The 166825-nt window shown below is 33.1% G+C and carries 135 protein-coding genes, 1 tRNA gene and 1 pseudogene; 47 read left to right on the forward strand and 90 right to left on the reverse strand.

All coding sequences use genetic code 11. The features are described 5' to 3' along the window. Positions 1-270 precede the first annotated feature (270 nt). On the forward strand, positions 271-2655 hold the full coding sequence (locus ACJTHF_RS11710; RefSeq protein ID WP_232156945.1) for a trypsin-like serine protease: 2385 nt from the start codon (positions 271-273) through the stop codon (positions 2653-2655). Between the two features lie 51 nt (positions 2656-2706). Here ACJTHF_RS11710 and ACJTHF_RS11715 read toward each other — a convergent pair whose 3' ends face one another. Then, entirely contained in the window at positions 2707-4095 is a 1389-nt protein-coding gene (locus ACJTHF_RS11715) for a DHA2 family efflux MFS transporter permease subunit (RefSeq protein ID WP_058591933.1), read from the reverse strand. A gap of 909 nt (positions 4096-5004) precedes the next feature. Further along, positions 5005-5463: a MarR family transcriptional regulator gene (locus ACJTHF_RS11720; RefSeq protein WP_078355326.1), complete on the reverse strand. Its 459-nt coding sequence runs from the start codon at positions 5461-5463 to the stop codon at positions 5005-5007. 274 nt (positions 5464-5737) lie between these two features. On the opposite strand from ACJTHF_RS11720, the gene ACJTHF_RS11725 reads away from it, so the two are divergent. The 7 genes from ACJTHF_RS11725 (at position 5738) to ACJTHF_RS11755 (ending at position 14264) form a co-directional block, all read left to right on the forward strand. Further along, positions 5738-7300: an IucA/IucC family protein gene (locus tag ACJTHF_RS11725; protein ID WP_048540443.1), complete on the forward strand. Its 1563-nt coding sequence runs from the start codon at positions 5738-5740 to the stop codon at positions 7298-7300. A gap of 1 nt (position 7301) precedes the next feature. Further along, positions 7302-8987, forward strand: a complete 1686-nt coding sequence (locus ACJTHF_RS11730) for an IucA/IucC family protein (RefSeq protein WP_058591936.1) — start codon at positions 7302-7304, stop codon at positions 8985-8987. After that, positions 8971-10137 carry an MFS transporter gene (locus ACJTHF_RS11735; RefSeq protein ID WP_232156947.1) on the forward strand — a complete coding sequence of 389 codons (1167 nt, stop codon included), beginning with the start codon at positions 8971-8973 and terminating at the stop codon, positions 10135-10137. The genes ACJTHF_RS11730 and ACJTHF_RS11735 overlap by 17 nt, the downstream gene beginning before the upstream one ends. Continuing rightward, positions 10124-11248, forward strand: a complete 1125-nt coding sequence (locus tag ACJTHF_RS11740) for an alanine racemase (protein WP_078355327.1) — start codon at positions 10124-10126, stop codon at positions 11246-11248. The genes ACJTHF_RS11735 and ACJTHF_RS11740 overlap by 14 nt, the downstream gene beginning before the upstream one ends. Positions 11249-11366: 118 nt before the next feature. Continuing rightward, positions 11367-12296 carry an ABC transporter substrate-binding protein gene (locus tag ACJTHF_RS11745; protein WP_058591938.1) on the forward strand — a complete coding sequence of 310 codons (930 nt, stop codon included), beginning with the start codon at positions 11367-11369 and terminating at the stop codon, positions 12294-12296. Further along, the gene (locus ACJTHF_RS11750; RefSeq protein WP_078355328.1) at positions 12286-13284 is read left to right on the forward strand and encodes a FecCD family ABC transporter permease; all 999 of its coding nucleotides are present in this window, start codon (positions 12286-12288) and stop codon (positions 13282-13284) included. The genes ACJTHF_RS11745 and ACJTHF_RS11750 overlap by 11 nt, the downstream gene beginning before the upstream one ends. Then, the gene (locus tag ACJTHF_RS11755) at positions 13281-14264 is read left to right on the forward strand and encodes a FecCD family ABC transporter permease (RefSeq protein WP_078355329.1); all 984 of its coding nucleotides are present in this window, start codon (positions 13281-13283) and stop codon (positions 14262-14264) included. The genes ACJTHF_RS11750 and ACJTHF_RS11755 overlap by 4 nt, the downstream gene beginning before the upstream one ends. Before the next feature lie 622 nt (positions 14265-14886). Here the strand turns inward: ACJTHF_RS11755 and ACJTHF_RS11760 are convergent. Then, a complete protein-coding gene (locus ACJTHF_RS11760) occupies positions 14887-15423 on the reverse strand; it encodes a putative immunity protein (protein WP_048540437.1) in 537 nt (178 codons plus the stop codon). A 121-nt stretch (positions 15424-15544) separates the two neighbouring features. Between ACJTHF_RS11760 and ACJTHF_RS11765 the strand changes: the two genes are divergently transcribed. Both ACJTHF_RS11765 and ACJTHF_RS11770 read left to right on the forward strand, forming a co-directional pair. Further along, positions 15545-17056 (forward strand): AbgT family transporter, encoded by a 1512-nt coding sequence (locus ACJTHF_RS11765; RefSeq protein WP_058591940.1) that lies wholly within the window; start codon positions 15545-15547, stop codon positions 17054-17056. Positions 17057-17068: 12 nt separating this feature from the next. Next, entirely contained in the window at positions 17069-18349 is a 1281-nt protein-coding gene (locus ACJTHF_RS11770; RefSeq protein ID WP_232156956.1) for an amidohydrolase, read from the forward strand. 579 nt (positions 18350-18928) lie between these two features. Here ACJTHF_RS11770 and ACJTHF_RS11775 read toward each other — a convergent pair. From ACJTHF_RS11775 to dcuS, 6 genes are all read right to left on the reverse strand, one after another. Then, entirely contained in the window at positions 18929-20350 is a 1422-nt protein-coding gene (locus tag ACJTHF_RS11775) for an amidohydrolase (protein ID WP_106417696.1), read from the reverse strand. A 113-nt stretch (positions 20351-20463) separates the two neighbouring features. Beyond that, on the reverse strand, positions 20464-21063 hold the full coding sequence (locus ACJTHF_RS11780) for a hypothetical protein (RefSeq protein ID WP_058612751.1): 600 nt from the start codon (positions 21061-21063) through the stop codon (positions 20464-20466). Between the two features lie 139 nt (positions 21064-21202). Continuing rightward, complete coding sequence (locus ACJTHF_RS11785; RefSeq protein ID WP_075578281.1) at positions 21203-22384, reverse strand: NADP-dependent malic enzyme; 1182 nt, start codon at positions 22382-22384, stop codon at positions 21203-21205. Positions 22385-22411: 27 nt separating this feature from the next. After that, positions 22412-23755, reverse strand: coding sequence for a 2-hydroxycarboxylate transporter family protein (locus ACJTHF_RS11790; RefSeq protein ID WP_058591945.1), 1344 nt, complete (start codon positions 23753-23755; stop codon positions 22412-22414). A gap of 135 nt (positions 23756-23890) precedes the next feature. Further along, positions 23891-24604, reverse strand: coding sequence for a response regulator (locus ACJTHF_RS11795; RefSeq protein ID WP_048540430.1), 714 nt, complete (start codon positions 24602-24604; stop codon positions 23891-23893). Then, positions 24598-26205: a DcuS/MalK family sensor histidine kinase gene (dcuS, locus tag ACJTHF_RS11800; RefSeq protein WP_142391177.1), complete on the reverse strand. Its 1608-nt coding sequence runs from the start codon at positions 26203-26205 to the stop codon at positions 24598-24600. The genes ACJTHF_RS11795 and dcuS overlap by 7 nt, the downstream gene beginning before the upstream one ends. 196 nt (positions 26206-26401) lie before the next feature. On the opposite strand from dcuS, the gene ACJTHF_RS11805 reads away from it, so the two are divergent. Together ACJTHF_RS11805 and ACJTHF_RS11810 are read left to right on the forward strand one after the other, a co-directional pair. Then, positions 26402-26794, forward strand: a complete 393-nt coding sequence (locus ACJTHF_RS11805; protein ID WP_232156958.1) for a (deoxy)nucleoside triphosphate pyrophosphohydrolase — start codon at positions 26402-26404, stop codon at positions 26792-26794. Between the two features lie 2 nt (positions 26795-26796). After that, complete coding sequence (locus tag ACJTHF_RS11810; RefSeq protein WP_232156960.1) at positions 26797-29679, forward strand: DUF3427 domain-containing protein; 2883 nt, start codon at positions 26797-26799, stop codon at positions 29677-29679. Positions 29680-29720: 41 nt separating this feature from the next. Here the strand turns inward: ACJTHF_RS11810 and ACJTHF_RS11815 are convergent, their stop codons facing one another. Beyond that, positions 29721-30194 (reverse strand): GNAT family N-acetyltransferase, encoded by a 474-nt coding sequence (locus tag ACJTHF_RS11815; RefSeq protein WP_153654131.1) that lies wholly within the window; start codon positions 30192-30194, stop codon positions 29721-29723. Between the two features lie 605 nt (positions 30195-30799). Here ACJTHF_RS11815 and ACJTHF_RS11820 point away from each other — a divergent pair. Beyond that, a complete protein-coding gene (locus ACJTHF_RS11820) occupies positions 30800-30907 on the forward strand; it encodes a putative holin-like toxin (RefSeq protein ID WP_370622765.1) in 108 nt (35 codons plus the stop codon). A gap of 162 nt (positions 30908-31069) precedes the next feature. Here the strand turns inward: ACJTHF_RS11820 and ACJTHF_RS11825 are convergent, their stop codons facing one another. The 3 genes from ACJTHF_RS11825 to ACJTHF_RS11835 all read right to left on the reverse strand — a co-directional run bounded on the left by ACJTHF_RS11825 (position 31070) and on the right by ACJTHF_RS11835 (position 34816). Further along, positions 31070-32383 carry a GntP family permease gene (locus ACJTHF_RS11825; protein ID WP_078355338.1) on the reverse strand — a complete coding sequence of 438 codons (1314 nt, stop codon included), beginning with the start codon at positions 32381-32383 and terminating at the stop codon, positions 31070-31072. A 34-nt stretch (positions 32384-32417) separates the two neighbouring features. Further along, positions 32418-33695 carry a histidinol dehydrogenase gene (gene hisD / locus ACJTHF_RS11830; RefSeq protein WP_232156962.1) on the reverse strand — a complete coding sequence of 426 codons (1278 nt, stop codon included), beginning with the start codon at positions 33693-33695 and terminating at the stop codon, positions 32418-32420. A 131-nt stretch (positions 33696-33826) separates the two neighbouring features. Next, positions 33827-34816, reverse strand: a complete 990-nt coding sequence (locus ACJTHF_RS11835) for a LacI family DNA-binding transcriptional regulator (RefSeq protein WP_078355340.1) — start codon at positions 34814-34816, stop codon at positions 33827-33829. Between the two features lie 564 nt (positions 34817-35380). On the opposite strand from ACJTHF_RS11835, the gene ACJTHF_RS11840 reads away from it, so the two are divergent. Continuing rightward, complete coding sequence (locus ACJTHF_RS11840; RefSeq protein ID WP_078355341.1) at positions 35381-35791, forward strand: hypothetical protein; 411 nt, start codon at positions 35381-35383, stop codon at positions 35789-35791. Between the two features lie 200 nt (positions 35792-35991). On the opposite strand, the gene ACJTHF_RS11845 is transcribed toward ACJTHF_RS11840, so the two are convergent. The 5 genes from ACJTHF_RS11845 to ACJTHF_RS11865 all read right to left on the reverse strand — a co-directional run bounded on the left by ACJTHF_RS11845 (position 35992) and on the right by ACJTHF_RS11865 (position 47559). After that, complete coding sequence (locus ACJTHF_RS11845) at positions 35992-37809, reverse strand: solute:sodium symporter family transporter (protein ID WP_106417662.1); 1818 nt, start codon at positions 37807-37809, stop codon at positions 35992-35994. 52 nt (positions 37810-37861) lie between these two features. Continuing rightward, on the reverse strand, positions 37862-39169 hold the full coding sequence (locus tag ACJTHF_RS11850; protein ID WP_078355343.1) for an LLM class flavin-dependent oxidoreductase: 1308 nt from the start codon (positions 39167-39169) through the stop codon (positions 37862-37864). A 361-nt stretch (positions 39170-39530) separates the two neighbouring features. After that, positions 39531-40850: an accessory Sec system glycosylation chaperone GtfB gene (gene gtfB / locus ACJTHF_RS11855; protein ID WP_119649942.1), complete on the reverse strand. Its 1320-nt coding sequence runs from the start codon at positions 40848-40850 to the stop codon at positions 39531-39533. Next, complete coding sequence (gene gtfA, locus ACJTHF_RS11860; RefSeq protein ID WP_058591958.1) at positions 40843-42348, reverse strand: accessory Sec system glycosyltransferase GtfA; 1506 nt, start codon at positions 42346-42348, stop codon at positions 40843-40845. Before gtfA (ACJTHF_RS11860) ends, gtfB (ACJTHF_RS11855) begins: the two co-directional genes overlap by 8 nt. Before the next feature lie 144 nt (positions 42349-42492). Further along, a complete protein-coding gene (locus tag ACJTHF_RS11865; RefSeq protein WP_407812622.1) occupies positions 42493-47559 on the reverse strand; it encodes a lectin-like domain-containing protein in 5067 nt (1688 codons plus the stop codon). A gap of 324 nt (positions 47560-47883) precedes the next feature. Here ACJTHF_RS11865 and ACJTHF_RS11870 point away from each other — a divergent pair. The 3 genes and pseudogenes from ACJTHF_RS11870 (at position 47884) to ACJTHF_RS11880 (ending at position 50889) form a co-directional block, all read left to right on the forward strand. Further along, positions 47884-48615: pseudogene (locus tag ACJTHF_RS11870) on the forward strand (amidohydrolase family protein). Between the two features lie 369 nt (positions 48616-48984). Beyond that, complete coding sequence (locus ACJTHF_RS11875; RefSeq protein ID WP_078355348.1) at positions 48985-50136, forward strand: ArgE/DapE family deacylase; 1152 nt, start codon at positions 48985-48987, stop codon at positions 50134-50136. 24 nt (positions 50137-50160) lie between these two features. Continuing rightward, entirely contained in the window at positions 50161-50889 is a 729-nt protein-coding gene (locus tag ACJTHF_RS11880) for an NAD-dependent protein deacylase (RefSeq protein WP_232156967.1), read from the forward strand. Positions 50890-51182: 293 nt separating this feature from the next. Here the strand turns inward: ACJTHF_RS11880 and ACJTHF_RS11885 are convergent, their stop codons facing one another. Then, positions 51183-52673: an MFS transporter gene (locus ACJTHF_RS11885; protein ID WP_232156969.1), complete on the reverse strand. Its 1491-nt coding sequence runs from the start codon at positions 52671-52673 to the stop codon at positions 51183-51185. A gap of 272 nt (positions 52674-52945) precedes the next feature. Between ACJTHF_RS11885 and ACJTHF_RS11890 the strand changes: the two genes are divergently transcribed. Then, positions 52946-54172: a pyridoxal-phosphate-dependent aminotransferase family protein gene (locus tag ACJTHF_RS11890; protein WP_232156971.1), complete on the forward strand. Its 1227-nt coding sequence runs from the start codon at positions 52946-52948 to the stop codon at positions 54170-54172. Between the two features lie 77 nt (positions 54173-54249). On the opposite strand, the gene ACJTHF_RS11895 is transcribed toward ACJTHF_RS11890, so the two are convergent. The 9 genes from ACJTHF_RS11895 to allC form a co-directional block, all read right to left on the reverse strand. Next, positions 54250-55464: a CynX/NimT family MFS transporter gene (locus tag ACJTHF_RS11895; protein ID WP_048540412.1), complete on the reverse strand. Its 1215-nt coding sequence runs from the start codon at positions 55462-55464 to the stop codon at positions 54250-54252. 310 nt (positions 55465-55774) lie between these two features. After that, positions 55775-56737 (reverse strand): carbamate kinase, encoded by a 963-nt coding sequence (gene arcC / locus ACJTHF_RS11900; protein WP_049320216.1) that lies wholly within the window; start codon positions 56735-56737, stop codon positions 55775-55777. Then, positions 56730-57521 carry a DUF2877 domain-containing protein gene (locus tag ACJTHF_RS11905; RefSeq protein WP_106417274.1) on the reverse strand — a complete coding sequence of 264 codons (792 nt, stop codon included), beginning with the start codon at positions 57519-57521 and terminating at the stop codon, positions 56730-56732. The genes arcC and ACJTHF_RS11905 overlap by 8 nt, the downstream gene beginning before the upstream one ends. Next, a complete protein-coding gene (locus ACJTHF_RS11910) occupies positions 57518-58783 on the reverse strand; it encodes a DUF1116 domain-containing protein (RefSeq protein WP_106417275.1) in 1266 nt (421 codons plus the stop codon). Before ACJTHF_RS11910 ends, ACJTHF_RS11905 begins: the two co-directional genes overlap by 4 nt. A 1-nt stretch (position 58784) precedes the next feature. Further along, a complete protein-coding gene (gene fdrA / locus ACJTHF_RS11915; RefSeq protein ID WP_088592685.1) occupies positions 58785-60545 on the reverse strand; it encodes an acyl-CoA synthetase FdrA in 1761 nt (586 codons plus the stop codon). 15 nt (positions 60546-60560) lie between these two features. Continuing rightward, complete coding sequence (allD, locus tag ACJTHF_RS11920) at positions 60561-61610, reverse strand: ureidoglycolate dehydrogenase (protein WP_407812623.1); 1050 nt, start codon at positions 61608-61610, stop codon at positions 60561-60563. Positions 61611-61764: 154 nt separating this feature from the next. Beyond that, positions 61765-62796 (reverse strand): ureidoglycolate dehydrogenase, encoded by a 1032-nt coding sequence (allD, locus tag ACJTHF_RS11925; RefSeq protein ID WP_153654151.1) that lies wholly within the window; start codon positions 62794-62796, stop codon positions 61765-61767. 15 nt (positions 62797-62811) lie between these two features. Then, entirely contained in the window at positions 62812-63600 is a 789-nt protein-coding gene (allE, locus tag ACJTHF_RS11930) for a (S)-ureidoglycine aminohydrolase (protein WP_232156972.1), read from the reverse strand. A 42-nt stretch (positions 63601-63642) separates the two neighbouring features. Beyond that, on the reverse strand, positions 63643-64875 hold the full coding sequence (allC, locus tag ACJTHF_RS11935) for an allantoate deiminase (RefSeq protein WP_088592684.1): 1233 nt from the start codon (positions 64873-64875) through the stop codon (positions 63643-63645). Between the two features lie 173 nt (positions 64876-65048). Here allC and ACJTHF_RS11940 point away from each other — a divergent pair, with 173 nt between their 5' ends. Both ACJTHF_RS11940 and ACJTHF_RS11945 read left to right on the forward strand, forming a co-directional pair. Then, positions 65049-65888: an alpha/beta hydrolase gene (locus ACJTHF_RS11940; protein ID WP_106417278.1), complete on the forward strand. Its 840-nt coding sequence runs from the start codon at positions 65049-65051 to the stop codon at positions 65886-65888. A gap of 3 nt (positions 65889-65891) precedes the next feature. Continuing rightward, positions 65892-67139 (forward strand): Zn-dependent hydrolase, encoded by a 1248-nt coding sequence (locus tag ACJTHF_RS11945; protein ID WP_106417279.1) that lies wholly within the window; start codon positions 65892-65894, stop codon positions 67137-67139. 537 nt (positions 67140-67676) lie between these two features. Here ACJTHF_RS11945 and allB read toward each other — a convergent pair. Both allB and allW read right to left on the reverse strand, forming a co-directional pair. Then, the gene (gene allB, locus ACJTHF_RS11950; RefSeq protein WP_078355358.1) at positions 67677-69038 is read right to left on the reverse strand and encodes an allantoinase AllB; all 1362 of its coding nucleotides are present in this window, start codon (positions 69036-69038) and stop codon (positions 67677-67679) included. After that, the gene (gene allW, locus ACJTHF_RS11955) at positions 69028-70518 is read right to left on the reverse strand and encodes an allantoin permease (protein ID WP_048540402.1); all 1491 of its coding nucleotides are present in this window, start codon (positions 70516-70518) and stop codon (positions 69028-69030) included. Before allW ends, allB begins: the two co-directional genes overlap by 11 nt. A 290-nt stretch (positions 70519-70808) precedes the next feature. Between allW and ACJTHF_RS11960 the strand changes: the two genes are divergently transcribed. From ACJTHF_RS11960 to ACJTHF_RS11970, 3 genes are all read left to right on the forward strand, one after another. Further along, complete coding sequence (locus ACJTHF_RS11960) at positions 70809-72428, forward strand: PucR family transcriptional regulator (protein ID WP_048540401.1); 1620 nt, start codon at positions 70809-70811, stop codon at positions 72426-72428. A gap of 107 nt (positions 72429-72535) precedes the next feature. Then, a complete protein-coding gene (locus tag ACJTHF_RS11965) occupies positions 72536-74605 on the forward strand; it encodes a cation:proton antiporter (RefSeq protein WP_106417280.1) in 2070 nt (689 codons plus the stop codon). Positions 74606-74788: 183 nt separating this feature from the next. Further along, complete coding sequence (locus tag ACJTHF_RS11970) at positions 74789-75214, forward strand: pyridoxamine 5'-phosphate oxidase family protein (RefSeq protein ID WP_106417281.1); 426 nt, start codon at positions 74789-74791, stop codon at positions 75212-75214. Between the two features lie 69 nt (positions 75215-75283). Here the strand turns inward: ACJTHF_RS11970 and ACJTHF_RS11975 are convergent, their stop codons facing one another. The 10 genes from ACJTHF_RS11975 to ACJTHF_RS12020 all read right to left on the reverse strand — a co-directional run bounded on the left by ACJTHF_RS11975 (position 75284) and on the right by ACJTHF_RS12020 (position 87478). Beyond that, on the reverse strand, positions 75284-76789 hold the full coding sequence (locus ACJTHF_RS11975; RefSeq protein ID WP_048540398.1) for a phytoene desaturase family protein: 1506 nt from the start codon (positions 76787-76789) through the stop codon (positions 75284-75286). Continuing rightward, positions 76786-77661: a phytoene/squalene synthase family protein gene (locus ACJTHF_RS11980; protein ID WP_048540397.1), complete on the reverse strand. Its 876-nt coding sequence runs from the start codon at positions 77659-77661 to the stop codon at positions 76786-76788. Before ACJTHF_RS11980 ends, ACJTHF_RS11975 begins: the two co-directional genes overlap by 4 nt. 51 nt (positions 77662-77712) lie before the next feature. Further along, entirely contained in the window at positions 77713-78822 is a 1110-nt protein-coding gene (locus ACJTHF_RS11985; RefSeq protein WP_232156981.1) for a glycosyltransferase family 2 protein, read from the reverse strand. 9 nt (positions 78823-78831) lie between these two features. Then, on the reverse strand, positions 78832-80322 hold the full coding sequence (locus ACJTHF_RS11990) for a phytoene desaturase family protein (RefSeq protein ID WP_407812624.1): 1491 nt from the start codon (positions 80320-80322) through the stop codon (positions 78832-78834). Beyond that, positions 80323-80634, reverse strand: coding sequence for a hypothetical protein (locus tag ACJTHF_RS11995; protein ID WP_232182764.1), 312 nt, complete (start codon positions 80632-80634; stop codon positions 80323-80325). A gap of 166 nt (positions 80635-80800) precedes the next feature. Then, positions 80801-81295, reverse strand: a complete 495-nt coding sequence (locus tag ACJTHF_RS12000) for a TspO/MBR family protein (protein WP_048540394.1) — start codon at positions 81293-81295, stop codon at positions 80801-80803. A 370-nt stretch (positions 81296-81665) separates the two neighbouring features. Further along, positions 81666-83090, reverse strand: coding sequence for a 6-phospho-beta-glucosidase (gene ascB / locus ACJTHF_RS12005; protein ID WP_106417282.1), 1425 nt, complete (start codon positions 83088-83090; stop codon positions 81666-81668). Next, positions 83087-84961 carry a PTS cellobiose/arbutin/salicin transporter subunit IIBC gene (gene ascF, locus ACJTHF_RS12010; protein ID WP_232156982.1) on the reverse strand — a complete coding sequence of 625 codons (1875 nt, stop codon included), beginning with the start codon at positions 84959-84961 and terminating at the stop codon, positions 83087-83089. Before ascF ends, ascB begins: the two co-directional genes overlap by 4 nt. A 175-nt stretch (positions 84962-85136) precedes the next feature. Then, a complete protein-coding gene (licT, locus tag ACJTHF_RS12015) occupies positions 85137-85982 on the reverse strand; it encodes a BglG family transcription antiterminator LicT (protein ID WP_106417283.1) in 846 nt (281 codons plus the stop codon). Positions 85983-86104: 122 nt separating this feature from the next. After that, a complete protein-coding gene (locus ACJTHF_RS12020) occupies positions 86105-87478 on the reverse strand; it encodes a YfcC family protein (protein WP_058590999.1) in 1374 nt (457 codons plus the stop codon). Between the two features lie 297 nt (positions 87479-87775). Between ACJTHF_RS12020 and ACJTHF_RS12025 the strand changes: the two genes are divergently transcribed. Genes ACJTHF_RS12025 through cobA form a run of 5 tightly spaced genes read left to right on the forward strand, consistent with a single transcriptional unit; the run spans position 87776 to position 92617 of the window. Further along, positions 87776-88516 (forward strand): sirohydrochlorin chelatase, encoded by a 741-nt coding sequence (locus ACJTHF_RS12025; RefSeq protein WP_119469424.1) that lies wholly within the window; start codon positions 87776-87778, stop codon positions 88514-88516. Next, positions 88497-88958: a bifunctional precorrin-2 dehydrogenase/sirohydrochlorin ferrochelatase gene (locus ACJTHF_RS12030; RefSeq protein ID WP_119469425.1), complete on the forward strand. Its 462-nt coding sequence runs from the start codon at positions 88497-88499 to the stop codon at positions 88956-88958. The genes ACJTHF_RS12025 and ACJTHF_RS12030 overlap by 20 nt, the downstream gene beginning before the upstream one ends. Further along, positions 88951-91356, forward strand: a complete 2406-nt coding sequence (gene nirB, locus ACJTHF_RS12035; protein WP_119469426.1) for a nitrite reductase large subunit NirB — start codon at positions 88951-88953, stop codon at positions 91354-91356. Before ACJTHF_RS12030 ends, nirB begins: the two co-directional genes overlap by 8 nt. Before the next feature lie 2 nt (positions 91357-91358). Then, positions 91359-91676, forward strand: a complete 318-nt coding sequence (nirD, locus tag ACJTHF_RS12040) for a nitrite reductase small subunit NirD (RefSeq protein ID WP_058590929.1) — start codon at positions 91359-91361, stop codon at positions 91674-91676. Further along, on the forward strand, positions 91667-92617 hold the full coding sequence (cobA, locus tag ACJTHF_RS12045; RefSeq protein ID WP_232156984.1) for a uroporphyrinogen-III C-methyltransferase: 951 nt from the start codon (positions 91667-91669) through the stop codon (positions 92615-92617). Before nirD ends, cobA begins: the two co-directional genes overlap by 10 nt. 413 nt (positions 92618-93030) lie before the next feature. Here the strand turns inward: cobA and ACJTHF_RS12050 are convergent, their stop codons facing one another. The 11 genes from ACJTHF_RS12050 to ACJTHF_RS12100 all read right to left on the reverse strand — a co-directional run bounded on the left by ACJTHF_RS12050 (position 93031) and on the right by ACJTHF_RS12100 (position 104343). Further along, positions 93031-93918 carry a CobW family GTP-binding protein gene (locus ACJTHF_RS12050; protein ID WP_182679445.1) on the reverse strand — a complete coding sequence of 296 codons (888 nt, stop codon included), beginning with the start codon at positions 93916-93918 and terminating at the stop codon, positions 93031-93033. Positions 93919-93931: 13 nt separating this feature from the next. After that, positions 93932-94468: a dCTP deaminase gene (dcd, locus tag ACJTHF_RS12055; RefSeq protein WP_078355372.1), complete on the reverse strand. Its 537-nt coding sequence runs from the start codon at positions 94466-94468 to the stop codon at positions 93932-93934. Then, complete coding sequence (locus ACJTHF_RS12060) at positions 94469-95809, reverse strand: nucleoside recognition domain-containing protein (RefSeq protein ID WP_232156986.1); 1341 nt, start codon at positions 95807-95809, stop codon at positions 94469-94471. Then, positions 95803-96924, reverse strand: a complete 1122-nt coding sequence (locus tag ACJTHF_RS12065; RefSeq protein WP_232156988.1) for an NAD(P)/FAD-dependent oxidoreductase — start codon at positions 96922-96924, stop codon at positions 95803-95805. The genes ACJTHF_RS12060 and ACJTHF_RS12065 overlap by 7 nt, the downstream gene beginning before the upstream one ends. A gap of 236 nt (positions 96925-97160) precedes the next feature. Next, the gene (locus ACJTHF_RS12070; RefSeq protein ID WP_232156991.1) at positions 97161-98894 is read right to left on the reverse strand and encodes an ABC transporter ATP-binding protein; all 1734 of its coding nucleotides are present in this window, start codon (positions 98892-98894) and stop codon (positions 97161-97163) included. A gap of 34 nt (positions 98895-98928) precedes the next feature. After that, positions 98929-100683 (reverse strand): ABC transporter ATP-binding protein, encoded by a 1755-nt coding sequence (locus ACJTHF_RS12075; protein WP_232156993.1) that lies wholly within the window; start codon positions 100681-100683, stop codon positions 98929-98931. Between the two features lie 29 nt (positions 100684-100712). Further along, positions 100713-102167, reverse strand: coding sequence for an ABC transporter ATP-binding protein (locus tag ACJTHF_RS12080; RefSeq protein WP_232156995.1), 1455 nt, complete (start codon positions 102165-102167; stop codon positions 100713-100715). Then, positions 102160-102891, reverse strand: coding sequence for an energy-coupling factor transporter transmembrane component T (locus tag ACJTHF_RS12085; protein WP_037589623.1), 732 nt, complete (start codon positions 102889-102891; stop codon positions 102160-102162). Before ACJTHF_RS12085 ends, ACJTHF_RS12080 begins: the two co-directional genes overlap by 8 nt. Next, positions 102888-103466, reverse strand: a complete 579-nt coding sequence (locus tag ACJTHF_RS12090) for an MptD family putative ECF transporter S component (RefSeq protein ID WP_058590937.1) — start codon at positions 103464-103466, stop codon at positions 102888-102890. The genes ACJTHF_RS12085 and ACJTHF_RS12090 overlap by 4 nt, the downstream gene beginning before the upstream one ends. A gap of 377 nt (positions 103467-103843) precedes the next feature. Further along, complete coding sequence (locus ACJTHF_RS12095; RefSeq protein ID WP_058590938.1) at positions 103844-104059, reverse strand: SDR family NAD(P)-dependent oxidoreductase; 216 nt, start codon at positions 104057-104059, stop codon at positions 103844-103846. Positions 104060-104094: 35 nt separating this feature from the next. Next, a complete protein-coding gene (locus tag ACJTHF_RS12100) occupies positions 104095-104343 on the reverse strand; it encodes an SDR family oxidoreductase (RefSeq protein WP_058590939.1) in 249 nt (82 codons plus the stop codon). Between the two features lie 344 nt (positions 104344-104687). On the opposite strand from ACJTHF_RS12100, the gene ACJTHF_RS12105 reads away from it, so the two are divergent. The 5 genes from ACJTHF_RS12105 to ACJTHF_RS12125 all read left to right on the forward strand — a co-directional run bounded on the left by ACJTHF_RS12105 (position 104688) and on the right by ACJTHF_RS12125 (position 108202). After that, complete coding sequence (locus ACJTHF_RS12105; protein ID WP_182679443.1) at positions 104688-105254, forward strand: phosphoglycerate mutase family protein; 567 nt, start codon at positions 104688-104690, stop codon at positions 105252-105254. A 49-nt stretch (positions 105255-105303) separates the two neighbouring features. Beyond that, positions 105304-105663, forward strand: coding sequence for a hypothetical protein (locus tag ACJTHF_RS12110; protein WP_078355382.1), 360 nt, complete (start codon positions 105304-105306; stop codon positions 105661-105663). A gap of 149 nt (positions 105664-105812) precedes the next feature. Then, positions 105813-106292, forward strand: coding sequence for a GNAT family N-acetyltransferase (locus tag ACJTHF_RS12115; RefSeq protein WP_119469392.1), 480 nt, complete (start codon positions 105813-105815; stop codon positions 106290-106292). 186 nt (positions 106293-106478) lie between these two features. After that, positions 106479-107309, forward strand: coding sequence for an ABC transporter permease subunit (locus ACJTHF_RS12120; RefSeq protein ID WP_407812625.1), 831 nt, complete (start codon positions 106479-106481; stop codon positions 107307-107309). Then, entirely contained in the window at positions 107306-108202 is an 897-nt protein-coding gene (locus tag ACJTHF_RS12125; protein WP_058590944.1) for an ABC transporter permease subunit, read from the forward strand. The genes ACJTHF_RS12120 and ACJTHF_RS12125 overlap by 4 nt, the downstream gene beginning before the upstream one ends. A 394-nt stretch (positions 108203-108596) precedes the next feature. Here the strand turns inward: ACJTHF_RS12125 and ACJTHF_RS12130 are convergent, their stop codons facing one another. The 5 genes from ACJTHF_RS12130 to ACJTHF_RS12150 are packed head-to-tail and all read right to left on the reverse strand — an operon-like array spanning position 108597 to position 112162. Then, positions 108597-109379 carry an amino acid ABC transporter ATP-binding protein gene (locus tag ACJTHF_RS12130; protein WP_058590945.1) on the reverse strand — a complete coding sequence of 261 codons (783 nt, stop codon included), beginning with the start codon at positions 109377-109379 and terminating at the stop codon, positions 108597-108599. After that, positions 109380-110084 (reverse strand): amino acid ABC transporter permease, encoded by a 705-nt coding sequence (locus tag ACJTHF_RS12135; RefSeq protein ID WP_058590946.1) that lies wholly within the window; start codon positions 110082-110084, stop codon positions 109380-109382. An 11-nt stretch (positions 110085-110095) separates the two neighbouring features. Beyond that, on the reverse strand, positions 110096-110809 hold the full coding sequence (locus ACJTHF_RS12140) for an amino acid ABC transporter permease (protein ID WP_058590947.1): 714 nt from the start codon (positions 110807-110809) through the stop codon (positions 110096-110098). 18 nt (positions 110810-110827) lie between these two features. After that, positions 110828-111619 (reverse strand): amino acid ABC transporter substrate-binding protein, encoded by a 792-nt coding sequence (locus tag ACJTHF_RS12145; protein WP_058590948.1) that lies wholly within the window; start codon positions 111617-111619, stop codon positions 110828-110830. A gap of 15 nt (positions 111620-111634) precedes the next feature. Continuing rightward, positions 111635-112162 carry a GNAT family N-acetyltransferase gene (locus ACJTHF_RS12150; RefSeq protein ID WP_058590949.1) on the reverse strand — a complete coding sequence of 176 codons (528 nt, stop codon included), beginning with the start codon at positions 112160-112162 and terminating at the stop codon, positions 111635-111637. Positions 112163-112502: 340 nt separating this feature from the next. On the opposite strand from ACJTHF_RS12150, the gene ACJTHF_RS12155 reads away from it, so the two are divergent. Continuing rightward, a complete protein-coding gene (locus ACJTHF_RS12155) occupies positions 112503-113519 on the forward strand; it encodes an MsnO8 family LLM class oxidoreductase (RefSeq protein ID WP_058590950.1) in 1017 nt (338 codons plus the stop codon). Further along, the gene (locus tag ACJTHF_RS12160) at positions 113516-114841 is read left to right on the forward strand and encodes an LLM class flavin-dependent oxidoreductase (protein WP_058590951.1); all 1326 of its coding nucleotides are present in this window, start codon (positions 113516-113518) and stop codon (positions 114839-114841) included. Before ACJTHF_RS12155 ends, ACJTHF_RS12160 begins: the two co-directional genes overlap by 4 nt. Before the next feature lie 478 nt (positions 114842-115319). Here ACJTHF_RS12160 and ACJTHF_RS12165 read toward each other — a convergent pair whose 3' ends face one another. From ACJTHF_RS12165 to ACJTHF_RS12175, 3 genes are all read right to left on the reverse strand, one after another. Beyond that, on the reverse strand, positions 115320-116015 hold the full coding sequence (locus ACJTHF_RS12165; RefSeq protein ID WP_232157001.1) for a type 1 glutamine amidotransferase domain-containing protein: 696 nt from the start codon (positions 116013-116015) through the stop codon (positions 115320-115322). A 1-nt stretch (position 116016) separates the two neighbouring features. Then, positions 116017-116940 carry an NAD-dependent epimerase/dehydratase family protein gene (locus ACJTHF_RS12170; protein ID WP_119469394.1) on the reverse strand — a complete coding sequence of 308 codons (924 nt, stop codon included), beginning with the start codon at positions 116938-116940 and terminating at the stop codon, positions 116017-116019. A gap of 63 nt (positions 116941-117003) precedes the next feature. After that, positions 117004-117321 (reverse strand): ArsR/SmtB family transcription factor, encoded by a 318-nt coding sequence (locus ACJTHF_RS12175; protein WP_058590954.1) that lies wholly within the window; start codon positions 117319-117321, stop codon positions 117004-117006. Between the two features lie 137 nt (positions 117322-117458). Here ACJTHF_RS12175 and bla point away from each other — a divergent pair, with 137 nt between their 5' ends. Next, on the forward strand, positions 117459-118313 hold the full coding sequence (gene bla, locus ACJTHF_RS12180; protein WP_058590955.1) for a BlaZ-like penicillin-hydrolyzing class A beta-lactamase: 855 nt from the start codon (positions 117459-117461) through the stop codon (positions 118311-118313). Between the two features lie 88 nt (positions 118314-118401). Here bla and ACJTHF_RS12185 read toward each other — a convergent pair whose 3' ends face one another. The 8 genes from ACJTHF_RS12185 to ACJTHF_RS12220 form a co-directional block, all read right to left on the reverse strand. Continuing rightward, positions 118402-119808, reverse strand: coding sequence for a sugar porter family MFS transporter (locus ACJTHF_RS12185; RefSeq protein ID WP_107609257.1), 1407 nt, complete (start codon positions 119806-119808; stop codon positions 118402-118404). A 55-nt stretch (positions 119809-119863) separates the two neighbouring features. Beyond that, complete coding sequence (araA, locus tag ACJTHF_RS12190; protein WP_107609258.1) at positions 119864-121285, reverse strand: L-arabinose isomerase; 1422 nt, start codon at positions 121283-121285, stop codon at positions 119864-119866. Positions 121286-121298: 13 nt separating this feature from the next. Further along, positions 121299-121994: an L-ribulose-5-phosphate 4-epimerase gene (locus ACJTHF_RS12195; RefSeq protein ID WP_078355394.1), complete on the reverse strand. Its 696-nt coding sequence runs from the start codon at positions 121992-121994 to the stop codon at positions 121299-121301. Then, positions 121963-123594, reverse strand: a complete 1632-nt coding sequence (locus ACJTHF_RS12200) for a xylulokinase (protein WP_107609259.1) — start codon at positions 123592-123594, stop codon at positions 121963-121965. The genes ACJTHF_RS12195 and ACJTHF_RS12200 overlap by 32 nt, the downstream gene beginning before the upstream one ends. A 203-nt stretch (positions 123595-123797) precedes the next feature. Beyond that, a complete protein-coding gene (locus ACJTHF_RS12205) occupies positions 123798-124871 on the reverse strand; it encodes a GntR family transcriptional regulator (RefSeq protein ID WP_048540358.1) in 1074 nt (357 codons plus the stop codon). A gap of 138 nt (positions 124872-125009) precedes the next feature. Then, positions 125010-125486, reverse strand: a complete 477-nt coding sequence (locus ACJTHF_RS12210; protein WP_232157002.1) for a hypothetical protein — start codon at positions 125484-125486, stop codon at positions 125010-125012. A 243-nt stretch (positions 125487-125729) separates the two neighbouring features. Beyond that, a complete protein-coding gene (locus ACJTHF_RS12215; protein ID WP_058590960.1) occupies positions 125730-126068 on the reverse strand; it encodes a nucleotide pyrophosphohydrolase in 339 nt (112 codons plus the stop codon). Next, positions 126061-127791, reverse strand: a complete 1731-nt coding sequence (locus tag ACJTHF_RS12220; RefSeq protein ID WP_058590961.1) for a DUF2075 domain-containing protein — start codon at positions 127789-127791, stop codon at positions 126061-126063. Before ACJTHF_RS12220 ends, ACJTHF_RS12215 begins: the two co-directional genes overlap by 8 nt. 342 nt (positions 127792-128133) lie before the next feature. On the opposite strand from ACJTHF_RS12220, the gene ACJTHF_RS12225 reads away from it, so the two are divergent. Continuing rightward, entirely contained in the window at positions 128134-128628 is a 495-nt protein-coding gene (locus ACJTHF_RS12225; RefSeq protein WP_232157003.1) for a hypothetical protein, read from the forward strand. Between the two features lie 225 nt (positions 128629-128853). On the opposite strand, the gene ACJTHF_RS12230 is transcribed toward ACJTHF_RS12225, so the two are convergent. Together ACJTHF_RS12230 and ACJTHF_RS12235 are read right to left on the reverse strand one after the other, a co-directional pair. After that, positions 128854-129717 carry an alpha/beta hydrolase gene (locus ACJTHF_RS12230; protein WP_182679470.1) on the reverse strand — a complete coding sequence of 288 codons (864 nt, stop codon included), beginning with the start codon at positions 129715-129717 and terminating at the stop codon, positions 128854-128856. 188 nt (positions 129718-129905) lie between these two features. Next, entirely contained in the window at positions 129906-131303 is a 1398-nt protein-coding gene (locus tag ACJTHF_RS12235) for an MDR family MFS transporter (RefSeq protein WP_078355398.1), read from the reverse strand. A gap of 220 nt (positions 131304-131523) precedes the next feature. On the opposite strand from ACJTHF_RS12235, the gene ACJTHF_RS12240 reads away from it, so the two are divergent. Then, complete coding sequence (locus tag ACJTHF_RS12240) at positions 131524-132504, forward strand: tRNA dihydrouridine synthase (RefSeq protein WP_025904672.1); 981 nt, start codon at positions 131524-131526, stop codon at positions 132502-132504. A gap of 205 nt (positions 132505-132709) precedes the next feature. Here the strand turns inward: ACJTHF_RS12240 and ACJTHF_RS12245 are convergent, their stop codons facing one another. The 9 genes from ACJTHF_RS12245 to ACJTHF_RS12285 all read right to left on the reverse strand — a co-directional run bounded on the left by ACJTHF_RS12245 (position 132710) and on the right by ACJTHF_RS12285 (position 141276). Continuing rightward, positions 132710-133750 carry an NAD(P)-dependent alcohol dehydrogenase gene (locus ACJTHF_RS12245; RefSeq protein ID WP_058590963.1) on the reverse strand — a complete coding sequence of 347 codons (1041 nt, stop codon included), beginning with the start codon at positions 133748-133750 and terminating at the stop codon, positions 132710-132712. A 159-nt stretch (positions 133751-133909) separates the two neighbouring features. Then, complete coding sequence (locus ACJTHF_RS12250) at positions 133910-134353, reverse strand: antibiotic biosynthesis monooxygenase family protein (RefSeq protein ID WP_232157004.1); 444 nt, start codon at positions 134351-134353, stop codon at positions 133910-133912. 21 nt (positions 134354-134374) lie between these two features. Further along, on the reverse strand, positions 134375-135748 hold the full coding sequence (locus tag ACJTHF_RS12255) for a cryptochrome/photolyase family protein (protein WP_058590965.1): 1374 nt from the start codon (positions 135746-135748) through the stop codon (positions 134375-134377). 385 nt (positions 135749-136133) lie between these two features. After that, positions 136134-136204 (reverse strand) — tRNA-Gly (locus tag ACJTHF_RS12260). Between the two features lie 207 nt (positions 136205-136411). Continuing rightward, positions 136412-137887: a Mur ligase family protein gene (locus ACJTHF_RS12265; RefSeq protein WP_084756315.1), complete on the reverse strand. Its 1476-nt coding sequence runs from the start codon at positions 137885-137887 to the stop codon at positions 136412-136414. Between the two features lie 95 nt (positions 137888-137982). After that, the gene (locus tag ACJTHF_RS12270) at positions 137983-139239 is read right to left on the reverse strand and encodes a hypothetical protein (RefSeq protein WP_058590967.1); all 1257 of its coding nucleotides are present in this window, start codon (positions 139237-139239) and stop codon (positions 137983-137985) included. 88 nt (positions 139240-139327) lie between these two features. Next, on the reverse strand, positions 139328-140074 hold the full coding sequence (locus ACJTHF_RS12275; protein WP_107609463.1) for an anti-sigma factor: 747 nt from the start codon (positions 140072-140074) through the stop codon (positions 139328-139330). 1 nt (position 140075) lies between these two features. Next, positions 140076-140633: an RNA polymerase sigma factor gene (locus tag ACJTHF_RS12280; protein ID WP_025905379.1), complete on the reverse strand. Its 558-nt coding sequence runs from the start codon at positions 140631-140633 to the stop codon at positions 140076-140078. A gap of 55 nt (positions 140634-140688) precedes the next feature. Next, positions 140689-141276 carry a class F sortase gene (locus ACJTHF_RS12285; RefSeq protein ID WP_058590969.1) on the reverse strand — a complete coding sequence of 196 codons (588 nt, stop codon included), beginning with the start codon at positions 141274-141276 and terminating at the stop codon, positions 140689-140691. Between the two features lie 165 nt (positions 141277-141441). Here ACJTHF_RS12285 and ACJTHF_RS12290 point away from each other — a divergent pair, with 165 nt between their 5' ends. Continuing rightward, a complete protein-coding gene (locus ACJTHF_RS12290) occupies positions 141442-141753 on the forward strand; it encodes a hypothetical protein (RefSeq protein ID WP_058590970.1) in 312 nt (103 codons plus the stop codon). Between the two features lie 178 nt (positions 141754-141931). Here the strand turns inward: ACJTHF_RS12290 and ACJTHF_RS12295 are convergent, their stop codons facing one another. Then, positions 141932-142618 (reverse strand): hypothetical protein, encoded by a 687-nt coding sequence (locus ACJTHF_RS12295; protein ID WP_058590971.1) that lies wholly within the window; start codon positions 142616-142618, stop codon positions 141932-141934. 328 nt (positions 142619-142946) lie between these two features. Here ACJTHF_RS12295 and ACJTHF_RS12300 point away from each other — a divergent pair, with 328 nt between their 5' ends. From ACJTHF_RS12300 to ACJTHF_RS12320, 5 genes are all read left to right on the forward strand, one after another. Beyond that, entirely contained in the window at positions 142947-143984 is a 1038-nt protein-coding gene (locus ACJTHF_RS12300; protein ID WP_048540342.1) for a 2,3-butanediol dehydrogenase, read from the forward strand. Between the two features lie 292 nt (positions 143985-144276). Continuing rightward, entirely contained in the window at positions 144277-144591 is a 315-nt protein-coding gene (locus ACJTHF_RS12305) for an ArsR/SmtB family transcription factor (RefSeq protein ID WP_058590973.1), read from the forward strand. Between the two features lie 18 nt (positions 144592-144609). Then, a complete protein-coding gene (locus ACJTHF_RS12310; RefSeq protein WP_232157006.1) occupies positions 144610-147129 on the forward strand; it encodes a heavy metal translocating P-type ATPase in 2520 nt (839 codons plus the stop codon). A gap of 307 nt (positions 147130-147436) precedes the next feature. Then, positions 147437-150463, forward strand: a complete 3027-nt coding sequence (locus ACJTHF_RS12315) for a YhgE/Pip domain-containing protein (RefSeq protein WP_232157008.1) — start codon at positions 147437-147439, stop codon at positions 150461-150463. Between the two features lie 262 nt (positions 150464-150725). Continuing rightward, positions 150726-152030 carry a TrkH family potassium uptake protein gene (locus ACJTHF_RS12320; RefSeq protein ID WP_119469726.1) on the forward strand — a complete coding sequence of 435 codons (1305 nt, stop codon included), beginning with the start codon at positions 150726-150728 and terminating at the stop codon, positions 152028-152030. Positions 152031-152398: 368 nt separating this feature from the next. Here ACJTHF_RS12320 and merA read toward each other — a convergent pair whose 3' ends face one another. From merA to ACJTHF_RS12335, 3 genes are all read right to left on the reverse strand, one after another. Further along, entirely contained in the window at positions 152399-153721 is a 1323-nt protein-coding gene (gene merA / locus ACJTHF_RS12325; RefSeq protein ID WP_075578240.1) for a hypothiocyanous acid reductase MerA, read from the reverse strand. Next, a complete protein-coding gene (gene hypR, locus ACJTHF_RS12330) occupies positions 153708-154142 on the reverse strand; it encodes a redox-sensitive transcriptional regulator HypR (RefSeq protein ID WP_075578239.1) in 435 nt (144 codons plus the stop codon). The genes merA and hypR overlap by 14 nt, the downstream gene beginning before the upstream one ends. Positions 154143-154255: 113 nt before the next feature. Next, on the reverse strand, positions 154256-155218 hold the full coding sequence (locus ACJTHF_RS12335) for a M23 family metallopeptidase (protein WP_107609540.1): 963 nt from the start codon (positions 155216-155218) through the stop codon (positions 154256-154258). 701 nt (positions 155219-155919) lie between these two features. On the opposite strand from ACJTHF_RS12335, the gene ACJTHF_RS12340 reads away from it, so the two are divergent. Then, positions 155920-156276 carry a DoxX family protein gene (locus ACJTHF_RS12340; protein ID WP_048540334.1) on the forward strand — a complete coding sequence of 119 codons (357 nt, stop codon included), beginning with the start codon at positions 155920-155922 and terminating at the stop codon, positions 156274-156276. Between the two features lie 421 nt (positions 156277-156697). Here the strand turns inward: ACJTHF_RS12340 and ACJTHF_RS12345 are convergent, their stop codons facing one another. Continuing rightward, positions 156698-157042 carry a MerR family transcriptional regulator gene (locus ACJTHF_RS12345; protein ID WP_158258779.1) on the reverse strand — a complete coding sequence of 115 codons (345 nt, stop codon included), beginning with the start codon at positions 157040-157042 and terminating at the stop codon, positions 156698-156700. Between the two features lie 74 nt (positions 157043-157116). Between ACJTHF_RS12345 and ACJTHF_RS12350 the strand changes: the two genes are divergently transcribed. Continuing rightward, positions 157117-157893: an SDR family NAD(P)-dependent oxidoreductase gene (locus tag ACJTHF_RS12350; RefSeq protein ID WP_078355410.1), complete on the forward strand. Its 777-nt coding sequence runs from the start codon at positions 157117-157119 to the stop codon at positions 157891-157893. A gap of 1066 nt (positions 157894-158959) precedes the next feature. On the opposite strand, the gene ACJTHF_RS12355 is transcribed toward ACJTHF_RS12350, so the two are convergent. The 3 genes from ACJTHF_RS12355 to aldA form a co-directional block, all read right to left on the reverse strand. After that, a complete protein-coding gene (locus ACJTHF_RS12355; protein ID WP_107617246.1) occupies positions 158960-159889 on the reverse strand; it encodes an ABC transporter substrate-binding protein in 930 nt (309 codons plus the stop codon). Between the two features lie 169 nt (positions 159890-160058). After that, complete coding sequence (locus tag ACJTHF_RS12360) at positions 160059-160973, reverse strand: AEC family transporter (RefSeq protein ID WP_107617245.1); 915 nt, start codon at positions 160971-160973, stop codon at positions 160059-160061. An 18-nt stretch (positions 160974-160991) separates the two neighbouring features. Then, entirely contained in the window at positions 160992-162416 is a 1425-nt protein-coding gene (gene aldA / locus ACJTHF_RS12365; RefSeq protein WP_107617244.1) for an aldehyde dehydrogenase, read from the reverse strand. Positions 162417-162529: 113 nt separating this feature from the next. On the opposite strand from aldA, the gene ACJTHF_RS12370 reads away from it, so the two are divergent. After that, positions 162530-162865, forward strand: coding sequence for a winged helix-turn-helix transcriptional regulator (locus tag ACJTHF_RS12370; protein WP_048540329.1), 336 nt, complete (start codon positions 162530-162532; stop codon positions 162863-162865). A 103-nt stretch (positions 162866-162968) separates the two neighbouring features. Here the strand turns inward: ACJTHF_RS12370 and gtfB (ACJTHF_RS12375) are convergent, their stop codons facing one another. The 4 genes from gtfB (ACJTHF_RS12375) to ACJTHF_RS12390 form a co-directional block, all read right to left on the reverse strand. Next, positions 162969-164291: an accessory Sec system glycosylation chaperone GtfB gene (gtfB, locus tag ACJTHF_RS12375; protein WP_048540328.1), complete on the reverse strand. Its 1323-nt coding sequence runs from the start codon at positions 164289-164291 to the stop codon at positions 162969-162971. Continuing rightward, positions 164284-165789 carry an accessory Sec system glycosyltransferase GtfA gene (gene gtfA / locus ACJTHF_RS12380; RefSeq protein WP_407812626.1) on the reverse strand — a complete coding sequence of 502 codons (1506 nt, stop codon included), beginning with the start codon at positions 165787-165789 and terminating at the stop codon, positions 164284-164286. Before gtfA (ACJTHF_RS12380) ends, gtfB (ACJTHF_RS12375) begins: the two co-directional genes overlap by 8 nt. Positions 165790-165818: 29 nt before the next feature. Continuing rightward, positions 165819-165995 (reverse strand): hypothetical protein, encoded by a 177-nt coding sequence (locus ACJTHF_RS12385; RefSeq protein WP_167401692.1) that lies wholly within the window; start codon positions 165993-165995, stop codon positions 165819-165821. A gap of 100 nt (positions 165996-166095) precedes the next feature. Further along, the coding region (locus ACJTHF_RS12390; protein ID WP_407812627.1) for an LPXTG cell wall anchor domain-containing protein at positions 166096-166825 on the reverse strand (730 nt) is incomplete at its 5' end.

The following is a 166825-nucleotide window of genomic DNA, read 5'->3' on the forward strand; positions in this document are numbered from 1 at the left end:
TCATGCTCGTCTTGCAATATTCAGAGCTTCTATGTTGCTAGTCATGCTCGTCTTGCAATATTCGGGCTTTCTATGTTGCTAGTCATGCTCGTCTTGCAATATTCAGAGCTTCTATGTTGCTAGTCACACCTTTCTTGCACACCTCTACTATCCATTTTTACACAACTGTAAAATTTTTCTAAAATAATTGATAATAATAATCATTTTCATATTGAATTTACATGGGAATTTTTGTATATTATTGGTATCATCAAAGAAAGGAAGTTTTACATGAATAAAAACTTTATCAACTTCAGAACGGGATTAGTAAAGTTACCTGTTATTATCGCAGGTGTATTTTTCTTATCTCATCCAACTGTCACTCATGCCAGCGAGAATAACAATTCAGTAGCGGAAAGTCCGAAAGCTAGTCAAACAAATAAACAAGAGACTGAAAATAAAGATACATCAAGTACACTTTCCAATACGTTAAATGAAGATCAAAGCACTACAAAGACTTCTACTGATACAAATAATGTTGTAACAAATAATGTAAATACATCACCTGAAGAAAATAAAGAAACGATTTCTAATAAATTAGAAACTTCAGATAATAATACTCAAAATACATCACAAAATGATAACTCTAAAAATACAAATAAACCGAATGCACCAACTGGATCTTTCAGATATTTCTACCCTTCTGTAGAGGACAACGTAAATTATGATAAGACTCAAGATCCCAATTATGACGAAGAAGGTTATTTAAAAGATACGAGAAGGATGCAAGAAAACTATGAAGTCGACAATAGAACTGCATATATAAGAGTAGAAAACGGGAATTATAAAGGTGAAATTGAAAGTCTTAAAGGCGGAGAAGGATCAGGAGCATATATAGGTAAGAATTATTTCTTAACTGCAGCCCATGTTATTTATGATAACAATTACCCTAGACAATACTTAACAGGTGGTTATTTAATTCCTGGTAAACATGGAAATTGGGAACCATTTGGAAAGTATAAAATTAAAGCATTTTATGTACCAGATCAATATAAAGCTTCACCTTTAAGAAAATATGATATCGGTATAATTGAAGTCGATCCTGAACCAATAGTTGATGCAGACGGCCATCCTCCACGTGAAGAACTGGATGAATTAAAACCTTATAACATTAAAGTATATACAGACGATTTAATTGGTAAAAAAGTACAGACACAAGGTTATCCAATTGAAAAAAATGTAAATTCTATTAATCAGTGGACTAATCTTGGTACTATTGTACAAAAACAAAAACAAGGTAATATAGAATATTCTATGGATAATTCAGCTGGTCAATCAGGAAGTCCAGTCTATTTAGAAGATAATAACGATGAAATTATTGCAGTTCATTCTTATGGAACAAGAGGTAATAAATACGGTACTTTAGGAACCCCAATTACGCAAGAAATCTACGACTGGATTCAATCTATACTAAATAGAGTTCCAGATTCAGGTTCAAATGTTTCAAACGATAACTCAGATAACGATAATAATAATAACGATAATGATGTCACTACTTCTGATAAACTTGATGATAACAATTATACTAGTGACTTAGATAAATCTGATAACGATAATGACGTTAATCATTCTGATGCATCTAGTACAAATAATGATTTTGCTATTAATAAATCACTGATTAATAAAAACAAACTTAAAAATTCAACAATTATAAACATAAACAAAGTTTCTAATAATAAAACAGATGAGCTACCTAAATCAGACAATAATTCTGTTAAACCAACGGAACAACCTAAATCAGACGACAACTCTGTTAAACCAACAGAACAACCTAAATCAGACGATAACTCTGTTAAACCGGCTGAGCAACCTAAATTAGACGACAACTCTGTTAAACCGGCTGAACAACCTAAATCAGACGACAACTCTGTTAAACCGGCTGAACAACCTAAATCAGACGACAACTCTGTTAAACCAACAGAACAACCTAAGTCAGACGATAACTCTGTTAAACCAACAGAACAACCTAAATCAGACGATAACTCTGTTAAACCGGCTGAGCAACCTAAAGCGGACGACAACTCTGTTAAACCAACAGAGCAACCTAAATCGGACGACAACTCTGTTAAACCAACAGAGCAACCTAAAGCGGACGACAACTCTGTTAAACCGGCTGAACAACCTAAAGCGGACGACAACTCTGTTAAACCAACAGAACAACCTAAATCGGACGACAACTCTGTTAAACCAACAGAACAACCTAAATCGGACGACAACTCTGTTAAACCAACAGAGCAACCTAAAGCGGACGACAACTCTGTTAAACCGGCTGAACAACCTAAAGCGGACGACAACTCTGTTAAACCAACAGAACAACCTAAAGCGGACGACAACTCTGTTAAACCAACAGAACAACCTAAATCACATAACGCATCTAAATTAGCATCTAAGGCTACTCAAATTAACAATACTGATAAAGCAGTAAATGTTACACAAGTAACAACATCACAACCTAGCCATGAAGCTAAAGCAGAAACTAAATCAGATGCTAAACAAGAAAACAAACAATTACCAAAAACAGGTGAAAATGAAGCAATACGTACAACATTATTCGGTACACTATTCGCAATGTTAGGAAGTTTATTGTTCTTCAGAAAGCGTAAAACTGATAAATAATAAGATAACCCCTAAGAGATGTTTCATATGAAACATCTCTTAGGGGTCTTTTTATACTTTCATACTTTTAGAAGGAATCATTGCCCAACACACAAGCAATAATATAAATACAATTGCTGGGACTAGAAATCCAATGTGAAATGCCATTATATGATTGTGGATAGATATTGTTGCGACGACTGTTGCAATCAATGCAGAGCCAAAGCTAGATCCAATATTTTCTACAATATTAATCGTAATACCTGCTTGCGGTAATTGGTCGTCCTTTAAATCTGCATAAGTATTTGTCGTAAACGGTAGCAATATCCCGCCAACACTGATACCTCGTAATAAAAGTAGCATACTTAATATGATGATAGATGTATTGCCGTTTACAAATATAAATGGTATAGAAGCAACAATCGATAATATTAAGCTTACAAATATCACTTTCTTAGCACCATATTGATCTGTTAATTTACCAATCATAGGTCTTGCTAATAACATACCGATACCTTGAGGCATTAATGCAATAGCCGCTTCAATCGTATTAAACCCTTTAAAATTTTGAAAGAACAGCGGGAAAATAATCATCGGTCCCATAATCGCTAAATTGCCTAAAAATAAACCGGTACTTGAAGCTGCATAGTTACGATTTTTGAATAAATTAGTTGGTAATACGGTTTGATAATCCTGAACTCGATTGTATATCAAATAAATCACGATAAGTAATGCACTCGAAGTTAGGACGAGTACAGTTTCAATATTTGTAAATGAAGCTGTTTCAGTAGCGTGTGTAATACCGTAAATTAACGTAATACTGATTAAAGATAAATTGATTATCCCAAACCAATCTAGTCTCTTACCTTTATTAAAAGGTTCATATGACGGTAATCGTTTAATCATAACTGGTGTAATAATGATCATGACAATGATGTTCAAATAAAATATCCATTGCCAAGATATATAATGAATAATAAACCCACCTACTACCGGACCTAATATAGGACCAAGTATCATGGGAATACTTACAATGGCCATAACTCTACCAATTTTATCTTGGCCGGTTATCTTAACAAGCAGTGTAGCCATAAGCGTTGAAATGATACCTGCACTAAATCCTTGAACGAGTCTAAATAGAATAAACCAAAAGATATTTGAGCTTAATCCTGTTAATACTGAAACAATACCAAATGTAATGACAGCACTAATATATACACGTTTACCATCTAAATGGTCCATTAACCAACCAGAAAACGGTACAGCAACTGTCATAGCAAGAATATATCCCGTAACACCCCATTGAATAAAATTAAGTGATGTATCAAAGTATTTCGTTAAATCATCAATAGCAATATTAATCATTGTTGAATCGAGCATGGGCATAATAGCACCTAAAGCAATGGCCCATGCCGCTATCATTGTGCTTTTAGGAATGTGTTCTAATTGTTGAGAAGACATCAATAAACTCCTTTATATTTTGTTTCCACAGAAACATTATAAGAGAGTTTTGTTTCCTAGTCAACATAAATAACATTAAGGAAAATTTTGTTAGGGACAGAATTCTGAATAATGTCCCTTAGAACTATTGTTAGAGACAGAATTTAGAATTGTGTCCCTTAGAACCATCGTTAAGGACAGAATTTAGAATTGTGTCCCTTAGAACCATTGTTAGAGACAGAATTTAGAATTATGTCCCTTAGAACCACCGTTAGGGACAGAATTCTGAATAATGTCCCTTAGAACCATTGTTAGAGACAGAATTTAGAATTGTTTCCCTTAGAACCACCGTTAAGGACAGAATTTAGAATTGTGTCCCTTAGAACCACCGTTAAGGACAGAATTTAGAATTGTGTCCCTTAAGAACCATCGTTAGGGACAGAATTCTGAATAATGTCCCTTAGAACCATCGTTAGAGACAGAATTTAGAATAATGTCCCTTAGAACCACCGTTACGGACAGAATTCTGAATAATGTCCCTTAGAACCATTGTTAGAGACAGAATTTAGAATTGTGTCCCTTAGAACCATTGTTAGAGACAGAATTTAGAATTATGTCCCTTAGAACCATTGTTAGAGACAGAATTTAGAATTATGTCCCTTAGAACCATTGTTAGAGACAGAATTTAGAATTGTGTCCCTTAAGAACCATTGTTAGAGACAGAATTTAGAATTATGTCCCTTAGAACCATTGTTAGAGACAGAATTTAGAATTGTGTCCCTTAGAACCATTGTTAGAGACAGAATTTAGAATTGTGTCCCTTAGAACCACCGTTAGTGACAGAATTCTGAATAATGTCCGTATGAGATGTCAATATCCTTAAATCCAAAAAAGTTGAGACACGGACATCTCAGCTTTTCTTCCTTCTAATCAAGCTTTTTCCTTCTCAATGACTTGATCTAAGTAGTCACTATATTTATCAAAAAATCGATTCAATATTTCAAATTCTTCTTCTGTTATATCATCAAAAAATGGTTTGTCTCTTAATAAAAATTGATCATGTAATGCTAAATGACTACTATATACTCGGTTTCCTTCTGTTGTTAAATCAAAGTATATTTCTTTTTTATTATCATCTTTTTGATATACCGTAATCGCATTTTTCTTAATGAGTTTTTTCGTTAATTTACTAATGGCACCACGTGTCATAAATAAGTCATCTGATATTTTTTTAACATTTGGATTTTCTATATTATGAATAGCTTCTATACAATGAACTTCTGAGGAAGTATATCCAGATAAAGCTTCTTCCATCTTAGGTTTATTTAGCCAGACAATTCTATTTTGTACATGGCCCATTTTTTGCATTAAAGATTTTACTTTATTCATCGCTAAATCCCCTTATATTCAATCTCATATATGATATTTCCCTTTACACATACTTTTCTTCATAGTAACAGAAATGATAAAAAATCAATAGTTCATTCAATTGTACTTATCATAATCCAACCTTTTCAGACTAACTAAAGTATTAAAATAATAGTTTTATATAATTTATCATAATTATTTATTGTTATTTTCTATCATTGACAAACCTTTCAAACCTCCTATAATTGAGAATGATTATCACTATATAAATTATTTGAAAAGGAAGTTGATCTTTTTGGAAATCGTATATAACGAACAGATACAAGAAATACGTCAATATTTTCAAGATTTTTCTGAAGAAGACATAACAACTTTATACCAGAAAGCATACCGTGAAATCACGCGACGTATTGATCAATTATCAAGTTTTGAAGATATTGGTCAAGATGTCATTTATGATGATGAACGCTTAGTACACGAAATTCAAGATTCTATTCGCAATCTCACTTTGAGCTATATTCAATTTGAACGCGATCATCAACAACATGGTCATAGTTATCAAAATATTTTTGAGTTTGTTGAACAAGAAAATATAACGGATGTCTTTTTTGAACAAAGTGTAACTGAAGGACATCCTTTCCACCCTATGACTAAGACGAAATTAGGTTTCTCTATAGATGATGTTATTAAGTTTTCCCCAGAATTTAGACAAACGGTGAACGTCATTCCTCTATTGTGCAATAAAGATTTTATAGATGAAATCAATATCTATCAATCGCCTGCATTAGAGACTTTTAGAAAGAAAGTTGATACATATTGCAAAGAATATGGCATTAAATTTGAAAACTATGCTTTACTGTTTATTCATGAATGGCAATTGAAGCATTTTCTTTTACCACAGTTTGAAACATGTTTCGAACAACAGTTCATGATTCCATTACACGATTTAGCTGTTGAAAGCAGTCCATTATTATCATTTAGAACTTTAGAAGCGCGAGAATTAAATTGCATCGTTAAGACTGCTGTCAATGCACAAGCGACAAGTGCAGTAAGAAATGTGTCTCCCGCTTCTATCCGTAATGGCATAATTCTAAGCGATGTTGTGGAACGCATTTATCGTTCAAATGGTTATGATAATAGCTATATTCAAAAAGATTTAGCAGGCAGTTATTTAAACATCAATCAATCACACGCTAATAAATGTAGCTTTATGTTAAGAAGCCTTATACCTGAACAGAAAGCCAGTCACCAATTAGTATGTGCCAGTCTGATTACTGATAGCTTTGTTACGAGAAAACCTATACTCATTGAATGTATTGAAACAATTATGCAAACACAAGACATGTCATTCGATTCTGCAACTCAATTATTCTTAACAGAATATACACATAATTTATTAGAAGCTACTTATAGATTATTGCTTGAAGAAGGTATTAGTTTAGAAGCACATATGCAAAATAGCACTGTCATCATTAAAGATGGCATGCCTATTTCTATTTATATAAGAGACTTTGGTGGCGTGAGATTATATGAAAGAAATATAGATATTGATGATTCAACAGGCTTGATTACTGACTCATTTGAAGATTTGTTATCAGTATTTTCCCATGCAGTCTTATACAATCACCTGTTCCAACTTATACAAGTGTTGGCTACTTATGGTTATGACAGTACAAAAGGTTATCAAATCATTCGAAATATGATAGCTGATCATCACGTAAATAGTGCGCCTGACATCAATATTTTAGAACAACCAACCTTTAAAATTAAATCACTATTAAAAATGAGAATATACGCTGAAGGTTACGATTACCAATATACAAATATCAATAACCCGTTATATATGGAGGCCAAATAAAATGAGTTGGACTAATGAGGTATATCAACATACAGATAAATACGAACAACACTACATCGAGCAATGTATTCAAGACAGCATTCATACAACATTCAAGAAATTATTAACATGCTTACATGAAGAAGTAACACCTCCTATACATCATGTAGAATCCTTTAAAACAATCACAACTTTATATATTAGCGATTCTATATTTGTAACTTATGATAAAGCGAACCATCGCGTACAAATTACAGATGATACAATAACTCGCTTTGTTCAAGATCCACTTGAATTAATAGACTGGCTTAATCATTTTAGTGACGAACATCACGATTACCACAAATTGCATGTTGAAATTGAAAATCACCTCATCAACCAAGCAATTAGTTTTATTCATTGTTCTTATACATCTAAAAGCGACCATCCATTATTACATAGTGAGCAATATGTAATTACTGGGCATAACATTCACCCATGTGCTAAGACAAAGTTAGGATTGTCTTTCAAAGAAGTTATGCAATATTCACCTGAATATAATCATGCATTCAAATTAAACTGGTTATTCGTTAAAAAAGGGTTTCTATATAATAATTTAGAAGCTTCTGAGGTAAAAACTTTAGCAGACTTTAGTGGTTATTTAGGAGAAATACCTGAAGATTATGATTTGATACCTGTACATCCGTTTCAATTCGAACATGTCATACCAAAAGTTTATACGGAAGAGATCAAATCTCAAAATATTATACCGCTTCAACATACTGGTGGACTCGTAAAGAGTACTTCATCATTTAGAACCGTTTGTCCTTTAGATACGATAACACCTATTATCAAACTACCCGTAAATTCACAAATGACGTCAACAATACGTTCTATTAGTAACAACAGTATTATCAATTCTAAAAATATCGGTGAATATTTCAAATTTATTTATAAGAATGACGACCGTCTTAATGAAATCAGCTTACCCGTATTAGAATATGGCGGAATGACTTACATTCATGACGAAGTAGATAAACAGCGTAATTTATCATTCATATTGAGAGAAAATAATACGCAATATATACCTGCTCATGCATCACTTTATACAGCGACATGTTTGTTTGAGCTGAATGAACATCACCAAAAAATCTACGTCGATATGATTGAAACTGCTCGTGCAACAGCAACACCGATTGTTTGGTTTGACCAATATGTCTCATTACTCGTTGAAACTGTGTTAACACTCATGACGAAATACGGTGTTGGTTTAGAAGCTCACCTACAAAATATGTCATTTGAATTTATAAACGGTATGCCTACACGTTTACATGTACGAGACTTTGGCGGATTAAGAATAGATGCTTCTCGCGTGCCTGAATGGTTAGAACTAAGCAATGCTTTAACAAATGCAACGACTGAAAGTATGTATGAGAAAGTACAAAACACATTATTGAGTAATCATCTCAACACACTTGTGCATCATTTCAGTGAAGATTATGCATATGATTCAAACATGTTATGGCTACATATTAACCGTATATTTAAAGCCGTATTTGAAGATTTATTATCACAAGACATTCAACATACAGAGGCAGATATCAAAGCCTTTTACAAAAAGACTATAAACGAGAAAGCATTATTAACGATGCGCGTATCTAATAAAGATCAAGATATTTATATCCAAAAAGCCAACCCACTTCTCATAAGTGATGAAGTTAAAGTTTAATCCTTATCATCGTTTTGTCAGTTCTCAGTTTATAGCTCGAACAATCGATTGGGTAGATATCATCGCATTAAATTGGATAACGTTACAAATGACTGGAAGCGCTGTTTACATTGCATATATAAATTTTGCACGGTTAATGCCACAGTTAGCATTTGCTTTTATAATCGGCAAAATTATCGATACTGTTAGTGCTACGAAACTCATGTACATCATCCATTGTGCAAATATGTTATTCACAGTATGTGTCGTCTATGCTTTTTGGCAAAAATGGAATATCTACATCATACTTTCTATTATTATGGTACGTTCATTTTTCCAAGCAATTGATACGATACAAAGAAATGCACTTATACAAAGTTTTGTAGAACCAGACAAGCTTCATAAAGCGATCAGTTTAAATGCTTTAATTTTAAATATTGCTAGACTAACTGGACCATTTATAGGTGGGATATTATTAGCTCAACTGAATTCTAATATTGTATTATCCCTACCTATTATTGGGAGTTTAATGGTTATATTATTCAACCAAACTTTGCCAGAGGTCCATCATGAGAAGAAGACACGTTATAAAATATGGTCGTACTTAAGACAACAACCTGTTATTGTCATGCTCATGTTATCCAGTGTCTTATCGATGCTTTTTGGATTTTCGTATACGATTATTCTACCTAGCATTGTAGATGAACAATTTGGCAGCCGTACGATGATTTATTCACTCTTTACTGCCATGATTGCTGCTGGATCTATTATAATTTTAGTCATGTTTATGCGCACTAAAAATATGAATACGATGAAAAGTTTGAAACGATGGGCAATGATATTTACGTTAACCATCATATTATTATTGTTTATTCATGATACATATTTATATGCAGCTGTCTTATTAATAATGGGATTGGCATCACAGGCATTTAGAACGACCAATCGTATACTCGTCCAACAGCTTGTTGAAGCGAAATATAGAGGATCAGTATTATCCATTTCAATGATGGATAAAGGTTTCATTCCACTTGGTGGTATATTACTAAGCTTTATCTTTGAACAGTTCAATTTACAAATTGTATATATAACAATGGTTGTTGGACTGCTCATCATGGTCATCTGTGTCATGTTTATGATAAATAAGGAGAATCAATATGGAAAGAATTAAAGAAGTGTTAACAGACAGTAATCACGATTATTATATATATGATTTAACCGAATTAAAGAAGCGCATCAATTGGATCAGCTCTGTCACGAAACATGATATTTTCTATGCAGTGAAAGCCAACTCTAATATAAAAATCTTAGAAACACTCGCACCTTTTGTTTCGGGATTTGAAGTCGCTTCTACTGGAGAAATTGAAAAGGTTCGATCTATTTCAAAAGAAATTCCAATCATTTACGGCGGACCTGTAAAGACGAAACAACATCTAGAATACGCTTTAGATGCACATGTGAAATCTATTCAAGTAGAGAGTCTCTTTGAGTTAGATACGTTGCAATCATTACTTCAAGACAAACAACAATCAATCGAAGTTATGATTCGTATTAATTTAAGTAACATTCAATCAACAGCTAAATTAAAAATGGCGGGTGTCCCAACACAATTTGGTATGCCTTACAATGATTTAGATGAAGCCATTCAAATCTGTCACGATACAGATCAAATATTTTTAACAGGTTTCCACTTTCATGCAATGAGCAATAATTTGGACGAAGATGCTCACGTCACATTCATTGAAAGTGCACTTGAATTTACGCATCAATATCAATCACATTTACCGGAAGAATATGCGATTAATGTAGGTGGTGGTATAGGTATCGACTACGATTGTCAAACATGTTTTGATTTTGATTATTTTGCAACACGTATCCATCATCTACCACGCTTAACTTTTGAACTTGGACGTTTTATTACAAGTCCTATAGGTTATTATGCCGCTAATGTTTACGATATTAAATCCATGCATGATCAAACGTTCGTCTTATTAAACGGTGGCACAAATCATTTTAGATTTCCAAAAGCGTGGCAACATCATCAACCATTTGAAATTATTCATTCACATACTAGTTCTAACAGAATGAAGTCCATTACCAATGATACCGTCGTATTAGCTGGGAAACTATGTACACCAAATGATGTATTTGGTCTTCCCTATTATATTGAAAGTATACAAACCGGTGACTGGGTTGTATTTAAATTAGCTGGAAGTTACGGATATGACATTAGCCATTTACAATTTTTATCTCATGAATTGCCGCTTATTAAGTATATTTAAAAATACTTTGTTTAATTTGAAAGCATATTCTAAAAATATATTGACAAAAAAAGGTAATATTTTATAATTGAAAATGAAAATCATTATCATAATTCAACTTAAGAAAGAGGTTAAAGAAATGAGAAAGCTTTTATCAGTTATAGTAGTACTTGTTGTAATGCTAGCAGCTTGTGGTAATAAACAAGAGGCATCTTCAAACAAAGATACACATGAAGTGAAACATGCCATGGGAACGACTAAAGTACCTAACAATCCTAAACGTGTTGTTGTATTAACAAACGAAGGTACAGAAGCACTTGTTTCAATGGGCGTTAAACCTGTTGGTGCTGCTAATTCATATGCTGGCGATCCATGGTATAAACATTTAGAGAAGAAATATAAAGACATTGAACCTGTGGGTGGAGAAAGTGAAATCAACTTAGAAAAAATTGCGAAACTTAAACCAGATTTAATTATCGGTAATAAATTCAGACAAGAAGCACAATACAAGAAACTTTCTGAAATTGCACCTACTGTATTCTCTAAAGAACTACGTGGCGACTGGAAAAACAACTTTAAATTATACGCGAAAGCTGTAAATAAAGAAGATAAAGGGAATGAAGTCTTAAAGAATTACGATAATCACGTTAAAAAAGCAAAAGAAGAGATTGGAGATAAAGCAAACTCAGAAGTATCAATGGTTCGCTTTATGCCAGGTGATGTAAGAATTTATCATAAAGATACATTCTCAGGTGTCATCTTAGACGAACTTGGTATTAAACGCCCTAAAGGTCAAGATAAGAACGACTTTGCAGAAAAAGGTGTTACAAAAGAACGTATTAAAGCAATGGATGGAGATTACATCTTCTACTTTACTTTCCAAGAAGATGATAAGAAAGTTTCAGCATTAGAAAAAGAATGGGTAAACGATCCAGCCTTTAAAGAATTAAATGCATCTAAAAAAGGTCATGTTTATAAAGTAGATGATGCTGTTTGGAACACTTCAGGTGGTGTATTATCTGCCAATATGATGATTGATGATTTAAAGGATAAATTGAATGAAAAATAAATATCTTTGGTTATTTCTCCTATTTTCAGGTATTTTTGTCGTGCTATTCATTTTAAGCATGATGCTTGGCTATAAACATTTTACCTTTTCAGATATATGGCAACATTATATCCATGGAGAAACAATTAAAGATCAACGTGTACTGACACAATTAAGACTACCTCGCGCAATTTTGGGCGGGGTTGTCGGTGTTTTAATGGGTATTAGTGGTGTGATGATCCAAACCATTACACGAAACCCCTTCGCAAGTCCTGGCATTATGGGTGTTAATAGTGGTGCTAGTTTAATGGTTGTGATTACGACTGTTGCGTTTGGTATGAACGGTGTATTTCAACAAACCATTATGGCTTTTATTGGTACCGTCATCATTGCAACTTTAATTATATTAGCCACTACATTACCATTTAAGCCATTCAATGCGATGGAATTAACTTTATTCGGAGCAAGTATTAGTGCTTTTTGTATGGCCATCACACAAGGTCTACTCATCTATAACGAATCAGCTATAGAAGAATTAATATATTGGCTAAATGGTTCAGTAGCGAATAAACATATCACTATTTTAATGTACATATGGCCATTTATTATCGTTGGTTTAATCATATCTATTTATATGGCCAAGCCGCTTAATCTTTATATGCTAAGTGATGATGCATTAAAAGGACTCGGTGCTAAAATATTATCCATTAAAGTATTCACGATGATTGCTGTTGTCCTGTTAAGTGGATCTGCCGTTGCATTAGCTGGTCCAATTGCCTTTATAGGACTGATTACACCTCATGTTGCGAAATTGTTATGTAAATCTCATAACCATTTTATTGTCATACCTTTATCAGGTGTTCTAGGTGGTTGTCTTCTATTATTAAGCGACATTTTAAGCAGATATTTATTAATGCCGAGAGAATTGCCAGTCGGTATTACAACAGCTCTTATTGGTGCACCAATATTCATTTATTTAATTCTTAATCGTAAGGAGTTAACAGAATGAAGAAATTTATCATACTTATCATCATGCTCATGTTAACGACTTTCCTCACACTCATGTTAGGTGATAGCTTTATCGCACCTCAAAATGTATTAAGTGGCCTATTTAAACTTGGAGATCCTTATACAAACTTAGTCATTAATACTTTAAGACTGCCGAGAGTCTTATTAGCAATTGTAACGGGTGCAGCACTTGGCATTGCAGGATGTGTCTTACAATTTATTACGAAGAATCCATTAGCTTCTCCTGATGTTATAGGTATATCTCAAGGTGCTAATGTTGGCTCGTTAGTATTTCTCATTGTCTTAACAACAAGTACCGAAGCTTTATTATTACCAATTGCTTATCAGCCAATCTTTTCAATGCTTGGTGCGATAATTGTTACGGCATTATTATATTTTTTAGCAATGCGAAAAAGTTACAAACGAGATCGTCTCATACTAATTGGTATAAGCTTTAATATACTTTGCCAAGCAATTGTAATGTTCCTAATATTAACTTCAAATAAACGCAGTGCTCAAGCTCAAATTTGGATTACAGGTTCCGTTCATCAAGCAGAATATCAACAAGTCATGATTGTAGGAAGCATCTTATTTATCATCATGGTCATCCTAACATATTATGCACGTTCATTTGATATTCATTACTTAGGTAGAAATTTATCATTAGCATTAGGCAATCCTTATCAACATATATCTATCATTGCATTAATATCTATGAGTATCCTAATTGGTATATCCATGAGTTATGTAGGCGGTATACAGTTTGTCGGATTAATCGCACCACACATCGCACTGAAACTCGGTGCACATCAATTTAGAAATCGAATATTTTATAGTGCCATAATCGGCGCCATCATACTATTATTAAGTGATTTAATCGGTAGAACACTCTTCTTACCAAAAGAAATCCCAGCAGGAATCTTTACCGCACTCATCGGTTCACCATTCTTTATGTATTTATTAATCAAGAGTAGGAAATGATATGTTTAGTAGTATTAGCGTATTGTACGAAATCGTTAAACACTATCAAAGTAGATAACGATAGAATATTGAAAAAGCAGGGTCATCAAGAAATGACCCTGCTTTTTGTCGTATTTAGGATGGAGAAATCAATTGAATATTGGGGTTGTATGAGGATAAGCCACGACTTCGACTATCTCTTGGCTTTATTCAGACGTTAAGCCATGACTTCAGCAATCTCTTGGCTTTATTCAGACGTTAAGCCATGACTTCAGCGATCTCTTGGCTTTACTCATCACTTAAGCCATGACTTTAACTATCTCTTGGCTTTATTCAGTACTTAAGCCACGACTTCGACTATCTCTTGGCTTTATTCATCACTTAAGCCACGACTTCGACTATCTCTTGGCTTTATTCATCACTTAAGCCATGACTTCAGCGATCTCTTGGCTTTATTCAGGTCTTAAGCCACGACTTCAGCGATCTCTTGGCTTTATTCAGACGTTAAGCCATGACTTCAGCGATCTCTTGGCTTTACTCAGGACTTAAGCCATGACTTCGACTATCTCTTGGCTTTATTCAGTACTTAAGCCACGACTACCGCTTTCTCTTGGCTTTACTAAACCCTCAACTCAAACAATACTCATCTTTCCATGATATCTTTCGCTATATGGATTTGTTTATTTCTTTCTTCAGTCACTAACTTTAAATCATTGTTAGATATGATATTCATCACTTTAATAGCATAATCTGATGATACAATTGCATGTCCTCTCATATGTCCTGTTGCGATTGCTTGTGCGTATACACGTGCTGCAAATTTACTTTGTTCTGTTAGTGACCTTTGTGATAATTTATTCGCTAAAAATCCAGCTTGTCTAAGTTCATAAGCACTCATTTGCCCTTCTTTTCTAAGTTGTAATTTGTGTTCTGTTTCTGAAATAATTGTCTGTTTGTCTTCATCATTGCCTATATCTATATCATCAATAAATCTCTTCGCATTTGTAATCGCCCACTCGACAAGTTCTTTCTGTGTCAGTTCTTCTAATAATGTCTCTAAAGTTATTCGTTTCTCAATATCATCTTGAATTTTCACTTTATATTTAGAAGGTATTTCAACTTTATGAGCTTTCTTAAGCTCCCTTTCATGTTCATTCCACGCATATTCCTCTAAATCCATAACATGTCCTCATTAGTATGACGATTGCCTAAGCTAGCAAAACATTTTTTCGTTAAATTATCTAAATATTTGGAATTTTCGTTCTTCTTAATGATATAATCACCTGAAGGGGTGATGTAATATGACAACAAAAGAGCAAAAGTCTAATAGATTTTTAGACGGAATTGAAACAATCGGTAACAAATTGCCACATCCATTTTTTATATTTTTATACTTAGCTATTTTCGTTATGGTATTATCATTTATTTTTAGTTTGTTTGATGCAACGGTTAAACCTCCTGGTGCGGATAAAGCACTCGATGTAAAAAATTTATTTTCAAATGAAGGTATTGAATACATTTTCACTAACCTTATCACGAACTTCACTGGATTTGCACCTTTAGGTCTCGTTATATCCATGATGATTGGTGTTGGCTTGGCAGAAAAAGTTGGCTTTTTAGAATACATTATTCAAAAAACCATTGTCAATGCGCCACCAGCTTTAATTACATATGCAGTCGTGTTTATTGGGATTATGGGTAATATTGCTTCTGATGCTGCAACGATATTAATTCCTCCATTAGCAGCTATGGTATTCTATAAATTAGGGAGACATCCGGTAGCTGGTTTAGCTGCAGGGTTCGCTGCGGCTGGTGCAGGATTTACAGCTAACTTATTAGTTGTAGGTACAGATGCATTACTTGCTGGTATCAGTACGGAATCTGCAAAGATAATTGATCCTGATATGGTCGTATCTCCAGTAGCAAACTGGTATTTTAATATTATTTCTACAGTATTATTAACCATTGTAGGTGCACAAGTGACGACTAAAATTATAGAACCTCGTTTAGGTGATTATAAAGGTCATATTGAAGATTTAGATGAACATGAAGACTCACCTACTGCCAAAAAAGCTTTCATTTACGCTTTAATTGCAGCTGCAATTTATATACTTATATTTGTTGTTGGTTTATTAATACCAAATAGTCCTTTATTAGGTGAAAAAGGCGACATACTTGAATCTCCATTTTTAGCTGGCATTGTTCCCGTTATACTTGGTTTCTTCCTTGTTGTCGGCACAACGTTTGGTATTGTTGATCAAAAGATTAAAAGCACACACGATGTAGGTAAATTTATGACACAAGCTGTTAATGACATGTCAGGCTATATTGTGCTCATATTTGCTGCATCACAATTTATCAGTTTCTTCCAATGGTCTAATATGGCTACTTGGATTGCTGTAAATGGCGCTGATTTCTTGAAAAGTATTCATTTAACAGGACTACCATTAATCTTGTTATATATCTTATTTACAGCATGTCTCAACTTATTAATCACTTCAGGTTCAGCTAAATGGGCGCTAGAAGCACCCGTGTTTGTACCGATGTTTATGCAACTTGGTATTCATCCAGGTTTTACTCAAGCAGCTTATCGTGTAGCTGATTCATCATTTAATATAGTTACACCTTTGAATCCATATTTTGTCGTCATTATAGCTTTCTTAAATAAGTACGATAAAAAGGCTGGTATAGGTACGCTTATTTCATTAATGATACCTTATACGGTTGCATTTATTATTACTTGGATTATTTTATTAACGATTTTCTATTTAACAGGATTACCTTTAGGTCCTGGCGTAACAAGACATTTGTAAGGAGTGATATTCATGAATTTTGACGAAGATTTTAAACAAAAGTTAATCAATCTTAGACGTAATTTACATGCTTTTCCTGAAGTAGGATTTTTAGAAATTCGAACTGCAAATATCGTTAAGAACTATCTAGATTCTTTTGGATATGACATTCAAAGTGGTCAAGAAGTGATGAATAAAGATTATTTAATGGGGTATCCTACTGAAGTTGAATTTAATTCACATATTGAAAAATTAGATCAACTCGACGAAGAACTGCCACATTTCAGAGATGGATATACAGGAATCGTTGCAACATTAGATACTCAAGTTCCTGGTCCAACATTTGCACTTAGATTTGATATGGACGCTTTACCAATTACAGAAAATAAGGATAGCGATCATTATCCTCAAGCCAATGGATTCCTTTCTACAAACAAAGGCTTTATGCATGCATGTGGACATGATGTTCATACAACTATCGGTATTGGCCTTGCAGAACTTTTAAAAGAACATGAATCTGAACTAAAAGGGAAACTTAAGCTCATTTTCCAACCTGCAGAAGAAGGTGTTCGAGGTGCTAGATCTATGGTAGAACAAGGTGTCGTAGATGATGTCGACTACTTTGTTGGCGCACATATCGGATTAAATGCTCAATCTAATGAAATTATCACATCCGTAAAAGGATTCTTAGCTTCTACTAAATTAGATGTTCAAATAAACGGTGTTTCAAGTCATGCAGGAGCACAACCTCAAGATGGTCGCAATGCCCTACTCGCTGCAGCAACATTCGTTCAACAAGTATATGCAATAGAACGTCATGAAAAAGGTGCATCTCGTGTAAATGTCGGTACACTTCAAGCAGGTAGTGGCAGAAATGTTATTGCAGATGAAGCATTTCTACAATTGGAAGTAAGAGGAGAAAATAACGACGTGAATCAATTTATGATGAAACGTGTAGAAGAAATTAAGGCTGGCGTTGAAGCAATGTTTGGTGTCACAATTACAATGACAAAAGTCGGTGAAGCCATTAGTATTAAGCCATCCGAAGATATGGAACAAACAGTTTATCAATTATTAAAAGAGAAGTTGCCATCATTAAATATTATTCAAGAAGAATCCACACCTAGTGGAAGTGAAGATGCTACTTATTTTATAGACAGAGTGATGAGCCGTAAAAAAGATGCAATCTATATGAATATCGGAAGCAATCATGATTATAACCATCACCATCCAAAATTTGATGTCGTAGAAAATGATATATTTAATGGTATTAACGCATTATACGAAATCGTAAAACACTATCAAAGTAAATAACAATAGAATATTGAAAAAGCATGACCATTAAAAATTGGCCATGCTTTTTTGTCGTATGTAGGATGGAGAGATTAATTGAATGTTGGGTTTGTATGAGGGGAAGGTATAACTTCGACTATCTCTTGGCTTTATTCAGGACTTAAGCCATGACTTCGACTATCTCTTGGCTTTACTCAGGACTTAAGCCATGACTTCGACTATCTCTTGGCTTTATTCAGGACTTAAGCCATGACTTCGACTATCTCTTGGCTTTACTCAGGACTTAAGCCATGACTTCGACTATCTCTTGGCTTTACTCAGGACTTAAGCCATGACTTCGACTATCTCTTGGCTTTATTCAGGACTTAAGCCATGACTTCAACTATCTCTTGGCTTTACTCAGGACTTAAGCCATGACTTCAACTATCTCTTGGCTTTACTCAGGACTTAAGCCATGACTTTGACTATCTCTTGGCTTTATTCAGGACTTAAGCCATGACTTGGGTGATGTCTTGGCTTTACTAGGAAGTTAAGCTATGACTTCGACTATCTCTTCCCCCTATTCACCTTTCCACTGACACTAAACTCATCCTCCAATTATTACCTAGGTAATACGCCTTTTGGTATTGGATTTGTATATTCATTTTTACTACGGAATTGTTTAAATTCTTGTTGTACTTGTGATCTTAAATATGGGTTATCTAATAGTTCTATTGCTGTATGTGCCATTGTCATAGCAGCGTTACTTGTGCCTTGTACTGCTAAGTTTGATAATCCTTGGCTTGTCATTTGCCATGTATGTAATGGTGTTCCGATAGCTGAGGTCGCACATGACACTTGGCCAGTTGGTACTACCCAACTTACATCAGATACATCGGTAGAGCCTGATAATATATGATCTGTCTCTTTATAAGGACTGACTTTATCGTAAATATATTTATCTTCTAATACCCCTTCATCATCTAAAAATCCAAACCCTACTAAACTTGTTAATTTATTTTTTCGTTCATTGTCTGTTAATGAATTAAAAATTTCTTTTGCAAATTGTTCATCATCACGACTCGCTTGATACTCATAAATTTCATTTAATGAGTGATGTAATTGAGCGCCTAATTGTGTATTCGGAATATAATTTGAGCATCCTTTAACAAAGTCGATTTCTACTTCAGTTTCAGTCATTAAAGCAGCACCTTGTGCAATTTTCTTAATACGCTCATAGACATCATGAACTGTATCAATTGTCTTGGCACGAATCAAATATTGTACTGTTGCTGAGTCTTGTACAACACTTGGAGATGAACTACCTACATCGTGTAATGCATAATGGTATCTCACATCTTCTGTAACATGCTCTCTCAAATAATTGGCACCAACATTCATTAACTCGACAGCATCTAAGGCACTTCTACCAAGATGAGGGCTATTAGCAGCATGTGATGAAATACCTTTATAATGAAAATTCACTAAGTAATTGGCGAGTGATGACAAATTCATCACGCTGTTAGAAGGTGACGGATGCCAACATAATGCAAAATCAACATCATCAAAAGCACCATCTCTAACCATGAATGTCTTACCAGAACCAATTTCTTCACCAGGACAACCATAGTATCTTACTGTACCTTCTAAATGATGCTCTTCAATATAATCTTTAACCATAGCTGCCGCCATTAGTGAACCCGTACCTAATAAGTTATGACCACATCCATGACCAACCTCATTCCCTTCGTCATTTTTCGAAGATGAGTTTGGTGTTTGATATAAACCTGGTAACGCATCATATTCTCCTAAAATTGCTATGACTGGCTTACCTGATCCATAAGAAGCAACAAAAGCCGTCTCAATTTCTGCTACATTACCTTCAACTTTAAAACCCAACTCTTCACATTGCTTCATGAGATATTCTGCAGATTGAAATTCTTTAAACTTTAATTCTGGATGATAAAATAAATATTCACTAATTGCCTTGAACTGGTCTAGATGACTATCTCTATAATCTTTCAAAAACTTTACTCTACTCATAAAACCATCCCCCTTTAAATATAAATTTTACCATAAAGGTGTAATATATTCATTTAGAGGCATTTCCTATTACATATAAAAATACCAGCTACATCATCATAGCTGGCATTATATTATCTTTGTATTTGATTGGCATTTTCAATGGCTGTTACTTTACCATTCTTTGTCGTTATTAATATTGAGAAGGAATTGTTTGGATTATCATCATAAACTAACCCATCGCTATTTTCTATAGTCGGTGTTCCGTGAACGGATTTAAATGCTTCTACTGTTACATTTGTCGGCGTTACGTATATATGTTCTGCTTTATCTTTACTATTATATCTTACGGCTACATTGCCATATTTTTCAGCATGAGATTGCCCAACTTCTATTCGTCCATCTGACTTCCCGAATTTCTTTTCAATGGCATCTCGCGACAATCCAATACCTACTCCATAAAATCCCCTTCTTACATCAGAATTCATAAAATCTTGGCTAAATTGAGTCGTTTGGACATCGATGCTTGGAGGATCGCCTTCTGGTTCCTCAGAATCATCACTTGATTCTTTGTCATTACTTTCTTCACTACTCGGTTCTTTATCAGCTGTTTGTTGATTACTAGAAAATTCAATACGATTATCACCAGCAATAAATTGATACGCGATGAAACCAAATACACCAACGATTAAAAGTAGTAAAACTAATATCATTCCCGAAAATATCTGTTTCAAATTCCTTCCTCCGAACTATAATTTTCATAAAAAAGTTTATAAATGTATTGTAATTCATATCAAAATGACTTTCTATAGTAACCTAAAATAAAAAAAGAATAGATTCCTCTATTCTTTTTAAACTATTTCTAAATATATCTTACACCAAAATTTCTGTTTTATTTTCTACGCATTGTTGGACTGATGCTGCTACTTGATCGACGACTCTTTTTTCTAATGAATTTGGAATGACATAATTTGCATTGAGTTCGTCTTTATGAATCGTTGCTGCTATGGCTTTTGCTGCAGCTATTTTCATTTCAGTTGTGATATGTTGTGTCTTGGCATCTAATACGCCTCTAAATATACCAGGGAATGCTAACAGATTATTAATTTGATTTGGATAGTCTGAACGACCTGTTCCAACGATTGCTGCACCCGCTTCATACGCTTCTTCTGGATAAATTTCTGGTGTTGGATTCGCTAATGCAAAGATAATTGGATCGTTGTTCATAGATTGAACATGTTCTTTTGATAATGCTTTTGGACCTGATACGCCAATAAATACATCTGCATCCTTAATGACATCTTCTAGAGTACCTTGTACATTATCAAAATTTGTATATTCTGCAATATCTCTTTGTGCATCATTCAACCATTCTTCTGATTTATTTAAGACCCCTTCTAGACTAACGAGGGTGATATTTTGACAACCTGCTTCTAACAATAATTTCGCAATCGCAATGCCTGCTGACCCTGCGCCATTTATAATGATTTTGGCATCTTTGTCTGATTTATCTACAACTTTAAGTGCATTAATCAACGCAGCAAGTACGACGATTGCTGTTCCATGTTGATCATCATGAAATACAGGTATATCTAATTCTTCTATTAAACGCTTCTCTATTTCAAAGCAACGAGGTGCTGAAATATCTTCTAAATTGATACCTGAAAAATTAGGTTGTAACGCTTTAATAATTGATATGATTTCTTCAGTATCTTTCGTGTCTAATGAAATTGGAAAAGCATCAACATTCGCAAGTTTTTTAAAGAGAATACTCTTACCTTCCATAACAGGAATGGCTGCTTTCGGACCGATATCACCTAAACCAAGTACAGCTGTTCCGTCTGTAATAACTGCAATCATGTTACCTCTAGCAGTTAAAGTATTTACTTTTGTTTCATCTTCAGCAATTGCTCTACATACTGCAGAAACACCTGGTGTATAGACAACACTTAAATCTTCTTCTGAAGTCACATCTACTTTGCTCGTGATTTCAATTTTACCTGCGCGTTCTTGATGTAAATTTATAGATTCTCCGTATTCATTACTTTCAGTCATTTTTATTTACTCCTTATTTATTTATATTTAGCTTAATAATTTTAATAAAAGTGATGCTAAGATTACGGTAGATACACCACCGATTCTAGTAGCCACTTGTGCAAACGGCATTAATGCCATACGTTTAGATGCTGATAATATCGCAACATCTCCTGTTCCACCTAATCCACTATGACAACCTGTTACGATTGCTGCATCAACGGGATACATCTTCATTAATTTTCCTACGAAATATCCTGATAACATCATGATGAATACAACTGAAGCACATACGATAACGTAGGCTGGTGTCACAATTTTCACAACATCTTCTAATGGAATATAAAGCATACCGAGACCGACCATTAACGGCCAAGTTAAACTTGTTGAAATAAATTTGTATAAATTATGCGCACCGTCTTCCATTTTGTGTGGCATCACTTTAAGACACTTAATTAATGTTGCAAATAAAATCATAATAACCGGTCCTGGGACACCAATGAATTTCTGACCAAGTGTACCAACAATAAAGAATGTACAAGCAATGAGTAACCCTGCACCCATTAATGAGAAATCAATGACTTTCTCTTTTTCTTCAGGAACTTCATTACCATCTTCAGATTTTACTAACTTCCCATTTCCTGAAAGATGCTTTTTCTTTTCTCCTAAACGCATCATAAGTCCTGCACTGACAACTGCGAAGATATTCCCAATAACAGCTGCTGGGATCATTTGAGATACGAATGATTCTGCTGATCCACCTAAAATAGATGAATATGCAATAGATAATGGAAGTATCCCTTCACCAATACCACCACCTATAATTGGAACAACGATATAGAAGAAAGTATGTTGTAAATCATATCCAAACAATAATCCAACTAACATGCCTGCTACGACAGCTAAGACTGTCCCCACTACTAAAGGTACAAACATACGTGTGAAACCTTGAATTAATACTTTACTATTCATGCCTAAAATACTGCCGACTACTAAACAAGAAATATAGAAATACAAGAAATTAGACGTCTTCATCAAATTCGTAACGGCTTCCATTGAAGATGTATTAATCACATTTAAAAATACTAAAATAGAAGGTACAAGCAATGCCAATATAGCTGGTCCACCTATTTCTTTTAATATAGGAATTCTCTGCCCTAAATCACCGAGCAACATTCCTAAAATCATAATTACAGCAAATCCACCAATCATATCTGCTGGTAACGTATTATATATAGATGCTGTTAATATAATTGCAGCTAAGACAATGTATAACGGTAATGGCAATACACCAATTTTAGCTTTCATTAATTTTTCCCATAAGCTTTTTATATTATTTTGGATAGGTAACTCTTTCTCGGTAACCGCTTCCAAATTGGTCTTCGTATTCATTTTTATCCCCCTTAATTGATATAAATTCATTTTATGAAAACGCAACCAAAAATTATAGCTTATGAAATTTTAATTATCTTTTTGTAATTAAAAAAACCAAACGAACCGAATCGTTTGGTTTTTTATTGAGATATATCATGACATATATCCTTGTAAATATTTTAAGTTGTCTTTGTTTAACTTATAGAAGTAGATCGGTCGGCCAATACCATATGTTAAAGACTCTTCCAGTACTTCAATATCTGTTAAGAATTTTAAATACTTTCTTACAGATACTCTTGAAATATTAACTGCTTTAGAAATATCATCTGTTGAAAATGCATGATCTTCAAAGTCATTCATCTTCTCAATGATGCTTTGTAACGTTTCTTTTGTGACACCTTTTGGTAATTTCAGTTCTGAATCATCTGTAACAACTTGTTTATTCAAGAACTCTGCATCAATATCTGCTTGTTTAATTTGATGATTACCTTTAAAGAAAGTCTGTCCTTGTTTGTATTTAAGTAAAGACTTCTTAAATCTTTCAAATTCAAATGGTTTAATTAAATAATCTACCGCGCCATATCTGAAGGCTGTCTGAATATCTTCAGCATCTGTAGCAGCTGTTATCAGTATCGCATCTACTTGATAACCTTGCTCTCTTACATATTTCAAAAAAGTTAATCCATTTTCTTCTGGCATGTATATATCTAACAATAATAAATCGATCGTCTTTGACTGAATGACTTCCATTGCTTCTGTTACATTCTGTGCAAAATCAACTAATGCTTCAGGATCTATTTTTTCTATAAATTGACGATTGATTTGCGCAACCATTGGATCATCTTCAACTATAAGTATATTTAACATTTATCTTCGCCCTTTTTCGGATAGTTTATAACAACTGAGAACTGTACATTTCCTGCTTCATGCGCATTAATTGATATTTGACCATCAAGCTTTTCAACACTTTGTTGAACAAGGTGCAAACCATATCCTCTATTCTCTCCTTTAGAAGAAAAGCCTTTTTCAAATATATGTTCATCTAGTTCATGATTGAGTCCTACACCTGAATCTATTACATCTATCATTAACTGATCCTGTTTATAGTTTAAGTGTACGTCAATTGTTTTCTTTTTAAGTGATGATGATACTAATGAGTCTATACTATTATCAATTAAATTACCGATAATTGTAATTACTTCATGTGTAACATGTGAATCTTTCGGTTCTGGTATCGTAGCATGATTAACTATAGAAAGCTTGATTTGTTGTTCGCGTGCCAGACTAAGCTTACCAATTAAGAAACCAGCTAACGCTGCATCTTTAACCTTCGATGTGATATCTCCACTTTCTTGACTACCAAGTTCTACAATTTCGCGTATGTACTGTTTTAAATCATCGTAATGTTCCATCTGCAACATACCAGAAATTACATGCAATCTATTACTAAATTCATGCGATTGAGCTCTTAACGTATCTGCATACGTCCGAACACCTACTAACTGCTCCGATAATTTATGCACTTCCGTCTTATCCCTAAACGTTGATATCGCACCCACTATGTCATGATTCACAATTAATGGTACTCTATTCACCAATATCTTCACGCCATTAATATCTTGTTCTTTATCAAGTTCAGGCTTTCCAAGCTCAACAATCTTAGGTAATTGCGTCGAAGCCATATAATCATTAATTGGCATACCTATAGGATCTCCTTTAAGACCTGCTTTCTTAAAAATATCCATTGCAGACTTATTAACCAAATTAATTTTGCCATCTTTATCAACTGCCACAATCCCTTCATGAACAGACTGTAACATCGTATTCCGTTCACCTAGAATTTTCGCGATATGTGAAGGTTCAAGTCCTAACAAAATACGCTTAATATAAATCGATAATAAATACGCGCCAATAGCACCTACAATTAAACCAATCACAGATCCAATCATAATTTTCTTATTACCATCTGCTAAAGCTTCATACACCGTCTGCATTGGCACACCAACCGATACCGCACCCACTTGTTTACCATCAGCATAAATAGGCGTGAAAGCACGCATCGTTAAACCAAGCGTCCCTTTTGCAATAGACGAACTAGCCTTACCATGTAAGACATCCCATTCATCGCCACCTTTAAAATGCTTACCAATCAATTTCTCATTCGGGTGAGATTTTCTAATTCCGTTCATATCCATCACAACAATAAAACTCACGTCCGTTGTTTTTTGAATCTTAGACGTATAATCTTGAATCTTACGATCATCACTATCATCAGCCAAAGACTGCTGCACAACCTCAGAACCAGCAATCGCCTTACCAATAACCTCCGCCTTCTCCTTCGTCGTACTATGAATCGTATCCTTAATCGTATTACTGATTAATAAACACGTAATTAATAAAGAAAATAGCACCACAATACAAACCACAATAATCACAAGCGTACTCAACTTTAATCTTTGCTTCTTCAAAACATAACCGCCTTTAGTAAACATTACAAATGTTATTAATTATTAAGAATATATCATATTCTTCGTTTTCATATAATAAATCACTGGAAATTATCTAAAGTTGAATTTTTATGGATCGTAATTTTACATTTTATTAACCTTGAGAACAATTTTTGATAAAATATAGACAAATATCATAATTTTTGGAGGTAATATTTTGAAAAAACAAATCGAAGTTGTAGGTGCAATTATCTTTAATGATGATAAAGTACTTTGTGCACAAAGAAATGAAAATATGAGTTTACCTCTTATGTGGGAATTCCCTGGCGGTAAAATAGAAAAAGATGAATCTGAAATAGAAGCTTTAAAACGAGAGATCAGTGAAGAAATGTTATGTGATCTTGAAGTTGATGATAAAGTTACTTCTACTTCTTATGAATATGACTTTGGAATTGTTAACCTTCATACATATAAATGTAAATTGAAAGAGAAAATGCCTACACTTACTGAACATAAAAGTATTCAATGGCTTGATGTTAAAGATCTTGAAACTTTAGAATGGGCACCGGCCGATATACCTGCTGTCAAAATCATTGTAGATGAGGTATAAATATGAACAATTTATTAGAAGACTTTAATCAGTCGCTACACAAAGGGTTTATAGATCGTACAATTTCACATAAAGGTAATTTCATGCCGAAATTATTGGTTAATAATAATGAAGAAAATGTACTTTCAACTATTATTAATGAACTGCATAAATGTAAGACATTCACGATTTCAGTCGCCTTTATCACAGAAGGTGGATTAGCAAGTTTAAAATCTCATCTATATGATTTAGGCAAAAAAGGTGTTCGAGGTAAAATTATTACTTCGAATTATTTAGGGTTCAACACGCCTAAAATGTATAAAGAATTATTAAAGCTTAAAAATGTAGATGTAAAATTAACTGGTGTTAGTGGATTTCACGCTAAAGGTTATGTATTTGACCATGAACATTATTCATCCATGATTGTCGGAAGCTCTAATTTAACTTCTAATGCTTTAAAAGTAAACTACGAACATAATATCTTACTTTCTACGCAAAAGAACGGCGATCTTGTTTATAATGTTAAGGCTCAATTTGATGAACTATGGCATAATAGTACGCCTCTTTCTGATGAATGGATTCAAGATTATGAGAAGACATATGATGCGCGTAATTTAAAAGAAGCATATCGTATTACTGAGCAACAAAATGAAATCCAAAGAAATATTGATGAAGCAGTTAGAATCGAACCTAACATTATGCAAAAAGAAGCTTTACACTCATTAGCTGAACTCAGAAAAGAGCATAAAGATAAAGCACTAATTATTTCAGCTACTGGTACAGGGAAAACAATTCTCTCTGCATTAGATGTGAGAAGTTACAACCCTAATCAATTTCTATTTATTGTTCATAATGAAGGTATTTTAAAAAGAGCTATTCAAGAATTTAAAAAAGTACTGCCATTAGCACAAGATGAGGACTTTGGCTTATTAACAGGGAAACAAAAGAATACTAACGCTAAATATTTATTTGCAACGATTCAAACATTATCAAAAGAAGATGTTTTTAGGCAGTTTGATGAAAAATACTTTGATTATATCGTTTACGATGAAGCGCATCGCTCTGCTGCCTTATCATATCAAAAGGTATTCAATTACTTTACACCTGATTTTGTACTTGGGATGACCGCAACACCTGAAAGAACCGATAATTTAAATATATTTGAAATGTTCGATTACAACATTGCTTATGAAATTAGATTACAAAAAGCGCTGGAAAGTGAAATACTCTGTCCCTTCCATTATTTTGGTGTCACAGACTATGTGCTTAATGGTCAATCTACAGATGATTACAGTAGTTTAGCGGATTTAACTTCTGATGAAAGAGTTAAACATATTCTAGAAAAGACACAATACTATGGTTATTCTGGTGATACGCTTAAAGGACTTATTTTCGTAAGTAGAAAAGATGAAGCATGGGAGCTCGCTAATAAATTAACTGCTCTTAACGTACCTTCACTTGCATTGACTGGTGAAGACAACATGGATAAACGACAAGAAGCAATCGAACAACTAAAATCAGGAGAAATCAATTACATTATTACCGTTAACTTATTTAACGAAGGTATTGATATCGCACCTGTAAATCAGATTGTCATGTTAAGAGAGACAGAATCAAGTATTATCTTTATTCAACAGCTTGGTAGAGGCTTGAGAAAAGCGGAAAACAAAGAATATTTAACGGTTATTGATTTCATAGGTAACTATAAGAAAAACTACCTCATTCCAGTCGCATTATCTGGTGATCAATCACAAAATAAAGATAATTATAGAAGATTTATAGCAGATAATACTGCATTAACAGGTGTTTCTACTATCAACTTTGAAGAAGTAGCTAAGAAACAAATATATGATTCACTGAAACAAGTCAACTTGAGTTCAGCAACTCACATTAAACAGGCTTTTAATGAAGTTGAACAAAGAATTGGTCGAACGCCATTATTAATGGATTTCATTAGACAGAATTCTATAGATCCTAGCGTGATATATTCTAGTGACAGTACTTATAATAACTATCATGAATTCCTAGTCAGATTCAAGAAAATTGAAGACACACTAACTAAAAATGAAAGTCTCAACTTAACGTTCTTGTCTCGAGAAATCGCACCAGGCTTAAAAAATGTTGATTATACAATTTTAGAAGCCATTATTAGAAGACCTCATAAAATACATGAGCTACTACCAATCGCACAACAAATTGATTCAAACGTTACAAACGATGACATTCAGACAACCTTGAAAATTTTAGACCATCGTTTCTTTAGCATTACAATAAACAAAACGTATGGTAACCCTATTATCAACATAATCGATGATGAAGTTAGACTGACTGATACATTTTCAGCAGCATTAGAAAAAACAGTATTCAAAACATACGTTGATGACATTATTGAATTAGCTAAATACAATAATATGGTACATCACGGTAGCCAAAATGGCCTACTACTATATAACAAATATACAAGAAAAGACTTCGTTAAATTACTAAACTGGAAATCTGATGAGTCCGGAACAATTAACGGCTATAAATTCGGAAATAATACTTTACCAATTTTCATTACATATCATAAACAAGATGATATCAGTGATAATACAAAGTACGAAGACGAATTCCTAAGCCCTGATGAACTCAAATGGTTTACAAGAAGTAATCGTACATTAAAATCAAAAGAAGTCCAAAAAATCTTAGCACATCAAGAAAATAATATAGACATGTATATCTTTGTAAAGAAAGAAGACGTGGCAGACGGAAAAGAATTTTATTACCTGGGAAAAGCCCACTACATTAAAGATTCAGCAGAACAAACAATCATGCCAAACGCTAAACAACAAAATATCGTCACAATGACATTATCTATGGAATCACCTGTAAAAGACGAAATATATAGATATATCATTGAGGCGTAGGGAAGAGTCTAGGACATCATTGTTCTAGACTTTTCAATTCTCTACAAATATTTCTCCAACACTATTTCATCTCGAATTGGAATCCCATTTTCTGCTAATAGTGGAATGGATGGTTTTTGCTTTCTTGCTTTTTCTACTGCATTTGATATGACTTTTATGATGCTATATCCTCTTTTTTGATAGAACTTCAAAGCATTTAAGTTATCATTTGTCGTTATGACTGAAATTTTTGTTATATCCTTTTCCTCAGATATTTCTTCTAACTTTTTCAACAATTGACTTCCTATTCCTACATTCTCTTTAAAACTATCCAATGAAATAATTTCTATTTGATCATTTCTTATTATATATGTAATCACACCAATTATTTCCGCTTCTTCGTATGCAACAAATCCTGGTAAATCTGATAATTGATAAGTTCCTGAAGAGACAACCATTTCATCATCTCCCCAGTTATCAATAAACAAATCGATGAGTACTTGTTTATTGATGTCATTAGTATGAACCACTTTCATTATTAATCACCCGCTTCTTGTACTTTAAACAAATTATATTAAATACTCTTTAATTTGTGCTATGAGCATTAAATTATTACAAAAAAATAACCATTCCCAACTATTAATCAAGTTTACAGAATGATTGATATTATCTTTATTTTAATATAAGCAAGTTCTAAAGATAGTGACTAATCTCTATTTCAAGGGTGATGCCTATGATGTTGGTTTTTGCTCCTTGAAAGTAGTAGAATGACTGATTATGAAATTCTAATGGTTGTCATATCAATCATTGGTTTAATATTAATTAGCAACATTCAAAAAAGTAACCATTCCAACTTTTGACGGAGTTCTGGAATGATTACTTATTATTGTTCTAAAAACTTCAGCCACCGTCTTTCGAACGGGCTAACTGGCCAACGTGTTAGTGTACGTCGCCATTTTATAGTTAAATTATACAATAATCCGCAATATTATGTCTATAACAACCAAAAATTATGTTACAAATACTGGTAATTTGGTATAATATAACAGAGCAAGTTGGATTGATGGTGGCTAATCTCAGTATAGAGTGAGGTGGTGCTTATGAAAGTATCTACAAAATCTTTAGAAAGGAGACGCCTTTTGTGATTCCAATTGTCGATGCAATTAAGCTGATGATAGATTTCGGTACTTTTATCGTAGTCTTAATTGGCTTAGTCATTACAATTGTGAAATTAAGCACAAAAAAGTAACCATCTCTAACTTTGACCAGTTAAATGGTTACTTTTTTTAATCGACTATGGTCACCGTCTTTCGAACGGGCTCATCGGGCAACGTGTTAGCGCACGTTGTCCTTTTTTCATTTACATAATATCATAATTTGGTATATTTTGTCTATTTCTATATACATTCAATTACATGCCTAAAGTGAATAATATAATGGCTATGATAACGGCTACGATTGGGACGAGTACGGTCATTGCGCCGAATGCTGGATATGCGTCTTTGTGTGTTTCTCCTGCTATAGATCTAATTGTAGTAACAGCATAACCACCGTGTGGTAAGGAATCTAAAGTTCCTGATGATAATGCTACTGTTCTATGCAATGCTTCTGTATCTACACCCATATCTATATAGTGTGGGGCGAGTATTGGTAACGCGATTGTTTGTCCACCTGAAGATGAACCTGTTAAACCTGCGATAACCATTACAGCGATCGCCCCAGTTATGAGTGGCGATCCATTTAAATGTGTCACATATTCTATCGCATCATTAAAGGCTGGTGTAATCTTAGCTACACTCCCAAAACCTACTACTGCTGATGTATTACCAAGTGCTATTAACGCACCTTCCGTTCCTTTTCCTACTGCTTTCCAAAAATCTCTGAAATAACTACGATTTAATAACCATGTTGCTATAATTCCGCTTGATAACGAAATAATGAGCGCTGATTGTTCAAGTACGTTATGTAGTAGAAAAGACACGATTAACACAACAATTAATGGAATCATACTTAAAAATGGATTTGGTAAATGGTTTCTTTTTTCAAATTGATCATTTTCTCTTTCAATAAATACCTCACCATTTCGTTTTGCTTTTTTAATCATATGCATGAGCCACAGATATCCAGCTATTAACATAAAGAGTGCTGTCACAAGGCTGACTTCCCATGCTGCATAGGGACTTGTGTGCAAGTAAGGAATAGGTATCCAATTTTGTATTTCAGGAGAACCGGCTGAAGTCATTGTAAATGTTGTAGATCCTAATGCTAAAGCGGCTGGAATAAACCTTCTTGGATAATTGGATTCTTTAAATAAACTAACAGCCATTGGATATACTGCAAATGCTACAACAAATAGACTTACCCCACCATATGTTAAGACGCCACATGCAAGGACGATTGCGAGTACGGCTCGTTTCATACCTATTTTACTAATAATCCAATGTGATACACTTTCAGCTGCACCACTATCTTCCATGACTTTACCGAATATGGCACCTGTTAAGAACATCAAATACCAAGAAGTTATAAACCCTGAAAAGCCCTCCATATATCCGGTTATAAAGTCAGTTTGTCCTTTTTCAGCAAATTGTGAAAAGACGGGTACGCCATTTAATAAAGCAACAAACAATGCTGATATTGGTGCAACAATTAACAAATTCATGCCCCGCATTACTAATATCGTCAGTAACACGAGTCCCCCGATAAGTCCTATTATCCCTAACATTGTAAAGCCTCCTTAATTAAGCATTCACTGTTGACTATTGATTACCATATTTTCTAACACGTAATAATGCTTGTTCTGCATGGCCTGCAAAGTTCTCTAACTGGCAAAGTCTTGCTGCATACTCACCAATCATTGCACTTTGTTCAGGATCGTCTATATGTTGGTATGTCACTGTTTTTAAGAATTTACCAACCCATAGGCCACCTGTATATTTCGCTGCTTGTTTCGTTGGTAAAGTATGGTTTGTACCGATGACTTTGTCACCATAAGCAACGTTTGTTTCTGGACCTAAGAATAATGCACCATAATTTTTCATATGTTCTAAATAATAACTTGGATCTTTCGTTAATATTTCAACATGTTCGAATGCTAATTTATTAGCTTCTTTAACTGCTTCTTGATCATCCTCAACAACAATCACTTGACCATAATTATTCCAAGATTCTCTGGCTACATCAGCTGTAGGTAAAGTTTCTAATTGTCTCTCAATTTCTTTCATCGCTTCTTTCGCAATTTCTTCAGAAGTAGAAATAATAGCACCTGGTGATGTTGGACCGTGTTCACCTTGCCCTAAAATATCTGTTGCAATCATTTCTGGCTCACTTGTTTCATCAGCAATGACTAGAGTTTCAGTCGGGCCAGCTAATAAATCTATACCTACGCGACCAAACACTTGGCGTTTCGTTTCAGCAACAAATGCATTACCTGGACCCACAATCATATCAACTGATTGAATCGTTTCTGTACCAATTGCCATGCTTCCCATAGCTTGAATGCCACCTAATATATAAATTTCATCAGCTCCTGCTTTATGCATAGCATAGACAGTTGTTTTTGGAATTTCTCCATTAATAGTAGGTGTACAAGCAATAACACGCTCTACACCTGCAACTTTAGCTGTTAAAATACTCATATGTGCCGATGCGATCATTGGATATCGACCACCAGGTATGTAACATCCTACACTTTCTACAGGTATATTTTTATGTCCTAAAAATACGCCCGGCATAACTTCAACATGAATATCTTTCATAGAGTCTCTTTGTGCTTCTGAGAATTTCTTAATATTATCTTGAGCAAATGCAATATCATGTTTAACGTCTTCAGGAATAGAGTCTACTATTTCTTCAATTTGTGCTTGAGATAATTTAAATTGTTCAGGATCCCATTTATCAAACTTAATCGATAAATCTCTTACTGCTTTATCACCTTGTTCTTCAATGTCTTTCAAAGTATTTGTAACAATTTGTTTCGTCTTTTCGTCACTTTCTTTTACGATTGCTTCAGCCATACCTTCTTTGATAAACTTCATTTGCAATTACCTCCTATATTTTTGCATACGTATTCAAAATGTAATATAAAAGAATACTTTTGAACATTTCAAAAGTATGAATACGTATGCAATTTGTGTTATAACAAGATTATGTTAAACGCTTACATTTGTCAAGTATGTACAGTTGTTTTTCGTTTAAGCAATTTTCCTTGAATATACTGATCTCGCTCAACCACGCTATTTGGATCTGTTAAAATATTTATGACACCATCAACCATTTCCTCAATAGGTTGCGACCAAGTTGAGAGATTATTGTTTGGCCAAGAAGCCATCTTAATATCATCAAATCCTATAACTTCAACGTCTTCTGGAACAGATAGACCATACGCTTTAATTGCATCTAAGGCGCCTAGTGCTGTAACATCATTTGCACCAAATAATGCATCTATCTTTTTCCCTGATTTTAAAAATTCATAAGTAAGATAATAAGCTTTTTCGTATGTATAATCACCATGAATAACATCTATTTCCATGTTCTTCTCGTCAAAATAACGTTTAAATCCAGTTAATCGCTCTTGGTTCGTAGAAGTGTTCAATAATCCTGAAATAAACACATTATGTTTGTGTCCTCTTTGATAGAAATAATCTGCAATATTCGTCGCAGCATTGATATTATCACACGTTACTGAATAACTATCTGAAGATTCATCTCTCCTATTAAATAAGATGACTGGAATTTGTGCTTTAGATAATTTATCAACTAAACCAGAAGACAAAATCGCATCTGTCACAATAATCGCTTCGACATTATATTCTAAAAATTGATTGATTTCTTCTTGCTGTATTTCTTCATTCTCTGAATTTACAAATAGCACTGAATAGCCAATTTCTTTTAATTTTTTCGTAAATATTGCAAGTGTTTCATGGTAGAAAGGATTCTGCACTGCTTTCATCGCAATACCTACTAGATTTGTCTTATTCATAATAAGCCCTCTCGCTAATGCATTCGGCTTATAATTCAATTCATTCGCAACGGCCATAACTTTTTTTCGTGCTTTTTCAGACACACTTGCACCAGGTGTAAATACTCTCGATACTGTTGATTGAGATACATTTGCTAATTTGGCTACTTGAGATGCTGAAACTCTTTGCCTACTCATAAAACCCCTCCTTAAATCTATTTCTTTTATTATACATAATGCACCTCATAACACCTAACGCTCTTTAAATCGCATAATTGCTAACAATAGGTACGATTGGCGTCAATAGAGGTATTCTGTTTATCATTATTCAACATTAGTAGCATTCATTTTAATTACTGTTATTTTAACATATGATGCCATTATCTTCTTTCGGCAGGTCTTGCAATATTCAGACCTTCAACATTGCTTGTCGCACCTCACTTGCAATATTCACACCTCCAATATTGCTTGTCGCACCTCACTTGCAATATTCAGACCTTCAACATTGCTTGTCGTACTCCACTTGCAATATTCACACCTCCAACATTGCTTGTCACTCCCCACTTGCAATATTCACACCTCCAACATTGCTTGTCACTCCCCACTTGCAATATTCACACCTCCAATATTGCTTGTCAGACACCACTTGCAATGTTCACACCTCCAACACCCCCCTTCTCTCCATACATTCTTGTTAGACCTTCCTTATATTTCTATTGTATAATTATGGTATTAATTTTCGCTCGGAGGTAATTTTCATCTGTGTCTAAAATGTATTTTTATGTAAAAGTTAAACGCTTGGATGGACGTGTTCTGAACTATCAATTACCTAATGATTTACAGGAAGCGATGCGTATATATCGAAAAGAAAATCCGAAGACTTGGACTAAGATGTTCAAACATGCTTTAATCAACATTCCTTTAGAACCATATAGCGCGAAGAATCGTTATCGACCATTAATTGGTGTCGGCTTAATTAAAAATGTATTCTATCTCAATAAACCAAAATCACTACGAACAAGGGGTCAGTTTCTTACATTTGATAATTGGACAAAGAAAGGTTGGAAACACTTTTGGAGAAGCTCTGCTTTTTTAAGACACGATCATAAATTGAAGTCTAAGATTAATATCATGTATCAATACTACCAATGGAAAAAATGGCATAAAAAATAAGCTAACTATATTCGCAGTATAGTTAGCTTACACTTATTAAGGTTCGTTTAGTATTCACAATCCACCTGTGAGCCTTTACTTATTAACCATCAGTCCTCTAACCAGAGCCTGATGGTTATTTATTTTGCTCCTAAATTTTAACACATTTTTCTGAACTTATACAAGTAAAATTACACTATATATTACCACACTATCTCTCATCATTTTATCGACTGTTCTAAGCTATTCGGTAAAACATTTCCTTGTTGTTCTATATTTAATTCTTCTTTGAGTTGTTTATTGTATTGCTGCTTTAGGGTTGATTCGTATTTATGTGACCATTGTTTTAGACTGACGTAATACAGAACGCCCACTACTATAACAAGTGCTACGACCATTGGCCAGAACAACGGTGAAACGATATTCTCCTGTGAGGCTAATCCTATTGGCGAGAATAATATGAATGTGAATATCATTGACCCAAATAAGACTACTGTCACTGGAATGGTGTATTTCCATGGTGTCATATCCACTTTAGGATTTGGTTTGAATTGATATGGTGTACTTAATGGCTTGATTGCTCCAATAACAATCATTAAAAGGACTTCAACGACAAACAATAATCCTTGTATGTAAATAAAATTTATCGTCATCTCATAATGGAAAAACATTGGCAAGCCCCATATGAGTAAATAGTAAACAATGACATGTGATATGATCACAATTTTAGGTCCGATAGCTGGAATTCTTTTAGAAAATATCCCTACCAGTACAATTGCGATGATAGGTATATTGAAAAATCCTGTAAACTGACGAATGATTGTCCATAAGCCTTGTGGTGCATTCATTAACATTGGTGAAATAAAGAATGTGATAAGCGCCAAGGTTACGCCAAACCATTGACTCACTCTGATCATTTGTCTATCAGTCGCTTCTTTATTGATGAGTACTTTATAAATATCATAAACAAACAATGTTGATGCACTATTGAGCAACGCATTAAAGCTTGAGAATACGGCACCTAATAGTACAGCTAGAAAGAAACCATTTAAAAATGTTGGAAAGACGTCTTTTGTTAAAGTTGGATAAGCTAAATCCATATTCTTTAATCCTGAACCGTATAAATGATATGCGATAACGCCTGGTATCATCATTAAGAATGGTACAAGAATTTTAAGAAATCCTGTAAATAACGCACCTTTTTGACCTTCTGCTAAACTTTTCGCACCGAGTGTTCTTTGAATCACATATTGATTCGTACCCCAGTAGAATAAATTAGCAAAAATCATACCTGTAAAAATCGAACCAAAGGGCACATCATCTTGTTGTGAACCGATTGAATTAAGCTTTTCTGGATGTTCTGTAGCGATTGTCTTCATGCCCGCTAACATACTGCCATCGCCAAGTGCAATAAATCCAAGTATCGGTACTAGTACCCCGACAATCAACAATCCGATACCATTTAATGTATCTGAAATGGCAATTGCTTTTAATCCACCAAGAACTGCATACAGCATTCCGATAATACCAATCACCCAAACGATAATCCAGATGGATTGTTCATACGTAATGTCAAACATATTCGGTATATCAAAAATTTGTATCACAGCTAAAGAGCCTGAATACAGTACTGAAGGAATGGTAATGAAACCATAACCCACCATAAATAACACGACAATTAATAATCTCGTTTGATGGTCGAAACGTGTATTTATAAATTCAGGAAGCGTCGTAAAAGCACCTCCTAAATATTTGGGTAATAGAATAGTCGCTAATATAATGACTGAAAATCCAGCAGTTACTTCCCATCCCATACTTGATAAGTTATGCTGATAACCTTGTCCGTTTAATCCTATTAATTGCTCGGCAGATAAATTAGTAAGGATTAAGGCACCTGCGATAAATCCGCCGGTTAATCCTCTGCCACCTAAGAAAAATCCGCCAGAACTATTTACTGTATTTTTCGTCTTATAGTAAGAATACCAAGCGACAATACCGATAAAGAATGCACATGAAACAAGTGTAAAAGCTACATACATATTGATGACCACCTCTTCAGAAGAATAACAGCTTTAACTGTTTTAATCGTTCTTAATTATGTTGCTTAGCATAACTTAATCCAATTTTTTCTCGTAATGTTCCTTCGCTATAATCTTCTTGCACTAACCCTCTATCTTGTAATATTGGAACCACTTTATCTACAAATAATTGGAATTGTGTAGGATTGAGTGGTGCCATAATATTAAAGCCATCTGCGGCACCTTTCGTAAACCATTCCTCCATTCTATCTGCAACATCTTCAGGAGTCCCAACGATAATATGATGCCCTCTTGCACCAGCTACATGTTTCATAACATCTTCAAGTGTAGAATGATGTTTCTTAGCTGTTTCTTTAATCAAATCAACACGACTTTGAATATTGTTTCCTTGATCGATTTCAATATCCTCAAACGGTGTATTTAATTCATACCCACTTAAATCTGTATCACCTAAATAAGAAGATAATAATTCTAATCCCATTTCTTTAGGAATCAAATCTTGTAATTCGTTATAATTTTTTTCTGCCGCTTCTCTCGTTTCACCAATAAACGGAAATATTCCTGGCATAATTACAACGTCTTGGTGATCGCCTCTTTTTTCTTTAACTTTACTTTTTAAATTTTCAGCAAAACGAACCGCAGCATCCACATCATTTTGAGCGGTAAACACGACTTCTGCATACTTAGCAGCAAAATCAATACCTTTCTTAGAAGAACCTGCTTGCACAAGTAAAGGGTGACCTTGAGGCGGTTGTTCAATATTTAACGGACCTTTCACGCTATAAAATCGTCCTTTATAATCAATCGTCTTAGGTTGATAATTAGGCAATAATCTACCCTCATCATGTAACTTTTCAGGATTCACATCTTCCCATGAATGCCATAACTGTTTAGAAACTTCTACAAATTCATCCGCTTGCTCATATCTTAAATCATGATCCACATTATTTGTTCCATTAAAATTTGATGCAGTCGCATTAATTCCAGAAGTAACAATGTTCCAACCAGCTCTACCATTACTATAATGATCTAAAGAAGCAAAGATTCTTGCTAAATTGAACGGTTCAGAATATGTCGTTGAACCCGTTACAATAAGACCCAAATGCTTCGTTTCTCTAGCTACAATAGACATAAGTGATAAAGGTTCGAAAAATGAAAACATATCAGGATGTGTCTTCTTATCAACATATAAACTGTCTGATACAAACAAGAAATCAAACTTAGCCTTTTCCAAAATCTTCGCCTGTTCAATTGTCTTCTCTAAATTCATACCACCCTTTTTAATAGACTCAGGATGTCTACTACTCGCAACATGATGTCCAAAACCTGTTAAAAAATATCCTAATTTCATTCTTTTCATCTTTGTCCCCTCCAATAATTTATTATTCCGATTGGATTAATAAGAAATATCTTACCATTGTCTATTTATAGAGTCAATTTACAATTTTCAAAAAATTATTTTTAAAAATAAAAAGACCTACCAACATCAATTATTGGTAGGTCTAGATAAATTCAATTTATATAAAAAGTCGAAAAGTTATTTTTTCTTCTTTTTCTCTTCCATAATAGCAAGAATAATAAAGCCAACAATGAATACAGGGATGAATGCAGCAATAAACATCATTTGAAACACCTCTTATCTTAATATTCTTTATATCATACTTATCATACCAAGAAATAAGATAAGGTCATAGTAAAGGAGTATGCTTTATAGGCGTATATTATTCAAACAGCGCTTCAAATGCTTGTGCTTGTAATGAACTTGCATGCTTCAATTGACTTTCTCGTTTAACATCAGCTAATGTAGGTTCCGCTTCTATCTCTTTTAGTGCATGGATTAATTGATCTTTATGTTCTAACGAGAATTGATTTTCTTTAGCAATATAATCCGCATTATGCACTGTCTCTTTATATCCTAAAATCAATAACTGGTGCTCAAATGCTACTTTAATAGCATCCAGAATTTCATTACCTTTGTTAATATCTAAATAAATGTCGCATGTTTCATATAAAGTATGAATTTTCTCTTTAGTTGCTACAGGATGTAGCGTGATATTATGATATTTATTAAGTTGTAGTAACTTTTGAGACATCTCAGTAATAGCAACAATATGAAATTGATATTGCGGATGAGCTTTAACGATATCTTCAATATGTGGAATCTGATCAGAGTTCGTTAATGTAAGCACATTGCGCGCTTCTTTATGATTATTTTTAAACTCGTATACATAACCTGCTTTCGCAATTCTACTTTGATGTTCAGATTCTATAAGTTCACGTACTTTATCATATTCCTCATTATTTGGTATTAAAATTTTACTACCTCTCATCTTATCAGCTAACATAAGCTTCATATTTCCCGGTAAATCATCTTTCATTTGTTCTTGCCAATACAAATAGTCGTGTCCTTCTACTTTTAAGTCATGAAGGACTGCGAATGGTATAGATAGAGAATTAATTAAAAAGCTTTCTAACGGCATTTCGCTCATCTTTAAATAGAATATGACAAACTGAACTTTTGATTGAAAGATATATTCTTTATCTTTCCATTTCAACATAATATCATTCGTTACGAAATTCTCACTTATAATTTCTTCATTTCGATCGTTGAACCATCGTTTAATAATACGTCTTTGATTATCATCAACCATTAATTGCGCATACTTTAAACCTTTATTATTATAATAGTCAATGACTTGAGTTCTACCTTGTTTGTTCAACCATTCAATTCGCTCAACTATTCTAAGACCGTAGTTCTTCTTATATATAATTCTACCTTTTACTTCGCCCATATTTTTAATTTCTGCTGAATTATTATTACCTTCAATTTCCCAAAATCTTGGCAATGGCACTTGGTTAAAGAATAAAGGTTTTGAAGCATGATTATCATTATTAGCGAAAAATTGATAAGGTGTTATGACATTTGAAGGTAAGAATCCATCTTCTTCAATTACAATGGTTTGTACATTCATCTTTGCGTTCTCAAATGTTTTATAAAGTCGTTGTGTTCTTATATCGAAAGATTCAAATAGATTAATCATGTAGCACCTCTTCAATTAAGTGAAACCACTTTTGTTTAATATTGTCAGTCTTGTATTGTTCAGCAAGTTCATAAGATTTCTCATGAAATGATGAAGTATCATTTTTGAAAAATTGAATAACCGCTTCGGCTAAATTGTCGACGATTTCTTGTTCTGATTGGTGACTTTTATCGATAGGAATTAAATATCCATTTTCATTATGACCAATAAATGTTGTGTTTCCATAATCGACATCAAATCCTATCATACCTAAACCAGAGCCGATAGCTTCCATCAACGTTAAACCGAAACCTTCACTTGTTGAACCTGCGAAAAACAATTCATAATTAGCATATACATCTTGTAACTTCACATGTCCTAAAAGCTTGATATAGTGATTCGCTTCATTTTCTTCGATTAATTTTTGAAGCATGTTTCTTTCAGCGCCTTCTCCGTATATATCAAATATCAAATCAGGAATAGATTGTTTTGCTTTGACGACAGCTTTCACTAACCAATCTATATGTTTTTCATTGGCTAATCTTGATGCTGTTATGACTGAATAAGGTTTTCTATTATCTGGCTTAATCACATCATGAATACTACCAACAGGCACTGTATATATCTTTGGTAGATTTCCGTAATATTGATTAAATTGATGACTCAGAACTGCTTTTTGTCGATCTGTTGCTGCAATATAAAAATCCACTTCATTTACATGAGAAAATACATATTCATAATAATTATTCCATAGTATATAGTCATCATTCGTGAAATTCGAACTATAATGTTCTGCATGAATGACCACGCCTAACTTAGAATCGCCTTTATTTTGAATAACAGGTTGTCCCATACCTTTGGATCGGTCAACAATCACAATATCCTTTGATGTTAAATGCAAGCATTTCATAAAATAAGCAACAAATTCTTGTTTAGAATATAAAATTCGATCCTTAAACATGTATAAATGACCGTTATTATTTAAATACTCATTATAAGCAATAGAACCATCTTCATTATAAAATTGTCTCATATAAACTTTCGCTCTATTCTCATGTGGCGCATAATATTCCGAGAATGTTCTTGTATAAGTATAGAAGTCTTTTCTAATTAATTTCCCACGAGAAACAAACTCAGCTCTATCCACATATGGCTTGCCTTGTTCCTTCAAATAACAAACAACATACGTTTGATTCACTTCACTAAATAATTTAATCGTTTTTTTCTGTTCTTCTCGACGCGTTATTTTCATATCAAGCGTATCAATTAAATCTTCCACTGTATAAGAAGTAGGTGCAATTTTAATATCCGTAAAATATTGGTATAACCAAATAATCTCATCGTCATAATATCCCATGTGACTTGTTAAAGTTTGAATATTCTCATGTGTTAATAAATCTAAAAACACAAATTTCAAACTTTCCTTTTGGTCACGAAGCATCTTAGCTCTATAAAATTGGGCATATTCGATACCACTGCTCGCCCAACCAATACTATAATTAATATTATATATTGTCATAAAAAGTCCCTTCTTTACAAATTAGCATTATTATAAAATATACAAAATAACCAACATTTCCCAATTCTCTTTTTAAATTATTATATAGTATTTATATTAAATAAAACAAGCTAAGAGAGAAATCCCTTAGCCTGTAATTTAAAATTACTGATTATCATGGTTATTTTTACGGCGACTTCTAAGTAACAAAGCACCACCGAAAGCTGCAAGCAAGCCACTCATTAAACCAGAATTTTGCTTACTTTCACCTGTATCAGGTAACTTTTCATCATCAGAAGATTGATCATCATTATGATCCATGATTTCACTAGAATCTAAAACCTCTTCAATATTATTATTTAATGTATTTATTTCATAATTATCATCTTGAACTATATTGTTCATATTTGTACCAACTGTATTTGTCGGCTCATCTGAAATCATAGCGTCACTTTCAATTATTGAGTCACTCATGCTTTCTGATGTGCTTTCACTTGTTGAATCACTTGTACTCTCTGAAGTACTATCGCTCGTTGATTCACTTGTGCTTTCTGAACTACTTTCGCTCGTTGACTCGCTCATGCTCTCTGATGTGCTGTCACTTGTTGAATCACTCGTGCTTTCTGAACTACTTTCGCTCGTTGACTCGCTCATGCTCTCTGATGTGCTGTCACTTGTTGAATCACTCGTGCTTAACGATTCGCTTTCACTTAATGACTCACTCGTGCTTAACGATTCGCTTTCACTTAATGACTCACTCGTGCTTAATGATTCACTTGTACTTAATGATTCGCTTGTACTCAACGATTCACTTGTACTTAATGATTCACTCGTGCTTAATGATTCGCTTTCGCTTAATGACTCACTCGTGCTTAATGATTCACTTGTACTTAATGACTCACTCGTACTTAATGATTCGCTTGTACTCAATGACTCACTAGTACTCAATGATTCACTTGTACTTAATGATTCACTCGTGCTTAACGATTCGCTTTCACTTAATGATTCACTCGTACTTAATGATTCACTTGTACTTAATGATTCGCTCGTGCTCAATGACTCACTCGTGCTTAATGATTCACTCGTACTTAACGACTCACTTGTGCTTAATGATTCGCTTTCACTTAATGATTCGCTTGTACTCAACGATTCACTTGTACTTAATGATTCACTCGTACTTAATGATTCACTTGTACTTAATGATTCGCTTGTACTCAATGATTCGCTCGTGCTCAATGACTCACTCGTGCTTAATGATTCACTCGTACTTAACGACTCACTTGTGCTTAATGATTCACTTGTACTCAATGATTCGCTTGTACTCAATGATTCGCTCGTGCTCAATGACTCACTCGTACTTAATGATTCACTCGTACTTAGTGATTCGCTGGTACTTAACGACTCACTTGTGCTTAATGATTCGCTTGTACTCAATGATTCGCTCGTGCTCAATGACTCACTCGTGCTTAATGACTCACTCGTGCTTAATGATTCACTCGTACTTAACGACTCACTTGTGCTTAATGATTCACTTGTACTTAATGATTCACTCGTACTTAACGACTCACTTGTGCTTAATGATTCACTTGTACTTAATGATTCGCTTGTACTTAATGATTCGCTCGTACTTAATGATTCACTCGTACTTAATGACTCACTCGTGCTTAACGATTCACTTTCACTTAATGACTCACTCGTGCTTAATGATTCACTTGTGCTCAATGACTCACTCGTGCTTAACGATTCACTCGTGCTCAATGATTCACTCGTGCTTAACGATTCACTCGTGCTCAATGATTCACTCGTGCTCAATGATTCACTCGTGCTCAATGATTCACTCGTGCTTAACGATTCACTTTCACTTAATGATTCACTTGTGCTTAATGATTCGCTGGTACTTAACGACTCACTTGTGCTTAGTGATTCGCTTGTACTTAATGATTCGCTGGTACTTAATGATTCGCTGGTACTTAACGACTCACTTGTACTCAATGATTCACTCGTGCTTAACGATTCGCTTTCACTTAATGACTCACTCGTGCTTAATGATTCACTTGTACTTAATGATTCACTTTCACTTAATGATTCACTTGTACTTAATGATTCGCTTGTACTCAACGATTCACTTTCACTTAATGACTCACTCGTGCTTAGTGATTCGCTCGTGCTCAATGACTCACTCGTGCTTAATGACTCACTCGTGCTTAATGATTCACTCGTGCTTAACGATTCACTTGTACTTAATGATTCACTTTCGCTTAATGATTCGCTCGTGCTCAATGACTCACTCGTGCTCAATGATTCACTCGTGCTTAACGATTCACTTGTACTTAATGATTCACTTTCGCTTAATGATTCGCTTGTACTTAACGATTTGCTTGTACTTAACGATTCACTTTCACTTAATGATTCACTTGTACTTAATGATTCGCTTGTACTCAATGATTCGCTCGTGCTCAATGATTCACTCGTACTTAACGACTCACTTGTGCTTAATGATTCGCTTTCACTTAATGATTCGCTTGTACTCAATGATTCGCTCGTACTTAATGATTCACTCGTACTTAGTGATTCGCTTGTACTTAACGACTCACTTGTGCTTAATGATTCGCTTGTACTCAATGATTCGCTCGTGCTCAATGACTCACTCGTGCTTAATGACTCACTCGTGCTTAATGATTCACTCGTGCTTAATGATTCACTCGTACTTAACGACTCACTTGTGCTTAATGATTCACTTGTACTTAATGATTCGCTGGTACTTAATGATTCGCTTGTACTCAATGATTCGCTCGTGCTCAATGATTCACTCGTACTTAACGACTCACTTGTGCTTAATGATTCGCTTTCACTTAATGATTCGCTTGTACTCAATGATTCGCTCGTACTTAATGATTCACTCGTACTTAGTGATTCGCTTGTACTTAACGACTCACTTGTGCTTAATGATTCGCTTGTACTCAATGATTCGCTCGTGCTCAATGACTCACTCGTGCTTAATGATTCGCTCGTACTTAATGATTCGCTTGTACTTAACGATTCACTTGTACTTAACGATTCACTTTCACTTAATGACTCACTCGTACTCAATGATTCACTTGTACTCAATGATTCACTCGTACTTAACGATTCACTTGTACTTAATGATTCGCTTGTATTATCTTCATATATATATATTATAGTATTATCTTGCCTAGTAAATATACCACTTGGTTGCCCATTTACCTGTTTATATTTATAAGAACCAATTTGATCTGGATGAGAGGTTGTATAATTTTCTCCAACTTTACCTATTGTTTTACTTGATGGTTGCAACTCATTTCCATTTTCATCTACATACTTCACAATAATTTGACCAGTTGCCTTTTTATAAATATAAGTGACTAATTGTTTTTCACGTTCATATTTACCAGTTGAATTACCGTCAACCTTATAAAAGTCAAAATCACCAATTGTATTTGGATGAGTACTAGCATAATTAGTACCAACCTTATCTTCAGATAAAATAGGCTGTTGTATCTCATTACCGTCTTCATCTACATATTTGACAACCAATTGACCCTTGGCTTTAACAAAATAGTAAACAATATTTTGTCCTTTCGTTGTATAAGTAACGGTATCAGTTTGGAAATTAAAATTACTGGAATCAGAAGCTTGTACATTTACGAAATCGTATCCTTTATTGTACAAATTAGTTTTATTATTATCAATTTTACTTGTTTCTTTAATATTACCTTGGTATTCTTGTCCCGGAATAATTTCTAGTCCTGTATCTTTGTCTACATATTTAACATTTGAAATGCCTTTAGCAACATAATCAAATTGATTAATTTGAAACTCTTGTTTGTTAGTATAATAACCCGTTGAACCTGAGAAAGATAGTGTATAACTCTCATTTGGATCTATATATAAACCCATATTTTTAGAAAAAATGTGAGTACCTAAACTATCTGTATAAGTTATTTTCACAATTTGGCTATCACCGTCATATTCAATTGTAATATCATTAAAATTATTATTTATTGGACCCCCAATAAATTGTATTGAATTTTCATCAGTAACAGCCGCATTTTGTGAATTAGTATATACAAAAGCCCCCATGGTTTTATTTTTATTATTAGAAAATGATACAGGATCTTTTACAAATGTTGTTTCTCCCGATTCGTTGTACCATGTATCTAACTTGAATCCAAATGCTTTAGACAGTCCACCGATACCAAGTCCTCCACCATATGAACCAATATCGTTAATTGAGTTTGGATGAAATGCTATACCAATTCCATCGGCACCACCTTGTGTCGCATTCTTATTGCCCAAATTAATTTTCCCTTTAAGAGTAAAACTTTGAGACATATCTATCTTACTATTCAATGAAAAGCTTCCTTTTTTACTTCTAGCATCAGTAGTTAAAGTGATTTTTCCCGTATTTTTATCATATGTCGCGTCCCCGTTTAACTTGAAATAATCTGTAAAATTATCTTTTGTAACTGTTGATTTATTAGTACCCGATGTTATTGCAGCAGATGTACTAGCAACTTTCATACTTTGCGTATTCGCTTTAACACTTGCAACCTTTTTATTAGTCTTAGTTTCTTTCACTTCAGGTTGAGTTGTCTTGCTTACTTGAGTGTTTGTTTCTGACTTTTCTGGTTGTGTTGCTTCAGAACCTTTTTGTTCTTTACTTACCGTTGTTTCTAGTTGTTTTTGTTTAGTTTCTTGTACTTCTTGTTTATTACTTACTTGAGATGAATTTTGTTGTTCATTTACCTGTTTAGTATCTGTAACTGTTTTGTTTGATTCAGTTCCCTTTGGTTCTGACACTTCAATTTCTTCATTAGGTGCCTCTTGTTGTTCTTGTTCTTTTGGTGCTTCCTGTTTTTGATTTACATCTGTCGTTTCTATTTCTTTAGTAGCATCCGTTTCAACTTGTTGCGATTCTTCTACTACCGGTTCTTGCACTTCAGATTTTTGTGTTTCTGATACTTCTTTTGTTTCTGCTTGTTCTGTATCTTGCGTTGTCTGTTCATTTCCCTGTTTTGTTCTCGTTGCTTCTTCTTGGCTACTTTCTTGTTGCTCTGTTCCTTTAATTGTCATTTGACTTTCGTTTGTAAGTTTAGCTGCTTCTACTTCTCCATTGCTAGAGATTAAAAATATCGCCCCGATTGCAACTGAACCAATTCCTACTTTGAACTTTCTAATAGAAAATTTAAGATCCCGTTTTATTTTTTTCATCTTTCTCTTCCCTTCACTTTTAAAAAATATTCTGTTGTTAGTTATTATTTACTCAAGTTTACATATTATACTATTTATACCTAACTAATGGTAGTTATTTTTAAAAAAATTTTAAAATATTTTTAAAAATGTTATTATTACTAGTTTTGCCAAACTTATTTTCATTTATCTTTTATTGATATATTAATCCTTTTTACAAATTTAAATTTTGTTAATGACAATTATTATGTTTTTCTATAACGTTTCCAAATGACTTACCATAATGAATAGGTATTATTAAACTTTTTTTGGTATAGTATAGTGATTTTAAAAGGAGGATTATTGATGAAGATTTTTGATGCGCATTTTCATATTATTGACTTTAATTATGAAGTAAAACAGAATAACGGCTAAATGCCGCCGAGTTATCTAACTAAGGATTATCAAGAAGAAACACAAGATATGAATATAGCTGGTGGTGCAATTGTATCCGGTTCTTTTCAAGGGTTTGATCAACAATATTTACTTAAAGCACTGAGTGATTTAGGTTCTGATTTCTGTGGTGTGACCCAATTACCTTATAGTGTTTCAGATGAAGAAATTGTTTCTTTAAATGACAAAGGCGTTCGTGCTTTAAGATTTAATGTTAAACGTAGTGGTTCAGAGAACTTAGCACATTTGAGTGATTTTGCGAAACGTGTATATGACTTAGTAGGATGGCACAGTGACCTGTATATTGATTCTATGCATTTACCAGACATTGAAGAAACTATATTATCTTTACCGGCTGTATCCATTGATCACCTCGGTCTGTCTAAGGAAGGTCTTCCATACCTTTTAAGATTAGTCGACAAAGGCGTTCATGTGAAAGCAACTGGTTTCAGTAGAGTTGACTTAAATGTACAAGATGCATTGAAAGAAATTTATCAAGCAAATCCAGATGCACTTATGTTTGGTACAGATTTACCATCAACACGTGCACCTAAACGCTTTACTTCTGAAGACATTCAACTCGTTCAAGATACTTTTGATGAAACTGCAGCTAATAAAATATTTTATCAAAATGCGAAAGAATGATATCGGAAGTAGTATGATGTTGATAGTAATAATTCGGAGTAAATGGAATGTTAAATTTAAGAAGGATGTGAGTTTATTATTCCTTTAACTCACATCTTGACCAATCTCTTGGCTTTATTCGGGACTTAAGCCATGACTTGGGCTTTCTCTTGGCTTTACTCATCACTTAAGACAAGACTTGGGCTTTCTCTTAGCTTTATTCGGGACTTAAGCCACGACTTTCGCAATCTCGTGGCTTTATTCAAACATTAAGCCATGACTTTCACACCACATATCTACATCTCCCCAATGTGTTTAATTTCAAAGTACAAGATTTCAGCTATATAATAGTAATTGAGATAAAAACTATATAGAAATGGAGTTTTGGTTATGAGTATATTTACTGATCAAGAGAAAGTAGACATTTTAGGAGATATAGTAAGTATTCAATCTGTTAATGATAATGAAATTGAAGTATGTGAGTACTTACAGAAATTATTAGCAGACCATAACATCGAGTCCGAAATCATTAAAATTAGTGAAACGCGTGCAAATCTAGTTGCTGAAATTGGTGAAGATGGTCCTATTTTAGGTGTTTCTGGGCATATGGATGTCGTTTCTGCTGGTGATGAAAGTAAATGGACATATGATCCATTTAAACTAACTGAAGTAGATGGTCAGTTATTTGGCCGTGGCTCTGCTGATATGAAGTCTGGATTAGCTGCGCTTGTTATCAGTATGATAGACATACATGATCAAGGTTTACTAAAGCATGGTAGAATCCGTTTACTTGCAACGGCTGGTGAAGAAATCGCTGGTGAAGGTGCTAAAGCATTTCACGACAAAGGCTATATGGATTATGTTGAAGCACTCGTTATTGCGGAACCCTCCCAAGATAGAATTATATATGCACATAAAGGCTCAATGGATATTCGCATCACTTCTCGAGGAAAAGCATCTCATAGCTCAATGCCACATCTTGGATTTAATGCCATTTCACCGCTTGTAAAATTTATATATAAAGCAGATGAAGGCTTTACGAAATTCAATCAAACAAATAAACTACTTGGCAAACCAATCATGAATGCAACTATCTTCAATGGTGGTAACCAAGTTAACTCTATCCCTGAACATGCAGAGTCGGAATTCAATATTCGTACGATTCCAGAACATGATAATGATCAGTTCATTTCATATTTTAATGAAATTTTAAAACAAATAGAAACCGATAAGACAGATATTGAAATTGATGCGTACATGTCTAGACCACCCGTTTACACAACTGGCCAAAATTCATTAATCGAGTTAGCTGTGAAAATGGGCGAAAAACATTTAAACACTACACTTCCAACTGAAGCATCACCAGGTGTTACAGATGCATCTGATTTATTAGTTTCTAAAGATGAGAACTTCTCATTTATTATGTATGGCCCTGGTACAGTAGACCAAGCGCATCAAGTAGATGAACATGTATCTAAAGATGCCTACCTTAAATTTATTGATTTATATACAGAATTCTTCCCTAAATACTTAGAAAAGTAATTCATTATAACCGGAGTGATTAACATGAATACACAAATTCAACAACTTAAAAACATCATCGATTCATCTCATAATATTACTTTTTTTACGGGAGCTGGTATTTCAGTTGCTAGTGGTATACCTGACTTCCGTTCACTCGGTGGATTATATGATCAAATCTCAGAAAATGGCTATTCTCCAGAATATTTATTAAGTACTGATTATTTACAAAGCGATCCAGAAGGATTTATGAACTTTTGCTTCCAATATTTACTCTTCACCGATAAACAACCTAATATCGTACATCAATGGATAGCCCAACTTGAAAAAGACCATCGTTCACTCGGTGTCATCACACAGAATATCGATGGTCTTCATAGTAATGCCGGCAGTCTAAATACAGATGAATTGCACGGCACTTTAAATCGATTTTATTGTACAAAATGCCAACAAACATATACTAAATCTTATGTTATCGATAACCATTTACACCATTGCGAATCATGTGGTCATACCATTAGACCAGACATCGTATTATATGGTGAAATGCTCGATCAAGACACAATATTTAACGCATTAAACAAAATAAGAGAAGCAGACACACTCGTAGTACTCGGGTCATCCTTACTCGTGCAACCCGCAGCAGGACTCATCTCAAACTTCGAAGGACAAAACCTCGTCATTATAAACAAAGACGAAACACCTTATGATGCTTCAGCAAACATCGTTATACATGATGACATGGTAGATGTTGTACAAGAGTTGTTGAGTTGAGTTAGACCAAATCACAACGAGTTCCCTCTTTTATTCTTGATAACAAAATACACTCATGTTATTATTTAAGTATTAAAAAACACTCAGCAACTTTGGAAGGTCGGCTGAGTGTAAAAAATTAAGGCGTATAGTCTATTCTATATTTCACCATGATCTAATAAGGCACGGTGAACATATAGGCAATCAATAAGCACATTAATTTTTATGTTCTAATTATAGCATGGTGTCATGACTCTCAACACCTAAAAAAGACTACTTATCCCTCTATTTTCTGGGAAATAAGTAGTCTTTTTTTATGTTATTTTCTTACCAGTTTCTGCTAATATTCTCCACAATAATAGAATAATTGCAGCGATGATTGTGATTGTTATGATTAGGATTAATGAATATGCATGATCAAATGCATTTGTGCCTAATTCTAGTAATTTACTTTTTAATAGTCCATTTGAATTTTCTGCTACAATCATCGTTTCTTCAAAACTGCCTTTTGCTTTTGCTGGTATTTCTGCTATCGACATTGAGCGTTCCATTAAATAAGTATAAGTAAATGAGAATACACCACCAAGTGCGGCTATTCCTATTGACCCTCCGAGTTCATATGACACTTCTTCTACTGAAGCTGCCATACCTGCTTTATCGTCATCAACGTTTGTCATGATTGCATTTGATGCTACAGTCATTGCACCGCCTAACCCTAATCCTGCGATGCTAAGAAATAATATTTGAATCCATAAATCATTGTGTAGAAATGCTGTGAATCCTACAATACCAATTAATGAAATGGTTAAATTATAGATGAGAATTTTGATGGTATCAAATCGTGTTAAGATACTACCCTGTACAATTGCCCCTATAAAAGCTGCTGCTGCCATAGACATTAAGACTAATCCTGCTTTTAATGGAGTCAGATTTAAAATTAATTGTAACCGTTGAGATAAAATCATTTCAAAGCCAATTAATATGGATGCTGAAGTAAATGCAGCTATCACACCTGATAAAAAGTATTTATTTTTAAATATGTCTAAACTAATTAAAGGATTTGATAGTCGTTTTTGTCGACTAATAAATAATTTCAACGACCATAATCCAATCACTAATGTCAGTATAATCAGTACATTTGAAGGATTTTCTTTTGTGACTTCTTTAATAGCATAGACAGTCCCTATAAGCCCTATCATAATCAGAATTGAACTTGTGATATCCCATTTTTTATCTTTATTGCCTTTAATATTAGGAATTTGTATATAAGCAATGATAATAACAATTATCGTAATAGGCACATTAATTAAAAATACTGAACCCCACCAAAATTTAGTTAATAATAAACCACCTATTAAAGGTCCTAATCCAGCACCTGCTGATGCAATAGAAGACCATATGCCTAGCGCAAGTGCTCTATCTTTTTTGTCATCAAAAACTTGTTTAATAATAGCAAGTGTTGACGGCATCATTGTTGCTGCACCAATAGCCAATATAACTCTAGCCATAATTAAAGTACCAGATGTTGGAGAAAAAGCTGCGACAACTGATGCTAAAGTAAAGATTACTAAACCAGATAAAAACATATTCTTATGCCCTACTTTATCGCCCAACGTACCTAAACCAGGTAAAAGCCCTGCTACAACTAAAGGATACGCATTTACAATCCATAATTTTTGAAAAGCACTCGCTTCCAATTCATACGTTATCGTAGGTAAAGCAGTATATAATACAGTCATATCAATAACGATCAAAAATAACGCACTAGAAACCAAAATTAACGAAAACCATTTATTAAATTTCATGATAAATCCTCCTTACTCAAATAATGGTAAGGTGTATAGTTACTATATAGTCAAACATAAACTTTTAATCGAATATATAAGGCTTTACGAGTGAATTATTGGTACAAAAACACTTAAAATTAGTGATATCTAAATTCATAGACCGTTCCAATGTTTTTTTGTAATATTCTGACAAAAAACGGAGGAATAATCAGCATTTTTGACGAATAATTATATAAAAATCTAAGATATAATGTATAATGACAAAATTTATAGAAAAAGAGGTTAGCAATGTGGATACTTTAAAAGTGAACAAACGATTAATTATGACACCTGGACCTGTAAGTGTAGATCCACGTGTTTCTCAAGCAATGTCGAATTCTATACTCGGTCAATTCGATTATGAATTTGTAAATATCATGAATGAAACAATGTCATTAATTCGTCAGTCATTCTTAACAGAAAATAAATGGGCTTTCCCAATTGATGGCACAAGCCGTGCTGGCTTAGAAGCCGTTATATCAAATATCGTGAAACCTGGTGATGAAGTACTCGTACCTGTAATTGGTCGATTTGGTTATTTATTTACTGAACTCGTAACACGTGCAGGAGGTATCGTCCACAATATACATAAACCAATGGGCGAAGTCTTTGATCAAGCAGAAATTATTGAAGCTTTAGATGAATATAAACCTAAAGTACTTGCGATTGTACATGGTGAAACATCAACTGGAAGATTGCAACCTATCGATCAATTAGGACGTGCTTGTAAAGAGAGAGGTATCTTTTCAGTAGTAGATGCGGTCGCAACTTATCAAGGTATGGTTATTCCTGTAGATGAATGGGAACTAGACGCAGTCGTTGGTGGTGCTCAAAAATGTCTATCTATTCCTTCAGGTATTACACCGATTACGTTTAACGAGCGTTTCAGCGAAGAAATTAATAAGCGCAAACGTGTAGAATTAGGCATTCGCTCTAATGAATCTACCGAAAAAGAACATTTCATTAGCAGTAACTATCTAGATTTAACACAGTTACAAGACTACTGGAGCCCTAAACGCCTCAATCATCACACAGAATCTACAACATCTGTTTATGCATTATATACTGGATTAAAATTAGCACTATCAGAAGGGATTGAAGCACGTGCTAAAAGACATAGTTATCACCAAGAAGCTTTAAAAGTAGCGCTAAAAGCACTAGGCTTAGAAATTTACGGTGACGAATCTAACGAAATGAAAATGGTCATCTGCGTTAAAATTCCAGAAGGCATCGATGATAATGCCTTTAGAAACGGTTTATTACAAAACTACGGCGTAGAAATTGCCGGATCATTCGGAGACTTACAAGGACAAATATGGAGAATTGGTATTATGGGTTATGGTGTGCAAAAACAAAACATCTTAACATTCTTATCAATATTCGCAACATATTTAGTATCACACGACAGCCAGCAACACCTTAATGTAGCAGAGTCTATCAAGACATTATTAGACTATTATGAACAAAATGAAATCTAGCATTTCTTGAATGATAAGTTAGCTACAATCCAAAAAAGTCTGAGACAGTAACTTTGTCTCAGACTTTTTTGTAACTGTTAAATCGTTTCATCTTCTACAACTCTATTTTTAGATGCTGGGTATCCTACTATAAAGAACAGAATAGACATAACGATTAAGGCGATGATGCCTGATATCCAACTGTCTGTCGCATCGTGTAAATAACCAATAAAGAATGGTCCGATGGCAGCTATTAAATATCCGATAGATTGCCCGAATCCTGATAATGCGATACTTCCGTCACTTGTACGTGCACGTATAGAGAAGAATGTCATACATAAGCTAAAGCATGCACCCATACCTAAACCTGCGATAATAATACCGATTACGAGTAATACTAATGATTGCGTAAAGAATAAACCAAATCCAACTAAGAATAGTATTGTGATGATCACAACTAATATACGTTGGTCTTTTAATTTAGACGCAATAATCGGGAATGTAAATGTCATTGGCACTTGTGAAAATTGGTTAAGCATGAGTAAATAACCTGCAGTTGATGGGTCTAGACCTCTATCTACTAATATAGAAGGCACCCAAGCAACAACTGTATAGAATACCATTGATTGGAATCCCATTGTTAAAGCTACTAACCATGCTAATTTAGACTTTGTAATGTTTAATTTTGTATGTTGATTTTGTGCTTCTGATAGTTTATCTTGGCGTTCGAGTTTAGCGCCTTTACTTGCCTTTGGAATCCATAAAATCAATGCGATAATTCCTAATACAATCCAAAAAGCAAGAGACAGTCTGAATCCTAATGGAGATTGAGACATAGGGAAGCTTAGTCCCCCACCTAATCCTGCAGTAAAGTTCATTGTCCCACTATAAATACCTGTTGCTAATCCAATTTGTAATGGAAAATACCATTTCACATAACTCGGTAATACAACATTACCAAATGCGATCGCAATACCTAGTAAAACTGTACCAATAATAAATAAATTAAAACCACCTGCAACACGTATGTACAAAGCAACAATTACTAATATCGTTGATAGTACGATTGTATTAGACATCGTCAAACGTTTAGTTACTTTAGATACTAATGGCGAGACGACTGCAAATATAATGAGTGGTATTGTTGTTAAAAAACCAGCAAGGCTGTTATTAATTTGCATAACATCTTTAATTTCATCAACTACTGGACCTACTGATGTTAGTGGTGCACGTAGCGTAGATGCGATAAATACAATCGCAATTATGATGCCCCAATTTTTTTGAATTCTATGTGTATTATAGGGTTCAATCATCTTATACCACCTTATTTCTAAAAATTTTTCTTATAAAACCATCAACGCAACATTAGTATAGTTCATTCATATTGAAGTGTATATAATATGATAGTCTGGAACAACACTTTGTCCCAGACTTTTTTAATAGTATATCAGAGATATGATTGAGTGCAATGCTGCTATGTTGAGCGACTTGATCGTTAGCCATAGGGGGATGGGTTTTTCTTCGGTCTATAAAGTTTAGTATGTCGGCTAACGATCTTGTTTCGTTTTCTTGGACGTTAGAATTTCTAACAACTTTGTTCAGCACAAAACCAAATGCTTCATATTAACAAGAAACTGGTTTTACTGAAGGATCTAATAAAATACGTGTACCCGCTTTTCCTTCTAATGCATCAATTGCATCATCTAACGAACAAATAATAGCTTCTTTACCTGATTCTGCAAATTGAATAGCCGCTTCTATCTTAGGTAACATACTTCCTGCTGGAAATTGATCTTCTGCTACGTATTGTTTCGCTTCTTCAACTGAAATTGTTTTAAGTTTTTCTTCGTTTTCTTTACCGAAGTTCACGCACACATTTGGTACGTCTGTTAACATCATAAATGTATCTGCTTCAACTTGTTGCGCTAATTTCAAACCTGAACGGTCTTTATCGATAACAGCTTCTACACCTTTAATATCACCGTGTTCATCACGGTAAACAGGTATACCTCCGCCACCTGAAGAAATCACAATCGCTTGATTTATTAATTTCTTAATTTGGTTCACGCCATGAATAACAAGTGGTTCTGGAGAAGGTACAACACGACGGTATCCTCTACCAGCATCTTCTACCATGACAAAGCCATGTTCTTTTTCTAATCTTTTAGCTTCTTCTTCACTGAAGAATACACCAATTGGTTTAGTTGGATTATTAAATGCCTGGTCATCTTTGTCTACTTCTACCATTGTTAATAATGTTAATACATCACTGCTAATACCTAAATCGTTTAAATGATTTTTAATAGCTTCTTCCATCATATAGCCGATAAATCCTTGAGATTCAGCACTACATGCATTAATTGGAAGTGGGTTCACAATATCTTTCGCCGCTTCGTTTTGAGCGATAATATTACCGACTTGTGGCCCGTTACCATGTGTAATCACAATGTTATGTCCTTGCTTCTTCAATTCTGCCATTTTACGTGTAGCAGACATCACGTTGTTATATTGATTATCGTATGACGCTTCTTGATTAGGTTGTAATATCGCATTACCACCTAGTGCAAGTACAACTCGCTTACCCATACGTCTCACTCCTTAATGTTAATGCTACATACATGCCATATAACGTGTCTCTTCCAGATGAAGAACCTACTTTTAAAAGTTGGTCTAGACGCGCGATTGATGGATCATGTTGTAGTTTAGAAATTTTTGAACTAAATTGACCTTGCAGAGCACATTTTAAAAATGTTTCGCCTACAAGTGTGCTTAGAGATGATTGCAGTAATATGTTTAATTGTTCTAAATGATTATTGTTAATAAAAGGATGGATAAAATGAATAAATAAAATACCTGTCAGCATATCATCTCCGGACGGTGTTAAACCTTGTCCTCTACCAATCAGATATCGGTATTGTTCCTCAACTTGTTCAGCATTTCCAAATTCTAATGCGTTTAATATGTGTTGCATCTTCTCTTTGTTAAAATCGCCTTGCTCATACATCTGAAAGTTATAAGATGCGATATTTTCTTTAAGCGTTTGTATATCAGTCTGTTCCGAAAAGTCAGATGCCTTTAAAGTTGGAACATGCCAAACGAGTTGGCATGTCTTACTTATTTGAATAGCAGTAGGACCCACTACAATTTGTTGATTTAATTCGATTTCGTTAAATAAACTTTGCTTTGTTTGTGAATCGACTAATATACCAAATGGAAATGTTCCATTTTCATCTGTACCTATAAAGATAAGATCATTCGATTCATTGACGATATTGAAGCCTTTATTAAATATGCTATGCACATAAAATTGTTTATGTTGTTCTAAATGTTTCTTAGCATTCTGTCCTATTGCAGTTGCTTGTAGAATCACGCGTTAAATCCTAACTTTTCAGCATACGCTGTGATCGCTTTTTCGAAACATTCGATTGGTGGATGTACTGTACCTGCACCAATTTGTCCGTAACCAGCAATCTTATGCGCAATACCTGTATTGATAACAGGTGTAATGCCTGTTTCTACAACTTTACGTGCATCGATTCCTAAACAAGCCCCTTTAAAGTTCCATGTTGGGATCGCAAAGTTAGGGTTCTCACCAATGCAAATTTCAGTCATTTCATTACTAATTTGTAATGCATCATCAAATCCACCAGTACCAACAAATCTTGTAACAGCTGGTGCTGCGATCATTGCCATACCACCGACACCGATTGTTTCAGTAATCGCTGAGTCACCAATATCTGTATTCGCATCAGCTGCTGAGTAACCTGTGAAATATAAACCTTGAGGTGTGTTAACAGGTGCTGTGAACCATTCGTCACCCATACCTGCAATACGTACACCGAAGTTCTCACCGTTACGACACATTGCTGTTACAACTGTTCCGTGTTCGATTTGACGAGCAGCGTCCATCATCGCTTTACCTGTAGCCATCGCGATATTTAAGAAGAATTGATCTGTATCAGCTAAGAATTGTAGTACTTCTGTACGTTTCTCAGGTTCTACATCTTCTAATGAAGCAATGATAGGGGTTACTTCTTTTAAGAATGCTAATGATGCTGCAATGTTACGTTGGTGGAATTCATCACCCATTGCAATTGCTTTAGCGATTAATACGTTAACGTTTAAGCCATCATCCATTTTTTGAAGAGCTTTACTTAATACTGGACCTAATACATCTTTCATCCAGTGCAGACGGTTTACAACTGTTTCATTGTAAGCACCGAAACGTAATACAGCACCGATACCTTCATTCATTTGACAGTAGGCTTCATTACCTGATTCTCTATTTTCAACAACAAGTACAGGCATGTTAGCTGATGTGATACCACCCATTGGTCCAACCGCGTTAACGTGATGACAAGGGATGAACGTAATTTGTCCTTCTTCTAACAACTTACGTGCCGCTTCTTCGTTCTCAGCCCATCCTTCAAATAAAATTGCACCGACACATGAACCTTGCATAGGATCTGTCATGTTTTCATATTTGATTGGTGGTCCAGCATGTAATAATACATGTTCTTTAAGTTCTGGAATTTTAGATTTAGCAGGCACAACATCTACTAAAAATGGTGCTGCTGCGATCATCTTATCAATGACTGCTTGGTTAGCTTCGTCTATTGTTTTATAAGCCATTTTATACTGTCTCTCCTTCGTAATTGTTTAAGAATTGAAGTACTTTCATTAATTTCTCGTCGCCACCTGCGATTGGTTGCCAGTTAAACTGAACAACTTGCGCATCATTAGCTTGAATAGCTTCTGTGAAACTCTTCAATCCGATATTAATCACACTTGGTTTCATATTAATTAAGTTCAAGACTTTTTCATCAACTGTTAAATCAACAGATTCTGCTTCGAATGATTTTGTTTCTAATTGTGGTTGTTCAACATCTTTACCAAGTAAATGAAGTGCTGTCGTCACCATTTGATTGTTTGTTTCACATACGATTGCGCCAGCTTCTTTTAAGATATTAACTTGTTTGTCGTAACCTTGGTGGTCATGCTCAGTACCTACAACTGTAGCAAGAACTGCTAAACTGCGACCTTCTGATTGTGCTTTGTCTAACACTTTTTGAATCGTTGGCGCAAGTTCACTTGCCATGTCATCATGACTTCCGTATCCGATCACGTTATCTAACATAATAATAGCTGTTGATGGATCGTCTGCGGATTGTTCTAACATTTCGATACGTTTAGATGGGTCAATCATAGGATGAGGTCTACCTTGTGTATAAATATCATCACCTAAGTCGATAATTTCATGGTGACCACCTTTATATGAAAAGCCTTCTGGTGTTTCTGCATCTGAATTGTCGCCTAAAGTATCTTTTAATAACATTGCTGCTTCAGAAGCTAACGTACCGCCAGAGTAATAACCTTTAACGCCATCTTGGTTATCAGCAAATTTGATGTTAATATCTGATTGAATTGCTGTACTAAATTGAGGTGTTTCTCCATTTGAAAGTTGAACAGATACACGTGCCGCTTCTTCCAATGTATAAGCGTGGTGAATGTTTGCTTCTGTATATTCAGGTTTAGAACCTAAGAATAACGTTACGATTGGTTTTTCGATATTACGTAATAAATTCAATACTTTTTCTTCTACTTCTTTAGCTGGTGGCTTAGAAATAACTGTAATGACTTTCACTTTAGGATCCGCATTAAGTGCTTTAATACTGTCTAACATCGTAATCGCGCCTACTTCTGTAGATAAGTCACGGCCACCTGTACCGATAGCATTTGTAACACCTTTTCCTTCACGGTCAATGATTGTTGTTACTTCTTGAATACCTGTACCTGAAGCGCCAACAACACCGATGTCCCCTTCATTTACAGTGTTTGTAAATGCAAGTGGTAAACTATGAATAATACCTGTACCACAGTCAGGACCCATTACAAGTAAACCTTTGTCATGTGCCATTTCTTTCAAACGTACTTCGTCTTCTTTTGCTACGTTGTCGCTGAACATAAATACATTTAAGTTATTTTTCAATGCTGTTTCAGCTTCCATCGCTGCATATTGCCCAGGAATTGAAATCAATGCTAAGTTAGGATTGTTTGCTAATTCTAATGCACGGTTCCAATTTGAAGCTTCGTTTTGTTTTTGAGATTGGTCTTCACTTTCACCTTTCCCTTTCAATTCTGCTTCAACTTCTTGGTTTACTTCTTCAACTTTTTCTTCATTTTCTGTATCTACAACGATGATAATATCGTTTGGTTTCGCTGCTTCTAATTCATCCGTACCTAATCCTGAAGATTTAAAAATATCTTTATTGGCAGGTGTTCCCATCATAATGGATACTTGGTTAATACCATCAATAGCAGATAATTTATTCGATAATAACATTAATACAATCGAATCTTGGTAAGTGTTTTCTTTAATAATTGTGTGTAACATACTATTCCTCCGTTATTATTCTGCAAATCTATTTTTTCCGTGATAACGATCAAAGTGCACATCGTCTGAAACTAAGTAGTTGTATATATCATCAACAATTTCAATGCCTTCTTCGTCATATTTTTCACTACGTAATCGGCCACGTTCACCCGGATAGAAAATTTCTCCATATCCTTGTGCTGCTGGTTGTGCTTTTAATTCATTGAGCATTGTTGAAATGTTTGATTTAAATTGGTCTAAGTCCGTGAAGAAGGCTGGATTAATCACGACATGTAATTGGCCTAAGTCACGGCCTTTCGTTAAATCTTTGTACATTGATGAAACATGTACACCATGTGGTACACCTAGTAAACTACCTGATAGAATATCAACCATCATCATAAGGCCATACCCTTTAGGTCCTGCAACTGGGACAAGTGCATGAACATCTCTTGCATTTGTCGTTGGTTCACCATTCGCATCAACTGCCCATGTATCTGGGATTGATTGATTTTTCGCTCTTGCATCTAGCACTTTACCCCATGCTTGAACGGTCGTTGCCATATCAAATGTAATAATACGATCATCGTTTGATGGTGCACTAAATGCAATTGGATTTGTTCCGAAATATGGTTCAGTACCGCCGAATGGCACAACCATTGGATCTGATTGGCACATACTTAAACCGACCATATTCTCTTTAGCTGCCATTTCTACAAAGTAACCTAACGCACCGCTATGTGAAATGTGCTTAACACCAACAACGGCAACGCCATTTTCTTTAGCCATCTCGATTGCTTTTTCCATCGCTTGTTTAGCCGCTTGATGACCAGGACCATTATCTCCTTCAAATATAGCTGTTGATGAACCCGTTTGTTCGAATTGATAATTCGGATTGGCTGTTATGCCACCTTTAGCAATTCGCTCAGCATAGTACTCTACTCGTACTGCACCATGTGAATGAATACCTCTATAATCCGCAAATGTTAATACGTCTGCTACATCTTCTGCAGCACCTTCGTTTAAGCCCGCTTTAGCTAATTTATTCTTCATTAAATCAAATAATTCTTTCTTTGAAACACGCATATCTTAACCTCCTCATTACTCGAATAGTGTAATTTATATACATAAAATCATGATTTTAGCCGTAAAAAAAGAAGGTACTCAAGACGTACGATATTAAATGTCGACAGTCGTCATTTATAACATTCAATTGTCTCTTTCACTTCTTCTCAGCTATTTAATAAATGTCATCAGATATTAAATACTCATAAATACTTTCGGCAATCGGTATGCCACTTTCTTTGTAGCGTTTTTTAACGTCCTCTTGAATTTCACCTGGGTAATAAACTTGATCAAAGCCTTTAGCCGGTTTAATATCATGAAGTTCATCAACCATTTCAGAAACGTGTGTTAAAAATTGTTCTTCATCACCAAAATATGCTGGATTAATGACGATATGAAATTGTCCTAATCTACGATACTGACTTAAATCTTCATACATTGATGTAACATGTTTTCCAAAAGGTAAACCTAACAAGCTACCTGCTAGAATATCTACCATCATCATCAATCCATAACCTTTAGGACCCGCGACTGGTAATAGCGCAGCGACTTCAAATGGATCTGTCGTTGGCTCACCTTGTTTATCTACTGCCCAAGTGTCTGGAATGGATTTGTTTTTAGAACGTGCATCTAAGATTTTTCCCCAAGCTTGCACGGTTGTTGCCATATCAAATAATATCGGTTCACCATTTTTACGTGGTGCTGCAAAAGCAATTGGATTTGTACCGAAGTACGGTTCTGTACCACCAAATGGTACAACCATTGGATCTGACTGACATACTGTTAAAGCGACCATGCCTTCTTTTGACGCTTGTTCAGCAAAGTAACCAATCGCACCACTGTGGCCCATTTCTTTAATACCGACCATGCCTATACCACTTTCTTTAGCTAACTTAATTGCTTCTTCCATTGCTTCATAAGCAACATAGTGCCCAACTGCATTATCTCCAAAGTAAGTACCTGATGATGGACCTGTCTTTGTGAATGTTAATTCTGGATTCAAATTGTATCCTTTTTTTGCAGTACGTTCTGCGTAATATTGTGTACGCACAGAACCGTGTGAATGAATGCCACGCTCATCTGCAAATATCATCAAATCTGCTGTCTTGTCAGCATGTTGTTCAGATAAACCTGCATTTGTCAGTTTGTCTTTAAATAACTGGCGCAGCTTTCCACGTTCTACGTATACTAATCCTTCTTCTGCCATTCCTAACAACCTTCCTTAAATTTCGATATCTCTATTTGCATCTTTAGAGTAAATATAAGCGAATGGTTCGTTTAAGCCTACAGCATAAGTTGCTTGTGGTGCATAAGCGCCCATAAAGATGTAATCACCTTTATCAACTGGTTGCCATTCGTTATCTAAGTTGTACATACCGCGACCACTTAATACATAAGCACCGTGTTCTTGAACGTGTGTTTCAATATATCCGTGTGAAGCACCTGGTTTAAATGACAAGATATGAATGTTCATGTCATATGCTAATTCTTTAGGTAATAAATCAAGAATTGTAACTTCTTCCATACCTTCATAAGGTTCTTGAACCATGTCATTCACATTTCCAGTTACAACTTCTGGTGTGAATCCTTCTAAAGGTTGGTAACGTTTTTTATATAAGAATACGCGGCTATCATTGTTTTGATTGCTGTTTTCAAAAGTCATAACTTGGTGACTTGGTACGTATAAGTATCCACCAGCTGCTAATTCATATTTTTTGTCATCTGCGTATGCGTTGATTTTACCGTATTCAACGTAAATAAATGTTTGAACGCCGCCTCCACCAAAGCCTTGTCTATTTCCGCCTTGATTTTTTAATGTTACTAAGTAGTCTACAAAGCGAGCACCTAATCTTGGTGAACCTAAAATTGTAACGTCGCAATCTTCGAAACCTGGTACAACGTTGTTTACTAAGCCGTCTGGTGTAATAACTGCATAGTTGTCTTTCTTAATAACTGAACGTGTTTCTAAAAGTCCTTCTCTATAACCTTGATTATGATTAATGTAACCCATGATCAATACTCCTTTTCTCTATCTCTATTTTTAAAAATTTATTTATTCTTGATAAGCAAGCTCATATAATACTTGTTTCAATACTTCGATACCTTTTACTAAATCTTCAACATTTGTCTCTTCTTCAACGTTGTGACTCACACCATTTATAGATGGCACAAACAACATAGAAGTTGGTACATATTGTGCGAAGATTTGTGAATCGTGACCTGCACCTGAAGACATCAGTTTCCAATCCGATTCACCCACGACTGTTTCAGCAGCGCGTTCAATTGTCTTAACTAAATCTTCATTCATTAAGGTTGGTGCTTCGTCCATCCATAAATCAATATCGTGTTCAACGCCTTCTTCTTCAGATACGCGTTTAATACATGCATCGATTTCTTCAGCAAATTGATTTAATGCATCTTGGTCAATGTGACGACAATCGATTGAGAATGTCACTTCACCTGGCACAACATTTACGGTATTTGGTATTGGGTCGACGCGACCAAATGTTAATACTAATGGATCTCCTAATTCTCTTGCACATTCTGTCAATTGTGTCGCGATTTTACTAAATGCGATGACAGCATCTCTTCTTAAGCCCATTGGTGTCGTACCTGCATGGTTTGCTTCACCTTTTAAATTAACTGTATAACGTTTTTGTCCAACGATACCGTTAACGACACCAATTGATTTTTGTTCTGTTTCTAACACTTTTCCTTGTTCAATATGAACTTCGATAAATGCTTTAATGCGACTGTAGTCATTGTCTTCTGTACGATAATCAAATCCTACTTCACGCATAGCATCTTTAAATTGAATACCTTCAGCATCAGCAATTGTATCTACATCGTCTTTACCTGTTAAGTTGAAGAAGTTCTTACTACCCCAGAATGCAAATGGGAAGCGACTGCCTTCTTCTTCTGCTAAAGCTAAAATTTCTAAAGAACGTAATGGTTGTCCGTATTCTGCTTTCAATGATTGCATCGCTACAAGTGCTGCTAATACACCGAATTGACCATCTAAATGGCCACCTTCAACAACTGTATCAATATGAGAACCAGACATAATCGTTTCTTCTGGGTATTTACTACCTTCAATACGACCTCTTAAGTTACCAATGTCATCGAATTGTGCTTCAAATCCTTCTTTATCTAATGTTTCTTTTAATGCGCGAACAGCGTTTGACCATTCTTTTGAATAAAGTAAGCGTGTAATACCGCCACCTGTCAAACCTCCAAATGAAGTAAACTGTTTATCTAGCGCTTCGAAAGAAGAACGGATGTCCATATAATTCATCTCCTTTTCATGTCAATTACTATTATAAGCGGTTACATTTTTGTTATCATTCACAAAACATACAATAATTCGCTTAACTTTTATATGTTTTATACAAATACGACCTAAATTTAATTTGAGATACTATGATTAGGAAAATATATCTTCTAGGAGGCTGAGTTGTTTTGACTCAAAATCATTCAATGTGTTTATCAAATGATAGTTTTCAATTACCCTATACCATCATCGAATCTAAAAATGAACACCCTCAAGGGGTTATCATGTACTTTCATGGTGGCGGGTTAATTTTTGGTCAACGTGATGACTTACCACAAACGTATATAGATATTTTGACAGAGTCCTACCATCTTGTACTCGTTTCTTATCGATTAGCACCAGAGAGCCCGATTGATACGATTATCTCAGATGCATTAGCTCAATACGATGAAATCAGTGCCTTATATGAGGCATTACCAATCTATACATTTGGTCGTTCAGCTGGTGGATTCTTAAGTTTAATGGTTGCACGTTATCGTGAAGTTGCAGGCATTCTTGATTTTTATGGCTATGCACGTGTTCATGTTCCTGCATTTTTAAGACCGAACGCACAATACCAAGCTTTATCAACTCAAATTACACCAGCGATATTAAATCAACTTATACAACCTAATCCTTTAACTTTTGGCTCATTACAAACGAGATATCCGATTTATTTATATGTACGCGGCCAAGCGAAGTGGTTATCTTATTTAGGTATTCAATCATCAACAGCAAGTGCATATAATATTTCAACTAAAGAATTAAAACAATTTCCACCGACTTTCATTGTACATTGCAAAGGTGACCCAGATGTTCCGTATAGTGAAAGTGAACATACTTACCGCCAAATTGAGCATAGTCATTTAGAAACGCTCGATTTAGACCAACATGATTTTGATCGTGAAGTAACACCAACAAGTATTTCACTGTATAAACAAGCCGTACAATTTTTAAGTCAATCATCAAACTTAATTCAAGGAGGATAAATGATGAACATTCAAAATGTCATGGAAAATCTAGAAACGTTTAATCAATTTGCACGTAATCCTGAAAATGGTGGTATTAACCGAATTGCTTTTACACATTCAGAACGTGTAGCAGCACTTAAATTCTCAATGCTTTGCCAAAAAGCTGGTCTAGATGTCTACTTTGATTTCTTCGGAAATGTTATTGCGCGTCGAGAAGGTAAAAATCCAGACTTTAAACCAGTCGTATTAGGTTCTCATATAGATACGGTTAAAGACGGCGGGCAATATGACGGACTACTTGGTGTTGTTGGTGCGTTGGAAGTTGTTGAATATTTAAATAAATATCAAATAGAAACGGATCATCCCATTATTATCATTGCCTTTGCTTGTGAAGAATCTACAAGATTTAATGAAGCGACATTAGGTAGTAAATATCTCACAGGCAATATGACGAAAGAAGATATGAAATATATTAAAGATAACGACGGGAATGTACTTTATGATATTGTCGCACCACTTGCTCAAGACATGCATGGTAAAGCAGCATTATTTGAAAGAAACAATATTAAAGCATTTTTAGAATTACACATCGAGCAAGGTCCTATTTTAGAGAAGAAACATAAAGATATCGGCATCGTGACAGATGTAGCAGGTCCGCATCGTTTTAAATTAAAAATTCAAGGCGTGACGAGTCATTCAGGTTCAACACCCATGCCAATGAGAATAGATGCACTGACAACATCCGCAGAAATCATCTTAAAAATCGAAGAAATTGGACGTGCTTATCATGATAAAGGAATTGTGACAACAGTCGGTTATGCAGATGTATATCCAAATACAATGAATGCCATACCAGGAGAAGTCACACTTTTAATAGACATTAGAGGTAAGAATGAAGCCGTACGAGAACAAGTCGTTGATGAAATCACATCACACATTGAATGCATAACAGATCATCGCAATGCACATTATGAATTGGAAGATTTAGGTCAAGATACACCACGCAGTTTCAATCATAAAATTGCACAAATCAACGAAGACAACTGTCAGCAATTAGGATACACATATAATTATATGTACAGTGGCGCAGGACATGATGCTATGATCATCGCACCCATATGTCCAACAAGTATGATATTTATACCATGTAAAGAAGGTATTAGCCATTCACCAAAAGAATCCGTCACAGCAGACCAAATCGAAAAAGGCATTAACCTCCTCATACAAACAACAATCGAACTAGCCAAGCTCGACACCGTGTTGGAGTAGGATATTGAGGGGGATTGGTGAGGGATGTGAGTTGAGGGGATGTGAGTTTACTAGTATTTTAACTCATATATTGGGCTATCTCTTGGCTTTACTCATCACTTAAGCCATGACTTGGGCTATCTCTTGGCTTTACTCATCACTTAAGCCATGACTTGGGCCATCTCTTGGCTTTACTCAATACTTAAGCCACGACTTCCATTATCTCTTGGCTTTATTCATCACTTAAGCCACGACTTCCACTATCTCTTGGCTTTATTCATCACTTAAGCCACGACTTCAGCCATCTCTTGGCTTTATTCAATACTTAAGCCACGACTTCAGCCATCTCTTGGCTTTACTCAATACTTAAGCCACGACTTCAGCCATCTCTTGGCTTTATTCAATACTTAAGCCATGATTTCCACTATCTCTTGGCTTTATTCAATACTTAAGCCAAGAGATTCCGCCCCTTCCTCCTAGAAAAACCTAGCTCACCCCTCCAATACGAAAAAAGGCAGGGACACCACGATGGTCCCTGCCTTTCCTTATATATAATTCTTAGATAAAGCGTCCTAAGCGTGCTTCTGTTACACCTGTTTCTTGATCATAAATTTCTTGTCCTCTTAATATTGTTTTTGTAACTTGCGCGCCGATTTCTCGACCAATATATGGACTCATTTTATTTCTATATGCTAAGTCTTCTGCTTGTAATGTATATGGTGCTTCTGGTTTGATAAATACAAAGTCTGCATCTTTTCCTAGTGCGATGCTTCCTTTCGTATCTAATCCAAAGCGTTTTGCTGGTGCTGTTGCAATGATATCAGCAAATTTTTGTAATGACATATTACGTTTTTGAACGCCTTCGTCAAATAGTATATCTACGTTATTTTGTAATCCTGCAATACCGCCCCATGCTTCGAATGCATTGTCAGTATCTTTTAAATCTGGTGTACATGGTGAATGGTCAGATGTTACGAAGTTAATGTCTCCGTTTAATACGCGATTCCACATACCTTCTAATCGAGATTGTTCACGAATTGGTGGTGAACATTTAACAACTGGTCCGATTGAATCTAACTCTTCTTTGTAGAAGTATAAGTAGTGTGTACATGTTTCACATGTAATATCTACACCTTCTTGTTGAGCTTTGATCACTTCTTCAACGCCTTCTTCACAAGCAACGTGTACGATATGCACGCGACAACCTGTTTCTTTAGCGAATAATACGATTTTGCGGATTGGTTCAACTTCAGTAAATACTGGTCTAGAATCCACATATGCACTTAATGTTGTTTCTCCATTTTCTTTAGCGATTTCACCTAAACGATCTGTAATTGTAGCATTTTCTGAATGGATAGATAAGATTTTTCCCGTTTTAGCAATTTGTTTCATACCTTCATATAATGAATAGTCATCAACATTTTCAAAATCGCCTTCGATTGTACGGTCACCACAAGTTGCTAAGAATGCTTTATAGGCAACAACGCCCGCTTCATCTAATTCTTGAATACCACCGTTTAAGTTATATGGTACTAATCCTCCGTAACTTGCAACATCTACAGCTAACTCATCTTTACCTGCATCAAATTTAGCTTGGATAGAAGCTTTATCTGTAGTAGCTGGTACTTGGTTTAATGGCATTTCAACAAATGATGTTACGCCACCTTTAGCAGCTGCATTAGTACCTGTTACGTAACCTTCCCATCCGTCACGGTATCCGCCACCTGGTTCTGTAATATGCACGTGAGCATCTACCATACCTGGTGAAACGATTTGATTTTTTGCATCAACAATTTGTTCAGCTTCTCCTAATTCTTGTCCGATCGCCGCAATTTTCCCGTCTTTGACACCAACTTCAACTTTTTGCGCGCCATCTTCTAAAATAACTAAACCATTTTTGATAATTAAATCATACTTCATTATATGCCACTCCTTCTTTTTTACTTTTATCTGCATGAAATACATAATGTAAAATGATATAAACACCGCCGGCTACAATAAAGCCGATAAACCATGAAAAGTCTGAAATCACTGTGAATCCTGGTAAGAATCCAAGTAATGAAATAACAACACCAGCAATTGTTCCGATATATGCCGAAATATTAATGCGTGGTATTTTTTGATCTTTTACACGTAAATCAAAATACAATTTATCTATATCAATGTGACGTCTAGACACAATATAGAAATGTACAATCATGACACCTGCTACAGGTCCAAGTATTGCCCCAATAGCATTTAAGAATACGAAGATACTATCCTCGTTCTCCATCATTTTCCATGGCATAATCACAACACTCAGTACTGAAGCAATGACTACACCACGGCGATAATTAATCCACTTGGGCAATAACGCACTTAATTGATACGCTGCTGGAATAATATTACTTGTCGCATTTGTAGAAATAGTTGTCATTAATAATACACCAGTTGATATGAGAATTGCCCAGAAACTATCCCATTCATTAATGATTGTTAAAATGTTCCACTCTTGGTGACCTAGATAAATAGAACCACCAATAATAATGAATACACTCGCAATCGCGAATAAGATATGTGCAACAACGATACCTGAAATTTGACCGACAATTTGCGTCTTCGTAGATTTCGCATTTTGAGTAAAGTCAGATACACTTGCACCAGGTCCTGCCCATACACCTAATAATGAATTAAAGATTAAAATAAATGATAAAATCGCTGGGTAAATAATACCGCTAGATTTCGTTGAAATTTCATAATCTAAAATGTTGCCAACGCCTCCTGCAGCCATGACGCCCCAGATTGCCATACCACCAAATACAATGTATATAAGTGGGTTTAATACGGCAGTGAATTTATTAAGTATTTCTCCACCACCAAATCCAATTGCGAAACTGATTGCCCAGAATATTAAGAATGCGATTAATCCAGGAATTGAAATACCTAGAATCGTCACACCGCTTGCGATATCAGCGAATCCAGGGAAAATCTTATTCAATAAGATTAATAGTGCTTGTGAACCAGCAAAGGTTTGAAGTCCAAACCAAGCAATACCAGCTACAACACCACGTAGTATACCTGGTAACTTTGCACCTACATCTCCGTATGTATGACGCAATTGCATCGCAAAAGGTATACCATATTTAGAACCAGCATAACCATTTGCTACTAACAATAATGCAATAATAAATGAACTTAATATTAATGCGAATATTACCTGTAAAGGTGATAGTCCGATTAATAAGAATCCACCTACTGCAGTATAGTTCGGTATATTATGAACGGCACCCATCCATAATGTAAAAAAGTTAAATGCCGAATTGTTTCTTTGTGCTGACGTTTTGGGCATTATATCTTTGTTATAGCCACGTTTTTCAAATTCGGCTGGAGTTAATGCCACGTCGTTTGCTTCTCTTGCCATTCTATATGTCTCCTTTGAATTAATCAGCTAATAACTAGCTATGAACTCTTCATATACAAGTGTAAAACTTATGTAAGCGTTTTTCTTTGTAGTTCTTAACATATATAGAATTTAAAATTATAGGTTTCGTACAAATTTTGTGTATAATAAATTTTAGAAATAAAAATCATTGGTCATTTTGAACAAAACAGATAACATTTTGACAAAAAATAACGGTTTCATTTATAAAAAATCGTTTTCATTTTTATATAATCTTCATTGAAAGATAAACAAAAACGGGAGGCCTTATGATGACAACTCTAAACGAAATTTTATCTATACCTCAATTTAAAGGTTTAGAGCTTATTAATAGAAAAGGAGATTTATCTTCTGAAGTAACGAGTCTAGACATTACTGAAAACAATGACATTAAACATTTCACATCTAGCAATGCCTTCATCTTAACAACGGGCGTACTTTTCCAAGATAATCAGGAGAATTTAAAGAAATTAATTAAAGACTTAAGTGACATTCAAACAGCTGGTCTTGGTATTAAAGTCTCAAGATTTTTACATAAAATTGACCAAGATGTGATAGATTTTGCAGACGAATTGCAATTTCCGTTAATAGAAATTCCTGAAAGTTGGAACTTAGGTGAGATTACGCATGAAATTTCATCCTTTATATCCGACTCTGAAACGGGCAAATTAAATTATGCATTGCAAGTTCAACAAGAACTTAACCAACTGCTTATTAAAGGGTTCAGCATTGATAATATGATTGAACGCATGAGTAAATTACTTGGCGTACCTATTATATTATTTAATCCGTTCAAGAAGCCTGAAGCGATCAGTCATCACTATAGACAAAGTCAGTCATTATTATCTGAACACGTCGCTTATTTCAATGCACATCAACAAGAGGAACTCACACAAGATAAAAACAACTTAGTATTCGAAAATAAAGACCATGTTATCTTTAAAGTGTTGGGTTACACATATTTCCCTTACTACATAATGGTATCTCAAGTGAATAAACTTTCTTATCCATTTAGTCTTTTAACAATTGAACAAGTTGTGAGCGTGCTTAGTTTCGCCTTGTACAAAAATACTAAAATTCAAGAAGTAGAAAAGAACGACATTAACCGCTTCTTTGAATCACTCGTCTACAACAAAAGTGACCAAGCATTATCTATCAAAAAACATGCGGATTTATTAAGACAATATTATATCTACCCATCAGACTACTACCAAACTATCATTTGTGGCATAGATGCTAAGACTAACTTAGAAAATAGTTATTACTTAAACGAATTGCACCAATTAACTTTTCAATGGTTAACAGATAAATTATCCGAAATCGACTCATACATCAGTGTTTATCGATTACCAAGCAATGATCGCTTTGTCATTTTAATACAGAATAAACAAGAAGATCACCTAGAGATGATTGAACGACTACAAATCAGTTACAATGATTATTTTGAAGACCAAATATCTTTTGGTATAGGTAATGAAGTAACAGAGTTCTCTCAATTACCTTCATCATTCTTTGAAGCAAGCGAAGCATTTGAGAATGGCTTATTTAACAATGAAAAATCATTTATTTCCCAATACCATTCGAAAGATATTCAAGAATTATTGCAGCTCATACCACAAGAGAAACTCTTACCATTTGTGAAACATACACTCGGTCCACTTAGCTATCCAAAGACTAAAAAAGACATAGAATTAAAACAAACATTAAAAATTTATATGGATAACCAGTGCGATATCACAAAAACAGCAGAGAAAATATTTATCCATAGAAATACCGTCAAATACCGTATAAACAAATGTAGTAATCTAATAGGCACTAATATAGAAGATCCAATCCAATCATTAAATATACGTATCGCAATCTATGCGTCTAATATGATTCCATTTGAATAATTCTGATTATCAATACTCATAAACAATCTATATAGACACATAAATATAATGTCCTGCTCTATTGAAAAGTGTTAAAATATGTTTGATAAAATGTTAAGGAGTTTGATATGGAATTATTAGAAGCACTTTTAATATTTATTTTGGCAGTTATTATTAGTTCGATTATTAACAACCGATTTCCTAATATACCGACTGCATTTATTCAAATTGGATTAGGCGTTGGTGTCTTCTTCTTACCAATTGATTTGTACTTTGAATTTAATTCTGAATTATTTATGATAGCCGTTATTGCACCACTATTATTTGTTGAAGGCACTCATGTTTCACGTTCTAATTTGTTAGCATATCGTAAACCGATATTATTAATGTCTATGGCACTCGTATTTACTACAGTTATTGGTGTTGGTTATTTTGTTCATTGGATATGGCCAGAATTACCGATGCCTGCCGCATTTGCCATTGCTGCTATACTTTGTCCGACAGATGCTGTTGCGGTCTCAGCGATTACACGTGGAAAATTATTACCTAAAGGTTCTATGTCTATTCTAGAAGGAGAGTCTTTACTAAACGATGCAGCAGGTATTATTTCATTTAAAATCGCGGTTACAGCTTTAGTTACAGGTGCATTCTCAGCAGTTCACGCTATTGAACAGTTTGTCATTTCAACTATCATTGGTGTCTTGATTGGTGCTATTGTTGGAACAATTATTGTAAGAATCCGAATAGATTTAACAGCTAATAAAGGTTTAAAAGATAATAATACGTTAACATTTATTCAATTATTAACGCCATTTGCTGTATATTTCTTAGCAGAACACTTTCATGCTTCTGGTATCATAGCAGTCGTTGTTGCTGGACTGATTCATGGCTGGGAACGCGACCGGCTCATTAAAGCTCAAACCGAGCTTCAAATGAATTATCATCAAATTTGGAGCACATTAAGTTATGCCTTGAATGGATTTGTATTTGTTGTCTTAGGTTATCTTGTTCCAACAGTCATAATAGACATCTTCCAAACAGAACCTGATAACTTAATATTCTTAATCACAACAACACTACTGATTGCTTTAGCCATATATATTTGTCGTTTTGTATGGGTTTATTTTTGGTATAAAGATTTTTATTATCCTAAAAATATCCAATCCTATTTAAATGATGACACCTTTGAAACACCACCATCACGCCTTCGCTATGCATTTATAATGACAATGTGTGGTATTCATGGGACGATTTCATTATCAATGGCACTAACTTTACCTTATGTCATTACACAAGGTGACGCTTTTCTATATCGAAATGATTTATTATTTATTGCATCATTAATGGTCTTATTAAGCCTAATATTAGCACAAGTGGTCTTACCTCTTATTACACCTACAGCCAAGACTTCATCAACTAAAGGCATGACTTATCAATCTGCTAAGATATTTATCATACAACAAGTCATTGCTCATTTGAAATCGGAAAGTAAAGTTGATAGCAATGCAGATTTTAGACCTGTGCTCAATCAATATTATGGAGAGTTATTATTCCTACTTAATTCCGAACCGAATAATAAAAACACTAAAGAACTAAAACGTTTAGAAGAAATCGCCCATACAGTTGAAACAGAAACATTAGAAAGACTAATCGAAAGTGATAAAGCTACGTACCAAGATATTAATAACTACCGTAATGTTGTAGAGTTATCTGAAACACATCGTAATGCCTCCTTTAGAGATAAAGCTATCAACTACATCAAGATGTTTGTCATTCGATTAAAAGCAATTAAGCATTTCAAATCAGAGGATAAAGAAACAAAAATGCAAGAATACGCGAATAGTTTTAAAGACGTTCAAAAAATTATGCGTATCGTGAACCATCATGTTACGTTACGTATGAAAGAAGAACAGAATAGTACAAATGTATTAGAAGTAAGTCTGGTTATTAATCAGTATTACAACATTAGTAGAATACTGAAATGGCAAGAACAACGTCGTAAACAAGACGGCAACCATTTACATCAAGTGGTATCTCAAGAATCATTTACAAATCATAAATTACAAGCATTATATATGCAACGCCACTATTTAGACGAGCTCATTAAACACAACAAAATCAATAACACCGTTGCAGGACAAATACGTGAGAATATAAATTATAACGAAATCGTCTTAGCGCAAAAGTATAAACATTAATCATAACTTCCCTCTTACTTAATAGTATTGGTTTCTTATTTACAGGAATTTTATAAGCGACTAGTTAAGTTCTTGGAGCAACTATCATGGTAATATGACAAATTTTCGTTATACAGATTCACATAATGACTATGCATACAATATGAGACTTTAGGGTAAATAGATTGTAGAGGTGATTGAGATATGACAAATGATAAAGTCAAAGCTGAAATTGAACGTATATTAGATACATCTAGAATCGGTGTACTTTCTACAGCACTTAAAAATATACCAAATAGTCGATATATGGTTTTTTATCATGATGATTATACACTATATACAAAGACAAGCATTGATTCTCAAAAAGTTATTGAGTTTAAGGATAATCCTAGAGCACATGTCTTAATTGGATATGACGAAACAAAGAATCGTAGCTTTCTTGAAATAGAAGCACACGTAGAAATTCTCAAAGATAAAGATACGATTGATTGGCTTTGGAATAAACAAGATAACTCATTTTTCGATTCTAAAAATGATCCCGATTTATGCGTACTTAAATTAACACCTAAAGCCATCAAAATTATGAATGATGATGAGGTCGATACACCCCAAACAATTACATTTGATTAATACACAATAAAAAAACTAGGACATAGTAATCTAATGACCATTCTAGATTACTATGTCCTAGTTGCTTTTTTATATACCTTTTTCTATATCTTCTAACATCGCGTCTACTGTAATTTTCGCACTTGTTAAGACGATAGGTACACCTGCACCTGGATGTACACTTGCTCCTGCAAAGTAAAGATTTTGATAATTTCTACTTATATTCGGTGGTCTATAATAATTACTTTGAGCAAGCGTTGGCATTAAACCAAAGGCTGCCCCAAATTTCGCATGATAATGACTTTCGAAATCTTTAGGTGTAAATATGATTTCAGTTACGATATGTTCTTTTACATGTGCTAATGCTTTAACAGTAGCCATTTTTTTATAAACTATTTCTTTCACTTGTGATACTGTCGCTTCATCTGTCCAATCTACATGACCAGTCTTAAGCTCGGATACTGGCATTAACACGTATATTCCTGTTTGACCCTCTGGAGCGAGCGTTTTATCTTCAACGCTTGGCGCATAAACATATATAGAAGGATCTTCTGATAATGTGCCATTGAAGATTTCTTTAATATTTTCATCAAAATCTTGTGAGAATATGACATTATGTAGTAAAATTTCTTCTGACAAATCCAAATCAACACCTATATACATTAAAAATGCTGAGCAAGAATAATCCATATTATTGATATTTTCTGTTGTATATTTCTTAGATTGAAATGATTTTTTAATCAATGATGATGCGGCATAAGGAAAATCTGCTGTACATAAAACTTTATCATAACGTTCAATGCGACCCTCTACTTTTAGACCTTCCGCACGCTTATAACGTGGATCAATGATGATTTCTTCTACATTCGTCCCTGTGTATATATGTGTACCGAGTTCTTCATTTAAAGTTTGAAGCGCTTCTGCAAAGCGATACATGCCACCTTTAATAAAGTGCACACCAAACATCAATTCAATCATTGGAATAATGGAATATAACGAGGGGCTTTTTTTCGGATCTATTCCGATATATAACGTTTGAAATGCTAAAATCTTTTGAATTTTGTCGTTAGCGACATATTTTTCTATTAAGTTATCTGCTTTATCGAATGTCTTTAATTTCATACCTTGATATAATGTATATGGATTATAGAAGTCTGAAGGCTTACGAAATGTACGTTCTAAGAAATGCTTTCGTGCAATTTCATATCGCTCGTAAATATCGGTTAAGAATGACATAAATCCATGTGTAGAATTCGGTTCAATAGATTCAAGCATATCTCTTAATTGAGATAAGTCTGTAGGTACACGCACTTGATCGTCATCACTGAAGTAAACATCATAAATATGAGACAATTGTTTGATTTCTAAATAATCATTGATATCTCTATTAGCATACTTAAATACATCTTGATAAATTTCGGGCATCATCACAATTGTAGGACCCATATCAAACGTAAAGCCATCTTGCTTTATTTGATTCATCCTACCACCTATTTGTTTGTTTTTCTCATAAATATCGACTTGATGACCTCTTGCGGCTAACCGCGCAGCTGATGCTAATCCTGATACACCACCACCTATGACTGCAATTCTCATATAGATTCACCTCTATTATATTTCGCCATAACTTCACGATAAATTTTTAATTTTTTTCTTTTATTAACAAAAACTTTTTGATGCAATGTGTATCTGGATTGTCTAACTTCTTCAAGTATTTCAAGATATATGCTTGCTGCTACTTCAATAATATAACGTACTTCTTCATCAAAATAAGTCATCCCATTTAAAGCTTTTTCATATAACGCAGTGGCTTCTTGAGCATAACTTTCCCATAAATTAATATATGATTGAGTTATACCACCTTGATATATAGCAAATAAATCGACATTATATAATGCTAATCGTTCTCTGCTTAAATAAATTCTATCTCGTTTAAAATCTTCTCCAACATCTCTTAAAATATTTGTTAATTGAAGTGCTTTTCCTAAAGCAATTCCTGCGTGTTCAGCTTGTTTAATATGCGCTTTTTGTTTTGATGCTAGTATGGGTGTGAGCAATTCACCCACTGTTCCTGCCACACCATAACAATATAGAGATAAGTCCTCGTCAGTTTGTATGCGTTTTAAATGTAAATCTTCTTTAACATAATGTATAAGAGTTTGTAACGGTTGGTGAGGAATAGCATAGTCTTTCAACGTATGGCGATAAGCATTCATAATGGAATCGTCGCTTTGATATCGTTGAACGTTATGGTTATATATTGCATCCAAATCATTTGCGATACATTCTAATTGTTCGAGATCTTGATATTCATCGATACTATCATCTATAATGCGACAAACGGCATAAATTGCCCACACCGCTTTCTTTTTATTCAGTTCTAACATATCAAATGCATATGAGAACGTCTTTGAATGTAACTTCATAATATTGTGACAGTGTCTATAATCTTTCTCTAATTGATTCACTAATTGTCCTCCTCGATAACCCCATGTGAATACTTTTGAGTGTTGCAATTTTTATAAATTTATTTTTCTCCCTTTCCATTGAATTATTTTAAACACATGGACATCAAACCATGATTTCATAAATATCATCATAAAATTCATGAACATCAATGGATGACAAACGCTCACTAAGATATGAAAATTCCCAGTTCTCTTTAAAATAATATAATGTTGAAAGGCATATAAAACATACACCATTAAAGCTAATGCGATAAATATAGGATTTAACCATAACGATATTATAACCATTATTGTTGAAGTCACAGTACCAATTAACCACAATACGATTAAAGCCAATGTTGATTGCTTCGTTACTTGAGCGCCTAATGCAATATGCTTACTCCAACCTTCTATAAGCGATTTATATCCTTGGGGATACATTCTAAAATTCACAACACCTTGACCTTCATATAATTCCACTGGTAAAGCATGTTGATGATAAGACTTACTTATAGCGAAACCTTCGATAATTGAATCTTTTGCGTTAAAGTGACCTTGTGTTAATTCGTAATCTTGCTTATTCGTTAGAATGACTGGACCAAATGCCATTTGGTCATCATATTTAGACTTCGAAATAGAGAATGTATTCATACCTACTATCGTCATTACGTTAAATAATGCCGATGCGTTCTCATACAATCGTTCAATCATATGATAAGGCTGTATAGAAAGTAGCCCTCTATACTGTTGCAATTTATATTGGTTTACGATTTGCCAAATACTATCAAGACGACTAAATTGAACATCAGCATCTACAAACAGCAACATATTGTGAGAGGCAACCTGACTACCTTCCCAACAAGCATGCGATTTACCTTTCCAAGTAGCATGCTTTGAAACTTTATAAACATGTGCGCCATATTGTTCGGCAATTGCGCAAGTTTGATCTGTAGAGTCATCGTCCATGACAATAATTTCTATATCTTTATGATTGGCCACACGTTTAAGTAAGTTCGGTAAATTTTTCGCTTCATTTCTAGCAGGAACAATGAGACTAACAGGTGTCTTAGAAGCTTCCATATGACTAGGATTAATCTTACAGCGCCTGAAGTACATCAATGCCCCACTTAGCATCGTACAAATCGTCAAGATTAGTGTTACAACATATACTATTATTATCATCTATATCAACTACTTTCCGTCTTCAGCAATAATACTATCAGCTACTTGCATACCACTTAATGTGACCATTGGCATTCCTGGGCCAGGATTGACAGAACCCCCAACAAAATAAAGGTTTTTATAGTATTGACTCTTTTTAGGAAATTTAAATCCTTTGTTTTTCTTTTTATCTGAAACGACCCCATATATAGCACCTTTATGAGATTGATAAGTACGTTCTATATCATGTGGTGTCCAAATATCTTCGTATATGATGTGCTTTCTTAAACCATGTAATCCCATGGACTCTAATTTGTCTAATATGCGTTCTCGAAAAGCTTGATATTCATCTTGACTAAATTGCTGATGTTGAATATATGGTATATGCGGTAATATTTTGATGTTTTCTTGTCCTTTAGGTGCTTGTGTCGGATCAGTCTTATTTGTATTGACTATATAAATAGTCGGATCTTGGGGTAAGATATACTGATGGAAGACTTCATCGTAATTACGCTTTGAATCTTTAGAGAAGAAGAAATTATGATGTCTAAGTTCGGGATAGCTTTTATCTACTCCTAAATGCATAACATATCCCGAACTCGCGGGTTCAAATTTGCTTTCTAACTGATTTAACCGACTTTGTTTCATATTCATTAATTTTTCATATACAGGTAATACTTCCATATTTGAGATAATATAATCAGCATGTTGATGTACATTATTATCAAGTTGAATACCCGTAACTTCTTTGTTTTGATTATATATAATACGCTCCACATGTGCATTTAAATGAATCGAGACACCTAATTCGCGTGCTAATTGTTCCATCGCTTCTGCTAATTTATGAATCCCGCCATCTACATACCAAAGACCTTCCTCATGTTGCATTTCAGGTAATAAACTTAATACAGCCGGTGCATCGTATGAAGATGATCCTACATATTTAATAAAGTAACCTAGCATTTCCCTCAAATATGGATTATCTACCCGCTTATCGATTGCTTGTTGCATCGTATGAAAATAATCAAACTGCTTTAAAGCTGACAGAGGTCCATGAAACCGGATAATATCCGACAAATGATCTATACCTTTATCGAAATAACTGCGTTCAGCTTGATGATGAATTTTATTAGCATACTCAAAAAAATTTTTTAGTTGTGTCATATCGTTAGATGAAAGATGTTTGTTCTGAATCAAAGTGTCTTCTATCGATTCATATAAATCTATAACAGTTCCATCAGGATAGACATTTCTAATTTGTAATGGTAATTTGCGAATGCTCACATAATCTTCAAGCCTTCTTCCACACTGTTCAAAAAGACGTTGAAATATTTTAGGCATCGTTAAGATAGATGGCCCTAAATCAAACCCGTAATCTCCCGTCTCTATGCGGTTTACCTTTCCACCGATGTGGTTATTTTTTTCATATAAATCTACGTGATAACCTGCTTGAGCCATGCGGATAGCACTTGTTATACCACCTAATCCTCCGCCAATGACGACAACTTGTTTGTTAACCATTTAATCACCTTTTCTTATTAGCTTTTTCAAATATATACGTTGTAACTTAGGTCGGTTATAACGTTGCACAATGATGCAAGGAACATTAGCAATGACCACATAAACAATATTTATTACTTTTATACTTTTCTTCGACTTGATAAATACAACAATTGGCAAGATAGATAATAAATGAACCAATTCTGCTCGTTTCGTTTCTATCACAAACTTCTCTATATTCGTTATATCACTTGACTGATTATAGTGCGATTTGCTGACAATATCCGATTGTATCATTTGACCATCTGGCAAATGATCTTTCCAACATTTCACCTTTACAAGTTTTTGCCATAATTGACCATTTTGTTCCAAAGAACCACTCTTAAAATATCGAAAATCTCGTACTAACCACTTATCACGTATACGCAGTCCAATTTGTACAATAAACATTTGAGTGATAAACCAATAAAGTGCTATATAGATGAAAGTTCTTATAAGCTTAAACATTTGACTTATCTGTATATCTTGGATTGTCTTTATTTAATAACCAGTTACCAGCTGTTAAATAAGTCGCAAAAGCACTCCAAAGTGTATACGGAACCAATATCAAACCCGCTAACTTCTTCACATTAAAGAATGTTATCGTTGTCATCAAGACAGCACCTAACAATACAGCACTTTCAATCAATGCGCTGAATCTTAATTTATACTTAAAATACAATATTGACCACCCATAATTTAAACCCAATTGTGTATAATAAGCACCCTTAATCCGCTTCTTCCCTGGTTTGTGAGATACGAGTGCATAAGCAATACCCATTGACATATACAATATTGGCCACACAATAGGAAATATATAACCAGGTGGTGAAAATGGTGGTTTCACATTTTTACTATAATCCTTTCTTGCATTCTTCACTGCAAATTTCCCTATTAACCGTCCACCAACAATAGGTGTCGTAACTTTTACAATTGGTAAAATAACATTCTTCATCAGTGCTCCTCCTTCAAACATCCTTTGTTCCATAAAAGTATATTACCCTTTATTCATAATTTTATACATTTGTAATTAAATTTTCCAGTATATAATTTTCTTATTTTTCCCATTAGTCTAATTTTATATATATAATGAAATAGTTTAACTTTTAATTCTTCTAACATTTTTTAGCAAAGCTAAAACAGTCTGTTAATATATAAAACTAATAATTACACAAAAAAATAGTGTGCTACGAAATAATATATACTCATCCTACCATGATTAAATCATCTAACGAATTATTTAATCTACAAGAATAAACACATCACTTACCTGATTAGTATCAGATTGAAGTGATGTGTTTTATATGTGCTTATTCAGTTTAATTTTATACTTCAATTCCATTTTGTTGGATAACTTTTTTATACCAATCAAAAGACTTTTTCTTTCGACGTTCGAGTGTCCCGCTTCCTACATCGTCTTTATCTACATAAATCATGCCATATCGTTTACTCATTTCTCCTGTTGATGCAGACACTAAATCGATAATACCCCAACTTATATATCCCAACAATGGAACGCCATCTTGAATACCATCGTACATAGCTTCTATATGCTGTTTCATATAATCTATTCTATAATTATCTTGGATTGTACCATCTGCTTCTATCTCATCTTTGGCACCTAATCCATTTTCAACGACAAATAGTGGCTTTTCAAATCTTTCATATATTTGATTCATCGTTATCCTTAAACCAAGCGGATCGATAACCCATCCCCAATCGCTCATTTTAAGATAAGGATTTTTGGCTGATACAATTACATTTCCTTCATTTTTTTCAACTCTTGATATATCCGCAATAGACGTTCGAGACGCATAATAACTAAATGCTACAAAATCCACCGTTTCTTTCAGAATTTCTTTATCTGACTCATCTATTTCAATGTTAATCCCTTTATTCTTAAAAAATGAATCCATATAGTATGGATATTTACCTTTCGCTTGCACATCTACAAAGAAAGTATTTGTTCTTTCATCATTCATAGACTGCCATACATCTTCTGGATTACAACTGTATGGATAGAAACTACCACCGGCAATCATACATCCAATTTTTGCTTGTGGTGTAATACGATGACAACTTCGAACAGCTTTCGCACTTGCTACTAACATATAATGTGCGGCTTGATATAATATTTCTTCCCTATTTTCACTATCATCAAAGTATAATCCTCCACCTGAAAATGGACTGTGTAACACTACATTAATTTCATTGAATGGAATCCAATAATTCACGTATTCTCCAAAATTATTAAAGCATGTATCTGCAAATTTAATATATAAATCTATCGTTTCTCTATTTTTCCACCCATTATATTTTTCAACTATACCCATTGGAATATCAAAATGCGCTAGTGTAACGAGTAATTCCATACCATGTTGTTTACATGTCTTGAATAAATCTTTGTAATAATTTATACCTGCCTGATTCGGCATTTCTTCATCACCATTTGGATAAATTCTACTCCAAGATATAGATGTTCTAAATACTTTCAATCCCATTTCAGCAAGTAAGCCAATATCCTCTTTATAATGATGATAAAAATCTATACCAGTATGACTTGGATAATATTCATTCTGATCAAGTTCGCTCTTTTTATAACCTAACTTTATATCTTGTCTCTTTGAACCATGAGGAATTAAATCAATATTACTGATTCCTCTACCATCTTTATCCCAAGCGCCCTCTGTTTGATTGGCTGCTATTGCACCACCCCAGAGAAAATTTTCCGGGAAATATTTTATTGTCATAATTTAACCACTCCTAATATAGATGTTTGTGCTTTAACCTCTGCGTGATCAAAGGATGTTATAGATTCATATTCATCTGTATTTGTAATGACAATAATCGTTGTCGGATCATAACCAGATTCAATAATTTGAGTTAAATCAAATGTTCCAAGAATATCGCCAACAGTTACATGATCACCTTGTTCAATTGTTGATGTAAATGGTTCTCCATTTAATTTCACCGTGTCAATGCCTACATGTACTAATACTTCAACACCATTATCTCCTGTTATACCGATAGCATGTTTTGTTGGAAATACAGAAGTTACCGTACCTGTTACGGGTGCATAAATTTTATTACCTGTTGGTTCAATTGCCATACTTTTTCCGATTACTTCTCTACTAAATACGTCATCTTCAACACTTTCAATTGGTTTAATATGCCCTTCAACAGGTGCTGCAACTGTTAGATGATCTTGAGTACCTAAATCTAATAATTCATCTTCAGATTCTGGAATATCTTCAAATCCAAGCACTAACGTTAAGATAAACGAAAGAACAACCGATAGAACCATTACAACAATAATCCACACTATACTCATTGGATTATCTTTTTCAATAAATTGTACACTCGTAAACAAACCTGGTGCTGCCATAGAATGACTTGCTAAACCTGCAAGCCCTGCTACAGCACCTGCAATAAATCCTGTAATAACAGATGCAATCATTGGACGTTTTAATCGAATAGCAACCCCATATAGTGCTGGCTCAGTTATACCTGCAATAATGGCTGATGATGCAGCTGCCAATGACGTTTGACGTAATTCTCTATTTTTCGTTTTAAATGCTACTGCTAATGAAACGCCACCTAATGATAAGTTAGCGCCAATCTCAGATGGCATAACCATACCTTCCTTACCTGTTTCAGCAATTGTTTGAACAATCGTTGGTGTGAATACACGGTGCATACCTGTCATAACTAATAATGGCCATAAAGCACCTACGATAGCTACTGCTAAAAATCCTAATTTATCATGTACAAAGAAGACAATCTGAGATAGTCCTGTACCAATCAAAATGCCTGTTGGACCTACGATAATAATCGCTATTGGTGCAGCAATTAATAAGATTAACATTGGTTTCAAGAAGTTTTTCATTACAATTGGTGTAATACGATCTGCAAAATCTTCAATATATTTCAGTAACCAAGTCATGACGATTGCTGGAATAATCGTATAAGTATATTTCACTGACATAACTGGAATAAATGCGAAAGTTGCTTCTTTACCTTCTGCTGCTTTTTCCATAATTTCCATAAATACTGGATGTACCATAACACCAGCAATTGCCAATGCTAAAAATACGTTACTGTTAAATTTCCTCGCTGCAGATACTGCAACAAGCATTGGTAAGAAGAAGAAAGGTGCATCTCCTATAGTATTTAAAATATTATACGTTGAACTGCTTTCTGACAGTACGCCCGTCATACTTAATAACATGGCCAATAATTTAATCATCGAACCACCAATAATAGCAGGAATTAATGGTGACATCGTTCCGATAATCGCATCAAGAATATTGATACCCACCTGTTTAAAGGTTAACTTTTTCTTTTCAACTGGTTCATTACTTTTAGCGCCACCACTGACACCACTTTTCATCAATGCTGTATAAGTGTGTGATACATTGTTTCCTACAATAACTTGATATTGTCCACCTTGCTTACGTAACCCCATAACGCCATCAATATTTTTTATGGCATCATCATCAGCCTTACTGTCATCTTTCAACACAAATCTTAAACGTGTCATACAATGTGTTAAATTTTTAACATTGTTACTACCGCCAATGTGTTTAAGTATTTCATCAGCCATCCTTTGTTCATTTGTCATCTTTATATCTCTCCCGTCTTGTTTAGAACAATAAAAAAAGACCCAAATCATAAATAGATAGACTTATCCCTAGATAAATTCACCTATTAATGATTTAGGTCTCGCCTGCCGAACAGTAACAATCCTAAACAATTAATTGTTTATTTTGTTTTCGTAACATCAATATATCACATAATTATTTATTGTCAACGCTTTCATTTCTGGAAATTAATCTCTGTATATGAATCGTTAAGTACAACGCTTCATCATGCGTCATTTCATACTGGTACTTTTTCAATAAAAATACTTCAATTTTCTTCACACATTTAAATGCATGTTTATATTTTTCTTTTACTATCTCGTAAAGTTCGATTTCATTTGTATCAAGCGGGTTACTTGAGAAAATACGTTGTGCAAGAAATTTTAAATGTGTCACAAATCTATAGTAAGTTAGACTTTCTTCATCAAAATCTAATCTAAAATGGTATTTCACTAAGCTTAAAATATTTTGCACCATTTCTGTGACTTGATTATAGTCTGCTAAGTTATTATGTTCTGCATTTAACAAATGAATTGCAATAAATCCCGCTTCATCTTCATGTAAACGAACACCAACAATTTCAGCAATCCAATCTAATGCTTGAACACCAATTTCATACTCAGTTGGATAAAAACGCTTCGTTTCCCATAGCAATCCATTCTTTATAGCCATTCCCTCTTTTTGTCGCTCAATAGCAAAGTTTATATGATCCGTCAGTGCAACATAAATAGTATCGCTGAGATCTTTTTGATATTTATCTTTCGATACTTCGATTATTTTCTCAACAGCTTGAACCACTTCAATCGGCACTTCGATTAATAACGTTTTAAAGCGATCAGAAATTTCCTGGCTACTTAAATCAAATATTTTTTCAATCTTTGATTCTTCCACAATATCGCCTTCTTGCTTTTGAAAACCTATCCCTTTCCCCATCACAACACGTTCTTGGTTGTTGTGGGTGACACTAATCACATTATGATTGATGACTCTATTTATCTTCATATGACACCCCTTTAATTAATAAATACATTGTGCCACACCGTTATAATAATTATCAATCTATAAATAAAAGAGACCCAAGTTATCAAACTTGAATCTCCTTCTACAACTTATTAATTTTCTCCCTACGACCAACCGATTAACTGCGCAAAGATTAATGAAATGATTGAAATGACACCCCATACGATAAAGAGTGGGAAGAAGAATCGGATCCATTTTGTATATGATACGCCTCCGATTGCCAATGCTGCCATAAAGTACCCGCTTGTTGGATAGAAGACATGTGTAAATCCGTCTCCTAATTGGAAGGCTAAGACTGCGGTCTGTCTTGTAATACCTAGCATATCTGCTAATGGTGCCATAATTGGCATTGTCACTAACGCTTGTCCGCTTCCTGAAGAAATAATAAAATTAATCAACACTTGTACGATATACATACCGACTACTGCTACTGTTGGTGTTGCACCATCGATAACAGAACCTAATCCGTGAACGATACTGTCCATAATTTTACCGTCTTCAAGTACAACGGCTATTGAACGTGCAAGTCCTACAATAATGGCACCCATTAATACATCTTTGAAACCATCATTAAATGACTCACAAATTTCACGCGTATTCAATCCAGTGACTAAACCTACTACAATACCCATAACTATGAAAAGACCTGACATTTCTACCATAAACCAGCCTTGTGTAATAACGCCGTATACAAGAATGATAAAGAATAAGAGCACTACGGCAATACCGATTTTTTGTCGTTTAGTCGCAACGAGTGGTTCTTGATTCGTAATATCTTTGTACATATGTCGCTTCTCAGTATCATCATGATAAACTAAACTGATTGAAGGATCTTTTTTAATTTTTTTAGCGTATTTCATAATAAATAATATCGTTACAAATAGTACAATCACAAAAATAGCTAAACGTAATCCAAGTCCTGAAAATGTTGGAATACCTGATAATTTTTGTGCTAATCCTGTATTGATTGGATTTAATACACCGACCGTGAAGCCGACTACAGTACCACACAATGCAATAGATGTAGCGGTTATAGAGTCATAACCTAACGCAATAATAAGCGGAATAATAACCGGAATATAAACGAGTGACAACTCTGCTGTACCGATTAATGTTGCAATAATCGCAAATACTGTTGTTAATACTGGAATAATCAAAATGCTTTTATTTATAAACTGGCGTGCAAGTTTATCCACACCAATTTCAATAATACCTGTACGTCTTAACACCATAAACATCCCACCGATGATAAGTGTAAAGAAGACAATTTCTCCTGCTTCAATTAAACCTCGTGGTATAATCGAAATAAAATCAACCAAACCAACTGGTGCTGAATCTATGTAATGAAATGAATCTGCGTCTACCATTTCTCTACCCTCAGGCCCTTTAACCCTATCAAACTCACCTGATGGAATTAAATATGTAGAAATAGTTGCAATCACACCGAAAACAAATAAAATCACATATATATGTGGCATACTAAACTTTTTGTTAGACCTATCTTCGTTCTTTGCCTTATCATTTTCCTTTACCAATGTGCACGACCCCTTTGCTTATTTTGATAAACAATTTCATGCTATCACGTTTAGTAAAATTTATAATTATACAAATCTGAAAATTTAAAAAATATTTTTGTCAGTTATTACAAAAAATCATATGCATGATTTATTTTTTCACGTTAATATATAGGGAATTCCCTATTTTTCTTCTTTTTGAGAAAAAATTCACAAACTTTCGTTATATTGTTTTAGAATAAAGATGTAGGAGGGATTGTCATGCGAAAGACGATTTTAGTTGTTCATGGTATGAGAAAAGGAAAGTTAAATGAAACGTTATTAAATTTTATTCATCAAACTTTTAATAGTGATGAGATTGATTATGAGGTGGCCTTTTTAGAAAGTGAAGAGATCCTATTAGATGAAGTGATTCAACAATCGGTTGATGCTGGATATTCACGTATTCATCTTGTGCCGTTATTATTGTTTACCGCTTCTCATTATTATGAAGATATCGAAGCGTTATATGAATCATTTCAAGATAAGAACCCGAACGTGCAGTTTATATTAAGTAAACCATTGGGCACACACCCGATTATGACAAACTGGGTTGCTTCACAACTTGAAGCTTACAAAGATGACATTGATGATGAAACTGGAATTGTCGTACTTGCTCACGGTAATGCACGCTTTGATGAACCGGATGTTGCACTTACACGAATTTGTCACAAACTATCAACGGATCAAAATCCATGTTACCCGAGTATGGTCTATGGTGAACTGCGCTTTAAAGAAACGTTACCGAAAATCGCTAAAAAGCATCGTAAATTATTAATTATTCCATTTTTCTTCTATGATGGTTTCCTTGTAAATAAGTCGAAACGTCAAATAGAGTCTCTAGGTTTACCGAATCCTATCACATATACGACGGCTATTAATTTTCATCCGTTATTAAAAGACATCGTACATTTAAGAATTGCTGAATGTGAGGCGGTACCGGATGTATCCAGTACAACTTAACCTTAAAGGTAAACATGTCGTAATCATTGGTGGTGGCAAAATTGCATGGAGAAAGTTCTCTAAATTGAAATCAGAGCCTTGCTCAATTGATGTTATCGCACGCGAATTTCATGAGCACTTTGATATGATTCAACCAACGAAACATATTCGCCTTATACAAGCAGACTATCAACGAGAACATATTGCCCATGCAGATTTAATTATTATCGCAACTAACCAGCCCGAAACGAATGACCGAGTAGCTCAAGACGCCCTACTCTCTCAATGGGTCAATCATACCGGGGATCGCAAACAATCCAACTTTTATAACACCTTAGATATTGAACACAATGGCCTAACAATTAGTATTAGCTCACATGGCCAAGATATTCAACGAACACAACACTATGCAGTGAAAATTAAAGCATGGTTAGATTCAACGAAGGAGGATATGCATGAGTAAAACAAAACTTTTAATGATCGGTAATGGTATGGCTGGTGTCCGTACAATTGAAGAAATTCTAGATCGTGATCCAGACCGCTTTGAAATCACAATCATCGGTAAAGAACCTTATCCAAACTATAACCGAATCATGTTATCAAACATTCTTCAAAATAAAATGACAAAAGAAGAAACGATTATGAACCCTTATGAATGGTATGAAGAACATAACATTCGATTAATAACAGGTAATAAGGTTGTAAAAATTGATCGTGAACTAAAACAAGTCGAAACAGAACATGGCGTGAAAGTATCATATGACCAAATGATTATTGCGACTGGTTCTGATTCATTCATTCTACCAATTGATGGTTCTCGTCTAGAAGGTGTTGTCGGTTTCAGAACCATAGATGACACTGAAAAGATGTTAGAAACAGCTAAGACTAAAAAACGTGCCATTGTTATAGGTGGCGGTTTACTCGGTCTAGAATGCGCACGTGGTCTTGTAGATCAAGGTATGGACGTGACAGTCGTACATTTAGCAGAATGGCTGATGGAAGTACAACTGGATCGTAAAGCAGGAGAACTTTTAAAAGCAGACCTTGAAAAGCAAGGTATTAAATTTGAATTACAAGCGAATACACAAGAAATTATTGGTGAAGACTATGTTGAAGCTATACGTTTATCAGATGGACGTGTTATCGCAACAGACATGGTCGTGATGGCAGTTGGTATTCGCCCAGTAACGAAAGAAGCACGTGCCGCTGGATTAGAAATTGGACGCGGTATCATAGTAGACGATTTCATGCGTACAAGTGACCCAGAAATTTACGCAGTTGGAGAATGTGCAGAACACCGTTCAAAAGTTTACGGACTTGTTGCCCCACTATATGACCAAGGTAAAGTCCTGGCAGATCATATTACGGGCATTCCAACTGAAGGTTACAAAGGATCAACGACCTTTACTTCTTTAAAAGTATCAGGCTGCGATTTATTTAGTGCAGGTTGGATTACTGAAAGTGAAGGTGTCCGTGGTATTGAAACTTTTAACGGTGTCGATAACATTTATAAGAAAATATTCGTCAAAGATAAGACGATTGTCGGTGCAGTACTTTATGGTGATACAGAAGAAGGCAATCGCTTTTATAATATGATGAAAAAAGGCGATACAATCGATGAATATACACTCGTTTCAATTCTTCATAAAGCAGGAGAAGTTGATGCGATTAGCGTTGCTGAAATGGATAACGATGAAACAATCTGCGGGTGTAACGGCATTTCTAAAGGTGTCATCGTAGAAGCGATTAAAGATCAAGGTTTAACGTCCGTAGCTGATGTCACACGTGTGACAAAAGCTGGTAACTCATGTGGTAAGTGTAAAGGTCAAATCGCAGAGCTCTTAGAATATACACTTGGTGACGACTTTGTTGCTGCAGCGCCAACAAGTATTTGTGCATGTACAAACCTTACAAGAGATCAAATCGTTACTCAAATTCGGGCTAAAGGTTTAAAAACATCTAAAGAAGTTCGACACGTATTAGACTTTAAAGATAAAGGTGGATGTCCAAAATGCCGCCCTGCTATTAACTACTATTTAAACATGGTATACCCTCATGACCATGAAGATGAAAAAGCTTCACGCTTTGCGAACGAACGTTACCACGCCAATATTCAAAAAGACGGCACATTCTCTGTTATCCCACAAATGCGCGGCGGTGTCACAGATGCCGATCAACTTATTCGTCTTGGTGAAGTAGCTAAGAAATACAACATCCCATTAGTCAAAATTACTGGTGCACAACGTATCGGTTTATACGGTGTTAAAAAAGAAGAATTACCACAAATTTGGAAAGATTTAGATATGCGTTCAGCATCTGCATACGGTAAGAAGACACGTTCAGTTAAAAGTTGTGTTGGTAAAGAATTCTGCCGATTCGGTACACAATTCACAACAAAATTAGGTATTCGTTTAGAGAAAACATTTGAATATATCGACACACCACATAAATTCAAAATGGGTGTTTCAGGTTGTCCACGTAGCTGTGTAGAATCAGGTGTAAAAGACTTCGGTGTCATTGGTGTAGAAAATGGTTTCCAAATTTACATTGGTGGTAATGGTGGTACAGATGTCGTCGCAGGTGAATTACTGACAACTGTTGAAACTGAAGATGAAGTTGTCAAACTATGTGGTGCATACATGCAATACTATCGTGAAACAGGCATTTATGCAGAACGTACAGCACCATGGCTCAAGAGACTTGGCTTTGACCAAGTGAAATCAGTTGTACTTGACCCTGAAAAACAAGATGAACTTTACGCGCGCATAATGAATGCGAAACGTGCATACGATACAGAGCCATGGCATGAAGTCGTGCTAAATAAAGATAAACGTCACATTTTTGAAGTGGAGAAGGTGTAAATATGACATTAACAAATGAGAAAGTAAGAGTTGCACATATTTCAGAACTCGAACCGTTAATCGGTAAGAAAGTCATCGTCGGAGATACCCAAATTGGTTTATTTTTAACTGAAGAAGGAAACATTCGTGCGATTAATAATGTTTGCCCTCATAAACAAGGTCCATTATCAGAAGGTACAGTGAGTGGAGATTATGTATACTGTCCACTTCATGATCAAAAAATTGACTTATCGACTGGTCAAGTCCAAGAACCAGATGAAGGATGTGTCGCAACTTATTCTGTAGAAGTGGTCGATGGAGACATATACGTATGTCTATAATCGCACAACCCCAAGTATATTTAATCGGTGCAGGTCCAGGAAATCCTTTATTATTATCTAAAAAAGCAGAGCGATGTATTAAGCGGGCAGATGTTATTTTATACGACCAACTCGTGAATCCATTTATATTACAATTTTCATCACCAGAATCGGAATGGATTCATGTTGGTAAACGACCTTATCACAAATCTATGAAACAAGAAGACATTAACCAATTACTTGTTGAAAAATCACGCATAAATAAGACGGTCGTCCGTCTAAAAGGCGGCGATCCAGCAATATTTGGACGCCTTGCGGAAGAAGTTTCTACATTAAAATCACACAACATTACATTTGAAGTCGTACCTGGTATAACAGCCGCTTCAGCTGCCATGAGTGAACTTAATCGTGGGTTAACAGAACGTAATGTTTCAACTAATATTACATTTACAACTGGCCACTTCAAAGATAATGAAGAACAATCTATTGATATTACAACACTCAAACACGGTGGCACCCTCGCCATATATATGGGTGTTAAGAGATTACCAACTTTAGTTAAAGAAATTAAAGCAGAAATCACAGACGACATACCAGTAGCCGTTATCTTTAGCGCCACACGACCAGAACAAACGGTCATATCAGGCAATGTATCTAATATCGTCGAAAAAGTGCAGTCACTCTCACATATACCAGGACCTGGTATCTCAATTGTAGGTCATGTTGTTAGAGATTTAGTTGAAGATATATCAAGTAAAGAAGAAGTCGAGTACGTAAAATTTATAGGCAATCGACAGAATATAATAGACGATGCATTAGAAGTGTATGAAGTAGGCGGATGGGCAATCATAGATGATCGCGACCATCCCAACCTACACCCAACACAACATAATATCCTCACCGAGCTCATCAATCAAACAACATTTACAAAAGTTGTAAATACAGAAGTAGTGAATGTTTAGGATGATAGAGTTTGGTGAGGGAACACGGTGAGGTGAAGGCCGCGCACGAAGAATCTGAGATATCGTGCGTTATACCCTGAAATAGTGCCCTGGCGCACGAAGAATCTGAGATATCGTGCGTTATACCCTGAAATAGTGCCCTGGCGCACGAAGACTACGAGATATCGTGCGTTATGCCCTGAAATAGTGCCCTGGCGCACGAAGTCTACGAGATATCGTGCGTTATACCCTGAAATAGTGCCCTGGCGCACGAAGACTACGAGATATCGTGCACTTTCAAATAATCTAATCAAAAAAACAGCTGTCGCTTTGAAGTTTCTAAGTGAGTTAGGCCCATTTTATAAAAAACACTTTTGTTAAATTCACATAATGTGAATTTCTACAAAAGTGTTTTTTTGTGAGTACTCTCTTCCTCAATATAAACTAAAAAAGATATTTTCTTCGTTTATCTTTTCTCCAATTAAAATTAGATAATCATCTATGTCTATATCATACTTTTCAATAAGCACATTACTATTAGAAATTTGAACTAAATATTTATTAGGACTATTCTCGAATGTTATAAACCCTTTTACACGATATACCTTTTGGGGTAAATTCTGTAACCATAATTTGAATTTTTCCATTTGAACTGGCTTATCAATTGAGTAGTATTTATGGTAAATATGATTATGAAAATTTTGATTTTGATTCTTAAATGGGATGTTTTTAACTTTTTTAGATAAGTGATGATAACTTACTTTTCCATAAGTTGTTGTAAATGTTTCTGCTCTTGGATATTGTTCTTGTATAGATTTAATAACATTGATTGCCTCACACGAATCGATTAAATCAAGCTTATTTACTATAATATCCTGACAATACTTTAGTTGAACATCGATAAGTTGTTGTGTTTGTTTTGAATAGGTTAAAATTTTTTGATATTCCGGTATATCTATGATGCCGATGATACTTCTTATTGTTATAAATGGCGAAAGTACAGGTGTCAAACATGCATCAAGTACTTCTAATGGGTGTGCAATACCACTACATTCAATTAAAACTATTTCTGGTTGTTGTTCAATATATAACATATGCAATTGATGTGCAACATCATCTTTCATTTCACAACATATACAGCCATTAATGATTTCATTTACTGTTACATCAGACTGAATTAATTCAGAGTCAACTGTCCTCTTACCAAACTCATTCATAATGACAGCGATACGTTTACCTTCTTCATGGACATCTTTAATTAAATGATTCAGTAAAGAAGTCTTCCCGCTCCCTAAAAATCCAGTGATGATAAAAATTTCCATACCAAATCCACCTTTAATATTTGTCAAAATCCATAAACACTTTACTACCTGTTGTGTTGAGTTGTCCTTGGTACTTTCCATTGTACCCAGAAATAGCAGGTGAATGCGTACGCGCTATTACGAGTTGACAAATTCGTTGACCTTCTTCAATTTTTAATGAGAAATCATTCGCATTAAATAATTCTAAAGTAATATGACCTTCAAATCCCGGATCTACCCAACCAGCATTCTGTATAAATAAACCCGCTCTACCAATTGAACTCCTCCCTTCTACAAAACCCGTCATCATATTTGAAAGTTTCACACATTCCTGTGTAGTCGCTAACACAAATGATTTACCAGGTATAATAAAAGACTTGGCAACGACTTCATCATACTGAATAGGATCTTTCAACGATTGCACATTATCTTTTGGTGAAATGGGTAGTAGAAAATGATTGCCTAATGTTAAATCAATAGAAGCGGGTTCAATAAGTTGTTCTCGATAAGGTGTGACACTTACTTGACCTTCACTAATAAACCGCTTAATATCTTGATCTGATAATATCAATTAAATCCCTCCAAATAAATTCATAATCAATACAGTTCCACATAAGCAAATGGTCGCTGTAATCATTTGTTTTACGACAATTCCTAGACCTTGCTTCCACCCTAAATTTTTAATTATCATAGTGATTGTTACAGAACATGCAGAAAATGTTGAACTAAATAATACTAATAAGAACACACTTTTTAACGACATCGTTTGCAATAATGAGCCCTGATTCATATTGAACAACAACATACCATCTTTTCTAATCATTGAGAATAGAATACCCGTTGACATCTCTTGAGGTGCATTCATCAACTGTAAAATTGGATTAAAGACATTTGCAGCCCACAGTAAAATAGGTGTCATAGAAAGGATACTCGCACATACACAAATCATCATAAATATCGGTAATGCTTGAGCTAAGAATGACAGAATAGTCTGTTTGGATTCTTTCCAAACAGCTATAACTGAAGGCTTTCTAACTTTATCTAATACATAATAATGGGTTGGTATCATGCTTTTTGAGGACCATAGTTTAATATGTATTAAGCCACCGATAAACACAATCATTAAATAAGGTAAGAATAACCATGGTGCTTTGACGACGCTGAACAAGGAAAGCGTCGCGCCAATTTGATAACTACATGATGAACCAAAGCTGATCATACTTATACAGTTATTTTTAGTACAAGCACTACAGTCATGGTTAGCACGCAATACTGCTGCGGAATTACAACCAAATCCTTCAATAACTGGTACAATATCGTAACCAGTTAATCCTACTTTTGTCATAACTGGATCGATTGACCAAACGATATAAGATTTTAAATGACTTTCACTGATAATATTCGTAGAAATACTAATGAAAACGACAACGGGTAATGCCCAAATGATTGAATATATGCCGAGTGACAATAACCCATAATCCCCAAATAATAAGTCATTCAAAGCCTTTTCGTCGAATTGAACAGTATGTATTACATAGTCTAAAAACTGCTCTACCCAATGATTTTGAATATATTGAGATAAATAATAAGAAATATATATTGGCAACATAAACATTAATATGATTAAAGCAAAAGCTAAAAACATGTCTTTTACTTTAGGAATATGTTTCGCTTGTTCTTGTCTTAAGATATTCAATTCAGAGATAATATATTTTGATTCGTCAGGGTCATCTATCTTTTGCTTACAGTTTTCATCTAGTGTGAGCTTTAATTGCTTTTGAATGATATACCTTTTAAACTGTAATTTCTGCTCTGTTGATAGTTTTTTTAGCTGCTTAATCACAATATAATGTTCACCGTTTGGTATCGGTGAACAAGTTCCATTTTTAATATTATATTCAACTTTTAACATGAACAGTTCACATCACAACAATCATAATCATCTAAAAACATTTGATTTAATTGATAGAACTCAATAGCATCTTCATTTGCTTCAAAGCTTTCTCGGTCACATATTAATTTTGCTAGAACAGCTAAACGCGTTCTAAATTTGTAAATATAACAAAGAATAACATCTTGATGTTTAACCGTATCTCCTATCATAAAGACATTAGGATTAATTGTTGATTCATCATCGTCAGTTAGCATAAAATTTGTACCATCATTTTCAAATAATATTCGAGTTAGTCGATTATGTTGAACAGGATTAAATCCAGTAGCAAGTATCGGTTCTTCGGAAATTTTCACATCGTCGTGTACGCCGTTAAATTGAATAACATATTGACCATTTTTATACTCAATTTCTTTCACCACATGTTCGGTATGAATACGTATGGGATAACCAAGTTCCTTTAATTCTTCATATCGTTGGTGTGTATAAGGAGAAAGTCGAATACTTGGATCAGCATCTTCTTGTTTATAACTTGTAGAATTAGTATAAATATCGACGATTTTACCGGATAATGCTAAATTGAGCGCTGCATCAAATCCGCTTTCGTTACCTCCAATTACGACAGCCAGTTCACCATTTATATCTGAAAATTTTTCAACCTCACTATAATGTCTACCATGTTTAAACGGTTTATAAGGATATGAAAAATTCCCTGTCGCAACAAAGATATATTCAGCATCAATAGTCCCATGATCTGTATACACTTTATATGTTTCATTGTATATATTATTGGATACATCTAATACATTTGTATGTTGGTCAACTTTCAAGTTATAAATCTGTACAAGCGCTTCTAAATATTGAACATAATCTTTGCCTAAAATATGTTCTTTCTTAAAAGTAAAAGCAGGGGAACTATGAGGTGTGATTGCGTTAATATCTGGTGTTCCAAACCCATTTGTTGTAAACGAAGGTGTGATAAAACGAGTTGATAATGGCCAATTTTTAAAAGATTCACCAACTTGTCCTTTATCTAATATAAGAATATCATCTAATCCCATTTCAATTAATGCAATAGCCATACCTATACCAGCAGGACCCGCACCAATAATCACTACTTTATTTGTTTTTTCCATTTTAACACTTCCTAAATCGTAATCATTACTATTTAACGATATAAATAAAGTAACATTTTTAAAATGAATACGCAAGTTTAGAAAATTCATATTATTAATCAAATATAATAATGATAGTAAATAGTATTTAAATTAATATTAGGCGACTTATCCTATATAGATCATATAGAATAAGCCGCCTAGAAAATATTGTTTATTAAGTGCACAATATATGTGTTTAGATACTACTGGTTTTCTTACAATCTCCAACCTTCTGATTGTGTCTTGATTTGGATGAAGTTCTGATAAGTTCCTGCTTGATTCACGAGTGTTTCGTGATCGCCTTTTTGTATGATTTCTCCTTCGTTTAATACGATGATTTCATTGGCGTTTTTAATTGTTCCAATTTTATGTGCGATTGTGATAACTGTTTTGTCTTTGCTTAATTCATCAATTGCACTTTGTATGAGATGTTCGTTCTCTGGATCAATACTCGCAGTTGCTTCATCTAGTATGATGATTGGTGCGTCTTTTAATATCGCCCTTGCGATAGATATACGTTGTTTTTCTCCACCAGATAAATTATTCCCTTTCTCATTGACCATTGTTTGATAGCCATCCGGTAGTGACATGATGAAGTCATGACAGCATGCTTGTTTCGCAGCTGCGATAACTTCTTCTTTAGTTGCATCTGGCTTACCGTATAAAATATTATTTTCGATTGTATCATTAAATAAGTAGACCTTTTGAAACACCGCACTAATATGAGACATCAGTGTACTTAGTGTCATATCTCGGATATCAACGCCACCTATTCGAATTGTACCTTCGTCTACATCATAAAATCTTAACAACAAATTACATAAGGTAGACTTACCGCTTCCTGATGGTCCTATGATTGCTGTAGATGTTTGTGCCCCTACTTTAAAGCTCACATCATTAATCACACGGTGCTCTCCGTATGAGAAGCTTACATGATCAAATTCAATATCAAAGTTATCGATTTCGATATCTCTTCCTGTTTCATCTAATATAGGTGCGTTCTTAATTTCTTCAATATCATTTAACGTCATATCGATCATTTCTAACACGTGTGCTGCACTGTTTACATTCTCCACACTTTCAAATATCACAAATGAAAAGATAGAAATCATAATAAGCGTTGGTAAATCAATGCTTTGATTGATATATAATAAGCATGCAATAAATACTATGACGATAGAAAGAATCTTTAAGCTCAACAAATGCAATAAATTAAACGGTATGTATTGTAATTCAATTTTTGAATTCACGCGTTTACTTTCATCTACTGCTTTGTTAAAACTTTGAAGACTCGTATTTTCTTTTGAGAATGATTTAATAACTTGAATACCTCGAACGACTTCAAGCACTTTCTCAACAAGTTGATTTTGAACGTGATGATAATGCGGCGCGTTTTGATGGCTTTTCTTTTCTAATAAATGAATGCAAAGTAAAGAGAGCACTACGCCAATAAGTGCTAATAGTGACACTTCCCAAGACACAACTAAAAGCGACAAAATTAATACAGTAATTAATATATAGCCGTTTACGACAATATCGATCATCTTCATTGCATAATTTTCTAAGAACGTTAAATCTGTTGTAACAACCGTTGCAAGTTCATTTGTTTGATGGTCTTCAAAATACCCTAGTCTTACGTTCTTAAGTTTATCACCAATATTTAAACGTTCTTTCGCACTCATTTCATAGGCGATACTTTCTTGAAGTCTATTCTTTAAATAAGCTGTCACAAATCTTGCTAATACTAATAAAATCATGATGCCTAACACACTCATAATTTCATACATTTCAATTTGTTTATGAGATAGCACACGGTTAAACACTTGGGCAGCTAAGAAGATTGGTAAGGCGATAAAAATAGAATTAATAAATGACATTACAAATCCTAAAATCATTCTTGATCTATAAGGTGTCGCCCACTTTAAAATCTTAAATGTAATCTGAAACATGTTAATCCTCCTTTATATTTGAATGTATTACAAATTAAGAAGAGACCCCCCAATCTTTCGCACCGATGTGCATATCCCACATTTGTTTATATTGACCGTTCATATCCAGTAGTCTTGCATGGTCACCTTTTTCAAGAATTTGTTGATGACCTAACACAATAATTTGATCTGCTTGTTTAATGGTAGATAATCGATGGGCAATAACAATAAGCGTCTTATTTTGAGTTAAAGCATTTAATGCAGCTTGAATTTTTTGTTCATTATCTGGGTCGACATAAGCTGTCGCTTCATCTAATACAATAATCGGTGCATCTTTCAAGATCATTCTCGCTATTGTGACACGTTGTTTTTCACCGCCCGATAATTTATCACCAACTGAACCTACATTCGTATCATAGCCATCTGGCAATTTCGTAATAAATTCATGACATTGCGCTAATTTAGCCGCTTCTTCAACCGCTTCATCCGATGCTTCCGGATTACCTAATTTAATATTTTCTTTAAACGTAAGATTTAATAAGAAGTTATCTTGGCCTACAAAACCAACTAATTCATTCAGTTTCTTAGGTTCAATATCTTTAATATTTACGCCACCGATATCAATTTCACCGGATGTTACATCCCAGAATCTTGAAAGTAATTTCGCAATCGTAGACTTACCACTACCAGATGCACCAACAATTGCTGTAAAAGTCTTCTCTGGAATATCAAATGACAAATGATTAAATACTAAGTTATCTTTGTCATTTGAATAAGAGAACCCAACATCATTAAATGTGATTTGATGATTTTTAGGTTCTTTAAAAGCTTTCGAGACTTCAAGTTCTTCTAAATTCAATACTTGGCGTACTTCTGTAATCGCATATTGGATTGATTTTAATTGATTAACATAATTCGTAAAGTTCTTGATTGGTGCGACAACACCTAAAGACAGTACTAAGCAAATAAAAAATTCTGCATAGTTCAACTGGTCAATTGAAATCAAATACATACCTAGTGGTAGCACACCTAGAAAAGTCGAAGGAAGAATACTTGCACCTAAGTTCATATAGCCCCATGTGCTTTTAAACCAATTTAAAGTATGTATCTTATATGCATTAACAGCATCTTTATATTTTTTATAAGAATTTTGAGATTGATTAAATGTTTTAATGACTTCTATACCTTCAATGTATTCAACAATTGAGCTGTTCATGTAATTATTCGATGCCATTTGTTCTTCGTAAGTCTCATTAAATCCAGACATTAATTTTTTGAAAGCAAAAAATGCGATCGGCACCGTAATCAACATTGCACAAGCCATACGCCAATCGATAATGACGATATAAACAAATATAGAAATAGACAGTAATAAATTACCTACTACTTCTGGAATAATATGCGCTAACGGTAATTCAATCGTTTCTACTTTATCGACAAATATACTTTTAAGTTCACCAATTTTTTTAGATTCTACTACACCTAAAGGTAAACGCATTAATTTATGTGCCAATTGCTTTCTAATATTAGATAAAATATCATAAGCCGTCACATGTGATAACATCGTCGAACTTCCGAAACAAATAACCTGTATCACATAAGCACCTGCCGCGATACTTATATAATAAATAACTTGATTCATCTCTGTATTTCCATCAATCATTAATAGTATGATTTTATATACCGTCCAATAAGGCACTAATCCTGAAAACACACTAATAATAGACAATACAATAGATAAAACAATCTTCCATTTAGCATCTTGTCCAAATACGAGTAATGATTTTATCCAATGTTCATCGGTGTTCATACTTTACTGACTCCTCTCATTGATGCGAATTATACATCGAAATAATGATTCAATTGATCGATGCCTTGATGATTCAATGCGAACTGATTAATAAGACGACCACCTCCAAAATGTAAGACATATGTACAAATCTCTAATATCAATGATTTATCATGTGTAATGATAAAGATTTGCTTTCCTTTGTCATGGATGTCGTTAATCATTTTCGCGACTTTTTTCATATGATATAAATCCAGCCCTGAAGTAGGTTCATCAAATATAATGATTTCCTTACCACTCAATATTGCCGTAGCAATGGCCATTCTTTGTTTTTCACCACCAGAAAGTGACAATGGATGTTCATGTTTTTTATCTAACAAATTCATACTTTCTAACATGTCATCAACTTGTGTTTCTGTTAATTGAACATTTAATAGCTGTAATTCTTGTTCCAAGCTTTCCGTAAATAATTGTGTGTTTACATCTTGGAAAACCATATAGCTCTGCTTTAATAATTGTTTCTGTTTGAGTCGCTTCTCGTCATACGTCACATGTCCTTTAAAATCCTTCAGCAAACCACATAAACATTTAGCAAAGGTCGATTTACCACTTCCGTTATCGCCGATAATCGCGACTACTTCACCTTTTGGTATGGCTATTTCATTCACATCTAATTGTTTCTCTTTATTAAATTTGTCATACGTATAACTAAAATTATGCATTTCCATGACATGATCATCAAACTGTGGCTCATGTTGTAATCGTTCCTCTTGTCCGTATCGAATACCCATGCTTTCAAGTTCGTCACGATGTAGTGATTTAAACGAACCTATTGGATAATGTGCATGTAACGAGCCGTCTTCCATATAATAGACGCTATCTGCCTCATCCATAATATAATCCAAACGATGTTCTATCAGAACGACCGTTTTACCACGTTCTTTCAAATAACAAATCATTTCTTTTAATTTCTTAATGCTATACATATCTAAATTTGAAGATGGCTCATCTAATACGACAACATCTGGGTTAGTAATAAGTACTGTCGCACATGCAATAATTTGTTTTTCGCCACCTGATAACTCAAATATATTGCGATCCAATAAATGCTCAATCTTAAACTGGTTCATAACTTTTTTAATCTTTTCAATGATGACCGTTTTATCAATACCTTGATTTTCCAAATTAAACGCAAGCTCACTTGTCGTATCAACGTTATAAAATTGCGTCTTCGGATTTTGAAATACACTACCGACCATTTGTGATAATTGATACATCTCAATTTCCGATATATTGCGTCCATACAAGTAAACATGCCCACTTATGTCACCATGTTGAACTTTAGGAATTAAACCATTTATCAATTTAGCAACGGTAGACTTCCCGCTACCTGATTTACCACAGAACACGACTAATTCACCTTGTTTAATTTGAAGTGAGACATTTTGAATAGCTGGTTCTTCTGAAGAAGCATAGTTGAAAGTTACATTATCAAATTTAATCATTAAACAACTTCTCCTTAAAATAAATAATCCATAATATCACCATGATAATGATTAACAATATATCAAGTAGTTTAAACTTCACGACGCATACATTCGTCCGTTTAAATGGAGAATCAATCCCTCTCGTCATCGCTGTAAAAGAAAGATCATTCCCTATTTGAACAACAGATATAATAAGCGGAATCATTCTATATTCAATCATTTTAAAAAAATGATTCGAAAAGTTAATACCTCGCATTTTCATGGCATAATTAATATTTCGATATTCTTCAGCAATCGTCGGGAAAAATCTAAAAATCACAGATATTGGAATGATAATATTTCTAGGTAATTTCATTTTTTCCATAGCTGCTATAAATTCACTTACTTTTGTAGAGAATAACGTGTAATAGCCAACAATAAACCCAGGAAACATATTCATAAATATCCCAACAAATGCGAGCAGAATAAATTTAATCATGCCTTCTGCATAAGGAATAACCCAATATTGAATGCCTATCAGCACCAAAAAAGTAACTGCACATTTAATAAACAAACTGATCTTATGAATAGATAATAATAATGCGAGTGAAAATAACGTTAAACATACTCTTAAAATACTTTGTGAACTACCACTTGATATTAAAATCGTACTTATCGTGATCGTTAAAGCGATCTTAGTTCTAGGGTCTAATTTTGCGACAATGTTCCTATGATCTCTTAATGAACCAACAACCGTCTTCACACAAGTCCCGCCTTTTTAAAATGTTTACTAAACATTTTCTTACCTAACCAAGCACCAACAAGACCACCAATCACTGTCAAAATAAACATCATAGGTAACGTCCATAAAGGTGTAATAGATTCCAAGACATTTACGTAATCTTGACCGTAAGACTTCCCGACCTCTTTAAAGTATTGATCTCTTGCAATAAACATTCTTACAACAAATCCCATCATCCAAAGCGAGAAAATAGCATAGCCCCACGCAATTGATTTCCACTTTTTATATCCACCAGATTTCATAATGAAGTCACCAATCAAACCAAAGATAATACCAAATGGAATCATAATTAAGCCACTGCCCATCACTGTAAAAGCAATACCTAAAATCGTTCCAGTCAATGTCACCATACCAAATTTATCTATCTTCATAACATATAAAATAAACGGAATACCGCATACAATCGGACAAATGAACCCTAGAAACGGTATAAAAAATGGTATATAACCAATCATAAAAGTAACAAAGAACACTACTAAATAAATCGCTGTAAAAATACCTACTGTAATTAAATCTTTAACTGATAATTTATTCATAATCTAACTCCCCGTCTGTTAAAATTTTGATTTTATAAGCATAATCATTACGATTTAAAAATTAAATAATTCACCTCTTTTTATATAACATTTCATTACTACAATGAATATATTTATATTTTTAATGTTATTATTTCTTTTTTATAGAAACTTACAATAATATAATAACCTAGTTGATAATCATTATCAATGAAATTATGTAAAGAATTTACAAATGAATAAGCCTTTCTAACCATAAAAAAGAAGCCTCTTATCGAGACTTCTATCATTTTTCTATATATTCAACTTCATTTAGTATGCTATTTGTCCTCCGTCTGCGAGATAAACTTGTGCTGTCATGAATTTAGCTACGTCTGAAGATAGGAATAATACCATTTCTATGGATTGCCTTTCCGAGATTTCGTCATTTCTGTTTCTGTTAGTCCTGGTGCAATCGCATTAATTCTACCCCCATTTTCACCGTAATCGAATCTTGCTGATTTTGCCATCCCTACTACAGCATGGTTAGCTGCAATATATGGATTCATTTCAAGGTCTGCTATTAAACCTGCTACAAAAGCTGTGTTTACAATCGTTCCACCGTTTTCAAGCATGGTTGAATTTCATATTTCATAGATAAGAAGACGCCTTAAATGTCTACATCTAATACTTTATCAAAAGTATCTACGTCAATATCAGCAAATTTATTTAGTTTATTTAGAATACCTGCGTTATTATATACATGATCTAAACTGCCAAATGTTTCAACTGTTTTATCGACTAAATTTTTCACTTGGTCAGGTTGTGAAACATCTGTTCTTACAAAAATGGTTTTACTATATTTGTCTTTGATTTCTTGAACCGTTTGTTTAGAACGTTCATCAAAATCATCAAACACAATATTTCACCATTTTTATCAAATTTTAAAGCAGTAGCCTTACCAATACCCGAAAACGCAGCCGTAATCAGAACCGTTTTGCCTTCAAATTCACTATACTTAATCATCCGAATCACTCCTATAATATTTAATACTTATATCACATTAAGTAAATTTACATTATTGTTACAAAGTAACTCAGGTAAAATATAAATTTTTCAAAATTATTTATTTTAAATCATTATCTTTTTATTAATGAAAAAATATTGCCTGTGAAATGAATTGAAGTTGTATTATTATTAATGATTGAAACCTAACAAATAGCTATAATAAAACATATAATGAAGATTATGGGGGTAGCTATAATGATTTATATTATAAGACATGGTCAAGCTGAACATAATACAGATGAACCTTATAGTTTTAATATAAGGAATCCAAAGTTAACATTACAAGGAAAAGAAGATTATAAAAAGTTAAGAAAAGAAATTAGAAGTGATTCAAGATTTTGGGTTAGTCCTACTGTCAGAGCTATAGAAAGCGCACAATTATTAAGTGATGAAAATGATATTACATTTGTTGATATATTAGCACCTAGAATTTATCCTTATAAAAAAGTTTCTTTAAATCCATGTGATCAAATGATACCAAGTGATTATAATATAAGTTTGAATTTTATAAGTGTAACCGACGTAGCGCATCCAAATGATTTAAATGAAGAAGCATTTATTTCACATTTTAAAGAATTCATTGATGAATATATAGATGATGATAAAAATAATGTAATCATAACTCATGATGGCGTTATAGCAACTTTATTGTCGTATTATAAAAACATCAAACTTGAGCGAGATTCGAATCATGATTTGATGTTACATGATGATATATTTAAATTTAACAAGCAAGACTTTTTAAAAGGCTTTAATGAATAAAATAATTAGTTTTAACAAATTCAAAACTTTTATTTAGGTGTGGTACGAGATGGTAGAGTTATTTGTTGTATTAGGGGTTATTTTGACCAATGTCATTTATGATGTAATTGTCTATATGACGCATAATGATATTTCATATATGATATGTTTATTTGCCTACAGTATTGGTATATATTTAAGATATCAATTTCACGAGAGTCAAATACATGTAACACGAAGACAAAGGATTAAAGAGTTATTTATAAATCTCACGATATTTATGAGTATGAGCTTAGGTTTTATACTGCTAAAAGCAGCTGGGTGGGCAAATATTTATACAATGTTAATCTATTACTTTTTTATAGTTGGCGTTATCATTCTTTATATAAATAGAAAAAACACTCAAGTACGCGATAGCCGTGACAAATAACGTCATGGCTTTTTGTTATCTTGTTATTCAGTTATTTTCACTAATAATTGTGCAAAATGATTGGGTTCATATATAATGAGTCCTAATATTATTTCAAATAAATTAATCTAACATAATCTTGATTAAGCCCAAAGCAAAGGAGTTCTTTTATGATTATTCGAGAAATGACACATGAAGATAACGCAAAAGTAAAAGAAATTATACAAAGCTCATTAGAATCACTTGGACTTGCGATTCCTGGATCAGCTTATTATGATCCTCAACTTAACGATCTTCACAAATATTATGCTAATTTAAACCATGCGAACTATTGGGTAGCTGAAATTGAAGAAGAAATTGTGGGTGGCGTTGGAATAGCCCCGTTTAACGAACATGATAAAGTTTGCGAATTACAAAAATTATATTTAATTCCAAAAGTCCAAGGACTAGGACTTTCCAAGAAACTCATGGAAACCGCTCTGTCCTTTGCCTTTGAACATTATGAACAATGTTATTTAGAAACAATGCATGAATTAAAAGCAGCATGTATCCTATATGAGAAATTTGGATTTACACTGTTAAACGAACCACTCCCAGGTTCTGACCACTCCGCAATGGATGCGTGGTATATAAAGTCTAAAGAAGATTAATAAAAGCCATGATAAATTACGTCGTGGCTTTTATTTCATTTCTCAGCAACAATACTTTCTATACACCCTTGTAAATACCTTCAAAAATATGTAAATTAAATATAAGTATCATTTTACACTAGCAGTAATACATATTATCTTTAGAAAGTAGGTAAATGCCTTATGAGAAAATTATACAATTTCATCATGGCGATAATTACATTCTTATTATTAGCATGTTTGCCTGCTTTATTCGATGATCAACATTTTAGTTTCTTGAATTATCTTAATGCCTTGAAGTCGACATTTTTATACACATTTCATCCTCAAGAGATTATATTTACAAATAAAATATCACATGTTGAACGCAGTTTATTTCCATTCTTTATTGAACCTTGGATAAATACTATTGTGATTTTGTTTGCTGCGCTATTGTTAGCTTTTATCGTATCTTTATTATTTACATACCTTCTATATGTTAATGACCATATTAAAAAATGGTATTTAAAAATTAATACAGTTCTATCTATTATTCCCGATATTTTTTATATACCTTTTTCTATTTCATTGATGATATTATTTTATCGATATACAGATATTCTATTGTTTAATGTAGCGAATAGTTCCGAGGATAAAGCTTTAATATTCCCTATTTTGGTGCTATCCATTATACCTTTAGTGAGTAGTGTGACATTTTTAAGTAGTATTCTAGATGATGTATCTCGTGCAGATTTTGTTGAATTTTCTAGAGCGAAGGGTTTATCAAATATAGAGCTATACTTTAAACACATATTAAGGAATTTGTTTGCATCATATTTAATCAACTTTAAACATATTATTTGGATCACGCTTTCAAGTTTATTACTTTTGGAAAGAATCTTTAACATGCACGGTTTGTCATCATTTATATTTGATTATGGATCTCCAGAAGTATTATTTGTCACGTTTATATTGATTTATGTACCTATATCTCTCGCCATATTTATGAGTCATAAAGTATTATTTACCATCACTGGCGTACGGGGAGGGTTATCATGAAGAAGTTTTATATACTATTAACGTTACTTATCTTACCCGCCCTAGTTGGTGTGATTTATTTTGATTTACTAAACATCACGCCTAAATCTATGAATTTTCTATACAATTCTAATGGGGATATTATGAAAAGCTCGCCATTTGCACCTAGCTTCAAAGCATTGTTTGGTGTGGATACCGCTTCTAAAAACATGTTATTTGAAGTGTTATCAGGATATCGTATCACTATACTGATTATCATCGTCATATCAAGTTTATCTGTTCTTTGTTCAGTAGTAATTGGAACTTATTTAGCATTTAATCGCAAGACAACAAGTATTTACAGTATCTTCTCTAATGCTTTATTTTATATTCCTCAATCTATATTGGCGTATATCTTATTACAACCTTTACTATATGAAACAATAGATGGATTTACGACTAATATGCAATTTAGAATGATTTATAATATCATTATTCTGACAATCTTAATGACACCAACGACAACAATGCTGATAAAAGAATCAACTCAGCATATATTAAATCAAGACTATATCGAAGCTGCTTATACCATTAGTCCTCATGATAAACATATTTTTATCAAACATGTATTACCTAACATACAAACTCAATATTTAATCATATTTTTGAGAATATGTTTTCAAACTTTGCTCGTCATGACACACCTAGCCTTCTTCAAAATATTCTTAGGAGGTACAAAGGTTTGCTATGGACCCGCATGTGAAATTATAGAACGACCAAGTATCAATGACTTAAGCAGTTTATTAGGCTTTCACTCTAACGAGCTAACAACAAACTGGTGGACATTCTACGCACCATTAGTTGGCATATTATATATATTTATCATTATTAATTTGATGTCTCAGGAATTGAAGAGATCAATACTTAAATATTAAAAAGCCGAGACGAAGGATGTCTCGGCTTTTAACTATATTACTGAATTGTATGAAATTGGCGCACGATATCTCTCAGTCTTCGTGCGATACAGCCTGATTTTACCCTATAACGCACGATATCTCTCAGTCTTCGGGCGATACGGCCCTATTTTAGCCCCAACTGCACGATATCTCGTAGTCTTCGGGCGATACGGCCTGATTTGACCCCTAACTGCACAATATCCCTCAGTCTTCGTGCGATACGGCCCTATTTTAGCCCCAACTGCACGATATCTCTCAGTCTTCGGGCGCTCACCCCTGATTTTACCCCATAACGCGCGATATCTCGTAGTCTTCGTGCGCTCAAGTCCGAACAAAAAAAGGCTCGACACATAGCATGCCAAGTCTATTTTCATTAAAGTGTATGTTGTAATTGCCGTTGTTCTTTTAATTTGAATATATAATCTGGCGAAACTTTTTGTAAGAATTTTTTTGTGCGTTCTTGTTTAGGATAATTGAAAATTTCATGAGGTGTACCCTCTTCAATGACTTTGCCTTGGTCCATAAAGACAACTTTGTCAGCAACATGTTTTGCAAATTCCATTTCATGTGTGACGACAACCATAGTGACGCCTTGATTTGCAATTTTAAGCATGACTTCTAATACTTCTCCTACGAGTTCGGGATCTAATGAGGCAGTTGGTTCGTCGAAAAGAATAATTTCAGGATTAATCGCGAGTGCTCTAGCTATACCTGCTCTTTGCTGTTGACCGCCTGATAATTGACTTGGATATTGGTCGAGTTTATCACCTAATCCTACTTTTTCTAGTTCTGAAATTGCAATTTCTACTGCTTCTTTTTTTGTTTTTTTCTGTACGACAATAAGCGCTTCGGTTACATTTTGAAGAATTGTTTTATGTTTAAATAAGTTGTAATGCTGGAAGACCATTGAAGTTCTTTTTCTCAGTTCTAGAATATCTTGTTGATTGGTTTTATTTACATTAATGAGCTTGTTACCAACAATAATTTCACCTTGTTCTGGCTTTTCAAGTAGGTTTAAGGAACGTAATAATGTTGTTTTTCCAGAACCACTTGGTCCTAGAATAGCGATAACTTCTCCTGTTTTTACCGATAAATCAACGCCTTTAAGTACTTCTATACCATTGAAACTTTTAACTATATTTTTAGCTTGAAACATTTAGAATTCCTCCTTATATACGGATCGTCTTTTTTCAGCGATACTTTGAATGTATTCAATGATTAAACTTAATATCCAGTAAATAATACCTGCAGCGATAAATGCTTCTAAAAATGAATAATTGTCTGCTGCCACAATATTAGCTGTGCCTGTAATTTCAGGTACGGCTATGATTGATGCTATTGAAGTCGTATGTAAGAATCCAATTAGCAAATTAGTGAAGTTAGGGAAAGCAATATCAATAGCTTGAGGCAACAATATTCTTTGAAACACTTCTTTATGTGTCATTCCGGTTGAATAAGCTGCTTCTATTTGACCGTGGTCAACAGATATGATGCCTGACCTTATAATTTCAGTTAAATATGCACCGGCAGTTAATGATAATGCCATAATGACAAATACTACGACAGGTATTTTGTTAGGATCAACTGAAATATACATTAAATCGGCAACTAATTTTATAAGAGCTGGTAAACCTAAATATATAAGCATAATGTGCAATATAGCAGGTGTACTTCTGAAAAATGATGTGTAAAAATGCGATAGTGGTTCCATAAATTTAATGTGTCTTATTTGAATAAAGGATATTACAATTGCAATTAATAAACCGAATATTATTGGTAAGATGGTCATTAAAATAGTTAAAGGAATGACTTTAACCATCGCTTGTAACGCTACACCTATAAAGGGAATATCAAGATTCATCTCATCACTCCTTAAATTTTCAAATCATATACAGTAGTAAGTGAATCTCCTTTTCGAGTCAACTGACTTACTTTAGAGAATAATTTTTCTAATAATATTGCAGTTAAATAATAAATGATAGCCAGAGAAACATAGACTTCTAAAGAGTGATTACTTGAAGAAATTAATGTTTCCCCACGGCCAGACATATCCATGACACCAATCGTAAATGCCAATGATGTATCTTTTAAAAATCCAATAATCGTATTACCGAAATTGGGTAATGCTTGGTACATCGCTTGTGGAAAAATGACTCTCACAAAAGTTTGACGTTTTGTCAGTGCAATACTATAAGCAGCATCAGATTGATCTTTTCCAACGCTATTGACTGCACCTCTAATAATTTCAGCTATACTTGCGCCACTACCTAGCGCATAAGTGACGATAGCTGCATATAATGGTGGAATATTAGATGTATCAATACCCATTAACATGGTGATGGCTGGTATACCATAGAACACAATAAACAATTGAATGATTATTGGTGTACCTCTGAAAAAGGATATATAAATAGTGCTTAACTGATTTAATATAGGTACTTTATATATTTTAGTGAGTGCGATTAAGAGTCCGATAACAAATCCAATAATGAGGGATAATGTCAAAATATATAAAGTAGTAGGTAAGTATTTTATAAGTTTTGGTAAAAAATCTAATATAAGTGTGACATCAAAGTATTTGTCCAATGCAAATCACTTCCTTAATCAATAAGAAGATTTAGCATAGTTTTCACCAAGCCATTTCTTACTTAATTTTTCTAGCGTACCATCTTCTTTAATTTCTTTTAGTGCTTTATCTACATCTTTACTGAGAGGCTTATTTTGCTTGTTGAACATAAAGTAAACTTTAGAGTTAGATAATACTGGTCCTACTGATTTTTGTTTAATTGGGCTCGTTTTATTCTGGAAATCAACTGCAAAAGGTGTTGTGACTGTTGCATCAGCTCTTCCTGTTTTTAATTGATTAGCTGTGTCATTAGAACCTTGTCCAGCATATCCAATATCAAAGTTATCATTTTGTTTCTTAGAAACTTTTTTAATAACAGGTACGGCGTTACTAGATGCAGAAACGACGACTTTTTTCCCTTTTAAGTCTTTAGGATCTTTGATTTCATTGTTATCCTTTAAGACCGAAAGTTTTAAAGGAAACACACTATAAGGCGTTTCATTAAATAAGAATTTTTTTGAGCGTTCATCACTTTTTTCCATTTGATGTGCAACCATATCGACTTTATTTTGCCCTAAACTTACTAATAAATTTGAGAAATTCATTGTTTTGAATTTAAATTTATAATTAGGTAATCGTTTATCAATTTCTTTAACAAGTTCGACGTCATAACCTGTTAATTCACCGTCTTTATCTATAAAGCAAATGTTAGGGAATTGTGTTCCAGTCCCTACATTAATGGTTTCGACTTTGGATTTACTTTTAGCAGAGCATCCTGAAAGTGCTATAAGTAATGCAAATGTTATAACTAAGCTTAATAATTTTTTCATAGAGACCTCCAATAATTATTGTTGTAGTAAGGTTTTATCAAATGAATGAGGTATTAATTCTTTATACATTCGTACAACTAAATCATCGTAATCAGTTTCAATTTCTTCATAAACTTTGTAACCTCTTCCTATGTACATATCCAATAACCATGGATGTTTTTTTGCAGAAGTTCCTAAAGTTAGTGCCGGTGACTTTAGTGTATTTTTTAAAATGTCATTTTCAACATAATCTAATAAGGTTCTACCTATGCCTTGTCCTTTAAATTTGGGTTTAGTAGCAAACCACCAAATGAATGGATATCGTGAATCAAATTCTGCAGACTCCCATGGAAATCTAATCGTAACTGTTGATGCAATTTCTCCATCTTTTTCTAATACATATGTAGAATTACTTTCAAGATTCTTTTTTGCTGCATCCAGATCTACTCGAACTGATGGCCAATCAATGCCAAGTTCTTTCAAAGGTAAGTATGCTTCTTTAATAAGAGAAAGATATTCATCCCAGTCTCCATATGTTGCTAACCTAATATTATAATGACTCATTTTATTCACTCCTATTTGTTCGAAATATAGTTTAAAACATTTATTTATACTATTCCGATAGATTTAGTATGTTTTAAACATTACAACTTGCGCAACTTTGTGTCAATAGTTATTTTTTGAATTTTTTAAAATTTTAAAAAACAATCTTACTTAAACAAATAGCTAGTCTTGACGTTGCTAGTGTTACGGATAAATAACAATGAGCCTAATACATAACCGTCTTAAATTTAATGTTTTATTAATTCCGAGTAATTAGATATGTATACTTGACATAAAAGCATATTGTATTTAGTATTGCTATCATATTCAATTTTCAGAAAATTAAAAGGGGGTTTATAAGATGGATTTTAGTATCCTTAATCAAGTGCCAATCTCACATAATGGAACTGCACAGCAGGCGCTTAAGCACGCTATAGAATTAGCAGTAGTTGCAGAAGAAACTGGTTATGCACGTTATTTCGTAGCTGAACATCATAATACAAATAATCTTGTAAGTACTGCACCAGAAATAGTTGTTGCCCATTTATTAGCAAAAACAGAAAAAATCAATATTGGTACTGGTGGTATTATGTTACAGCATTACAATCCTTTTAAAGTTGTAGAGGAATTTCACTTACTTAATCAATTGGCACCAAATCGTGTTGATTTAGGTGTGGGTAAAGCACCCGGTGGATTACCATTGTCTACTGAAATACTTCAATATGAATTAGAAAAAGGGAAACAAAATTTTGATGAGAAGTTTAAATTATTGAATCAATTTAATCTTGGAGATTTTGATTCATCACATAAATGGTCAAATATTAAAACAACTCAAAAAGAAAATAATTGGAACCCACCAAATGTATATTTACTTGGAGGCAGTGAACATACGGCATCATTTGCTGCTAGTGAAAAAGTCAATTTCATATTTGCACATTTTATTAATGCTAATCAAGAAAATTTAGATCAAGCTCTTAAAATATATAAGAATCAATACCCTGATGGGAAGATTATTGTAGCCATAGCAACTGTTATTATTGATAATGATGCAGACGAACGCTTTGTAAAAGACTCTATGAAGAATTATAGAATTCATTTTCATAATGGGAAATCCTTAAATTTAGGTTCACTTGAACAGGTAGAAGAGTTTAAAGCACAGACACTTGATTCTTTTGAAGTTGAAGAAGTCGAAACAGAAATTATAAAAGGAAGTACATATGAAGTAAATAAACAAATTGAAGAATTGAACCACTTAGGTTTAATTGATGAAGTTATGTTACATATACCTGTAAATGATCATAAATTAAGAAAACAAACCATTCTTCACTTATCCCCTAAAAACCAATTAAATATTAAAGAGAAAGAGGAGATTATATGAGTAAAAAAATAAAATTTGGTGTAATGCTCCATGGTCCAGGTGGTCACATGCATGCATGGAAATCAGATGAAGTACCAAGTGATGCAAGTGTTAACTTTGACCACTATATTGATATTACTAAACGTGCTGAAAATGCTGGATTCAGTTTCGTTTTTGTCGCAGACGGCTTATTTATTAATGAGAAATCTATTCCACATTTTTTAAATCGATTTGAACCGATTACTTTACTAGCTTCTCTTGCTTCTGTTACGACACGAATTGGTTTGGTTGGAACAATATCTACTACATATAGCGAACCATTTACTATTGCAAGACAGTTGATGACAATAGATAAATTATCTAATGGACGTGCTGGTTGGAATATTGTAACGTCACCTTTAGAAGGTAGTGCCGATAATTATAATAAAGGTGAGCACCCAGAACACGACAAACGATATGATATCGCAAAAGAACATTTAGAAGTTGTGCAAGGACTTTGGGATTCATACGAAGATGATGCATTTACACGTGATGTGAATAAAGGTGAATATGTCGATACAAATAAAATGCACGAACTCAATTACGACGGTGAATATTATAAAGTTAAAGGTCCATTAAATATAAGTAGATCAGAACAAGGTCAACCCCTTATATTCCAAGCGGGATCATCTTCCAAAGGAGTGGAATTTGCTGCTAAATATGCAGATGCAATTTTCACAAATGCTATAGATATTGAAAGTTCTAAAGAAAAGTATAAAAATATTAAATCAAAAGTACAAGCGCTTGGTAGGAACCCAAAAGAAGTAGGTGTATATCCTACACTTTCTCCAATAATAGCACCAACTGAAGCTGAAGCTGAAGAAAGATATAAATATATTCAAAATCTTGTAACTGTAGATGAAGCTTTAGATTATTTAGGTCGATATTATGACCATCATGATTTTAAACAATATCCATTAGATGAACCATTTCCTGAATTAGGTGATGTTGGTAAAAATAGTTTTCGTTCTACGACTGAATCTATCAAAAAAAGAGCACGTGAAAATAATTTAACTTTAAGAGAAGTGGCATTAGAAGAAACAACAAGACGTTCATCATTTTTTGGTACATATGAACAAGTAGCACATCAGATTATAGAATGGATTGATGAAGAAGCGGCAGATGGTTTTATTTTAACACCTCATATACTTGGTACTGTATATAAAGAGTTTGTAGAAAATGTTATACCTATCTTAGTAAAAGAAGGATACTATCAAACAAACTATGATGCTACAACATTAAGAAGCCAATTAGGCGTTCCATTTAAAGACAATAGATATGAACAACAACGTATTAATATATAGTTCAATTTCCTATTCATGTTGAATTTTTCTAAATCTCATTATATTCATTATATTGAAGTTGTAATGCCCTGTATTATTAAAAAGCCGAGACGGCGAACGTCTCGGCTTTTGTCTATATTGATGGTTGAGGGGCGCACGATATCTTTGGAGTCTTCGTGCGTTTGGACCCGATTTTAACCCCTAGCGCACGATATCTCTTAGTCTTCGTGCGATATGGCCTGATTTCACCCTATAACGCACGATATCTCTCAGTCTTCGTGCGATACGACCCTATTTTAGCCCCAACTGCACGATATCTTTCAGTCTTCGTGCGTTTGCCCCCCGATTTTAACCCCTAACGCACGATATCTCTCAGTCTTCGTGCGATACTGCCCGATTTTAACCCCAACTGCACGATATCTCTCAGTCTTCGTGCGCTTTTGCTACAGCTCCATGTCCAACAACTACACCCTCTTACACTAACCTCAGTCTTCCTGCGCTACTTCTTTTCTCCACTCAATATGCGTGAAACGGCTTGTGCGACTTGCTTTGGTGATTGTGGATTCTGTCCTGTAACGAGTCTGTTGTCTACTTGTACATATGGTCTGAATGGTACTTTTGCTTTGTTGTATTTTGCATCTCGGACTTTAAGTTCACTCTCTAACATAAATGGTACAAGGCGCTTACGGTTAGCTAATATTTCTTCGGCATTTGAAAATCCTGTGATCTGTTTACGATCGATAAAGTATCTGCCGTTTTCATCTTTCACATTCAATAATGCTGCGATGCCTTGGCACACTGCTGCGACAACGCCACCGTGACGATATACTTCATTAACAGCATCTTGAATATACATATTATCTGGAAAATCAAACATCACACCATGTCCGCCGGTAAAGTAAATGGCATCGTATGTTTCAGGATTCGCTTCACGAATAGATGGACTGTTTTTAAGCTTCTCCATAAAAGTATGATCGTTATAATAAGCCTTTGTTACTTTATCTAACATTAGTGGATTTAGACTCACCGGATCAATAGGTGTTTCACCACCGTTTATGTTAAACAAATCGATTTGATAATCTTCTGAATTAAAATAATCATAAAAATGAACGAGTTCACCTAGCCACAGTCCTGTTGGTTTACGTGTTCCTTCATAATATTCTGCACTTGTATTAACAATCATGATTTTCTTCATATTACGATTCTCCTTTTAAAATATTTTTAATGCCTTCTTCATAAGTTGTCACTTTAAAATTAGGAAATCTTTCTTTAAATTTATCGGATTTAAAGACGTTATCATATTGATATCTTGGTAATAATTCAGTAAGTTCTTTAACTTGTTGGTTAAATAGACTACCTAATTTAAATACCCACATTGGTACTGTCATATACTTAATTTTCTTATTTAAGATTTTCTCTGCTTTTTTCAAAATATCTTTATAAGACACACTATTATCTGTTGGTAAATGCCAAGTTTCGCCGTATGCATCTGGTGTATTACCGAGCAATGCTAAGGCACGACTCGCATCAGGTGTCCATATAAGTGTACGTAATACAGAAGCATTAACCGGTACTAATGCACGTTTACCTGCTTTCACACGATTAAATACTAATGAATTGGTAAAACTTTGCGTCAATCCTGGTCCGTAGAATTCAGGAGCGCGACCAATAACAGCATTAATAGATTGATCTTTCATAGCTGATAACAACATTTCAGCTATATCCGCACGTACTTGTGATTTACGACCTTCTGGTACAAGTGGACTGTCTTCAACCTGTACGTTATCGTTTTTCTCATACATATAAGTATTATCAAAGAATGCGAGTTTCGTATTTGTTTCTTGGCATGCTTTAATGACATTCTCCATAATCACTGGAAAGCGTTCTTCCCACATTTCTGAATTTGCAGGTAAACCAACAGCAAAATAGACTATTTCACTACCTTCCACTGCTTTAAGTGTATCTTCGTATTTCATTAAATCAGCAGCTACTAACTCGTCTGTATCATGAATTTTCTTTGGCTTTCTCCCTACTAAACGTATATCTCTCGTATAATTTCTGTAAATTTCTTTAGCAATTTCTTGCCCAATTTGTCCGTTACTTCCTAAGATTGTTTGCATATCCAATGCTCCTTTTTTATTATTTTGATAGGTTTAAACACATAAACATAAAGGCTAAAAATTTTACGCTTTTTCTTTATTTCTAATATTTTCTTCTAAAGAAGCTGTCAGTTCTTTCAACCAAAGTAACGCATCGTCTAAATCAGAACGGTAATATCTTTCCAATCCAACTTGCTCAACAGTCAACAAGCCCACTTCATACATTAATTTCAAATGATGAGATACAGCAGGACGTGATATCGTAAGTCGTTGAGTAATTTGATTAACCGTTAGTTGTTCTTCTCTACATAATAGAACAAGAATTTGTTGGCGCTTCTCATCTTGAAGAATATTTAATAACTTCGAACCCCTCTTAAATACCTCCATCGTCTTGTCTTCCATGTCGTCTCTCCTTAACAAATCGTTTCAATGATTATTATATACCACGTATAGCATGTGTAAGTCAAAAGGGAAGATTGTTCACACTATCATATTATTAATATGATAGTATATATACCAAGTCTAAGGAGGTATACGTAATGAAGAAATTGATATTAATGATTGCATCTATTTTGTTACTCAGCGCCTGCAATACTGCTGATGCGACAACGCAAGATTTGAAGAAGGTTGAAGATAAATATGATGCTAATATAGGTGTTTATGCTTTAAATACTGCAACTGATAAAGAAATTACCTTTAATGAAGATAAGAGATTTGCCTATGCTTCAACTTTCAAAGCCGTAAGTAGTGCCATGTTACTTGAAAAGATACCTCACAATAAATTAAATAAGAAAGTTCATGTTAGTAAAGAAGACATTGTGCCATACTCGCCTGTATTAGAAAAATTTATCAATAAAGATATCACGATCAAAAAATTAATCGAAGCAACGATGTTATACAGTGATAATACTGCTAATAATATGATTATTGAAGAATTAGGTGGCTATAAAGAAGTTAATAAAAGGCTAAAATCATTAGATGATAAGACTACTAAGCCTTCTAGAATGGAACCTGAATTAAACAATTATGATCCAAAGAATAATAGAGATACATCTACACCACAAGCTTTCGGAAAAACACTCAATAAACTTATCAACGATGGTCGTTTATCAAAAGAAAATAAAACATTCTTAATCGACTTAATGATTAATAATAAAAGTGGAGATACTTTAATTAAAAAAGGTGCACCAAAGAATTTTAAAGTAGCAGATAAGAGTGGACAAGCCATCACTTACGCATCAAGAAATGATGTTGCTTTTGTATACCCTAAAGGTGAATCAAAACCAATTGTACTAGTTATATTCACAAACAAAGAAGGCAAGACAGATAAACCAAACGACAAAGTAGTCAGTGAAACAGCTAAAGTCGTATTAGAAAAATTTAATGATAAGTAGGAATAAAACCTAGTGAAATAAGTCATAAAATATAAAAAGCAGAAGAACATCAGGTTTTACTGAAATTCTTCTGCTTTGTTCTATTAATCTAACTACGTTCGACGTTAACATTTTTCAGGTTAACTTTACTTTCTGGACCAGAGAATTTCTCGATTTCTTCTAATGTTTTTCCTCGAGATTCAGGCACACATTTTTTAACGAATACTACGCCTAATATACAGATTATGCCGAATATCGCAAATACGATTTCTTGTGGGAAAAATGCAGTCATAATCGGGAATAATAAGCCAACTAAAAATGATCCTAGCCAATTTAGTGATGAAGCTGCTCCTGAAGCTAAACCTCTAATGGATAATGGGAATATCTCACCAACAATTACCCAAGTTAATGGTGCCCATGTGAATGAATAGAATGCTACATAAATACTTAGGAATATTACAATGATGATTGGATTAGCATTTGGCATAATAACATTAATAATAGTCGGTAATATGAATGACAATCCCATCACTGTTCCACCTAACATTAATAATGTTCGACGATTAAATTTATCTGCTATCCAAATAAATAATAATGATCCTAGTACTAATATCACACCTTGAATGATTGGCCATAATAATGCAGAACTTGCTGAATTACCTGTCGCTTGTTCTACAATTAATGGAATGTAATAGAAAATAGCATTTGCACCTTGAAATTGTTGAAATGCTGCGACACCTAGACCAGCGACAACCAAATATTTATATTTACTATTAAATAAAGTGCTTAATGTATTATTTGTCGTTACTTTACTTTCTGTTATAATCGTACTTCTAATTTCTTCAAGTTCAACATCAACTTGCTTTGTTTTACGTAAATTCATCAATACATTCTTGGCTTCTTCAAACTTGCCATTTTTAATTAGAAATCTTGGTGATTCTGGCAATTTTAATACACCTAAAAATAGAATGATTGCTGGAACTGCAGCTATACTTAACATCAATCTCCAACCTAACTCAATAGGTAAATCTCTTAATAAAAAATCGACAATATAAGATAAGAGCATACCTGAAACGATCATCGTTTGATTCAAACCAGATAACTGACCTCTTAATTTTGCTGGTGCCATCTCAGACATATATGCAGGTACTAAAGCAGAAGCTGCCCCTACAGCTAAACCTAAGATGACCCTAGAAATAATTAAGAAATAGTTACCATTATGTGGTGCAATACCAGATAATATTGATCCAACAACGAATATTATTGCCGAAATTAAGATCATTTTTCTACGACCTAATTTATCAGATAGTCTCCCTGCTAAGATACCACCAAATATGGCACCTAGCATAACTGAAGATGTTATTAGTCCTATAATAAAGCCACTATTTATACCCCAATCTTCTCTAAGAAAAGGCAACGCACCCGTCATAACACCAATATCATAACCAAATAGAATACCACCAAATGCTCCAAAGAAATAAATAAAGCTATTAGACACCTTACTTTTCGTTTTCATAATCCCATCCACCCCTTTTTACTTTCAAATTCATCTATGTTATTTCAGTTAGTCTTTATTTAATCACAACATACTCTGCATCAAACATCTTAATTAACGTCTCAACTTCTTCTGAATTTAAAGTTAGTGATAGTACTGTATGATGCCCGCCTCCTTCTTCAATCCAACGTCTAACGCCCGTTTCTAAAGAAGGTTTCGTCTTCCATAATACTCTCGCAACTGGTAAGTGAGGTGCTGGTTCTGTTAATGATTCAGCTACTATTTCATTAACGATAAATTTATAATGCGTACCTAAATCTAACATTGTCACAACAATACCCTCTCCAGCTTTACCGTCAAATACTAAACGTGCCGGATCATTTTTATCTCCAATACCTAAGAAATCTACAACAATTTTTGGTTTAGTAGCAGCCAATGTAGGATCAACTTCTAACATATGTGAACCAAGTATATTTTGTTTATCGCTTCTCATGTCATACGTATAATCTTCCATAAATCCAGTCGCTTGATTTTGAGTAGCAATCTTCAATAATCTATCAAGTGCAGCAGTCTTCCAATCGCCTTCTCCAGCGAATCCGTATCCTTGTTCATTTAAGCGTTGAACTGCTAAACCTGGTAATTGTTTCATACCATGTAAGTCTTCAAAATTAGTAGTAAAGGCAGTGTAACCTCCATCATCTAAGAAACGTTTAATTGCAATTTCATATTTGATTTGTTCTTCTACTGATTGATTAAAATCCACCTCATTATAATCTCTGTAATCAAAGTCATATTTCTTCTGATATTCTGCAAATAAATCTTGAACTTCTTCTTCTTTCACATCTTCAATATAAGCAACTAAATCACCAATACCAAAGTAATCTACAGTCCATCCAAATTGAATTTGTGCTTCTATTTTATCGCCTTCAGTAACGGCAACGTTTCTCATATTATCACCAAAGCGCGCTACTTTAAGTTTGAAACTTTCATTATAGGCATTTGCTATAAGCATCCAAGATTTAATATCATCTTGTGTCGCTTTATCTTTCCAATGACCGAAAATAATCTTATTCTGTTTATCTAGTCTTTTATTAATAAAACCATACTCTCTATCTCCATGTGCTGATTGATGTAAATTCATATAGTCCATATCAATTTTTTCCCAGGAAATATTGTCATAAAATTGAGTCGCTAAATGTAGTAATGGCTTTTGAAGTAACTTCGTACCTCTAATCCACATTTTTGCTGGAGAAAATGTATGCATCCATGTAATAACACCCGCAATATCATCTCTGTAATTTGCTTCTTTCATAATATCCGTTATCACATCAGCAGTCGTTGCCAACTGTTTTTGTAACTCAATGTCAAAAGGTAAATCGGCATGTTCATTTAAATATGTTGTCATTTCTTGCGCGTCTGATTTTACCTTCTCTAAAGCTTCATCACCATATAGTGCTTGTGATCCAACTACAAACCAAAATTTCTTTTCTGTACTCATCTAGAATTCCTCCTTATTTCTGTCCATAATATGCATTCACGCCATGTTTTCTTTCATAGTGCTTATTCAAAATTTCTTGAGGTAGCACTGAAGCATTTTCATTTAATTGTTGTGTAAATAAGTTCATCTTACATACTTCTTCTAAGACAACTGCATTCATAACAGCATGTTCACAGTCTTTAGCCCAAACAAATGGTGCATGTCCTTGTAGTAATACTGCAGGCACCTCATTTGGATCAATGCCTCTATTCTTAAATGTTTCAACGATAACGTTACCTGTTTCATATTCATAATTCTCATTGATTTCATTAGCCGTTAAAAATCTTGCACACGGTACAGAACCATAAAATGTATCTGCATGTGTTGTTCCCATGGCTGGTACATCCATACCTGCTTGCGCCCAAATCGTTGCCCAAGGAGAATGTGTATGGACTACGCTACCTATATTCGGAAATGATTTATATAATACTGCGTGAGTTGGCATATCTGATGATGGATTTAAATCACCTTCAACAATTTCGCAATCTAAATTACAAACAACCATATCTTCCGGACGCATTTCGTCATAATCAACGCCACTAGGTTTGATAACAAACAAACCTGTTTCTTCATCAAATCCACTAACATTTCCCCATGTGTATTTGATTAATCCTCTTTGAGGTAACTCTAAATTAGCTTTATATACTTCTTGTTTTAATTTTTCTAGCATCTTCTCCACCCTCCATGTAATCTGATATTTGTCGTTCAATCGGTAAACCTTTTGTAGTCTTTTCGATATATGCATCAAAGTTCTCAACTGCTTGTAATGTAGGTTCAAGTGTTGTTTCATCTACATTCGCAAAGACAAATTCGTCGAGATATTGCGATAACGTTATATCATCATGAGCTGTTACATATTTCGCTAATACACTAATGCCCCATGCACCACCTTCACTCGCATGATTCATCACTGTTATTGGCGCATTCATAGCTGCACTCAAAACTTCTTGTGCAATTTTTTCTGTTTTAAAAATGCCACCGTGTGCGATTAATTTATTAATTGCTATATCTTCATTATCTTTTAATAAATCCATTCCTATTTTCAAAGTACTAAATGCACTAAATAACTGTGTTTTCATAAAGTTTGCAAGTGTAAACTGGTTATTCGGTTCTCTAATAAACATTGGATAACCCACTTCGACTTTTGTAATATTCTCACCAGAAACATATCCGTATGAAAGTAGACCACCTAAATCATCATCACTATTCTCTGAAGTTTTTAATATTTGTCCGTACAACTCATCTGATGAAAAAGTAACGCCCATAGAGTTTAATACCTCTTCGAATAAATTCATCCAAGCGTTTATTTCTGAAGTACAATTATTTGTATGAATCATCGCTACTTCATTACTAGAAGGTGTTGCAACGATATCTACTTCTGGGTATACATGATTTAAAGATTTTTCTAATACAATCATGGCAAATGCACTCGTACCGGCTGAAATATTACCAGACCGAGGCGTTATCGCATTGGTCGAAACCATGCCTGTCCCTGCATCCCCTTCAGGTGGACATAATACGCATCCACTTTCCAAGTTACCATCAGGATCCAACAAACGAGCGCCTTCATCTGTTAAATAACCAGCATTCTCACCAGCAACTTTAATTTGTGGTAGTACATCAATAACTGATTTATGGAATCCTTCCTTATTCAGTAACAGATCTGCTTCTTCCAATAAATCTGTTCTATACATTTTTCGATCAACATCAACTGGAAACATACCTGAAGCATCACCAATTCCTAATACTTTCTCACCTGTTAAATACCAATGAATATATCCTGCTAATGTTGTAATATAATTCACTTCATTTATATGAGATTCTTTGTCTATTAGTGCTTGATATAAATGTGCAATACTCCATCTTTCAGGAATATTATAATTAAACTGAGTCCTTAATCTTTTTGCCGCTTCAACTGTATGATTATTACGCCAAGTTCTAAACGGAACTAACAAGTCTTCATGTTTATCAAAAGCCAAATATCCATGCATCATTGCACTTATCCCGAGACTATTGATTTTACGGACAGTCACATTAAAATCTTGTTTTAAATTATTCGCCATATCTTGATAGCTTTTTTGTAAACCTACCCATATATCATTAACTGAATAGGTCCAATAACCGTCTATATTCTGGTTCTCCCATTCAAAACTACCTGTTGCCAACGTGTTAAACTGTGCATCGATAGCTACCGTCTTAATGCGAGTAGATCCTAACTCTATTCCTATAGATAACTCTGAACTATCTGTTAATGTATTAGGATTTTGCATTGTAAACACCTCTTCTGTAATCGTTTTCAAATACATCTTAATTTATTTGTCCGTACATGTCAAATAAATATAATTTTTGTCCGTATATATTAAACTGCATTAATCCATTAATATCAGTTGTTCAGAAGTAAAATAATGATATAAAAAATAGAACTAATCCTTTTACAGATTAGCTCTACTTGCTTGTTAGTTATATAATTTTATTATTTTACGGAACTTCTTTCTATAATATAAGTATCCAGTAATTCTGAAGGTTGTTCCTTACCTGTTTCTATCGTACTCAATACCCAATTCGCAGCTTTCTCTCCTAATAACTCTTGTGGATGAGATGTTGTCGTTAAATCAACGTCTTCCAATTTACTCAATACGGAGTTATCTTCTCCTACAATCGAAATATCTCCAGGAACAGACACACCCATTTTAGTTAATTTCTTCATTATGTAATAAGCTATTTGGTCGTTATAACACACCACGGCAGAAACTTGAATTTGCTTCGATACGACATGCTCAACAAATTGATCTAACACAGTTACTTTACTTTCTGTATCATACGTATAAATATATTCACTCTTAAAGACTTTATTATTATTTTCAAAAGCATTAAAGTAACCTTTCATTCTCAACTTACCTTGGTTATCATCTATCTTTGTGATTAAAGCAATATCTTCATGTCCTTTATCTATAAGATATTTCGTCGCAAGATGACCTGATTTAACATCATCAATCGCAATATAAGGTAAGTTCAATTCTTCATATTGAGCATTAATCGTTAAAATCGGTATATCGCGCTGCTTAAATAAAGAGTAATAAGATAAATTCGGATTATATACATTACTTTTCGTTGGTTCAACAATTAATCCTTTAATACCTTGATCTAACATCATTTCTAAACACTGACGTTCGTCAGCATGATTGTTATTCGTACTTGCTAAGATGAGCGAATATCCATTTTCTCTTAACACAGTCTCAAGACCACGAATAATACTCGGGAATATATAATCTGATAAGTACGTTACAATTACACCAATTTTTTTAGAGTTATTACTCTTTTTAGAATTTAAAAATTCGTAACTTACATACGACCCCGAACCTTTTCTCTTCTTTATATATCCATCCACAACAAGCAATTCCATAGCTTGTCGTATCGTATATCTGCTCACACCATATCGAGTTTGAAAGTCTTTTTCAGTAGGTAATAAAGAACCCACCTGTAATTCCTTGTTAATAATTTTATTTTTAATCTCATCTGCGATTACTTGATATTTAGGCTTATTCATAAAATACAATCTCCTAGTTCTAACGATATATGCTTAATTACTGCTAGTATATCATATAAACATAACATTCAATTTAACTAAAAAACAATATGGGCATGTGAGGTCTATTCATTTAAAAAGACTGAGGATGTTCTATTTTTATAATGCATTTACCAGTCTTTCAAATTCATCTTTATTAATGTTAATACCTTCAAGATCAACATCTGCTAAATTAGGGTGTTGCCCACTTGTTAGGACATATACTTCAATATGTGGACATGTTTCTTTAATAATAGGCATGATTTCTTCATCAAACCGCTTTGGTCCATTGTTTTCACTGTAAATCACGACATGAAATTTAATATCATCAGCTATATTCATAGGAATTCTGTCTTCTCTCTTTCTAGACAATACACACTGTTTTCCTACGATATTTGAAATCCACTCTTCTTTCTTTTGGCAATAATTTATAAAATCTTTCCTTTGATATCCTAAGTCCATTTTAACTTCAAGTATATCCTTAATTACATTATCTTCACAAATTAATAAATCCGGATATCTTGTACTTAAAGATTTATCAATCATAGATAAAGGTTGATCAATAAAGATTTGAACACCTTCCAATCTACTAATCAAATAAGCACCCAGCAAGTCTTCTCCAATACCTGATATACTATGATTACGTCCTCGATATAAATTTTCATGAGGGTAAGTAGGCTTTCATGCTTCTTTATATAACTTTACAAGCTGTTCGATAACTTCTACTTCTGTGAAATACTTATTCATCATTGTAACCACCTTATATCATTCATTTCCCAGGCAATATTTATTAATCAATCTTTTAATTTATATTTACTACAAATTGTCTACCACACCTATTTACAAATCATTATATTTATTATTTCTATTTTTACTTTTCTCTACAGGATATTTTTCAGCGTTCTTTTTTAGTTTTTTTCGAATGATATCATTAATATCAAAGTCTAAGTTGTCTGCTAACATATAGCTGTATATTAATACATCTGCCAATTCTTCTGCTAATCTCTCCTGCTTATTACTTACTACTTCTTCTGACGATTTCCATTGGAATAGCTCAAGTAGTTCTGCCGCTTCTAAACTTATCGACAAGGATAAATCTTTTTCATTATGAAATTGTCTCCAATTACGCTCATCTCTAAACTGATTAATCTCTTTTAATATTTCTTTATTTTCATCCATTATTATCACCTTTAGATGCTTTTTTTAGTGCTTCTCTTAATTGCTCATCTACTGCATAAATATATAAACCATTTACACCACGAGTAAGTAAAACATTCAATTCATTTTTCAGAAGCATTTGTGAGAAATGCTGTTTTGAACCGTCTTCTAACGTTCTACGACGTGTTGCTTTTTTATTGGCACTGCTTTTCTCATCAAAAACAATTTCACCATTTCTGTATTTTACAGAAGGTCCAATTATGACACCTGCATAGTTTAAATCTAAGCCTTGTATTGTATATGTTGATCCTATTTCATCTATTGTTTGATCTTGTTCGACCCATGGTAAATTCTTCTGTTTTCTACTAACCTTTATTTGATAATTCCATGGCATTGACCAGTTACCAACTTTGACTCGCCAAAAGTCTTCATTTTCAGGAGGCTTATTATTATATTGCCAATCAAATGTAGCAAGCATTCTTGAAATACCACTGTCTGTATTTTGAGCTTTTTCTCTTATACAACTTTCTAATTCTTCGGGTGAATCGAAAATTTTAATATCATATCCTTTTTTATCTCTAGGAATGTCATTAATTTTTTTATTATCAATTAAATTTCTAATCCATTTCACTGTCTTTTCATCACTATTAATGCGCATTTGATTTTTCAATGTAACATGATTATTTTTATTCTTTGCACATTCAAAGTAATCATTTAATTTTTCAACATCCCATATTTGTTCAGTTGTAAGTATTTGCTTAATATCAAAAACTATAACGACGACTTTAGCTCTTTCTAGCAAATCTTGTAGATGATTTTTTCCACGGTAACTTTGTTTACCTTGTGTTAACAGAAGGTGTGCTTCGTCTACAATAACAACATCTACTTTTTCATCTGGTGAATGACTATTGATAAAACTGGTAGGTTTATTAATAATACTTTTCTTGTTATTAGATATGCCTAATTTAGTCGCAATTTGATTGTAAATAGTTACATGTTCATTATGATTTACTAATAAATGAATATCTAAATCTTTGTCTAAATTTAAATTATATTTCTTCAACTCATAAAGTAATGTACTCATTAGAACTGTTTTCCCAGATCCAGCTTCACCCTCAACGATTAGCAATTGTCCTTCTTCATCTAAAATAATCGATTCTTTAATTTTATTTAGAATCTCTTCTTTAGCATTAATTTGTTCTTGTGTTAATTTATGAAAAGGCGACGCTTTAAATATTGCCGAATCTTTAATAATACTTTCAATTGGAAACAGGACTTTATTTTTCTTATTTAATGTTCCCCATATATCAGAAAAAATCTCATCAAGTTTTTCTGATGTATAATATTCATTCTGTTGATTCGTTCTACTATTATGAACCCTACTAATATTATCCACACTTAATAAATACTGCATCAGTCTATTTTCAATGTCGAGTGTTAATGATTTATTAAACATTTCATGACCAATAACATACATAGAAGAATTACTAGAAGTAGAGAAATCTTCCCAAAATGGTTTTAACTTTGTATCTACATTAAGATGTTGACGAGTTCTATTTCTAATATCAGCTGTTTCTCCAACATAAACTTCAAAGTTATTTTCATGTTTCTTATCATTTATTATGTATACAGTTGGATAGCGTAATAAATATTTTCCATCTATTGAAGTTTGCCATTTTTGAACTGAATTATTAAGATTTTCTAATGAATATTGTATATTTTCTATCTTTAACGAGTTTCGCATAATTATCACCTATTGAAGTATCATCTATTAGCTTCTATTTTATCAATTTTGTGATAATTTTATCCACTTTTTTAAAATTTTCATAAGGAAGAGTAAATTTTTATAATTTATGCTTATTAAAATGACATAAAAAAGGATAAATGAGTAATGTTTTACTTATTTATCCTTACATAAACGCCTAAATTTTTAGGTATGTTTCTTAATTCAATTATGATTAAACCCTACCTCTCCCACACAAATACTACAATAATTAGCCTAATCTAAATTGCCTGCCTATAAAATAAATAATATTATATAATATTTTTAATGACATGTAATAAATCATTAGGAGTGACGAGTTTTATGAAAAAAATTAGAGGTTTAAAAAGGAAATTTAAAGGTGCTTTAAGAGACTATAATTATACAATTAATAATTTTGATGGTTATGCTGAATTGTACGTTCCACAAATTACTTATAAAGATGAAGTAGTTACAAGTTATACGATTTCAAATTTTCTTATAGAAAATACAATCAACAATATTCCAAATGATGCTTACTATCTTTATGTATTTGATGAGACTTTCCCTTTAAACAATCATTTGATTATAGCAGACGATGAAGAAGATTTAGAATTCGGATTACTTAAATCTACTGACGAAAATAAACCTATGTTTATTAAACAATTAGAAATTAGGTATAACCTTCAATTTGAACGTTATTTGGCAACTTGGGAAATGGATGAGACAACGTACTTTAATCTAGATTATGAAGAAAAAAAGAGCATACTTTATATTGAACATGATGATGATAATGTAATAGCAGTCACAAATACTTTATTGTTATGCAAAGGGGATTAAACTATGCTTTAACAACTTAATAGATATAAAAAACTGTGCAAGTAGAATTCAAACATTTCTACTTACTCTCTAATCAATAACTCTATTGTTATTCGCTTTATCATTATTCTGCTGTAAATATCCTAACAACTCCAGTAACATCTCAATTTTAATTTTTAGTCTATTAAAAAATAGCAAAGCATCCTACTTTCATAGATTGCTCCACTATTTCATTATTATTGAACCCTACCTCCCCCACAAGAACTCTACTATCTCATTCGCGACTTGTTTGTTTTCATGTAGTTCGCTGTGTTGGGCTGTTTTGCCTTCGTATTTGGATTCTTTATAGCTTTTTGGACTATTTCCTAGTAAATATTTCAACGATTTTGATGAGCTGTTGGATACGCGCCCGTCTGAGTTGGTACCGTCTTGTAAGTCATCATATATGTTTAATACTTCTATTTCTTGTCCTTTATAGATATTTTTCAATTGTTGTAGATCTGGATATGGTGGGTTCATGCGACTTGGTTTACCGCTTCTATCCACACTAATTTCATTTACTTGTTCATTCATATTTAATACACCGTTAAACGTACCGGCAATGTTCACTTCTTTATTCAACTGAGGTAATGTTTCATCATCCCCGTATTTCAACATATATTTAGCAAATGATAAATTCCCCATTGAATGTCCGACAAAGTTAAATTTCTTAATGCCGTATTCAGTTTGTAATTTCGTTAATACGTTTTTAAACCACTCTGCATTAAGATCCAAATCACCTTGTTTATTATTTTCAAGTTCTATTTGTACAATAGGATTCGTCGCATCTTTTTTAAGTTTGCCTTTTAATTCAACTTTTCCATCTTCAGATACATATGCTGTGATGACTTCTTTTGTGACACCTTTTTTCTTCGCTTGTTGAACCATATATTTCTCAGAGTTCGCACTTCCTGCATAACCGTGTAGAAATAATGTCGGTATTTGGCTTTTTATATAAGTTGAGTCTGTTGATTTAACTGTTGCTGAATGATGTTCGTTAGATGGTTTCGTCATTATCACAATGATCATCAGCATAATAATACCCATCCCCAAAATCCATAACTTCTTCACTACGATAACCTCAATTCTGTTATTTTGATTTAAGTATAAAATATGTTTACCTAAATTTCCTTATGTATTACTTATAAACCCCACAAGAGTCAGTCTGAGGGTTGTCTGATATCACACTGCTCGCCCTATAAAAACAAGCATATCACTTTCAATCTGAGGTTGTCAGTTTAGTGATATGCTTCATTTCGCTACGCTTCTTTATAGCCTTTTTTAGATGTTGGGTTGATAATTGCTAATATTAAGCCGAGTACTGCTACGATACATATAACAACGTATGCGACGCGTACGCCGTGCACTAATCCTTCTATTCCATATTCATGTGGATTTAAAATTGCTGTGTTCATAACTGTTACTAATATTGCTGAACCCATTGCTGCGCCGACTTGTCTCATTGTATTATTCATCGATGTTCCATGTGGTACTAATTCACGTGATAAATTATTTAATGCTGCTGTTGTTAATGGATTGAAGACCATCGCATTTGCTGCGAGTGAAATGGCAAAGAATATTGTGACATAAGCGAATGATGTGTGTGTATCAAGTTGTGTGAAAGCAAATGATGTAATTACAACGATTGAAACGCCTATGATGGATAATAACTTACCGCCGTATTTATCGAATATTTTACCTGTGAATGGTGAAAGTAAACCTGTTATAATTCCACCTGGCATGAGTGCTAACCCTGACATCAATGGTGAATATCCGTGTAGATTTTGTAAGTAGAATGACAGTACTGTTTGACTACCTATAAATGAAACAAAGACGATACAGACAATAATCATATTGATCGTAAAGGATTTATAGGTGAAGACACGTACGTTAAGAAACGGCTCAGTCATACTTAATTGTTTCACGATAAACATTGTTAAGATGACAATACCTGTAATAATCATTGAATACACTAAAGGATGATGCCAACCTAAATTACCCGCTTCGCTAAAGCCAAATAACAATGCCGCAAAGCCTAATGTAGACAGTGTGACAGATAGTTTATTAAGCTTCGGTTTCGTAACATCTGTTACATTCTTCACGAATTTCAACGCAAATAATAAGTCTATAATGACTACGATTAATAAAATATAAAATATCACTTTCCAACTGTAGTGAGAAACAACCCAACCTGACAATGTTGGACCAATTGCTGGTGCGAAGCTGACAACTAATCCAAACATCCCCATAGCTTGCCCTCTTTTATCAGCTGGATAAACAAGAAATAGGACTGTCTGCATTAAAGGCATCATAATCCCAGCACCCATTGCTTGAACTGCACGTCCTACGAGTATGACACTGAATTGATCCGTTATAACACAAATAATAGAACCTACTATAAAGAATGTTAAAGCTGCAAAGTATAACGTTCTTGTCGTAAATCGCTGTGTTAAATAGGCGGTAATGGGAATCATGATTCCATTCACTAACATAAATATAGACGTCAGCCATTGTACTGTACTGCTCGTTAAATGCATTTCTTTCATAATACTTGGTAAGGCTGTAGTCATGAGTGTCTGGTTCAAAATGGCCACAAATGACCCTACCATCAAAATCGTAATAAGCAAAGTCTTATCCCGGTGTTTCAACTCTTCCACGACGACATCTCCTCGAAATCTTTCTCTAATATCATCATGTTATACAAAGGCACATGATAAAGTCAAAATGCATGCTTTACGTATCAAAACGTTTAGATGTTACGATAGATAATTTGCATTAAAATGAGTAAATATCCTTTTGTATAAGTTGCACTTTTATGGTAATATCATCATGGATAAATATTTAATAAATTAATAAATAAGAAGGTTAAAATATATTATGAAAGAAAATTTTTGGAGTGAATTGCCACGTCCATTTTTTATTTTGGCACCTATGGAAGATGTTACGGATATCGTCTTTCGTCACGTAGTCAGTGAAGCAGCGAGACCGGATGTCTTTTTCACTGAGTTTACAAATACGGAAAGTTTTTGTCACCCTGAAGGTATACACAGTGTTCGCGGACGCTTAACGTTCAGTGAAGATGAACAACCTATCGTCGCACATATATGGGGCGACAAGCCAGATCATTTCCGAGAAATGAGTATCGGAATGGCAGAAATGGGCTTTAAAGGTATTGATTTGAATATGGGCTGTCCTGTGGCAAATGTTGCAGGCAAAGGTAAAGGTTCTGGCTTAATTCTAAGACCTGAACGTGCCGCTGAAATTATTCAAGCAGCTAAAGCTGGTGGTCTACCGGTAAGTGTTAAGACACGACTCGGTTATTATGATATAGAAGAATGGAGGGATTGGTTAAAGCACGTCTTCGAACAAGACATCGCAAACTTATCTATTCACCTTCGTACGCGTAAAGAAATGAGTAAAGTAGATGCACATTGGGAATTAATCGAAGCGATCAAGAATTTGCGTGACGAAATCGCACCAAATACATTGTTAACAATTAACGGTGATATACCTGATAGAAAGACAGGTCTTGAACTTGCTGAAAAATACGGCATCGATGGTGTTATGATCGGTAGAGGTATCTTCAATAATCCATTTGCATTTGAGAAAGAGCCTCGTGAGCATACAAGTAAAGAACTACTAGACCTACTTAGATTACATCTCACATTATTCGATAAATACGCAACAAGTGAAACAAGACAATTCAAAAGCTTACGTAGATTCTTCAAAATATACGTACGTAGCATGAGAGGCGCTAGCGAATTAAGGCATCAATTAATGAGTACAGAAACAACAGATGAAGTACGCGCATTACTAGATGAATTCGAAGCCCAAATGGAAGACGTCGTTGAATCTTAAAGTTAATAAATAAATCATCCCCTGTTAACGTTGGAGTTAGCAGGGGATTTTTTGTTGGGTATTATGGGATTGTTGGGAGAGTTAATTACAAAAGTTAGGGAATCTGTAATTAACGGGCGCCTTAATTACAAAACTCGGCACAAGTGTTACTAACAACTCTCTTAAATCAAAAAAAGTGCCCATCATATGGACACTTTTTTCGTTATTACATTGTGCTTGTATCTATTACGAAACGATATTTAACGTCTGATGATAAGACTCTTTCATATGCTTCGTCTATTTGATCTGCTGAAATCAGTTCGATTTGTGGTCTAATGTTATGTTCTGAACAGAAGTCTAACATTTCTTGTGTTTCTCTTATACCACCAATTGCTGAACCTGCAAATGATCTACGGTGACCTATTAAGTTTGCTACACGTAATGATACGGGTTCTGCTGGTGCACCTACGTTAACAATCGTACCGTCTAATCTTAATAGTTTAAGATAATCATCTATTGGTAAATTAGCACTTACGGTATTAATAATTAAATCAAATGAGTTAGCAAGTTCTTCAAATGTTGACTCATCAGCTGTTGCATAATAATGAGAAGCACCTAATTTTAAGCCATCTTCTTTTTTATTTAATGTACGTGATAATACTGTTACGTCAGCGCCCATTGCATGTGCAATTTGAACGGCCATATGACCAAGTCCACCCATACCGATAACAGCTACATTTTTACCTTCGTATGCTTTCCAGTGATTTAAAGGTGAATACGTTGTAATACCTGCACAAAGTAAAGGTGCCGCTTCATCTAAAGGAATATTATCCGGAATACGTAGTACGAAATCTTCATGTACGACGATATGTGTTGAATAACCACCTTGAGTAGGTTCACCATATCTGTCAGTACCTGCATATGTACCAACCATTCCTTTTAAGCAATATTGTTCTTCGCCATTTTGACAATGTTCACATTCACCGCATGAGTCAACCATACAACCAACACCAACACGGTCATCTACTTGATATTTACTCACATCAGAACCAACTTCTTTAACAATACCCGCAATCTCATGACCCGGTACTAAAGGATAGTTCACTGGTCCCCATTCTCCATGTGCAGTGTGAATATCCGAATGGCATATTCCTGCATATTTAATTTCTATCAAAATATCATGTTTATCAAGATCTCTTCTTGTAATTTCTGTTGCAAAAAAATTAGAATCCGGACTACTTACAGCTCTCGCTTTAGCATTTAGCATCATAAATTCCTCCGTTACTTACTTAATAGAATACAGTAATACGTATTCTTCTTTGCTAATATTAGACCCGTGTGTATGCAAGGTCAATTCAAAAGTCTTGAAGGCTACTTTATAATATTTATACTCTATTTTCCGAATTAGTGACCATCTTTATAATCGTTACTCTTTTAATTCTAAGCTAATATTAAAGGATAGCTTTCTGTTTACGATAGCTTGATCGGCTCCTTTTTTAGTACCTCTTTTTTGATGTGTGTTTTTATATTCTTGAGAATCTTGCCATTGTTTATATGATTCTTCGTTTTTCCAAATAGTTATGATTACATAATGTTCATTCGTACTGCATGGTTTTAAAAACAATAAACTTTCAAATCCTTGAGTATTTGTTAGGTTTATATCTCGATTTAGAAAAACACGCTCAAAATCTTCTTCAAAACCAGGATTTGCATATAAATGGTTAAACACGACATATCCATTTTGAGGTAAATTATTAATCTGTTCTAAAATAACATACTGATAACTTGCATTAAATTTATTGATTGTAACCTCATTGTTATTTTGAGTTAGATAAATACCATGCATTTCATTTTTCAACAAATAAATCACTCCTTTTTAATGAATAACATATCAAAATTGTTTGAACTTATCCATCACATAATCTCTGCTTTTTTTATGATTCACGATAGCCTCTGGATATTCTTTTCCAATTTCGATATGATAAATTTCTTGCAAATTGTCTTTATATTTAGTTGGATCATGAATATATTTACTTGCCACATCATTAAATATTTCTAGCTCTGTTTTAATAAAATACCCTTGGGCATCGAAGCGCTCACTTTGACGTATAGGATTAAACATTCTAAAATAAGGCACTGCATCTGTCCCAGTTGATGCCGACCATTGCCAACCATGTACATTAGATGCATTATCATAATCTATCAAATACTGTCTAAAATAGTCCTCCCCCCAAGTCCAATCGATAAATAAATTTTTAGTCAAAAATTGTGATACGACCATTCTTAAACGATTGTGCATATATCCTGTACGATTTAATTTTATCATTGCAGCATCAACAATTGGATAGCCAGTTTGTCCTTTTTTCCATGCTTCAAAATGTGCTTTATTATAAGACCATTTCATGTTGCGATATTTCTCAGAAAAAGATTTAGTGGAAGCTTCTGGATATTGTGTCATTAATACATAATAAAATTCCCGGAATATAACCTCTCTAATAAAAGATTCATAACTAATTTCATTGCTGTCGTATCCTTCAATTAAGTCATTTATAATTTCATTAATATCAAGCAACCCATATGCTAAATATTTACCTAAACCACTTACAAAATCCAGTGATACATCATCAGTCAATTTATCATAATGAGCTATATCACCATTTAAAAATTCACCCCATGCTTTGCGCGCTAACTGTTCTATATCTTTATTATTCTTAAAATTTAAGTCACTTTGATTTGAACCCTTTTCAGCAATTTGGGCCAAATGCTTAAATTGATAATTTTTTTTAGGTGTATGTACTAAATCTTGACGATTTGCTTTATAGAAACTCGTAAATATTTTATAAGGCTGATTTTGTTTATTAAATGTCTTTGTTGGCTCAAAATAATGATTCACGCGCTGCCCAATTACTGTAATTTGATGATTTTCAAAAGCTTGTTTAACATGAGGATAATCGTATATGTCTTTGTGATAACTCATAATATCTTTTGCTACTAATACGTGAGATAACCCCAATGTATCAGCTAAGTCACCTAGCTTGTCATACGTAACAATATGGGGATGTATATCATACTTTTCTAAAGCATTTAGAAACCCTTTTACTACTTTATAATAATACTCACGCTTTACTGCTGATGCATCATTTAAATCTTCTAATGGTAAGATAAAATATAATTTATTTAGCTCGTTTTGATGCTTCTCTATATAATGAAAAAGTGGATTATCTTGTGTTCTAAAAACTCTGTTGAGTATGACTCCTAAATGCATTTGAACGCCTCCTGGATTATTTTTACATAGTCACTTTATAATTTCGCTAAAAAGAGCGCTAAAATCACTTTCTTATGAGCAGTTTTAAGCGCGGTTTATATCCGTTTATTAATATTTTTCATTTGTGTGACTAATAACTTTATCAGATTGATCCTTATCGCCTGCCTCCTAAAAGATAACCTGTTAAAAATATTTAAATACCTGTATATAATCTTTTTACCAGATTTTAAAAAGCTTGATACAAGTATTTTGGGTTCAGTTATCTACTAACAATATAAAAAATGAGTCTGGGAAATCATATTATGTCCCAGACTCTCGAAAAATTGTATCGCTATGAAATTAATTATTAAATATGAGTCACATTTCATAGTTTTTATAAATTCAAAGCGGGTGACCAGAATCGAACTGGCAACATCAGCTTGGAAGGCTGAGGTTATACCATTTAACTACACCCGCACAAATATTTCATTCGATTTATTACCTTTAAAACAAATGAAATATTTACTATTTAGAATTATATAGTACCAAACCATAAATTTAAAATCAATATATCTAACAGCTAACCCTATATAAAAGCGAGTAAAATCCATTTCACTATCTTTTTATATTAGTTATATTTAAACAACTCATACCAACAAGAATCTTTAAAATAAAAAATACTATTTACACCAATTTATTATTTATACACATCTTAATATATGATTTATCGTCGTGATTGATTAAATCCCCTCTATAATGCTGCGGTTCATTGATACCGGTTAATAAAATAATACTTTCATCACTTTTAGTTTTCTCAACAATTTTTTTGATTGCTTCTTTTCTCGAACTCGCAATTATAATATTATTTAAATCATAATATTCCGGTAAATATTTAATCATCGTTGCAATAATATGGTTTTCATTTTCAAAACCTACTTGCTCAGAAGCTAAAATAATTTGATCAATATTATTAGGAATTAAATTCATTGTATCTCTTATTTTATCTAAACCGCGTAAGCCTATACCTGTAATCATTACTGTAAGATTTTTTCTCTTTTTTGAAGAATATTTTATAGCTTCGCTAATTGATTCATTAATTGCTAATGGTGTATGTGCAAAATCTAATATAAATTCAAATTCTCTTATTTTAAATATTTCAAATCTATTATCAGGTGGTTTGATATACTTAACAACCTCTAAAATATTTTTTATATCAAAATTCAATTTATGTATTGCAAATATACTAATAGCAAGATTTATATAATTATGAATTCCATTCAATGCTATATTGATTTGATAAACATTTCCATCTATCCAAATAGATAACTTATTCTCCTCTATAGAATATTTATAATACATATCATTTTTTTGGTTATTAGAAAAATGATACCTATCATAACCTATTTTTCTGTATTCTTCACTATCATAATTGACAATACTTTTTTTACTTAGCGCATTCAGTTTTAATTTAGCTTCTAAATAATTTTCAAGTGTATGATGATACTCAAGATGTTCAGAGCTAAAATTGGTAAATATTGCTAGTTCGTTATATATAAAATTAACCCTTTTTTGGTCTAACGCAATAGATGTAGCTTCATATACAATGTAGTCATAATTTTTTTCTGCAAAATACTTTATAATTTCAGCAAATTCAATATGCATTGGTGTAGTTGGTGTAGAATGGTTAAAATTCATTTTGTTAAATTTAGAATCATAAACGCCTAATGTACCAACAACAGCTACTCGTTTATCTAGTTTTGATAATATTTTTCCTACCATATGACTTGTAGTTGTTTTACCATTAGTACCCGTTACTGCAATAAATTTTAAGCTTTCGATATATTTATCATAAAATAAATGTACTAATTTATTTATCGCTGATGCATAGTTAGATAAATATATAACTGGAATATCACACTTCATATCATCCAAACTATTTGCTTCCATATTCGTCAATATTAATATTGGATTTTTACTTATAGCTTTTTCTGCATAAATTTTAGAGCGATTAGACGCCTTTAATATAAAAACAGAAGAAGTTTTAATATTTTGGTACATGGTTGTAATATCAGTACACTCTTTATCTATATTGATTTTATAATTATTATTACTAACTAATATTTCTTGTTCAATTTGTGATATTACATCGAGTATTTTCATATTTTCTCCCTTTTAATAAATATAATACCCTTAAAAATTTAAAAGAAAACTAAATTCAAATTTGAATTTAGTTTTCTTTATTCTATATAAAGAGCCTATTTTTGTGCACCTGTGTCTGGCATTTCTTTTGGCATATTCATTTCAAATTTTGATTTATTTTGCATTACGATTGCTTGACTTAAACCTTTAGCTGGCATAAACATATGCGCATATGCTTCTCTTACTTTCATTGTTGATGTTTTATAATCTCCTTTAGTGTAAGCATCAAATGAAGCTAACAACTGATTCACATGCATACCTAATCCTTCAGCTAACTCATCACTCTTTAATTGATTATCTGTAGCTTTAGATAGAAATGCGCCAAACTCTTTACTATAATTATCTAAGTTGCTTTTTGCTTCTTTTTTAGCGTCTTCGTCTTTATTTTTTGAAGCTTCTACGTAATCAACGAAATACCCAATATGCTCTGTCCACATTTTATCGAATTCCATACCCGCTTCTTTACCATACGCACCTTCTATTGCTTTTGATAAATCTTTTGTATTCATTTCTAACGCTTTTACTGAGGCTTTGTAATTTTTAGATCCATCATACCCATTTTGCATCGCATCGGCTGCTAAGATGGCATGTTCACTCATTAAATAATTTAAATCTGATCTTAAGTCGGCTGCTTTTGTTGTTGCACTTGTATGATGATAATCTTCAGGAAATTGTTGTGTTATAGCATTTGATAATCCTTTACTAACCATATACATGTGATGAATGGATTCTCTTTCGTATTTGTAAGCTTTGTCATAGTCCCCATTTACTGAGGCATCAAATGCGCTTACTAATTGATTCACGTGCATTTGTAAACCTTCTGATAAACCTTTCGCTTCTAATTTTTCATCTGTTGCTGATGCTAAAAATTGAGAGAAGTGCTCTCTATAATTATCTAAGTTCTTTAATGCTTCTTGTCGTGCATTTTCATCATTATCATTTGTAGCATTCACATAATCTACAAAGTACCCAATATGTTCTGCCCACATTTTCTCAAACTCTTTACCTGCTTCTTGGCCATATACATCACCGATAGCTTTAGATAAATCTTTAGTATTCATATTTAGTGATTTTACTGATGCATCAAAATCTTTAGACCCTTCTGCACCTTTTCTCATTGTATCAGTAGCTAAATACGCATGTTCACTTAGCAACATATCTAAATTACTTCTTAATTCAACTGCTTTACTATCTGTTTTTGTAACAGATTCATGTGACGCATCATGTGCTTGTGCAATTTGCGATACACTTGTTCCAGCTCCTAACAATGAAACCGATAATGACATGGCTAATACTTTCTGTGAAATATTCATCCAATCACTCCTTTGTTTTTTTGTTCATATGGTATACGCAATAAATAAAAAAAGAGATCACATTAATTAATGTAATCTCTAAAAATATCTAACCTTTTTCACCAGCCATAATAATATCACCTTCAGGAGCCTGATTATTTGGTGATGGTTCTAAAGTAATTGCTATTTTATCTTGCTTATCTAATTCGATATCACTTAAATCAAAGATAACTATTCCAGAATTTTTACTGGAAACAAAAGTACCTGCTCGATATGGCTTTTCTCTTTTAAGAATCCAAACTTGATATGCTTCATTGCCTTTCGTTTCTTGTAAATTTTGTGCTTGTACTACTAATTGTCTTTCTTTTTTATTTTTAGCTATAAACGCTTCGCCTTGAACTTGATCTTTTTCAGTAGATTTTAATTTTATTATTTGTGCACTGCTTTTATTTATTAAATGATGGTCTTTATTCTTACTTCCATGATCTTTTGTATTAAACTGATATAAATTGCCTACTATAGATATTAATAATAATGCGGCCATACTAATGAGAGATACGTTTTTAATGATATTTCGCTTTGTATTTAAAGGTCTATGCTGACTGTTATCATTATATTCTTGAGCTGAAGTATCTTCATTATTTTCATCATTTAGAATATTATTCATTATTCTACTTTTCATATCTTTAGGAGGAACAATATTTTCAACATGGTAAGGAAGAGATTCATTTAATATATTCAGTTCATCTAGTTCTTCTTGACAATTTTTACAAGTTTTTAAATGTTCTTCAAATTTTTGTTTTTCATCTTTACTTAATTGATCATTGAAATAATCATATAATTTTTCACATTCCATATTATTTCCTCTCTCCCTTCTTGTTTATTTTTAATTTGTGCTTTAAATGTTGAATAGATAATCTTAGCCTACTCTTTACAGTTCCTAAAGGTATTTCAAGCGTCTTCGATATTTCTTTATGATTGAAACCTTTAAAATAAAATAAATACACAATAGCTTGTTGCTTTGCGTCTAACTCATCTATACATCCTTTAATCTGTTCAGCTTCTTCTTTAGTTATGAGTTCTGATTCAGGTACATTATCCGTCTTTATATTATCCCTTTCTTCATCATATTCATAAGACGTTGTTTTCCTCTTACGTATATAATCAATTGCTAAGTTTCGTGAAATCGTAATAAGCCATGTCGACATCTTACCTTTACTACTATCAAATTTAGCTTTTTGATTCCAAATTTTCATAAATACATCTTGAAGTACTTCTTCACTCGATTGCTTATCTTGAGTGATTTTATAAATAAAACTGTATAGCAGCGATTCGTAACGGTCATATAATGTTTCTAAGCTATCTGTATCTTTAGATACTATTTTATCGTATAATTCTATATCCGACTCTCGCATTGTTTTACCCCCCGACATTTACTATTATATGTTAGTAAATGTCATATGCATACTTTCAACCATTTATTAATTTTGTATAAACTACTAATCTATTTGGTGTACTTCCTAGTGAAGTATTATATTCTCCTTCACAAGTAATCAAATTTAAATGTCTATTACTAGAATATCCAAATATTTTATCTACTGGCGCTTCTCTTAATTTATATAATTTTTTATCATATACTTTAAATACTAATTTCTTATTATTTCTATCACTAACCTCAACTTTATCACCTTTTTGAAGTTTATGAAGATTTGTAAATACACCTGGATTCACACCATCATCAACATGTCCCGCAATCACAGCATTACCAAGTTCACCAACTTTAAAACCATCTTTAAACCAACTAGGCGTATCAATATCTTTTGGTACTGCCATTTCATTCTTTTGATTAGTTCCAGTGTGATCTAATTCGTGATTTACATTTATTCTTTTAATATTTATTTTCAAAGGTACGATACCTTTTTGATATGTTTCGAATGCCTTTGATTCTACAGTTTGAACATTTTTCTCTTCGCTTGTTTTTTTATCTACATGATTCATTTGATTATGACATCCACTGAGTATTAAAACTGTCATTAATACCGTTATCATTTTACGCATAGCCATCACATCCTTTTATATATATACGTAGATTTTTATGAATAAGATCACTCTATGTATCGATATCTAGACATATTTGGATATTCTATTTATTTTTATAAGTTTATATTTTTCTAAAAAAAGGTATATATACTTCATACAGTTAATATAAATAGGAGTGATATGATGGGTAAAGTAGAAAAATTAGAAGAATTTGTTGAAGTCGTCAAAAAAGAAAGTGGTGTAGACTTTAAGAATTTCTACTCTTCAGAAAAACAATTAAAAAGTTTATTAGGTTTTAACAAGAATTTAAGACCACAGTTCTTAAAAGACTTAAATGATGAACATATATCATTTATTTATTCTGTCGTATCTAGTGACAGTTCTGAAAACGAAAAAGTTGATACTATGAATCATAATATTAAATATGAACTAGAAAATATGTCGGCAAATGATATCATTAATCATTATGAAGCGTTTAAAAGAAATAATAAATAGATAGTTGAAAAGCTCTGATGCAAGTGTATTTTGGGTTTAGCTATCCAATGCATTATACAAAAGAAATCTGGGAATAATATTATATCCCAGATTTAATGACTAATTATTTAACTGATAACTACTTTATAAGTAGTTCTACTATTAATATCTTTATAATATGCCTTTCTTTTGATTGATACTATTGACTATTTCCATCCATACTGTGAGTATTACTTAAAATATTTTTTGTTTTCGAAGCATTAGCTTTATATGTAAAAACACGTATTTTTTTTAATCTACTAAAATTTTGCTCAAACGATATATTACTATGAGTTTTAAGCACAGTGGAGAAATCCTTCTTGAATAATAACACCCCTTTAAGATTTAATGATATTAAATGTATTTGATTCCATTTCGGAAATTTTGATTTATGATATATGATATTTCTTGTCTCAAGTGCTATAAATTCATTACACCAGCTTCTCTTATGAATGATTTCTGTCATGGCTGGTATATTATTTTGTATCATAATACTTTGAAATTCTTCTAAATATTTATCTGCAACATCCACATGTTCAACAATATTTAAATTACATTTTAAAGACTTCAAGCTTTTCACATGAGCATTAGGGGTTAATTCCATATATTCACGACGTATAGTTACATCCTTTGTTAAAGGTATTGTATTTATGATATCTCTATTATATTTAGACAAATCAATTACACATAATAAATTCCATTTATCCCCTCTACTATTAAAAAATAAATTAGATGTATAAAAAGTATATGTTTCTATATTTATATCATTTAATTTTTTTGAGAAGATTCTTTGATATTTCTTTTTTTCAGATTTACTATTAAAAATCAAAGTATCTATAAGATACATAAAAATCACTCCTATATTTTTTAATTAATATATTCAATTATGTTATGTTATGTCTTATATATTACACTCACACCTATTTTACTAACCACTTTTATTAAGGTATATATTAATATGCCAATGTCACTTTATTAATCTTTTTAACTTCTCCTACTAATCTAATTTTAGAAACCCTTATCACCATTTATCGTTGCAAACTTTTAACACGTTATCATTATTATAAACTTTATATTCAAACATATATATATATTCTATTTTTAAAAGTTATTTATTTGAAATTAACTTTTAAAAGGCATATTATTAAATTAAATACTATAAGGAGGTTTTATAAATGAAAGCAGCAGTTTGGTATGGTCAAAAGGATGTACGTGTTGAAGAACGAACTACGAAAGAATTACAAAGTAATCAGGTTAAAGTTAAAGTTTCTTGGGCTGGTATATGTGGTACAGACTTACACGAATACTTAGAAGGTCCTATATTTATTTCAACCGATAAACCGGACCCGTTCCTTGGACAAAAAGCACCTGTAACATTAGGTCATGAATTTGCAGGTGTAGTAGAGGATATTGGTTCAAAAGTTACTAAATTCAATAAAGGCGATCGAGTTGTTGTTAATCCTACAGTTTCTAATCATGAAAAAGAAGAAAATATTGACCTTTATGATGGTTATTCATTTATAGGCCTAGGTTCAGATGGTGGATTTGCAGAATTTACAAATGTCCCAGAAGAGAATGTGTATAAACTGCCAAATAATGTTTCTGATAAAGAAGGTGCCCTTGTTGAACCAACAGCTGTAGCAGTTCAAGCAATTAAAGAAGGAAATGTCCTTTTCGGTGATACTGTTGCTATTTTTGGAGCTGGACCAATCGGATTATTGACAACTATAGCTGCTAAAGCTGCAGGTGCTAGTAAAATATTTGTTTTTGATTTATCTGAAGAAAGATTGAAAAAGGCGAAAGAAGTAGGCGCTACTCATACTATAAATTCTGGTGAATCAAACCCAGTTGATGTTATTAATAAACATACTGATAATGGTGTTAATGTGTCATTTGAGGTAGCAGGTGTAGCACCTACATTTAAATCTGCCATTGATGTTACTAAACCAAGAGGCACTGTTGTTATTGTTTCTATATTTGGACATTCAATTGAATGGAATCCAATGCAGTTAACAAACACTGGCGTAAAACTTACATCGACTATTGCTTATACACCTTCTACATTTCAACAAACAATAGACTTAATTAATGAAGGGAATTTAAAAGTTAAAGACGTCATAACTGATGAAATTGAGTTAAATGATATTGTAGAATCAGGTTTTGAACAACTTGTAAACGATAAATCACAAGCAAAAATTCTCGTTAAATTATAGTACAGTTTATAAAAAATAATGGATGGGTAAAATTTCAATTTATTCTTCCATTATTTTTATTACTTTTATTATTCTATAAAATTTATAATTGCTTATTCATGTTAATTTAGTAACCTCTTCTCCCCCTCTATTTTTCATCATATAAAACCAAATTAAAAAAATAACATATTCATCTTTCCTCCGACCACTTACATACTTATATCTTTTTTAAATATAAGTGATATATTGACATTCATATTAGAAAATACTAATATGAAAACATATTAACTATAGGTAATATGAGGTGGTTTAAATGAACGACATAGAATTAAAAGCACATTTTATACATGGTCTTTCTAATAAAACAAGATTAACGATATTAGAGTTGCTTAAATTAAAAGAAATGACTGTTAATGAAATTGTTGAAAAATCAAAAATCAGTCAATCTAGTATTTCTCAACATCTAGCCTGTCTTAAAGGGTGTGGTTTGGTTATTTCAAGACAAGAGGGTAAATTTGTTTATTATCAAATTAAGAACGATCAGATTTTAGCATTACTTCAATTAATTGATTCTGTAGTAGAAGATACTGAAGAAGATATAGCATGTTGCCAACATCATACTATTTAAAGAAGGAAGGTAACTTATATGGGCAAGCAATGTTGTAGTAATCAAGAAACAAGTCATACTTGTTGTACTAGTAATAAAGCGCAAGAAAATAATTGCTGTAGTAATGAAATTAAAGCAACACCATCAAATAATAGTTGTTGTACAACTCATGAAGTTTCTAGTCATTCAACTGAGAACAATTCGAATATCACAAATCATAAAATAACTGAGGAAGAAGATGAAGTTGCCACCTCGGCTTCTAATTATAATTTTAAAGTGAGTGGAATGGACTGTAGTTCTTGTGCAGTTACAATTGAAAAAGCTTTAAATAATTTAGATAGTGTGGTCAACCCTAAAGTTAGTTTTTCTACGGGAAAACTATCAGTTGATTTGAAAAATACAAATGACATCAGCCAACTAACTCAAACAGTTGAAAAATTAGGATACGGTATTGAAGAAGTAAATCATAATCGAAAGTATACAACTTTCTCAGTAGAAGGCATGGATTGTGGAAGTTGTGCTAAGAGTATTGAAAATCATTTGAATAATTTATCATACGTGAATGATGTACAGGTTAGTTTCTCTACAGGGAAAATGCAAGTCGATTTTGAGGGTAATCAAATAAAAAACATTGAAAATGAAGTTTCCAAAATTGGTTATGTGGCAACTTTAAATTCAACAGATAACAAAAATGATACCAAATGGCATTTATTTAAAAAGCCTATTTTATCAGCCATATTGCTCTGTCTAGGTCTCGTTCTTACGATAACAAATCTGCCAATTTGGGTTCCTAATCTAATTTATATATTAGCTATTATCGTTAGTGGTGTGAAACCATTGAAAAGTGCATATTATGCCATTAAATCGAAAAGTTTAGATATGAATGTGTTAATGTCTGTAGCTGTCATTGGCGCTATATTAATTGGTGAATTTTTTGAAGGTGCAATTGTGGTCTTGCTATTTACGATTGGAACTTTATTACAAACTATTTCAATAGACAAGACACGTCATTCTATACAATCATTAATGAATATTACGCCATCAACAGCAACTGTAATTGCAGAAAATAGTTTAATTTCAAAAGACTTAAAAAATATTCGTGTAGGAGAAATATTGCTTGTTAAACCGGGTGAACGTGTGCCATTAGATGGAACGATTACTGAAGGTTACTCAAGTTTGAATCAAGCTCCAATAACTGGTGAATCCATACCTGTCGATAAAACGGTTGATCATGAAGTATATGCAGGGTCAATCAATGAAAATGGTACGTTAAAGATTCGTGTATCAAAATTAGTAGAAGACACAACTATTTCTAAAATTATTCATATGGTTGAAGAAGCTCAAGAGAATAAAGCACCAACCCAAGCTTTTATTGATCGATTTTCTGAAATTTACACACCTATCGTCTTTGTATTAGCATTATTAGTCATGGTCATACCACCTATCTTCTCTTTAGGTACATGGGGTGAATGGTTCTATAAAGGACTAGAGTTACTTGTTATTGCATGTCCTTGTGCACTCGTTATTTCAACACCTGTAGCCATCGTTACCGCAATCGGAAGTGCTGCAAAAATTGGCGTGCTTATTAAGGGTGGTAATCATTTAGAAGCTTTAGGTACTTTATCTGCTTTAGCTTTTGATAAAACAGGTACTTTGACTGAAGGTCGACCAAAAGTAGATACAATTAAAAGCATCGATTCTGACGAAGAAACATTGTTAAATATTGCGATAAGTTTAGAATCATACTCAACCCACCCTATCAGCAATGCAATCGTAGATTATGCTACTCAGTTTAATGCTAAAGCATCTAATATAACGAATTTTAAAAATATAGTTGGCCAAGGTATTAAAGGCAAAATAAATGAAAGTGACGTTTATGCCGGAAACTTAAAATTAATTACTTCTATCAACAAACAAATTGAAAATTATAAAGACGACATAAACACATATGAGCAAGAAGGATATACTGTTATAATTGTTGCGTCTTCTGATATCATTCATGGTTTAATAACAGTAGCAGATCCATTACGTTCAAATATCAACAAAACATTACAACAAATAAATGGTACACATATTAAAAATACTGTAATGCTTACAGGAGATAACAAAGGCACAGCTCATAAAATCGCACAACTTGTAGGTATTAAAGAAGTGTATGCTGAATTAATGCCTGGAGATAAATTATCTGCTATTAAAGGTTTACAAAATAAAGGGTATCGCGTCGGTATGATTGGTGATGGTATCAATGATGCACCAGCTTTAGCACAAAGTGATGTAGGCATTGCAATGGGCGGTATTGGTTCAGATACAGCAATGGAAACAGCTGATGTCGTACTTATGTCAGATGATATCAATCAATTAACACGTACAATTTCTATAAGTAAGAAAACTAAAAATATCATTAAGCAAAATATATATTTCTCAATACTTATAAAATTAATTGCTTTTATATTAGTGTTTCCAGGATTACTAACACTATGGTTAGCAGTATTAAGTGATACAGGAGCTGCTATATTAGTTATATTAAACTCTTTGCGTTTATTAAAAATAAGAACTTAATAAATATTTTATTAAATAAATCCTTCAATTGCTAATAAATAATCATAACCCAACAATTGCTAAAAGCCACTTTTAAAGCGAACATTACACATGTAGTCTTTGAAAGTGGCTTTTTTATTGATCTCCAAAAATAGAAATATTTTCTATTTTAATATACTGATATAGATATAACATGCTATTTTAGTTATATATTAGACTTTATAAATATACTGATATAACAAAATGGGATTGAATTGATTTTGAACATGGGTTATGATAGCGGTATTGATATTTATAGTACATGTCATGTACTAATGGATAAGGAGTTATGATTTTGAAGAAACCATTTGAAATTTTTATTGAAGATATTAAAAATATCAGACGTGTGCCGTTTGTGATTATATTATTATTAGGTCTTTCTATTTTGCCCTCATTCTATGCGTGGTTTAATTTAAGTTCTACGTGGGATCCTTACAACAATACGCAAGGTATTAAAATTGCGGTCGTAAATGAGGATAAGGGTGCTAAGGTTGAAGGCAAAGATATTAATGTTGGTGACCAATTAGTTGAACAATTGAAGAAGAATGATAAGTTCGGCTGGGAATTTGTGAATCGTAAGAAGGCTGACGATGGTGTTGAAAAAGGTGATTATTATGCCTCTATATATTTACATAAGACTTTTTCTGATGAAGTCACAAGTATCTATCATAAGAAACCAAAGAAAGCCGTTATTGATTACAAAGTAAATGAGAAATTAAATGCGATTGCACCTAAAATGACAAACGCTGGTGCATCATCCATTGTAGATTCTTTAAATAAAGAATTTGGCGAGAATGCAACGCAAGCATTATTAAAAGAAGCGAATCAAGTTGGTTTAGATCTTGAAAATGAATTACCTACTTTAAGCAAAATTAAAAATGCTGTATATACTGCTGAAGATAATCTTCCTAAAATAGAAGAATTCAAAGAGAAAGTCATTGAAATTGATGAACATCAAGATGACATTACGAAGTATAAAGATGAATTCGAAGCGCTAGGAAATTACAAAGGCGACATTAATGAAGGCGTAACAAAAATTAATGAAGTAAACAGTAAAATGGGTGACATTAATCAAGCTGCTCAATTAATTACGAAGCTTAATGCCAAAATGCCTGAAATCGAAAGTGCTTTAGCAAAAGCGAATAAAGTACAACAACAATTTCCTAAAATCAATAAAGGCGTGCCTCAAGGTATTGAAGCAACTGAAAAAGCATTAGCAGCTATCAATAAAGCAGAGCAATACTTACCTGAATTAAATCGTAAATTAGATCAGTATGAAGCAGATGCTAAAAAAGCTCAGGAAAAAACTGAAAAAGCGAACGAAAAACTGAAAGCTGATCAAGATAAAGAAAAGAAAGACACTAAGGATAACAAAGCAAAACCTGAACAAAGCACAGAAGAACCTCAACAGTCGTCAGAAGAAGAAAACAAAGCAGACAATCAGACTGACCAAAATGCTGAAGAACAAGAAAGTGATAAAGAACAAGCAGACACTTCTAAAGAAGAAACAGAAGAAAAAGCATCAACTGAAGATCAAGAGAAAGATAATGATATCGTAACAACTCAACAAGCTTACGATGAAGAAGATACTCATAAAGAAGAGAATAACCAAGCTTCTAAAAACGTATTAACTGATCAAGAATTAAATGAAATGAAATCTGCACTGAGCGAATCTTTAACAGCCCTCGCAGACTACAGTAACGAACAAGCAAATATGAACAAAAAAGATTTAGAAAGCATGCAAGCCATCAATCAAAGTATCTTAATGAGCCAAGACAGTAAACAACTTGCAGACACTGTGAAAAACAATCAATCACGATTACAACAAGGTGTCGCTTTTAATAATTCAATGATTGATATTTTAAATGAACTTCAGAAATCTGAAGGTATTGATACTTCATCAGCTATTTCACAATTTGAATCAGCTAACAAAGATTTACAAAGTGTTATAAATGGCCAAAGCAATCTGATTAATGCTTTAAATAATGGTAAATCTGGCAAAGAAGAAGTATTAGCCTTAGATAAATTAATTGATTCTAATCTCATATCTTTAGACAATTTATTGAAATATACAAGCAGTGATTTTAAGACGACTTTAATGGAAGGCGTTAATCAAATTGATCAAGCGTTAACTAAAGGTATAGATGATATCTCGAAGATTAGAAGTTCTATGAACATGATTGATAATGTGATTCAAACTGGGAAAAGTTCCTTACAAAATGGTCATGATTTATTAGTCAGCATCAACAATGAATTACCTGAACTTGAAAGAAAGTTTAATAACATTAATGAAGTAGCTCAAACAAACTTCCCTAAATTTAAAGAGCAAGTTGGTAAAGGTGCTTATTACGTTGAAAATGAACTACCAAATGTTCAATCAGAAGTTAAAAAGCTCGCACAGTTCTCAAATAACGATTTACCAACAATGATTGATAAATATGACCGTGCTGTTCAATTAATAGATGACAACTTACCAGAAGCTCAAAAGGAAATTCATGACTTAGCAGAATTTGCACGAAATGATTTACCAGGTATTGAAGAAGATATTAAGAAAGCAGCGAAGAAAGTTAGAGAAATAGATAAAGATGATACAGTTCACGAGCTGATTAAATTATTGAAAAATGATTTAAAGAAACAAGCTGATATTATCGCACACCCAATAGAATTAAAAGAAGAATCATTATTTAGTGTGCCAAACTATGGAACAGCAAGTACACCATTCTATACATCTTTAGCAATTTGGGTAGGTGCTTTACTATTATCTAACTTATTAACAACAGATATTAAAAATCCAGAAATTAAGCAGAAATATTCATTGAGAGAAACATTCGTTGGAAAGAGCTTTATATTCATTATTATAGGTGTCATACAGTCCATTATCGTGTCACTAGGAGATATGTTTATTTTAGGCGCAGCAATCGATAATAGATTATTATTTATACTATTATCCGTACTCGTTTCAATCGTGTTTATATGTATCGTCTATACATTAGTGTCCCTATTCGGTAACGTAGGTAAAGCATTAGCAATAGTCATTATGGTACTACAAATAGCAGGTGGAGGTGGGACGTTCCCAATACAAGTCACACCAAAATTCTTCCAAGCCATACATCCATATTTGCCGTTCACTTATGCCGTAGATGCTTTAAGAGAAGCGGTTGGAGGCGTCGTACCAGAAATACTCATATACAATCTCATGTGTCTCGTATTATTCGGCGTCGTCATATTCACAATAGGATTTATCGTTAAACCAATACTCGACCCATGGAAAAACAAAACAAGCAAACGCGCCGAAGACAGTTACTTAATGGAATAATTAAATTATGTATAAAAATAATCGCCCGATTCGTAGTAGTGAACTACAGAATCGGGTGATTTTTAGTTGAGCTAAATTGCTGTTTGAATACATAACTGTATACTCTCTTCTCATAATAGAAGAAGTTGTCAAATTAAGACTAGACGGTCCATCCTTATACTTAATATTGCAGAGTGCTAAAACATTTTGTTTTATAAATTTATTGCTATTTTTTATTAATAGGACTATTATCTTTATATCTTATAATGCAGGTGATAAAGAAATGAATACTATATTCAAAGTTACTATGATTTATATGACTCTATTTTTAACGACTACAATCATAGGTTCAATATTACTCTACTTGCCAGTTACTGGACGAAAACCTATTGATTTTGTTGATGCTTTTTTTATCGCTACAAGTGCATTTACAGTAACAGGGCTTTCAACTGTTGATATACCTAACCAGTTCAATGAATTAGGGTATTTAGTAATACTTCTACTGATTCAAATTGGTGGGTTAGGAATTGTTACTTTAATGATCTTTATAATGATTTTCACTAGAAAAAACATTACGTACAAAAATAGAGAACTATTAAAGTATACGTGGAGTCTTGATAATGATTCAGGATTACTAAATATAACTATACGTCTTGTATTATTCAGCTTTATTATCGAGATTTTGGGTGCTATTTTTTTATCCCTTGTTTTCATTCCAGATCACGGTATTGTTAGAGGTGGATTCATCAGTATATTTACTTCTGTATCATCATTCAATAACGCTGGTTTTTCTTTATTTTCAGATAGTCTGATGAGTTACAGTGATAACTTAATTGTTAACGTCATTGTTCCATTATTAATTGTAATTGGCGGTATAGGTTATATTGTTTTATTAGATTTGTGGAAAGCTAATCGCTTGAGTAAATTAAGTCTACATTCAAAAATCGTATTAACTACTACAGCTATATTAATCATGATTGGATCACTTTCATTTTGGTTATTAGAAGCAAATAATGTATTAAAAAACGATAATTGGATTGTTCAAATCTTTAAATCCGTTTTCCAATCAATATCAACTAGAACTGCTGGATTCAATACCGTTGACATAGGTCAATTACACGACTCTACTCTATTTATATTTGATTTATTAATGTTTATTGGTGCCGCACCTATGAGTACCGGTGGTGGTATAAAAGTTACGACCTTTGCTATCATTATCGTATATTTATATACTTTATTAAAAGGTCAGACACATCCGCATATATTTAAGAAAAGTATTATGACAGAACAAATAAATAAAGCAATAACTGTATGTTTTTTATCAAGTTCTTTGATTTTCATCTCAACATTGAGTATTTTAATTCAAAATCCAAAACTTGATACAACAAAGGTATTATTTGAAACGATTTCAGCTTTTGCGACGGTTGGACTTTCAACTGGCATAACCGCTGATTTGAATTCTATGTCTAAAGTTATACTCATATTGTTAATGATAGTTGGTAAAATAGGCGTACTCATTATCATTTCGATATTCGTACATCCCAAAAAAGAGTTATATTATTACTCAACCGAAAAGATTCATTTATAATTCTAAAAAAAATAATCGCCCGATTTGTAGTAGAGAACTACAAGGTCGGGCGGTTTTTGTTTAAAAAATTTCATTATATACTACTTTATCTAGAAACCACTTAACAATTCTTTAAAGTCATTAGTAATCTATATATATTGTTCACTTAGTTCTGTTTTATTTTCTATATATAATCCTTCTTACTTTGATAAAAGTTTTTCATATCTTATATAATAATGCTTTCTACATAAATTCATAATAGCATCTACATTATCGGTTAAAGTATCCTCTATGCAAATTTTTTGATAATCCAACAACAATTGAATTCGAAAACCTTATACCATTAGAAATATAGTAGGTATTACACCCAAACTATATATAATATATATTTAGATATTAAATAAATCATTAAATGATTCTATCATAGTAGGATGTGTATATATATTGTCACGTAAAACTGTATAGTCAATATTTTGGTCAATAGCTAGTTTTACTAAATTAATGATTTCCTCGGATTGTAAACCATATAAGGTAGCGCCAAGTATTTTATTTGTTGTTGCGTCTATCACAACTTTAAACAGACCTCTAGGGTCATTATTAATTTTGTGACGAGGTATATTACTTACTGGTAGTTTACCTTCTTTAATTTCATACCCTTGTTCTTTTGCTTCTTTAGCAGTCAATCCTACACGAGATAATGGAGGATCTATAAATACCGTATAAGGTACTGCACCTCTATTTTCTGTAGTGCGAGCACCTGAACCGAATAATTTGTCTTTAACAATTCTAAAGTCATCTAAAGAAATATAAGTGAATTGCATGCCACCTTTTACATCACCTATTGCATAGATATGTTTTACAGCTGTTTCCAACTGATTATTGACTTCTATTTCGCCACGTTCACCTAGTTTAATATCAGTGTTTTCTAAATTTAAGTCAGTATTTGGCTTTCTACCAATTGCGAGTAATACCGCTTCTGCTTCAAAATCACCTTTATTCGTTTTAGCGATTGTATATCCATCTTTATCTTCAAATTCTGAAGTTTGGGCACCTAACTCGAATTTTACACCTTTATCTTCTAAATCTTTAATCGCATGTGAAACGATTTCTTCATCTTCTCTTGCCATTAGTTTGTCATTAGCTTCTAATACAGTCACTTCTGTATCAAAGTTCGAAAACATAGATGCGAATTCTAAAGAAATATAACCTCCGCCAACAATAACTAATCGTTTAGGTTGCTCACGTAAATTCATTATTCCTGTAGAATCGTATAAATGCTTAGATTCTTTAATACCTTTAATATCAGGAATAACTGGTATTGCACCAGTGTTTATCACAATGTCATCTGCTGTTAAAGTATCTACTACTTTGCCTTGCTCATCTAATAATTCTACTTCCGTATTGGATTTAAAGCTAGCCTTGTAATCTAATACCGTTATATTTTTATCGTCTGCTAAGTTATGATAATTCTTTTTATTAAGGGCCGTTACGACTTCTTCTTTACGCTCAAATGCTTGATTGAACGAACCACGCTCTAATCCTTCGTGCACTAATGTTTTAGATGGAATACAACCGATATTTATACATGTACCACCATACATTTTTTTGGATTGTTCAACAACTGCTACTTGTTTCCCTTGAGCCGAAGCTGTTTTTGCTAGTGTTTTTCCACCTTTACCAAACCCTAAAATTAATAAATCATACTTTTTCATTGTAACCCTCCATTAATATATCGTTTAATATATCTCCAATAGAAATATTTTGATAATATTTTTCAATTATTTCAAATTCTCTTCGATGATAGTTTGACATTACTCGACTCATTTCATTTGAGATTTTACAGTCACTTTCTTTTGTACCTGTATAAATTCTGCCAAATGATTGACTAGAAGCGAATAATTTAAATAAATTGGATAATGGCGTATCTAACACATTACCATTTATACGATACCCTCCATATTTGCCCTTTTGTGTTGTAATGTAACCTTCTTCTAATAGTTTGCTCATAACTCTTCTTAATTGCACAGGATTAACACAAACTTTTGATGACAATTCGACACTACTAAATCTTTCAGATGAATGTTTACTTAAGAAAGTTAATACGTGAACTGCGATATTAAATTCTAAATTCAATGAATCATCTCCTTTTTAAATGTAACTATAATAATTACATTTAAACATATCTACTTCTTAAGTTCAAATAAAAAAATCACGCCTATAATAAGACGTGATTTTTTCTTATAAAATTATTGATTGTTGTTGATATAAGAATCTGGATTAACTGAATATTGATTACCTACGCCACCTTGCATACGTTGGAAATGTAAGTGAGGTGCTGTTGAATTACCAGTATTACCTGATTGTCCAATTTGTTGACCTGCTTTTACTTCGTCACCTTTATTTACATTTAATTTATTCATATGCATGTACCATTGATAATAATCACTATTTTTCTCTTTTATTGTTACTTGGTTACCACCACCGTAGTTACTCCAACCACTTTGAATCACAGTTCCATCTGCTAAAGCGTATACAGGGGTATTTTCTTCCATAGCATAATCTACACCGTAATGTGCACCACCGCCGTGATATTGACCATATTCTTGTAACTTTTTATTTTTAGTAAGCCAATTTGATGAAGCTTCTGCATTACCTTTGGCTTCCTTAGTGTTTGCTGCATCGTTGTTATGAGTTGATTGTTCTTTAGAAGAAATATTGTTATATTGAGCTGATTCTTGATTATCATTTGTTTCATTAGAAGTCGCTACATATCCATTACTTCCTGTTTCATCATGCTTATCTGTTTGATTATTATTTGCTAGCGTTTCTTTATTTGTTTCAGATGTTTGATTTTCATTTCCATTATTTACTTGATAACCTTTATCCTTAATTGTTTGATTTGATTGAGATGGTGAATAATCATTATCATCTTTTACAAAATAGTAATAATGCGTAGCACCATTTTGATCTAATTCATACGATTTATACTCTTTACGATCAAACATAGATTGATTCCAATTACCGTCTAATGTGTGGTGATAGTTCCCTTTACTATCTATTGTATAATAAACACCATTTTCAATTCCCGTATAGTTGTGAGTATTTTGCGTAGATACACTACTTTGTTCTTCAGCTTGTGCATCTTGTTGAGCAATACTCATAGTTAGAATTCCAATAGTCGCTATTGAAGTTGTTAATATTTTTTTCATTTTAATAAACCTTCCTTTTCTTTAACTATAGAACTCAATCTATCACGTGCTTTAATGAAAATAAATACTTGTAATCGATTTGTGCATACTAAATAAAAAGCTGTAATATTTCCAAAATAATATTACTGATTTCTGAATTTTTGATATTAATGTAAACTCTTATTTCACATAAGGTGTATGCTTTAAAAGGACTATTTTTTCAAAAGACTCATTACAAACTAAGAATCTAATAACGTTCAAAAGATAACTAAATAGATGTTAATATTACTCCTAAAGTAAGATATTAAATTAGAAGGCATTTAAATGATACACTTCGCTTATTAGTGATTTTGCGATATAAAGTTAAAATATGGTGCGCATAGCTTACCGTTCACCATAAAATTTATCTATCACATTTTTTTAAAATTAAAACTCTAACACTTTTAATAATTAAAAATTTAATATCATTTTGATTTAGATCACATAAAAGAAAATACAAATGAAGTATTGAATAGCAAGTTGTTTTGTTCATAGACCCTAACTTCTCTTGCTTAATGTATAATTTTCATAAAAAATCGACCTCTTTTTGAGGTCGATTTCTTTGCCTGCAAGAAATGGCTATATTGATATGCTTATTATAAAGTAGAAAATTGTCGTATTTTTGTCGTTTTTTATTTTTATTTTACCATGTTATAATATAAAAATTATAGGAGGTATAAAAAATGAATTTAGGAATTTTATTTATTCGACTATTTTTAGGTATTACTTTTATTATACATGGTAGCCAAAAAGTTTTTAGTGGTTTTGGCGAGCCAATGAGCATGATGGAATCGTTAGGAGTTCCTGCCTTTATTGGCATTATACTGGCTCTCTTTGAATTAATAGGTGGCATTCTAATTGTGTGTGGTTTATTTATTAATTTCATGGCTAGTGGTTTCATAGTTATCATGTTAGGTGCTTTATTTACAGTACATTTAAAACAAGGTTATATGGATTCAGAATTTGTTGTTGCATTACTAATCATGAGTGTTTCTATGTTATTATCTTATGATTGGAAAAAAACAATTCAATTATATTAATAAAATGATTGTTTTTATTTAGGATGAATGTCTATAGGTCTAAACAAAGAAGCAGATAACTCACTATGAGCTGTCCGCTTCTTTAGTCCACTTATTTATAGATGGTGGTCTCATAGTTATTTATTTTTATCCTATATAGTATACTTTCTATATAGTTCAGATTAAACCTACAACAATTAATCATGTGGTCGCTATCGATTTAGCGTTATTTTGTTATATATTCATACCTCTAAACAAAAGCATAGCAATACTTATTATTATATTTCTACTGCTTCCTAATGGTTTAAAATAATCATCCTAGTTATATAAAGCGTTCAACACTATATTAAGTATTTTCGCTAAACCTATTCCAAGCATTCTACATACAATCATATAATGTCTTAATAACTTCAATATTCCATTATAAAAGATATATAAGGTGTCAGTCTCTTAACATTCCAATTTTATATATTATATGATCAAGCTCTTCTTTCTTTTGTTCTAATTGCTTAATTGTTAATAACCTTTGCTTTTCTAACATTTCCAATCTTTTATATTTTGTAGTTTCCCCTTTTTCAACAAGAAATTTAAACTCTTTTATTTCTTTTAATGCCATCCCTGTACCTCTTAAATGTTTTACAAATGTAATCCATCTTATATTTTCTTCGGAATATACACGCTTGTTACTATCATTTCTATAATCTGGCGAAATTAATCCCTTTTCTTCATAAAATCTCAAAGTTTTTATAGGTAAATTTGTAATTTTCGAAACTTCTCCTATGAACAATTTGCTTGACCTCCAGTAACTGTACATATTTATACTATTAATTGTACAAAATAAATCAATATGGAGGTAATAAAATGACTTTTTCAAATAATACAATTTTAATCTCAGGTGGTTCTTCAGGTATAGGGCTAGGTTTTGCAAAAAAATTTTTAGAATTAGGTAATCAAGTAATCATTACAAGTCGTTCTAAAGAAAAGTTAGATTCACTCGTAAATTCACATCCTAATCTTTATGGTTATATAGTGGACGTTACAAATGTTGAATCAGTATATTCACTAAAAGAACAAGTTTTATTAGATTTTCCAAACCTTAACGTATTGTTTAATTCTGCAGGAATCATGAAATCTTTTGATCTATTTGATGATAATGTGAATCCTCAAATGTTACATTCAGAAATAAATACTAATTTAATAGGTACTATTAATATGACGAAAGTGTTCTTAAGTCATCTGATTAAACAAAATACCCCCTTAATTATTAACGTGTCAAGTGGTCTTTCCTATGTATCTTCTGCTGCCCATCCTATTTATTCAGGCACTAAATCAGCTGTACACATGTTTACTGATGCAGTACGTGAACAGGCTATTTATAAAGGATATAACCATTTAACGGTAATGGAATTAGTTCCACCATTAGTAGCTGAGACTAATTTAGAAGAACATGCTCCAATAGATGCACCTAACAATATGAAACTTTCTGATTTAATTGATCAAGGTATTGAAGCAATTCAACAAAAAGTAATTCGATTAGATGCAGGTTATGCAAAAGAAATGCATCGTCAAGCATTAAAAGATTCTGATACATTTACTCATACTACAGCTCAAGTAATGTTACCTAGATATTTTTCATAATCTATAAATTTGGCGACATTTTTTGGGCATATCTTTTCAACAGAAATGAGCACTTAAAAAACAAATTATTCACATTATATTTTATAATATTGTTCAAGATTTTAATCAAGTGCTTTTAATTTGCTTAAATGAAGCGTTTCTTTGAAAGAATTCGATATCCAGCATGAGCAGTCATTAAAGAGAGTGGCTATGATTAATATTTTAATAATCGAGCTAGTCATAGTTTAGTATATGAGTATATGAATCCCCATCATTCCAAAAAAGACCACGACATTATTTGTCGTGGTCTTTGACCTAAATTTAGTATATTTTTAAAGACTTTTAAGAATATATTCATTATATGACTACTAAAATTTTACCGTTTTTAATATCTATTAAGCAATTTACAAGTTGTTCACTTATAAGTGAATTTCATTCTAGCAGTGCTTTTTCAATATTAATTACATCTGCATTTCATTTTAATATAATAGAATCTATTTTTTGTTTTATTTGTGATAACTTTCTGCTTATCGATCGATGATGCGGTTTATAAAGCTTGCAATAGATATAAATATTTTATATATTTTTAGAAGATTTTTCTTTAAGTGTATTTTTTACCTAAATTCAGATCTATTCTTTATAATTTCATTTCTAATTGCACGTATACTCTCTTTATAAGATAGATATAGTTCAAGTCTATAATGATTAAAAAGCATCTTTTTTCTAAACTTATATACAAAAAGTCATAAATTTCTATTACTCCACCTAAAATCTCCAACAAAAAACCACCCTTGTTATCAGAGATAGATTAGGGTGGAAAAATAGAAATTTTAGTTTTCACGGATAGATAAAATGGGTGTTCATCAAATCCCTGTAGTTTAAATACACTATAATGTATTTATTAACACAATTATTCACAGTAATTTTATTAACGCAAAAATAATATCTCTAAAATTAACACCTTGCTTATTAGCAAGGTGCAAAAAAGAGTTATTAAATACTAGTTTAAATCAAATCTAAAACGGAGATAGTAAATTTAAACTATACAAATTATACCATTTATAATTAAACTAGTAAAATTATGCATTTAAAATTTTTTCATATCTTTAAGTTGCTTTAAAATAATTTCTCTTTGCTTTTCTAGTGAGATAGGATCATTATAAGCGGTATTTGAAGCATCTAAAGTAATAACATGCCCTTCTTTTACAGCTTTTAAATTTTTCCAATTATTAGTTTTTGTAAATTGTGGTGTTTCACCCATCGTTGCTAGAATAATATAATCTCCCGTATATTCAGTCAACTCTTCCTCTGAAATAGGCATACTGTATTCATTTTTTATTTTCTTATCTAGTTTTTCTGGCATACTCATGCCATAACCATCATAAATTATTTCAGTCCCTCTTCCTAAACTTTTACCAAATGCCATAAGGCCCTTCGGAGAAGATTGAATTACTGTTATAGTTTTACCATCTACTTTATTTCCTAAATCTTTTTTATCTTGCTCTAATTTCTCTTCCCAATCTTTAACCCATTTATCAGCTTTATCTTGCTCGTTTACAATACTACCTAATTCTTTAGTAACTTCTTTATAATCAGAATTCATAGAGTCTAGTTGAACTGTAGCAGCTATTTTTTTTAACTTTTTAGCATTTTTATCTTCTTTAGTTGTAATAATTAAATCAGGCTTAGTTTTAGCAATTTGTTCTATATTTTCTTGCCCAACCCTTGTAGCACCTTTAGTTGCTTCATCCAAAGTTTTATTTTGTTTAACAAAATCTAATACACCAACCGGTTTGTGGCCAAATTCAACTAATGCACCTATGTATGTAGGATGTAAAACAACTATTCTCTTTGGCTCTTTAGGTATCTTAACTTTTTTACCATCATCTTGTTTAAATGTTTTAGTATTAGAAGTAGAGTCAGATTTTGTTTCGTCAGACTTTTCTTTACCCTCATTACTTCCACAAGCAGCTAAAAATAGGACCAAACTTAGTGCGAAAACTATAAATTTTTTCATATCCTTACCCTCCCTCAAATGAAAACCTTTCTCAATTAGAATATACTTTATTAATAAGAAAAGCAATGATTTTTCCAAAAATTTGTCAGTTTTATATTAATTAACCTTTTTTGATATAAAAATAACCCCACCACACAAAGTGATAGGGCAAATAATAAAGGAATAAAATTTACACTATAATATACATTAAAATTGGTAATGTAACTATGCATAACAGCGAAGACATAACAACATATTGAGAGGTTTCCGGACCTTTATCAGAATATATAGTTGCCAATGATGTATTAGTAGCACCAGCAGGCATACCTGCCGATAGAACCATAACACCTAAAATTAATTTATCTGTTATCAATGGACTTAAAATTATAAATACAAGACTGGGTATCACAATAAGCCGTACAAAACAAAATATATAGATATTTTTAGAAGCTATGAACTTTTTGATATTAATTAGTCCAAATAAAGCACCAGTAATAATCATAGATAAAGGTGCTGTCATATTACCTAACTCTCTTATTGCAGTAGCCAATGTATTAGGAAGTGAGAACCCTAATATAAGAAATAATATTCCAAAAAAAGATGCTAAAAGAGCCGGACTTAACAATGATAAAGAAATAGATTTGAAATCAACATCATTTTTATATAGTTTAATACCTAAGGTAAATAAAAATAAATTTGATATTGTATTATAAATAACTAATATAAATAAGCCTTTTTCACCATATAGTATACCTATAATAGGGATACCTATAAATAATATATTTGAGTATGTGCAACAGCCAATCCATACTTTTTTAAGGCCCATTTCCATACTTGTAAAGGAAACAAGCAATTTAGAAAGGAAAAAAGGAAAAGCTACTAAGAATAGGCTTATTAAAATTGTTGTTACAAAAAAATCGAAATTATATGAATCTATGTTAACATTAAAACTAGTTAATATAGCTGCAGGTAATACAATATTAGTTAATAAATTCGATAAACTGCTTATATGACTCTCATGAATCCAATACTTTCTACTGCATAGGAATCCAATGAGGAGAAACACTAATAATATTAAACATTGATTTATAACAGTTGTGATCATACTAATAAAGCTCTCAAACTACTCATAACGGATATATGTTACAGTTGTATTTAAATATTCTTCAAAACCATTTATACCATCTGCTCCACCAAGACCAGATTGACGCCATCCTGCATGATAACCCACGATAGCTTCTTCAGCCTCACAGTTAACATAAACTTCTCCAAATTTTAATCTTTCACTAGCTAACATAGCTTCTTTTAGATTCTCTGTAAATATATAAGAAGCTAGTCCATAATTAGAGTTGTTTGCTTCATCTAGAACTAAATTAAAGCTATCAAAGCTTACAACTGGTAATACAGGACCAAAAATTTCTTCTTTCATAACTATAGAGTCTTTAGAAATATTAGTTAAAATAGTTGGTTCATAGAAAAATCCTTTTCTATCCATAATATGTCCACCTAATTCGACAGTGGCACCTTCTATTATAGCATCTTGTACTTTTTTATTTATAGAGTTTAATTGTTTTTTATTGATAATAGCCCCCATTGTAGTATCTTCATCGTAAGGGTTTCCTACTTTAATTTTATTCATCTTATCTTTAACTACTGATAAAAACTCATCAAAAATAGTTTTATCTACATAAATTCTTTCTGGACATGTACACACTTGCCCACTGTTATTAATTCTTGCTTGTACAATATAATTAGCTGCTTTTTCAATATCAGCATTTTTGGTCACAATGGCAGGCGCTTTACCACCAAGTTCTAAGTTCACACCTTTTACATTATTTGCGGCACTTTTCATAACTGATTTACCTGCCCCCGTACTACCTGTAATTGAAACAAGATCAATATTTTCACTTTGTGATAATAAGTTTCCAACTTCTGCCCCAGTTCCTGTTATAATCTGAACTAATCCATTCGGAATTTCAGTATTTTGGATGTATTCAGCAATTTTAAAGGCACCAAATGGTGTTTCTTCACTTGGTTTAATAACAATAGAGCATCCAGTTACTAAAGCAGGTATTAGTTTTCTCATTAAAACGAAAATAGGTGCGTTCCATGGAATAATACCAGCCGTAGTACCTACTGGTTTTTTAGTTAATATAATTCTTTCATTCTCTACTTCACTTTGTAAAACTTCTCCATTATTTTTTCTAGCTAAACTACACATATAGTTAATATAATCAATAGACTTTTCTATTTCACCTATAGCTGCATATAGTGGTTTACCTTGTTCTTCAACATAAATTTCAGCTAATTCACTCTTGTTTTTTTCTAATTGTTGAACTAACTCTTGAACAATTTTAGCTCTTTTTACAATATTAACTTTCTCCCATTTTAATTGGGCTTCTTTTGCGCCATTTATTGCAGACTTAGTATCTTCTTCATTTGCTAAAGTAATTGTATCGATTACCTCTTCTGTAACTGGATTAATAACTTCTAATTGTTTTGTAGACTTACTTTCTACAAATTGACCATTTATAAATAATTTATTCATATAATGACCTCCTTTTGATACAATATAACTCTAACGTAGTAATAAGTAAATACCGCTAAATAATTGATATAGTGTATTATTTAGCAGTATTATCAATAGGAGGAATGATTTAATTGATAGAGTTTAATAATCAAAGTTTTAACTGTGAAAAAGAACTAGCTCTAAATGTTATTGGTGGAAAATGGAAACTCATGATTGTATGGGAATTATTACATAACGAACCACTCCGTTTAAACCAAATTGAAAAATTTATACCTAATGCACATCAACGAGTTTTAATTAATCAGTTGAAGGAATTAGAAAATGACAAACTTATAATTCGAACAGTTTATCCAGTTATGCCTCCAAAGGTAGAGTATAAACTTACAGAACTAGGAAAGTCTTTAGAACCTCTAGTAAAGGAACTCTATAAATGGGGAATTCACTTCTATAATCAATCAGAAAGATAAGAAAGTACTGAAATAAATTTAAAAACTCCCAAAAAATATAAAGTATGATATTTATATGAACTTAGTTATATTGAAGTTATGAAGAAACTCAATAGTTAAATAATCATTTTAAGAAACAATTCATAAAACTCAATTTATTTATTGATCCTGCTTGATTTAATTGATATTCTAACATTTCATTTCTTATTACTATATTATTCTCCATATTCTTTAAAAGTTGTATTAGATCAGTATATTTTTCTAAAGAAAACTGATTTTCTGTAGCAACATAATTGTCATTATGTTGTGTTTCTATATATCCTAAAATTAATAACCGATATTCAAAAGCTGATTTAACCGCATCTAAAATCTCATTCCCTTTATTAATATCTAAATATATATCGCACTTTTCATATAAAGAAGTAATCTGTTCTTTTGGAGAATTGGGAAATAGCGATACATTGGCATAACTGTTTAATTCCATTAATTTTTGTGACATCTCAGTTAATGCCACAATATGAAATTGATAATGTGGGAGGTTATTAACTATTTCTTCTAAATTTGGAATTTGATCAGAGTTTGTTAATGTTAATACATTCTTTGTATAGTGATTTTGACCTAAAAATTTATATACATAACCCGATTTCAACATTTGAGTTTTATGTTCCTCATCAATTAGTGAAATTAAACTATTAAATTCATTTTCGTTAGGTATAATCACTCGACAGCCCCGCAATTTTTTAGACAACATCAACTTCATATTTCCAGGTAAACTACCATTCGATTTCTCTTGCCAAAACAAATAATCATTTCCTTCAACCTTCAAATCATGTAATACTGCACATGGAATAGATAAAGAATTAATTAAGAAACTATCCATCGGAATATTAGCTACTTTTAAGAAAAAAATAACAAACTGCACTTTTGAATGAAATATATATTCTTTCTCTTGCCATTTTAAAATAATATCATTCGTTATAAAATTCTCTGTAATAATTTCTTGTTTCTTATCATTGAACCAACGTTTGATGATTCTACGTTGATTATCATCTACTATTAATTGAGCATACTTTAGACCATTCTTATTATAGTAGTCTATTACTTGAGTTTTGCTATGTTTATTTAGCCATTCTACACGTTCGACTATTCTAAAACCAAAATTCTTTTTATATATAATTCGCCCTTTTATTACACCCATGTTTTTAACTTCTGCTGAGTTATTATTACCTTCTATTTCCCAAAATTGTGGAATACTAATTTGGTTAAAAAACAATGCCTCTGTTAACTGATTTTGATTACATGCAAAAAATTGATAAGGTGTTAGTATATTTGGAGGTAGGAATCCATCTTCTTCAATCACAATAGTTTCATTATCAATCTCAACATTTTCAAATGTATTATATAGAACTTTTACTTTAGTATCGAATGATTCAAAAAGGTTAATCATATAGCACCTCCTCTATTAAATTAAACCATCTGTATTTAATATTTTGTGTTTTATAAGTTTCAGCAATCTCATAAGAATGTTGATGATAAGAAGCTCGATCACTTTCAAAAAATTTTATAATTGAATTAGCTAAGCTATCAACGATTTGTTTCTCAGAATGATTATTTATATTTATTGGTATTAAATATCCGTTTTTATCATCACTTATAAAAGTTGTATTACCATATTCAACTTTAAAACCAATCATTCCTAATCCTGAACCAATCGCTTCCATTAGAGTTAATCCAAACCCTTCGCTAGTTGAGCCAGATAAAAACAACTCATATTTTGAATACACATTTTTTAAATCTACATGTCCTAAAAGAGATATATAGTCACATGCATCATTTTCTTCAATAATTTTTTGTAACGTATTTCTTTGACCCCCTTCACCATAAATATCAAATTCAATTGAGTCTATTGATTTTTTGACAATAACTACTGCGTTAATCAACCAGTCTATATGCTTCTCAGAAGCTAATCTTGAAGCTGTAATAATAGAATTTGGCCTTCTACTTATTGGCTTTATAGTATTATCAATACTACCTACTGGGATAGTGTATATTATTGGATTAACATGATTATACTTTTTTAACTGTGTCATTAACAAATCTTTTTGTCGATCTGTTGCAGCTATATAAAAATCAATCTCCTTACTATTTGTAAACACGTATTCATAATGATTATTCCATAAAATATTTTCTTCTGAAGTTGAAGCTTCATTATAATGTTCTGCATGAATAACTATACCTAACTTGGATTCACCTTTATTTTGAATAATAGGTTGTGCCAATCCTTTAGAACGATCAATAATCACAATATCTTCGGGAGATAATCTCAGTGATTCCATAAAATAAGCAACAAATTCTTGTTTAGAATATAGGATTTTATCATTAAATATATACAATTCACTACTATCATTAATATATTCATTAAAAGCAATGGTTCCATCTTCATTATAGAATTGTCTCATATATATTTTTGCTTTTTTCTCATGTGGAGCATAATACTCAGAAAAAATTCTTGTATAAGAATAATAGTCTTTCCTAATTAATTTACCTCTTGATACAAATTCAGCGCGATCAATAAATGGCTTACCTTGTTCCTTTAAATAGCAAACGATATAAGTATTATCTATGTCATTAAATAGTTTAATAGTCTTGTTTTCTTCTACTTGATGAGTTATGTCCATATCAAGTGTTTTAATCAAGTTATTCACAGTATAAAAAGTTGGTGCAATTTTTATGTCAGTAAAATATTGATAAAGCCAAATAATTTCATCATCAAAAAAGCCTAAATGACTAGTCAAAGTCTGCAAATTTTCATGTGCAAAAAAGTCTAAAAATACAAACTTCAAAACCTCACTTTGTTCCCTTAACATCTTAGCTCTATATAATTGTGCATATTCAACTCCACTACTTGCCCAACCAATACCATAATTAATATTATAAATTGTCATACAAAGCTCCTTATTTCATATAAGATTTATTAAATAAATACTCTAAAAATACTAAATAACATAAAGCTTGCAATCATAAAAGTCCCTAGAAATTTTAAAGATAAAAATTGTTTCTTTTCAATAGATTGCTTTCCAGATTGTTTAAATCGAAGTAAGTCTTCTTCAATATCTTTATTAATTTCTTCTAATTCTTCATATTTATCCATAAACTACCTCCTCAATTTATTTTCAACAATCTTACAATTTTCAAATATATTAAAAACAAGCTAAGAGAAAACTCTTAGCTTATTGATATGATGCTTTTAATTACGATGACTTATTATCATGACTCTTTTTTCTTCTACTTCTATATAATAATACACCACCAATAGTAGCAAGTAATCCACTCGTTAAACCTGCACGGTCTTCAGCTTCACCAGTATCTGGTAATTTATCCTTACCTATTACATTACTTTCACTTGTACTCAATGATTCGCTTGTGCTTAGTGATTCACTCGTGCTCAATGACTCACTTGTAGTTAATGATTCGCTTGTACTCAATGACTCACTTGTGCTTAATGATTCGCTTGTACTCAATGACTCACTTGTGCTCAATGATTCGCTCGTACTTAATGATTCACTCGTGCTCAATGATTCACTCGTGCTCAATGACTCGCTGGTACTCAATGATTCGCTCGTACTTAATGATTCGCTTGTGCTTAGTGATTCACTCGTGCTCAATGACTCACTTGTACTTAATGATTCACTCGTGCTCAATGACTCACTTGTACTTAATGATTCACTCGTGCTCAATGATTCACTCGTGCTCAATGACTCTGATGTACTTAATGATTCACTCGTACTTAGTGATTCACTTTCGCTGATCGACTCACTTTCACTTAATGACTCGCTTGTGCTTAATGATTCACTCGTGCTCAATGACTCACTTGTGCTCAATGACTCTGATGTACTTAATGATTCGCTCGTACTTAATGATTCACTCGTACTTAATGATTCACTCGTGCTCAATGATTCACTCGTGCTCAATGACTCTGAT

It is taken from the genome of Mammaliicoccus sp. RAM2 (assembly GCF_045897195.1).
GTDB classification, from domain to species: domain Bacteria; phylum Bacillota; class Bacilli; order Staphylococcales; family Staphylococcaceae; genus Mammaliicoccus; species Mammaliicoccus sciuri.

What these genes read in the sequence shown, in the direction of transcription:
- ACJTHF_RS12025 (WP_119469424.1), top strand. Translation starts at nt 87,776, where the DNA reads ATGCGAAAGACGATTTTAGTTGTTCATGGTATGAGAAAAGGAAAGTTA.
- ACJTHF_RS12215 (WP_058590960.1), bottom strand. Translation starts at nt 126,068, where the DNA reads ATGGATGAAAATAAAGAAATATTAAAAGAGATTAATCAGTTTAGAGAT.
- ACJTHF_RS11845 (WP_106417662.1), bottom strand. Translation starts at nt 37,809, where the DNA reads ATGTATGTAGCTTTTACACTTGTTTCATGTGCATTCTTTATCGGTATT.
- ACJTHF_RS11770 (WP_232156956.1), top strand. Translation starts at nt 17,069, where the DNA reads ATGAATTTTGACGAAGATTTTAAACAAAAGTTAATCAATCTTAGACGT.
- ACJTHF_RS12340 (WP_048540334.1), top strand. Translation starts at nt 155,920, where the DNA reads ATGAATTTAGGAATTTTATTTATTCGACTATTTTTAGGTATTACTTTT.
- ACJTHF_RS12205 (WP_048540358.1), bottom strand. Translation starts at nt 124,871, where the DNA reads ATGAATAAGCCTAAATATCAAGTAATCGCAGATGAGATTAAAAATAAA.
- ACJTHF_RS11750 (WP_078355328.1), top strand. Translation starts at nt 12,286, where the DNA reads ATGAAAAATAAATATCTTTGGTTATTTCTCCTATTTTCAGGTATTTTT.
- gtfA (WP_407812626.1), bottom strand. Translation starts at nt 165,789, where the DNA reads ATGACAATTTATAATATTAATTATGGTATTGGTTGGGCAAGTAGTGGA.
- ACJTHF_RS12225 (WP_232157003.1), top strand. Translation starts at nt 128,134, where the DNA reads ATGAAAAAAATTAGAGGTTTAAAAAGGAAATTTAAAGGTGCTTTAAGA.
- arcC (WP_049320216.1), bottom strand. Translation starts at nt 56,737, where the DNA reads ATGGGTAAGCGAGTTGTACTTGCACTAGGTGGTAATGCGATATTACAA.
- ACJTHF_RS11835 (WP_078355340.1), bottom strand. Translation starts at nt 34,816, where the DNA reads ATGAGTAGGCAAAGAGTTTCAGCATCTCAAGTAGCCAAATTAGCAAAT.
- ACJTHF_RS12075 (WP_232156993.1), bottom strand. Translation starts at nt 100,683, where the DNA reads ATGAACACCGATGAACATTGGATAAAATCATTACTCGTATTTGGACAA.
- fdrA (WP_088592685.1), bottom strand. Translation starts at nt 60,545, where the DNA reads ATGTTACACACAATTATTAAAGAAAACACTTACCAAGATTCGATTGTA.
- ACJTHF_RS12185 (WP_107609257.1), bottom strand. Translation starts at nt 119,808, where the DNA reads ATGAAAACGAAAAGTAAGGTGTCTAATAGCTTTATTTATTTCTTTGGA.
- ACJTHF_RS11965 (WP_106417280.1), top strand. Translation starts at nt 72,536, where the DNA reads ATGGAATTATTAGAAGCACTTTTAATATTTATTTTGGCAGTTATTATT.
- ACJTHF_RS11745 (WP_058591938.1), top strand. Translation starts at nt 11,367, where the DNA reads ATGAGAAAGCTTTTATCAGTTATAGTAGTACTTGTTGTAATGCTAGCA.
- ACJTHF_RS11730 (WP_058591936.1), top strand. Translation starts at nt 7,302, where the DNA reads ATGAGTTGGACTAATGAGGTATATCAACATACAGATAAATACGAACAA.
- ACJTHF_RS11875 (WP_078355348.1), top strand. Translation starts at nt 48,985, where the DNA reads ATGAGTATATTTACTGATCAAGAGAAAGTAGACATTTTAGGAGATATA.
- allD (WP_153654151.1), bottom strand. Translation starts at nt 62,796, where the DNA reads ATGGCAGAAGAAGGATTAGTATACGTAGAACGTGGAAAGCTGCGCCAG.
- ascF (WP_232156982.1), bottom strand. Translation starts at nt 84,961, where the DNA reads ATGACAAATGAACAAAGGATGGCTGATGAAATACTTAAACACATTGGC.
- ACJTHF_RS12135 (WP_058590946.1), bottom strand. Translation starts at nt 110,084, where the DNA reads ATGAATCTTGATATTCCCTTTATAGGTGTAGCGTTACAAGCGATGGTT.
- ACJTHF_RS12270 (WP_058590967.1), bottom strand. Translation starts at nt 139,239, where the DNA reads ATGAATATTTCACAGAAAGTATTAGCCATGTCATTATCGGTTTCATTG.
- gtfB (WP_048540328.1), bottom strand. Translation starts at nt 164,291, where the DNA reads ATGATTAACCTTTTTGAATCATTCGATACTAAAGTAAAAGTTCTATAT.
- ACJTHF_RS11815 (WP_153654131.1), bottom strand. Translation starts at nt 30,194, where the DNA reads ATGAAAGTGGTTCATACTAATGACATCAATAAACAAGTACTCATCGAT.
- ACJTHF_RS12285 (WP_058590969.1), bottom strand. Translation starts at nt 141,276, where the DNA reads ATGCGTAAAATGATAACGGTATTAATGACAGTTTTAATACTCAGTGGA.
- ACJTHF_RS11990 (WP_407812624.1), bottom strand. Translation starts at nt 80,322, where the DNA reads ATGGTTAACAAACAAGTTGTCGTCATTGGCGGAGGATTAGGTGGTATA.
- ACJTHF_RS11755 (WP_078355329.1), top strand. Translation starts at nt 13,281, where the DNA reads ATGAAGAAATTTATCATACTTATCATCATGCTCATGTTAACGACTTTC.
- ACJTHF_RS11895 (WP_048540412.1), bottom strand. Translation starts at nt 55,464, where the DNA reads ATGATTGAACCCTATAATACACATAGAATTCAAAAAAATTGGGGCATC.
- ACJTHF_RS12095 (WP_058590938.1), bottom strand. Translation starts at nt 104,059, where the DNA reads ATGCTTGAAAACGGTGGAACGATTGTAAACACAGCTTTTGTAGCAGGT.
- ACJTHF_RS11880 (WP_232156967.1), top strand. Translation starts at nt 50,161, where the DNA reads ATGAATACACAAATTCAACAACTTAAAAACATCATCGATTCATCTCAT.
- ACJTHF_RS11910 (WP_106417275.1), bottom strand. Translation starts at nt 58,783, where the DNA reads ATGGCTTATAAAACAATAGACGAAGCTAACCAAGCAGTCATTGATAAG.
- ACJTHF_RS12355 (WP_107617246.1), bottom strand. Translation starts at nt 159,889, where the DNA reads ATGAAAAAATTTATAGTTTTCGCACTAAGTTTGGTCCTATTTTTAGCT.
- ACJTHF_RS12050 (WP_182679445.1), bottom strand. Translation starts at nt 93,918, where the DNA reads ATGGAAATTTTTATCATCACTGGATTTTTAGGGAGCGGGAAGACTTCT.
- ACJTHF_RS12155 (WP_058590950.1), top strand. Translation starts at nt 112,503, where the DNA reads ATGGATTTTAGTATCCTTAATCAAGTGCCAATCTCACATAATGGAACT.
- allC (WP_088592684.1), bottom strand. Translation starts at nt 64,875, where the DNA reads ATGGACATCCGTTCTTCTTTCGAAGCGCTAGATAAACAGTTTACTTCA.
- ascB (WP_106417282.1), bottom strand. Translation starts at nt 83,090, where the DNA reads ATGACAATAAAATATTTCCCGGAAAATTTTCTCTGGGGTGGTGCAATA.
- ACJTHF_RS11885 (WP_232156969.1), bottom strand. Translation starts at nt 52,673, where the DNA reads ATGAAATTTAATAAATGGTTTTCGTTAATTTTGGTTTCTAGTGCGTTA.
- merA (WP_075578240.1), bottom strand. Translation starts at nt 153,721, where the DNA reads ATGAAAAAGTATGATTTATTAATTTTAGGGTTTGGTAAAGGTGGAAAA.
- ACJTHF_RS11810 (WP_232156960.1), top strand. Translation starts at nt 26,797, where the DNA reads ATGAACAATTTATTAGAAGACTTTAATCAGTCGCTACACAAAGGGTTT.
- allD (WP_407812623.1), bottom strand. Translation starts at nt 61,610, where the DNA reads ATGCGTGTTTCAAAGAAAGAATTATTTGATTTAATGAAGAATAAATTA.
- ACJTHF_RS11985 (WP_232156981.1), bottom strand. Translation starts at nt 78,822, where the DNA reads ATGATAATAATAGTATATGTTGTAACACTAATCTTGACGATTTGTACG.
- hisD (WP_232156962.1), bottom strand. Translation starts at nt 33,695, where the DNA reads ATGAAGTTTATCAAAGAAGGTATGGCTGAAGCAATCGTAAAAGAAAGT.
- ACJTHF_RS12335 (WP_107609540.1), bottom strand. Translation starts at nt 155,218, where the DNA reads ATGAAAAAAATATTAACAACTTCAATAGCGACTATTGGAATTCTAACT.
- ACJTHF_RS12280 (WP_025905379.1), bottom strand. Translation starts at nt 140,633, where the DNA reads ATGCGAGAGTCGGATATAGAATTATACGATAAAATAGTATCTAAAGAT.
- ACJTHF_RS12175 (WP_058590954.1), bottom strand. Translation starts at nt 117,321, where the DNA reads ATGGAAGACAAGACGATGGAGGTATTTAAGAGGGGTTCGAAGTTATTA.
- ACJTHF_RS12320 (WP_119469726.1), top strand. Translation starts at nt 150,726, where the DNA reads ATGAATACTATATTCAAAGTTACTATGATTTATATGACTCTATTTTTA.
- ACJTHF_RS12130 (WP_058590945.1), bottom strand. Translation starts at nt 109,379, where the DNA reads ATGTTTCAAGCTAAAAATATAGTTAAAAGTTTCAATGGTATAGAAGTA.
- ACJTHF_RS11710 (WP_232156945.1), top strand. Translation starts at nt 271, where the DNA reads ATGAATAAAAACTTTATCAACTTCAGAACGGGATTAGTAAAGTTACCT.
- ACJTHF_RS12145 (WP_058590948.1), bottom strand. Translation starts at nt 111,619, where the DNA reads ATGAAAAAATTATTAAGCTTAGTTATAACATTTGCATTACTTATAGCA.
- ACJTHF_RS12080 (WP_232156995.1), bottom strand. Translation starts at nt 102,167, where the DNA reads ATGATTAAATTTGATAATGTAACTTTCAACTATGCTTCTTCAGAAGAA.
- cobA (WP_232156984.1), top strand. Translation starts at nt 91,667, where the DNA reads ATGTCTATAATCGCACAACCCCAAGTATATTTAATCGGTGCAGGTCCA.
- gtfA (WP_058591958.1), bottom strand. Translation starts at nt 42,348, where the DNA reads ATGACAATATATAATATTAATTATAGTATTGGTTGGGCGAGCAGTGGT.
- ACJTHF_RS11945 (WP_106417279.1), top strand. Translation starts at nt 65,892, where the DNA reads ATGAACATTCAAAATGTCATGGAAAATCTAGAAACGTTTAATCAATTT.
- ACJTHF_RS12295 (WP_058590971.1), bottom strand. Translation starts at nt 142,618, where the DNA reads ATGTATCTTATAGATACTTTGATTTTTAATAGTAAATCTGAAAAAAAG.
- ACJTHF_RS12105 (WP_182679443.1), top strand. Translation starts at nt 104,688, where the DNA reads ATGATTTATATTATAAGACATGGTCAAGCTGAACATAATACAGATGAA.
- ACJTHF_RS12070 (WP_232156991.1), bottom strand. Translation starts at nt 98,894, where the DNA reads ATGTTTCAGATTACATTTAAGATTTTAAAGTGGGCGACACCTTATAGA.
- ACJTHF_RS12090 (WP_058590937.1), bottom strand. Translation starts at nt 103,466, where the DNA reads ATGAATAAATTATCAGTTAAAGATTTAATTACAGTAGGTATTTTTACA.
- ACJTHF_RS11795 (WP_048540430.1), bottom strand. Translation starts at nt 24,604, where the DNA reads ATGTTAAATATACTTATAGTTGAAGATGATCCAATGGTTGCGCAAATC.
- aldA (WP_107617244.1), bottom strand. Translation starts at nt 162,416, where the DNA reads ATGAATAAATTATTTATAAATGGTCAATTTGTAGAAAGTAAGTCTACA.
- ACJTHF_RS12255 (WP_058590965.1), bottom strand. Translation starts at nt 135,748, where the DNA reads ATGCATTTAGGAGTCATACTCAACAGAGTTTTTAGAACACAAGATAAT.
- ACJTHF_RS12170 (WP_119469394.1), bottom strand. Translation starts at nt 116,940, where the DNA reads ATGCAAACAATCTTAGGAAGTAACGGACAAATTGGGCAAGAAATTGCT.
- ACJTHF_RS11865 (WP_407812622.1), bottom strand. Translation starts at nt 47,559, where the DNA reads ATGAAAAAAATAAAACGGGATCTTAAATTTTCTATTAGAAAGTTCAAA.
- ACJTHF_RS12315 (WP_232157008.1), top strand. Translation starts at nt 147,437, where the DNA reads ATGATTTTGAAGAAACCATTTGAAATTTTTATTGAAGATATTAAAAAT.
- nirB (WP_119469426.1), top strand. Translation starts at nt 88,951, where the DNA reads ATGAGTAAAACAAAACTTTTAATGATCGGTAATGGTATGGCTGGTGTC.
- ACJTHF_RS12030 (WP_119469425.1), top strand. Translation starts at nt 88,497, where the DNA reads ATGTATCCAGTACAACTTAACCTTAAAGGTAAACATGTCGTAATCATT.
- ACJTHF_RS11960 (WP_048540401.1), top strand. Translation starts at nt 70,809, where the DNA reads ATGACAACTCTAAACGAAATTTTATCTATACCTCAATTTAAAGGTTTA.
- ACJTHF_RS12195 (WP_078355394.1), bottom strand. Translation starts at nt 121,994, where the DNA reads ATGCTAGAAAAATTAAAACAAGAAGTATATAAAGCTAATTTAGAGTTA.
- ACJTHF_RS12220 (WP_058590961.1), bottom strand. Translation starts at nt 127,791, where the DNA reads ATGCGAAACTCGTTAAAGATAGAAAATATACAATATTCATTAGAAAAT.
- ACJTHF_RS11735 (WP_232156947.1), top strand. Translation starts at nt 8,971, where the DNA reads ATGAAGTTAAAGTTTAATCCTTATCATCGTTTTGTCAGTTCTCAGTTT.
- ACJTHF_RS12310 (WP_232157006.1), top strand. Translation starts at nt 144,610, where the DNA reads ATGGGCAAGCAATGTTGTAGTAATCAAGAAACAAGTCATACTTGTTGT.
- ACJTHF_RS11765 (WP_058591940.1), top strand. Translation starts at nt 15,545, where the DNA reads ATGACAACAAAAGAGCAAAAGTCTAATAGATTTTTAGACGGAATTGAA.
- ACJTHF_RS12060 (WP_232156986.1), bottom strand. Translation starts at nt 95,809, where the DNA reads ATGTTAAAAGTTGAATATAATATTAAAAATGGAACTTGTTCACCGATA.
- ACJTHF_RS12300 (WP_048540342.1), top strand. Translation starts at nt 142,947, where the DNA reads ATGAAAGCAGCAGTTTGGTATGGTCAAAAGGATGTACGTGTTGAAGAA.
- bla (WP_058590955.1), top strand. Translation starts at nt 117,459, where the DNA reads ATGAAGAAATTGATATTAATGATTGCATCTATTTTGTTACTCAGCGCC.
- ACJTHF_RS12020 (WP_058590999.1), bottom strand. Translation starts at nt 87,478, where the DNA reads ATGCCACATATATATGTGATTTTATTTGTTTTCGGTGTGATTGCAACT.
- ACJTHF_RS11775 (WP_106417696.1), bottom strand. Translation starts at nt 20,350, where the DNA reads ATGAGTAGAGTAAAGTTTTTGAAAGATTATAGAGATAGTCATCTAGAC.
- ACJTHF_RS12290 (WP_058590970.1), top strand. Translation starts at nt 141,442, where the DNA reads ATGGGTAAAGTAGAAAAATTAGAAGAATTTGTTGAAGTCGTCAAAAAA.
- allW (WP_048540402.1), bottom strand. Translation starts at nt 70,518, where the DNA reads ATGGCAAGAGAAGCAAACGACGTGGCATTAACTCCAGCCGAATTTGAA.
- ACJTHF_RS12065 (WP_232156988.1), bottom strand. Translation starts at nt 96,924, where the DNA reads ATGGAAAAAACAAATAAAGTAGTGATTATTGGTGCGGGTCCTGCTGGT.
- ACJTHF_RS12110 (WP_078355382.1), top strand. Translation starts at nt 105,304, where the DNA reads ATGGTAGAGTTATTTGTTGTATTAGGGGTTATTTTGACCAATGTCATT.
- ACJTHF_RS11720 (WP_078355326.1), bottom strand. Translation starts at nt 5,463, where the DNA reads ATGAATAAAGTAAAATCTTTAATGCAAAAAATGGGCCATGTACAAAAT.
- ACJTHF_RS12350 (WP_078355410.1), top strand. Translation starts at nt 157,117, where the DNA reads ATGACTTTTTCAAATAATACAATTTTAATCTCAGGTGGTTCTTCAGGT.
- gtfB (WP_119649942.1), bottom strand. Translation starts at nt 40,850, where the DNA reads ATGATTAATCTATTTGAATCTTTCGATATAAGAACACAACGACTTTAT.
- ACJTHF_RS12360 (WP_107617245.1), bottom strand. Translation starts at nt 160,973, where the DNA reads ATGATCACAACTGTTATAAATCAATGTTTAATATTATTAGTGTTTCTC.
- ACJTHF_RS12150 (WP_058590949.1), bottom strand. Translation starts at nt 112,162, where the DNA reads ATGAGTCATTATAATATTAGGTTAGCAACATATGGAGACTGGGATGAA.
- ACJTHF_RS12245 (WP_058590963.1), bottom strand. Translation starts at nt 133,750, where the DNA reads ATGCTAAATGCTAAAGCGAGAGCTGTAAGTAGTCCGGATTCTAATTTT.
- ACJTHF_RS11785 (WP_075578281.1), bottom strand. Translation starts at nt 22,384, where the DNA reads ATGACTGAAAGTAATGAATACGGAGAATCTATAAATTTACATCAAGAA.
- ACJTHF_RS11825 (WP_078355338.1), bottom strand. Translation starts at nt 32,383, where the DNA reads ATGTTAGGGATAATAGGACTTATCGGGGGACTCGTGTTACTGACGATA.
- ACJTHF_RS11970 (WP_106417281.1), top strand. Translation starts at nt 74,789, where the DNA reads ATGACAAATGATAAAGTCAAAGCTGAAATTGAACGTATATTAGATACA.
- ACJTHF_RS11715 (WP_058591933.1), bottom strand. Translation starts at nt 4,095, where the DNA reads ATGTCTTCTCAACAATTAGAACACATTCCTAAAAGCACAATGATAGCG.
- ACJTHF_RS11740 (WP_078355327.1), top strand. Translation starts at nt 10,124, where the DNA reads ATGGAAAGAATTAAAGAAGTGTTAACAGACAGTAATCACGATTATTAT.
- ACJTHF_RS12160 (WP_058590951.1), top strand. Translation starts at nt 113,516, where the DNA reads ATGAGTAAAAAAATAAAATTTGGTGTAATGCTCCATGGTCCAGGTGGT.
- ACJTHF_RS11850 (WP_078355343.1), bottom strand. Translation starts at nt 39,169, where the DNA reads ATGAAAAGAATGAAATTAGGATATTTTTTAACAGGTTTTGGACATCAT.
- ACJTHF_RS12125 (WP_058590944.1), top strand. Translation starts at nt 107,306, where the DNA reads ATGAAGAAGTTTTATATACTATTAACGTTACTTATCTTACCCGCCCTA.
- nirD (WP_058590929.1), top strand. Translation starts at nt 91,359, where the DNA reads ATGACATTAACAAATGAGAAAGTAAGAGTTGCACATATTTCAGAACTC.
- ACJTHF_RS12000 (WP_048540394.1), bottom strand. Translation starts at nt 81,295, where the DNA reads ATGAAGAATGTTATTTTACCAATTGTAAAAGTTACGACACCTATTGTT.
- ACJTHF_RS11975 (WP_048540398.1), bottom strand. Translation starts at nt 76,789, where the DNA reads ATGAGAATTGCAGTCATAGGTGGTGGTGTATCAGGATTAGCATCAGCT.
- ACJTHF_RS12120 (WP_407812625.1), top strand. Translation starts at nt 106,479, where the DNA reads ATGGCGATAATTACATTCTTATTATTAGCATGTTTGCCTGCTTTATTC.
- ACJTHF_RS12240 (WP_025904672.1), top strand. Translation starts at nt 131,524, where the DNA reads ATGAAAGAAAATTTTTGGAGTGAATTGCCACGTCCATTTTTTATTTTG.
- allB (WP_078355358.1), bottom strand. Translation starts at nt 69,038, where the DNA reads ATGAAGTATGATTTAATTATCAAAAATGGTTTAGTTATTTTAGAAGAT.
- ACJTHF_RS12275 (WP_107609463.1), bottom strand. Translation starts at nt 140,074, where the DNA reads ATGGAATGTGAAAAATTATATGATTATTTCAATGATCAATTAAGTAAA.
- ACJTHF_RS12305 (WP_058590973.1), top strand. Translation starts at nt 144,277, where the DNA reads ATGAACGACATAGAATTAAAAGCACATTTTATACATGGTCTTTCTAAT.
- ACJTHF_RS12115 (WP_119469392.1), top strand. Translation starts at nt 105,813, where the DNA reads ATGATTATTCGAGAAATGACACATGAAGATAACGCAAAAGTAAAAGAA.
- allE (WP_232156972.1), bottom strand. Translation starts at nt 63,600, where the DNA reads ATGGGTTACATTAATCATAATCAAGGTTATAGAGAAGGACTTTTAGAA.
- ACJTHF_RS12165 (WP_232157001.1), bottom strand. Translation starts at nt 116,015, where the DNA reads ATGAAGAAAATCATGATTGTTAATACAAGTGCAGAATATTATGAAGGA.
- ACJTHF_RS12200 (WP_107609259.1), bottom strand. Translation starts at nt 123,594, where the DNA reads ATGCAAAATCCTAATACATTAACAGATAGTTCAGAGTTATCTATAGGA.
- licT (WP_106417283.1), bottom strand. Translation starts at nt 85,982, where the DNA reads ATGAAGATAAATAGAGTCATCAATCATAATGTGATTAGTGTCACCCAC.
- ACJTHF_RS12265 (WP_084756315.1), bottom strand. Translation starts at nt 137,887, where the DNA reads ATGAAAATACTCGATGTAATATCACAAATTGAACAAGAAATATTAGTT.
- araA (WP_107609258.1), bottom strand. Translation starts at nt 121,285, where the DNA reads ATGAGTACAGAAAAGAAATTTTGGTTTGTAGTTGGATCACAAGCACTA.
- ACJTHF_RS12385 (WP_167401692.1), bottom strand. Translation starts at nt 165,995, where the DNA reads ATGGATAAATATGAAGAATTAGAAGAAATTAATAAAGATATTGAAGAA.
- ACJTHF_RS11760 (WP_048540437.1), bottom strand. Translation starts at nt 15,423, where the DNA reads ATGGATTTAGAGGAATATGCGTGGAATGAACATGAAAGGGAGCTTAAG.
- ACJTHF_RS11790 (WP_058591945.1), bottom strand. Translation starts at nt 23,755, where the DNA reads ATGAATACGAAGACCAATTTGGAAGCGGTTACCGAGAAAGAGTTACCT.